This is a genomic window from Azospirillum sp. VT-I1, from assembly GCF_055698305.1.
In genome coordinates this window covers 113,369-341,009 of record NZ_CP168800.1, presented here as the reverse complement: position 1 = coordinate 341,009, position 227,641 = coordinate 113,369, and the positions used below count along the sequence as shown (strand labels likewise).

The 227,641-nt window shown below is 68.8% G+C and carries 191 protein-coding genes, 3 tRNA genes, 9 pseudogenes and 1 riboswitch (2 of these 204 cut by a window edge); of the genes and pseudogenes, 75 read left to right on the top strand and 128 right to left on the bottom strand.

Annotated features, from left to right (window positions below; genetic code table 11):
* From mobB to AB8P05_RS01575, 4 genes and pseudogenes are all read right to left on the bottom strand, one after another.
* Window positions 1–393, bottom strand: the 5' portion of a protein-coding gene (gene mobB, locus AB8P05_RS01590; protein ID WP_455171564.1) for a molybdopterin-guanine dinucleotide biosynthesis protein B. 108 nt of this gene lie to the left of the window's left edge; 393 of the gene's 501 nt are visible here — the first part of the coding sequence; its start codon is at window positions 391–393; the stop codon falls past the left edge of the window.
* A gap of 138 nt (window positions 394–531) precedes the next feature.
* Window positions 532–1,005: pseudogene (gene pgsA / locus AB8P05_RS01585) on the bottom strand (CDP-diacylglycerol--glycerol-3-phosphate 3-phosphatidyltransferase); the annotation flags it as partial.
* A gap of 78 nt (window positions 1,006–1,083) precedes the next feature.
* Window positions 1,084–3,063 (bottom strand): excinuclease ABC subunit UvrC, encoded by a 1,980-nt coding sequence (uvrC, locus tag AB8P05_RS01580; RefSeq protein WP_472758538.1) that lies wholly within the window; start codon window positions 3,061–3,063, stop codon window positions 1,084–1,086.
* A 405-nt stretch (window positions 3,064–3,468) separates the two neighbouring features.
* Window positions 3,469–4,239, bottom strand: coding sequence for an SDR family oxidoreductase (locus AB8P05_RS01575; protein ID WP_472758537.1), 771 nt, complete (start codon window positions 4,237–4,239; stop codon window positions 3,469–3,471).
* A 54-nt stretch (window positions 4,240–4,293) separates the two neighbouring features.
* Between AB8P05_RS01575 and AB8P05_RS01570 the strand changes: the two genes are divergently transcribed.
* From AB8P05_RS01570 to AB8P05_RS01560, 3 genes are all read left to right on the top strand, one after another.
* Entirely contained in the window at window positions 4,294–5,109 is an 816-nt protein-coding gene (locus AB8P05_RS01570; protein ID WP_472758536.1) for a hypothetical protein, read from the top strand.
* Window positions 5,110–5,148: 39 nt separating this feature from the next.
* Window positions 5,149–5,568, top strand: coding sequence for a hypothetical protein (locus AB8P05_RS01565; protein ID WP_472758535.1), 420 nt, complete (start codon window positions 5,149–5,151; stop codon window positions 5,566–5,568).
* A 216-nt stretch (window positions 5,569–5,784) separates the two neighbouring features.
* A complete protein-coding gene (locus AB8P05_RS01560) occupies window positions 5,785–5,958 on the top strand; it encodes an RSP_7527 family protein (RefSeq protein WP_455171558.1) in 174 nt (57 codons plus the stop codon).
* A 130-nt stretch (window positions 5,959–6,088) separates the two neighbouring features.
* On the opposite strand, the gene AB8P05_RS01555 is transcribed toward AB8P05_RS01560, so the two are convergent.
* A complete protein-coding gene (locus AB8P05_RS01555) occupies window positions 6,089–6,469 on the bottom strand; it encodes a DUF983 domain-containing protein (protein ID WP_455171557.1) in 381 nt (126 codons plus the stop codon).
* Between the two features lie 354 nt (window positions 6,470–6,823).
* On the opposite strand from AB8P05_RS01555, the gene AB8P05_RS01550 reads away from it, so the two are divergent.
* The 3 genes from AB8P05_RS01550 to AB8P05_RS01540 all read left to right on the top strand — a co-directional run bounded on the left by AB8P05_RS01550 (window position 6,824) and on the right by AB8P05_RS01540 (window position 9,663).
* Window positions 6,824–7,804 (top strand): ABC transporter substrate-binding protein, encoded by a 981-nt coding sequence (locus AB8P05_RS01550; RefSeq protein WP_455171556.1) that lies wholly within the window; start codon window positions 6,824–6,826, stop codon window positions 7,802–7,804.
* 156 nt (window positions 7,805–7,960) lie between these two features.
* Window positions 7,961–8,869, top strand: a complete 909-nt coding sequence (locus tag AB8P05_RS01545) for an ABC transporter permease (protein ID WP_472758534.1) — start codon at window positions 7,961–7,963, stop codon at window positions 8,867–8,869.
* A complete protein-coding gene (locus AB8P05_RS01540; protein ID WP_472758533.1) occupies window positions 8,866–9,663 on the top strand; it encodes an ABC transporter ATP-binding protein in 798 nt (265 codons plus the stop codon). Before AB8P05_RS01545 ends, AB8P05_RS01540 begins: the two co-directional genes overlap by 4 nt.
* Here the strand turns inward: AB8P05_RS01540 and AB8P05_RS01535 are convergent.
* The 6 genes from AB8P05_RS01535 to AB8P05_RS01510 form a co-directional block, all read right to left on the bottom strand.
* Window positions 9,660–11,477, bottom strand: a complete 1,818-nt coding sequence (locus AB8P05_RS01535) for a monovalent cation:proton antiporter-2 (CPA2) family protein (protein ID WP_472758532.1) — start codon at window positions 11,475–11,477, stop codon at window positions 9,660–9,662. The two genes, AB8P05_RS01540 and AB8P05_RS01535, sit on opposite strands and share 4 nt — an antisense overlap.
* A 101-nt stretch (window positions 11,478–11,578) precedes the next feature.
* Window positions 11,579–12,409, bottom strand: a complete 831-nt coding sequence (locus AB8P05_RS01530) for an FTR1 family iron permease (protein WP_472758531.1) — start codon at window positions 12,407–12,409, stop codon at window positions 11,579–11,581.
* A 36-nt stretch (window positions 12,410–12,445) separates the two neighbouring features.
* Window positions 12,446–12,805 carry a cupredoxin domain-containing protein gene (locus AB8P05_RS01525; protein WP_472758530.1) on the bottom strand — a complete coding sequence of 120 codons (360 nt, stop codon included), beginning with the start codon at window positions 12,803–12,805 and terminating at the stop codon, window positions 12,446–12,448.
* 177 nt (window positions 12,806–12,982) lie between these two features.
* Complete coding sequence (locus AB8P05_RS01520; protein ID WP_472758529.1) at window positions 12,983–13,426, bottom strand: GFA family protein; 444 nt, start codon at window positions 13,424–13,426, stop codon at window positions 12,983–12,985.
* Window positions 13,423–13,893: a GFA family protein gene (locus AB8P05_RS01515; protein WP_472758528.1), complete on the bottom strand. Its 471-nt coding sequence runs from the start codon at window positions 13,891–13,893 to the stop codon at window positions 13,423–13,425. The genes AB8P05_RS01520 and AB8P05_RS01515 overlap by 4 nt, the downstream gene beginning before the upstream one ends.
* Window positions 13,894–13,896: 3 nt before the next feature.
* Window positions 13,897–14,136 (bottom strand): DUF1127 domain-containing protein, encoded by a 240-nt coding sequence (locus AB8P05_RS01510; protein ID WP_472758527.1) that lies wholly within the window; start codon window positions 14,134–14,136, stop codon window positions 13,897–13,899.
* A 169-nt stretch (window positions 14,137–14,305) separates the two neighbouring features.
* On the opposite strand from AB8P05_RS01510, the pseudogene gcvA reads away from it, so the two are divergent.
* The 8 genes and pseudogenes from gcvA to AB8P05_RS01470 form a co-directional block, all read left to right on the top strand.
* Window positions 14,306–14,911 (top strand): annotated as a pseudogene (gene gcvA / locus AB8P05_RS01505) (transcriptional regulator GcvA); the annotation flags it as partial.
* Entirely contained in the window at window positions 14,911–15,192 is a 282-nt protein-coding gene (locus AB8P05_RS01500) for a LysR substrate-binding domain-containing protein (RefSeq protein WP_472758526.1), read from the top strand. The pseudogene gcvA and the gene AB8P05_RS01500, both read left to right, overlap by 1 nt.
* Before the next feature lie 81 nt (window positions 15,193–15,273).
* Complete coding sequence (locus tag AB8P05_RS01495; protein ID WP_111066198.1) at window positions 15,274–16,251, top strand: aspartate carbamoyltransferase catalytic subunit; 978 nt, start codon at window positions 15,274–15,276, stop codon at window positions 16,249–16,251.
* Window positions 16,248–17,555: a dihydroorotase gene (locus AB8P05_RS01490; RefSeq protein WP_472758525.1), complete on the top strand. Its 1,308-nt coding sequence runs from the start codon at window positions 16,248–16,250 to the stop codon at window positions 17,553–17,555. Before AB8P05_RS01495 ends, AB8P05_RS01490 begins: the two co-directional genes overlap by 4 nt.
* A gap of 4 nt (window positions 17,556–17,559) precedes the next feature.
* Window positions 17,560–18,159, top strand: a complete 600-nt coding sequence (gene plsY / locus AB8P05_RS01485) for a glycerol-3-phosphate 1-O-acyltransferase PlsY (protein ID WP_455171545.1) — start codon at window positions 17,560–17,562, stop codon at window positions 18,157–18,159.
* 458 nt (window positions 18,160–18,617) lie between these two features.
* Window positions 18,618–20,699, top strand: a complete 2,082-nt coding sequence (locus AB8P05_RS01480) for a methyl-accepting chemotaxis protein (RefSeq protein ID WP_472758524.1) — start codon at window positions 18,618–18,620, stop codon at window positions 20,697–20,699.
* Between the two features lie 248 nt (window positions 20,700–20,947).
* The gene (locus AB8P05_RS01475; protein WP_472758523.1) at window positions 20,948–22,900 is read left to right on the top strand and encodes an acetoacetate--CoA ligase; all 1,953 of its coding nucleotides are present in this window, start codon (window positions 20,948–20,950) and stop codon (window positions 22,898–22,900) included.
* 7 nt (window positions 22,901–22,907) lie between these two features.
* On the top strand, window positions 22,908–23,360 hold the full coding sequence (locus AB8P05_RS01470) for a hypothetical protein (protein ID WP_472758522.1): 453 nt from the start codon (window positions 22,908–22,910) through the stop codon (window positions 23,358–23,360).
* Window positions 23,361–23,413: 53 nt separating this feature from the next.
* On the opposite strand, the gene AB8P05_RS01465 is transcribed toward AB8P05_RS01470, so the two are convergent.
* Window positions 23,414–24,406, bottom strand: a complete 993-nt coding sequence (locus AB8P05_RS01465; protein WP_472758521.1) for a TerC family protein — start codon at window positions 24,404–24,406, stop codon at window positions 23,414–23,416.
* Window positions 24,407–24,874: 468 nt separating this feature from the next.
* Between AB8P05_RS01465 and AB8P05_RS01460 the strand changes: the two genes are divergently transcribed.
* The 4 genes from AB8P05_RS01460 to AB8P05_RS01445 all read left to right on the top strand — a co-directional run bounded on the left by AB8P05_RS01460 (window position 24,875) and on the right by AB8P05_RS01445 (window position 28,925).
* Entirely contained in the window at window positions 24,875–25,150 is a 276-nt protein-coding gene (locus AB8P05_RS01460) for an HU family DNA-binding protein (protein ID WP_012974184.1), read from the top strand.
* A 34-nt stretch (window positions 25,151–25,184) separates the two neighbouring features.
* Window positions 25,185–25,595 (top strand): Ros/MucR family transcriptional regulator, encoded by a 411-nt coding sequence (locus tag AB8P05_RS01455; protein WP_455171540.1) that lies wholly within the window; start codon window positions 25,185–25,187, stop codon window positions 25,593–25,595.
* A 733-nt stretch (window positions 25,596–26,328) separates the two neighbouring features.
* Window positions 26,329–27,219, top strand: a complete 891-nt coding sequence (gene rpoH, locus AB8P05_RS01450) for an RNA polymerase sigma factor RpoH (protein ID WP_324871444.1) — start codon at window positions 26,329–26,331, stop codon at window positions 27,217–27,219.
* A 359-nt stretch (window positions 27,220–27,578) separates the two neighbouring features.
* Window positions 27,579–28,925: a protoglobin domain-containing protein gene (locus tag AB8P05_RS01445; RefSeq protein WP_455171539.1), complete on the top strand. Its 1,347-nt coding sequence runs from the start codon at window positions 27,579–27,581 to the stop codon at window positions 28,923–28,925.
* 130 nt (window positions 28,926–29,055) lie between these two features.
* Here AB8P05_RS01445 and AB8P05_RS01440 read toward each other — a convergent pair whose 3' ends face one another.
* The gene (locus tag AB8P05_RS01440; protein WP_455171538.1) at window positions 29,056–29,226 is read right to left on the bottom strand and encodes a hypothetical protein; all 171 of its coding nucleotides are present in this window, start codon (window positions 29,224–29,226) and stop codon (window positions 29,056–29,058) included.
* 394 nt (window positions 29,227–29,620) lie between these two features.
* Between AB8P05_RS01440 and AB8P05_RS01435 the strand changes: the two genes are divergently transcribed.
* Complete coding sequence (locus AB8P05_RS01435; RefSeq protein WP_472758520.1) at window positions 29,621–30,250, top strand: GNAT family N-acetyltransferase; 630 nt, start codon at window positions 29,621–29,623, stop codon at window positions 30,248–30,250.
* A gap of 11 nt (window positions 30,251–30,261) precedes the next feature.
* On the opposite strand, the gene AB8P05_RS01430 is transcribed toward AB8P05_RS01435, so the two are convergent.
* The gene (locus tag AB8P05_RS01430; protein WP_472758519.1) at window positions 30,262–30,750 is read right to left on the bottom strand and encodes a hypothetical protein; all 489 of its coding nucleotides are present in this window, start codon (window positions 30,748–30,750) and stop codon (window positions 30,262–30,264) included.
* 231 nt (window positions 30,751–30,981) lie between these two features.
* Here AB8P05_RS01430 and AB8P05_RS01425 point away from each other — a divergent pair, with 231 nt between their 5' ends.
* Window positions 30,982–32,112, top strand: a complete 1,131-nt coding sequence (locus tag AB8P05_RS01425; protein WP_472758518.1) for an alpha/beta fold hydrolase — start codon at window positions 30,982–30,984, stop codon at window positions 32,110–32,112.
* 28 nt (window positions 32,113–32,140) lie between these two features.
* Here the strand turns inward: AB8P05_RS01425 and AB8P05_RS01420 are convergent, their stop codons facing one another.
* The 6 genes and pseudogenes from AB8P05_RS01420 to AB8P05_RS01395 all read right to left on the bottom strand — a co-directional run bounded on the left by AB8P05_RS01420 (window position 32,141) and on the right by AB8P05_RS01395 (window position 40,629).
* Window positions 32,141–33,004, bottom strand: coding sequence for an alpha/beta fold hydrolase (locus tag AB8P05_RS01420; RefSeq protein ID WP_472758517.1), 864 nt, complete (start codon window positions 33,002–33,004; stop codon window positions 32,141–32,143).
* 30 nt (window positions 33,005–33,034) lie between these two features.
* Window positions 33,035–33,934, bottom strand: coding sequence for a lytic transglycosylase domain-containing protein (locus tag AB8P05_RS01415; RefSeq protein WP_472758516.1), 900 nt, complete (start codon window positions 33,932–33,934; stop codon window positions 33,035–33,037).
* A 99-nt stretch (window positions 33,935–34,033) separates the two neighbouring features.
* Window positions 34,034–36,174: pseudogene (uvrB, locus tag AB8P05_RS01410) on the bottom strand (excinuclease ABC subunit UvrB).
* A gap of 137 nt (window positions 36,175–36,311) precedes the next feature.
* Window positions 36,312–36,704 (bottom strand): DUF6285 domain-containing protein, encoded by a 393-nt coding sequence (locus tag AB8P05_RS01405; RefSeq protein ID WP_455171531.1) that lies wholly within the window; start codon window positions 36,702–36,704, stop codon window positions 36,312–36,314.
* A complete protein-coding gene (locus AB8P05_RS01400) occupies window positions 36,704–37,786 on the bottom strand; it encodes a phosphotransferase family protein (RefSeq protein WP_472758515.1) in 1,083 nt (360 codons plus the stop codon). Before AB8P05_RS01400 ends, AB8P05_RS01405 begins: the two co-directional genes overlap by 1 nt.
* Before the next feature lie 197 nt (window positions 37,787–37,983).
* Window positions 37,984–40,629, bottom strand: coding sequence for a glycosyltransferase (locus AB8P05_RS01395; protein WP_472758514.1), 2,646 nt, complete (start codon window positions 40,627–40,629; stop codon window positions 37,984–37,986).
* Window positions 40,630–40,810: 181 nt separating this feature from the next.
* On the opposite strand from AB8P05_RS01395, the gene AB8P05_RS01390 reads away from it, so the two are divergent.
* On the top strand, window positions 40,811–41,026 hold the full coding sequence (locus tag AB8P05_RS01390) for a hypothetical protein (RefSeq protein WP_472758513.1): 216 nt from the start codon (window positions 40,811–40,813) through the stop codon (window positions 41,024–41,026).
* 172 nt (window positions 41,027–41,198) lie between these two features.
* On the opposite strand, the gene gcvPB is transcribed toward AB8P05_RS01390, so the two are convergent.
* From gcvPB to AB8P05_RS01365, 5 genes are all read right to left on the bottom strand, one after another.
* Complete coding sequence (gene gcvPB, locus AB8P05_RS01385) at window positions 41,199–42,770, bottom strand: aminomethyl-transferring glycine dehydrogenase subunit GcvPB (RefSeq protein WP_472758512.1); 1,572 nt, start codon at window positions 42,768–42,770, stop codon at window positions 41,199–41,201.
* Window positions 42,767–44,110, bottom strand: coding sequence for an aminomethyl-transferring glycine dehydrogenase subunit GcvPA (gcvPA, locus tag AB8P05_RS01380; protein ID WP_472758511.1), 1,344 nt, complete (start codon window positions 44,108–44,110; stop codon window positions 42,767–42,769). Before gcvPA ends, gcvPB begins: the two co-directional genes overlap by 4 nt.
* Before the next feature lies 1 nt (window position 44,111).
* Complete coding sequence (gene gcvH / locus AB8P05_RS01375) at window positions 44,112–44,486, bottom strand: glycine cleavage system protein GcvH (RefSeq protein WP_472758510.1); 375 nt, start codon at window positions 44,484–44,486, stop codon at window positions 44,112–44,114.
* A gap of 52 nt (window positions 44,487–44,538) precedes the next feature.
* Window positions 44,539–45,651 (bottom strand): glycine cleavage system aminomethyltransferase GcvT, encoded by a 1,113-nt coding sequence (gene gcvT, locus AB8P05_RS01370; RefSeq protein ID WP_472758509.1) that lies wholly within the window; start codon window positions 45,649–45,651, stop codon window positions 44,539–44,541.
* 169 nt (window positions 45,652–45,820) lie between these two features.
* Window positions 45,821–45,936: riboswitch (glycine riboswitch) on the bottom strand.
* Between the two features lie 201 nt (window positions 45,937–46,137).
* On the bottom strand, window positions 46,138–46,674 hold the full coding sequence (locus AB8P05_RS01365; RefSeq protein WP_472758508.1) for a hypothetical protein: 537 nt from the start codon (window positions 46,672–46,674) through the stop codon (window positions 46,138–46,140).
* A gap of 213 nt (window positions 46,675–46,887) precedes the next feature.
* Between AB8P05_RS01365 and ispH the strand changes: the two genes are divergently transcribed.
* Complete coding sequence (gene ispH / locus AB8P05_RS01360) at window positions 46,888–47,865, top strand: 4-hydroxy-3-methylbut-2-enyl diphosphate reductase (protein ID WP_472758507.1); 978 nt, start codon at window positions 46,888–46,890, stop codon at window positions 47,863–47,865.
* Between the two features lie 213 nt (window positions 47,866–48,078).
* On the opposite strand, the gene AB8P05_RS01355 is transcribed toward ispH, so the two are convergent.
* The 4 genes from AB8P05_RS01355 to AB8P05_RS01340 are packed head-to-tail and all read right to left on the bottom strand — an operon-like array spanning window position 48,079 to window position 51,160.
* On the bottom strand, window positions 48,079–49,539 hold the full coding sequence (locus tag AB8P05_RS01355; protein WP_472758506.1) for a cobyric acid synthase: 1,461 nt from the start codon (window positions 49,537–49,539) through the stop codon (window positions 48,079–48,081).
* Window positions 49,540–49,542: 3 nt separating this feature from the next.
* A complete protein-coding gene (gene cobO, locus AB8P05_RS01350) occupies window positions 49,543–50,166 on the bottom strand; it encodes a cob(I)yrinic acid a,c-diamide adenosyltransferase (protein WP_472758505.1) in 624 nt (207 codons plus the stop codon).
* The gene (gene cobU, locus AB8P05_RS01345) at window positions 50,163–50,687 is read right to left on the bottom strand and encodes a bifunctional adenosylcobinamide kinase/adenosylcobinamide-phosphate guanylyltransferase (protein WP_472758504.1); all 525 of its coding nucleotides are present in this window, start codon (window positions 50,685–50,687) and stop codon (window positions 50,163–50,165) included. The genes cobO and cobU overlap by 4 nt, the downstream gene beginning before the upstream one ends.
* A gap of 11 nt (window positions 50,688–50,698) precedes the next feature.
* Window positions 50,699–51,160 carry a cupin domain-containing protein gene (locus AB8P05_RS01340; protein ID WP_472758503.1) on the bottom strand — a complete coding sequence of 154 codons (462 nt, stop codon included), beginning with the start codon at window positions 51,158–51,160 and terminating at the stop codon, window positions 50,699–50,701.
* A gap of 178 nt (window positions 51,161–51,338) precedes the next feature.
* Between AB8P05_RS01340 and AB8P05_RS01335 the strand changes: the two genes are divergently transcribed.
* Window positions 51,339–52,145 carry an alpha/beta hydrolase gene (locus tag AB8P05_RS01335; RefSeq protein ID WP_472758502.1) on the top strand — a complete coding sequence of 269 codons (807 nt, stop codon included), beginning with the start codon at window positions 51,339–51,341 and terminating at the stop codon, window positions 52,143–52,145.
* Between the two features lie 27 nt (window positions 52,146–52,172).
* Here AB8P05_RS01335 and AB8P05_RS01330 read toward each other — a convergent pair whose 3' ends face one another.
* Window positions 52,173–52,361: a hypothetical protein gene (locus tag AB8P05_RS01330; protein ID WP_455171516.1), complete on the bottom strand. Its 189-nt coding sequence runs from the start codon at window positions 52,359–52,361 to the stop codon at window positions 52,173–52,175.
* Window positions 52,362–52,401: 40 nt separating this feature from the next.
* Window positions 52,402–52,587 carry an entericidin A/B family lipoprotein gene (locus AB8P05_RS01325; RefSeq protein WP_472758501.1) on the bottom strand — a complete coding sequence of 62 codons (186 nt, stop codon included), beginning with the start codon at window positions 52,585–52,587 and terminating at the stop codon, window positions 52,402–52,404.
* 271 nt (window positions 52,588–52,858) lie between these two features.
* Between AB8P05_RS01325 and AB8P05_RS01320 the strand changes: the two genes are divergently transcribed.
* The 5 genes from AB8P05_RS01320 (at window position 52,859) to AB8P05_RS01300 (ending at window position 59,790) form a co-directional block, all read left to right on the top strand.
* Window positions 52,859–54,217 (top strand): MATE family efflux transporter, encoded by a 1,359-nt coding sequence (locus AB8P05_RS01320; protein ID WP_455171514.1) that lies wholly within the window; start codon window positions 52,859–52,861, stop codon window positions 54,215–54,217.
* Between the two features lie 147 nt (window positions 54,218–54,364).
* Window positions 54,365–57,163: a DNA gyrase subunit A gene (gene gyrA / locus AB8P05_RS01315; RefSeq protein WP_472758500.1), complete on the top strand. Its 2,799-nt coding sequence runs from the start codon at window positions 54,365–54,367 to the stop codon at window positions 57,161–57,163.
* A 22-nt stretch (window positions 57,164–57,185) separates the two neighbouring features.
* A complete protein-coding gene (gene coaD, locus AB8P05_RS01310; protein WP_455171512.1) occupies window positions 57,186–57,749 on the top strand; it encodes a pantetheine-phosphate adenylyltransferase in 564 nt (187 codons plus the stop codon).
* A 129-nt stretch (window positions 57,750–57,878) separates the two neighbouring features.
* Window positions 57,879–57,954, top strand: a tRNA-Lys gene (locus AB8P05_RS01305).
* Window positions 57,955–58,098: 144 nt separating this feature from the next.
* Complete coding sequence (locus tag AB8P05_RS01300) at window positions 58,099–59,790, top strand: methyl-accepting chemotaxis protein (protein WP_472758499.1); 1,692 nt, start codon at window positions 58,099–58,101, stop codon at window positions 59,788–59,790.
* A 98-nt stretch (window positions 59,791–59,888) separates the two neighbouring features.
* Here the strand turns inward: AB8P05_RS01300 and AB8P05_RS01295 are convergent.
* From AB8P05_RS01295 to AB8P05_RS01285, 3 genes are all read right to left on the bottom strand, one after another.
* A tRNA-Arg gene (locus AB8P05_RS01295) sits at window positions 59,889–59,965 on the bottom strand.
* Window positions 59,966–60,007: 42 nt separating this feature from the next.
* On the bottom strand, window positions 60,008–60,304 hold the full coding sequence (locus AB8P05_RS01290) for an ETC complex I subunit (protein ID WP_014247573.1): 297 nt from the start codon (window positions 60,302–60,304) through the stop codon (window positions 60,008–60,010).
* 72 nt (window positions 60,305–60,376) lie between these two features.
* A tRNA-Pro gene (locus AB8P05_RS01285) sits at window positions 60,377–60,454 on the bottom strand.
* 155 nt (window positions 60,455–60,609) lie between these two features.
* Here AB8P05_RS01285 and AB8P05_RS01280 point away from each other — a divergent pair.
* Window positions 60,610–61,014: a hypothetical protein gene (locus tag AB8P05_RS01280; RefSeq protein ID WP_472758498.1), complete on the top strand. Its 405-nt coding sequence runs from the start codon at window positions 60,610–60,612 to the stop codon at window positions 61,012–61,014.
* Here AB8P05_RS01280 and AB8P05_RS01275 read toward each other — a convergent pair.
* The 8 genes from AB8P05_RS01275 to AB8P05_RS01240 all read right to left on the bottom strand — a co-directional run bounded on the left by AB8P05_RS01275 (window position 60,983) and on the right by AB8P05_RS01240 (window position 71,276).
* A complete protein-coding gene (locus tag AB8P05_RS01275; RefSeq protein ID WP_472758497.1) occupies window positions 60,983–62,215 on the bottom strand; it encodes an ABC transporter permease in 1,233 nt (410 codons plus the stop codon). The two genes, AB8P05_RS01280 and AB8P05_RS01275, sit on opposite strands and share 32 nt — an antisense overlap.
* Complete coding sequence (locus AB8P05_RS01270) at window positions 62,212–64,608, bottom strand: efflux RND transporter periplasmic adaptor subunit (RefSeq protein ID WP_472758496.1); 2,397 nt, start codon at window positions 64,606–64,608, stop codon at window positions 62,212–62,214. Before AB8P05_RS01270 ends, AB8P05_RS01275 begins: the two co-directional genes overlap by 4 nt.
* Window positions 64,609–64,692: 84 nt before the next feature.
* Window positions 64,693–65,208, bottom strand: a complete 516-nt coding sequence (locus AB8P05_RS01265) for a DUF192 domain-containing protein (RefSeq protein ID WP_472758495.1) — start codon at window positions 65,206–65,208, stop codon at window positions 64,693–64,695.
* Window positions 65,209–65,238: 30 nt separating this feature from the next.
* Window positions 65,239–66,066 carry a 3-deoxy-8-phosphooctulonate synthase gene (gene kdsA, locus AB8P05_RS01260; protein ID WP_472758494.1) on the bottom strand — a complete coding sequence of 276 codons (828 nt, stop codon included), beginning with the start codon at window positions 66,064–66,066 and terminating at the stop codon, window positions 65,239–65,241.
* 247 nt (window positions 66,067–66,313) lie between these two features.
* Window positions 66,314–67,009 carry a dienelactone hydrolase family protein gene (locus AB8P05_RS01255; protein WP_472758493.1) on the bottom strand — a complete coding sequence of 232 codons (696 nt, stop codon included), beginning with the start codon at window positions 67,007–67,009 and terminating at the stop codon, window positions 66,314–66,316.
* A gap of 74 nt (window positions 67,010–67,083) precedes the next feature.
* Window positions 67,084–68,913, bottom strand: coding sequence for an autotransporter domain-containing protein (locus tag AB8P05_RS01250; RefSeq protein ID WP_472758492.1), 1,830 nt, complete (start codon window positions 68,911–68,913; stop codon window positions 67,084–67,086).
* Between the two features lie 129 nt (window positions 68,914–69,042).
* Window positions 69,043–70,959, bottom strand: a complete 1,917-nt coding sequence (locus AB8P05_RS01245) for a ComEC/Rec2 family competence protein (protein WP_472758491.1) — start codon at window positions 70,957–70,959, stop codon at window positions 69,043–69,045.
* A 2-nt stretch (window positions 70,960–70,961) separates the two neighbouring features.
* Window positions 70,962–71,276, bottom strand: coding sequence for a hypothetical protein (locus AB8P05_RS01240; RefSeq protein WP_472758490.1), 315 nt, complete (start codon window positions 71,274–71,276; stop codon window positions 70,962–70,964).
* A gap of 86 nt (window positions 71,277–71,362) precedes the next feature.
* Between AB8P05_RS01240 and gltX the strand changes: the two genes are divergently transcribed.
* The 3 genes from gltX to AB8P05_RS01225 all read left to right on the top strand — a co-directional run bounded on the left by gltX (window position 71,363) and on the right by AB8P05_RS01225 (window position 74,378).
* A complete protein-coding gene (gltX, locus tag AB8P05_RS01235) occupies window positions 71,363–72,769 on the top strand; it encodes a glutamate--tRNA ligase (protein WP_472758489.1) in 1,407 nt (468 codons plus the stop codon).
* Window positions 72,770–72,868: 99 nt separating this feature from the next.
* Window positions 72,869–74,182, top strand: coding sequence for a citrate synthase (gene gltA / locus AB8P05_RS01230; protein WP_455171500.1), 1,314 nt, complete (start codon window positions 72,869–72,871; stop codon window positions 74,180–74,182).
* Between the two features lie 22 nt (window positions 74,183–74,204).
* The gene (locus AB8P05_RS01225) at window positions 74,205–74,378 is read left to right on the top strand and encodes a hypothetical protein (RefSeq protein WP_455171499.1); all 174 of its coding nucleotides are present in this window, start codon (window positions 74,205–74,207) and stop codon (window positions 74,376–74,378) included.
* A 9-nt stretch (window positions 74,379–74,387) separates the two neighbouring features.
* On the opposite strand, the gene AB8P05_RS01220 is transcribed toward AB8P05_RS01225, so the two are convergent.
* Window positions 74,388–74,786, bottom strand: a complete 399-nt coding sequence (locus AB8P05_RS01220) for a rhodanese-like domain-containing protein (protein ID WP_472758488.1) — start codon at window positions 74,784–74,786, stop codon at window positions 74,388–74,390.
* Window positions 74,787–74,873: 87 nt separating this feature from the next.
* On the opposite strand from AB8P05_RS01220, the gene ftrA reads away from it, so the two are divergent.
* Entirely contained in the window at window positions 74,874–75,854 is a 981-nt protein-coding gene (gene ftrA / locus AB8P05_RS01215; RefSeq protein ID WP_472758487.1) for a transcriptional regulator FtrA, read from the top strand.
* A 60-nt stretch (window positions 75,855–75,914) separates the two neighbouring features.
* On the opposite strand, the gene gloA is transcribed toward ftrA, so the two are convergent.
* The 16 genes from gloA to aspS form a co-directional block, all read right to left on the bottom strand.
* A complete protein-coding gene (gene gloA, locus AB8P05_RS01210; protein ID WP_014247434.1) occupies window positions 75,915–76,310 on the bottom strand; it encodes a lactoylglutathione lyase in 396 nt (131 codons plus the stop codon).
* Between the two features lie 51 nt (window positions 76,311–76,361).
* On the bottom strand, window positions 76,362–77,558 hold the full coding sequence (gene lpxB, locus AB8P05_RS01205) for a lipid-A-disaccharide synthase (protein ID WP_472758486.1): 1,197 nt from the start codon (window positions 77,556–77,558) through the stop codon (window positions 76,362–76,364).
* Complete coding sequence (locus AB8P05_RS01200; RefSeq protein ID WP_472758485.1) at window positions 77,555–78,397, bottom strand: LpxI family protein; 843 nt, start codon at window positions 78,395–78,397, stop codon at window positions 77,555–77,557. Before AB8P05_RS01200 ends, lpxB begins: the two co-directional genes overlap by 4 nt.
* Window positions 78,398–78,409: 12 nt before the next feature.
* Window positions 78,410–79,204: an acyl-ACP--UDP-N-acetylglucosamine O-acyltransferase gene (gene lpxA, locus AB8P05_RS01195; protein ID WP_014247431.1), complete on the bottom strand. Its 795-nt coding sequence runs from the start codon at window positions 79,202–79,204 to the stop codon at window positions 78,410–78,412.
* Window positions 79,201–79,683, bottom strand: coding sequence for a 3-hydroxyacyl-ACP dehydratase FabZ (gene fabZ / locus AB8P05_RS01190; RefSeq protein WP_149223394.1), 483 nt, complete (start codon window positions 79,681–79,683; stop codon window positions 79,201–79,203). The genes lpxA and fabZ overlap by 4 nt, the downstream gene beginning before the upstream one ends.
* A 216-nt stretch (window positions 79,684–79,899) precedes the next feature.
* On the bottom strand, window positions 79,900–80,544 hold the full coding sequence (locus tag AB8P05_RS01185) for an OmpH/Skp family outer membrane protein (protein WP_472758484.1): 645 nt from the start codon (window positions 80,542–80,544) through the stop codon (window positions 79,900–79,902).
* 1 nt (window position 80,545) lies between these two features.
* Window positions 80,546–82,834 carry an outer membrane protein assembly factor BamA gene (gene bamA / locus AB8P05_RS01180; RefSeq protein WP_472759356.1) on the bottom strand — a complete coding sequence of 763 codons (2,289 nt, stop codon included), beginning with the start codon at window positions 82,832–82,834 and terminating at the stop codon, window positions 80,546–80,548.
* Between the two features lie 78 nt (window positions 82,835–82,912).
* The gene (gene rseP, locus AB8P05_RS01175; protein ID WP_472758483.1) at window positions 82,913–84,046 is read right to left on the bottom strand and encodes an RIP metalloprotease RseP; all 1,134 of its coding nucleotides are present in this window, start codon (window positions 84,044–84,046) and stop codon (window positions 82,913–82,915) included.
* A 36-nt stretch (window positions 84,047–84,082) separates the two neighbouring features.
* A complete protein-coding gene (locus AB8P05_RS01170) occupies window positions 84,083–85,291 on the bottom strand; it encodes a 1-deoxy-D-xylulose-5-phosphate reductoisomerase (RefSeq protein ID WP_472758482.1) in 1,209 nt (402 codons plus the stop codon).
* On the bottom strand, window positions 85,282–86,034 hold the full coding sequence (locus tag AB8P05_RS01165; RefSeq protein ID WP_472758481.1) for a phosphatidate cytidylyltransferase: 753 nt from the start codon (window positions 86,032–86,034) through the stop codon (window positions 85,282–85,284). The genes AB8P05_RS01170 and AB8P05_RS01165 overlap by 10 nt, the downstream gene beginning before the upstream one ends.
* A gap of 84 nt (window positions 86,035–86,118) precedes the next feature.
* Complete coding sequence (locus AB8P05_RS01160; protein ID WP_472758480.1) at window positions 86,119–86,859, bottom strand: isoprenyl transferase; 741 nt, start codon at window positions 86,857–86,859, stop codon at window positions 86,119–86,121.
* A gap of 6 nt (window positions 86,860–86,865) precedes the next feature.
* Entirely contained in the window at window positions 86,866–87,387 is a 522-nt protein-coding gene (frr, locus tag AB8P05_RS01155) for a ribosome recycling factor (protein WP_455173045.1), read from the bottom strand.
* Window positions 87,388–87,427: 40 nt separating this feature from the next.
* Window positions 87,428–88,183 (bottom strand): UMP kinase, encoded by a 756-nt coding sequence (gene pyrH, locus AB8P05_RS01150; protein WP_472758479.1) that lies wholly within the window; start codon window positions 88,181–88,183, stop codon window positions 87,428–87,430.
* A gap of 66 nt (window positions 88,184–88,249) precedes the next feature.
* Window positions 88,250–89,182, bottom strand: a complete 933-nt coding sequence (tsf, locus tag AB8P05_RS01145) for a translation elongation factor Ts (RefSeq protein WP_455171487.1) — start codon at window positions 89,180–89,182, stop codon at window positions 88,250–88,252.
* 133 nt (window positions 89,183–89,315) lie between these two features.
* Window positions 89,316–90,095 (bottom strand): 30S ribosomal protein S2, encoded by a 780-nt coding sequence (rpsB, locus tag AB8P05_RS01140; protein WP_472758478.1) that lies wholly within the window; start codon window positions 90,093–90,095, stop codon window positions 89,316–89,318.
* Window positions 90,096–90,337: 242 nt separating this feature from the next.
* Window positions 90,338–92,164: an aspartate--tRNA ligase gene (gene aspS / locus AB8P05_RS01135; protein WP_472758477.1), complete on the bottom strand. Its 1,827-nt coding sequence runs from the start codon at window positions 92,162–92,164 to the stop codon at window positions 90,338–90,340.
* Between the two features lie 376 nt (window positions 92,165–92,540).
* Between aspS and rnd the strand changes: the two genes are divergently transcribed.
* Together rnd and AB8P05_RS01125 are read left to right on the top strand one after the other, a co-directional pair.
* Entirely contained in the window at window positions 92,541–93,731 is a 1,191-nt protein-coding gene (gene rnd, locus AB8P05_RS01130) for a ribonuclease D (RefSeq protein WP_472758476.1), read from the top strand.
* Window positions 93,732–94,047: 316 nt separating this feature from the next.
* Window positions 94,048–95,334 (top strand): EAL domain-containing protein, encoded by a 1,287-nt coding sequence (locus AB8P05_RS01125; protein WP_472758475.1) that lies wholly within the window; start codon window positions 94,048–94,050, stop codon window positions 95,332–95,334.
* 10 nt (window positions 95,335–95,344) lie between these two features.
* On the opposite strand, the gene AB8P05_RS01120 is transcribed toward AB8P05_RS01125, so the two are convergent.
* Window positions 95,345–96,130: an SDR family NAD(P)-dependent oxidoreductase gene (locus AB8P05_RS01120; RefSeq protein WP_472758474.1), complete on the bottom strand. Its 786-nt coding sequence runs from the start codon at window positions 96,128–96,130 to the stop codon at window positions 95,345–95,347.
* A gap of 141 nt (window positions 96,131–96,271) precedes the next feature.
* On the opposite strand from AB8P05_RS01120, the gene AB8P05_RS01115 reads away from it, so the two are divergent.
* Together AB8P05_RS01115 and gmk are read left to right on the top strand one after the other, a co-directional pair.
* Window positions 96,272–97,138 carry a YicC/YloC family endoribonuclease gene (locus tag AB8P05_RS01115; protein ID WP_472758473.1) on the top strand — a complete coding sequence of 289 codons (867 nt, stop codon included), beginning with the start codon at window positions 96,272–96,274 and terminating at the stop codon, window positions 97,136–97,138.
* A 63-nt stretch (window positions 97,139–97,201) separates the two neighbouring features.
* Window positions 97,202–97,807: a guanylate kinase gene (gene gmk, locus AB8P05_RS01110; RefSeq protein WP_472758472.1), complete on the top strand. Its 606-nt coding sequence runs from the start codon at window positions 97,202–97,204 to the stop codon at window positions 97,805–97,807.
* On the opposite strand, the gene AB8P05_RS01105 is transcribed toward gmk, so the two are convergent.
* Complete coding sequence (locus tag AB8P05_RS01105; protein ID WP_472758471.1) at window positions 97,808–98,539, bottom strand: DUF6065 family protein; 732 nt, start codon at window positions 98,537–98,539, stop codon at window positions 97,808–97,810. It abuts the gene before it with no gap.
* 231 nt (window positions 98,540–98,770) lie between these two features.
* Between AB8P05_RS01105 and AB8P05_RS01100 the strand changes: the two genes are divergently transcribed.
* The 3 genes from AB8P05_RS01100 to AB8P05_RS01090 all read left to right on the top strand — a co-directional run bounded on the left by AB8P05_RS01100 (window position 98,771) and on the right by AB8P05_RS01090 (window position 102,121).
* The gene (locus AB8P05_RS01100; RefSeq protein ID WP_472758470.1) at window positions 98,771–100,459 is read left to right on the top strand and encodes a methyl-accepting chemotaxis protein; all 1,689 of its coding nucleotides are present in this window, start codon (window positions 98,771–98,773) and stop codon (window positions 100,457–100,459) included.
* A 187-nt stretch (window positions 100,460–100,646) separates the two neighbouring features.
* Window positions 100,647–101,687, top strand: coding sequence for a PLP-dependent cysteine synthase family protein (locus AB8P05_RS01095; protein WP_472758469.1), 1,041 nt, complete (start codon window positions 100,647–100,649; stop codon window positions 101,685–101,687).
* A gap of 17 nt (window positions 101,688–101,704) precedes the next feature.
* Window positions 101,705–102,121 (top strand): winged helix-turn-helix domain-containing protein, encoded by a 417-nt coding sequence (locus AB8P05_RS01090; protein ID WP_455171477.1) that lies wholly within the window; start codon window positions 101,705–101,707, stop codon window positions 102,119–102,121.
* A 15-nt stretch (window positions 102,122–102,136) separates the two neighbouring features.
* On the opposite strand, the gene AB8P05_RS01085 is transcribed toward AB8P05_RS01090, so the two are convergent.
* Both AB8P05_RS01085 and AB8P05_RS01080 read right to left on the bottom strand, forming a co-directional pair.
* Window positions 102,137–106,453: a translocation/assembly module TamB domain-containing protein gene (locus AB8P05_RS01085; protein WP_472758468.1), complete on the bottom strand. Its 4,317-nt coding sequence runs from the start codon at window positions 106,451–106,453 to the stop codon at window positions 102,137–102,139.
* Window positions 106,454–106,747: 294 nt separating this feature from the next.
* On the bottom strand, window positions 106,748–108,727 hold the full coding sequence (locus AB8P05_RS01080; RefSeq protein ID WP_472758467.1) for an autotransporter assembly complex protein TamA: 1,980 nt from the start codon (window positions 108,725–108,727) through the stop codon (window positions 106,748–106,750).
* Window positions 108,728–108,975: 248 nt separating this feature from the next.
* Here AB8P05_RS01080 and typA point away from each other — a divergent pair, with 248 nt between their 5' ends.
* The gene (gene typA, locus AB8P05_RS01075; RefSeq protein ID WP_472758466.1) at window positions 108,976–110,802 is read left to right on the top strand and encodes a translational GTPase TypA; all 1,827 of its coding nucleotides are present in this window, start codon (window positions 108,976–108,978) and stop codon (window positions 110,800–110,802) included.
* A 186-nt stretch (window positions 110,803–110,988) separates the two neighbouring features.
* Window positions 110,989–112,662, top strand: a complete 1,674-nt coding sequence (locus AB8P05_RS01070; protein WP_472758465.1) for an ABC transporter permease — start codon at window positions 110,989–110,991, stop codon at window positions 112,660–112,662.
* A 7-nt stretch (window positions 112,663–112,669) separates the two neighbouring features.
* Here the strand turns inward: AB8P05_RS01070 and AB8P05_RS01065 are convergent, their stop codons facing one another.
* Both AB8P05_RS01065 and AB8P05_RS01060 read right to left on the bottom strand, forming a co-directional pair.
* Window positions 112,670–114,592, bottom strand: a complete 1,923-nt coding sequence (locus tag AB8P05_RS01065; protein ID WP_472758464.1) for a potassium/proton antiporter — start codon at window positions 114,590–114,592, stop codon at window positions 112,670–112,672.
* Window positions 114,593–114,711: 119 nt separating this feature from the next.
* Complete coding sequence (locus AB8P05_RS01060; RefSeq protein WP_472758463.1) at window positions 114,712–115,212, bottom strand: RT0821/Lpp0805 family surface protein; 501 nt, start codon at window positions 115,210–115,212, stop codon at window positions 114,712–114,714.
* A gap of 166 nt (window positions 115,213–115,378) precedes the next feature.
* On the opposite strand from AB8P05_RS01060, the gene AB8P05_RS01055 reads away from it, so the two are divergent.
* Window positions 115,379–115,558: a hypothetical protein gene (locus AB8P05_RS01055; protein WP_455171470.1), complete on the top strand. Its 180-nt coding sequence runs from the start codon at window positions 115,379–115,381 to the stop codon at window positions 115,556–115,558.
* A 48-nt stretch (window positions 115,559–115,606) separates the two neighbouring features.
* Here the strand turns inward: AB8P05_RS01055 and AB8P05_RS01050 are convergent, their stop codons facing one another.
* Window positions 115,607–116,596: a patatin-like phospholipase family protein gene (locus tag AB8P05_RS01050; protein ID WP_472758462.1), complete on the bottom strand. Its 990-nt coding sequence runs from the start codon at window positions 116,594–116,596 to the stop codon at window positions 115,607–115,609.
* Between the two features lie 173 nt (window positions 116,597–116,769).
* On the opposite strand from AB8P05_RS01050, the gene AB8P05_RS01045 reads away from it, so the two are divergent.
* Window positions 116,770–118,557 carry an ABC transporter ATP-binding protein gene (locus AB8P05_RS01045; RefSeq protein ID WP_472758461.1) on the top strand — a complete coding sequence of 596 codons (1,788 nt, stop codon included), beginning with the start codon at window positions 116,770–116,772 and terminating at the stop codon, window positions 118,555–118,557.
* A gap of 137 nt (window positions 118,558–118,694) precedes the next feature.
* Here the strand turns inward: AB8P05_RS01045 and AB8P05_RS01040 are convergent, their stop codons facing one another.
* The 3 genes from AB8P05_RS01040 to AB8P05_RS01030 all read right to left on the bottom strand — a co-directional run bounded on the left by AB8P05_RS01040 (window position 118,695) and on the right by AB8P05_RS01030 (window position 123,079).
* Window positions 118,695–119,780, bottom strand: coding sequence for an ABC transporter ATP-binding protein (locus AB8P05_RS01040; protein WP_472758460.1), 1,086 nt, complete (start codon window positions 119,778–119,780; stop codon window positions 118,695–118,697).
* 1 nt (window position 119,781) lies between these two features.
* Window positions 119,782–120,804: a Fe(3+) ABC transporter substrate-binding protein gene (locus AB8P05_RS01035; RefSeq protein ID WP_472758459.1), complete on the bottom strand. Its 1,023-nt coding sequence runs from the start codon at window positions 120,802–120,804 to the stop codon at window positions 119,782–119,784.
* A 79-nt stretch (window positions 120,805–120,883) separates the two neighbouring features.
* Window positions 120,884–123,079: a putative bifunctional diguanylate cyclase/phosphodiesterase gene (locus AB8P05_RS01030; RefSeq protein ID WP_472758458.1), complete on the bottom strand. Its 2,196-nt coding sequence runs from the start codon at window positions 123,077–123,079 to the stop codon at window positions 120,884–120,886.
* A gap of 595 nt (window positions 123,080–123,674) precedes the next feature.
* Here AB8P05_RS01030 and AB8P05_RS01025 point away from each other — a divergent pair.
* Window positions 123,675–123,932: a hypothetical protein gene (locus AB8P05_RS01025; protein ID WP_472758457.1), complete on the top strand. Its 258-nt coding sequence runs from the start codon at window positions 123,675–123,677 to the stop codon at window positions 123,930–123,932.
* Here the strand turns inward: AB8P05_RS01025 and AB8P05_RS01020 are convergent.
* Complete coding sequence (locus AB8P05_RS01020) at window positions 123,904–124,245, bottom strand: YnfA family protein (protein ID WP_472758456.1); 342 nt, start codon at window positions 124,243–124,245, stop codon at window positions 123,904–123,906. The genes AB8P05_RS01025 and AB8P05_RS01020 overlap by 29 nt on opposite strands.
* Before the next feature lie 217 nt (window positions 124,246–124,462).
* On the opposite strand from AB8P05_RS01020, the gene AB8P05_RS01015 reads away from it, so the two are divergent.
* From AB8P05_RS01015 to trpE, 5 genes are all read left to right on the top strand, one after another.
* Window positions 124,463–124,678, top strand: a complete 216-nt coding sequence (locus tag AB8P05_RS01015) for a hypothetical protein (protein WP_472758455.1) — start codon at window positions 124,463–124,465, stop codon at window positions 124,676–124,678.
* A gap of 22 nt (window positions 124,679–124,700) precedes the next feature.
* Entirely contained in the window at window positions 124,701–125,072 is a 372-nt protein-coding gene (locus AB8P05_RS01010; RefSeq protein ID WP_472758454.1) for a hypothetical protein, read from the top strand.
* A gap of 104 nt (window positions 125,073–125,176) precedes the next feature.
* A complete protein-coding gene (locus tag AB8P05_RS01005; protein ID WP_472758453.1) occupies window positions 125,177–125,356 on the top strand; it encodes a CsbD family protein in 180 nt (59 codons plus the stop codon).
* A 196-nt stretch (window positions 125,357–125,552) separates the two neighbouring features.
* Window positions 125,553–127,433, top strand: a complete 1,881-nt coding sequence (locus AB8P05_RS01000) for a peptidylprolyl isomerase (RefSeq protein ID WP_472758452.1) — start codon at window positions 125,553–125,555, stop codon at window positions 127,431–127,433.
* A 43-nt stretch (window positions 127,434–127,476) separates the two neighbouring features.
* Window positions 127,477–128,988, top strand: a complete 1,512-nt coding sequence (gene trpE, locus AB8P05_RS00995) for an anthranilate synthase component I (RefSeq protein ID WP_472758451.1) — start codon at window positions 127,477–127,479, stop codon at window positions 128,986–128,988.
* A gap of 406 nt (window positions 128,989–129,394) precedes the next feature.
* On the opposite strand, the gene AB8P05_RS00990 is transcribed toward trpE, so the two are convergent.
* From AB8P05_RS00990 to AB8P05_RS00885, 22 genes are all read right to left on the bottom strand, one after another.
* Window positions 129,395–132,523, bottom strand: a complete 3,129-nt coding sequence (locus AB8P05_RS00990; RefSeq protein WP_472758450.1) for an efflux RND transporter permease subunit — start codon at window positions 132,521–132,523, stop codon at window positions 129,395–129,397.
* Complete coding sequence (locus AB8P05_RS00985) at window positions 132,520–133,779, bottom strand: efflux RND transporter periplasmic adaptor subunit (RefSeq protein ID WP_472758449.1); 1,260 nt, start codon at window positions 133,777–133,779, stop codon at window positions 132,520–132,522. The genes AB8P05_RS00990 and AB8P05_RS00985 overlap by 4 nt, the downstream gene beginning before the upstream one ends.
* A gap of 36 nt (window positions 133,780–133,815) precedes the next feature.
* Window positions 133,816–134,373, bottom strand: coding sequence for a TetR/AcrR family transcriptional regulator (locus tag AB8P05_RS00980; RefSeq protein WP_472758448.1), 558 nt, complete (start codon window positions 134,371–134,373; stop codon window positions 133,816–133,818).
* Window positions 134,374–134,717: 344 nt separating this feature from the next.
* Window positions 134,718–136,322, bottom strand: a complete 1,605-nt coding sequence (locus tag AB8P05_RS00975; RefSeq protein WP_472758447.1) for a BON domain-containing protein — start codon at window positions 136,320–136,322, stop codon at window positions 134,718–134,720.
* A gap of 280 nt (window positions 136,323–136,602) precedes the next feature.
* The gene (locus AB8P05_RS00970; protein ID WP_149223352.1) at window positions 136,603–137,001 is read right to left on the bottom strand and encodes a response regulator; all 399 of its coding nucleotides are present in this window, start codon (window positions 136,999–137,001) and stop codon (window positions 136,603–136,605) included.
* Between the two features lie 89 nt (window positions 137,002–137,090).
* Complete coding sequence (locus tag AB8P05_RS00965) at window positions 137,091–137,429, bottom strand: STAS domain-containing protein (protein ID WP_472758446.1); 339 nt, start codon at window positions 137,427–137,429, stop codon at window positions 137,091–137,093.
* Between the two features lie 131 nt (window positions 137,430–137,560).
* Complete coding sequence (locus AB8P05_RS00960) at window positions 137,561–139,714, bottom strand: PP2C family protein-serine/threonine phosphatase (RefSeq protein ID WP_472758445.1); 2,154 nt, start codon at window positions 139,712–139,714, stop codon at window positions 137,561–137,563.
* A gap of 10 nt (window positions 139,715–139,724) precedes the next feature.
* Complete coding sequence (locus AB8P05_RS00955) at window positions 139,725–141,161, bottom strand: HAMP domain-containing protein (protein ID WP_472758444.1); 1,437 nt, start codon at window positions 141,159–141,161, stop codon at window positions 139,725–139,727.
* Window positions 141,158–141,949 (bottom strand): hypothetical protein, encoded by a 792-nt coding sequence (locus AB8P05_RS00950; RefSeq protein WP_472758443.1) that lies wholly within the window; start codon window positions 141,947–141,949, stop codon window positions 141,158–141,160. The genes AB8P05_RS00955 and AB8P05_RS00950 overlap by 4 nt, the downstream gene beginning before the upstream one ends.
* 32 nt (window positions 141,950–141,981) lie before the next feature.
* Window positions 141,982–142,818 carry a GNAT family N-acetyltransferase gene (locus AB8P05_RS00945; RefSeq protein ID WP_472758442.1) on the bottom strand — a complete coding sequence of 279 codons (837 nt, stop codon included), beginning with the start codon at window positions 142,816–142,818 and terminating at the stop codon, window positions 141,982–141,984.
* A complete protein-coding gene (locus AB8P05_RS00940) occupies window positions 142,815–143,888 on the bottom strand; it encodes an ABC transporter substrate-binding protein (RefSeq protein WP_472758441.1) in 1,074 nt (357 codons plus the stop codon). Before AB8P05_RS00940 ends, AB8P05_RS00945 begins: the two co-directional genes overlap by 4 nt.
* Window positions 143,889–143,893: 5 nt before the next feature.
* Window positions 143,894–146,044 (bottom strand): MFS transporter, encoded by a 2,151-nt coding sequence (locus AB8P05_RS00935; RefSeq protein WP_472758440.1) that lies wholly within the window; start codon window positions 146,042–146,044, stop codon window positions 143,894–143,896.
* Window positions 146,041–146,832: a hypothetical protein gene (locus AB8P05_RS00930; protein WP_472758439.1), complete on the bottom strand. Its 792-nt coding sequence runs from the start codon at window positions 146,830–146,832 to the stop codon at window positions 146,041–146,043. The genes AB8P05_RS00935 and AB8P05_RS00930 overlap by 4 nt, the downstream gene beginning before the upstream one ends.
* 30 nt (window positions 146,833–146,862) lie before the next feature.
* The gene (gene tssK / locus AB8P05_RS00925; protein ID WP_472758438.1) at window positions 146,863–148,197 is read right to left on the bottom strand and encodes a type VI secretion system baseplate subunit TssK; all 1,335 of its coding nucleotides are present in this window, start codon (window positions 148,195–148,197) and stop codon (window positions 146,863–146,865) included.
* A 57-nt stretch (window positions 148,198–148,254) separates the two neighbouring features.
* Window positions 148,255–149,505: a type VI secretion system-associated FHA domain protein gene (locus AB8P05_RS00920; protein ID WP_472758437.1), complete on the bottom strand. Its 1,251-nt coding sequence runs from the start codon at window positions 149,503–149,505 to the stop codon at window positions 148,255–148,257.
* A 4-nt stretch (window positions 149,506–149,509) separates the two neighbouring features.
* Entirely contained in the window at window positions 149,510–150,097 is a 588-nt protein-coding gene (locus AB8P05_RS00915) for a DUF6931 family protein (RefSeq protein WP_455171443.1), read from the bottom strand.
* Between the two features lie 48 nt (window positions 150,098–150,145).
* Entirely contained in the window at window positions 150,146–152,266 is a 2,121-nt protein-coding gene (locus tag AB8P05_RS00910) for a type VI secretion system Vgr family protein (RefSeq protein WP_472758436.1), read from the bottom strand.
* A gap of 144 nt (window positions 152,267–152,410) precedes the next feature.
* Window positions 152,411–152,887 (bottom strand): Hcp family type VI secretion system effector, encoded by a 477-nt coding sequence (locus AB8P05_RS00905; protein WP_455171441.1) that lies wholly within the window; start codon window positions 152,885–152,887, stop codon window positions 152,411–152,413.
* A gap of 150 nt (window positions 152,888–153,037) precedes the next feature.
* The gene (tssH, locus tag AB8P05_RS00900; protein WP_472758435.1) at window positions 153,038–155,728 is read right to left on the bottom strand and encodes a type VI secretion system ATPase TssH; all 2,691 of its coding nucleotides are present in this window, start codon (window positions 155,726–155,728) and stop codon (window positions 153,038–153,040) included.
* A gap of 189 nt (window positions 155,729–155,917) precedes the next feature.
* Complete coding sequence (locus AB8P05_RS00895; RefSeq protein ID WP_472758434.1) at window positions 155,918–156,985, bottom strand: methyltransferase domain-containing protein; 1,068 nt, start codon at window positions 156,983–156,985, stop codon at window positions 155,918–155,920.
* Between the two features lie 4 nt (window positions 156,986–156,989).
* Window positions 156,990–157,373, bottom strand: coding sequence for a PAAR domain-containing protein (locus AB8P05_RS00890; protein WP_455171438.1), 384 nt, complete (start codon window positions 157,371–157,373; stop codon window positions 156,990–156,992).
* A gap of 17 nt (window positions 157,374–157,390) precedes the next feature.
* The gene (locus AB8P05_RS00885; RefSeq protein WP_472758433.1) at window positions 157,391–157,690 is read right to left on the bottom strand and encodes a hypothetical protein; all 300 of its coding nucleotides are present in this window, start codon (window positions 157,688–157,690) and stop codon (window positions 157,391–157,393) included.
* Between the two features lie 278 nt (window positions 157,691–157,968).
* On the opposite strand from AB8P05_RS00885, the gene tssA reads away from it, so the two are divergent.
* The 10 genes and pseudogenes from tssA (at window position 157,969) to AB8P05_RS00835 (ending at window position 168,798) form a co-directional block, all read left to right on the top strand.
* Window positions 157,969–159,114, top strand: coding sequence for a type VI secretion system protein TssA (tssA, locus tag AB8P05_RS00880; RefSeq protein WP_472758432.1), 1,146 nt, complete (start codon window positions 157,969–157,971; stop codon window positions 159,112–159,114).
* Window positions 159,115–159,158: 44 nt separating this feature from the next.
* Complete coding sequence (tssB, locus tag AB8P05_RS00875; protein WP_014247367.1) at window positions 159,159–159,665, top strand: type VI secretion system contractile sheath small subunit; 507 nt, start codon at window positions 159,159–159,161, stop codon at window positions 159,663–159,665.
* 4 nt (window positions 159,666–159,669) lie between these two features.
* Window positions 159,670–161,163: a type VI secretion system contractile sheath large subunit gene (gene tssC / locus AB8P05_RS00870; RefSeq protein ID WP_472758431.1), complete on the top strand. Its 1,494-nt coding sequence runs from the start codon at window positions 159,670–159,672 to the stop codon at window positions 161,161–161,163.
* Window positions 161,164–161,170: 7 nt separating this feature from the next.
* A pseudogene (gene tssC / locus AB8P05_RS00865) lies at window positions 161,171–162,276 on the top strand (type VI secretion system contractile sheath large subunit); the annotation flags it as partial.
* A 114-nt stretch (window positions 162,277–162,390) separates the two neighbouring features.
* Entirely contained in the window at window positions 162,391–162,720 is a 330-nt protein-coding gene (locus AB8P05_RS00860; protein WP_472759355.1) for a hypothetical protein, read from the top strand.
* Window positions 162,721–162,770: 50 nt separating this feature from the next.
* Entirely contained in the window at window positions 162,771–163,568 is a 798-nt protein-coding gene (locus tag AB8P05_RS00855) for a type VI secretion system accessory protein TagJ (protein ID WP_472758430.1), read from the top strand.
* Window positions 163,569–163,745: 177 nt separating this feature from the next.
* Entirely contained in the window at window positions 163,746–164,222 is a 477-nt protein-coding gene (gene tssE / locus AB8P05_RS00850) for a type VI secretion system baseplate subunit TssE (RefSeq protein ID WP_063634259.1), read from the top strand.
* Window positions 164,215–166,047, top strand: coding sequence for a type VI secretion system baseplate subunit TssF (tssF, locus tag AB8P05_RS00845; RefSeq protein ID WP_472758429.1), 1,833 nt, complete (start codon window positions 164,215–164,217; stop codon window positions 166,045–166,047). The genes tssE and tssF overlap by 8 nt, the downstream gene beginning before the upstream one ends.
* Window positions 166,011–167,096 carry a type VI secretion system baseplate subunit TssG gene (gene tssG, locus AB8P05_RS00840; protein ID WP_472758428.1) on the top strand — a complete coding sequence of 362 codons (1,086 nt, stop codon included), beginning with the start codon at window positions 166,011–166,013 and terminating at the stop codon, window positions 167,094–167,096. The genes tssF and tssG overlap by 37 nt, the downstream gene beginning before the upstream one ends.
* A gap of 160 nt (window positions 167,097–167,256) precedes the next feature.
* A complete protein-coding gene (locus AB8P05_RS00835) occupies window positions 167,257–168,798 on the top strand; it encodes a methyltransferase regulatory domain-containing protein (protein ID WP_472758427.1) in 1,542 nt (513 codons plus the stop codon).
* Between the two features lie 358 nt (window positions 168,799–169,156).
* Here AB8P05_RS00835 and AB8P05_RS00830 read toward each other — a convergent pair.
* Window positions 169,157–169,522: pseudogene (locus AB8P05_RS00830) on the bottom strand (tetratricopeptide repeat protein); the annotation flags it as partial.
* 429 nt (window positions 169,523–169,951) lie between these two features.
* Between AB8P05_RS00830 and tssJ the strand changes: the two are divergent.
* The 6 genes from tssJ (at window position 169,952) to AB8P05_RS00800 (ending at window position 178,811) form a co-directional block, all read left to right on the top strand.
* Complete coding sequence (tssJ, locus tag AB8P05_RS00825) at window positions 169,952–170,632, top strand: type VI secretion system lipoprotein TssJ (protein ID WP_472758426.1); 681 nt, start codon at window positions 169,952–169,954, stop codon at window positions 170,630–170,632.
* The gene (icmH, locus tag AB8P05_RS00820) at window positions 170,629–172,149 is read left to right on the top strand and encodes a type IVB secretion system protein IcmH/DotU (protein WP_472758425.1); all 1,521 of its coding nucleotides are present in this window, start codon (window positions 170,629–170,631) and stop codon (window positions 172,147–172,149) included. Before tssJ ends, icmH begins: the two co-directional genes overlap by 4 nt.
* Before the next feature lie 3 nt (window positions 172,150–172,152).
* Window positions 172,153–175,794: a type VI secretion system membrane subunit TssM gene (tssM, locus tag AB8P05_RS00815; protein ID WP_472758424.1), complete on the top strand. Its 3,642-nt coding sequence runs from the start codon at window positions 172,153–172,155 to the stop codon at window positions 175,792–175,794.
* Entirely contained in the window at window positions 175,776–177,785 is a 2,010-nt protein-coding gene (locus AB8P05_RS00810; RefSeq protein ID WP_472758423.1) for a protein kinase domain-containing protein, read from the top strand. The genes tssM and AB8P05_RS00810 overlap by 19 nt, the downstream gene beginning before the upstream one ends.
* 41 nt (window positions 177,786–177,826) lie before the next feature.
* Window positions 177,827–178,270 (top strand): ATP-binding protein, encoded by a 444-nt coding sequence (locus AB8P05_RS00805; RefSeq protein WP_472758422.1) that lies wholly within the window; start codon window positions 177,827–177,829, stop codon window positions 178,268–178,270.
* Window positions 178,271–178,625: 355 nt separating this feature from the next.
* Complete coding sequence (locus AB8P05_RS00800) at window positions 178,626–178,811, top strand: hypothetical protein (protein ID WP_472758421.1); 186 nt, start codon at window positions 178,626–178,628, stop codon at window positions 178,809–178,811.
* 103 nt (window positions 178,812–178,914) lie between these two features.
* Here the strand turns inward: AB8P05_RS00800 and AB8P05_RS00795 are convergent, their stop codons facing one another.
* The 4 genes from AB8P05_RS00795 to AB8P05_RS00780 form a co-directional block, all read right to left on the bottom strand.
* Window positions 178,915–179,097 (bottom strand): hypothetical protein, encoded by a 183-nt coding sequence (locus tag AB8P05_RS00795; protein WP_455171421.1) that lies wholly within the window; start codon window positions 179,095–179,097, stop codon window positions 178,915–178,917.
* A gap of 71 nt (window positions 179,098–179,168) precedes the next feature.
* Window positions 179,169–181,040 (bottom strand): response regulator, encoded by a 1,872-nt coding sequence (locus AB8P05_RS00790; protein WP_472758420.1) that lies wholly within the window; start codon window positions 181,038–181,040, stop codon window positions 179,169–179,171.
* Between the two features lie 42 nt (window positions 181,041–181,082).
* Window positions 181,083–182,333 carry a response regulator gene (locus AB8P05_RS00785; protein ID WP_472758419.1) on the bottom strand — a complete coding sequence of 417 codons (1,251 nt, stop codon included), beginning with the start codon at window positions 182,331–182,333 and terminating at the stop codon, window positions 181,083–181,085.
* On the bottom strand, window positions 182,279–183,685 hold the full coding sequence (locus tag AB8P05_RS00780; RefSeq protein ID WP_472758418.1) for a PAS-domain containing protein: 1,407 nt from the start codon (window positions 183,683–183,685) through the stop codon (window positions 182,279–182,281). The genes AB8P05_RS00785 and AB8P05_RS00780 overlap by 55 nt, the downstream gene beginning before the upstream one ends.
* 318 nt (window positions 183,686–184,003) lie before the next feature.
* Between AB8P05_RS00780 and AB8P05_RS00775 the strand changes: the two genes are divergently transcribed.
* Complete coding sequence (locus AB8P05_RS00775; RefSeq protein ID WP_455171418.1) at window positions 184,004–184,324, top strand: cupin domain-containing protein; 321 nt, start codon at window positions 184,004–184,006, stop codon at window positions 184,322–184,324.
* 21 nt (window positions 184,325–184,345) lie between these two features.
* Here AB8P05_RS00775 and AB8P05_RS00770 read toward each other — a convergent pair whose 3' ends face one another.
* Both AB8P05_RS00770 and ndk read right to left on the bottom strand, forming a co-directional pair.
* The gene (locus AB8P05_RS00770) at window positions 184,346–184,852 is read right to left on the bottom strand and encodes a hypothetical protein (RefSeq protein ID WP_455171417.1); all 507 of its coding nucleotides are present in this window, start codon (window positions 184,850–184,852) and stop codon (window positions 184,346–184,348) included.
* A 159-nt stretch (window positions 184,853–185,011) separates the two neighbouring features.
* Entirely contained in the window at window positions 185,012–185,434 is a 423-nt protein-coding gene (ndk, locus tag AB8P05_RS00765) for a nucleoside-diphosphate kinase (RefSeq protein WP_014197473.1), read from the bottom strand.
* Window positions 185,435–185,722: 288 nt separating this feature from the next.
* Between ndk and AB8P05_RS00760 the strand changes: the two genes are divergently transcribed.
* Complete coding sequence (locus AB8P05_RS00760) at window positions 185,723–187,279, top strand: MDR family MFS transporter (RefSeq protein WP_472758417.1); 1,557 nt, start codon at window positions 185,723–185,725, stop codon at window positions 187,277–187,279.
* A gap of 4 nt (window positions 187,280–187,283) precedes the next feature.
* On the opposite strand, the gene AB8P05_RS00755 is transcribed toward AB8P05_RS00760, so the two are convergent.
* The 5 genes and pseudogenes from AB8P05_RS00755 to AB8P05_RS00735 form a co-directional block, all read right to left on the bottom strand.
* A complete protein-coding gene (locus AB8P05_RS00755; protein WP_472758416.1) occupies window positions 187,284–188,396 on the bottom strand; it encodes an AI-2E family transporter in 1,113 nt (370 codons plus the stop codon).
* 230 nt (window positions 188,397–188,626) lie between these two features.
* Window positions 188,627–190,057, bottom strand: a complete 1,431-nt coding sequence (locus AB8P05_RS00750) for a sensor histidine kinase (protein ID WP_472758415.1) — start codon at window positions 190,055–190,057, stop codon at window positions 188,627–188,629.
* Window positions 190,058–190,081: 24 nt separating this feature from the next.
* A pseudogene (locus tag AB8P05_RS00745) lies at window positions 190,082–190,761 on the bottom strand (winged helix-turn-helix domain-containing protein).
* A 235-nt stretch (window positions 190,762–190,996) separates the two neighbouring features.
* Window positions 190,997–192,562: a DegQ family serine endoprotease gene (locus AB8P05_RS00740; protein WP_472758414.1), complete on the bottom strand. Its 1,566-nt coding sequence runs from the start codon at window positions 192,560–192,562 to the stop codon at window positions 190,997–190,999.
* A 145-nt stretch (window positions 192,563–192,707) separates the two neighbouring features.
* Window positions 192,708–193,127, bottom strand: a complete 420-nt coding sequence (locus AB8P05_RS00735) for a secondary thiamine-phosphate synthase enzyme YjbQ (RefSeq protein ID WP_472758413.1) — start codon at window positions 193,125–193,127, stop codon at window positions 192,708–192,710.
* A 123-nt stretch (window positions 193,128–193,250) separates the two neighbouring features.
* On the opposite strand from AB8P05_RS00735, the gene AB8P05_RS00730 reads away from it, so the two are divergent.
* On the top strand, window positions 193,251–193,700 hold the full coding sequence (locus AB8P05_RS00730; RefSeq protein ID WP_472758412.1) for a CoxG family protein: 450 nt from the start codon (window positions 193,251–193,253) through the stop codon (window positions 193,698–193,700).
* Between the two features lie 121 nt (window positions 193,701–193,821).
* A complete protein-coding gene (locus AB8P05_RS00725; protein ID WP_472758411.1) occupies window positions 193,822–194,433 on the top strand; it encodes a nitrogen fixation protein NifQ in 612 nt (203 codons plus the stop codon).
* A gap of 6 nt (window positions 194,434–194,439) precedes the next feature.
* Here AB8P05_RS00725 and AB8P05_RS00720 read toward each other — a convergent pair whose 3' ends face one another.
* The 14 genes and pseudogenes from AB8P05_RS00720 to AB8P05_RS00655 all read right to left on the bottom strand — a co-directional run bounded on the left by AB8P05_RS00720 (window position 194,440) and on the right by AB8P05_RS00655 (window position 210,743).
* Entirely contained in the window at window positions 194,440–194,709 is a 270-nt protein-coding gene (locus AB8P05_RS00720) for a hypothetical protein (protein ID WP_472759359.1), read from the bottom strand.
* A gap of 154 nt (window positions 194,710–194,863) precedes the next feature.
* Window positions 194,864–195,184 (bottom strand): annotated as a pseudogene (locus tag AB8P05_RS00715) (response regulator transcription factor); the annotation flags it as partial.
* Between the two features lie 136 nt (window positions 195,185–195,320).
* On the bottom strand, window positions 195,321–196,727 hold the full coding sequence (locus tag AB8P05_RS00710; RefSeq protein ID WP_472758410.1) for a response regulator: 1,407 nt from the start codon (window positions 196,725–196,727) through the stop codon (window positions 195,321–195,323).
* Between the two features lie 30 nt (window positions 196,728–196,757).
* Window positions 196,758–198,164, bottom strand: coding sequence for a diguanylate cyclase (locus AB8P05_RS00705; protein ID WP_472758409.1), 1,407 nt, complete (start codon window positions 198,162–198,164; stop codon window positions 196,758–196,760).
* A gap of 12 nt (window positions 198,165–198,176) precedes the next feature.
* Window positions 198,177–198,614 (bottom strand): response regulator, encoded by a 438-nt coding sequence (locus AB8P05_RS00700; protein ID WP_472758408.1) that lies wholly within the window; start codon window positions 198,612–198,614, stop codon window positions 198,177–198,179.
* Window positions 198,614–199,654 carry a sensor histidine kinase gene (locus AB8P05_RS00695; RefSeq protein ID WP_472758407.1) on the bottom strand — a complete coding sequence of 347 codons (1,041 nt, stop codon included), beginning with the start codon at window positions 199,652–199,654 and terminating at the stop codon, window positions 198,614–198,616. The genes AB8P05_RS00700 and AB8P05_RS00695 overlap by 1 nt, the downstream gene beginning before the upstream one ends.
* The gene (locus AB8P05_RS00690; protein WP_472758406.1) at window positions 199,630–200,259 is read right to left on the bottom strand and encodes a CHASE domain-containing protein; all 630 of its coding nucleotides are present in this window, start codon (window positions 200,257–200,259) and stop codon (window positions 199,630–199,632) included. The genes AB8P05_RS00695 and AB8P05_RS00690 overlap by 25 nt, the downstream gene beginning before the upstream one ends.
* Window positions 200,256–202,679 carry a PAS domain-containing sensor histidine kinase gene (locus tag AB8P05_RS00685; RefSeq protein ID WP_472758405.1) on the bottom strand — a complete coding sequence of 808 codons (2,424 nt, stop codon included), beginning with the start codon at window positions 202,677–202,679 and terminating at the stop codon, window positions 200,256–200,258. Before AB8P05_RS00685 ends, AB8P05_RS00690 begins: the two co-directional genes overlap by 4 nt.
* Window positions 202,680–202,879: 200 nt before the next feature.
* Window positions 202,880–205,363 (bottom strand): methyl-accepting chemotaxis protein, encoded by a 2,484-nt coding sequence (locus AB8P05_RS00680; protein WP_472758404.1) that lies wholly within the window; start codon window positions 205,361–205,363, stop codon window positions 202,880–202,882.
* Window positions 205,364–205,858: 495 nt separating this feature from the next.
* Window positions 205,859–207,199, bottom strand: a complete 1,341-nt coding sequence (accC, locus tag AB8P05_RS00675) for an acetyl-CoA carboxylase biotin carboxylase subunit (protein WP_472759354.1) — start codon at window positions 207,197–207,199, stop codon at window positions 205,859–205,861.
* Between the two features lie 19 nt (window positions 207,200–207,218).
* Window positions 207,219–207,671, bottom strand: coding sequence for an acetyl-CoA carboxylase biotin carboxyl carrier protein (gene accB / locus AB8P05_RS00670; protein WP_455171400.1), 453 nt, complete (start codon window positions 207,669–207,671; stop codon window positions 207,219–207,221).
* A 22-nt stretch (window positions 207,672–207,693) separates the two neighbouring features.
* Window positions 207,694–208,143: a type II 3-dehydroquinate dehydratase gene (aroQ, locus tag AB8P05_RS00665; RefSeq protein ID WP_012973695.1), complete on the bottom strand. Its 450-nt coding sequence runs from the start codon at window positions 208,141–208,143 to the stop codon at window positions 207,694–207,696.
* A gap of 253 nt (window positions 208,144–208,396) precedes the next feature.
* Window positions 208,397–209,107 (bottom strand): annotated as a pseudogene (locus tag AB8P05_RS00660) (substrate-binding periplasmic protein); the annotation flags it as partial.
* 172 nt (window positions 209,108–209,279) lie between these two features.
* Window positions 209,280–210,743: a dynamin family protein gene (locus AB8P05_RS00655; protein WP_472758403.1), complete on the bottom strand. Its 1,464-nt coding sequence runs from the start codon at window positions 210,741–210,743 to the stop codon at window positions 209,280–209,282.
* A 241-nt stretch (window positions 210,744–210,984) separates the two neighbouring features.
* Between AB8P05_RS00655 and AB8P05_RS00650 the strand changes: the two genes are divergently transcribed.
* Together AB8P05_RS00650 and AB8P05_RS00645 are read left to right on the top strand one after the other, a co-directional pair.
* A complete protein-coding gene (locus AB8P05_RS00650) occupies window positions 210,985–211,662 on the top strand; it encodes a hypothetical protein (RefSeq protein WP_472758402.1) in 678 nt (225 codons plus the stop codon).
* 543 nt (window positions 211,663–212,205) lie between these two features.
* Window positions 212,206–212,461, top strand: a pseudogene (locus tag AB8P05_RS00645) (helix-turn-helix domain-containing protein); the annotation flags it as partial.
* A 624-nt stretch (window positions 212,462–213,085) separates the two neighbouring features.
* Here AB8P05_RS00645 and mepK read toward each other — a convergent pair.
* The gene (gene mepK, locus AB8P05_RS00640; protein ID WP_472758401.1) at window positions 213,086–213,745 is read right to left on the bottom strand and encodes a peptidoglycan L,D-endopeptidase MepK; all 660 of its coding nucleotides are present in this window, start codon (window positions 213,743–213,745) and stop codon (window positions 213,086–213,088) included.
* A 377-nt stretch (window positions 213,746–214,122) separates the two neighbouring features.
* Here mepK and AB8P05_RS00635 point away from each other — a divergent pair, with 377 nt between their 5' ends.
* The gene (locus AB8P05_RS00635) at window positions 214,123–215,403 is read left to right on the top strand and encodes a L,D-transpeptidase family protein (protein ID WP_472758400.1); all 1,281 of its coding nucleotides are present in this window, start codon (window positions 214,123–214,125) and stop codon (window positions 215,401–215,403) included.
* Window positions 215,404–215,437: 34 nt separating this feature from the next.
* Here the strand turns inward: AB8P05_RS00635 and AB8P05_RS00630 are convergent, their stop codons facing one another.
* Window positions 215,438–215,806 (bottom strand): DUF2934 domain-containing protein, encoded by a 369-nt coding sequence (locus AB8P05_RS00630; protein ID WP_455171393.1) that lies wholly within the window; start codon window positions 215,804–215,806, stop codon window positions 215,438–215,440.
* Between the two features lie 256 nt (window positions 215,807–216,062).
* Between AB8P05_RS00630 and AB8P05_RS00625 the strand changes: the two genes are divergently transcribed.
* Window positions 216,063–217,712, top strand: coding sequence for a polysaccharide deacetylase family protein (locus AB8P05_RS00625; protein WP_472758399.1), 1,650 nt, complete (start codon window positions 216,063–216,065; stop codon window positions 217,710–217,712).
* Between the two features lie 28 nt (window positions 217,713–217,740).
* Here AB8P05_RS00625 and AB8P05_RS00620 read toward each other — a convergent pair whose 3' ends face one another.
* From AB8P05_RS00620 to AB8P05_RS00590, 7 genes are all read right to left on the bottom strand, one after another.
* Window positions 217,741–218,103 carry a hypothetical protein gene (locus tag AB8P05_RS00620; protein ID WP_472758398.1) on the bottom strand — a complete coding sequence of 121 codons (363 nt, stop codon included), beginning with the start codon at window positions 218,101–218,103 and terminating at the stop codon, window positions 217,741–217,743.
* A 159-nt stretch (window positions 218,104–218,262) separates the two neighbouring features.
* On the bottom strand, window positions 218,263–218,622 hold the full coding sequence (locus AB8P05_RS00615; protein ID WP_472758397.1) for a hypothetical protein: 360 nt from the start codon (window positions 218,620–218,622) through the stop codon (window positions 218,263–218,265).
* Window positions 218,623–219,198: 576 nt separating this feature from the next.
* Window positions 219,199–221,256, bottom strand: a complete 2,058-nt coding sequence (locus AB8P05_RS00610) for an amylo-alpha-1,6-glucosidase (RefSeq protein WP_472758396.1) — start codon at window positions 221,254–221,256, stop codon at window positions 219,199–219,201.
* Between the two features lie 28 nt (window positions 221,257–221,284).
* On the bottom strand, window positions 221,285–223,258 hold the full coding sequence (gene treZ / locus AB8P05_RS00605) for a malto-oligosyltrehalose trehalohydrolase (RefSeq protein ID WP_472758395.1): 1,974 nt from the start codon (window positions 223,256–223,258) through the stop codon (window positions 221,285–221,287).
* Window positions 223,259–223,561: 303 nt separating this feature from the next.
* On the bottom strand, window positions 223,562–223,816 hold the full coding sequence (locus tag AB8P05_RS00600; RefSeq protein WP_455171387.1) for a hypothetical protein: 255 nt from the start codon (window positions 223,814–223,816) through the stop codon (window positions 223,562–223,564).
* A 19-nt stretch (window positions 223,817–223,835) separates the two neighbouring features.
* On the bottom strand, window positions 223,836–225,017 hold the full coding sequence (locus tag AB8P05_RS00595; RefSeq protein WP_472758394.1) for a zinc-dependent alcohol dehydrogenase: 1,182 nt from the start codon (window positions 225,015–225,017) through the stop codon (window positions 223,836–223,838).
* Window positions 225,014–225,841 (bottom strand): SRPBCC family protein, encoded by an 828-nt coding sequence (locus tag AB8P05_RS00590; protein WP_472758393.1) that lies wholly within the window; start codon window positions 225,839–225,841, stop codon window positions 225,014–225,016. The genes AB8P05_RS00595 and AB8P05_RS00590 overlap by 4 nt, the downstream gene beginning before the upstream one ends.
* A gap of 175 nt (window positions 225,842–226,016) precedes the next feature.
* Here AB8P05_RS00590 and AB8P05_RS00585 point away from each other — a divergent pair, with 175 nt between their 5' ends.
* Complete coding sequence (locus AB8P05_RS00585) at window positions 226,017–226,667, top strand: alpha/beta hydrolase (protein ID WP_455171384.1); 651 nt, start codon at window positions 226,017–226,019, stop codon at window positions 226,665–226,667.
* Window positions 226,668–226,744: 77 nt separating this feature from the next.
* Here the strand turns inward: AB8P05_RS00585 and AB8P05_RS00580 are convergent, their stop codons facing one another.
* Window positions 226,745–227,641, bottom strand: partial view of an anti-sigma factor family protein gene (locus AB8P05_RS00580; protein ID WP_472758392.1) — the 3' portion only. Its footprint extends 45 nt past the window's final position; the window shows 897 of its 942 coding nt (coding positions 46–942); its start codon lies beyond the right edge, outside the window; it ends in the stop codon at window positions 226,745–226,747.

Here is a 227,641-nt window from a genome sequence, read left to right as displayed (position 1 = left end):
AACGATGGTGGGATCGTCCAGCGCGATCAGCGGCTTGTCCACGTCCGCCCGCCAGACTTCGACCTTCTCGTGCCGGTCGCGCTTGAAGCCCTCGATCAGCAGAAGATCGACCGGGGCGACCTTGCCGATCAGCTGGTCCAGCGTCAGCTCCGGTTCGCCGTCGCGCAGCTCGTGCATCAGCGCCCAGCGGCGGGGGGAGCTGACCAGCACCTCCGTCGCGCCGGCGACGCGGTGGTTGTGGCTGTCCTTGCCGGGATGGTCGATGTCGAAGCCCTTATGGGCATGCTTGACCGTCGAGACACGCAGACCGCGCGCCGTGAGCGCCGGGATCAGACGCACCATCAGCGAGGTCTTGCCGCTGCCGCTCCAGCCGGTCAGTCCAAAAATCTTCATCTTGGAAACTCTCAGCCGGCGCTGCGGGCGGAACGGGGAGCCGGGCTTCGCCGGCTGTTCGGCCATCATGTGGGTCAGTCCGGCACGCATGTAATCCCACCCGGTGTAGAAGGTCAGGGCCGCGGCGATCCACAGGCCCACGGTGCCGATGATGGTCACCGGCAGTTCCGCCGGACCATAATCGCCGACGATCAGGAAGCCCAGCGCGATCATCTGGATCGTCGTCTTCCATTTGGCCAGCCAGGTCACCGGAACGCCGACATGCAGGCCGGCCAGATACTCGCGCAGGCCAGAAACCAGAACCTCGCGCAGCAGGATCACCACCGCCGGCAGGATCGACAGCCCGGTCAGCCGGTGGAACCCCGCCAGCATGATCAGCGTCGCCGCCACCAGCAGCTTGTCGGCGATGGGATCCAGGAACTTGCCGATCACGCTTTCCTGCGCCCAGGCGCGGGCCAGATAGCCGTCGAACCAGTCGGTGATGCAGGCGGCGGCATAGAGCGAGCAGGCGGTGTAGGCGGCCCACGCCTCCGGCACATAGAACAGCCCGACCACCACCGGGATCACCGCGATGCGCGACAGGGTCAGCAGGTTGGGCAGGCTGGTCAGCATGACGGGGAACTCGAACCGCTGGAGGATGTCGCCGCACGGCACCCGTGACAGGGCCGGCTGTTTGAATGTGCCCGCATTCTAACCATCGGGATGGAAGTGATCGTATATCTTTTTCGCAACGGCGCGATTGATCCCTTCCACCGCCTCCAGATCGGCCAGTCCGGCCCGCGCGACCGCCGCCCCGCTGCCGAAATGGTGCAGCAGCGCCTTCTTCCGGGCGGGGCCGATTCCCGCAATTTCGTCGATGGGCGACTTGCCGATGGCCTTGGTCCGCTTGGCCCGGTGGGTGCCGATGGCGAAGCGGTGTGCCTCGTCGCGCAGCCGCTGCAGGAAATACAGCACCGGGTCGCGCGGCTCCATCTGGAAGGGCGGCCGGTTCTCCATGAAGAAATGCTCTCGGCCCGCGTCGCGGTCCGGCCCCTTGGCGATGCCGACCAGCGTCACGTCGTCGATCCCCAGCTCGGCGAACACCTCCAGCGCCACGTTCAGCTGGCCCAGCCCGCCGTCGATCAGCACCAGATCGGGCCAGCTTCCCAGGCTGCGTTCCGGGTCCTCTTTCACCGCCCGGCCGAATCGGCGGGTCAGCACCTCGCGCATCATGGCGAAGTCGTCGCCGGCCGCCCCCTGCTCGCGGATGTTGAACTTGCGGTAGGCGTTCTTGATGAAGCCGTCGGGCCCGGCGACGATCATCGCGCCGATGGCGTGCGCCCCCTGGATGTGGGAGTTGTCGTAGACCTCGACCCGCTCCGGCGGCGCATCCATGCCGAAGGCGGCGGCCACCCCGTCCAGCAGCCGCGCCTGGCTGGAGCTTTCGGCCAGCCGCCGCCCATGCGCCTCCCGCGCGTTGGTCAGGGCGTGCTCGACGATCCGGCGCTTCTCCCCGCGCTTGGGCTCGGCCAGTTCCACCTTGTGACCGGCGCGCACGGCCAGCGCTTCGGTCAGCAGGTCCAGCTCCGGCAGGGCGTGGCTGACCAACACCAGCGGCGGCGCCGCCTTGTTCTCGTAGAACTGGGCGATGAAGGCCGCCAGCACCTCCTCGGTTTCCGCCGCCTTGTCGTGGCTGGGGAAATAGGCGCGGTTGCCGTAGTTGCGCCCGCCGCGGAAGAAGAAGACCTGGATGCAGGTCACGCCGCCCTCGGCATAGGCCGCGATGACGTCGGCATCCTCCACCACCCCCTCGACATTGATGTCCTGGTGGGCCTGGATCGCCGTCAGCGCGCGGATACGGTCGCGGTAGCGCGCCGCCGTCTCGAAATCCATGGCGTCGGAGGCGGCCATCATCCGGTCCGCGAACTCCGTCTGGATGTCGCGGCTCTTGCCGGACAGGAAGGCGCGGGCCTGGTTCACCTGCGCCTGGTATTCCGCCGGGGTCACGCGCTCCACGCAGGGCGCCGTGCAGCGCTTGATCTGGTATTGCAGGCAGGGCCGCGTGCGGCTGGCGAACACGGTGTCGGCGCAGTTGCGCAGCAGGAAGGCGCGCTGCAGCGCCGTGATGGTGCGGTTCACCGCCCCGGCCGAGGCGAAGGGGCCGAAATAATCGGCGTCGCGCCCGCGGGCGCCACGGTGCTTGGTCAGCTGCGGATAATCGTGGTCCCTGGTAATCATGATGTGCGGAAAGGTCTTGTCGTCCCGCAACAGCACGTTGTACCGCGGCATCAGCTTCTTGATCAGGTTCGATTCGAGAAGCAGCGCCTCCACCTCGGTGTGGGTGTTGACGAACTCCATCGTCTCGGTCTCCGCGACCATGCGCTGGAGCCTGACCGGCAGTTTCCCGACCTGGGTGTAGTTGGTCACCCGGCGCTTCAGGTTGCGCGCCTTGCCCACATACAGGACCGCCCCGTCGCCCGCCAGCATGCGGTAGACGCCCGGCGTCTGCGGCAGGGTCTTCAAATGCTCACGAATGATCTCGACGCCCCTGTCGATGTCGGCCGGTCGCCGCTTCGGGCGCGCGGAACCGGCTTCGCCGGACGGCGCATCCGCCGGGGACGCGGTGTCGGCGGCTTCCGCGGGCAGTTCGGCGACGGGAGCCTGGGGGTCTGAGGAATGCGTTTCGGACATGACCAGAATGTCGTCGAGCGGCCGGCGCGGGTCAACCGTTGGGCGGAGGAGGAGAGCATATGGAACGACTCGCCCCTCCGAAAGAATATCCACGGAACCTGTGGATAAGTTTGTCGATAACGGAGGGGGTAGCTCGTCCGGAGCTAGGCGCCGCAAGGGCTCGCATGCTTCCGCCTATTTTTTGGGCATTTTTCTCAACCCATTGATTTCCTTAAGTCAGGTCCGAGTCAAGGGCGGGAATTGACGCTCGGACACAAAATTGTCGCGGGGTCGCAGGCGCCTCTTGCGCCGGGTGGGGCACCTGTGTAAAACGCGCGGTCATTTTCCCGGCGGCGCGGGCGGTGGGACTGGGATCCGGCCCTGGCTATGCCCGGATCGCCAGTGTTTCCAACCCGTAACCTGCATCTATTCGGTGGGGACGAAGCCATGCGTCGGCTGCGCCCATCCCAGATGCTCCCCGCCGTCCAGCGCGATCATCTGGCCGGTCACCGCCGGGGCGGCGATCAGGAAGCGGATGGCGGCACAGATCTCCTCCGGCGTGCTGCCGCGCCGGAGCGGAGTCGACTCCCATTGGGCGGAGAACTCTTCTTCCGTCTGCCGGTCGTTGCGCAGGATTGGGCCGGGACCGATGCCGTTCACGCGGATGCGCGGGGCCAGCGCCAGCGCCATCGTGCGGGTCAGCGCCCACAGCCCCATCTTCGACAGGGTGTAGGAAACGAAATGCGGCGTCGGGTTCCAGACCCGCTGGTCGATCACGTTGACGATCAGGCCGCGCTCGCCCTCCGGCAACCGGGACGCGAAATCCTGCGACAGCACGAAGGGCGCCCGCAGGTTCGCCTCCATATGCGCGTCCCACGATTCGCGGGTGACGTCGGCGACCTCGTCGCGCTCGAAACGAGAGGCGTTGTTGACCAGCAGGGTCAGCGGGCCGAGCCGTTCGGTGACCGCGGGCACCAGGGCCTTCACCTCCACCTCGCGGTCCAGGTCGGCGGCGAAGGCCATGGCCCTGCCGCCTGCCCGCGCGATTTCCGCGACGACGGCATCGGCCTCCTCGCGGGAGCTTCGGTAATGGACGGCGACGTCCCAACCCTGCCCCGCCAGATCGAGCGCGATGGCCCGCCCGATGCGCTTGCCGGCCCCGGTGACCAGGGCCGCTTTCCTCTTGATCTCGACCATGCCGCCATAGGTACCCTGCCATCGCCGCGGGTCAAGGGGGAGAAGCAACCGGCGATGCTGCGCGAAGCGATCGAATATCTGACTACGCCCTGCCATCCGCTGGCCCGCCGCTTCGGCTATCTGGCGGAGATGGTGGCGCTCGGCGCCCGTTACCGGCGTCAAAGGCGGGCCTGGGCGCCGCATGTCGCCGCCTGCCACCGCTTCATCGATCAGGCGGTCCAGCGGGTGGAGCCGGGCGGCCGGGCTCTGGTCGCCGGATCGGGGCTGCTGATCGAAATCCCGCTGGAGACGCTGACCGCCCGATTCGACCAGGTGGTTCTGGTCGACATCCTGCACGGCCGGTCGGTCCGCCGGCGGGTCGCCGGGCTGCCGAACGTCCGCCTGCTGGAACTCGACGTCAGCGGCGCTCTCGGCCCGCTGGCCGCGGCGCTGGACCGCGGCGCCCCCCTGCCCGCGGGGTTCGAGCCGCCGCGGATCGACGGCCAGCCCTTCCGCTTCGCCCTGTCCTGCAACCTGCTGTCCCAACTGCCGCTTCTGCCGCTGGACGCGGTGGAGCGCCGGGCGCCGCACACGCCCGACGCCGAACGGTTGGATTTCGCCCGGCGCATGGCCCGGGGGCATCTCGGCTGGCTGGCCGATATCGCCGAACGGTCGGCCCTGTACACGGACATCGACAGTTCCTGGCTGCACCGCGGCACCGTGACGGAGGTGGAGGAGTCGACCTGGGGCCTTTCCCTGCCCGCCCCCGACATGTCCTGGCTGTGGGACATCGCCCCGGCGCCGGAACAGGACCGCCGACACGACCTGCGCCACAGCGTCGGCGGCTGGTTCGACGTGCATGCGGTGACGAGCGCCCTTCCGCCCTGTTGAGGAGGATCGAGACCTCACACAAAGGACGGGAGAGCGCCCATGGCCAGCAACGAACGGAACCGCGACAGCCGCAACACGGGCGGTCGCCCCGGCGACGACAGGCCGCGTGACGACCGAAACGTCGGCAATGCGACCGGTCCCAGCGACAGCGGCGGCATCGACGAGCGTCCCATTCCGCTCGACATCCGCGAAACGCGCGATCACCTGGACGTCGATGAGGAGATCGAGGGCTTCCAGCGCGTGATCGGCCCCGGTGCCGGCGGTCCCATCGACCAGCCGGACGAGGATTTCGGCATTCCCGGCAGCGAGGAGGCCGGCGGCCTCGGCACCGGGCCGCTGCCGCCGCGCCAGCCCGACCGGCCGATGAACCGGACGGAGCGGCAAGCGGCAGGATCACCCGACGATCGGATCATCTCCGACCGCAATGTTGCCGTGGATGGAGCCAGGGACCGCAAATAATGGGAAAGGCGAACTATTGTCGATGGCTGACCGACCGCAGCCTGCGACAATAGTTCGCACCTCCGTTAATTGGGGAAGCTGATACGGAAAACGTCAGGCGGCATTGCGCGGACCGCGCTTCTTAGGGCAACGGCTCTGCCCTATCTTAAGCCTCACAAGGCAAACAAATTCCAAGGGAGTGGACGTCTCTCACCTCACGTGGAGATTCCCAGAGCCATGAACACTCTTTTCAACGAAGTCCGCGATCCCCGCAGCCACGAAGAGATCATGCTGGCCGCCCGCCAGATGCGCGCCGACTACCTGCGCGAACTGTTCGGCAAGCTGCGCGCCACCCTGTCCGGCGACCGTGCCGGCCATGGTCCGGCGGCGCTGAGCCCGAGCGCGCGCTGACCGATACACCCGCCCGGCGGCGGGTTCAGGAAGGTCCAGCCATACGTGAAGAAAACGGCACTGCGCGAAACCGCGCGGTGCCGTTCTTCATTTCAGGCGCTTCCAATTCTAGCCGCAGCGCTGCCGGCACTCAGGCCTGCTCCGACCCTGGCGCCCCGGTGCTCCACAACAGCCCCAGCACCAACCCCTTGCAGCGCGGCAGCAGGATCAGCGTCAGCACCAGGGTCAGCAGCGGCCAGACGGCCAGATGCACCCAGGTCGGCGGCTCGTAGGTCTGTTCGACCGACAGAAGGGCCGGGATGACGATGTGCCCGACGATCAGGATCGTCATCCAGGGCGGCGCGTCGTCGGCGCGCAGATGTCCATAGGCCTCGCCACAGGCGGAGCAGCGCTCGACCGGCTTCAGGAAATTCCGCAGCAGGCGGCCTTGTCCGCAGTTGGGGCAGGAGCCGATCAGGCCGCGGAAGGACGCGAGAAACTTCGACGGAGCCGCTTCGGTTCCAACGCTCATGGCCACTCCTTCCGTTCTGCCCACAATATAGGCTCTTTCCTGCCGCGACGACACCCACCATTGCAGGCAGGTCGGCCATGCCCGGCCCCTGCACATGCGGGGCCGGGGGACTTTTCAAGGCCGTCCTTATCGTCACTCCCGCCCCGTGCTATGACGGGTCGGACCGTTTGCGGCGGTGGAGGGACGTCTTGGATCGGACGGCGGATGAAACGGTGGAACAGTGGAACGGTCTCCGGACCATGTTCCATGGTGTTTCAAATGTTCAATCCCGCCCTCACGCCCGCTGCTGCCGAGTTGACGGCGGGGCCGCCGCGGTCTAGGGGGAAAGCCTTCTTGTCCAGGAGAACCGCAGCCATGTCCTTCACCCGTCTGTTGTGCGCCGCCGCGGCACTCGCCGCCTTCGCCGGTCCGTTCGCCGCCCCGGTCGAGGCGCAGGCGCAGAGCAAGACCGTCGCCATCACCGCCATCGTCCAGCACCCGGCGCTCGACGCGACCCGCGACGGCGTGGTGGAGGCGCTGAAGGATGCCGGCTTCGTCCAGGGCCAGAACCTGAAGGTCGAATACCAGAGCGCGCAGGGCAACCCGGCCACCGCCGCCCAGATCGCCCGCCAGTTCGCCGGGTCGCGTCCCGACGTGATCGTGCCGATCTCCACCCCCTCGGCCCAGGCGGTGGCGGCGGCGACCCGCGACATCCCGGTGGTCTTCACCGCGGTGACCGATCCGATTTCCGCCCAGATGGTGAAGTCGATGGAGAAGCCCGGCGCCAACATCACCGGCCTGTCCGACATGGCCCCGGTCGGTGAGCATGTCGCTCTGATCCGCGAGATCGTGCCGCAGGCCAAGCGCATCGGCGTGCTCTACAACCCCGGTGAGCCGAACTCCGTCGTGCTGGTCAAGGCGCTGAAGGACGAGGCCGCCAAGGCCGGGCTGAGCGTGGTCGAGGCCTCCGTCCCGAAATCGTCGGATGCCCAGCCGGCGGTGCGCAGCCTCGTCGGCAAGGCGGATGCCGTCTATATCCCGCTCGACAACACGGTCGTCTCGGCGCTGGAAAGCGTGATCGCGGTGGGCCAGCAGGCGAAGCTGCCGATCTTCTCCGCCGACACCGACAGCGTGGCCCGCGGCACGGTCGCCTCCGTCGGCTTCGATTACTTCCAGGTCGGCAAGCAGACCGGTGCCATCGTCGCCCGCGTCCTGAAGGGCGAGAAGCCCGGCGACCTGCCGGTGGAACTGGCCAAGGGCACCGACCTGTTCGTCAACCCGAAGTCCGCCGCCGCCATGGGCGTCACCCTGCCCGAGGCGGTGGTGAAGCGCGCGACGAAGGTGGTCGGGCAGTAAGGCTGCTGGGGCAAGGGGCTTTGCCCCTCCCTAACCCTCCCCCGCTGGGCGGGGAGGGAACTCCGCTGCACTCCCGCAAAGGTCCTGTCCCCCTCCCCGCCCAGCGGGGGAGGGTTGGGGTGGGGGCAAGCGCCTGCACCTAACCAAAGCACCGCAATGACCGAAATCGCCCTCTTCGGCGCCATCGAGATCGGCCTCGTCTATGCGCTGGTCGCCATCGGCGTCTATCTGTCCTTCCGCATCCTGGACTTCCCCGACCTGACGGTGGACGGAAGCTTCCCGCTGGGCGCGGCCGTCTGCGCGGTGCTGCTGATCGCCGGCGTCAATCCCTGGCTCGCCAGCCTCGCCGCGGCGCTGGCGGGTGCTGCGGCCGGGCTGGTGACGGCGACGCTGAACGTGCGCTTCAAGATCCTCCACCTGCTCGCCAGCATCCTGACGATGATCGCGCTGTTCTCCGTCAATCTGCGGGTGATGGGGCGGCCGAACGTGGCTCTGCTGATGCAGGACACCGTGCTGACCCCCTTCTACGGCCTTGGGATTCCGGACCACATCGTCCGTCCGCTTGTGGTCGGCGTCATCGTCGCGGTGGTGGTCCTGCTGCTGGCGCGCTTCCTGGCGAGCGAGTTCGGGCTGGCGATGCGGGCGACCGGCGTCAATGCCCGGATGGCGCGGGCCCAGGGAGTCGACACCGATGGCCATGTCTATGCCGGGATCGCGCTCTCCAACGGACTGACCGGGCTGGCCGGCGCGCTGTTCGCGCAGACCAACGGCTTCGCCGACGTCACCACCGGCATCGGCACCATCGTGGTCGGCCTTGCCGCGGTGATCGTCGGCGAGACGGTGCTGCCGGCCCGCGCCCTGGCGCTGGCGCTGATCGGCTGCGTCGCCGGGTCGATCCTCTACCGTCTGGCGGTGCAGGTGGCGCTCTCGGCCGACAGCATCGGCCTGCAGGCCTCCGACCTCAATCTGGTGACCGCGGTGCTGGTCGCCGTCGCCCTGATCCTGCCGCGCCTAAAGGCCAAGGCGTCCCGCAGCGCGCCCCGCAACCCGAGTGCCGCCAAATGATCGTCGTCGAGGACATCCACGTCACCTTCGGCCGCGGCACGCCGCTGGAAAAGCACGCGCTGCGCGGCATCGACCTGACCATCCCGGAGGGCGAGTTCGTCACCGTCATCGGCTCCAACGGCGCCGGCAAGTCGACCTTCCTCGGCTCGCTGGCCGGCGACGTGCTGGCGGAGCAGGGGCGCATCTCCATCGACGGCACCGACGTCACCCGCTGGGACACGCCGCGCCGCGCCGGTCTGGTCGCCCGCGTCTTCCAGGACCCGATGGCCGGCAGCTGCGCCGCCCTGACCATCGAGGAGAACATGGCGCTCGCCGCCGCCCGCGGACGCCGCCGCGGCCTGGGCCTCGCGCTCGGCAGCGACCGGCGCCGGGGCTTCCGCGACCGCATCGCCGCACTCGGCCTCGGGCTGGAGAACCGGCTGCACGACCGCATGGGGCTGCTGTCGGGCGGCCAGCGCCAGGCGGTCAGCCTGCTGATGGCGACGCTGGCCGGGTCCAAGATCCTGCTGCTGGACGAGCACACCGCCGCCCTCGATCCCGCCACCGCCGACTTCGTGCTGGAGCTGACCCGGCGCATCGTCCGCGACAACCGGCTGACCACGCTGATGGTCACCCATTCCATGCGGCAGGCGCTGGACTATGGCGACCGCACGCTGATGCTGCACGAGGGCCGCGTCGTGCTGGACGTGGCCGGCGACGAGCGCGCCGGCCTGGACGTCCCGCACCTGCTGGCATTGTTCGCCAAGCAGCGCGGCGGGGCCGAGATCAGCGACGACAGCCTGCTGATCGGTTAGGCCTTGGCCGGCTGCGCCGCGGCGTCTCCCCCGTCGATCCGGTCGTCGTCGCGGTCGGCTTCGAACAGCGACTGAAGCTCCGCGGCGGCATCGCGGGAGGTCTGGATCAGCTTCGTCTCGTCATTATGGACGGCGTGCTGGCGGATCAGGGTGCGTTCGTCATGGGCGCGGAAGGTTTCCAGCGTCCGCGTCACATCCCCTTCCGCCAGCCCCATTTGGCGCAGCACGTCGCCGGTCAGCCGCAGGCTGGAATCGAAGGTCTCGCGCACGATGTGGGTGACGCCGCGGTCCATCAGGTGGTGGACATGGCGGCGGTTGCGGGCGCGGGCGAAGATGGTCAGGTTGGGGAAATGGCGTTTCGCCATCTCCACCACGCGCAGCGACTGCTCCATGTCCTCCAGCGCCACCACCAACAGCTTGGCCTTGTCCGCCCCGGCGGCGCGCATCAGCTCCACCCGCGTCGGGTCGCCGTAATAGGCCTGGCTGCCGAACTTGCGGACGAAATCGACCTGGGCGGCGCTCTGCTCCAGTGCCGTGAAGGGAATGCCCCGCATCCGCAGCACGCGGCCGACCACCTGCCCCACCCGGCCGAATCCGCAGATGATGACCTGTGGGTTGTCGTCGGGCATTGCATCGAAGGGCCGCTTGGGCTTGCCCATCATCAGGCGCGGGGCGAGCCAGCGCTCCTCCGCCGCAAACAGGAAGGGGGTCGCCAACATGGACAGCGTCACCACCAGCATGGCCGCCGACGCCTGCTCCCCCGCCATCGCGCCGCCGGCGACCGCCAGCCCGAACAGCACAAAGCCGAACTCGCCGCCCTGGCTCAGCACCGTCGCCATCCGCATGGCGCCGGCCCAGGGCACCCCTGCGATGCGGGCCAGCACCATCATCACCAGCGCCTTCACCACCAGCAACGCCAGGGCGAGGCCGATGAAAAGGACGGGGTCCCGCAACAGGGCCGGGATATCCGCCCCCATCCCCACCGAGACGAAGAACAGGCCGAGCAGAAGCCCCTCGAACGGTTCGATGTCGGCCTGCACCTCGTGCCGGTATTCAGAATCGGACAGCAGCACGCCGGCCATGAAGGCGCCCAGCGACATGGACAGCCCGGCCTCCTGGATCAGAACGGCGGTGCCGATGACGATCAGCAGGGCGGTGGCGGTGAAGATCTCAGGCGCGCCGGCCCGGTCGACCGCGCGGAAGATCGGGCGCAGCAGGAAACGCCCGCCGATCAGCACGAGGGCGACGGCAACCGCCGCCTTGCCGACCGCCAGCCACGCCCCGTCGGCCTGCGGCACGGTGCCGTTGCCCAGCAGGGGCAGCAGGGCCACGGCCGGAATGATGGCAAGGTCCTGGAAAAGCAGGACGGAAAAGGCGTTGCGCCCCGACTGGTTGGCCAGCAGCCCGCGCTCCGCCATCATCGGCAGCGCCATGGCGGTGGAGGACAGGGCGAAGCCGAAGCCGAGCACCACCGCGGTCGGCCAGGGCAGACCCAGGACCCAGCCGCACAAACCGGCGATGACGGCGCCGGTGACCGCCACCTGCGCCCCGCCCAGCCCCAGCACCGATTTGCGCATGACCCACAGGCGGGCCGGCCGAAGCTCCAGCCCGATCAGGAACAGCAGCATCACGACGCCGAGTTCGGAGGCGTGGGCGATGGCCGACACGTTGGTGACCAGCCCCAGCCCCGCCGGCCCCACCGCCAGACCGGCGGCGAGATAGCCGAGCGGCGCACCGAACCCGAACCTTTTCGCCACCGGCACCGCGACCACCATCGCCGCCAGCAGCACAACCAAAGTTACCAGCTCCGCCATGGCCCCCGCCGTCCGTCTGTCTCCGGGGGACTATGGCGCGATTGCCGGGGCCGGCACCAGACACTTAACTGTCAGCCCGGCTATACCTTGTGCTTATTGAATCACCGGACCGGATTGGCGACGCGGGGGGAATTGCGGGCCGCCCAGCGGGTCAGCAGCAGGATGGCGGCGACCACCGCCACATAGGCGATCAGCTGTGCCTCGGTCGGGCGGTCGGTGTAGCCGACCAGCACATGCAGCACCTGTCCGATCAGGCTGTTGTCGCGCAGGATGCCGGAGCTGTCCCACAGGATGGTGCCGCCCGCCATCAGGATGCCGGCCTGCGCCAGGAAGTTGACCGCCGTGGCGGCCATGCCGGCGGCCAGCAGGGTCAGCAACCATGTGGTGGTGGAGAACAGATGCCGCGTCGGGATCTGCACCAGTCCGGCATAGAGAAGCACGGACACCAAGGCGCCCAGGGCCATGCCGCCCAGGCCGCCGGCGGCGACGGTGGCGATGCCGCCCTCCTCCGACGCCAGGATGCCGGTCAGGAACAGCACGACCTCCGACCCTTCGCGCAGAACCGCGACCCCGATGACGATCGCCAGCGCCGCCAGCGACTTCTCGCCGCTCCGCACCGCATGGCCGACAGCCTTCATGTCGCGCGCCAGCTCGCGGCCATGCTGCGCCATCCAGGCATTGTGCCAGGCAAGCATCACCACCGCGATCAGCAGGACGCCGGCATTGAACAGCTCCTGCCCGGTGTCGGCGAACAGTCCGCTGATGGCATCGGCGAAGGCGGCGACGACGCAGGAGCCGACGATGCCGCCGGCGATGCCGAGCGCGATCCAGCGGGCGCGCCCGACCACACCCTGGGTCGCGGCCAGCACGATGCCGACGATGAGGCCCGCTTCCAGGACCTCGCGGAACACAATGATCAGACTGGCGAGCATGGTCGTCTCCGGGGCTGGCGGGCGGTCAGGACCGCGTCACTCTGCAATCACGGCGCCCTGCGCCGTCGCTTCGTGGAACTCGCCGAAGAAGGGATAGCGCCCCGGCTTCAACGGGCCGACCATCACCTTGATCTGCTTGCGCCCGCCGACGATCTTCTCGACCTTCATCTCGTTGCTTTCGAACTCCTCCGACGTGGCGTCCTGGTTGTCGACCAGCAGCGTCACGCGCTTGTTGGCGGGGATCTTCACCTCCGCCGGCTCGAATTTGTGGTCCTTGATGACGATGGTCACCATGTCGTCGGCGCGCGCGGCGCCGGCCGGGATCAGGACCGCGGCGGACAGGGCGATGGCGCAAAGGGCGGCGCTGGCGGCGGAAAGCAGCGATGGACGGCGCATTCGCGGAAGACCTCGGGGCTGGAAGGGGCATTGCTTGTGAAAATCATTCTCACCCCACCCCCGAGGGTCAAACAAAAGGCCCCCGCGGGTGCTGCAACGCACCTGCGACGGAAACGCGCATCCATTGCGGATGCGGCCGCCTTTGCCCTCAACCGGAATGTCCGTAACGCTGCGCTTCTATTCGTTCTCAGACGAGCCGGGAAATTGCTCCAGCCCATCGGTGATCTCATAGTAATCGGCCTTGCCTTCGACATAGCCGTGGCGGAGCGTCTTCAGGCCGGTCGGCTGGTCCAGGCTGCCGGCGGCGATCTCGATTTCCGATTTGCCGTCGCCCTTCCAGAACAGGGAGGACCCGCAACGGCCGCAGAAGCCCCGCTCCGCGAAGTGGGACGAGCGGAACCATGTCAGCGTTACGGCCGCGTCGAACACGACGGTATCGCGCGGAACGGTGATGTAGGCACCGATATGGCCGTGGAAGCGGCGGCACTGCCCGCAATGGCAGGTGACCACTCCATCCGGCCGCTCGGCCAGCAGGAAGCGCACGCCGCCGCACAGGCAGCCTCCGGACAGCGCCGGGCCCTGCCCTCCGCTGCTTTCCCGTTCGTTCCCGCTGCCGCTCATGCCACGACCTCTCCCGTGCTGGTCCGGCGTTCGACCCCGTCGTCGCCGATGTCGTAATAGGCGCCCTTGTGGTCGACGAAGATGTGCCGTTCCACCCGCAGGCTGGTCGCATCGTCCAGGCTTCCGGCCGTCACCGTGATGCGCGGTTCACCCTCCGCCGGATCCTGGTCCAGCGCCTCCCAGAACAGCCCGGCACCGCAACAGGCGCAAAAGCCGCGGCGTGCCCGGCTGGAAGAGGCGTACCACGTCAGCGTCGCGTCGTTGAGCAGGCGCAACGCCGCACGCGGCGCCCCGGTGTAGGCGCCGACATGGCTGTGCTGGCGACGGCATTGGGCGCAGTGGCAGAAGGAGATCGGCTCCGGCCGGACATCGATGGCATAGCGCACGCCGCCGCACAGGCAGCCGCCGGTCCAGACCCGCTCCTCCTCCCCGCCCCGTTCCGCCGCGCTCTCCGAACCGCCGGCCATCGGTCAGCCCTGCCAGAAGGGCTTGTGGGCTTCCTGCTCCGCATCGGCGCGGGAAATGCCGATGTCGGACAGCAGATGGTCGGGCAGCGCCTCCAGCGCCCGGCGCTGGCGCCGCCGCTCGCTCCAGGTCGCGAAGCGGTCGAACAGGTCGATCATCCAGTGACCGAGGCCCTTGCCATCCCGGGCCGAGGTGCGGCGGGACAGGTCGGTGCTGGAGAGGAAGGACTGCGTAGCCTTTGCCATGATCCGGTCTCCTCCGGGGAAGGGAGCGGGGCATCCGCCTCTCCGCTCCAGTTCGTGTGATCGCTTGTGGAGTTGAGGATGGTGCAGAGGCCGCTTGCCGACAAACGACGGTTTCTCATAGAATCGATTAGCCGAGCTAATCCGAACCCACTCCCCGGTCCCTCCCCGCATGTCCCGCCGCCTGCCCCCGCTGAATGCGCTGCGCGCCTTCGAAGCCGCCGCGCGCCATCTTTCCTTCACAAAAGCCGCGGAAGAGCTGCATGTGACGCAGGCTGCCGTCAGCCACCAGATCAAGGCGCTGGAGGAATGGCTCGGATTACCGCTGTTTCGCCGAATGAACCGGGCGCTGGCCCTGACCGAGGCCGGGCAGAGCTACCTGCCGCCGGTGCGCGAAGCGATGGACACGCTGTCCCAGGCGACCGACCGGCTGATCCGCGCCGACAGCAGCGGTACGCTCACCATCTCCACCATGCCCAGCTTCGCGTCGAAATGGCTGGTGCCGCGGCTGATGCGCTTCCAGAAGCGCCATCCGGAAATGGATGTGCGGGTGCACAGCACGGCGCAGATCGTCGATTTCGCCCGTCATGACGTCGATCTGGCGATCCGCTTCGGCAACGGGCTTTGGCCCGATTTGCGGGTGGAGCGGTTGCTGACCGAGGACATCTTCCCCGTCGGCCATCCGTCGCTGCTGGCGGGCGACCGCCCGCTGGTCAACCCGGAGGATCTGCGGCACCACACGCTGCTGCACGACGACTACAACATTTCCTGGGCTGTGTGGTGCCGGGCGGCGGGAATCGAGGGGGTGGACACCGAGCGCGGCCTGCGCTTCGACGATCGTCCTTCACCCTGCAGGCGGCGATCAACGGCCACGGCATCGCGCTCGCCCGCGGGGTGCTGGTGGCGGACGACATCGCCGCCGGACGGCTGGTCCGCCTGTTCGAGGTGCGGCTGCCGGGAAGCCTCGCCTATTACGTGGTGGCGCCGCCGCATTACTTTTCCCGGCCCAAGGTGAAGGCCTTCCGCGACTGGCTGTTCGAAGAGGCCGGAACGGGCTGAAACTCGCAGCGAAAGTCCTGCGCCAAGCAGCCGTCTTGAACGGCTTGCGGGCGTGCCGGACCGCTCCTATAGTCCGCGCCCATGAGCGCGAACCCGTCCCCCGACACGGTCTTCCCGCACCGCCATCTTCTCGGTATCGAGGGACTGCGGGCCGGCGAGATCACCCAGATTCTCGACCTCGCCGACGGCTATGTCGAGCAGAACCGCCGCCCCGTGAAGAAGTCCACCCTGTTGGACGGCCGCACGCAGGTGAACCTGTTCTTCGAGAACTCCACCCGCACCCGCACCAGCTTCGAGTTGGCCGGAAAGCGGCTGGGGGCCGACGTCATCAACATGTCGACCGACAGCAGTTCGGTGAAGAAGGGCGAAACCCTGATCGACACGGCGATGACGCTGAACGCCATGCACCTGGACGCGCTGGTGGTCCGCCACGCCGATTCGGGCGCGGTGAAGCTGCTGGCCGACAAGGTCAACTGCTCCGTCATCAACGCCGGCGACGGCCACCACGAACATCCGACCCAGGCCCTGCTGGACGCGCTGGCGATCCGCCGCCGCCTGGGCCGGCTGGACGGGCTGATCGTGGCGATCTGCGGCGACATCCTCCACAGCCGCGTCGCGCGCTCCAACATCCACCTGCTGAACGCCATGGGCGCGCGGGTGCGCTGCGTCGCACCGCCGACCCTGCTGCCGTCGCAGATCGAACGGTTGGGCGTCGAGGTCCACCACTCGATGAAGACCGGGCTGCGCGATGCCGACGTGGTGATGATGCTGCGCCTGCAGACCGAGCGGATGAGCGGCCAGTATGTCCCGTCCACCCGCGAGTACTTCTACTTCTACGGCCTCGATTACGAGAAGCTGGAGGTGGCTAAGCCCGACGCGGTCATCATGCATCCCGGTCCGATGAACCGCGGCGTGGAGATCGATTCGGAGGTCGCCGACGACCTCAAGCGCTCCATGATCCTCGATCAGGTGGAACTGGGCGTGGCCGTGCGCATGGCCGTGCTCGACCTGCTGACCCGCGAACGCCGCCAGTCCGACCTTGCGGGAGCCGCCCGATGAGTGCCCCGACCAACACCCGTACCGTCTTCCGCAACGCCCGCCTGCTCGATCCGGCGACAGGGCTGGACCAGCGCGCCGACCTGCTGATCGACGGCGAGACCATCGCCGACTTCGGCCCCGGCCTGTTCAGCGACTCCACGCCCGAGGGGGCGGAGGTCGTCGATCTCGCCGGCCAGTGCCTCGCCCCCGGCCTTGTCGACATGCGCGTGCTGATCGGCGAGCCGGGCGAGGAGGAAAAGGACACGATCAAGAGCGCGTCCCGCGCCGCGGCAGCCGGTGGCATCACCGCCATGGCGCTGCTGCCCAACACCGACCCGGTGCTGGACGAGGTCGCCGGGCTGGAGTTCATCGCGCGGCGCGCCCGCGAAGTGAAGCTGGTCAAGGTCTTCGCCTACGGCTCCGCCACGCGCGGCACCGAAGGCAACGAGATCACCGAGATGGGTCTGCTGAGCCATGCCGGGGCGGTGGCCTTCACCGACGGCATCAAGCCCATCGCCAGCGCCAAGACCATGCGCCGGGCGCTCAGCTACGCCAAGACCTTCGGCAAGCTGATCGTCCAGCACCCGGAGGAGCCGTCCCTGGCCGCGGGCGGCATGATGAATTCCGGCGAGATCGCCACCCGCCTCGGCCTTGTCGGCATCCCGCGCGAGGCCGAGATCATCATGATCGAGCGCGACCTGCGGCTCGCCGAACTGACCGGCGGACGCCTGCATTTCGCCCACATCACCACGTCGGAGTCGGTCGATCTGATCCGTCGCGCCAAGGCGCGCGGGCTGAAGGTGACCTGCGACACCGCCCCGCATTATTTCGCCCTGACCGAGACCGACGTCGGCGATTACCGCACCTATGCCAAGGTGTCGCCGCCGTTGCGCGGCGAGATGGACCGCCGGGCCATCGTCGAAGGTCTGGCCGACGGCACCATCGACGCCATCGCGTCCGACCATGTGCCGCAGGACCAGGACCAGAAGCGTCTGCCCTTCGCCCAGGCCGCCCCCGGCGTCATCGGGCTGGAGACGCTGTTCCCGCTGACCCTGGAACTGGTGCACAAGGGCAAGATGCCGCTGCTGAAGGCGCTGGCCTGCGTCACCTCGAACCCGGCGGCGATCCTCGATCTGGCGGTCGGCCGCATCGTGAAGGGCGGACCGGCCGATCTGGTCGTCTTCGACCTCGACGTTCCCTGGCAGATCGACGTCAGCCGCTTCAAGTCGAAGTCTAAGAACTCACCCTTCGAGAACCGCCCGGTCCAGGGCCGGCCGCTGCGCACCATCGTGGACGGCCGCAGCGTCTGGCAGGCGGAGGACTGATCCGGTGTTCACTCTCGTGCTTGCCGCCCTGCTGGGCTATCTGCTGGGCTCGATCCCGTTCGGGCTGGTCCTGACCCGGCTGGCCGGGCTGGGCGACATCCGCCAGATCGGTTCCGGCAACATCGGCGCTACCAACGTGCTGCGCACAGGCAACAAGCCGCTGGCGCTGGCGACCCTGCTGCTGGACAGCGGCAAGGGCGCCATCGCCGCCCTGCTGGCGCTGTGGTGGGCCGGGCCGGAGGCGGCGGTTCTGGCCGCCGGCGGCGCCATGCTGGGCCACAGCTTCCCGGTCTGGCTGGGCTTCAAGGGCGGCAAGGGTGTCGCGACGGCACTGGGCGTGCTGCTGGCGATTTCCTGGCCGGTCGGTCTGCTGGCCTGCCTGACCTGGCTGGTGATGGCGGCGCTGTTCCGCATCTCCTCCCTGTCCGCTCTGACGGCGCTGGGCGTCAGCCCGCTGACCGGCTGGTATTTCGGCGGGCCGCTGGTCGCCGGCCTCTGCCTGTTCATCGCCGTGCTGGTCTTCATCCGCCACGAGGCGAACATCCGCCGCCTGCTGAAGGGCGAGGAGCCGAAGATCGGTTCCGGCAAGAAGAAAGCGGCCTGACCGGTCGGCTTCCCCTTCCCGCCACCGGAAGGGGAAGCCCATTTCCCCGGACGGCCGGGAATCAACTTATCATCGCCGGATTCCACCTTTCCTGGAATCGTCGGATCAAGAGCATGGTGACTGCGCCCTGCATGATTTGGCGAGGCCAAGCCGTGTCTCCACGGCATTTTGATATACTAGTACAATAATATTCTCCACCTTCTGGCATACTACCTTTGGCGGAAGCTACGAAGTATCTCTGCACGACTTCCGCCTCACGCAGAACTCCGCTTGAAATCGCGCGAATGCACCGAAATACTTCGGATATTCATTCATGATTTTTCAAATCAAAGCCTCAGTAAATCACGATTTTTTCTAACTGAGTTATGGTAATTTCTAAAAATCACAAGCTGTGTCAATTAGGTATGCGACCTTTTGTCATTTAGCCCTTCTTAAATTTCTTTGGCACATACCCCAGTATGAGATTGTGCAGCCTCCGCGGCCGGTACGGCGTCGGATGGCTGCGTGGAAACCGTCATGGGGGCATGGCTATGTTGGGTACGTTGAAGATACGCACGCGGGTGAACGCCGGGTTCGGCGTGGTCGTCCTTCTGCTGATACTGCTTGGGGTGGTCTCCTGGCGTTCGGCCCAGCATTCGAACGATAGCCTGAACAGCTTCGCCGACCAGGGCCTGATCGTGGAGCAAATCCAGAAGGTGGATTTGGCCGTGCTGCGCGCCCGGATGGCCTTCCTGCGCTACATGGCGACCGGCAAGGTGGAGAACACGCAGGCTATCTACAGCGAGATGGCCAATGCGGAACGGGAATTGGCGGCGACCAAGCCGATGATGCCCGACGACGCCTCCCGCCGCCCGCTCGACGAAGAGGCCGCCAAGCTGCAGTCCTACATCGCGGCGGTCCGCGACTATCAGGCTCGCCGCACCGAGCTTGAGCGCCTCACCAAGGACGTGGTGTACGACGCCGGCTCCGCCCTGCGCGCGCAGTTGGTGGAAATGCGCACGGCTGAAGAGAACGCCGGTCACTTCGCGACGGTCGCCACCCTGAACAAGCTGAGCGAAGGGGTGTGGACCACCCGCATCCTGGCCTTCCGCCTGTTGGCCGGCGACAAGGAATATGATTTCGACCGGGTCGCCCTCCGGCTCGGCGAGGCATCCGGCGCCATGAAGGAACTGGAGGGCATGCCGCTTGCCGACGGTCAGCAGGCACGGATCGACGCCTCCAGCGCCTTGCTTGAAAAGCTGGCGACCGGCCTGAAGTCGATCGAAGGCCACATGAAGGCGATGGATGAGATCGTCAACTCCCGTCTCAGCCCGATCGGCACGGCCATCGCCAAGCAGCTCCAGGAAATCCGCGATCCGGTTACCGCCGGTCAGGCGTCGATGCGCAAGAGCGCAATCGAGACCGCCGACAATGCGGAAACGCTGAGCATGATCCTGACCCCGGCGGCGGCGCTGCTTGCGCTCCTGCTGGCCTGGCTGATCGGCCGCAGCGTCGCCAACCCGGTGGTGGCCATGACTACGGCGATGGGCCGTCTGGCCAAGGGCGATCTCGGCGTCGATATCCCCGCCGCCGGCCGTCGCGACGAAATCGGCGCCATGGCGTCGGCCGTGCAGGTCTTCCGCGACTCCATGATCCAGACCGGACGCATGGAGCAGGAAGCGAAGGAGGCGGAAGCGCGCGCCGCCGCCGACCGCCGCGCCGCCATGCTCCAACTGGCCGACAGCTTCGAAGGCAACGTGCAGGGCATCGTGGAGACGGTCGCCTCCGCCGCGACGGAGATGCAGGGCACGGCCGGCGCCATGTCGGCCACCGCCGATCAGACCAGCGCCCAGGCGACCACCGTCGCCGCGGCGGCCGAACAGGCTTCCGCCAACGTGCAGACCGTCGCCGCCGCGACCGAGGAGCTTTCCGCCTCCATCGCCGAGATCGGCCGGCAGGTCACCGCCTCCACCCGCGTCGCCGCGCAGGCGGTGGAGGATGCCCGCCGCACCGGTCAGGCCATCGAGGGACTGGTGCAGGCCGCCCAGCAGATCGAGCAGGTGGTGGTCCTCATCAACTCCATCGCCGGCCAGACCAACCTGCTGGCCCTGAACGCCACCATTGAAGCGGCCAGGGCCGGCGAGGCCGGTAAGGGCTTCGCCGTCGTCGCCAGCGAGGTGAAGCAGCTCGCCAACCAGACCGCCCGCGCCACCGAGGACATTCAGGCCAAGGTGAAGGAAATCCAGTCCGCCACCGCCGGTGCGCAGAACGCCATCACCGGCATCGCCAGCACCATCGACCAGATCAGCGACATCTCCACCGGCATCGCCGCCGCCATCGAGGAGCAGAATGCCGCGACCGGCGACATCGCCAACAATGTCGCGCAGGCGGCCCGCGGCACCGGCGACGTGTCCTCCAACATCCTGGGGGTGAATCAGGCGGCGTCGGAGACCGGAACGGCCGCCGGTCAGGTCCTGCATGCGGCCGGCGACCTTGCCCGCGACGCCGAAAGGCTGCGCCGCGAGGTGCAGAGCTTCGTGGCGACGATCCGCGCGGCCTGACGGCGCATTCTTTCCCACGGCGGACGCCACGGGCGGCGGGGAGGAAACTCCCCGCCGTTTTCGTTTGTAGCCCCTTGATTCCGTTCCGCTTGGCGCCGGTCCGCCCTGTCCGGTTCCGCCCACCGGGGGAAAGACAACGGGTGCGGCCATGCGTTATGCTGCACGGCAATCCGGGACACGAACCAACAACCCGGCAGGCGAGCCGGCCGCTGACGCCGGCGGATAACGAGACGCTGAGGGAACCGAGAATGGACACTCCGCTGTGGAGCCCGAGTGAGGAGCGCATCGCGCAGGCCAACCTGACCGCTTTCCGCGAGGCGGCGAATGCGCGATTCGGACTGCGGCTGGACGATTACGACGCGCTCTACAACTGGTCGATCGCGGAGAAGGAGCGGTTCTGGCGCTTCCTGTGGGAATGGGCCGGGCTGACCGGCGACCTCGGCAGCGTCGATCTGCTGGACGGCGACAGGATGCCGGGCGCCCGCTGGTTCCCGGAAGCCAGCCTCAGCTATGCGGAGAATCTGCTGGCCGGCGCCCCCAACGACGACGCCGTCGTCTTCTGGGGCGAGGACAAGGTGAAGTACCGCTGGAGCGGGGCGGAGCTGAAGGCCACCGTCTCCCGCCTGCAGCAGGCGCTGAAGGCCAAGGGCGTCGGCAAGGGCGACCGCGTCGCCGCCATCATGCCGAACATGCCGGAAACGCTGGCGGCGATGATCGCCACCACCAGCCTGGGCGCCGTCTGGTCCTCCTGCTCGCCCGATTTCGGGGTCCAGGGCATCACCGACCGTTTCGGCCAGATCGAGCCGAAGGTGGTCTTCGCGCCCGACGCCTACTGGTACAACGGCAAGAGCCACGACGTCCGCGCCAAGGTGGCGGAGGTTCTGAAGGATCTGCCGACCGTCGTCGCCACCGTCATCGTGCCCTATGTCGACCGGACGCCGGACGTCTCCGCCATTCCCGGCGCCGTCGGCCTCCAGGACTTCATGGCGCCCTACCCGGCGGCCGAACCGACGTTCGAGCGGGTCGCCTTCGACCACCCGCTGTTCATCCTCTACTCCTCCGGCACCACCGGAAAGCCGAAATGCATCGTGCACGGCACCGGCGGCAGCATCCTTCAGCATGTGAAGGAACACCGGCTGCATTGCGACCTGAAGCGCGGCGACCGCCAGTTCTACTTCACCACCTGTGGCTGGATGATGTGGAACTGGCTGGTGACCGGGCTGGCCAGCGGGACCACGCTGGTCCTCTATGACGGCTCGCCCTTCGCCCCCACCGGCAACATCCTGTTCGACTATGCCGATGCGGAGCGGATAACCCTGTTCGGCACCTCGGCCAAGTTCATCCAGTCGCTGGAGAAGTCCGGGCTGGAGCCGAAGAAGACCCACTCTCTCGCCAGCGTCCGCGCCCTGGCCTCCACCGGCTCGCCGCTGATGCCGGAGAATTTCGAATACGTCTACCGCTCCATCAAGCAGGACATCCATCTCGCCTCGATCAGCGGCGGGACCGACATCATGTCCTGCTTCGTGCTGGGCAACCCGATCTCCCCCGTCTGGAAGGGCGAGATCCAGACGCGCGGCCTGGGCATGGCGGTGGAGGCCTTCGACGACAACGGCCACGCCGTGCGCGGCGAAAAGGGTGAGCTGGTCTGCACCCGCCCCTTCCCCAGCATGCCCATCGGCTTCTGGGCCGATCCGGACGGGTCCAAGTACCGCTCCGCCTATTTCGACCGTTTTCCCAACGTCTGGGTCCATGGCGACTTCATCGAGCAGACCGAACATGGCGGCTGGGTGATTTATGGCCGGTCGGACGCGGTGCTGAACCCCGGCGGCGTGCGCATCGGCACGGCCGAGATCTACCGTCAGGTCGAACAGCTGCCGGAGATCATGGAAGCGGTCTGCATCGGCCAGGAATGGGACGGCGACGTGCGCGTCGTGCTGTTCGTGGTCCTGCGCGAGGGCATGACGCTGGACGAGGCGCTCGCCGCCGCCATCCGCAAGCGGATCAAGGACAACTGCTCCCCCCGCCATGTGCCGGCGAAGATCGTGCAGGTCACCGACATCCCGCGCACCCGGTCGGGCAAGATCACCGAGCTGGCGGTGCGCGACGCAGTCCATGGCCGCCCGATCAAGAACACCGAGGCGCTGTCCAACCCGCAGGCCCTGGACGAGTTCCGCGAACGGGCCGAGCTGAGCGGGGCATGAGGTGTCGGTGAAGCTGTTCCTCGACCTCGACGGGGTGCTGGCCGATTTCGACCGCGGCGTGGTCGCGGCCACCGGCAAGCGGCCGGAACAGCTGCCGATGAAGGAGATGTGGCGGGCCCTGTCCCGCCACTCCGATTTCTTCGGCACGCTGGAGTTCATGCATGACGCGCAGGAGCTTTGGAGCTTCTGCGCGCCCCACCGGCCGACCATCCTCACCGGCCTGCCGCTGGGCAGCTGGGCACCCGAACAGAAAAAGCGCTGGGTCGCCCGCATGCTGGGCGCCGACGTGCCGGTCATCACCTGCATGGCCCGCGACAAGGCCCGCTATGCCAGCCCCGGCGCCGTCCTGGTCGACGATCGGGAGAAGGCACGCGATCCGTGGGAATCGGCCGGCGGCCGTTTCATCCTCCACCGCAACGCGGCCGACAGCATCGCCGAGCTGGTCAGGCTGGGATTCTGAAACGGAAAAGGGGCGGCACCTGCGTGCCGCCCCCGTCCAGTCCGCAGGCTTGCTTACTCGGCCGCCGCGGTCTTGGTCTCGCGGCTGGTCTTCCACAGCGACACCAGCACGCCGCCGCCGATCAGGGCGAAGGTGACGCCCAGCGCGATCAGCGGATCGGGCTTGCCGAAGAACTGCGTGTAGAAGATCTTGCCGCCGATGAACACCAGGACCAGCGCCAGGGCATATTTCAGATAGCGGAAGCGGTGGACCATCGCCGCCAGGGCGAAGTACAGCGCGCGCAGGCCCAGGATGGCGAAGATGTTGCTGGTGTAGACCAGGTACGGGTCGGTGGTGATGGCGAAGATCGCCGGCACGCTGTCGACCGCGAAGACAAGGTCGGCCAACTCAACCATGATCAGCGCCAGCAGAAGCGGGGTGGCGGCCCAGCGCAGCGCGCCGCCCGGACCGCTCGGCTCCTTGACGATGAAGTGATGACCATGGAAGCGGTCGGTCACCCGGATATGACGCTTCAGGAAACGGAGGACCGCGTTCTCGCCCAGGTCGGTTTCCTCATCCTTCGCGAACAGCATCTTGATGCCGGTCAGCACCAGGAAGGCTCCGAACAGGTAGAGGACCCAGTGGAATTCCGAAACGAGGGCGGCGCCGGCGCCGATCATCAGGCCGCGCAGGACGATGACGCCCAGGATACCCCAGAACAGCACGCGGTGCTGCAGTTCACGTGGGACGGCGAAGTAGCTGAAGATCAGCGATATTACGAATACGTTGTCGAGTGACAGGCTCTTCTCGACAAAGAAGCCCGTGTAGTACTGAAGTCCTGCCTCCGAACCCATCGAGTACCAGACCCAGCCGCCGAACAGCAGGGCTACCGCGATGTAGAATGCCGACAGTTTCAGGCTTTCACCGACTTCGATCACATGGTCGCGGCGGTTGAGCACCCCCAGATCCAGGACCAGGAGCGTCAGCACGACGCCGATGAAAATAAGCCAAATCCAGACAGGTTTTCCCATAAATTCGAGGAAAACCATCGAAAGTATGCCATCCATGGCAAGACCCACTTGATGACGCTGCGTCAGCGGAGAAATCAAGCGGTTCCGACATCACGACCGACGCCTCGGTCGTCAGAGGGACCCGGACCCGAACTCCCACCCAGATGGTGTCGCCGCCCCTGCCGTCAAGATGGGGGAAGTAGGAGTTTTTGCATTTCAAGCAAAGCCGGGCCGGGCACTGCTTGCCTTCATTCGAGTTCAGCGGATGGCGGTCTGGGCGAGTCGCGGCGGTTTCTCGCCGCGGACAGGGGTGACATGGGTTCGTGAAGGCGGAAAACTGCGGCCGGGGAGACAATGGCAGCACCGGGACTCGGCGCTTGATGCAATGCCGCCACATATCGCGAACGAATGTCGCGCAAGAAAAACACCAACGGTTGCCCAGTCTGTGTTCGCTCTTGTGCGGATGGTGCCGTTCTGCCAATAACTCCGAAAAACCGAAACCAAACCGACCAAATGGAGTTTTGCATGAACCAGGCCGAGCTGATCGAAACCGTCGCCACCAACGCCGGCATCAAGAAGGCCGACGCGGCCAAGGTCGTTCAGGCTGTGTTCGAAGGGATCTCCGGCGCGCTGGGCCGCGGCGAGGACGTGCGCCTGGCCGGTTTCGGCATTTTCGAGGTGGCCGAGCGCGCCGCCCGCGAAGGCCGCAACCCCCGCACCGGCGAAGTGGTGGCGATCGCCGCCTCCAAGGCTCCGAAGTTCAAGCCGGCCAAGCAGCTGCGCGATCTGGTCAACGGCTGACCCGTACGCAACCACGTTCCAGGGGAGCGCAGCCATGACCATCGATCAAACCGAACTGCAATCGTTGACCGCCAAGGTCGTTGCCGCCTATGTCGGCAACAACTCGGTGCCGGTCCATGACCTGCCCACGCTGATCAACAGCGTCCAGGCTGCCTTCCGCGGTCTGGGCGAGGACAAGCCGGCCCAGGCGAAGGCCGAACTGGTTCCGGCCGTCGCGATCAAGAAGTCGGTCACGCCGGAATACATCGTCTGCCTGGAAGACGGGAAGAAGCTGAAGATGCTGAAGCGGCATCTGAAGACCGTCTACGACATGACGCCGGACGAATACCGCGCCAAGTGGGGCCTGCCGGCCGAATACCCGATGGTCGCGCCGAACTACGCCAAGGCCCGTTCGGAAATGGCCACCAAGCTCGGCCTCGGCCGCAAGCGCGCGGCGGCCGAGTAACCGGTCTCCATCCGCGTAATGCCTGGAAAGGCGCGTCCATCAGGGCGCGCCTTTTTCATATGCGCACGGCGCCGGGGGACAGGCGAGCGACACGGGAACTCCCTCCCCGTCCCCGCTCGCTTGCGCGCCCGGCTTACCTCCACCCCACCTCGACGGCCTATGACCAATGTTCGGGTGGCGAAGCGGATCGGCCTTCCCATCTAGGGTTCCGGTATGGTTGAGGGACCACGGGCGGTCCTATCACCATCCTCACCGCAGAGGCATAGCCGCCTCCCGCACCCCTGGCTCACCTGCAGCCGATCCACTTCGCGGGTGCGGCATATCGACGGCAGTCCGCCCGGACCTGTGCCCGCCGATCGGAAGAGGACAGACCGCCCGAACGTCACCCGGCTGAACGTCAGGGGTCATAGGATTGCCTCCTCTCCCGGACTGCCGGTGCGGGTGGAAGAAGAGCCTGGGTATACGCCGAAAAACACCCGGAACATGCCCTTTCCCGGCTTGATCCGCCGCAAATCCGCGGCCACATTAACATTGTCAAAAGGACGCGGTTCCTTGCGACACCGGGCAAAATACAAACCCCACAACAGCTAAGGTCGGATCGACGGACGTTATTCCTACGTTCGCGCCACAGTCCGCCGTTGGTTCATCGCCTCCGGGCGATCCCGCCATGGGTCCCGACAGGGCCGGCCCCGGCCGGGGCTGCCCCAGGAAGCGTTGGAGAGGAGGCATTCGCGTGCTGAAGAAACTGCTGACCGGTGAAAACGCCAGCCTGACCCGCTACATCGAGGAATCCAAGCGCTTCCCCATCCTGGCGCCGGACGTGGAGCGCGACCTCGCCATTGCCTGGCGGGAGCGCGGCAGCCCGCAGGCGCTGGAGCAACTGGTGGGCAGCCATCTCCGCCTCGTCATCAAGATCGCCCGCGGCTTCGGCGGCTACGGCCTGCCGCTGGTCGATCTGGTCGCCGAGGGCAATGTCGGCCTGATGCAGGCCGCCCAGAAGTTCGATCCGCAGCGCGGCTTCCGCTTCGCCACCTATGCTACCTGGTGGATCCGCGCCGCGATCCAGGAGTACATCCTGCACAGCTGGTCGCTGGTGAAGATGGGCACGACCGCCGCGCAGAAGAAGCTGTTCTTCAACCTGCGCCGGCTGAAGAGCCAGATGGCCGAACTGGAGCAGGGCGACCTGTCGCCGGAGACGGTGGCCACCATCGCCGCCGAGCTGGACGTGCCGGAGACCGAGGTGGTGGAGATGAACCGCCGCCTCGCCGCCAACGACAGCTCGCTTGACGCCACCCTGTCGACCGACGGCGAGACCAACTGGCTCGAACTGCTGGCGGACGACCGTCCCACCCAGGACACCATGCTGGCGGAAGCCGACGAACTGGCGCTGCGCCGCCGGCTGGTCGGCCAGGCCCTGGACCGGCTGGACGCGCGCGAACGCCGCATCCTGTTCGAACGCCGTCTGAAGGACGATCCCTCCACCCTCGAAGCCCTGAGCCAGCAATTCTCGGTGTCGCGCGAACGCGTGCGCCAGATTGAGGTGCGGGCCTTCGAGAAGCTCCAGAAGGCCGTGCTCAGCGCCGCCCAGGCTCTGCGCCGCCCGGCCACCCCGATGGTGGCCTGATCCCATCCGGTCTCCCGTCCGGAGCGGGTACGCTCCGGACGGGCCTTATGCGGCGCCGGCCGTCGGGCCGGGCTCCGCATCGCTCCCGCGGGCTGCGGCCCGCCTGTTGCCTCCAGACCTGTCAACCTGCAGCCGGCGGCGCCTTCGGGCTCCGCCGGTTTTTTCTTTCCGGCGCCGGGTATCGAACAACCGCCCCCGCCGGCCCTCACAACCCATTGATTACCCGCGACAGAGGTTCTGCGACAAAGTGACATGTTCAAAGATGCGAGTGCCTGCGCATGATGTGCCGCTCGCGGGAAAGTTTGCAATTTCGGCAATTCTTAGTACGCTTGTCATATCTCAATTGGGAGAGGGGCTCCATGTCGAACGCTGCCCAGACTCAGTCGATCATTGACCGCATCACCTTCCTGCGCATCGACGAGGCGACGAAGGCAACGCTTCGCGAATTCCAGCCCTATCTGGCGCAACGGATCGATCAGATTCTGGAGGAGTTCTACGGCTATCTCCGCACGGTGCCGCAGGTCGCCCCCATGCTGGCGAACCCGGCGATCACCGGCCGTGCGCGGGACCTGCAGAAGCAGCACTGGCTGCGCAACGTCTTCACCGGCACCTTCGACGAGGCCTATGTCAATCAGGTCCTGAAGATCGGCCAGACGCACCAGCGCATCGGGTTGGAGCCGCGCTGGTACACCGGCGCCTATTGCTTCACCCTGAACAAGCTGATCGAACTGGCGAGCCAGATCCACCGCAAGAAGCCGGAGAAACTGTCGCAGCTGCTGCAGGCGATCAACAAGGCGGTGTTCCTGGACATGGACCTCGCCACCTCCGTCTATATCGACCTGAACACCGCGGCCATCATCGCGCGCGAACTGGGCAGCACCGCCGACAGCTTCGAGCGGGAAGTGAAGGGCGTCGTCCAGGCGGTGGCAAGCGCCGCGCAGCAGCTCCAGGGCACCGCCCAGGCGATGAGCCGCACCGCGGAAACCACCAGCGAGCAGTCGACCCAGGTGGCCGCCGCCGCGGAAGAGGCGTCGGTCAACATCCAGACCGTCGCCGCTGCAGCGGAGGAGCTGACCGCCTCCATCGGCGAGATCAGCCATCAGGTGACGCAGTCCGCCGCCATCGCCAACGCCGCGATGACCGAAGCGGAGCGGACCAACGCCACCGTGCAGGGGCTTGCCGACGCCGCCAGCCGCATCGGTCAGGTGGTAAAGCTCATCCACGACATCGCCAGCCAGACCAACCTGCTGGCCCTGAACGCCACCATCGAGGCCGCCCGCGCCGGTGAGGCCGGCAAGGGATTCGCCGTCGTCGCCAGCGAGGTGAAGAGCCTCGCCAACCAGACCGCCAAGGCGACAGAGGAGATCAACTCGCAGATCGGTGCCGTCCAGGGTGCCACGCAGGAGGCGGTCGGAGCCATCCGGTCCATCTCCGGCACCATCGCCCGCATCAACGAGATCTCCACCTCCATCGCCACCGCCATGGAGGAGCAGGGCGCGGCGACGACCGAAATCGCCCGCAACGTTCAGCAGGCATCCATCGGCACCCGCGAGGTCAGCGAGACCATCGTCGCCGTCAACGCCTCCGCCAACAGCGCCGGCGAAGAAGCCCGTCAGGTTCTGGAAGCGACCAACGAACTATCGCGCCAGTCCACCACCCTGCGGACCGAGGTCGACCGGTTCCTGGCCCGCGTCCGCGCCGGCTGATCGACTCCGGTACGTCCGACCTGCTTTTACGACAGAAAGGGCGCGTTCCGTCGAACGCGCCCTTTTCTTATCCGAAAGCCACCCGGCGGGTTGTCCGGTGGGTCAACCTCCCGTCGGGGCAACGTCCCACTCAGGGCAGCGTGCGGACGACGAAATCGCTGATCGCGATGTTCTCCGCCTGGGCCGCGCGCCGCACCTCTTCGGCGCTGCGCCAGTGGGTGCGGCCACCGAGGCTGGTCAGATTGCCGCCGCGCATCGCGACGAAAACTCCGGTCCGTCCCAGATTCACAATTCTCATCATGGTCTTATCCCCCGCCCAATCACCGGTATTTTAGAGAAAATAGATTCAGTTCATCTTTCGAACGGAAATCCTTCTGCTCTTCAACAGCTACCAAAGAGCATCCCTGCGCGTCAATAAGACTTCGGTTATTCAACCTCTCACCGCCTTCATAGTCCTTCCTTCGCCTGAAGGTACCGACAGGGCCGGAAGTCTCGCCGAACTACACTGACTTCTTTTAAATAAAATTTTATTTTTATTTGGATTTCCGTTCCCTGCACACCGGTCCCGCCGATATCGCCGAAAGCCTTATCCCGACCGAACAGCGTCGGAACGACGGCACGCCGTGTAGGGTTGTCACCGAAGCCGCGATCCATGCGGCGACCGAGTGCGGGAAAAACCTGCGAGGCATCGGCACATGGCAACAGCACACCGCCGCACCGGAACGAGCGGCATGGGCGCCAAAGGGCGGTTCGGGACGGAGACGGGGGAAGACGACGATGGGCATGCGACGCTCGCCCTGCCGGTGACCATCCGCCCGGCAAGACAGGACGACCTGCCGACCCTGGAGTGGTACGGCCTGCATACGCCCCACCGCGAGATCATTGCCGGGGCCTTCCGCCTGCAGGAGCGCGGCGACGGCGCGATGCTGCTGGCGGACGTCAACGGCTTTCCCGTCGGCCAGATCTGCATCGATTTCCTGCGCAAGCGGCCGAGCGGCCGGGCCACCCTATGGGCCCTGCGGGTCTTCCAGCCCTTCCGGCGGCTCGGACTGGGTGTCCGGCTGGTGCGGGCGGCGGAACGGCTGGTGGTGCAGCGCGGCGTGCCCTTCGCCGAGCTTGGCGTGGACCGCGACAATGCGGGGGTCCTGCCCTTCTACGAACGGCTGGGTTACGAACATTGCGGCCGAGAGCGCGGACAGTTCCTGTACCACACGCCGGAAGGCCGGCTGGTCCGCGTCGCCATCGACCAATGGCTTCTGCAAAAGCGCATGACCGAAGCCGTCAGGCTGGAGGGTGGCCGCGGCCTGCGCCTGGCCACCGAATAGGCGATCCGGCGTTATTCCGCCGCCAGCGCGGCGCCGGGCGGAAGCGGCATCAGCCGGGCCGCCCGGCGCCGCGGCAGGTAGATGCGGGCGCCGTCCAGGATCCCGCCCAACTCGCGCATGGCATCGGTCGCCATGCACAGGGCGACCAGCGGAAGCCAGCGGTCGAGATACTGCGCCGCGACCTCCGCATCGCCGTTCTGCACCGCGGCCAGGGAGTCCAGCAGCGCCGCCTCGTCCGCGCTGATGCGGCTGCAGGCCGGGCAGCGGATCTCGGGCTTGCGGGCACCCGACACCGCGAAGGTGCCGAGCAGCGCGAACAGCGGCAGCAGCGCCGTGTTCGGCACGCCAGCCACATTCAGGCCGATGCGCATCGACGCCATCGCACCGGCGGTCCCGGCGCGGAACCACTGCCGCACGCCGGTCAACAGCGCCCGTTCGGCCGTCGTCAGGTCCGTCACCGTCCAGGGCGACGGCCGCCCTTCTTCCACCGTCCCGCACATGCCGATGCTCCTTCGTTCGGTTGCGCGCGCATCCTAGCGCCACACGCGCAAAACTGCGAGTCATTCTTAGTTGCACAATTGGGCTGTGACAAAATGTGGCTTCCGGTGGGCGTACGGAATGCCGGAAAGGACGCGTTAACCAACGGGGCCAATCCTGAACCGACACGCAGTACGGGGGGATCGGTGGGGATGATGCGGACGATTCGGGGGGCTGTGCTCGGACTGGTCGCGATGGTCGGATTGGGTTTCGCGGGAGGGCTGACGGAGGTCCGCCCGGCGGCGGCCCAGATCGTTCTGAAACCCGCCTATGGCGAGGCGTCGCTGTCCGGCCCGGCCAAGGCCCGCGGCGCGGTGGTGTGGAGTCACGGCCGCTCGGTGGACTCCGAAGATTCGGAGGCCCCTACCCCGCTCTACATGAAAACGTTGCGCGATGCCGGGTGGGACGTGTTCCGGCTGGACCGCATGCGCGTCAGCGACACCTTGCCCAACAGCGCCCGCGCGCTGGCCGGCTATTCGGACATGCTGAAGACCAAGGGCTACCGCCGTGTTGCCCTGACCGGCCAGTCCTTCGGCGCCTTCATCTCGCTGATCGCCGCCGGCCAGACCAACTCCATCGATTCCATCGTCGCCACCGCGCCTGCCGCCTTCGGCAACTTCACCGAAGCCTATGACAGCTATCGCGAGAACGCAGCACAGCTCTGGCCGATCCTGCGCGAGGTCCGCCGGGCGCGGGTCATGATGTTCTTCTTCCATGGTGACGATTTCGATCCGGGCGGGCGCGCGGAGCCGGCGCGCAGCATCCTGGCGCAGCGCGGCCTGAGCAGCCTGATCGTCGACCAGCCGTCGCTGCTGACCGGCCATGGCGCCGCCAACACCGGCCTGTTCGTCCGCCGCTTCGGCGCCTGCATCGCCCGCTTCGCCGAGGCACCGCCGGCCCCGGACGATCCGCCCTGCGACGAGTCCTGGGGCCGCAACCCGAGCGCCGAACTGCTGCAGGCCGCATTGCCGGCCAACTCCTCCGGCTCCGCCAAGAGCGACATCGACACCACCGCCGCTCAGCGCCCCTACATGGGCATGTGGTACGGCAGCTACATCAACGGCCGCGAGGTCGCGCTGTCGGTGGAGAAGGCCGAAGGCGACGCCGTCCATGCCGACTACCTGCTGGGCGCCGGCATGGAGGCCGACCAGCCCTTCGAGCGGGTGCGCCGCAAGGGCCGGATCGAGAACGGCGAACTGGTCTTCGACGAGAAGGGCCGGAACGTCCTGCGCTACCGTCTGCGGCCGGACGGGCGCGTCTCCGCCACCTGGTTGGACAGGGATGGCCGCGGCCGGCTCGACACGGTGCTGCGCCGGATGAACTGAGGCCCCCGGCCCGCATGGACCCGGTCGATCAGTCCTGGGACAGGAAGTTGCGGACGATCGCGATCTGGTCGTCCGTCATCAGGGACGGGGCGTGGCCGGTGTTGGGGATTTCCACAACCTGCACCAGACCGGACGCCCCCGGCCCGCGCTCCGCCATACGCTCCGCCGTCTCGGCGCTCAGCAGGTCGGATTCGGCACCTCGCAGCACCAGCACCGGGCAGCGCACCCGGTCCCACAGCGCCCACAGATCGACGTCGCCGATGGGCGCGGTCTTGAAGGCTTCCCCGATGGCCGGGTCGTAGGCAAGGCGGAAGCGTCCGTCGGGCAGCGGGCGGGCGCTGTGTTCCGCCATATGGCGCCAGCACTCGTCACTGATCGTACCGAACCCCATCAGGACGAAGCGCAGGTAGGATTCGAGCGCCGGCAGATCCTCGAACACCGGGTCCTTGCCGACATAATCGGCGATCCGCTGCAGGCCGGCCTGGGCGATGAAGGGACCGACGTCGTTGATGACCATGCGGCGGATCGGGCTGTTGGCCTGGGCCGCCAGCGTCATGCCGATCAGCCCGCCCATCGAGGTGCCGACCCAGTCGACCGTCTCCACCCCCATGCGGGCGATCAGCGCCACCATGTCGGAGCAGTATTGCGGATAGCCGTAGAGCGCCGGCACCGGCAGCCAGTCGCTGCGCCCGCGCCCGACCACGTCCGGGCAGGCGACCCGCCAGCGGTCCGCCAGCCCCAAAGCCAGCCGGTCGAAATCGCGGCCGTTGCGCGTCAACCCATGGACGCACACCGCCGTCCGCGCAGCATCGTCGCGCCCCCATTGGGTGTAGGCGATCTTGTGGAAGCCGGCGGCGCTGAGGCCGAGAACGCTGCGTTCGGACATCGGCACGGGCGGGCACTCCTGTTCAGCGGTAAGGGGCTATCCCTTTTTCGGCGATTTGGCGCCGCGTGGCAACTCCGCCTCGACCGCGCGGGCGGCCGCATCGCGAATGGCCGGGAGCGCCGGTGACGGCTCCGCCACCGACCGGTCGAAAGGATGGCGGAGGGCGTCGTAGTTCCGGCGGATGATGCGGACGTAGTTCCGCGTCTCCTCATAGGGCGGGACGCCCTTGTAGCGGTCGACCGCACCTTCGCCGGCATTGTAGCCGGCCAACGCCAGCGTCACGTCGCCCTGGAAATAGGCCAGCAGCCAGCGCAGGTACTTCACCCCTCCGGTGATGTTCTCCTTGGGATCGAAGACGTTGCCCACGCCGAAGCGGTCCGCGGTGTCGGGGATCAGCTGCATCAGCCCGGCGGCGTCCTTCGGCGATACCGCGTCGGTGCGGAAGGCGCTCTCGGCCTGGATGACCGCAAGCACCAGCGCGGGATCGACGCCGTATCTCGACGCGATGGAGTTGACCAGCGACACGACCTCCGCCGGGGGCGGAGCGACCTCGCGCAGCGGGCCGGCGCCGGGGCGGCACCAAGGGCGGATGCGGCCCATGCGGCCGGGAACATAGTTGACCAGCCGGCGCGCTTCCGGATGCCCGCGCGAGGCCGCCGCACGCAGCCATGCGGTGCCGAGCCTCCGGTCCTTGCGCACGCCCTTGCCGAACAGGTAGCGGCGGGCCATCCGGAAGGCGGCATCGGCGTCGCCCTGCTCCGCCAGCTCGCAATCGCCGGATTTCGTCTTCAGGGAAGGCAGCGGGAGTTCCGCGACCGACGCCGGCTTACCCTCGGCCCTGCCATCCGCCGCAACGGCCATGGGTGCCGACGCCAACCCGGCGCCCGACAGCGCCAGTGCCATCAGCGGCACCATCACGACACGACGAAACGGCAAACCCCAACCCTCCTGCGAACCCGCGTCATCCTACGGGAAGCGGAAGTATGGTGATGCAACCTGTTTGGGACAAGGGTGGCCCGGAACTCCCTGTGTGGCTCACGGTCCGCGGCGGCGGCGGCCCTGCTTCTTCGGCGCGCCTTCGGGGATGCCGCGGCCCTGGCGGGCGCTGCTGATGCCGATGCTGCCGGGGGTTTCCAGTCCCAGGTCCATGGCTTCCAGCCGGCGCAGTTCGTCGCGCAGGCGGGCGGCCTCCTCGAACTCCAGGTCGGCGGCGGCGGCGCGCATGCGCTTTTCCAGATCGGCAATGACGCTCTTGAGATTGTGGCCGACCAGTTCGTTGGAGTTCAGGCCGGTCTTCACCGTCACATGGTCGCCGCGCTCGAACACGCTTTCCAGGATGTCGCCGATGGCCTTCTTGACCGATTCCGGCGTGATGCCGTGCTCCAGGTTGTAGGCCATCTGCTTCTCGCGGCGGCGCGCCGTCTCGTCGATGGCGTATTTCATGCTGTCGGTGATCTTGTCGGCATAGAGGATCGCCCGCCCATCGACGTTGCGCGCCGCGCGGCCGATGGTCTGGATCAGCGAGGTCTTTGAACGCAGATAGCCTTCCTTGTCGGCGTCCAGGATCGCCACCAGGGCGCATTCCGGGATGTCCAACCCCTCGCGCAGCAGGTTGATGCCGACCAGCACGTCATAGGCGCCCAGCCGCAGGTCGCGGATGATCTCGATGCGCTCCAGCGTTTCCACGTCGGAGTGGATGTAGCGGACGCGCAGGCCCGCCTCGTGCATGTATTCGGTCAGCGCCTCCGCCATCTTCTTGGTCAGGGTGGTGACCAGCACGCGATAGCCCTTGGCGACCACCTCCTTGCATTCGCCGATCAGGTCGTCGACCTGGGTTTCGGTCGGGCGGACGATCACCGGCGGGTCGATCAGGCCGGTCGGACGGACCAGCTGTTCGGTGAAGACGCCGCCGGTGCGCTCAAGCTCCCAAGGGCCGGGGGTGGCGGAGACGAAGACCGTCTGCGGCCGCATGCCCTCCCATTCCTCGAACTTCAGCGGGCGGTTGTCCTTGGCGCTGGGCAGGCGGAAGCCGTAATCGGACAGCGTCGTCTTCCGCATCAGGTCGCCGCGGTACATGCCACCGATCTGCGGAACCATGACGTGGCTTTCGTCGACGATCAGCAGCGCGTCGCCCGGCAGATACTCGAACAGGGTCGGCGGCGGCTCCCCGGCGCGCGGCCGGTCAGATAGCGCGAATAGTTTTCAATGCCGGCACAGGAGCCGGTGGCCGCCATCATCTCGATGTCGAAGGTGGTGCGCTGTTCCAGCCGCTGCGCCTCCAGCAGCTTGCCCTCGGCGGCGAACTCCTCCAGCCGGTCCTTCAGGTCCTTCTTGATCTGGTTGATCGCCTGGTTCAGCGTCGGCTTCGGCGTCACATAGTGGCTGTTCGGATAGACGCGCACGGCTTCCAGCGCCGCCAGCTTCTCGCCGGTCAGTGGGTCGATCTCGTGGATGCCCTCGATCTCGTCGCCGAACAGCGAGATCCGCCATGCCCGGTCCTCCATGTGGGCTGGGAACAGCTCCACCGTGTCGCCGCGCACGCGGAACAGGCCGCGGCCGAAGGCGGCGTCGTTGCGCTTGTACTGAAGCTCGGTCAGCTTGCGCAGCAGTTCAGGCTGGGCGATCACCTCGCCCTTGCGCAGGTCGACCGTCATCTCCGAATAGGTCTCGACCGAGCCGATACCGTAGATGCAGGACACCGACGCGACGATGATGACGTCGTCCCGCTCCAGCAGAGCCCGCGTCGCCGAGTGGCGCATGCGGTCGATCTGCTCGTTGATCGAGGATTCCTTCTCGATATAGGTATCGGTGCGCGGGACGTAGGCTTCCGGCTGATAATAGTCGTAGTAGGAGACGAAGTATTCCACCGCATTGTTGGGGAAGAAGGACTTCATCTCGCCATACAGCTGCGCCGCCAGCGTCTTGTTGGGCGCCAGGATCAGCGTCGGGCGCTGCACCGTCTGGATGACGTGCGCCATGGTGAAGGTCTTGCCCGACCCGGTGACGCCCAGCAGCACCTGATCCTTCTCCCCCTGCCGCAGCCCGGCGGTCAGCTCCGCGATGGCGTTCGGCTGGTCGCCCGAAGGCGTGAACTCCGAGGAGATGACGAACTGCTTTCCGGCTTCCAGCTTCGCGAGCGGCTTGGCGGGAATGGCGGACAGGACGGGGCTTGCCATGGGGCGGCGATCCGGATCAGGGAAGGGGTACGGAACGGGAACCGATTATATGGCCGCAACACCCCCGTCTGTCGAGCGCAGGCTGAACGGCACTGCACTCCGCGCAGGGCGGAACGCAGTGCCGTTCGTAAACTGCCTTACTGTTGCCCCAGCACCTTCGGGTTGGAGATGCCCAGCCGCGCCTGAACGATGGCTTCCAGCGAGTCCATCAGCACGTCCTGGCCGTCATGATCGAAGTCGCCGGCGGCGATCTCGATGCACAGGCGGTGCTGCAGCGCCTCGACCCGCTTGCGCAGCTCGTCGCCGGACAGGGCGTCGTCGGCATCCTCGCCATAGAGCAGGGCGAGCGCCGCCAGCATCGAATGGCCGGCGGCATCCAGCCCCTTCAGTTCCCGTTCAGCGATCTCCAACGCATTGGCGACCATCAGCGCGGCAAAGCGGGCTTCCGGGGCGACATGGGGAAGCACGTCGGCCCGGAAGGTCGATGCGGCGATCTGCAGAAGGCCGCGGGCGTCGGGGTTGGCGCGCATCAGGCCACCCTCTCCACGAAGCCGGAGGCCATCCCGCCGATGGTGCGGAGATGGCGCAGCATGTCCATCTCGATCTCCGGCAGCATCCGTCCGGTCAGCGCCAGCTCCAGCGAGGGCTCGGCGCCGGAGCTGTGGCGCAGCCCCTGCTCCACCGCGATGGCGGCCCAGCGCAGATAGGCTGCCGTCTCCCAATAGGCGACCCGCGCCGGATCGACGCGGCGCCCTGAAGTTTCCTCATAACCGGCATAGAAGTCCGCCCGGTCGGCGATGCCGCCCGCCTCGCGGTCCGGCCGGCGGAAGCGCCAGGAGCGGGCGCAGAACCAGCCCAGATCCTCCATCGGATCGCTGAATCCGGCGAACTCCCAATCCAGGATCGCGGTCAGCGCGCCGTCCTTGACCAGATAGTTGCCGGTGCGGAAGTCGCGGTGGCACAGCACCACCGCGCCCGGCAGCGGCGCGTTGATCTCCATCCAGCGCAGGCCCCAGGCGATCACCGGATCGCGGCGCCCCAGCTCGCCGAACCAGCGGCGGAACTGCACCAGCGTTTCCTGCGCCGGGCATTCGGGCGCTTCGCCCAGCCGCTCCAGCCCTTCCGTTTCGGGCGTGATCCGGTGCAGCAGGCCAAGCTGCCGGCCAAGCTCGCGCGCCAACTCCGGCTGCGCCGCGTCCGAGCGCGTGACCGCATGCCCCGCACCCAGCCCTTCGGCCCGGCGCATGATGTAGAAGTCGTGGCCCAGCACGGCCGGATCGTCGCAGGCGAACAGCGGTTCCGGCGCCATCACCCCGGCGGCGAAGGCGGCGCGCAGAACGACATACTCGCGAAGCTTGCCGATGCTGGCGGAGATGCGCCCGCCGCCTTCGGCCCGCAGCACGCAGGCATGGCGCCCGGCCAGCGGACCGCCGTCGATCTTCAGCGTCACCGCAAGGTTCAGGGAGATGGCGCCACCGCCAAGCCGGCCATCCTCCGTTACCGTGACACGGGATGCTCCGGCCTGCGAGGCCAGCCAATTCTCCAGACGAACACGGGTGTCATCGGACAGCAGCGACGGCGGGGACTGGTCGGACGCTTTCACGACGTGCATGGCGTTCTCCCTGCGAAGAGTGCTTGGCGCGTTGGCTCGCGCGTCTCTGTCGATTTCAGCCGCCGATGGTAGGCACGAAGCACTGTTGCCGACAAGTTTCACCTTGGTCAGAAAAGCGCTTCCACCCCCAAAAGTTGACCCCTCCCCCGCCGGACGAGGCGGGAAAGGGGTCAATTCTTGCATTAAGCCAAGAAGATTTACGCGGCGATCGGCTGGTTCGCCCCCTGCTCCTGGCTGGCCGGAGCAGCCTGCGGGGTGGCGGGGACCGGCGCCGGCTTGGCCTCGCGGACCGGCAGCATGTCGCCGATGCCGAAGGCGACGGCCATCAGGTTCGGCACGGCCATGGCGGCGAGCAGCATCGACCACAGCTCCAGCGACAGGGTGCCCAGCGGATTGACCAGCGCGGCGGTGGCGGACGCGGCGACCAGGGCGGCCGACAGCCAGGCCTCCGGCTTGGCGCAGAAGCGGCCGGCGGTGCGCTTGCCGCCCTTGGCGGTCACCCGGAAGGCGTCGTGTTTGCGGACCAGACCACGGACGACGGCAAGGGCCACGGTGGTGGACAGTGCCATGCCGACGGCGCAGGCGCCCAGGCTGTGCGTCCAGCTGTTGCCGGAGGCGTAGCGCGAGGCCAGCAGGCTGGAGGCGGCACGCAGGACCAGGGCACCCAGCACGGCGGCGGTGGCGGCCACCGGCGGCAGGTGCAGCGGCAGAACCAGCGAAGCGAAGGTCCAGACCACGGCGGCGACGGCGGCGAACAGGCCGACGGCGTCGGACCACCAGCGGATCCAGTTGGTGACGTAGCCCAGCTTCTGCCGCGCGCTCAGCTCGGCCGCACCGGGCAGGAACTTCCTCCAGTGGGCGCGGACGATCTGGGTCGAGCCGAACACCCAGCGGTCGCGCTGCTTGCGGAACTGCATGAAGTTGTCCGGAGCCAGACCGGCGCCCAGCCGCTCGTCGGTGTAGGCGGCGCGGTAGCCGGCCGACAGGATGCGCAGGCCCAGTTCGGTGTCCTCGCAGATCCCCGCTTCCGACCAGCCGCCGACCTGATCCATCGCCGACCGGCGCAGCATGATCATCGTGCCGTGGCAGATAAAGGCCTGGGACGAAACGCCTTCCTGCATGCCGACGTCGAAGAAGGGACGGTACTCGGCGGTCATCGCGGCCTTCAGCGCCGTCTCATGGCCGTCACGGTGCTCCTGCGGGGCCTGGACGATGCCGACCGACGGATCGGCGAAGGTCGGGGCCAGCTTCGACAGCCAGTCGGGCGAGACGGTGTAGTCGGCGTCCAGCACGGCGACGATCTCGGCCGCCGGGTCCGTGTGGCGCAGCGCGGCGTTCAGGGCGCCGGCCTTGAAGCCGGAGATCTTCTTGTACCAGTGGAACTTGAACTTCGGCCCCAGCGCCCGGCACATCTCCTCCACCGGGCGGACCAGATGCTCCTCCTCGGTGTTGTTGATGAGGACGACAACCTCGTAGTTCGGGTAGTCCAGCCGCGACAGCGAGGCCAGCGTGGCGTTCAGCACGTCCGGCTGCTCGCGGCAGGCGGCGACGTGGATCGACACCATCGGCTTGTGGTCGACGGCCGGCACGGCGTGCGGCAGCAGCGTCGGGGCGCGGCCGGTCAGCAGCCGGCGGGCGACGTCCACCAGATCGGCGAAGGCGACGCTCATCATCAGGGCGCCCAGCGCGAAGGCGGAGCCCCAGGTGGTGACTGCGCCGAAGGTCAGATATTCGGAGAAGGCGCCGGCGACGGCCGAACCGATGGCGAAGCCGATGATGTTGGCGCCCAGCGAGGCGGCCAGGGCGAAGCCGGCGTTGGTCCGGCGGCGGAACACGGCGAAAGCCGACAAAGCGAGGCCGACGGCCAGCGCCACGCCTGCGCCGACCCGGTCGCCGTAGGGGGCGGCGACCTCACCGGTCATCGACCATTTCGGCTGACGGTCGGCGTCCAGCACGCCCCAGGTCGGCCCGGGCGAGCCTTCGATGGTCGATTTCCAAATGCCGTCGAAAGCCTCGACGACGTTGTAGTGCAGGCCCAGCGCGTTGGCTTCCGCCGCGAAGCCGCGGACGACGGCGGCCTGCGCCTGCGGCGTCGGGTAAGCGTCGTGGAAGTTCTCGCCGCCCGACGGCCAGCCGACCTCGCCCACGAACAGCGGCTTACCCGGGTGCGACTTGCGCACGGTGTCGAGCCGGTCGCGGATCCAGGTCAGCGCATTGTCGACCGGCACGCCTTCCCAGTAGGGCAGGACGTGGACGCCCATAAAGTCCGACGCCTTCACCGTGGCATTGGCCTTGACCATCTCCGACCACACGTCGGCGGTGCCGACCTTGACGTTGGCGGGGACGGCGGCGCGCACGCGCTTGATGTAGGCGGCCAGTTCGGCGTCGGTCATCTCGGCGCGCAGTAGCGTCTCGTTACCGACGATGATGCGCTTGATGCCGCGGAACTCCTTGGCCAGCGCGATGCCGTGCAGAATCTCGCGCTCGTTCCGGGACTTGTCCTCGCTCAGCCAGATGCCGAGCGTCACGTCCAGGCCCTTGGAGATCGCAATCTCCGGCACCTCGCCCTGGGAACCCAGCGTGGAATAGGTACGGACGCCATTCGCGAAGCCGGCGATGGCGCTCATGTCCTTCTCGATCTCCTGGCGCGGCACCACCGGCTGGTGGTTGGGATCGTAGCTGCGGCCCGAAGGCGAGTAGGACACGGATTCGATACGGCCGGGCTCCGCCTCCACCGGCGTCGGCGCGTTGCGCCAGGACCAGAAGGACGCGTGGCCGGCGGTCACGGCCAGCAGTGCGGCGGCGATGGCTGCGCGCCGGATCGAGTTCTTCGGGTTGCTCATGGGGAGTTCGCGTTGCCCTGTTGCAGGGTGGCCGTTCGCCACCGGACATCCGCACAAACGGGCAGACCGACTTCCCTATTCCATGCTCTTCGAAAAAATTTTGTGCGCTGCGGCGACCGGAACTTGGCCGGACCGAACCTGTTGGAGAACGTCCCCTACGAAATGCTCAGGAGAACGCCCCATGGCCACCCGCCACGAAGTCAGCCCGGAACACAAGAAGGCCCACGATCTGGCCGAGCAGGCCCTGGACAAGGCCGCCGAAGGCGACCCCCGCAAGGCGCGCGACCTGATCGAGGAAGCCAAACGCATCGATCCGAAGATCGGCGAGGAAATGGCCCGTGAGGCCGCAGAGGATCAGAAGAAGGCCGACAAGTACGCCGACAAGACCGACAAGTGAGGCGGTGAGGTTTCCCTCTCCCGCCCCGGGAGAGGGAGGGGACCCGCGCTGAAGGCGTGGGGAGGGTGAGGGGGAATCCGAGAATCCCGAAGCGCATGGCTTCGTACCTCACCCCTCACCCTTCCCGCTTTGCGGGCCCCTTCCCTCTCCCGGGACGGGAGAGGGAGTTTTCTTACTCCGCCGCCAAAGCCTCCGCCTCCACCGGCGGGGTCCAGCGCAGGACCGGCTTGCGGGCCGCCGCGGTCTCGTCCAGGCGGCGGCGCGGCGTCAGGCGCGGTGCGGCCTGGAAATAGGCCACGTCGCCCGACTTCGCCCGCTCGGCCAGCGCACGCAGGGCGTCGACGAACTGGTCGAGGCTGGCCTTGCTTTCCGTCTCGGTCGGCTCGATCAGCAGGGCACCGTGGACGACCAGCGGGAAATACATGGTCATCGGGTGGAAGCCCTCGTCGATCAGCGCCTTCGCTATGTCGAGCGTGGTGACCCCCGTCCCCTTCAGGAAGCGGTCGTCGAACAGGCACTCGTGCATGCACGGTCCCTCGAAGGAGGCCGTCATCACGTCCTCCAGCCGCGCCATCACGTAATTGGCGTTCAGCACCGCATCGCCCGACGCCTGCCACAGCCCGTCGGCGCCGTGGCTCAGCATGTAGGACAGCGCGCGGACGAACATGCCCATCTGGCCGTGGAAGGCCTTCATGCGGCCGAAGGCCGGGCCGTCGCCGGCGTTCTCGACAAGCGCGAAGCCGTCCTTGCCGTGGGTGACGTAAGGCACCGGGATGTAGGGCGCCAGAGACTCCGCAAACACCACCGGCCCCGACCCCGGACCGCCGCCGCCATGCGGGGTGGAGAAGGTCTTGTGCAGGTTGATGTGCATGACGTCGATGCCGAGGTCGGCCGGACGCACCCGCCCGACGATGGCGTTGAAGTTGGCGCCGTCGCAGTAGAAATAGCCGCCCGCCTCGTGCACCGCGTCGGCGATGGCGATGATGTCGCGCTCGAACAGGCCGCAGGTGTTGGGGTTGGTCAGCATCAGGCCGGCCACGTCGGGACCGAGCTTGGCCTTCAGTGCCTCCAGATCGACGCGGCCGTCGGCGGTCGCCGGGATGGCGTCGACGCTGTAGCCGCAGGCGGCGGCGGTCGCCGGGTTGGTGCCGTGGGCGCTTTCCGGCACCAGGATCTTGGTGCGGCCGCTGTCGCCCTTCGCCTCATGCGCGGCGCGGATCGCCATGATGCCGCACATCTCGCCATGGGCGCCGGCGGCGGGCGCCAGCGTCACGGCGGCCATACCGGTCAGGGTCTTCAGCCAGTGTGCCAGCTGGTCCATCAGTTCCAGCGCGCCCTGCACCGTGCTGACCGGCTGCATCGGATGTACGTCGGAGAAGCCGGGGAGCCGCGCCATCTTCTCGTTCAGGCGCGGGTTGTGCTTCATCGTGCAGGAGCCGAGCGGATAGAATCCGCTGTCGATGGCGTAGTTCTTCTGCGACAGGCGGGTGTAGTGGCGGACCACCTGCGGCTCGGCAAGGCCGGGGAGCCCCACCTTGGCGCGCGGCTTCACCGCACCCAGGCGCGAGGCAACCTTCGGCACGTCGGGCAGGTCGACGCCGGTGCGGCCGGCGCTGTCCTGTTCGAAGATCAGCGGTTCTTCGATCTGCAGGCCGCGGTTGCCGGTGACGGTGCCGGTCACGCCATCGAACCCGGCGCTGCCGGCGGGAATGGCCGACGGACGGCCCTGGTTGTTCATGCTCATGCCAGTACCTCAGTCAGCGCGGCGGCGAAAGCGTCCATGTCGGCGTCGGTGTTGGTCTCGGTGACGGCGACCAGCAGCAGGTCTTCCATTTCGCCGGGGTACAGGCGCGACACCGGCACGCCGCCCAGGATGCGGCGCTTGGCAAGCTCCTCGACCACCGCGGCGGCCGGCTTCGGCAGCTTGACGGTGAACTCGTTGAAGAAGCCGTCGTTCAGCACCTGCACGCCCGGAACCGCCGCCAGCTTGTCGGCCATCTGGACCGCCTTGGCATGGTTCAGCTGGGCCAGCTGCGTGATCCCCGCCTCGCCCAGCAGGCTGACATGGATCGAGAAGGCCAGCGCGCACAGGCCGGAGTTGGTGCAGATGTTCGAGGTCGCCTTCTCGCGGCGGATGTGCTGCTCGCGGGTGGAGAGCGTCAGCACGAAGCCGCGGCGGCCGTCGGCGTCCACCGTCTCGCCGCACAGGCGGCCCGGCATCTGACGAACGTACTTATCCTTCACCGCGAACAGCCCGACATAGGGGCCGCCGAAGTTCAGCGCGTTGCCGAAGGACTGGCCTTCCGCCGCGACGATGTCGGCGCCCATGTCGCCGGGGGGCGTCAGCAGGCCGAGCGACAGCGCCTCCGTCACCACGACGATCAGCAGCGCGCCCTTCGCCTGGCAGGCGGCGGCCAGATCGGTGTAGTCGCGGACATGGCCGAACACGTCCGGATTCTGCACGACGACGCAGGAGGTCTTGTCGTCGACCAGCGCCAGCAGATCCTCGCCGCCGGTCGGGGCGGCCGGCAGGGCCACCGCCTCGAAGCCGATGAAGCGGGCGTCGGTGGTGGTCACGTCGCGGTAATGCGGGTGCAGGCCGCCGGACAGGATGGCCTTCTTCCGCCGGGTGACGCGGTTGGCCATCATCACCGCCTCGGCGCAGGAGGTGGCGCCGTCATACATCGAGGCGTTGGCCACATCCATGCCGGTCAGCAGCGCGACCTGGGTCTGGAATTCGAACAGGACCTGCAGCGTTCCCTGGCTCACCTCCGGCTGGTACGGGGTGTAGGCGGTCAGGAACTCGCCGCGCTGGACCAGATGGTCGACGGTGGCCGGCACATGGTGGCGGTAGGCGCCGGCGCCGAGGAAGCTGGGCACGCTCCCCGCCGGCACATTCTTGGCCGCCATGGAGCCCAGCAGCCGTTCGACCTCAAGCTCGCCCATGTGGTTGGGCAAGCCCCCGATCGGGCCGGCCAGACGGGCCGCCTTTGGAACGTCGCGGAACAGGTCTTCGACCGATGTTGCGCGGATGGCCTCCAGCATCGACTGCCGGTCGGCCTCGGTCAGGGGCAGATAGCGCATGTTAGTGGGATTCCTCCACGAAGGCCTTGTAGGCCGCTTCGTCCATCAGGGCGTCCAGTTCGGAGGCGTCCTTCAACTGGATCTTGAAGAACCAGCCCTCACCCTCGGCGGCGCTGTTGACCATGGACGGGTCGTCCACCAGGGCCTGGTTGGCTTCCACCACGGTGCCGGAGACCGGAGCGTACACGTCGCTGGCGGCCTTCACCGATTCGACGACGGCGGCTTCCTTGCCCTGCTCCAGCACGCGGCCGGCCTCGGGCAGCTCGACGAACACCACGTCGCCCAGCTGGCTCTGTGCGAAGTCGGTGACGCCGACGGTGGCGACATCGCCCTCGACGAGAACCCACTCGTGGTCCTTGGTGAATTTCTTGGTCATCTGAAGGTTTCCCTGTCCAATACGGTTGCTTGTGGTTGGGAGCGCCGAGGCATCAGCCCCGGTAATAGCGTTGCGGCACGAAGGGCGTGGCGGCGACGCGGGCGGGCAGCGGCTTGCCGCGCACCACCAGCGTCAGCGGCGTGCCGACCGCGGAGTTCGCGATGTCGACATAGCCCATGGCGACCGGCGCGCCGGCGGTCGGGCCGAAGCCGCCGCTGGTGATCTCGCCGATGCGGTTGCCGTTGGCGTCCTGTATTTCGGTGTGCTCGCGGGCCGGCTGGCGGCCTTCCGGTTGGATGCCGACGCGGCGGCGCGTGGCGCCTTCGGTCAGCTGCCGGTGGATGATGTCATAGCCGGGGAACCCACCCTCGGCGCGGCGGCGCTTCGGCAGGGTCCATTCCAAGGCGCCTTCGACCGGCGTCGTGGTGGTGTCGATGTCGTGGCCGTAGAGGCAGAGCCCGGCCTCCAGCCGTAGCGAATCGCGGGCGCCCAGCCCGATCGCCTCGACCTCCGCTTCGGCCAGCAGGGCGCGGGCGATCATCTCCGCATCGGCCTTGTCGCAGGAGATCTCGTAGCCATCCTCGCCGGTATAGCCGGAGCGGGTCAGGATCACCGGCACGCCCTTGAAGGTGGCGGACAGGTAGCTCATGAACTTCATGGTGGCGGCTTCCGGCACGAAGCGGGCCATCACCTCGGCCGCCATCGGCCCCTGGAGCGCCATCAGCGCCAGATCGTTCAGCAGTTCGACCTCGGCCTTGCCGGCCAGCTTCTCGCGCAGATGGGCGACGTCCTGCTCCTTGCAGGCGGCGTTCACCACCAGGAACAGGTGGTCGCCGGCATTGGTCACCATCAGGTCGTCGAGGATGCCGCCCTGCTCGTTCAGGAACAGCGTGTAGCGCATGCGGCCCTGGGCCAGCCCCTTGATGTCGCCGGGGACCAGCGTTTCCAGGGCGGCAGCCGGGTCGGCACCGGTCAGGCGGACCTGCCCCATATGGGACACGTCGAACAGCCCGGCCTTCTCGCGGGTGTGCTGGTGCTCCTTGAGGATGCCCAGCGGATACTGCACCGGCATGTCATAGCCGGCAAAGGGCACCATGCGGGCGCCAAGCTCGACATGGAGCGCGTGCAGCGGGGTGGTCTTGAGAGCGGTTGCGGCCTCGGTCACGCTGGTCCTCCGACAGGGTTCTAGCGCCCACGCCGGGATCGGCGCAGGAAGCTGCCCCCTCTGTCTTGGACCTGAGAGATTCACCGCCGTCCGGTCGAGCCGGGCACCCGGTTTACTCCTTCGGTGAGTCGCGGCGACTGGGCGCCGAGGCTGCTTTCCAGAGTTGCCTTATCCCCTTGCGGTCCTTTTGCCTGAGAGTTTCCGGGGGCGGTTGCTCCTTCGGCGCCGCCCGCGAACCTGCCGATTTGCGACAAGCTCCCGGACGATCTCTCCCGCGAGGGATCATCGGCGTGATGGCGGCACAGTGTCGCGAATGTACAAGTTTGTCAATCGGCGGATCGGGCGCTGCCTGTCCTCTCATCGGCCGTCATCCCCGCAAAGGCGGGGATCCAGACCATGCAACCAAGCATTTGATGCGGCTGGATTCCCGCCTTCGCGGGAATGACGGCAGAGAGCGTGTCAGCCGAAGTCAGGCAGACCGATGCCTTACTTCTTCATCTGCGTCCGATTGAAGTTCAGCTGCTCCGGCGTCAGCTGGAAGCCGAGATAGATCTTCCAATCCTTGGCGTTGGCGTCCTTGGGCAGCGGGATCCGCGGCGCCAGCTCCTCCCGCGTGCCGGCGCGCGGCTGACCGGTGACGAAGGTCACGTCGGTGTCGAAGTAAGCCTTCGACACCAGCGTGTCGTCCGGCTGGGCCAGCGCCACGAAATACTGGTACTTGGCGGTGGTACCCTGCAGCGCCGGACCGCGTTCGGCGACCAGGAAGACGTTCACGTTCACCGTGACGCCGGCGCTGGTGTATTCGCAGTTGCCGGTGTAATCGACCAACGCCGCGCGCGACTCCAGGTCGGTCAGATCCTTCCCGCCGGGGCGGAAGACCGTCACTTCCTGCAGGTCGCGGACGATGTTGACCTTCGGGCAGGCCAGCGCCGCGTCCGACGGGCTGGTCGGTCCCATGCCGGAACAGCCGGACAGCACCGCAACCGCCCCGGCGGCGAGCAGCGCAGGGCGGCTCTTACGCATCAGGGACGCCAGCGGGCTTTTCCGGGCGGGGGTTCCTATATTACGGTCGCGGCGGTCCATCGGTTCGGCCTGATCGGTTAACGGGCTGTTGGATCGCGACTTTAGTGTCCCAGCTTGACCGGCACAAGACCGCGCGGCGGTTCTATCCCTTGCGACGGTTCGGCACAGGACCACCTTAGGGCACGTCTTCTACGCATGGGCGGAACAGCGCATATGACCACCACCAATTCCCCGGCCCTCCGGCCATTGACGATCCTGCTGGCGGCACCGCGCGGCTTCTGCGCCGGCGTGGACCGGGCGATCCAGATCGTCGAGACGGCGCTGGACCGCTTCGGGGCGCCGGTCTATGTCCGGCATGAGATCGTCCACAACCGATTCGTGGTCGAAAGCCTGGAAGCCAAGGGCGCCATCTTCGTCGACGAGCTGACGGAGGTTCCGGACGGCCGCCCGGTGGTGTTCTCCGCCCACGGCGTGCCGAAATCGGTGCCCAAGGCGGCGGAGGCGCGCGGCCTGTTCTATCTCGACGCCACCTGCCCGCTGGTCAGCAAGGTTCACCGCGAGGCCGAACGCCATTACGAGGACGGCCGGCAGATCGTGCTGATCGGCCATGCCGGGCATCCGGAGGTGATCGGCACCATGGGGCAGCTGCCGGAAGGCGCCGTGGTACTGGTGGAAACGGTGGCCGACGTGGCGACGCTCGAGGTCCGGGATCCGGAGAACCTCGCCTACGCCACCCAGACCACGCTGTCGGTGGACGAGACGACGGAGATCCTGGCGGCACTCCAGGCCCGCTTTCCCGCCATCGCCGGGCCCAAGAAGGAGGACATCTGCTACGCCACCACCAACCGTCAGGCGGCGGTGAAGGCCATCGCGCCGAAGGTGGAGGCGCTGCTGGTCCTGGGTGCGCCGAACTCCTCCAACTCCAAGCGTCTGGTGGAAGTGGCGAAGCTGCACGGCTGCCCGGCCGCCCAGCTGGTCCAGCGCGCTGCCGAGATCGACTGGAGCGCGCTGGCCGGCGTCGGCCGGCTCGGCATCACCGCCGGTGCGTCGGCCCCGGAAGTGCTGGTGGAAGAGGTCATCGAGGCCGCCCGTGCGCGATTCGACGTGACGGTGGAGGAACTGCGCACGGCGACCGAGAACATCGTCTTCAAGCTGCCGCGCGCGTTATCGGTGGAGCCGGAGACGGTTTGAGAGGCCGCCCGTACTGCGATTGCGGAGTTAGACCCCCACCTTGATCCTCCCCCGCTGGGCGGGGAGGAGACAAGTGCTTGTACGGGAGAGTGGCGGCAGTCCCTCCCCCGCCCAGCTCTCGCACAAAGCTATGCTTTGTGCTGACGCGGCAAGCGGACCGGAGGTCCGCTGAGAGCGGGGAAGGTTAGGTGGGGGCTAACCTATCCCACCACCTCACCCCTCCGCCACCGCCAGCAGCCCATCCACATCCACCACGCTCTCCAGCCGATCCGCGACCGCATCCAGCGCCCGCTCCACGGCCACCCCATAGCTCAGCTCCGACCCGCCGCCCATTCCCCGCAGATAGGCCGCCCGGAAGCCGTCCGCGCCGAACAGCCCGTGCAGGTAGCAGCCGGCAACCCGCCCGTCCGCCGACTCCGCGCCGTCCGTGCCGCCATCCGCAAGTTCCAGCATCGGTCGCGCCCGGTCCGGCCCGTCGGTGCGGCCCATGTGCATCTCGTACCCCGCCACCTCGGCCCCGGTGTGACGCTCCCGCCCGCGGGCTTCCTCCAACACCTTGGGACCCTTCAGCACCGTCTCGACATCCAGCAGGCCGAGCCCCGCGGCCTCTCCCGGCGGTCCCTCGATGCCGTCCGGATCGGCGATGCGCCGCCCCAGCATCTGGTAGCCGCCGCAGATCCCCAGCACCCGACCGCCACGCCGCCAGTGGGCCAGCAGGTCGATGTCCCAGCCCTGCGCCCGCAGGAAGGCGAGGTCGGCGATCGTCGCCTTGGTGCCGGGCAGGATCACCAGATCGGCATCGCCCGGCAGCGGCCGGCCCGGACGCACCATGGTCAGGGCGACTCCGGGCTCCTGCGCCAGCGGATCGAAATCGTCGAAGTTGGCGATCCGCGACAGCATCGGCACAGCCACGCGCAACGCCCCGTCGCCGGCATCCCGCGGCCGGTCGAGCGCCACCGCATCTTCCGCCGGCAGGGTCGCGGCCTCCTTCAGCCAGGGCACCACGCCGAATCCGCGCCAGCCGGTGTGGCTTTCGATGATCCGCAGCCCTTCATCGAACAGGCGAACATCGCCGCGGAACTTGTTGATGAGAAAGCCCTTGATCCGCTCCTGTTCAGATTTCGGTAGAAGTGCGTGGGTGCCCACCAGACTGGCGATCACGCCGCCGCGGTCAATGTCGCCGACCAGCAGGACCGGCACGTCGGCGGCGGTGGCGAAGCCCATGTTGGCGATGTCGCCGGCCCGCAGATTGACCTCCGCCGGGCTGCCGGCGCCCTCCACCACCACGATGTCGGCCTCGGCCCGCAGCCGCTCGAAGCTGTCCAGCACCGTGCCCAGAAGCTCGCGCTTGCGCGCCTGATAGTCGGCGGCGCGCGCGGTGCCCACCACCACGCCGCGCACCACCACCTGACTGCCGATGTCCGACTGCGGCTTCAGCAACACCGGGTTCATGTGGACGCTGGGCGCCACGCCGCAGGCCCGTGCCTGCAGCGCCTGGGCGCGGCCGATCTCGCCGCCGTCGGCCGTCACCGCCGCATTGTTGGACATGTTCTGCGGCTTGAACGGCCGGACGGTCAGCCCGCGCCGCACCAGCGCCCGGCACAGCCCCGCCACCAGCAGCGACTTGCCGACGTCGGAGCCGGTGCCCTGCAGCATGATCGCGCGCGATCGCATGGTTCAGAACTCGATGCCGGCCTGGGCCTTCACCCCGGCTTCGAACGGGTGCTTGACCAGCGTCATCTCGGTGACGAGGTCGGCGGCGGCGATCAGTTCCGGCTTGGCGTTGCGTCCGGTGATGCAGACATGCAGGTCCGGCCGGCGGGCGGCCAGCGTCGCCAGCACCTCGTCCAGGGGCAGGTAATCCATGCGTAGCACGATGTTCAGCTCGTCCAGCACGATCAGGCGATAGCGCGGGTCGGCCATCAACTCCTTCGCCTTGGCCCAGGCGGCCTCGGCGGCAGCGATGTCGCGGGCGCGGTCCTGGGTGTCCCAGGTGAAGCCCTCTCCCATCGTGTGGAAGTCGACCAGATCTTCGAAGCGCTCCAGCGCCACCGTCTCGCCGGTGGACCAGGCGCCCTTGACGAACTGCACCATGCCCACGTGCATGCCATGGCCGACCGCGCGCATCATCAGGCCGAAGGCGGCGGTGGACTTGCCCTTCCCCTTGCCGGTGTGGACCATCAGCAGGCCCTTCTCCAGCGTCTTGGACGCGAGTGCGCGCTCCTGCAGCGCCTTGCGCCGCTTCATCTTCTCGGCGTGGCGGCGGTTGAGTTCGTCGGTATCGACCATGTTGTCGGTCATGCGGGTGTTCCCTTCACGAACATCGGCAGACCGGCGACGGTCAGCACGACGCGCGGCGCCACGGCCGCGATGGATTGGTGCAGGCGGCCGGCATGGTCGCGGAAGCGGCGCGCCAGCGCATTGTCCGGCACGATGCCGAGCCCGACCTCGTTGGAGACCAGGACCACCCGGCCCGGCAGCGTCGGCAGAAGCTCCACCAGCGCCGCGGTCTCCGCCGCGATGTCGGCCTCGGCCATCATCAGGTTGGTCAGCCACAGGGTCAGGCAATCGACCAGCACGCCGGTGCCGACGGCGGCGTGGCGGCGGAGCGCACCGGTCAGGTCGCACGGCTCCTCCACCGTCGTCCAGTCGGGGCCGCGGTCGTCGCGGTGCTTCGCCACCCGCTCCGCCATCTCCGCGTCCCAGATTTGCGAGGTGGCGATGTAGACGCGCGGTCCGCCCGGGGCGGTCACCAGCCCCTCGGCATAGCGGCTCTTGCCGGAGCGGGCGCCGCCCAGCACCAGCGTCAGATCGGCGTTCATTTCCCCAGCCGTCATTTCCAGGGCGTCCCGTCACGGTGGCGATAGGCGCCGTCGCGCCACACCATGTCCTCGTCGGAATAGTCGATCTCATCGTCGGTGCTGCGGTCGCCGACCTCCAGGTAGCTGGCCGGACGGCCGCTGCGGTTGATCAGGCGGTGGCCGTCGGCGACGCCATGGGGGAATCCGGCGCACATGCCGGCGGTCAGCAGGGTCTCGCCCGCGTCGGTGACCAGGGTCAGCTCGCCTTCCACCACATAGACGAACTCGTCCTGGCGGCTGTGCCAGTGGCGCAGGGCCGAAGAGGCGCCGGGCTCCAGCCGGGTCAGGTTGACGCCGAAATTGGTGAGCCCCAGCGGATCGCCCAGCGCGACGCGGTGCCGCCCGGCGACCTGCGCCCGGAAGGGCTGCGGATAGTCGGTGGCGCCGGTTTCGGCGGACAGGGCGGCTGGATCGATGACCGGCGGATTCGGCACGGGCGGTCTCCGGTTTGGCTTCGCGGGTCCGGACTGTCGCAAACCGGGCCGGCGCCGTCAAACTGTGCAGGCTTCAGCCGGACCGGCATCGCGGATCAGGGTTGAGGGGGCTGCGGCTGGACAGGCGCCCACTCGCCCACCATGCTTACCGCAACGCGACATCACAACCTGCGATCCGATGCCCAGCCTGGAAATCATCAGCCGCCGCCCCGCCGGCACGCCGAAGGCGCCGCCGCTCCTGTTCGTCCATGGCGCCTTCAGCGGCGCCTGGATCTGGGACGCCAAGTTCCTGCCCTGGTTCGCCGCGCGGGGGTGGGAGGCGCATGCCGTCTCTCTGCGCGGCCACGGCAACAGCGAGGGGCGCGACCGGCTGCATGACTTCGGCATCGCCGATTATGTGGACGACGTTCTGCAGGCGGCGGACGGGCTGTCGGCGCCGCCGGTGCTGATCGGCCATTCCATGGGCGGCATGGTGGTGCAGCGGGCGCTCGCCAAGCGCCGCTTTGCCGGCGGCGTGCTGATGGCGTCGGCCCCGCCCTATGGCCTGTTGTCCTCCACCATGGGGCTGGCCTGGCGGTCGCCCTATGTGTTCCAGCAGATGGCGATGCTGACCACCTTCGGCGAAAAGGCCATCGACCCGGACGCCATCCGCCGCGCCATGTTCTCCGACAAGATGCCGCGCGACGAGGCCGCGAAGTACGAGGCCTATCTGCAGGAGGAATCGCGCCGCGTCCTGCTGGACATCGGCGGCTGGATTCCATTCCCCGTGCTGCCGCCGCGCGACACGCCGGTGATGGTGATGGGTGCGGAGGAGGATTTGCTGTTCCCGCGCGCGGAGGTGATCGCCACCGCGATGGCGCTGGGCACCCGGCCGGTCTTCATGCCGGGAATGGGCCACGCGATGATGCTGGAACAGGACTGGCAATCGGTCGCCGAGCGGGTCGAGAGTTGGGTCGCGGCGACGGTGATGGCGGAGGCGGGGTGAGGGGGCAAGTGCGCCCCCTCTTCGCCGTCACGCCGTCGTCGGGTTCGGCATGCCCGGCATCGGCTCGTCGGCCGGCGGCGGAATTTCCGGCAGCACATCGGGGTTGTCGGGCACAGGATAGGGATCGGGTGTCGTCGGACGGTCGGGCTGCGGCGGGTTCGGGTTGGACGGGGGCGGAATCTCGCCGGGGGTGGACGGCTTCTGCGGATCGCTCATTCGGAAACTCCTGGGTCAGGGATCGTCGTGGGATAACGCCTCAATCGACGGTCCGTTCAATCGCCCGGCCGCCGGCCTGCACGTCCTGCCCGGCGCCCTCCACCGTGTTGCAGCCGGTCAGCAGGGCAGCCAGCGCTATGAGGAAGGTCAGGATCACCATCTCACGCGCGGGAAACGGGATGGCGCGGGCGGTGGCGCGCTGCCGGCGGTTCTTGGCGTGGTGCATGGCGTCTCTCCGGTGTGAAGGGGTGAGTGGCTGTCCGGGCGTCGTTCGTCTCTGTTTCTGACAACGGGGCGGCGGCGGCTTGGTTCCGCGCCATCCCCTCCCGCCATGCAGGGAATGCAACGGTCCTTTCGAGGCGCCCGAAATCCTTGACGCGGTACGCCTACCGGGCAAGATGACCAGCTTTTGCGCAGCCTGCCCGCTTTCCGGCCAGCCAGTACGGTCCGGCGGCGCGGCCACGGCCGCATCCCCCAAGTCCGAAACAGGTCCCGTCATGAGCACCGCCACCCTGCCCACGCCCGAGCCGTTGCGCGCGCGCCTCGCCGCCCACATCGGCGAGCTGCTGCGGCTGGCGGCGCCGGTCATCGTCTCCCGCGCCGGGCTGATGGTGATGATGGCGGTCGACACGGCCATCGTCGGCCGCTACTCGGCGCAGGAACTGGCCTATTACGGGCTGGCCCATCTGCCGGGCAACATCATGGTCGGCACCGGCGTCGGTCTGCTGATGGGCACGGTGATGATCACCGCCCATGCCTTCGGCGCCGGCAACGATGCGGAGTGCGGGCGGGCGTGGCGCCGCTCGGTCCCTTACGCGCTGCTGCTGGGCGTGCTGTTCGCGCTGGTCTCCCTGCTGGGCGATCCGCTGTTCCAGGCGGGCGGCCAGACGCCGGACATGGCGGCGGGCGGCGCCCATGTGCTGGCGGTGCTGGGCCTGGGCGCGCCGGGCATGATGCTTTACATCACCACCGGCTTCTTCCTGGAGGGCATCAAGCGACCGCTGCCGGGCATGGTCGCCATGGTGATCGGCAACATCGTCAACGCGGCGCTGGCCTGGGCCCTGGTGTGGGGGCATGTCGGGCTGGAGCCGCTGGGCGCCGTCGGATCGGCCTGGGCGACCAGCATCGTGCGCTGGGGCATGGGGCTGGGGCTGGTCGCTTATGTCTGGTGGATGCGCGACCATGACCGCTGGCAGGTCCGCCTGCCGGTGTCGGACTGGTGGAAGGGTGCCGCCCGCCAGCGCCATCTCGGTTATGCCGCCGGCCTCAGCATCGGGGTGGAGAGCGGCGCCTTCGGCGGGCTCGGCCTGTTCGCCGGCATGATCTCCCCGCTGGCGCTGGGCGCCTACACGGTGGGTCTGAACCTGACCGCCCTGCCCTTCATGGCGGCGGTCGGGCTGGCGTCGGCCACGGCGGTGCGGGTGGGCGTGGCATACGGCCGCGGCGACCGCAGCGACATGGCTCTGGCGGGCTGGACCGGCCTTGGCGTCACCAGCGCCATCCTGGCCTGCGTCGGCATCCTCTATCGCAGCATGCCCGAGGCGTTGGGCGCCATCTACACCAACGATCCGGAACTGCTGGAGGCGGTGGTACCGCTGATCGCCTTCGCCGCCTGGATCCTGATCGCCGACGGCGGCCAGACGGTGATGGCGAACGCGCTGCGCGGCCGGCACGACGCCTGGGTCCCGACGGCGCTGCACTTCTTCTCCTACGCGGTGGTGATGATTCCGGTGTCGGCCTTCCTCGTCTTCGGTCTCGGCCACGGCGCCCATGGGCTTTTCGAGGGAATCCTGATCGCCAGCCTTGTATCGGTGACGATCCTGTCGGTGCGGTTCGCGCGTTTGAGCCGGCGCTGAACCGACATCGACCGGGGTTTTCGGCCCCGAATCGTTGTGTGCAATTGCGAGAGTTGCTATATTTCTTGGGCAAAACCTTCGGCCCGCAAGGCCAGTGACTGCCGCGGATTCCTAAGCGGCGGCGCATTCGAAGAATGAGTGTCCTGCTTGAGCAATACGCCCCTTCCTCCCGCCTCCGACATCGCGCCGATCAACATCGAAGACGAGATGCGGAAATCGTATCTCGACTACGCGATGAGCGTGATCGTGAGCCGCGCCCTGCCCGACGTCCGCGACGGGCTCAAGCCGGTTCACCGGCGCATCCTCTACGCGATGAAGGAGGGCGGGTACGACTCGACCAAGCCCTATAAGAAGTCGGCGCGCATCGTCGGCGACGTGATGGGTAAATACCACCCGCACGGCGACAGCGCGATCTACGACGCCATGGTCCGCATGGCGCAGGACTTCTCCATGCGCCTGCCGCTGATCGACGGCCAGGGCAATTTCGGCTCGATGGACGGCGACCCGCCGGCGGCCATGCGCTACACCGAGGCGCGGCTTGCCAAGGCGGCGGAGGCGCTGCTGGACGACATCGACAAGGACACCATCGATTTCCAGGCGAGCTACGACGATTCGGGCCGCGAGCCCACCGTCGTCCCGGCGCGCTTCCCGAACCTGCTGGTGAACGGCGCCGGCGGCATCGCCGTCGGCATGGCGACGAACATCCCGACCCACAATCTGGGCGAGGTGATCGACGCCTGCTGCGCCTACATCGACAACCCGGATGTCACGCTCGACGAGCTGATGGAGCATGTGCCCGGCCCCGATTTCCCGACGGGCGGCCTGATCCTCGGCCGGTCGGGCAGCCGGGCGGCGCTGCAGACCGGGCGCGGCTCGATCATCCTGCGCGCCAAGACCCATTTCGAGGAGGTGCGCAAGGACCGCACCGCCATCGTCGCGACCGAGATCCCCTATCAGGTCAACAAGGCCAAGCTGATGGAACGCATCGGCGAGGTCGTGAACGACAAGACGATCGAGGGCATCGCCGACCTGCGCGACGAATCCGACCGCGACGGCGTCCGCGTGGTGATCGAGCTGAAGCGCGATGCGGTCCCCGACGTGGTGCTGGCCCAGCTGTTCCGCCACACCCAGCTCCAGACCTCCTTCGGCGTCAACATGCTGGCGCTGAACGGCGGCCGTCCGGAGCTGATGAATCTCCTGCAGATCATCACCGCCTTCATCCGCTTCCGCGAGCAGGTCATCACCCGCCGGACGGAGTTCCTGCTGGGCAAGGCGCGCGAGCGGGCGCACACCTTGGTCGGTCTGGCCGTCGCCGTCGCCAACCTGGACGCGATGATCGAGCTGATCCGCAGCGCCCCCGACCCCGTCTGGGCGCGCGAGGAGATGATGAACCGCGAATGGCCGGTCCATGACGTCGGCCCGCTGATCGAGTTGATCGACGAGCCCGGCCGCGGCGTCAGCCCGCAGAACACCTACCGCCTGTCGGAGGTTCAGGCGCGCGCCATCCTCGACCTGCGTCTGCACCGCCTGACCGGGCTGGAACGCGACAAGATCGGCGCCGAGCTGAAGGACGTCACCGACCAGATCGCCGATTTCCTTGCCACGCTCGCCAACCGGCCGAAGCTGATGGGGATCCTGCGCGACGAGCTGGTGGAGATGAAGGAGCGGTTCGGGAACCCGCGCCGCACCGAAATCCAGGATCTGGAGTTCGAAGCCGACATCGAGGACCTGATCCAGCGTGAGGACATGGTCGTCACCGTCAGCCAATCCGGCTATGTGAAGCGGGTGCCGCTGTCCACCTACCGGGCGCAGAAGCGCGGCGGCAAGGGCCGCGCCGGCATGTCGATGAAGGCGGAGGATGCGGTCAGCGACCTGTTCGTCGCCAACACCCACACGCCGCTGCTGCTCTTCTCGAACCGCGGCATGGTGTACAAGCTGAAGGTCTACCGCCTGCCGCTGGGCAACCCGCAGGCGCGCGGCAAGGCCTTCGTCAACCTGCTGCCGCTGATCGACGGGGAGACCATCACCACCGTCCTGCCGCTGCCTGAGGACGAGGCCGCCTGGGCAGATCTGCACGTCGTCTTCGCCACCTCCAAGGGCAATGTCCGCCGCAACCGCATGTCGGACTTCGCCAACATCCGCTCCAACGGCCTGATCGCCATGAAGCTGGAAGAGGAAGGCGAGCGGCTGATCGGCGTCCACACCTGTTCGGAAGCCGCCGACGACGTGCTGCTGGCGACCCGCGGTGGCAAGTGCATCCGCTTCCCGGTCGACGACGTGCGCGTCTTCGCCGGCCGCACCTCCACCGGCGTGCGCGGCATCAAGCTGGCCGACGGGGACGAGGTGGTATCGCTGTCGATCCTGACCCACGTCGACGCCACGCCCGAGGAACGCGCCGCCTTCTTCAGGATGAAGCGCGACGAAGGGCTGGAGATGGAGGGCGAGGCCGCTCCGGAAGCCGACGACGTGCCGGCCGACAGCGTCACCCTGTCGCAGGAGCGCTACGAAGAACTGAAACAGAAGGAACAGTATATTCTCACCGTCTCCGACCGCGGCTATGGCAAGCGCAGCTCGTCCTACGAGTACCGCATCGCCGGCCGTGGCGGCCAGGGCATCTGGAACATGGAGATGGGCGAGCGCAACGGTTCCATCGTCGCCGCCTTCCCTGTCGAATCGAACCATCAGGTGATGATGGTGACCAACGGCGGCCAGGTGATCCGCATGCCGCTGCACGACGTGCGGGTGGCGGGCCGCAAGACGCTGGGCGTCACGCTGTTCCGTGTCGGGTCGGACGAGCGTGTGGTGTCCGTCGCCACGATCGCCGAGGAAGACGGCGAGAATGGTGTGGGCGAAAACGGGGTCGAAGCCGGCGTCGAGGCTGGTGGTGACGCCAACGGTTCGGACGGATCGGCGGGCGACGCCGGCTCCGCCGCGCCGAACGAGTAACGGAAGGGCGAAGGAACTCTCCATGGCGACCAGCCAGACCGAGACCAGCAAGGGTCGTCGAATCGGTGTCTATCCCGGCACCTTCGATCCGATCACCAACGGTCACATGGACATCATCCAGCGCGCCGCCCGTCAGGTCGACCACCTGATCATCGGCGTCGCCCGGAATGCCGGCAAAGGCCCGCTCTACTCCACGGACGAGCGGGTCGCCATGGTTCGCGAGGACGTGGCCGCGCTGAATGCCGGCGGGGCCAGTATCGAGGTGCGGGCGTTCGACAATCTGCTGATGCATTTCGCCATCGAGATGAACGCCAGCGTCATCATCCGCGGCCTGCGCGCCGTCTCGGACTTCGAATATGAATTCCAGATGGCGGGCATGAACGCGCGGCTGAACCCGAAGGTCGAAACGATCTTCCTGATGTCGTCGGAAAAGCACCAGTTCATCTCCTCCCGCTTCGTGAAGGAGATCGGGCGACTGGGCGGCGACATCCGCCATTTCGTCTCCGCCCGCGTCGCGGAGCGCCTGTCCGAGCGCTTCGCGCTGGAGGCCGGCAATGGCACCAAGCCGTCGACCAGCCAAACTTGATCTGCCGAACCATGGGCTGGATGGCAAAATCCTGCATTCGCCATCAAGCCCATGGTTGACCTTTCGGGCGCGTCTTTCTATGGTGCGCCCACTTCCGGCGGGGGCCAGTTTCCCACCGCCGCGCTGGATGATCCGGTAGCTCAGTCGGTAGAGCACGTGACTTTTAATCATGTGGCCGTGGGTTCGAATCCCACCCGGATCACCAACCTTTTCAAAACCTTACCAAGCAGAATCCGCGGCGGCACATAGATCGCCAAAACGGTCGGCTTCTGCCGATAAGGGTCAGCCCCTATTTAATCCTGCAACGATCCCATTAAGACTCCCAACCAGTGATAACCGGGGGTTCGAAATGGATTGGGTGAGGAACGCGTCTGTTCGCGCGAAGGTGATCGCGGCGTTCTCCGTGCTTCTGATCGGCACTGCGCTGCTGGGCCTGTTTGCGATCAACCGCATTTCGTCGGTCAATGAAGAGGCGGCGGAAATCCGCGACAACTGGCTGCCTTCGGTGGTTGCCGTCTCCGAACTCTACTCCACCTTTTACTCCTACCGGGCCCTCGAAGGGGCGTTGATCGCCGTGCAGGACGAGGCGCGGATCCGCAGCGAAGAAGAGAGCCTCGACCGTACCATTCGCAGCATCGAAGAAAAGCGCGCGGTCTACGAGCCTATGCTGACGCCGGGATGGGAAACGGAGACCTACCGGAAGTTCGTCGAGTCGTACAACCGCTACATCGGCCTCAGCCGGGAGAAGCTGCGTCCGCTGGCCCGCAAGAACGAAACGGTCGCCCTCTCCGACCTGTTCACCGGCGAATCGCGCCGGGAATTCCAAACTGCCAAGGCACTGCTGGAAGAACTGGTGCAGTTCAACCGCTCCGAAGGGGTGAAGGCGGCCAATCGTGGCGCCGAGATCTACGTCACGTCCCGCAATTGGATCGTCGGCTCCATCCTGGTGGCGATGATGGCGGGCGTCGGCGCGATTCTGCTGATTCTCGGGGCCGTGGTCCGGCCCATCCATGGCCTGACCGGCATCATGGGGCGGCTGGCGAACCGCGAACTGAGCGTCGCGATCGACGGGACGGAGCGCAGGGACGAGCTGGGCGCCATGGCCCGCGCTGTCCAGGTGTTCAAGGACGGGCTCATCGAGGCGGACCGCCTCGCCGCCGCCGAGGCTGCCGAGCAGCAGGCCAAGCTGCGCCGCGCGCAAGCCATCGAGCGGCTGCTCGCCGGCTTCGAGAGTTCGTCCAGCAAGGCTCTGCGCACCGTCGCCGCCGCGGCGTCGGAGTTGGACGCCACCGCCCACAGCATGTCGGCGATGGCCCAGCAGACCAGCACCCAGGCGACCGTGGTCGCTTCGGCCGCCGAGCAGACCAGCGCCAACGTCCAGACCGTCGCCACCGCGACCGAGGAGATGGCCAGCTCCATCCGCGAAATCGGAAGCCAGATTTCCCGCTCCGCAGACATCGCCGGCAGGGCGGTGAACGAGGCGACCCAGACCAGCGACGCCGTGCGCAGCCTTGCCGATGCCGCGCAGAAGATCGGCGAGGTGGTCGGGCTGATCACCGACATCGCCAGCCAGACCAACCTGTTGGCTCTGAACGCCACCATCGAGGCGGCACGCGCCGGCGAGGCAGGCAAGGGCTTCGCCGTCGTCGCCAGCGAGGTGAAGAGCCTGGCCGGCCAGACCGCCAAGGCGACGGAGGAGATCGCCAGCCAGATCGGCGCCATCCAGCAGACGACGCAGGGCGTGGTGACGGCGATTGCAGGCATCGGCGGCACCATCGGCAGCATCAACGACATCACGACCGCCATCGCCGCCGCCATCGAAGAGCAGAGTGCCGCGACCAACGAGATCTCCCGCAACGTCCAGCAGGCCGCCGCCGGCACGCAGGAGGTCACGGGCAGCATCTTCCAGGTCACGCAGGCCGCAGGCGAAGCCGGCAACGCCGCCGGACAGGTGCTGACCGCCGCCGGAGAGCTGTCCCGCCAAGCCGAACTGATGCGCCAGGACGTCGAGACCTTCCTGAACGACATCAAGGCGGCCTGACCCGCCGGGGGCGTGACGCCCCCGTTCCGACCGATGCCAGACAAAGAAAAAGCCCCGCTTGAGCGGGGCTTTTTCTGTTCTGCATCGGCTTGCCGAGATGGCGACCCCAGCTGGATTCGAACCAGCGACCTGCCGCTTAGAAGGCGGCTGCTCTATCCAACTGAGCTATGGGGCCTTATCGCGGATCCGGGCAAACCCTTCCGGACCGGGGCCGCGATCAGAAGCGCGGGCGGTCGGTGCGGAAATTGTCGGCGTAGTTGCGCGGACGGACCCGGCGGACCGGGGCTTCCTGAACGGTGTAGTTCCAGCCCTCGCGCTCCGCGAACGCGATGGCCTCTTCCTTCGTCTCGAAGGACAGGCGCACCTGGTTCAGCGTGTCGCCGGAGCTGGTCCAGCCCATCAGTGGCTCCGGACGGCGCGGGGTCTCGATCTCATAATCCAGCATCCAACGGTGAGTCTTGGCCCGGCCGGATTGCATGGCCGTCTTGCTCGGCTGATAGATCCGGACGTTCATGGCTCGCTCGTCTCCCCAAATGCCAGTGCGTCCTGGCGCTTACGGCTTGGACGCGGTTTTGTCCCTCGGCGATGGTCGGGGCGCCCGGATTCGAACCGGGGGCCTCCAGTACCCAAAACTGGCGCGCTGACCAGACTGCGCTACGCCCCGTCGCCGCGATGTGAGATACACGAACGCCACGCCCACGGCAAGCGGAGGGCGCACCGCTTTCGCGGTCTTTCTCCATCCCGCCTGCCGCATCGGGCGTCCGGTGCGGCGTTCGGTCGCTAAACACCTTCCCTCCAACATATTTTCAGGTCGATTCGTTGCCGTCGCTCACCCCCGCCCCGTTCGTCGTCGCCCTTTTCCTGCCCGACCTGGGCGACCGGCCGGACCGGCATGCGGCGGTCGAGCTGGCCCACCGCCTGCTGCGCGCCGGTGCGGCGGTGGATGTTGTGGCGCCGATGGGCGGCGGTCCCCTGCGCGCGGCGCTCGATCCCGCCATCGGCCAGATCGACCTCGCCAAGCGGCATGCCGCGACTTCCGTCCTGGCGCTGGCGCGGGTGGTGGCGGAGCGGCAGCACGGGCTGCTCGCCGCGCCGAAGGAGGCGGCATGGATCACCCGAACGGCTGTGTGGCTGGCCCGCAGCGATGCGCGGCCGGTGGCGCTGGCGGGCGATGCCGCGGCCGACTTTGCGGCTATTCGTGCCGCAGCGCCTCGATGGGATTGAGCAGCGCCGCCCGCCGGGCCGGGTAGAGGCCGAAGAAGACGCCGATCAGGCCGCTGACCACCACCGCCAGCACGACCGAGTCGAGTTGGATCAGCGTCGGCCAGCCGGCAAGTGCCGCCACCCCCATGGCGGTCGCGATGCCCAGCGCCACCCCAACCGCGGCGCCGATCAGCGACAGGGTGGTCGATTCGATCAGGAACTGCACCAGGATGTCGCGCCGCCGCGCCCCGATGGCGAGCCGCAGCCCGATCTCCCGCGTGCGCTCGGTCACCGACACCAGCATGATGTTCATGATGCCGATCCCGCCGACCAGCAGCGACACCGCCGCGACCGCCGCCAGCAGGAAGGACAGCGCGCGGGAGGAGGCGTCGCGGGTCGCCGACACCTCCGACAGGTCGCGCATCCAGAAATCGTCGTCCTGGCCGGGGATCAGCCGGTGGCGCTGGCGCAGCAGGTCGCGGATCTGGGCCTGCGCCTCCGCCATGTCGGCGCCGTCGCGCATCTTCACCACCATGGTGTGGATGAAGCGCGGGTTGCTCTTCGCCATGCCCGGGATGTTGCGCTTGGCGGTGGACAGGGGGACGAAGATGACGTCGTCCTGGTCCTGCCCCTGGGTGTTCTGCCCCTTCTCGGCCAATACACCGACGACGGTCAGCGGCGTGGAGAAGACGCGGACCGGCTCGCCGATTGGATCGCCGCCGCCGAACAGGTTGCGCACCACCGTCTGGCCCAGCACCACCACCTTGTTGGCCTGGGCCACGTCGTCGTCCGACAGCCCCCGGCCAGCCGCCACCGTCCAGTCGCGGGCGTCCATATAGTCAGGCGTGATGCCGAACAGCACCGTGCCCCAGTTCTGGTTGCCGGCGACGATCTGCAGCCCCCAGCGCACCGACGGCGCCGTCACGACCACGCCGGGGATCTCCGCCAGCACCGCCAGCGCATCGTCCTCCGTCAGGGTCGAAGCGGTGCCGGCACCCAGCTTCACCCCGCCGCGGACGATGCTGCCCTGCCCGACCATGATGAGGTTGGTGCCCAAGCTGGCGATCTGGCGCAGCACCTGATCCCGCGCACCGGCGCCGACCGCGACCATGGCGATCACCGCGGCGACGCCGATGACGATGCCCAACATGGTCAGCGCGCTGCGCAACGGGTTGGCCCGCAGCGAATCGAGCGCCGCGCGCAGGGCGTCCCAGGCCGTCATGCCGCCACCTCCGGCTCCTGGCGCAGGTCGTCGATCAGGCGGCCGTCGCGGAACTGCAGGACGCGGCCGGCGAAGCGCGCCACCTCCGGCTCGTGGGTGACCAGCACCACCGTGATGCCGCGGCGGTTCAGCCGTTGGAACAGTGCGATGATCTCCAGGCTGGTGGCGGTGTCCAGCGCCCCCGTCGGCTCGTCGGCCAGAAGCAGGAGCGGGTCGTTGACCAGGGCGCGGGCGATGGCGACCCGCTGCTGCTGGCCGCCGGAGAGCTGGGTCGGGCGGTGCCCGGCCCGCTCCCGCAATCCCACCGCGTCGAGCGCGGCCAACGCACGCTCCGCCCGCTCGGCATGGCCGACGCCGGCATAGACCATCGGCAGCATGACGTTGGCGAGCGCCGTCTGCCGGGGCAGCAGGTTGAAGGACTGGAAGACGAAGCCGATGCTGCGGTTGCGCACCGCCGCCAGCGCGTCGGAGGACAGACCCGCCACCTCGCGCCCGTCAAGACGGTAACGGCCGGAATCGGGGCGGTCCAGGCAGCCCAGCAGGTTCATGAAGGTGGATTTGCCGGAGCCGGACGGGCCCATGACCGCCACGAACTCGCCGCGGCCGATGGCGACGGTGACGTCGTCCAGCGCGTGGACGGTCTGCGGTCCCATGCGGTAATGGCGGGAGAGACGTTCGACCGCGATCAGGGGTGCTTGATGCTCCCCCTCTCCCCGAGGGGGAGAGGGGGATTCCGACGTGGAGAGATCAGAAGCCAAGGCGCGGTCCCCGGCGGGTGTCTCGGTCGGGGAGAGGATGCCGGTGATGACCTCCTGCCCGGCGCGTAGTTCGCCGGACACCACCTCCGTGAAGCTGCCGTCGCCGATGCCGAGCCGGACCGCCACGCCGACGGGGCTGCCGTTGCCGGGGCCGGGAACCCAGACGGTGCGCGTCGCCTCCGCCGCCCGGCCGGGCTCCACCAGCGCGTCGAAACGCTCGCGCTGCGCCGGCTCCAGCAGGGCGGCCATCCGCTCCAGCGCCGTGGTGCGGATCGCGTTGGCCTCCATCCGGCGGCGTTCGGGATCGCCGCCTTCGGCATCCAGCGCGGTGAAACGCTCCCGCGCTTCGACGACCAGGGCGGCGATGTCGCGGCGCCGGTTCTCGTCCAGCTTCAAGCCGTCCATCACCCGCTTTGCGGCGGCCTCCAGCGCCGCGGCACCCCGCCCGCCGTTCGGGCCGCCGGTGGTGGGGGCCGGCGCGTCGCCCGGCAACTCAACCCCCGGCGGACGGAACCGCAGGGCGGCATTGGGCAGTTTCACCGCGGACGGCCGCTCGTCCACCGTGATGCGCAGGTTGGCGGTCATGCCCGGCAGCAGGCGAAGGTCCGGATTCTCCACCGTGATGACGACGATGTAGGTGACGACGGTCAGATCCTCCTTGGGCGCCAGACGCACCTGGGCAACCCGGCCCGTGAAGCTGTCGCCGGGAAAGGCGTTCACGGTGAAGCGCACGGGCATGCCTTCGCGCACCCGGCCGATGTCGGCCTCGTCGATGTTGGCCAGCACCTCCATCTGCCGCAGATCCTGGGCGATGGTGAACAGGGTGGGTGCGGACAGGCTGGCGGCCACCGTCTGGCCGGTGCTGACCGCGCGGTTCACCACCACCCCATCGATGGGGGACCGGATGACCGAGCGGTTCAAATCGACGCGGACAAGCTGCAGGGCGGCCTCGCGCTGCGCCACCTGGGCGCGGGCGACCTCCACCTGGGCCGCGGCGACGGCGAGCGACGCCTGCGCGGAGGATTCCGCCGCTTCCGCCTGCCGTTTCTGGGCGCGGGCGGCGACCAGCTGGGCCTGGGCGCTGTGGGCCGCCGTCTCCGCCTTTTCCAGGTCGGCGGCGGCGACCACACCGCGGCCCTGCAGGTCGCGCCGCCGCCGCAGGTCACGCTCCGCATCGCGCTGGGCAAGGTCGGCGCGCAGGATCTGGGCGTCGGCGTTGGCGACGCTGGCCTTGGCGCTGGCGAGGTCGGCCCGCGCCTTGTCCAGCAGGGCCTGCTGCTGGATGAGCGCCGCCTTGGCGGAATCGACGTCGGCGCCGGCCTGGGCCAGTCGGGCGGCCAGTTGGTCGCCGTTCAGGCGGGCGAGGATCTGGCCGCTGGTGACGCGGCTGTTGAAGTCGGCGTAAAGCTCGGCGATCTGGCCGGACAGCTGTGAACTGACCTCCACCGTCACCAGCGCGCTCATGGTGCCGGTGGCGGTGATGGCGCTGACAAGCGGGCCCTGTTCGACCTTAGCCAGCCGGTAGGAGGGGCCGGGTTCGGCGCGCGCCAGCATGACATAGGCGGACAGGCCGGCCGCGGCGCTGAGCGCCACCCCGACCATGACCGCCACCCGCCTGCCCGCTCTCCCGGCCATGTCCGCCCTCCGCGCCGCCGCACCCCGCGCGATCAATCTGGGGGAGTTTAAGCGAAAGTCATGGGCGGAGGATCGTCTTTCCGCTTACGGTTTCGTGATGTCGGGCGACACCACGCGATCACCGGCGCGGATGCCCAGCCGCGCCGCCATGCCGCCGTTCAGCTCCAGGATCGCCTTCACCGGACCGTCGGAGGTGACGGAATCCAGCGATTCCGGCACCGCGCGCTCGTGGATGTTCACGATGCGGCCGTCGGCGGCGATGAACAGCATGTCCAGCGGGATCAGGGTGTTCTTCATCCAGAAGCTGGCCGGCTGCACCCGGTCGTAGACGAACAGCATCCCGGCGTCGGCCGGCATCGACTGGCGGTACATCAGGCCCTGCGCCTGCTGGCCGGGGGTCAAGGCCAGTTCGACGGTGAAGCGGAACTTGCCGCCGCCCGCCGTTTCCACGGTCAGTTTGGACTTCTGGAAGCTTTCCAGCGCCGCCGCCGGAAAGGCGACCGCCAGCAGCAGGAGCGCCATGACGGCACCCCGGAACACCCGACCGAACATCATGCACGCCCCCGAACGGCTGAAGCGGAAGAGGCGCCAGTCAAGCACGGCGCCGCTCCCCTGCCAAATTAAGCGTTTTTAGGACTTCGCCAGACGGTCGAATGCCTGCAGCTTGGCCAGCAGCGCCGGCATGTCCTTCAGCGGCACCATGTTGGGGCCGTCGCTGGGGGCGCAGTCCGGGTTCTCGTGCGTCTCCATGAAGACGGCGGCGACGCCGACCGCGATGGCGGCGCGGGCCAGCACCGGCACGAATTCCCGCTGCCCGCCCGAGGTGGTGCCCTGCCCGCCCGGCTGCTGGACGGAATGGGTGGCGTCGAACACCACCGGGAAGCCGGTCTCCGCCATGATCGGCAGCGACCGCATGTCCGATACCAGCGTGTTGTAGCCGAAGCTGGCGCCGCGCTCGCACAGCAGCACGCGCTCGTTGCCCGAGGCGACCAGCTTGGCGGCGACGTTCTTCATGTCCCACGGCGCCAGGAACTGGCCCTTCTTGACGTTCACGGCCCGGCCGGTCTCCGCGGCGGCGACCAGCAGGTCGGTCTGGCGGCAGAGGAAGGCGGGGATCTGCAGCACGTCCACCGCCTCGGCCACCGGCGCGCACTGGCCGGACTCATGCACGTCGGTGATGACCGGGCAGCCGAAGCGCTCGCGGATTTCCGCGAAGATCGGCAGAGCCTTGTCCATGCCCAGCCCGCGCGCGGTGGCGATGGAGGTGCGGTTGGCCTTGTCGAAGCTCGACTTGTAGATCAGCCCCATGCCCAGCGCCCTGGTCATCTCCACCAGCGCGGACGCGGTCTCCATCGCATGGTCGCGGCTTTCCATCTGGCAGGGGCCGGCGATCAGGACGAAGGGACGGTCGTTGGCAACGGTCAGGTTGCCGATCTGGACGGCGCGCGGCGTGGTCATCGGAGTGCTCCAAAACGAAAACGGGCGAAACGGCGCCCGTGGGCCTTTGCATCCCATTAAATGGGGGGACGGTCAATGGCGGGCGGCGTCAATCCTGGGCGGCAAGTTGAAGTGCAAAGCGGAATGCCCCCTCCCCATCCCTCCCCGCCTTTGGCGGTGGAGGGGGTAGGATGCTTGCAGGAGTTATGCAACGGAGCGGCGGAGTTCCCTCTCCCACCGAAGGTGGGGAGGGTTAGGGTGGGGGCAATCACCCCAGATGCGTCCGGAAGAACTCCACCGTCAGCCGGTTCGCCTCGTCGGCTGCATCCCGGTCGTAATGCTCGCCGCCCGGCCGGGCGAAGGCATGGTCCATGCCGGGATAGACCTTGGCGGTCACCCACTTGTTGCCCTTCACCCCGGCCACCACGGCGTCGCGCTTGTCGGGGCTGGAGAATTTGTCGTTCTCCGCGATGTGCAGCAGCAGCGGCTTGGCGATCCTGTCGGCCTCGCCCAGCAGCCCCTCCAGCCCGACGCCGTAATAGCCGACATTGGCGTCCGCATCCGACCGCGTCGCCATCATGAAGGCCAGCCGGCCGCCGAGGCAGTAGCCGACGCTGCCCGCCTTGCCGGTGCAGCCCTCCTGCCCCCGCACCCAGGAGAGCGCCGCCTTCAGGTCCTCAACCGCCTTGTCCTGGTCCATGCCGTTCATCAGGGCGAACGCCTGGTTCCATTCCGCTTCGGTCTTGTCGGTCAGTTGCACGCCCGGCTGCTGGCGCCAGAACAGGTCGGGGCACACCGCCAGGAAACCCTGCGAGGCGTACCAGTCGCACAGCTCGCGCATCACCGCGTTGACGCCGAAGATCTCCTGGATCACCACCAGTCCACCGGCGGGGGTTACCGAGGGCTTGGCGACATAGGCCGAGAAGCGGCCGCCGTCGGCGGCGTCGATAATCACCTCTGACATGGCGTTCTTATCCTCCCGTTGGCAAATCCGCCCCTGATATGGAGCGGACTTGGCCCCGGTCACCCCGCCTTTGGTCAGAAGCCGACGCTGACGCCGACGAAGCCGCCATAGTCGCGGCGGTACTGGTCGCCCAACCGAGCGTTCAGGCCGAGCGTGCCGGTCACCGACGTCGCCAGCCGGAAGGAGGCGCCGGCGGTCAGATCGACATAGCTGCGGTCCGGCTTCGCCACCGCCACGTCGTAGGCCAGCGTGGAGATGCTGCGGCTTTCCACCGTGATGTTGCGCTGGTCGTCCTTGAACTCCCGGTTCAGCGTCACCTTGGCATAAGGCAGGACGCTGCCGAAATCATAGGCCGCCCGATAGCCGACGCTGCCGACCAGCGAATTGCGGGTCTGCGAGCGGTAGGTGAAGCCGAACAGGCTGCTGTCCTCGCTGAAGCCCTCCACCTCCACATGCTGGTAGCGCAGGCCCAGCACCGGGCCGTGGGTCAGGGCGCCCGTGGTGAAGTCATAGCCGCCCTCGACGCCGATGGAGGCGTTGATGCCCTCGGTGTTGCCGCCGGTCGAATGGTCGGTGCCGTTGATGGTGACGCCGCGCCGCACATCGTAATCGGTGAAGCCGAAGGAGCCGACGCCGTTCACGAAGGCGCCGCCCATGCGGTAGACGCCGTAACCGCTCAGCACATATTCCCGCTGCTTGTAGTCGCCGCCGGTGGAAAAGCTGCCGCGGTAATGCGAGGCGGTGCCGGCGACGCCGAGCAGCAGATTCTCCGTGAAGCGCTTGTCGATGCCGATGCTGACCGACAGCGGCGTGCCGCGCACCCCCGCCAGTCCGCCGGCGCCGAGGTCGCCGGTGCGGTCGCTGGTGAGACGGCCTGCCCCGCCGCTGATCCAGGCGCCGGTCTCGCCGGGCTTGCGGCTCCACAGGCTGGTCGCAGCCTGGGCGAGGATGGTGGCGGTCAGCCGGTCGCGGGTGTGGACCGGCGATTCGGCGAGCTGCGCGACATTGCCGGGCGCGGTCAGGGCGTTCAGCACGAAGTCGGACACGGCGCGATGGCCGGCGGTCGTCGGATGGACGCCGTCGGCGAACAGATAGCTCTCCGCCGCGTTCGGCGCCACCAGGGTGGCGGGTGTGCAGAGCAGCGAACTGCTGCTGGTGCAGGCGGTGCCGGTCACGTTGGCGAAGCCGAAGGATGCCGGATTCGCCACTGCCGCCCGCAACAGGGAATAGGTATCGATCGGGATGACCGAGACGCCGGCATTCGCCAGCCCCAGCGTGACCAGCTGGTTGTAGCCGCCGACCAGCTGCGAGATCTGCGCCGCCGCCGCGGCACCCTGCGCCCGCCCGAAGGGGGTCGAGCCGATGTCGGGCACCGTCGGCACCAGGATGGTGCGCGCACCGGCGGCGCGCAGCCGCGCCACCTGCGTCACCAGATCGGTGGCCGCCTGCGTCACCGTGGCCTGGGCGGTCGCCGGGCTGCCCAGCGACGCCAGGATGTCGTTGGCGCCGCCCCACACGGTGTAGAGCGCATTCGGATCGGCCCGTCCGCCGGTGGAGGCGAGATAGCCGGAGATCTGCGCCGCGACGCTGGGCGCCAGCGCCGTCGGACCGGTGGCCGGCACGCCGACAGAACTGTTCACCCGCGCCCCGCCGACCGCATAGTCGGTGCCGCTCCGCGCCGCGGTGACGGCGGAGGTGCCGAGCGCACCGGCGAGGTTTTCCGCCCACACCGGCCCCGGATTGGTGGTGAACTTGCCGCCGACGGGCAGCAGCGACTGGAACGCCCCGCTGTCGGTCAGGCTGTCGCCGAAGAAGATGGTGGAGGAATAGTCCGCCGCGGTGGCCGGGACGGCGGCGAGCGCGGTCAGACAGGTGGCAAGCGCGGCGATCCTGACGCGATTCATGGTCCTTCCCCGATCTGATTGTTTGGTTGTGCGATTTTCAGAGGATCGTCGCACAAGGGTGTCGGACGCGCAAGAAAGGTGACGTATGGGGAAGGCAGCCGAAATGACGGCGAAGCGCCTGCCTCCGCCTCACCTCCCCCCGGTCCAGCCTCCGGTCCAGGGCCGATCTCCCCGCAGCCCCCGCACCGTTCGCACCTCCATCCCGTCAGCGGTGATCGTCAGGGTATGGGCGCCCTCATGCCGCAGCGCCCAGCGGTCGACCACCACCCCGGCCCGGCACCCCCGCGCCACCGCCGCCGTCACCACCGCGTCGGCCGCTCCGCAATCCTCGTCAAGCGCGTCGGCAAGCCGCGGCAAGGCCACCGTTCTTCCCTGCACCCTATACAGGCACCCCAGCACATCGCAGGTCAGCGACCGCCCTCCTCCGCTCCATCCACCGGCCGCCGGCCACGGATCGGCCGCCGACCGTTCGCCGTCCCGTTCCCGCCATGTCTCGGTCACCCGGCCTCCCGTCTTCCCCGAAGCGCTGAGGCGACCGTCGGGCATCCGCACCGCCGCCACCGTCCCGTCCCCCGCCACCAGCACATCCGGCCGCGTCACCAGCGCCGGCGAGGCGAGCCCGACCAGCACCGGCAACAGCCCCATCCAGCGCCACCACCGCGTCCAGATGCACAGCCAGATGCCGCCCAGCACCAGCACCGCGAATCCCTCCACCGGTATCGCCGGCACCGTCAGCGACGCCCAGGGCAGGCGGCCGAAGAACTCCGCGGTCCAGATCACCGCCCGGTCGCCCCAGTTCATCGCGATCAGGGCCGGCGCCTCCAGCCCGAAGGGCATCAGGGCATAGGCGATCAGGCTCCACGGCATGACCCAGAAGGAGGTGATGGGGATGGCGATCAGGTTGGATAGCACGCCGTAGAAGGCGATCTGCTGGAAATGGAAGAGCGAAAAGGGCAGCGTCGCCAGCGTCGCCACCACGCTGGTCAGCAGGATGCCGCCGACATAGAGCAGGCCGCGCAGGACCCATCCCGCTTCGCCGCGCCACGCCGCCAGCCGCGCGCTGCCCCGCTCGAAGGCGGCGATCAGCGCCACGACCGCCGCGAAGGACATCTGGAAGCTGGGGCCGAGCATCCCCTCCGGATCCATGGCGATGGTGACCAGACCGGCGAAGGCGACCAGCCGCATGCTCAGCGGATGGCGGTCCAGCATGATCGCGCCCATCACCATGCCGGTCATCAGCACCGACCGCACCGTCGGCAGCGGCGCGCCGACCAGCATCGTATAGGCCAGCGCCGACACGATGCCGAACAGCGCCGCGATCTTCTTGATCGGCCAGCGCAGGGCGATGAAGGGCACCAGCGCCAGCAGCGCCCTGACCACATAGAACAGGATGCCGGCGGCGATGCCCACATGCAGGCCGGAGATCGACAGCAGGTGCGCCAGCCCGCTGTTGCGGAAATCCTCCAGCGTCGCTTCGGGGATGCCGAACTCCTCCCCGTTCAGCAGAGCCGTGGTGACGCTGGCCTCCACCGGATCGGCGATGGCCGCCGCCACCCGCTCGGCAATCGCGCCGCGCGCCCGCTCGAACGCCACCGTCACCATGCGCCATCCGGTCACCGGCGGCGCCTCCACCACCTCCGCCGCGCCGGTGGCGAAGCCGGTCCCGCCCAGCCCCATGAACCACGCCCGCCGCTGAAAGTCGAAGGCCCCCGGCTCGGCCGGCGCCTGGGGCGGCAGCAGGGTGGCGCGCAGCCGCACCACCGATCCGGGATCGGGTGCCGGATGGCGGTCCGACAGGCGGATGCGCAGCGCCGCCGGCGTCCGCTCCGGGGCCAGGCGGCTGACCGTCGGCTCCCGCAGGGTGATGCGGACGGCGCCCGGCCGCCGCTCCACCGCCATCACGCGGCCGGTGACGGTCGCACCCGTGATGACGCGGGTCAGCACCGGCGCCGCCACCCGGGCGCTGTGCCCCTGCGCCACCAGGAAGCCGGCCGCCACCATCAGCAGGGCCAATGCCGCGCCGAACAGCGCGAACCGGCGCCTCACGATCAGGAGAAGCAGCGCGCAGCCCCGCAGGCCGCCGGCCCGACCCACAGGTCCGGCTCGCTCATCAGGCCGAAATACAGCGACACCCCGGCCCCGAAGGCGACGGGAAACCACAGCACCCAGCGCTGGCTCTCCGCCTCCGCCAGGGCCGCGAGTCGGCCGCCGATGCGCGACCGCAGGCGGCGCCACCGCCCGTCGGACGCCACGGGACCGTCCGTCTCCTCCCCGGCCAGCCGGCGACCGTCACCGGCGACGCGGTCCCGGCGCAGCGATGCCGCCCGCGTACCCCTCGGCGACCGTCCATGCGTGCATCGCATTGCCTCCAAGCCCGGTGGCTGTGTTAAACCACAGTGTCGAACCACCGGCGCATCATACCAGCGCCGAACCGGAAATTGAGAGACCGATGACCGTCGTCACCCGCTTCGCTCCGTCGCCGACCGGCTTTCTGCACATCGGCGGTGGCCGCACCGCCCTGTTCAACTGGCTGTACGCCCGCAACACCGGCGGCAAGTTCCTGCTGCGGATCGAAGACACCGACCGGCAACGCTCCACCGACGCGGCGGTCGACGCCATCCTCGACGGCCTTAAGTGGCTGGGGCTGGACTGGGATGGCGACGCGATCAGCCAGTTCGAGCGAAAGGACCGCCATGCCAAGGTGGCGCACCAGATGCTGGCCGCCGGCAAGGCCTATCGCTGCTACTGCAGCCCGGAAGAGCTGGAGGAGATGCGCGCCGCCCAGAAGGCCGCCGGCCAGCCGATGCGCTATGACGGCCGCTGGCGCGACCGCCCCGAATCCGACGCCCCTCCCGGCGTGGCCCCGGTGATCCGGCTGAAGGCCCCGCAGGAAGGGCAGACCGTGCTGAACGACCTCGTGCAGGGCGAGGTGACGGTGCAGAACGCCCAGCTCGACGACCTGATCCTGCTGCGCGCCGACGGCACCCCGACCTATCTGCTGGCGGTGGTGGTGGACGACTACGACATGGGCGTCACCCACGTCATCCGCGGCGACGACCACCTGACCAACACCTTCCGGCAGATCCAGATCTTCAACGCCATGGGCTGGGACCTGCCGCGCTTCGGCCACATCCCGCTGATCCACGGGCCGGACGGCGCCAAGCTGTCCAAGCGCCACGGCGCGCTGGGCGTCGATGCCTACCGCGACATGGGCTATCTGCCGGAGGCGGTGCGCAACTACCTGCTGCGGCTCGGCTGGTCGCACGGCGACGACGAGATCATCTCGACCGAACAGGCGATCGAGTGGTTCAACCTGGAGAGCATCGGCCGCTCGCCCTCGCGTTTCGATTTCGCCAAGCTGGAGAACCTGAACGCCCACTACATGCGTCTGGCCGACGATTCCCGCCTGGTCGGGCTGATCGCCCCGCGGCTGGAGGCCGATCTGGGCCGCAGCCTGACCGACGCGGATCGCGACCTTCTGACGCGGGCCATGAACGGGCTGAAGCAGCGCGCCCGCACGGTGGTCGATCTGGCGCAGAGCGCCCGCTTCTACGTCGCCGCCCGGCCGCTCGGCTATGACGAAAAAGCATCCGCCCTGCTGGACGAAAAGGGACGCGGTCTGTTGAAGGAACTGGCCGAAGCCTTTGCCGCGGAACCCGACTTCACCGCCGCGGCGCTGGAGGCGCAGGTCCGCGCCTTCGCCGAGGCGCGGGGCGAGAAGCTGGGCAAGGTGGCGCAGCCGCTGCGTGCGGCGCTGACCGGTTCGACCGTGTCGCCGCCGATCTTCGAGGTGGCGGAGCTGCTGGGCCGGGAAGCGACGCTTTCTCGCATCCGCGATGCAGCGGGTGCAGCATAATGGTCATTTCCGTGCGTTGCCTTAAGGCAGCCATGGAACTATGCTGCGCCGACGAAAAAGGGCGTTAAGCCCGACCCTCAACGATAAGGACGTGCCGAGATGACCCAGACTGAGGACGGCAAGGACACCGTTACCCTCATCGACAATAAGACGGGCAAGCAGGTCACGATGCCGATCCTGCACGGCAGCGTCGGGCCGAGCGTGATCGACATCCGCAAGCTCTACGCCGAGACCGGCTACTTCACCTACGATCCGGGCTTCACCTCAACGGGCAGCTGCGAGTCGGGCATCACCTATATCGACGGCGACGAGGGTGTCCTGCTGCACCGCGGCTACGCCATCGACGAGCTGGCCGAGAACTCCACCTTCCCGGAAGTCTGCTTCCTCCTGCTCAACAACCACCTGCCGACCGCGGCCGAGCGCACGGAGTTCGAGAACATCCTGCGCCGCCACTCGATGGTGCACGAGCAGCTGACCAAGTTCTACAGCGGCTTCCGCCGTGACGCCCACCCGATGGCGATCATGTGCGGCGTCGTCGGCGCCCTGTCGGCCTTCTACCACGACTCGCTGGACATCAACGATCCGGTGGAGCGCAAGATCGCCGCGCACCGCCTGATCGCCAAGATGCCGACCATCGCGGCGATGGCCTACAAGTATTCGACCGGCCAGCCCTTCATGTACCCGCGCAACGACCTGTCGTATGCGGAGAACTTCCTCTACATGACCTTCGGCACGCCCTGCGAGCCGTTCAAGGTCAACCCGATCCTGTCCAAGGCGATGGACAAGATCTTCATCCTGCATGCCGACCACGAGCAGAACGCTTCGACCTCCACCGTCCGTCTGGCCGGTTCGTCGGGCGCCAACCCGTTCGCCTGCATCGCCGCCGGCATCGCCTCGCTGTGGGGTCCGGCCCATGGCGGTGCGAACGAAGCCGTGCTGAAGATGCTGGAGGAGATCGGCTCGGTGGATCGCATCCCCGAGTTCGTCCGCCGCGCCAAGGACAAGAACGACAACTTCCGCCTGATGGGCTTCGGCCACCGGGTCTACAAGAACTACGACCCGCGCGCCCAGGTCATGCGCCAGACCTGCCACGAGGTCCTCGGCGAGCTCGGCATCAAGGACGAGCCGCTGCTGGACATCGCGATGGAGCTGGAGAAGATCGCCCTGTCGGACGAGTACTTCATCGAGAAGAAGCTCTATCCGAACGTCGATTTCTATTCGGGCATCATCCTGAAGGCGATGGGCTTCCCGACCAGCATGTTCACCGTGCTGTTCGCGCTTGCCCGCACCGTCGGCTGGATCAGCCAGTGGAAGGAGATGATCGAGGACCCGGTGCAGAAGATCGGCCGTCCGCGTCAGCTCTACACCGGCGACACCAAGCGGCCCTTCGTGCCGCTGGCCGAGCGTGGCTAACCGGCCAACAGCCCACGCGGGAATGGGCGGCTCCAACGGAGCCGCCCAGGACCCGACTGCGTACATCGTTCCGGCCCGGCGCGTGCGCCTGCGCTCGCCGGCCAACGACAACCGGGCACCGCTTGGCTGGCGGGTGCGCCGGATGATCGTCTATCTGCTGATCCTGGCCCTGATCTCCGGGATCGTCTTCATCTGAGGCAAGCCCTCAGGCCCCGCTTTCCAGCGCGAAGCCTTCGTCGATCCAGCCCGTCACGCCGCCGATCATCAGCTTGACCGGCCGCCCGATCCGCGCCAGCCGCAGGGCCGCGCGATCCGCCCCGTTGCAATGGGGGCCGGCGCAGTAGACGACGAACAGCGTCCCATCCTCCCATTCCGCCATCCGCCGTTCCGTGATCTTGCCATGCGGCAGGTTCAGCGCCCCCGGCACATGCCCGCCGGCGAAGGCCGCCGGTCCGCGCACGTCGAGCAGGACGAAGTCGGAGCTACCCGACTTCAACGACTCATGCACGTCCCAGCAGTCGGTCTCCAGCGAAAGCTTGCGGGCGAAATGGGCGGCGGCGTCTTCCGGCGCCGCGGCCGGAATCTCGGTGACGGAACTGGCCATGGAACTCTCCTGATCGGTTGCCGGCCGCATCATTCCAACCGCCGCTTCCGCTGGAAAGTGGCGCGACTGACAGCTATCGTTCAGATCATGCCAAACGCCACGCCACCGCTTGCCGTCGCCCTCGCCTATGACGGTCTGTGCACCTTCGAGTTCGGCGTGGCCGTCGAGGTGTTCGGCCTGCCGCGACCGGAGCTTGGCCCCGGCTGGTATCGCTTCGCCGTGGCCGCACTCGACCCCGGGCCGCTGCGCGCGGTGGGCGGCATCCGCATCGAGGCCGACGGCGGACTCGATCTGCTCGACCAAGCCGACATCATCGTGGTTCCGGGATGGCGCGGCGCACGCGAACCGGTGCCCGCCCCCTTGACAGAGGCGCTGCGCCGGGCCAACGCGCGGGGAGCACGCATCCTGTCGATCTGTTCCGGCGCCTTCGTGCTGGCTGCCGCCGATCTGCTGACGGGCCGCAGGGCGACGACCCACTGGCGCTATGCCGCGACGCTCGGAGAGCTTTATCCCGACATCCGGGTGGTGCCCGATGTCCTCTATGTGGATGAGGGCAACATCCTGACCTCCGCCGGCAGCGCCGCCGGCATCGACCTCTGTTTGCATCTGGTGCGCCGCGATTTCGGACCCGAGGCCGCCAACAGCGTCGCCCGCCGTCTGGTGGTCCAGCCCCACCGCGAGGGCGGTCAGGCCCAATTCATCGAGGCGCCGGTGCCCACCGCCCGCGAGGGCGCCCGCCTGGGCCCGCTGCTCGACCATCTGCGGGAAACGCTGGCGGAGGACCACAGCCTGTCCAGCATGGCCTCGCGGGCCGGGATGAGCCTGCGCACCTTCCTGCGCCGGTTCCAGGCGCTGACCGGCACCACGCCCGGCGACTGGCTGGCGGCGGAGCGGCTGAACCGCGCCCGCGACCTGCTGGAACGCGGCACCCTGCCGGTGGAGGATGTGGCGACGCTGGCCGGCTTCGGGTCCGCCGCCACCTTGCGGCATCACTTCCGCCAGCGGCTGGGCATCAGCCCGGCCAGCTACCGCGCCCGCTTCCGCCGCGATCCGGCGCCGTCCACATAAGACAAGGGCGCGGCCGTTGCCGACCGCGCCCCCGTCCGAAGCCGATGACCGGCGGAACGGTCACTTCCTCTCGATCAGCTCGACCTTGTAGCCGTCGGGATCCTCGATGAAGGCGATCACGGTGGTGCCGTGCTTCATCGGGCCGGGCGGGCGCGGAATCTTGACGCCTTCCGCGGCGAGCTTCTCGCAGGTGCCGTAGATGTCGGGAACGCCGAGCGCTATGTGACCATAGGCGGTGCCGATCTCGTACGGTTCCTTCTGGTCCCAATTGTGGGTCAGTTCCAGGACGGCGGTGTCGGATTCGTCGCCGTAGCCGACGAAGGCCAGGGTGAAGCGGCCGCCCTCATAGTCGTTGCGGCGCAGCAGCTTCATGCCGAGCAGACGGGTGTAGAAGTCCAGCGACTTCTCCAGATCCAGAACGCGCAGCATCGTGTGCAGCAGACGGAATTCGCTCATTGTCTCTCTTCTCCCGCTTGGCGGTTGACTGGGCGGTTGATCGGCGGTTGTTCAGGTGCTTCCGGAGAGGTGTTCGGCGACGACGTCCAGGATGGTGCGGGCGGCGCGTTCACTGGGCGGAACATCGCCCTGCCCCAGCCAGCGGGCCACCTCGGCAACGCCGTCGATCTGCGTCTGACGCGCCGCCGGATCGTCGAGCAGACGCCCCAACTCGGCGGCCAGTCTATCCGGCCGGCAATCCTGCTGCAGCAGTTCCGGAACCAGCATCCGATCGAGCATCAGATTGACCAGATTGACGTACTTCACCCGGATCAGCCGGCGATAGAGCGCGACTGTGACCGGGTTCAGCCGGTAGGCGATGACCGTCGGCAGCCGCGCGAGCGCCAGTTCCAGCGCCACGGTCCCCGATGCGGCAAGCGCCGCCTCCGCCGCCGCGAAGGCGTCGTACTTCTCGGCGTCCCCTTCGACCAGCAGGGTGCGGACCGGCCAGTCGGCGATGGCAGCGGCAACGCGGTCGCGCACCGTCGCAACCGTCGGCACCACCGCCACCAGATCGGGGTGGGTCGGACGCAGCAGGTCCAGCGTCGCACGGAAGTCGGGCAGAAGGCGCGATACCTCTCCCTTACGGCTGCCCGGCAGCACGGCGACGATCCGCTCGGCCGGCGCGATGCCGTGCCGTTCGCGGAATGCCGCGGCATCGCCCTTCCCGGCCCCGCCCTCGACGACCGAATGGCCGACGAAGGTGCAGGCCAGCCCCTCCTTCTCGAAATAGGGGGGCTCGAAGGGCAGTACGGCGAGGAGATGGTCGTAGATGGCGGCATATTTGGCCGCCCGCTTCGGCTTCCAGGCCCAGACCGTGGGGGCGACATAGTGGACCAGCGGGATGGCGGGCGCAGCGGCGCGCACCTTCTTCGCCACCCGCACGGTAAAGCCCGGCAGATCGATGCCCACGACGACGTCCGGCCGCAGCCGGACGATCTCGGCGACGGTCTGGTCGATCCGGCGGATCAGGTTCGGCAGATGCGGCAGAAGTTCGAAGATGCCGAACAGCGTCAGTTCGCCCATCGGGAACAGGCTGACCAGCCCTTCGGCCGTCATCTTCTCGCCGCCGATGCCGATGAAGCTCACCTTGCCCCCGGTCAGCCGCTTCGCCGCCGCCATCAGCCGCGCGCCCAGCGCATCGCCCGACGGTTCGCCGGCGATCAGGAACAGGGTCGGGCCGTCGCCGGCCACGGAAGCGACACTCATTGCAAAATCTCGATGCCGGTGACGAACAGGCCGAGCCGGTCAGCCGTCTCCGCAACCGCCGCGCGGTCGACCAGCAGGCTGCCGCCGGCCTCCACCGCAATGCCGCGCAATCCGGCGGCGGCGGCCTTCTCGACCGTGGTGACGCCCATGGTCGGCAGATCGATGCGGCGGTCCTGCTTCGGCTTCTTCACCTTGACCAGCACACCGCCGGGTCCGGGCCGCGACAGCCCGGCACAGCGGTCGAGCATTGCATCGGTGCCCTCGATGGCCTCCACCGCCAGGACGATGCCCTGCTGGACGACCGCTCCCTGCCCGATATCGAGCGCGCCCATGGCACGGGCGACCTCAACCGCGCGGGCAATGTCGCGCTCCGCCTCGGCATCCGGGCCCAGACGCCCGACAGGGCCGGGCGTGGTCAGCAAATCCTTCAGCAGGTCATGCAGGCCGACGACGCGGAAGCCGTCCTCCTCCACCTCACGAACCACGGCGCGCAGCAGGCCGTCGTCACCCAGCGCCCGCGTGCCGACGCGGGCAAGGAAACGCGCGGTGCGCCAGTCGGGCATCAGTTCGGTAAAGGACGGCCGCTTCACCGGCCCGGCGAGCACAACCTCTCCTACGCCTTCCTCATGCAGGCGGCGCAGGATGCTGCCGGCGGCGCCAAAGCGGCTCCACAGATGCGGAAGGCCGGTCACCGTCTCCGGGTCGGTGTGGCCGTCGAAGGCGACGACGAACACCTCGCGCCCCTGTCCGCGCACCGCGCTGGCGATGCGGGCCGGCAGCGTGCCGCCACCGGCCAGAATCGCCAGCTTGGGACCGCCGGTCTGAAGGGTATCGGCCATCGGCCGGCGGCCTCAGCTCTCGCGCGGCTGGCAGAGGGAGCGCGCTTCCTTGGCACGGATGAAGGACAGCACGTCGGAGATCAGCGCCCGCTCGCCGAAGTCGCGGCCGACCTCCTCCACCCGCTCGGCGAAGGTGCCCTCCGGCCCGAACAGCATGCGGTAGGCGGCGCGGAGCGCGTGGATGTCGTCCTTCTTGAAGCCGCGCCGTTCCAGCCCGACGAGGTTCAGCCCGGCCAGGCGGGCCCGGTCGCCCATCACCAGACCGAAGGGGATGACGTCGTTCTCGACGCCCGACATGCCGCCGATCATGGCGTGCGAACCGATGCGCACGAACTGGCGCACGGCCGACAAACCGCCGATGATGACATAGTCGCCCAGCGTCACATGGCCGCCCAGCGTGGCGTTGTTCGCCATGATGACATGGTCACCGACGATGCAGTCGTGCGCCACGTGCGAGCCCATCATGAACAGCCCGTCGTCGCCGACGCGGGTGATCATGCCGCCGCCCTCGGTACCGGGATTCATCGTCACATGCTCGCGGATCTGGTTGCGGGCACCGATGACGAGTTCGGACGGCTCACCGTGGAACTTCAGGTCCTGCGGGCGGTGGCCGATGGACGCGAAGGGGTAGATGACGGTGTCGGCACCGATGCTGGTGCGCCCGTCCACAGCCACATGCGAAACCAGCCGAACGCCGTCGCCCAGCGTAACGTCGGGACCGACGACGCAGAAGGGGCCGATGTCGACCCCCTCCCCCAGCTTGGCCGCGGGATCGACGATGGCGGACGGATGGATGGTGACGGTCATTTTTCGTCCAGGATCATGGCGGAATAGATGGCTTCGGCGACGAGGACGCCGTTGACCTTGGCCTCGCCCTTGAACTTCCACACGTTGGCGCGCTGGCGCTGCTTGGTCACATGGATGTGGATCGTGTCACCGGGAGTCACCGGGCGGCGGAACCGCGCCTCGTCCACGGTCATGAAATAGACCAGCTTGCCCTCGGCATCCGGGCCGAGCGTGGCCACTACCAGCACGGCGGAGGTCTGCGCCATCGCCTCAATGATCAGCACGCCGGGCATCACCGGACGCGACGGGAAATGGCCCTGGAAGAAGGGCTCGTTGATCGTGACGTTCTTCACGCCGGTGGCGCCTTCGCCCAGCGTCACATCGATCACCCGGTCGATCATCAGGATCGGGTAGCGATGCGGGATCATCTTCATGATCCGCGTGATGTCGATGTCGTCGATCTTGTTGCTTTGCGCGTTGTTGTCCGCCGTCACGTCCATTGTCCGGCCGCCCGCCTTTCCACCAACCGATAGGGTTCACCGTCCCCCCTTCCGGGGGAACGGGCGCCGCCGCTCCGATGAGGAAACGCCGGCACCTTCTTGTTTGCTCCGCCTTCTTGCCCCATTTCCGCGGCGACCGCAACCGCCGAACCCGGAAACGCAACAGGGCCGCCGCCGTCCCCGGCGGGGGCGGCGGCGGCCCTGCTCAGGCATGCGTCACTGCTTGGGAACGTTCAGCGCGACCTGCGGCAGCTTCTTGTTCACCCGCTCCATCACCGTGTCGGTGACGTCGAGCTGGGTATCGACCAGAACGAACTGCTGACGAGCCAGAACCAGATTGGCACCGCGCTCGCGGGAGATGTCGGCGACCACGTCGACCATCGTCTTGTGCACGACGGCCATCGCCTCGTTCAGGCTGGTCTCCAGCGCGCGCTTGCGGTTCTGGACCGTCTTCTGCACGTCGGCGACCTGCTTCTCGAAATCGCGGCGCTTGGTGGCGAGCGCTTCCGGCGACAGGACGGTCTGCTGCTTGCGCAGTTCGTCCTCGGTCTTGCGGAGCTTGTCCTCCAGCGCGGAGATTTCCTTCTGATAGGAATCGCGCAGCGATTCGAAGGACTTGGTGATGCCCTTCGACGCGCTGGACTCCTGCATGATCTTCTGGACGTCGATCACGGCGATGACCGGGGCCTTCAGCTCCGCACCCGGTGCCGGCGGCGTGGCCGCAGCCGTGGCCGCCTTGGGAGCCTCGGCCTTCGGCTGGGTTTGGGCCTGCGCCGACGTGGCGGCGAACAGGAGGCCGGCGACCGTGGCGGCCGACAGGGCGGCGACGCGGAACGGCGCCTTCGACAGGGTGAATTGCATCTTAGAACCTGGTTCCGAAGCTGAAGCGGATAAGCTCTTTCTTGTCGTAGCCTTCCTTGCGGATCGGCAGCGCGACATCGAGCCGGATGGGGCCGAACGGCGACTTCCACGACACGCCGGTGCCGACGGAGACGCGGATGGTCTCGTCATCCTTCACGTTCGGATCGCTGATGTCGACCTTGCCGAGCGTGCCGACATCGGTGAAGGCATGGCCGAGAAGGCCGAATTCTTCCGGCAGGCCGAAGGGGAAGCTCATCTCCACCGACGCACGGGCATAGCGGGTGCCGCCCAGCGCATCGCCGGTCGAGATGTCGCGCGGACCGATGCCGGCGGTGTTGAAGCCGCGCAGCGTGTCGCCGCCGATGAAGAAACGGTCGCCCAGCTGCACCTTCTGGCCGAGGCCGTGAATGTAGCCGATCTCGCCCGTGGTGCTCAGCACCCACTGGTCCTCGCCCAGAGGAATGTAATAGCCGCCGGCCAACTTGTTGCGCAGGAAGCGCACCGAACCGCCGAGACCGGCGATGTCGTTGGTCAGGCGGATGAAATAGCCCTCGGTCGGCGTCAGCTTGCTGTTGCGGACGTCGTAGGTCAGTTCCTGGCCGATCAGCGAGGTCAGGCGTTCGCCGCGCTGCTCCTGGATGTACTTCGACGCGGTGGTCGGCACTTCCTCGATCAGCGTGTCCTGCAGCTGGTAATAGACGCGCTGGCGCATGTGCTCGGTCAGCGGATAGCCCAGGCGCAGGGCGAAGCCGGTGTTCTTCTCGTTGAACGAGCTTTCGTCCTGGTAGTTGTAGCGCGTCCGGAAAATGTCGACGCCGGCCGACAGGTCCCGATCCATGAAGTACGGCTCCGTGAAGGAGATGTCGTACAGCTGGCGCCGGCCCGACAGCGTGGCGCCCAGGCGCAGGTCCTGGCCGCGGCCGAGCAGGTTGCGCTCACGGATCGAGAAGTCGCCCAACGGACCATCGGAGGTCGAGAAACCGGCACCGATCGAGATCTCGCCGGTCGACTGCTCGGCCACATCGACGTTCACGACGGTGCGGTCGGGCGCGCTGCTTTCGGCGGTGGTGATGTTCACGCGCTCGAAGAAGCCCAGATCCTTGATGCGCTGTTCCGACCGCCGCAGCTTGGAGGAATTGAAGGGGTCGCCTTCGGACAGCAGCATCTCGCGGCGCACGACCTTGTCGAGCGTGCGAACGTTTCCGGTGATGTCGATGCGGTCGACGAAGGTACGCGGCCCCTCGTTGATCTCATAGGTGATGTCGATGGTGCGGTTCTCGCGGTTGCGCGAAATCCGCGGCCGGACATCCACGAAAGCGTATTGCAGATCGCCGACGGCGTTCGTCAGCTTCGTGATCGTGTCTTCCACCCGCTGGGCGTTGTACCAGTCGCCTTCGGTGGTCGTCACACTGTTCTGCAGCACCGTCGGGTCGAGCTGCTTCAGCGAGGTCTTGATGTCGACCTTGCCGAACTTGTAGCGCTCGCCTTCCTCGATGGTGAAGGTGATGAAGAAGTCCGACTTGTCCGGCGTCAGCTCCGCCACCGCCGAGACCACGCGGAAGTCGGCATAGCCTTCCTTCAGGTAGAAGCGGCGCAGCAGGTCGCGGTCGTAGTTCAGACGGTCCGGATCGTAGTTGTCGTCGGACGACAGGAAGCGCCACCAGGCGGATTCCTTGGTCTGGACCGCCTCGCGCAGGGTCCCGTCGGAGAAATGCTCGTTCCCGATGAAGGTGATGCCGCGCACGCCGGTGCGCACACCCTCGTTGATCTCATAGACCAGATCGACGCGGTTCTGGTCGAGCTGGATGATCTTCGGTTCCACCGTCGCGGCGAATCGGCCCTGGCGACGATAGATCTCCTGGATGCGCTGAACGTCGGTCTGAACCCGGGTGCGCGTGTAGACGACGCGGGGACGCAGCTGGATTTCCTTCTCCAGCGTCTCCTTGTCGATGCGCCGGTTCCCCTCGAACGCGATGCGGTTGATGATGGGGTTTTCCGCCACCGTCACCACCAGCGCATCGCCCTCGCGCTTCAACACCACGTCGGCGAAGAGGCCAGTGTTGAACAGCGCCTTCAGCGACTGGTCGATCCGGTCGGGATCGAACTGGTCGCCCGGCTGGATGGTCAGGTAGGAGCGGACCGTGGACGGTTCGATTCGCTGGGTGCCCTCGACCCGGATGTCGCGCACCGTACCGCCGCTGAACACCTGGGCGACCATGGACCCGGAACCCGCAGGCGCCCGCCCGGGCGAGGCGGCGGTTTGGGCGTGGGCGACAGACACCGTCGTCATGGCGCAGCCGGCCAGCAGGCCCGCCACCAGAACTTTGCTCGACACCGGCAAATCACGCTCCCTGGCAAGGGGCTGGCTTTAGGAGACCAGTCCCCGGAAGAAATCGACCACGCGCAGTTGAACCAGGTCGTTCCACGTGGCGAAGACCATGAGCGTTAATACCAAGGCCAATCCAATTCGGAAACCGTATTCTTGCGCTCGCGCTCCGAGCGGCCGGCCGCGCAGCTTTTCGAAGGCGTAGAACAGCAGGTGGCCGCCGTCCAGCATGGGCACCGGGAAGAGGTTGATCAGGCCGAGGTTCACCGACAGGAAGGTCATGAACCAGATCAGCGGATACCAGCCGGATTGCGCCACCTCGCCCGACATCTGGGCGATGCGCAGCGGCCCGCCCAGTTCCTCCGTCCCGCGCGATCCCTGGACCATCTGGCCCAGCGCGGTGAAGGTGCCGGTGATCATGCCTGCGACTTCTCGTCCCGCCTGCCAGACCGCGGTCAGCGGGTCGTGGCGCATCATGCCGACGCTGCCGCGGCTGATGCCGAGCAGGCCGATCTGGTGGCTGTTGCCGAGTCGGTCGGTCACCGACTGCGAATCCGGGGTCGCGGTGACGGTCATCACCCGGCCGTCGCGCTTCAGCTCGATCGCCAGCGGCTGACCGGGCCGGATGGACACGATCTGCCGGATTTCCTCGAAGCGCTGCACCCCGGTGCCGTCGACCGACAAGATCAGGTCGCCCGGCTGGATGCCGGCGCGCTCCGCGGCGCTGCCGGGCTGGATGCCGCCGACGTCGGGCGGGGTGAAGGACTGACCGGCCGTCATGAACAGCACGGCCAGCACGACGATGGAGAACAGGAAATTGGCGATCGGCCCGGCGGCAACGATGGCCGCGCGCTGCCCCACCCGCTTGTGGTGGAAGGAAACCGCCCGCTCCTCCTCGCTCATGCCCGTCAGATGGGCACCGGGCGTGCTGGCCGGATCGGCGTCGCCGAACATCTTGACGTAGCCGCCCAGCGGCAGGGCGCTGAATTTCCAGCGCGTGCCGGCGCGGTCGGTGAAGCCGAACAGCTCCGGCCCGAAGCCGATGGAGAAGGTCTCGATCCGCACGCCGTTGCGCCGCGCGACCAGATAGTGACCAAGCTCGTGCACGAAGACGAGCACGGTGAGGACCAGCAGGAAAGCCAGCACCGAGGTCCAGAAACCGCCGATTACGTCCATTTCAACCCTTGCGCCTTCCAGCGCCTCGAACGCGGATCATCGGCTGCCAACCGCCGTCGCACCGATGGCCTGAATGCGGCCGGCGGCATCCCGCCTGGCGTCCGCGTCGGCCTCCCGCACGGCGGCGAGATCGCGCAGCGGGCGGTGGGGCAACGCCGTCAACGTCTCCTCGACGATCCGTTCGATGTCGAGGAAGCCGATCCGGCGGTCGAGAAACGCCTGAACAGCCACCTCGTTGGCGGCACTGAGTATAGTAGGAGCGCCCCCACCGCTTTGCAAGGCGGCCCGGGCCAGCCGAAGTGCCGGGAATCGCACGGGATCCGGCGCCTCGAAGGTCAGCGTCGCCGCCTTGACCAGATCCAGCCGCTCCGCCGGGGTGGCGATGCGGGCGGGCCAGCCGAGCGCGTAGGCGATGGGCGTGCGCATGTCCGGCGTGCCGAGCTGCGCCAGGACGGAGCCGTCGACATACTCGACCAGCGAATGGATGACCGATTGCGGATGGACGAGGACGTCGATCCGCTCCTCCGGGATGCCGAACAGGAAATGGGCCTCGATCAGCTCCAGCCCCTTGTTCATCATGGTGGCGCTGTCGACGGAGATCTTGGCGCCCATGTCCCATGTCGGGTGGGCCACCGCCTGTTCGCGCGTCGCCGCCGCCATGAAGGCGCGGTCCCTGGTGCGGAACGGGCCGCCGGACGCGGTGAGGATCAGGCGGGCGACGCTGTCGGTCCGCTCGAAATCGAAGACCTGATAGATGGCGGAATGCTCGCTGTCGACCGGCAGCAGCGTGGCGCCGTGCGCCTTCACCTCCTCCATCATCAGGGCGCCGGCGCAGACCAGCACCTCCTTGTTGGCGAAGGCGACAATGGCGCCGCGGCGCACGGCGGCGAGCGTCGGCTCCAGCCCGGCGGCGCCGACGATGGCGGCCATCACCCAGTCGGCCGGGCGCTCGGCCGCGGCAACGACCGCCTCGGCACCGGCGGCGACCTCGATGCCGGTGCCGGACAGGAGGTCCTTCAACCCGGCATAGCCTGCGGGATCGGCGACGACGGCGAGCCGGGCTCGCAGGTCGCGGGCCTGTTTGGCCAGCAGGACGACGTTGCGGTTGGCGGTCAGCGCCTCCACCGGGAAGCGCTCCGGATCGCGGGCGACGAGGTCCACGGTCTGGGTTCCGACCGAACCGGTGGAGCCGAGGATCGTCACGCTGCGCGGCGCGCCCAGCGCCGCCTCCGCCTTCACCACCATGAGAGAACCGTTCCAACGGCCGCGTGGAACAAGGCCAGCACCGGGGCCGCGGCCAGAAGCCCGTCGATGCGGTCGAGGATGCCGCCGTGCCCGGGGATGAGCTGGCCGCTGTCCTTCACGTTGTAGCGCCGCTTGACCGCCGATTCGAACAGGTCGCCGGCCTGACCGACCACCGCGACCGCGGCACCGACCAGGATGGCGATGTCCGGACGCGCCGCGTCGAAGGCAAGCGCCACCAGCCAGCCGAACAGGGCGGAGGACAGCATGCCGCCGATCAGGCCGGCCCAGGTCTTCTTCGGGCTGATCCGGGGCGCCAGCTTCGGCCCGCCGATGCTGCGGCCGGCGGCATAGGCGCCGATGTCGGTCGCCCAGATGGCGAACAGGACGAAGAGGAACAGCGAGAGGCCGACGTCGGGAAGATCGCGCAGCCAGATGAGCCCCGCCATGCCGGCGGCGACGTAGAAAACGCCGAAGCCGAGCAGGCCGCGATCGCTGCCGCCGCCGACGATGGCCGTCATGACGGCAAAGGACGCCGCGACGCCCAGCCCCGCGGCCGGACCGGCGGCGATCTGGGCCATCAGAGCGACGGCGATGCCGATTGCCGCCATCAGGCGGGCCGGCAGGCGGCGGGCGCTGGGGACGATGTTGGTCCATTCGGAAACGGCCATCACCGATCCGAAGGCGATGAGGGCATGGAACACCCAGCCGCCGAGCCAGACGGCGCCCAGCACGACCGGCGCCATGACAAGCGCCGACAGGGCGCGGACCTTCAGGTCCCCGCCCTGGAAGGCGTCACCGGCGCGGCGGCCGAGCCCGGAGCCTGATCGTCAGCGGGACCCGGCGGTGGTGGCGCCGAAGCGGCGTTCCCGTCGGTGGAACTCTTCAATCGCCGCCTCCAGATCGCGCTTGGTGAAATCGGGCCAGAGCGTGTCAACGAAGACCAGCTCGGCATAGGCCGCCTGCCACAGCAGGAAATTGCTGATCCGCTTCTCGCCGCTGGTGCGGATGATCAGGTCGGGGTCGGGAATGTCGGCGGTGTAGAGCCGGGCCGACAGGGCGTCCTCGTCGATGGCGTCGGGCGACAGGCGCCCGGCCGCGACCTCCTCCGCCAGCCGGCGGGCGGCATGGACGATCTCCAGCCGCGAACCGTAGCTGAGGGCGACGACCAGCGTCATCACGCGGTTGTCGCGGGTCAGGTCTTCCGCGTTGCCGATCAGACGGTTGATGTCCTCGGACAGCCGACCGCGGTCGCCGATCACCCGCAGGCGGATGCCCGCCCGGTGCAGTTCGGCGACCTCGCTGCGCAGATAGAAGCGCAGCAGACCCATCAGGTCGCTGACCTCCTCTTCCGGCCGCCGCCAGTTCTCCGAAGAGAAGCTGAAGATCGTCAGAGTGCCGATGCCAAGTTCGCGCGCCGCTTCCACGGTGCGGCGGACGGCGTCCACGCCCTTCTTGTGACCGGCGGTGCGCGGCAGGCCGCGCGCCTTGGCCCAACGCCCGTTGCCATCCATGATGATGGCGACGTGCGCGGGAGCCGTGTTGGACCGGTTGTCGTCCGCGTCGCGCATTCCGGATCAGACCTGCATGATTTCCTTTTCTTTTTGCGCAAGCGAGTCGTCGACCATCTTGATGTGCTGGTCGGTCAGGACCTGCACCTTGTCCGCCTGGACCTTGTGCTCGTCCTGGGTGATCTCGCTGGCCTTCTCGGCCTTCTTCAGGCCGTCCATGCCGTCGCGGCGGATGTTGCGGATGGCGACGCGGCACTGCTCGGCGTACTTGTGGGCGACCTTCGCCAGTTCGGCGCGGCGCTCCTGCGTCAGGTCGGGCAGCGGCACGCGGATGACCTGGCCTTCGGCCTGCGGGTTCAGGCCCAGGCCGCTGTCGCGGATGGCCTTCTCGACCGCCTTGGTCATGCCGCGGTCCCACACCTGGACCGAGATCAGGCGCGGCTCCGGAACGGAGACCGTCGCGACCTCGCGCAGGTGCATGCGGCTGCCATAGGCCTCCACCATCACCGGTTCGAGCAGGTTGGACGAGGCGCGGCCGGTGCGCAGACCGCCCAGTTCCTTGCGAAACGATTCAAGCGCGCCTTCCATGCGGCGCTTCAGATCCGATAGGTCGGGCGCAGCCACGGGCCTACTCCCTTTCTTCCGTTATAATGGTGTGCTTGCCACGGCCCTGCATCACTTCGGCGAAGGCGCCGGGCGTGTGGATCGAGAAGACCAGGATGGGAATGTGGTTCTCGCGCGACAGCGCGATCGCCGAAGCGTCCATCACCTGCAGTTCCTTGGTCAGGACATCCATGTAGGTGAGGCGTTCGTAATGCTGGGCCGTCGGATCCTTCTTCGGATCGGCGGTGTAGACGCCGTCGACCTGCGTCCCCTTCAGCAGACCGTCGCAGCCCATTTCCGAGGCGCGCAGCGCCGCGGCGGTGTCGGTCGTGAAGAAGGGGTTGCCGGTGCCGGCGGCGAAGATCACCACCCGGCCCTTTTCCATGTGGCGAACGGCGCGGCGCCGGATATAGGGCTCGCAGACCGTCGACATGGGGATGGCCGACTGCACCCGCGTGCTGACGCCCATCCGTTCGAGCGCGCTCTGCATCGAGAGCGCGTTCATCACGGTGGCGAGCATGCCGATATAGTCGGCCGAGGCACGCTCCATGCCGCTCGCCGCACCCTTCACACCCCGGAAGATGTTCCCCCCGCCGATGACCAGACAGACCTGGACGCCGAGCGCGATGACCGCCTTCACCTCGCTGGCGATGCGGTTCACCATCTCCGGGTCCAGACCATAGTCGCGCTGACCCATCAGCGCCTCGCCCGACACCTTGAGGAGGACGCGCTTGTAGCGGACGCCCTCGGCCGGCGCGGTGGTCCCGGTGGTTTCGACCATGGGGGGAACGCTCCCTTGCTGTTTCGGAATGCGGCTTGCGGACCTAAGCGTTCGACCTTACCGGTCTCAGCCCTGACCGCCGGCGGCGGCGGCGACTTCGGCGGCGAAGTCCGACTGGGCCTTCTCGATGCCCTCGCCCAGCGCGAAGCGGGTGAAGGCCGTGACCTTGACCGGAGCGCCGATGTCCTTGGCGGCGTTCTCCACCACCTTGCGGACCTTGGTCTCGCCGTCGATCACGTAGGTCTGCTCGAGCAGGCAGACTTCCTCGTAGTACTTGCGGACGCGGCCTTCGACCATCTTCTCGATGATGGCTTCCGGCTTGCCCGACGCGCGGGCCTGCTCGGCCAGCACGTTGCGCTCACGCTCCAGCGACGAGCTGTCGACGTCGGCGATGTCCAGCGCGTCCGGACGGGCGGCGGCGATGTGCATGGCGATCTGCTTGCCGAGATCGGCCAGCTTGGCGGCATCGCCGGTCGACTCCAGGGCGACCAGGACGCCGATCTTGCCCAGGCCCGGCGCGATGGCCGAGTGGACGTAGCTGACGACGACACCGGCCGAGACCGACAGGGTGACGGCGCGGCGCAGGTTCATGTTCTCGCCGACCGTGGCGATCAGGCTGGTCAGCTCGTCCTGGGCGGTGTGCGAGGTGCCCGGATAGGTCGCGGCCTTCAGGGCCTCGACGTCGCCGGCGCTCGTCAGGGCCAGCTCGGCGGCCTTGGCGGCGAAAGCCTGGAACTTGTCGTTGCGGGCGACGAAGTCGGTCTCGGCGTTCACCTCGACGACGGCGCCCTTGGTGCCGGCGGTGGCGACGGCGACCAGACCCTCGGCGGCGACGCGGCCAGACTTCTTGGCGGCGGCGGCGAGGCCCTTCTTGCGCAGCCAGTCAACGGCGCCCTCGAGGTCGCCCTGCGTCTCGTTCAGCGCCTTCTTGCAATCCATCATGCCCGCGCCGGTCTTCTCGCGCAGTTCCTTGACGAGCGAGGCGGTAATCTCGGCCATGTTGCGCCCTCTTCCTTCCAAGCGATCCGGCAGGCGGATCGGATTGAGTCACAAAGTCAAAACGGGTGGCAACCCATAAAAAAGGCAGCCGGGCCATAGGTCATAAGGCCCGGCTGCCCTTGAACCGTCAGGGTCAGGCCTGGGCGGTCTCGGCGGTCTCTTCCTCCGGCAGCTGCTCGGCCGGGGCGTCCTCGGCGGCGCCGACGTCGATGCCGGCGGCGCTCATCTCGGCCTGCAGGCCGTCAAGCACGGCGCCGACCGTCAGGTCGCAGTACAGCTCGATGGCGCGCAGCGCGTCGTCGTTGCCGGGGATCGGGAAGGCCACGCCGTCCGGATCGGAGTTGCTGTCGAGAACCGCGATGACCGGGATGCCCAGCTTGTTGGCTTCCTTGACCGCGATCGACTCCTTGTTGGTGTCGATGATGAAGATGACGTCCGGCAGGCCGCCCATCTCCTTGATGCCGCCCAGCGCACGCTCCAGCTTGTCGCGCTCGCGGGTCAGCTCCAGCACTTCGCGCTTGGTCAGGCCCGAGGTGTCGCCAGCCAGACGCTCTTCCATCTCGCGCAGGCGCTTGATCGACTGGGAGATGGTCTTCCAGTTGGTCAGCATGCCGCCGAGCCAGCGGTGGTTGACGTAGTACTGGCCGCACTTGGCGGCAGCCTCGGCGATACGCTCCTGCGCCTGGCGCTTGGTGCCGACGAACAGGACGCGGCCGCCGCCGGCAACGACGTCACGCACGGCCTGCAGGGCGCGGTGCAGCATCGGGACGGTCTGCTCGAGATCGATGATGTGCACGCCATTGCGGACGCCGAAGATGTACTGGTTCATCTTCGGGTTCCAGCGGCGGGTGTGGTGACCGAAGTGGACACCGGCTTCCAGCAGCTGGCGCATGGTGAAGGTGGGCATGGTCATGTGGAAAAATCCCTTTTTCCGGTTGCTCCGCCGCGGGCATTGTCGAGTGCGCATGGAGTCCATGGCCCAAGACACCGGATCGGGCCATCGGGGTAAAGCCGAGGGTCCGCCAGCCCGCGTGAGGTTTTGACGACGGCGCTTACATAGCCCCGCGCGCGTATGTTGACAAGGAAAAAGGCCACCCGGACCTGCGTCCGGATGGCCTTTTCACCAATTCGCAGAACAGCGGCCGACGCTGCTCTTTACGCCTGCGGCGCCGACGGAGCCGCCACCTTCGGCTTGGGCAGGTCGAGCTTCAGATGCAATTCGCGCAGGCGGGCGGTGTCGACCGGCGCCGGAGCCTGCATCAGCAGGTCTTCGGCCCGCTGGTTCAGCGGGAAGGCGATGACCTCGCGGATGTTCGGCTCGTCGGCCAGCAGCATGACGATGCGGTCGATGCCCGGAGCCGAGCCGCCGTGCGGCGGGGCGCCCAGCTTGAACGCGCTCAGCATGCCGCCGAATCGGGCTTCCAGCTCCTCCGGCGGATAGCCGGCGATCTCGAAGGCCTTGTACATCACTTCCGGCAGATGGTTGCGGATGGCGCCCGAAGACAGCTCCACGCCGTTGCAGACGATGTCGTACTGGTAGGCCTTGATGTCGAGCGGGTTCATCGTCTCCAGCGCCTTCAGGCCGCCCTGGGGCATGGAGAACGGGTTGTGGCTGAAGATGACCTTGTTGGTCTCCTCGTCCAGCTCGTACATCGGGAAGTCGACGATCCAGCAGAAGCGGAAGGCGTTCTTCTCGATCAGATCCAGCTCCTCGCCGATGCGGGTGCGGGCGAGACCGGCCAGCTTGGCCGCCGGGCCGGGCTGGTCGCAGACGAAGAAGATCGCGTCGCCGTCTTCCAGGCCGGCCAGTTCCCGCAGCTGAGCCTGGGCGGCTTCCGGCACGAACTTGGCGATCGGACCCTTGCCGGCGCCGCCTTCGACGATGATGTAGCCGAGACCGGGGGCGCCGAGGCCGCGGGCCCAGTCGTTCAGCTTGTCGAAGAAGCTGCGCGGACGGTCGGAGACCTTCGGCGCGCGGATGGCGCGGACGACGCCGCCCTTCTCAAGCGTCTGCTTGAAGGCGCGGAATTCCACGTCGTCGCGCTTGAACACCTCGGTCACGTCGGTGATGACCAGCGGATTGCGCAGGTCCGGCTTGTCGTTGCCGTACTTCAGCATCGACTCGGCGTAGGAGATGCGGCGGAAGGGCAGCCCGTCGATGGCCGGCTTCGAGTCGCGGCGGAAGCTGCCGAACTCGTCGAAGATGCCGTGCAGAACCGGCTCGATGGCGGCGAAGACGTCCTCCTGGGTGACGAAGGACATCTCGAAATCGAGCTGGTAGAACTCGCCCGGGCTACGGTCGGCGCGGGCATCCTCGTCGCGGAAGCAGGGAGCGATCTGGAAGTAGCGGTCGAAGCCGGCGACCATCAGCAGCTGCTTGAACTGCTGCGGCGCCTGCGGCAGGGCGTAGAACTTGCCGGGATGGTTGCGGCTGGGCACCAGATAGTCGCGGGCGCCTTCCGGCGAGGACGCGGTGAGGATCGGCGTCTGGAACTCGGTGAAGCCCTGGTCGATCATGCGGCGGCGCGCCGAGGCGATCACGCGCGAGCGCAGCATGATGTTCTCGTGGATGCGCTCGCGGCGCAGGTCGAGGAAGCGGTAGCGCAGGCGCACGTCCTCGCCGGCATCCGTGTCCTGGTTGACCTGCAGCGGGATCTGCTCCGCCTCGCCTTCCACGGTGAGTTCGGCGATCTGCAGCTCGATGCGGCCGGTGGGCAGCTTGTCGTTGATGGTCTCGGCCGTGCGCTTCACCACCTTGCCGGTGACGGTGATGACCGATTCCAGCTTCAGCCGGTTGGCGACCTCGAAGGCCGGGTTGGAGGTATCGACCACGCACTGCGTCAGGCCGTAATGGTCGCGCAGGTCGATGAACAGCAGCTGTCCATGGTCGCGCTTCCGGTTCATCCAGCCCGACAGGCGGACGGTCTCACCGGCATTCTCTTCACGAAGCTGGCCGCAGGTGTGCGTGCGGTAGGGGTGCATGGGTCGAAACACCTTGAAAAGGTCGGATTCCGGCGGAAAAAGCGGTCCGACACACCACACCGGACGCGCGCGAAAGTCAAGCCGCGATAGGGTGGAGCTTGCGGGCGCGGCGGCCGCAATGGAACGTTTGGAACACCGTGAAACGCTTTCCGCCGCCCTGTTCACCTGTTCAACACCGCCTTCCCGCCGCCCCGCCGTCCGCCTACCCACAGTTTAGCACCGTTGCCGCGCGTCGCTAAGAGCGGGAAGAAAACGCCAACCGCGACGCCCCTGCGACGCCCCTGCCCCGCCGCCGCCGCGCGCCTTTCGCGAACGCGTGGCCGCCCGGCGCTTCGGCGGACTTTCAAGCACCCGTTCGGTCGTGTATGAAGCAACCATGACGCTCATCACGACAACCGACGCCCTCCAGGCCTTCTGTCAGTCGCTGGCCGGGGCCGACTACATCACGGTCGACACCGAGTTCCTGCGGGAAAAGACCTATTGGCCGCAATTGTGCCTCGTCCAGATCGGCGGACCCGACGGCGCGGTCGCCATCGATCCGCTGGCCGAAGGCATCGACCTGGCGCCGCTGTTCGCGCTGATGAGCGACCCGTCGATCCTGAAGGTCTTCCACGCCGCCCGCCAGGACGTGGAGATCTTCTGGCACCTGTCCGGCCAGATCCCGCACCCGCTGTTCGACACCCAGGTTGCGGCGATGGTCTGCGGCTTCGGCGAGAGCGTCGGCTACGAGACGCTGGTGACCAAGCTGGCCGGCGCCCGCATCGACAAGTCCAGCCGCTTCACCGACTGGTCCCACCGCCCGCTGACCGAGCGGCAGCTGACCTACGCCCTGTCCGACGTCATCCACCTGCGCCCGGCCTACGAGAAGCTGAAGCGCCGCCTCGCCCGTTCCGGCCGCTCGCACTGGCTGGAGGAGGAGATGGCGATCCTCACCGATCCGGCCACATATCAGGTCGATCCGGAAAGCTCCTACCTGCGGCTGAAGGTGCGCACCAACAAGCCGCGCTTCATGGCGATCCTGAAGGAGCTGGCGGCGTGGCGCGAGCGCGAGGCCCAGCGCCGCGACCAGCCGCGTTCCCGCGTGCTGCGCGACGAGGCCCTGCTGGAGATCGCCGCACACGCCCCCACCACGGTGGACGACCTCGCCCGCACCCGCGGGCTGGGCCGCGGCTTCGCCGAGGGGCGGCAGGGTGCCGACGTGCTGGCCGCGGTGCAGGCGGGACTGGACCTGCCCGACAGCGCCCTGCCCCGTGTCGAGCCGCGCGAGGAACCGCCGCCCGGCCTGCAGCCGATCGTCGAGCTTCTGCGTGTTCTGCTGAAGATGAAATGCGACGAGAACAATGTCGCGGCGAAGCTGGTGGCCTCGGCCGCCGAGCTGGAGGCGCTGGCCGCCGACGACGCCGCGGACATTCCGGCGATGCACGGTTGGCGGCGCGAGCTGTTCGGCAACGATGCGCTCGCCCTGAAGCACGGAAAGATCGGTCTTGCGGTCATCGACCGCCGCGTCCGCATCGTTCCCGCAGGCGAACCGCGCCCCTCCGCCGCACCGGTCGATTCGGAAACTTGACCTTTCCGGATGGCGTCGCTTCGATGACCCCGGCGCCCTTTGGGACCCTTTGGGGAGCCCTTGGGGCGCTTTTGAAAAGCCTTTGCCGCGGTCGTGACGCAGGCCCGTCCGGACCGCGGCCTTAAGGGCTTTTTAAAGAAAGTTACCGTTAAAATCGGTTCGGCTTCGCATGATTCGCCGGCTTCCCGGCGGCTGCGGAGCCGCAGTTCCGGCCGGGCACAAGGCACCGGACCGGATGACAAGGCTGCCGAGCAACGAGCGGCCGGGGACATGGGTGGTTGGCAGGCGTGACGCTTGTTGTGGGAGTGAACATCGTATGAGCAGGTTTGGCGGCAGACCACCGGTTGGACGGGACCGTGTCCGGCTTTCCACCACGGAAAAGCAGGCCGCCGTCGCCGCCGCCAAGGACCAGAAGCCGGAATTCGACAACGACAAGCTCCTGAACCTGCTGCGGTCGGCGAAGAACGAACTTCAGGGCATGCGGCTGATCCACATGCACCTGTCCTTGCTGAAGGACCGCGACCCGACCAGCCAGATGATGGTGCGTTCCATCATCCAGGAACTCGCGACCAAGGCCTCCTACCTGCAATCCTTCAACATCTCCAACGGCGACGTCATCATCCTCTACAAGGGGCTGAAGCTGACCGGCGTCACCGACGTCTGCCAGACGGTGGAGCAGGTCTTCCTGTCCAAGACGACGCTGACCGGACCGAACCCCTACAAGGAATATTCGCTCTACTCGATCATGGAACTGGCGTTGAACTTCATCAACGTCATCCGTTTCATCGAGGAACTGCAGGCGAACGAGACCGGCAGCCACGTCACCGAGACCAAGCCGCCGATCACGCTGGAGGAGCTGGGCAAGCTCGAACGCTCCATGCAGATGTTCGACCTGTCGCCCTTCCTGTTCAACCAGGGCATCGCCAACATCGGCAGCGGCGATGCGGACATGGAGTATTACGAGCTTTACATCTCCATCAAGCTGCTTCAGGAGCGGCTCTGCCCCGATTACGACATCACCGCCAACAAGTGGCTGTTCAACTATTTCACCGCCAACCTCGACCAGTCGGTCCTGCGGGCGTTGAACCACGGCCTCAGCTTCATGCGCGGGCGGCGGATCGGCATCAACATCAACCTGTCCACCGTCATCTCCACCGGCTTCGTGAAGTTCGACGAACGGTTGCCCATCGATTTCCGCGGGCAGGTGGTGCTGGAGGTGTCTAAGGGCGACCTGATCGAAAACCTGTCGCTGTTCAACGAGGTGGTGGAGTTCGCCCAGGACCGCCGCTACCAGATCGCGGTGGACGGGCTGAACCCGTTCTGGGTGACGAACTTCGACCTGGAATACCTGAACGCGGACTACGCCAAGATCTTCTGGTCCAACGACATGCTGGAGATGGACCCGTCCTTCGAGAAGTATTTCCGCGACCGCATCGCCGAACAGGACCGCTGCAAATTCATCCTGGCGCGCTGCGACAGCGTCTCCAGCCTGGTCTATGCCCACAAGATGGGCATCAACCTGGTCCAGGGCCGCGCGGTGGACAACATCATGCGCAAGGGCGTCAGCGTCCGCGAGGCCATCGCCCACGCCAAGGTGGATTGAAGGGCGGCGCTCACGGCTTGCGCGGGGCGCGGCGCAGCGGTCCGTCGGTCCAGGAGGGCGGCAGCAGCGCCAGCAGCCAGACCGCGGCCATCATCGGCCAGGGAAAGGCGATGCGCGCCGCGTTGCGCTCCAGTCCGCGGCGGATGACGCGGGCGGCGGCGTCGGTCTCCATCAGGAAGGGCATGGGGAAGCGGTTCACCGCCGTCATGCGGCTCTTGACGAAGCCGGGGCAAATGACCGACACGCCGATCCCCTCCCCGGCCAGATCGCCGCGCAACGCCTCGCCATAGACCCGCACCATCGCCTTGCTGGCGCAATAGGCCGGTGCGCCGGGAAGGCCGCGGAAGCCGGCCAGCGAGGCCATCAGCGCGATCTGTCCGCGCCGCCGCGCCCGCATCGCCGGCAGCAGCGGATGGATGCTGTTCAGTACGCCGTCGATGTTCACCGCCAGGATGCGCCGGGCCTGCTCCTCCGTCTCGCCGCCGTCGCCGGTGCCGGCCGACATGCCGGCATTGGCGATCAGCAGGTCGACCGGATCGGCGGCATCGACCCGCGCCAGCCAGTCCGCCATCGCCGCCCGGTCCGCCACGTCGATCACTGCGGCGTCCACCCGGGCGCCGGCGGCGCGGCAGCGCTGCGCCACCGCCTCCAGCCGCGCGGAGTCGCGGCCGGTCAGGGCCAGCGCCACGCCGGGAGCGGCATAGAGGAGCGCCAGCGCTTCGCCGATGCCGCTGGAGGCGCCGGTGATGACGATGGAATTGGGGGCGGAGCGGGGAGTGGAACGCGGCTGCTTCATGGAATCTCCGGCCTGCTTCTCGGTCCAGGTCTGGCGCCAAGCTTGTTGTAGGTTCATGTCGCGTTTATAAGCACGACACCAACCGACACCGCTTTTCAAGTGAGGCCGCCTTTGCCCGCCCATCGCCCCGTCATTGCCAGCATGACCGGTTTCGCACGCGTCGACGGGCACGGCGACGGCTATTCCTGGACCTTCGAGGCCAAGAGCGTCAACGGCCGCAGCCTGGATCTGCGCTGCCGCCTGCCGTCGGGCTTCGACAGCGTCGAGGCGGTGGCGAGGGCCGAGCTGCCGAAGCGGCTGGCCCGCGGCAACGTCAACCTGACGCTGACCGTCAACCGCGCCCAGGCGGTGTCGCAGCTCCGCATCAACCGGGAACTTCTGGCCCAGGTGCTGGACCTCGCCCGCGAGATCGAGGGGGCAGGCGCCGCCCCGCCGCGGCTGGATTCGCTGCTGGCCGTCCGCGGCATCATCGAGCCGGTGGAAGAGGACGAGACGGAGGCGCGCGAGCGCGTCGAATCGGCGCTGAAGGCCGACCTCGCCAAGCTGGTCGACCAGCTGGTGGTCAACCGCCTCGCCGAGGGTGCGCGCATCGCCGAGGTGCTGAACGGCCATCTCGACGAGATCGCCCGGCTGGTGGACGCGGCGTCGGCCTGCGCCTCCACCCAGCCGGACGCGCTGCGCGAGAAGCTGCGCGCCCAGGTCGCGGCCATCCTCGGCTCCTTCCCCGCCCTGTCGGAGGACCGGCTGGCCCAGGAGGCCGCCATCCTGATCGGCAAGGCCGACGTGCGGGAAGAGCTGGACCGCCTGCGCGCCCACATCCAGGCGGCGCGCGACCTGATGGCGGAAGGCGGCGCCATCGGCCGCCGGTTCGACTTCCTGTGCCAGGAGTTCAACCGCGAGGCCAACACCCTGTGCTCCAAGTCGGCGGATGTCGAACTGACCCGCATCGGCCTGTCGCTGAAGGCGTCGATCGAGCAGCTTCGCGAGCAGGTCCAGAACATCGAGTAACCATCAACACCGAGTGAGCGCCATGGCTGCGACCAACACCCCCTGATCCACCGGCGCGGCCTGATGCTGGTGCTGTCCTCCCCGTCGGGCGCCGGCAAGACCACCATCGCCCGCGGCCTGCTGGAGCGTGATTCCGGCATCACCATGTCGGTGTCGGTGACCACGCGCGCGATGCGCCCCGGCGAGGTCGAGGGGACGGACTATTACTTCATCGACCAGCAGCGCTTCGACCGCATGGCGGAGACCGGCGACCTGCTGGAGCATGCCCGCGTCTTCGGCAACTGCTACGGCACGCCGCGCGTGGCGGTGGAGGATGCGCTGGGCGCCGGCCGCGACGTGCTGTTCGCCATCGACTGGCAGGGCGCGCAGCAGCTGGCGCAGAACGCCCGCGACGATCTGGTCAGCGTCTTCGTCCTGCCGCCGACGGTGAGCGAGCTTGAGCGCCGCCTGCGCGGCCGCGGCCAGGATTCGGAGGAGGTCATCGCCAACCGCATGGCCAAGGCGTCCAACGAGATCAGCCACTGGCCGGAATACGACTACGTCATCGTCAACCACGACGTGGACGAGAGCATTGCCGCGGTGGAGTCGATCCTGCGGGCCGAGCGGCTGCGCCGCCGCCGTCAGGTCGGCCTGCCGGAGTTCGTGCGCAGCATCCAGGACACGCTGTAGTCACTTGATGGGAAACGGCTTCGCCCGGACCTTGATCTCATGGCCGGGCGGGCCGTCGCTGCCGTCCGGCCTCTTGCCGCGGTAATAGCCCTTCTGCCAGCGCTCCTGCGCCGCGGCGCTGCCGGGAGTCTGCAGGTCGGTGTTGAACTGGCTGCGCGAGGCGACCCAGGCACGGTACTGCGCCGCCGTCTCCGGATCGCTGTCGAGATCGCGGACTTCCGGCTCCAGGCTTTCCACCAGTCCGCGCTGCACCGGCATCAGGTGTGCGAAAGGCTCCCCCTTTTCCCAGGTCACCGGCACTCCGGGCGCGGTGAATTTCCAGTTCATGGTGAAGGGATAGGGCGACCAGTCGGTCTCGATGATGCCCGACAGGCCGAGGATCCCGTGCTTGGGGTGGTTCAGCGGCCCGGTGACCATCAGGTTGACTCCCGGCGGCGTCCGGAACAGGGCGGCGACATGGAAGGTCAGCACCCCGCTGCCGAAATGGCTGGCCGGCAGCAGCGGATGCGGTTCGTCGGCGGTGACGGCGATGGCCTCGACCCCGACGCCGCCATCCCAGACCGCCGTCACCCGCACCGGGCAGCAGACCTCCCACCCGTGCATGCTGGCGATGTTCAGCGGCAGGCAACGGTAGCCGTACTGCTCCGGCAGTGCGTCGATCCAGTCGCGCGTCGGGCGCGCCGGGCGGATGTCGGGCATGGCACCCGATAGCGGATAGGCGATCAGAGTCATGGTGCCGATCCTGCCAGACTTCCCCGCGCGGCGTAACCCGGCGGATAGCGATGATCACAACCGATCAATAGCCGATCCGGGTTATCCCTATCTTCGGGTTGGGGATTGCATCAACGCACAATACTCCAGTATGAGAGGCACATTCCATTAGGGATTAATCATTTAGCGGGTCGCAATGAGCCGGGAGGATCCGGCCGTAGGCGAGTCACGCGTGTGGGGTGGAACAGGGTGATGATCGATAAACTTCACAGCATCAAGGCGAAGCTCCTGATCCTTCTGGGGCTGTTCCTCGTCACCATCCTGGTGGCGGGCATCTGGTCCGCGATGTCCAAGCGCGAGACCATGGTCGAGGGATACCGCAACTCGATTCAGGCGGTGGTGCAGACCTCGCTGTCGATCATCAAGTCCTACGACGCACGCGCCGCCAAGGGCGAGTTCAGCCGGGAGGAGGCGCAGACACAGGCCAAGGCCGCGTTGCGCGCGCTCCGCTTCTTCGGCAGCGAATACATGTTCGGCTACGAGTTTGACGGGACCAACGTCTTCCACGGCGTGCGCGCCGATCTGGAAGGCACCCGCAAGCTGGCCGACTTCAAGGACAGCAACGGCGTCCTGGTGATCCGCGGGCTGATCGATTCGGCCAAGGCCAACGACGGCTTCCTGATCTACAACTTCCCCAAGGCCAGCGGCGGCGATCCCGTGCCGAAGCTGGCCTTCGCCGCCATCTACGAGCCGTGGGGCTGGATGATCGGCACCGGCGTCTACATCGACGACGTCGATGCCGCCTTCCGCCGGACGCTGCTTGAGACGCTGGTGGTCACGCTGGTGGCGTCGGTGCTGCTGGGGCTGTTCGGCTTCCGGCTGGTGTCGCGCATCTCCAAGGGGCTGGACGGCATCAGCACCGCCACCGGCCGCATCGCCAAGGGCGACCTCGCCACCCAGGTCGGCGGGACGGAGCGCCGGGACGAGGTGGGCGCTCTCGCCCGCTCGGTCGAGACGCTGCGGCTCAGCGCCGTCGAGGCGGAGGACCTGCGCCGCCGCCATGCCGCCCTGGAGCATGAGGCCGAGCAGGCCCGCCGCGCCACCCTGGCCCGCCTCGCCGACGAGTTCGAGAGCACGGTCGGCGGGCTGGTCCGTTCGGTCGCCGAATCGGCCGGCCGGCTGACCCACACCTCCGGCGCCATGAGCAGCGGGGCGGAGCAGACCACCCGCCTGATGGACGGCGCCGCCCGCGCGGCGGAAACCACCTCGGGCAATGTCCAGGCGGTGGCCGGCGCCACCGAGGAACTGGCCGCCTCGATCCGCGAGATCGCCCAGCAGATCGCCGAATCCACCACCGGCTCCGCCCGCGCGGTGGAGGACGTGCGCCGGACCTATGCGCTGATCGAACAGCTGGACGGCGTCGCCCGGCGCACGGTGGAGGTGGTCGACCTGATCCGCTCCATCGCCGAGCAGACCAACCTGCTGGCGCTGAACGCGACCATCGAGGCCGCCCGCGCCGGCGAGGCCGGCAAGGGCTTCGCCGTCGTCGCCAGCGAGGTGAAGAATCTCGCGAACCAGACCGCCAAGGCCACCGACGACGTGCAGGCGCAGATCGCCGCCATGACCGACGCCACCTCGTCGGTGGTGGAGGCGATGCGCGGGGTCGGCGGCGCCATCGAAACGGTGAACAACGTCGCCTCCAGCATCTCCGCCGCCATCGAGGAGCAGGGCGCCGCCACCCGCGACATCAGCCAGAACGTCAACGAGGCGGCGCAGGGCGTCAGCTCGGTGTCCGACAGCCTGAACCTGGTCTGCAGCCACGCCACCGCCACCGGTCAGGCCTCCACCGAGGTCGCCGCCGCCGCCCGCGCGGTGGGCGAGCGTGCCGACCGCATGCTGACCGAGGTTTCGGCCTTCGTCGCCCGCATCCGCCAGGGCTGAGCCGCCGAAGGGCGCGCGCCCGGGGAGGCGCGCGCCGGATGCAATCCGCGACAATCCGCGCTATGGATTGTGTCCTGCGATCCGCTGCCACACGGGACTTCATGACCTCCCCCTCCCCTCCGCCGCCTGCCGGACGACCACCCGCCGCCGCTGGCTCGACGAGGCGCTCCGCCGCATCGAAGCGGACGTGAACCGGTCCGCCGACACCCATTTGCTGCGGCTGCCGATCCCGTCGGCACCGGGGATCACGCTCTACCTGAAGGACGAGTCGACCCACCCGACGGGCAGCCTGAAGCACCGGCTGGCGCGGTCGCTGTTCCTCTACGCCATCTGCAACGGCTGGGTGCGCGAGGGCACCACGGTGATCGAGGCGTCGTCGGGCTCCACCGCCGTGTCGGAAGCCTATTTCGCCCAGCTGCTCGACCTGCCCTTCGTCGCGGTGGTGCCGCGCAACACCTCCCCGGCCAAGATCGCGCAGATCGAGTTCTACGGCGGCCGCTGCCATATGGTGGAGCGCGCGGCGGAGGTCTGCGCCGAGGCGCAGCGGCTGGCCCAGGCCTGCAACGGCCATTTCATGGACCAGTTCACCTATGCCGAGCGGGCGACCGACTGGCGCGGCAACAACAACATCGCCCAGTCGATCTTCGAACAGCTGGCGCAGGAGCCGCACCCGGTGCCGGACTGGATCGTCTGCGGCGCAGGCACCGGCGGCACCTCCGCCACGTTCGGGCGCTATGTCCGCTATCGCCGGCTGCCGACCCGCATCTGCGTCGCCGATCCGGAGCATTCGGCCTTCTTCGAAGGCTTCCGCGACGACAACCCGAAGGCCGATGTCGGCCGCGGGTCCGGCATCGAAGGCATCGGGCGGCCGACGGTCGAGCCGTCCTTCCAGCCGACGGTGATCGACCGCATGATCCGCGTGCCGGACGCCGCCAGCATCGCCGCCGTCTGGGTGCTGCGCGAGCGGCTGGGCCGGGCCTGCGGCGGCTCCACCGGCACCAATCTGGTCGGTTCGATCCAGCTGATCGCGGAGATGGTGCGGGACGGCCGGCAGGGCAGCGTCGCCACCCTGATCTGCGACCCCGGCGACCGCTATATGGGCACCTACTTCAATCCCGACTGGCTGGCCTCGGCGGGGCTGGACATCGGCCCCTGGCGCGAGCGGATCGACGGCTTCTTCCGCACCGGCGCCTGGAGCGGCGACGGGCTGGAGACCGCGGAGCGGTGACGGAGGGAAACGCGGCGATGACGCGCATGCGGATCCGCATCGACTTCGACAGCGGCGGTTCGATCGGCCCCGGCAAGATCATGCTGCTGGAGCGGATCCGCGAGACCGGCTCCATCTCCGCCGCCGGGCGTGCGCTGAACATGTCCTATCGCCGGGCCTGGCTGCTGGTGGACGACATGAACCGCATCTTCCGCGAGCCGGTGGTCAGCGCCGCGGTGGGCGGCAAGCAGGGCGGCGGCACGGTGCTGACCCCCTTCGGCGAAGAGGTCATCGACCATTACCGCGCCGTCGAGCGCGAAGCCCATGTGGCGACCGCCCACCGGCTGGCGGCGCTGGAGGCCGCGACCGCCCCGGACTATGGCGCGGACAAGCGGGCGGACGACGGCAGCTTCGCCAACGATCCGGGGCTGAAGCCGGGTTGCGGGGCGGAGTGAGGACCGCCCCACCCCTCAGTAATCCCGCTCGTAGGTCAGGCCGAACTGCGTGTCGGAGTTCGCGCCGACCGAGGCGGTGCCCTTCAGGCTCTTGGTGATGTCGATCTCGACTTTCGCGCGGCTCTGGTTGGCGCCGATGCCCTGTTCGACGCCGACATAGACGCGGTCGCTGACATAGCGGCCGGCCTGCACCGCCCCGCCCTTGCCGTTCTCGCCCTGGGTGAAGTCCAGACGGTCGACGCCGAGGCCGCGGCGCACGCGGTCCAGGATGCCGCCGCCCCCGCCGCCGACCCCGGCCAGCGCCGCCGCCGACTGGGCGAGCTGCACCGCCTCCCCCGCGCTCAGGTCGCCCACCGACTTGCCGAACAGCACGCCGGCCAGCACCTCGTCCTGCGGCAGGCCCTGGGGCGAGGTCAGCTCGATCTTCGGCTGGCGGGGGGTGCCGCTGACCACCACCTGCGCGGTGATGCCGTTGGCCGTCGCCTCCGCCAGCAGGTCGAGCCGGGGATCGAGCCCGCCGTCGAAGTCGAAGATGCCGCGCTTGAACTCGAAATTGCGGGCCAGCAGGTTCAGGCTGCCCTTCAGGATGCTGAAGCGGCCGGTCAGCTCGGGCGCCGCGGCGGTGCCGCCGACACGCAGGTTGCCGCCCAGCTCCGCATCCAGCCCGCGGCCGCGCACGAAGATCTGGTTGGGCGCGTTCACCGTCATGTCCAGCGCCAGCACGAACGGGGTGGCGGCGGGCGGCGCCTCCTCCGGCTGAGGAATGCGGCGGGTGCCGCCGGATGTGGAGACCTGGGTGGTGCCGCGGGCGCGGCCCTTGCCGACCTCCGTCACTTTGAGGTCGACGACGCTGGCGGGCATGCGGTCGGGGATCTGGATCTCGGCACGGCGGATATCGACCGGCCCGGCCAGCCGCGCATTGGCGAAGCCGCCGGTCAGCGTCAGGTTCGCCCCGATCTCCGCCGTGGCGAGGTCGATCTCCACCAGCCGGGCATTGTCGGCCTTCAGCGCGATGTCCAGCTGCCGGTCGGCCGGGGCCGCCGGACGGATGACGCCGCTGGCGCTGATGGCGCCGCCGTTGCGGGTGCGCCCCTGGAAGCTCTGGATGGTGAAGACGTCGCCGTCGCCGACCAGACGCGCCTGGATGTTGCTGATGACGGCGCCCGACGCCCGGTTCTCGTAGCGCCCGTTCGCCAGCACGACGGAGCCGCCGAGCGACGGCTTCTCCACCGTGCCGCCGGCCCGCACGTCGAGCTGCAGCGACCCGCGCGCCCGGTCGCCCGACGATGCCAGGATGTCGTTCACCAGCGACAGATCGAGCGTGCCGTTGACCGCCGCCTCCAGCGCGCCGTTCGACGGCAGGCTGACGGCATAGCTGTCGGGGTCCATCACCAGCGGCACGGCGGCGTTGGCGGTCAGGGTGCCGGCATTCTTCGGCATGGCGATTCGGCCGGTCATCGACAGCCGGCGGTCGCGCCACTGGGCGTCCAGATTGGCGTCGATGCCCGGCAGGCCGGCCTGGGTCGTCTGCTGCGCCTTCAGCCCGCTGACCCGCAGGGTGGCATCGGCCCGCGGGCTGCGCAGGGTGCCGCCCAGCGAGGCGCGCGCGTTGGCGACGCCATCCAGCCGCAGGGTCGGGCTGGCGAGCTTCGCCAGGGCGAGCGGCAGCCTGTCGATGGTCAGTTCGCCGCTCAGCCGGTCGCCGTTCAGGCCGAGGTCGGCGGCCAGCCGGGCATTGCCCGACGCCAGCCGCAGCTCCCTCACCTCATAGCGGCGCTCGGCCAGCAGGATGGTGGCGGGGGCGGTCATCCGCAGTTCCTCCCCGGCATAGCGCGCCTGGAGGCGGTCGAGCCGGATGCGCGTCGCCTCCCCCTCCCGCGTCAGGTTGCCGACGAGGTCGAGGGCGACCGGCTGGGCGCCCGCTCCCGCGGCATTGGCCTGGAAGGACGCCTTGGCCAGCGACCCGTCGACCGAGGCGGTGACGCTGCGCAGGTCGTTGCCGGCGGCGTTGCCGTCGGTCATCTCCACCCGCGCCTTGCCGCTGGGGGTGCCGAGCGCATCGGCGACATCGGCCCGCGCGGTCAGGCGTCGGGCGGTCAGCAGCGGACCACCTTCACCCTCCACCCGCAGGTTGGTGGCGTCGGCGGTCAAATTGGCCGCCTGCTTGCCGCCCTTGCCGTCGAGCGCCAGCGCGAAGGTCGCCCCGCCGCCGAGCGGCATGCCCGCCAGTTCCGACAGGCCGTTCAGGTTGGGCAGTGCGCCCTCCAGCCGCCCGGTGGCAAGCAGGGTGTCGAGCGCCACCTGGGCCTGACCGGTGATGCGGTTGGTCCCGCTGGCGACGGTCAGCCCGTCCAACCGCAGGGTCTGCTCGCGCAGCGCATAGCGCCCGTCGAGCGCCAGCGGCGTCTTGTCGAGATTGGTGCGGGCGGACACCGTGCCGTTCGGCGTCGCCGGCAGGCCGGCCGCCGTGGCCTGCACCTCCGTAGCGCCCAGACGGCGGCCCTGGACCACGAGGTCACGTGCATTCAGTTTCGCCTGCGCCTCGATGGCGTCCATCGGGCCACGGGCGGTGGCCTCCAGCGTCGCGGAGCCCGCCATCGGCGTGCCGAGCGCGCTGCCCAGCGGCTCCAGCTTCGCCACCGTCAGGGTGGTGCGGGCATCGACCCGGTTGTCCGCCAATGCGGCGTTGCCGGTCAGCTTGCCATTGCGGCCGTCCACCGTCAGGTCGGTCAGCCGCATGGCGCCGTCCGGTTCCATCCGCGCCGCCAGCGCCAGCGTCGCCTTGTCACCCAGCACCGCGTCGGCCGGGGTGCCGGTGGCGAGACGGTCGAGGCTGCCGGTCAGCTCCGCGGTCAGCAGGCCGTCGGCAGCGCGGCGCACCGGTCCGGACAGTGCCACCGCCCCGGCCAGCGGCCGGCCGGCGAGGTCCGAGAGCGGGGCGAGGTCGTCGGCACTGGCGGACAGGGTGAGGTCGGCGGTCTGGCCCCAGCCGCCGACGGTCCCCTTCGCCTCCGCCCGCGCCGCGGCGGCGGTCAGCGCCAGCGTTTCCAGGCCGACCTGTCCGCTGCCGACGTCGATCCGGGCGCGGGCGGCCAGCGTCGTTTCCGGCCCGGTCAGGCGGGACAGCGTCGGATCGTCGGCGGCGAGGTCGCGCAGCGTGGCGTTGACCGCGACATTCAGCGCGTTCAGCGCGCCTTCGGCGGAACCCTCCACCACGCCCTCACGCCAGGAGAGCGGCACCAGCGGGTGCAGGGTGGAGTCCGGGCCGGCCTGCAGGGTCCAGCGCAGGTTCAGGCTGTTGTAGTCGGCGGCGATGTCGCCGTTCACCGTCGCGGTCGCGGCGGCGACGGTCAGGTCCAGCGGGCGGACGGTGATGGCGCCGGTCGGCGCCCGCAGCACGCTGGCGTTCAGGGTCGGGGTCGGGCCGATCAGCGGCGTCACCGTGTCGCCCGCCAGCCCGGCGATCAGCGGGGCGAAGTTGCCGCCGGCCGCCAGCGTCAGGGCATGGCCTTCCGGCCCCTTCCGGATGGTGGCATCGGCGTTCAGGACGCCGACAGGCGCCGCCGCGTCGCCGGCCAGGGCGGTCAGCTTGCCGGTCCAGTCATCCAGCGTGCCGTCGCCCTTCAGCGTCACCTGGACCGGCGGCAGGCCGGGCATCGACAGCGCGCGGGCCATGACGCCGCCGGCCGGTTCCGACGCGTCGAGCGAGAGGTTCAGCGTGTTCTCGTCCGGCTTGAAAGCCGCGACCAGATCGGCCTTGCCCGGCTTGTCGTCGATGCGCGCCACCGACAGGTTGGCGTTCAGCGCCCCGCCGCTGTGCTCCAGCAGCAAGGCGCCTTCTATGCGCAGCACCGCCTGTTCGCCCAGCAGCGCCGGCGCCAGTTCCAGCCGCTCCACCACCAGCTTCTTCAGGTCGACGTCCACCGGCAGGCTGGGCAGCAGCGGGGCGTTCGGGTCGGAGGGTGCGGCCGGCTGGGTGCTGATCGGAGCGCGGGTGACGACGACGGACTCCGCCTCCAGGGCGTCGATCTTGGCGCTGCGCAGGAACAGTGCGGAGGGCGACAGAACCACATGCAGCCGGTTGATCGTCAGCCAGACGCCCTGGCTGTCGGACAGGGTGACGGTGGCGATGGTGAAGTCGGTGGGAAAGCCGCCCTCGATGGCGCCGAGCTTCAGATGCATGTCGGGCGACTCGACGGCGCCTTCGATCTTCTCCGTCAGCCACTCGCGGGTGGAGTCGCCGAACAGCGAGAAGGCCCTTGCGGGCTGCGGACCGGCCAGCAGGCCGGCCAGGATCGTCAGACCGACCAGAAGAATGCGAACCGCCGTCACACCACGCCCTTTCACCAGCAGGACCAACTTTGTCTCAACCGCTATAAACGGTCATCGTCACGAAAGATCGGGACGATTTTGCGTCATCCGCTTCAAGCCCTCTCCCGCCTCTCGCACAAACTTCGTTTGTGCTGACGGCGTCAGGCGGATCGAAGATCCGCTGAGAGCCCCGGGAGAGGGAGGGGACCCGCGCCGGAGGCGTGGGGAGGGTGAGGGGTAGGCCAAGAATCCCGAAGCGCATGGCTCCGTGCCTCTCCCCTCACCCTTCCCTCTCCCGGGGCGGGAGAGGGAGATTCAGAACGCCTGCCCCAGGCTGAGATACAGCTGCCAGCGCGCGTCGCCGCTCGCCGGGTTCAGGGGGACGCCGACATCCACGCGCAGGGGACCGAAGTCGGTGTAATAGCGCAGGCCGAGGCCGGCGCCGACGCGCAGCGGCTCGCTGAAGTCGGGATAGGCCGAATCATAGACCGTGCCGGCATCGACGAAGGGAACGACGCCGATGCTCTCCGTCACCTTGATGCGCAGCTCCGCCCCGATCTCGAACAGCGACCGGCCGCCGACGGGATCGTCGTAGCGGTCGCGCGGCCCCGCCTTCTGGAAGCCGTAGCCGCGCACCGACCCGCCGCCGCCGGCATAGAAGCGGTGGTCGGGCGGGATGTCGGTCAGCGAGGTGCCCAGGATGCTGCCCAGCCCGATCCTAGCCGCGGCGACATAGCGCCCGTCGTTGCCGAGGTCGTAATAGGTGGAGCCGTTGAGCAGGATCGAGGTGAAGGGCGACTTGGTGTCGCCGCCGACCGGGAACCACGGCGTCACCTGCAGCGAGGCCCGCTGTCCGGAGGTGGGGTTCAGCAGATTGTCGGTGCCGTTCCAGGCCGCCCCCAGCGGCACGCCGATGAAGGAGGTCTGGTAGGTGGTGTCCTCCGTCCGCACCCGGCCACGCTCGCCGGTGACGCCGTAGCTGACGGTCAGCTGGTCGCTCAGCGGCCGTTCGAGCTTCACCGTCAGTTCCGACGCGACGCGGCTGTAGGCCGGCGGCTGGTCGTTGACCACGGCGAAATTGACCACCAGCGACTGCTTCACCGCCAGGAAGTCGGGCTTGCGGAAATTGACGCTGAAGCGCAGGTCGGGCAGGTCGTTGCCCTTGCTGGAGGTGCCGCCGCTCGACCCGGCGACACGGCCGACATCGACGCCGACGCGCAGCTGCTCCGCCCCGCCGAACAGGTTGCGGTGACCCCAATAGGCGTTGGCGCCCAGCCCGTCCTCGGTCGAGAAGGTGACGCCGCCGCCGATGAAGCGGCGCTTGCGCTCGCCCACCGTGACGATCACCGGCGTGACGCCGTCCGGCCCCGGCTCGTCCGCCATCCGCACGCGCACGGTGTCGAAGACCTGCAAGGCCGCGATGTCCTGCCGCGCCCGGTCGGTGGCGCCGGGATCGTAGACCTGCCCCTCCTTCCAGGCCAGCCGCCCGCGCACCAGATCCTCGTCGACCCGCTCCAGCCCCTCGATCCGGGTGGCGCCGTAGCGGGTCAGCGGACCGGGATCGATGGTATAGGCGACGTCCATCGTCCGGTCGGAATGGTCAACCACCACCTCGCGGTCGGCGGCCCTGGCAAAGGCGTAGCCGCGGCGGGCAAGCCGGGCCACCACCTCCGATTCGGCGTCCAGCACCTTCTGCGCCACCGCCGGCGACCCGGCGGCGAGGCCGAGATCGTCGGTCGCCACCTCCCCCGGCAGGGTTGAGCTGCCGGAGGCGTTGGCGGCGCCGCGCACCGTCACCGTCTTGATGCGGTAGAGCGGCCCCGGCGTCACCGCGACCGTCACCTTGACCGGCGGCGCCTCCCCGCCCGCGGGCAGGGTGCCGGCGGCCGCCGGATCCTCGATGCGGATGTCCAGCCGCGCGTCGTAATAGCCGGCGGAGCGGAGCGCCGTCTGCAGGCGGTCGCGGTCGCTGTCGGCACGCCGTTCCAGCCCGATCAGCGACGGCGGCGCGTCGCCCTTCAGCTCCACCAGCGTCGAGGCGTCGTTCAGCGTGCCGCGCAGCCCGTCATCCTCGACGCCGGTGATCTCGACGTCGTAGCGGATGCCGGCCGGCCGCACCTCTTCCTCCGCCGGGGCATCCGGCGCGGGGGCTGGCTGGGCGCCGGGAATGCCGTCGGCCGGCGAATCCTGGGCGCGGCCGGGGCCGGACGGCCCAAGCAGCAGCAGGGCGGCGACCAGCGGAACGGCGACGGGGGCCTTGAAGGGCGCGGCTGCAATCCGGGTTGCGGCGGCCATCCTGCGGCGGGAAGCGGAAGCGAAGCGGATCATCGCCCACAATGTAGGCTGCGACCGCGCATGGCTCCATCCCGGAAATTGGCGTTAGGCCAAAGGGCACGGCGCTTGCGTTTTTCCCGAGGATCCATATATTGCGCCGCAACAGTTTCCCCGACAGCGCCCACGGATGAATGTTCGTTGGGCCTTTTTGTTGTTTGTGGCATGACGCTGCTGCGTGTCGGGGGTGCCCTTGCGAGACCGAAGGCTCCATGAATCTCCGTAACGTCGCCATCATCGCCCACGTCGACCACGGCAAGACCACGCTGGTCGACCAACTTCTCAAGCAGGCCGGCTCGTTCCGCGAGAACCAGCAGGTCGCCGAACGCGCCATGGACTCCAACGACCTGGAGCGCGAGCGCGGCATCACCATCCTGGCCAAATGCACGTCGGTCCTGTGGAACGACCTGCGCATCAACATCGTCGACACCCCCGGCCACGCCGATTTCGGCGGCGAGGTGGAGCGCATCCTCTCCATGGTCGACGGCGTCGTCCTGCTCTGCGACGCGGCCGAAGGCCCGCTGCCGCAGACCAAGTTCGTGCTGGGCAAGGCGCTGAAGCTGGGCCTGCGCCCGATCGTCGTCATCAACAAGGTGGACCGTCCCGACGGCCGTCCGCACGAGGTGCATGACGAGGTGTTCGACCTGTTCGCCTCGCTCGACGCCTCCAACGAGCAGCTGGACTTCCCGACCCTGTTCGCCTCGGGCCGCAACGGCTGGGCGACCACGGACCTGGAGAACGGCGCCCGCGAGACGCTGACCCCGCTGTTCGAGCTGATCCGCGACCATGTCCCGGCCCCGAAGGTCGAGGAGAACCTGCCCTTCAGCATGCTGGCGACCACGCTGGAAGCGAACCCGTATCTGGGCCGCATCCTGACCGGCCGCATCCTGACCGGCTCGGTGAAGGTCAACATGGCCGTCAAGTCGATGAGCCGCGACGGCAAGCTGGTCGAGAACGCCCGCATCAGCAAGGTGCTGGCCTTCCGCGGCCTGGAGCGCGTTCCGGTGGACGAGGCGCATGCCGGCGACATCGTGGCGCTGGCCGGCCTGACCAACACCACCGTGGCCGACACCATCTGCGCGCCGGAAGTGGCCGAGCCGCTGGCCGCCCAGCCCATCGACCCGCCGACCCTGGCGATGACCTTCTCGGTCAACGACAGCCCGCTGGCCGGCCGCGAGGGCGACAAGGTCACCAGCCGCATGATCCGCGACCGCCTGATGCGCGAGGCCGAGGGGAACGTGGCGCTCCGCGTCACCGACACCGAGGGCGGCGACGCCTTCGAGGTGGCCGGCCGCGGCGAACTGCAGCTGGGCATCCTGATCGAGACCATGCGCCGCGAGGGCTATGAGCTGGCGATCAGCCGTCCGCGCGTGCTGTTCAAGACCGACCCGCTGAACGGCCAGCGCCTGGAGCCGATCGAGGAAGTCGTCGTCGACGTCGACGAGGAGTTCTCGGGCACCGTCGTCCAGAAGATGGCGGAGCGCAAGGCCGACCTGATCGAGATGCGTCCCAGCGGCGGCGACAAGACCCGCATCGTCTTCCACGCCCCGTCGCGTGGCCTGATCGGCTACCAGAGCGAGTTCCTGACGGACACCCGCGGCACCGGCATCATGAACCGCCTGTTCCACGGCTACGCCCCGTTCAAGGGCGCCATCGCGGCTCGCCGCACCGGCGTGCTGATCTCCAACAGCGACGGCACCGCGGTGGCCTATGCGCTGTGGAACCTTGAGGATCGCGGCCCGATGCTGATCGATCCGGGCGTTCCGGTCTATCAGGGCATGATCATCGGCGAGCACACCCGCGGCAATGACCTGGAAGTCAACGTCATCAAGGGCAAGCAGCTGACGAACATCCGCACCACCAGCAAGGACGAGGCGGTCCGCCTGACTCCGCCGATCCAGATGACCCTGGAAAAGGCGCTGTCCTACATCTCCGACGACGAGCTGGTGGAGGTGACGCCGAAGTCCATCCGCCTGCGCAAGCGCTACCTCGACCCGAACGAGCGCAAGCGCCACCAGCGCGCCGCCGAGGCGAGCTGATAGGGGTTGGCTTTTTAGGGTAGAGTATCTGTATCGGTTGCCCCCACCCCGGCCCTCCCCGCTGGGCGGGGAGGGAGTCTGTCGCATAGCGGCGGAGTTCCCTCCCCTGCGAAGCGGGGGAGGGTTAGGGTGGGGGCAATGCCTTGACTGCCCCCGACATCCTTCCGACAGCGAGGACACCCCCGCATGGCGATGGCGACCGACGCGAAGTCTTCCGGCTCCCCGTCCTTATCCCCTCGCCGCCTTTGGTCGCGGGTCGGTCCGACCGGGCTGTTCGCCCTGCTTCTCGCACTGCTGATCGCCCTGCCGATCCTCGCCGTCTTCGTTCAGGCGGCCGGCGTCTCCACCGACCTGTGGGGGCACATGGCGCGGACGGTGCTTCCCGGCTATATCATCAACACCCTGATCCTGCTGGGCATCGTCGGCGTGGTCACGCTGGTGACCGGCGTCGCCTGCGCCTGGACCGTCACCATGCACGATTTCCGCGGACGCGGGGTCATGCAATGGCTGCTGCTGCTGCCGCTGGCCATGCCGGCCTATGTGCTGGCCTACACCTACACCGACTTCCTGCAATTCGCCGGGCCGCTGCAGTCCTTCCTGCGCGCCACCTTCGGCTGGCGCCGCGGCGACTACTGGTTTCCGGACATCCACACCGCCTGGGGCGCCGGGCTGGTGCTGTCGTCGGTGCTGTACCCCTACGTCTATGTGCTGACCCGCGCCGCCTTCCTGGAACAGTCGGTCTGTGTGCTGGAAGCCAGCCGCACGCTCGGCTGCACCCAGTTCGGCGCCTTCCGCCGCGTGGCGCTGCCGCTGGCGCGCCCGGCGCTGGTGGCCGGCGTCGGCTATGCGCTGATGGAGACGCTGGCCGATTTCGGCGCGGTCCGCTATTTCGGCATCGACACCTTCACCGTCGGCATCTACCGCACCTGGTTCGCGCTGGGCGACCCGGCCGCGGCGGCGCAGCTGGCCGCCGTCCTGCTGCTGGTGGTGCTGGCGCTGGTCGGGCTGGAGCGGCTGTCGCGCGGCAGGATGCGCTTCCACCAGACCACCGGCCGTTACCGCGCCCTGCCCGCCCCGCGCCTGTCGGCCCGCGGCACGGTGGTGGCCTGGATCGTCTGCCTGACGCCAGTGCTGTTCGGCTTCCTGCTGCCGGGCGCGGTGCTGATCCGCATGATCCTGCGCGGCGGCACCGAGCTGACGCTCGCCCGTTTCACCGACCTGACGGTCAACACCTTCATCCTCGGCGCCAGCGGGGCCGCGCTGGTCGTCGTCGTGGCGCTGATGGTGATCCATGGTGTGCGCCACGACCGCAGCGGGCTTGCCACCGGCGCCGCCCGCCTCGCCTCGCTCGGCTATGCCACGCCGGGCACGGTGATCGCGGTGGGCATCCTCATCACCGTCGGGCTGACCCGCGACTGGACCGGCTGGCCGGTCGGCGCCATTCTCGGCGCCACCATCGCCGGCATCCTCTACGGCTATCTGATCCGCTTCTTCGTGGTGGCCTATGGGCCGCTCGAATCCGGCTTCGCCAAGATCGGCCCGAACCTGGAGGGGGCGGCGCGCTCGCTCGGCCATACGCCGCTGCAGGTGCTGCGCCGGGTGCATCTGCCGCTGCTGCGCCCCAGCCTGCTGAGCGCCGCCATGCTGGTGTTCGTGGACATCACCAAGGAGCTGCCGGCGACGATGATCCTGCGGCCCTTCAACTTCGACACGCTGGCGATCGAGGCCTTCCGCATGGCCTCCACCGAACGGCTGGACGACGCCGCCCTGCCCGCCCTGGTGATCGTGCTGGTCGGCCTCGCCCCGGTCATCTATCTGAGCCGCACCATCGCCTCGTCGCGCCCCGGCCATCGCGGGTAGCGGCGGCTCACGCCTCGTTCCGGCTTTCCACCCTTTCCTCCCGCGCCTGCTCCGGCCGTTGCGGTTCCGCCCCTGCTTGCGCCGCCGGCCTTGGCGCGCCCAGCCGGCGGGCGCGCAGTCTCTCGCGCTCCTTCCAGCGGCGGAAGGCATGCTCATTCCACCAGCCGCGCAGCCGGCTGCCCAGGACGGTGATGCGCTGGTAGAGCGGCCGGCGCCGGCTGGTGACGCGCACCGGCTCCAGCGCCAGCCCGACCGAGGTGATGGTGTCCTCGTCCATGTCGCGCACGATCAGTTCGACGCCGCCCATCCGCACCCGGTCGCCCAGTTCGCAGGAGCCGCCGAACTCGTTGCGCAGCAGGTCGCTCAGCGTCAGCCGGGCGTTGGACAGCGACAGCGGCAGGCCGTACATCTCGGCAATCTGCTCCACCGTCGCGTCGGGGCTCAGCACCAGATCGCCGTAGAACTCGCGATCGGACTGGTCGAGCGCCCGGCTGCCGCCATAGAGCTTGTCGATCAGCGGCAGCCGGTGCTGCGGCGTGAACAGATAGACATGGTCGCCGGGCTGCAGCGGCTTGGCCTTGTGGAGCGGAACCACGGCGCCGGAACGGATGACCAGCGACGGCTTAGCCCAGCGCGGCATGCGCTGCCCCCGCGCCGCCGGGCTTTTGCCATGGACGGTGTAGGCGACCAGCTCCTGGTCGGCATTGCCGGGAAGCTCCAGCTCCACGCGCTCGACGGGACCACGGCGAGGCGGGACGATCAGCTCCAGCGCGCGGGCCATGCTGCCGATGGTCCAGCCCTGCACCAGCAGCGAGACGACCACGACGACGAAGGCGGTGTTGAAGATCAGCTGCCCGTTCTCCAGCCCGCCCAGCACCGGGACCAGCGCCAGCAGCAGCGAGACGGCGCCGCGCAGGCCGACCCAGGCGATGAAGCTGGTCTCCCGCACCGAGAAGCGGAAGGGCAGCAGGCACATCCACACCGCCAGCGGCCGGGCGACGACGATCAGCACCAGCGCCACTCCCAGCGCCGGCAGCAACATGTCCGCGAATTGCCGCGGGGTGGCGAGCAGGCCCAGCATGACGAACATGACGATCTGGCTGAGCCAGGTCAGACCGGAATGGAAGCGCCGCAGTTCCAGCGCCCCGCGCAGCTTGACGTTCCCGGCATAGAGCCCGGCGGCATAGACGGCGAGATAGCCGCTGCCGCCCATCACGTTGGTGGCAGCGAAGATGAACAGGGCGAAGGTCAGCGTCACCACCGGGTTCAGCCCGGTCTCGAAATTCGCCTTGTTGATGAAGGCCACCAGCAGCCAGCCGCCGGCCAGCCCCATCGCCCCGCCCAGCGCAAAGGCCAGCACCAGTTCGCCGACGATGGCCGCGGGCGAGGCCAGACCGTGGGTCACCGCCTCCACCAGCAGGATGGTCAGCATGATGGCGACCGGGTCGTTGCTGCCCGATTCGATCTCCAGCGTCGAGCGCACGCGGTCGCGCAAGGTGATGCCGCCGACGCGCAGCAGGAAGAACACTGCCGCCGCGTCGGTGGAGCTGCAGGCGGCGCCGACCAGCAGCGCCTCCCCCCATCCCAGATTCATCAGGTAATGGGCGGCCACCCCGACCACGCCGGTGGTGACCGCGACGCCGACCGTCGCCAGCGTCATCGCCGGCCAGGCGGCGGCCTTGTAGCTGGCGAGCTTGGTGTCGAAGCCGCTTTCGAACAGGATCACCGCCAGCGCCATCGACCCGATCAGGAAGGCGGAGCCGGCATCGTTGAAGGCGATCCGGCCGATTCCGTCCTCCCCCGCCAGCAGGCCGATGCCGAGGAAGATCAGAAGCAGCGGGGCGCCGATCTGCAAGGCGAGGTAGCTGGTCAGCACGCTGGCGATCAGCAGCGTGGACCCGATGAGAATGATGTAGCTGACCGCCTCCATAAGCCCCACACGCCGTTGGCATCAGGCCGCCCTGTGGCGGAACTCCTTGATTTTGACGGCAACCCCGCACATCCGCAAGGCGTAGCACCCGGAGGCGATCATTCGGATAGGCTGTACGCTTACGACACCAGCCTCCAGCTTCCGTCAGCCTGGCGGCAGGCGGTGCCGCGCGCGACCTCCGTCCGGCCGTCGATCACCACGGTGTGGTTGTAGTCGCGGCAGGTCTGGCCGTTGTCGGCCTGATATGTCCGCACCGGCTGGATGGTGCCGCTGTTGCCCGACTGCGGGTTGTTCCAGGTGATGGTCTGGTTGTTGGCGACCGCACGCTCCTCCGCGTCGGATGCCCGGTTCTGGTCGGCCGGCGAGAACTGGCGGGCCAGCTGTTGGCCGGCATAGGCGCCGAGCAGCGTGCCGATGGCCGTGGTCGCCAGCTTGCCCGCCCCGCCGCCGAAGCGCGAGCCGAGCAGGCCGCCGGCGACGGCGCCGCCCAGCGTTCCGACGGTCTCGGTGGTGTTCATGCCGCCGATGCCGCCGCTGTTGCCGGTCTGGCAGGCGGCCAGGGACAGGGCCGCGGTGGCGGCGATGGCGGTTGCGCGCAGGCGGATGGTGATGCGCCGCATGGTCGTTCCCCCGTATCAACGTTGCACGGTCAAAGTCCGGTCAACGCTTGTGGGGTTAAGAGGTTCCCCTCGAAAGTGTCAGGACCAAAAGATCAGGGGACGATGGAAGCAAAATGCGATCCCGCGTGTTTAGACATCGAACAGTCAACACGAGGAGGGTTGCATGATGTCCCGTTTGCGTATGATCGGTGCGGTGTTCGCGCTTCTTTCCCTCACCGCCTGCTCGACTGGCGGCGTGGTCGGCGGTGCGGCCGGCGCGGCCGGCGGTTACGCGGTGGACGGCACCCGCGGCGCCGTGATCGGCGGCCTGGGCGGTGCGGCGCTCGGCACGGCCATCGACCACTAAGAAGCGGCCACTAAGAAGCCATCATCGAGGCGCCGCTCCCACCCGGAGCTATCCGCGCACCGGCTCGCGTATCGATTCCCGCGGGCCGGCGGCGAAGACGGCGAGCGCGTCCTGCAGATCCGGCAGGACGCGCGCCACCGCCGCCTCGCCTTCGCGGATGCAGTCGTCGGCGCGGTCGAACTCGGTTAGGCCGATATGGCCCAGCCTGGGCACGATGTGGACGTCCGGCGGGTCGCCGGCCAGCCGTGAGCGGGTGATGCGGTCGGTGACGATGCCCAGCGACGAGACCATGACGCCGAACAGGCTCGGCCCCTCATAGTCGCGGCGGAAGATGCGGCGGCCCAGGGCGCCGATCCCGCTCGGCGGGCGGTGTTCCGGCGCCTCGCTCTCCACCAGCCGCAGCAGGTCGAAGCCGGCGGCGGTCGGCACGCTGGCGCCCGGCTTGCGTGCCTTGCCCAGGATGTCGCCGGACAGGTTGACGGCGATCACCATCTGCGCGCCCAGCGCCCGGCAGGCCGACACCGGCACCGGGTTGACCAGCGCGCCGTCGACCATCCACCGCCCGTCGATCAGCACCGGCGGAAACACCCCCGGCAGCGAGAAGGACGCCCGCATGGCGTCGACCAGTTCGCCGCGCTGCAGCCACACCTCGTGCCCGGTCACCAGATCGGTGGTTATGGCGGCATAGGGACAGGGCAATTCCTCGATCCGCAGATCGTCCAGATGCAGGCGAAGCTCCGCCAGCAGCCGGTCGCCGCCGATCAGCCCGCCGCCCTGGCGCAGCCGCAGGTCCAGATAGCCGACGATCTTCATCCGGGTCAGCGTGCGCACCCAGTCCTCCAGCGCGTCGAGCTTCCGCGCCAGATGGAGGCCGCCGACCAGCGCCCCGACCGAGGCGCCGCAGACGATGTCCGCCTCGATCCCATGGCGCTTCAGCGCCCGCAGCACCCCGATATGCGCCCAGCCGCGCGCCACCCCGCCGCCGAGGGCGAGGCCGATGCGCGGACGCCGGGCACTGCCTTCATTTCCATTGGCCATTGGCTTCCCCTTCCCCAACTGCACGGATGTCCGCCATGCCGATCATCCGCAGCCTTGCACGAAAGCGGTAAAGGAAGCCTGTAGCCGCGACCAGGGTTGCCGCGCCGACCGGTGGACAAAGCCGAAGCCCATGGGCTAAGCCATCGGCAACGGACAAGAGATCGGATGCGACCGTGACGAACAAGAGCGGCAAGCCCCTGCGCCTGGATGCGGCGACCGAACGGCTGGTGGCGCGGATGTGGCGCGAGTGGGTGCGGCCCTATCGCGGCAAGCTGATGCTGTCCTTCCTGCTGATGGCGGTGGTGGCCGCCACCACCGGCGCCTATCCGCTGCTGATCGACCAGTCCTATGCCATGTTCTCCGCCCAGGATCGCGGCATGCTGCTGGCGATCCCGCTGGCCATCGTCGCGGTCACCATCATCAAGGGCACGTCGCTCTATGCCCAGACGGTGGTGACCAGCGACATCGTCCAGCGCATCATCGCCGACGTCCGCCTGTCGATGTTCGCGCATCTGCAGACCGCCGACATGGCACAGCTGCACGCCACCCCGACCGGGTCACTGACCTCCCGCTTCATCAACGACGTCGACCTGATCCGCAACGCGCTGTCGCGCACCCTGACCGGGCTGGTGCGCGACATCCTGACCGTGATCGCGCTGGTCGGGTCGATGTTCTATCTCGACTGGCTGCTGTCGCTGATCGTCTTCGTCATCTATCCCATCGCCGCGGTGCCGATCGTGCGCATCGGCAAGCGCCTGCGCCGCGTGTCGCGCGATACCCAGGCGCAGATGGGCGACATGACCTCGCTGCTGACCGAAAGCCTGTCGGGCGCGCGCATGGTCAAGACCTACAATCTGGAAGACTATGAGCGCGCCCGCGCCGGCCGCGCCTTCCACGACAATTACCAGCTGACCATGAAGGCGGTGCGCGCCCGCTCGCGCATCGACCCGATGATGGAGGTGCTGGGCGGCGTCGCGGTGGCGGGGGTGATCGCCTTCGCCGGCTACCGCATGACGCTGGGCGAGGGATCGGTCGGCGCCTTTTCCGGCTTCGTCGGCGCACTGCTGATGGCGGCCCAGCCGGTCCGCGCCATCGGCACGCTGAACGCCGCCCTGCAGGAAGGGCTGGCCGCCGCCCAGCGCATCTTCGAACTGCTGGACCAGCAGCCCACCATCCTGGAGCGGCCGGACGCCAAGCCGCTGGCCGTCAGCGAGGGCGCCGTCGCCCTGCGCGGCGTCCGCTTCTCCTACGAGGCCGGGGCCGACACGCTGAAGGGCATCGACCTGGACGTGCCGGCCGGCAGCACGGTGGCGCTGGTCGGCCGCAGCGGCGCCGGCAAATCGACCGTCTTCAACCTGATCCCTCGCCTGTACGACGTGACCGGCGGCGAGGTGCTGATCGACGGCCAGGACGTGCGCGGCGCCACCCTGCGCAGCCTGCGCGGCGCGGTGTCGATCGTCAGCCAGGACACCGTGCTGTTCAACGACACGGTGCGGGCGAACATCTGCTTCGGCCGGCTCGACGCCGGGATGGAGGAGGTGATCGCCGCCGCCAAGGCCGCCGCCGCCCACGACTTCGTCTCCAAGCTGCCGGAGGGCTACGACACGGTGATCGGCGACCGCGGCGTGAAGCTGTCGGGCGGCGAACGCCAGCGGCTGGCGCTGGCCCGCGCCTTCCTGAAGGATGCGCCGATCCTTCTGCTGGACGAGGCGACCAGCGCGCTGGACAGCGAATCGGAACGTCTGGTGCAGGCGGCGCTGGAGCGGCTGACCGAGGGGCGCACGACGCTGGTGATCGCCCATCGGTTGGCGACCGTGCGGAATGCCGACCGCATCGTCGTGATGGAAGGCGGCCGCATCATCGAACAGGGCACCCACGAGGCGCTGCTGGCCGCCGACGGCGCCTATGCGCGGCTGTGCCGGCTGCAGTTCGGCGAGGATGAGGTTCGGGCGGGGGCGTGAGGTCGGGTGGTCGAGTTAGACCCCCACCTATCCTCCCCCGCTGGGCGGGGAGGGACTGCCGCCGCTCTCCCGAACAAGCACTTATTCCCCTCCCCGCCCAGCGGGGGAGGGTTAGGGTGGGGGTCTAACTCAGCCCCTCATTCCGCCGGAAACACCATCACCCGCTCGGCCGCCATCGCAGCCGACAACTCCTCGCCCGCGCGCACGTCCACATGCCCCGGCAGACGGGCGTGAATCTCGGAAGCGCCCGGCAAGTCCAGGCACACCCGCGTCGCGGGGCCGAGGAAGCTGGAATGGCGCACGCGCACCGGAACCGCGTCGGGCCGGGCGCCGAGCGGCACCAGTTCCAGATCCTCGACGCGGCAGGCGACCTCCACCCGGGTGCCGCCGGGAAGGTGCGGCGCCTGGATGCGGCCGAGCGGCGTGACGATCTGGCCGTCGCGCACCGTCGATTCGAAGCGGTTGACCTCGCCGAACAGGCGGGCGACGAAGCTGTTGGCCGGGCGCCGGTAGAGATTCACCGGCGTGTCGGCCTGGACGATGCGGCCGGCCTCCATCACCACCACGCGGTTGCCCATCTCCATCGCCTCTTCCGGGTCGTGGGTGACGACGACGGTGGCGATGCCGCTGGCGCGGATGATCCGCACCACCTCCTCCCGGACCGAACGGCGAAGCTGCTCGTCGAGGGCGGAGAAGGGTTCGTCCAGCAGAAGCACCTTTGGGTCGCGCGCCATGGCGCGGGCCAGCGCCACCCGCTGCTGCTGGCCGCCCGACAGGGTGTGCGGATAGGCGTCGGCATAGCGGGTCAGCGCCATGGTCTCCAGCAGTTCGGCCACCCGCCGCTTGCGCTCGGCGCGCGGACGGTCGGTCTGGCCGAAGGCGATGTTGCCCGCCACCGTCAGGTGCGGGAACAGCGCGAAATCCTGGAACATCATGCCGACCGGCCGCCTTTCCGGCGGCAGGGAGCGGTCGGCGGTGGCGAGCGGCACCCCGTCCACCGTGATCGTGCCGGCCTGGACCGTCTCCAATCCGCTGACGAGCCGCAGCAAGGTCGATTTGCCGCAGCCCGACGGCCCGACGATGCAGACCACCTCCCGCGGGGCGACCGACAGCGACACGTCGTCGACGGCGGTCAGCGGCCCGTAGCGGTGGGTGATGCCCGTCAGGACGACAGACGAGGGAGAGGGGGCGGACGAGGTCGCGGTGAACAGGGCGTCGGTCATCTTACTTCCAGCCGGCACGGTCCATGATGCGCAGCGCCTGCGGGGTGTAGGCGGCGAAGGCGGCGGCGTTGACGTCGGCGGCCTTGAAGGTGCCGAGCTTCACCAGCTCCGGATGCGGCTGGACCGCCGGGTTCACCGGATACTCCATGTTGCCGTCGGCGAACAGCCGCTGCGCCTCGGGGCTCAGCAGATATTCCAGCAGCTTGCGGGCGTTCTCCTGGTTCTTGGAGGTCTTCACCACGCCGGCGCCGCTCAGGTTCACATGGGTGCCGCGGTTGTCCTGGTTGGGGAAGATGACGCCGATCTTCGCGGCGACCTCGCGGTCCTCCTGCTTGGCCGACGTGATCAGCTTGCCGACGTAATAGGTGTTGGCGATTGCGAGATCGCCCTCGCCCACGGCGACGGCCCGGATCTGGTCGGTGTCGCCGCCCTGCGGCGGACGGGCGAGGTTGGCGACCAGCCCCTTCACCCACTCCTCCGTCTTCTCCTCGCCCTGCGCTTCGATGATCGAGGCGGTCAGGGCCAGGCTGTAGGGATGGGTGCCGCTGCGGGTCAGGACGCGGCCCTTCCATTCCGGCTTGGCGAGGTCTTCGTAATTCTTGACCTGCTCCGGCTTCACCCGGTCGCGGGCGTAGACGACGATGCGGGCGCGGCTGGACAGGCCCCACCAGGCGCCGTTCGGGTCGCGCAGGTTGGCCGGGACCTTGATGGCGTCCAGCGCCGGCGAGGTGACCGGGGCGAGCAGCCCTTCCTTCGCCGCGGCGGCCAGACGGCCGGCGTCCACCGTGATGAACAGGTCGGCCGGGCTGCTGGCGCCCTCCGACTTCATGCGCTGGATCAGTTCGTCGTGGTTGCCCTCGATGATGTTGACCTTGATGCCGGTCGACTTCGTGAAGGTCTCATAGATGACGCGGTCGGTATTATAATGTCGCGAGTTGTAGACGTTTACTTCCTGGGCCTGGACGGAGAAAGCCGTCAAGGCGCCGACGGCGAAAGCGATCCCGGCAAACTTGTCGATGAACATTCTACACTCCCGGACTGCGAACGACTCTCAAGGTCGTGAGAATGGATATCAGTTGCAGCTGATGCTGTCGAGACGGGATTCACCCGAAGGAGAGTGCGGCCTGTGACCGCAGCATGTCGGCCAGCGCGTCCGGGGCCATCGGCCGGCCGAAGAGGTAGCCCTGCATCATGTCGCAGCCGACCGACACCAGGAAGTCGCGCTGTTCCTGCGTCTCCACCCCCTCGGCGACGGTGGTCAGGCCCAGTCCGTGCGCCATGCCGACGGCGGCGCGGACCAGCGCGTTGCTCTTGGGGTTCTCCGGCACGTCGATGACGAAGGCCCGGTCGATCTTCAGCTTCGCCACCGGCAGCTGCTGCACGTAGCTGAGCGACGAATAGCCGGAGCCGAAATCGTCGATGGCGGCCTGGATGCCGAGATCGGCAAGCTCCCCCAGGGTGCGGACGGCAACCTTCAGGTCGCGCACCGCCGCCTGTTCGGTGATCTCCAGCCCCAGATGGCTGCGCAGCGACGGATGCCGGCCCAGCAGCTCCTCCAGCCGCAGGGTCAGGTTGCCGCGCAGGAACTGCTGGCCGGAGATGTTGAGGAACACGCGGTCGGGCAGCACGCCCTCCGCCTCCCACCGCGACATCTGGGCGACGGCGCTGGACAGAACCCAGTCGGTGATGGGGACGATCAGGCCGCTTTCCTCCGCCACCGGGATGAATTCCCCCGGCGAGACCGGGCCCAGCGCATGGTGGGTCCAGCGCAGCAGCGCCTCCGCCGAGCGGACGCGGCCGTGCCGGTCGACGATGGGCTGATAGACCAGATGCAGCTCGTTCCGTTCGATGGCGTGGGTCAGATGCATGGTCAGCATCATCCGCCGCGTCGCCGCCGCCGCCATTTCCGGCGTGTAGAAGCAGACGGCGTTGCCGCCATTGTGCTGCACCGCCTGCAGGGCCAGCTTGGCCTTGGCGTTCAGGTCCTCAAGCGTGGTGACCGTCCGGTCCTGCACCGCGGCGCCGACCGACAGGCGCAGCCGCACCCAATGGCGGTCGGCATAAATCGACGCGGTCAGCCGGTCGTGCAGCACCCCGGCCAGCGTGCGCGCATGCTCGCCGTCGGTCACCCGCGACAGCGCCGCGAATTCGTCGGCGGCGATGCGGCAGATGATGGTGTTGGGCGGCAGGACCTCCATCACCCGGCTGACCATCGCCTTCAGCGCCGCATCGCCGACATGGAAGCCGAATGCCTCGTTCACGTCGCTGAACTGGTCGACGTCGAGGGAGAAGAGCGCGAACAGGCCGTCGCCGGCCGCCTCCCCGTCCGCGGCGGGGCTGCCGGCGAACAGCGCCTCGCAATCCTCCAGGAAGGCGGTGCGGGTGAGGACGCCGGTCAGCGGATCGTGCCGCGCAAGGTAGGTCGCGCGCTGCTCTGCCGCCAGGCGTTCGGAGATGTCGCGGATGATGCCGACGAAGGTCGCATCCTCCCCCAGCCGCGCTTCGCCGACGCTGAGATGGATGGGGAAGACGGTGCCGTCCTTGCGCTGGCCGAGCGTTTCGCGGCCGATGCCGATGATCTTGGCCCGCTCCGTCTTCATGTAGCTGTCAATGTAGCGGTTGTGGTCGCGCGAGAAGGGCGGCGGCATCAGGATGGTCATGTTCCGCCCGACCAGCTCACCCTCCTCATAGCCGAACAGCTGGCAGCAGGCGCGGTTGATGGACCGGATGATGCCGCTGCGGTCGGACACGATGATGCCGTCCACCGCCGCGTCCAGCAGGGTCGCGATGAAGCTGTCGCGGCAGGTCACGAACTCCGCAATGCGGTCGGGGTCGCCGGTCCGGTGGAAGACCCCGAGAAACCCCGCCGTCCCGCCCGCGGCGTCGCGGTGGACCAGCACGCTGCCGCTGAGGATCGAGCGGCGGCCGTCGCCGCCCGCCGTCAGGCAATCCAGCGGAGCCGACGACCGCGCCGGCGACCCTGCCACCGCCGCGACGGCCGCACGCAGCGCTGCGATCGCCGGATGATCGAAATCCGCCAGCGGGCGACCGGCAAGCTCCGCAGGAGTGGCATCGAGCAGGGCGGCGAACCGCGGGTCGGCATGGCGGAACACCCGGTCGCGGTCGAGATAGACCAGCACCGGCCCGCCGTCCCTCTGCAAATCAGGAGACGGCAGACCGGAGGTCAGCAGGCTGGAGGCCAGCGACGCCAGGAAGGCCGGATCGCGCGGCAGGCCGGCGGCACCGCTTTCCCGGACGGACTCGTCGCCACCGGGAACGCTGACTTCGGAGCCCTTCATCTGATCCGCCGGTTCTAGGTTCACGAAACGATCCGTCTTCTCTGCTTGTCCCGGTCCACCAACCCGTCGAAACAGGATTGGGCAACCCCTATTATCAATCGAACACCCGACCGAGGTATTATGACCCCTATCGGAGACTTTTCCAACGTTCGGCCAGGCTGCGTCATACCAATGATTCGCATTGCCGCCAGACCGTGATGCTTTGGCACTCTAACGGTTGAAGTCCGATGGGCGATTGACATGGTTCAATGCACCCCGCGGTTCCCGGCAATAATCGACCGCCCCCCGGGGCACCACTACAGCTTTTGCGCGTGTGGTCTGCGACAATTCGGTGGCATTTCCCGCTTACGTCTGGACCTGCGGCAGTGTTCCCCGCAGGATATTCCCCAGGGAGAGCGTATCGGCCCTGCCGGCCGCATCACGCTCCATTCCCTGATATCGGTCCGCGTGCATTCGATGGAGGAATAATCCGGACGCTCCGGGCGTTTGCCCGATAACGGCATCGGCAATGGCTGCCGCCGTCGTGACTCGGGAAAACCGGCGGTCCGACGCTCAAGAAATGGGCCGCGCAAGAAAAGATAGGGAGCATCGTGACATGACCGACGCATTCAGCCAGATCCGCCACGCCGACGGCCGTGCGTACTACCAGGGCACCCCGCTGTCCCTGGCCGAGGCGCAGATCATGCTCAACGACGACATCCTCCGCCGCCGGGTGCGGGTCGGGGCCTATCTGCGGCTGGACGGCGGGCGTCTGGTCCTGGTCAACGGCCCCGCCCTGCGGCGGTCGGTCAACCGGCCGGTGCCGCCGGGCGTGTCGCCCGCGTTCAACCCGCGCGGGGACCAGCGAGGATAATCGCCGCTCCGGCCAGACAGACCAGCGCACCGGCCGCGTCCCAGCGGTCCGGCCGCGCTCCCTCGACCAGCCAGAGCCACAGGAGCGAGGCGGCGATGTAGACGCCGCCATAGGCCGCATAGGCCCGCCCGGCGAAATCCGCCTCCGCCCGCGTCAGCAGCCAGGCGAACAGGCAGAGGCTGACAACTCCCGGCAGCGTCCACCACAGGCTGCGACCAAGCCGCGCCCAGGCCCAGAAGGCGAAGCAGCCGGCGATCTCCGCCAGCGCCGCCGCCCCGTACAAGACCAGCGTCGGCCACACCGCCCGCTCCATCCGTCCCCCGCAGCGCCGTCTTACCCGTCCGCGGCGATGCTGCGGCGCGGCCGCGCCTTGCGTCAATGGCCCGGATTACAATCCCCGCATGCCGGACCGTTTCGCCGCGGCGAAACGCGCCACAGCTCGTTTCAATTTGCCCGGCCAATATTACAGTCCATTCATGGACTTGCCCATGGCCGCGACATAGATTTGCGGGGAACGGAGGCATAGCGCAATGTTCATAGACGCATCCAACCCCATGCAGGACGCTTTGGAAACCATCCGGGCCACCGACGTGATCTCGGACGCCAAGAAGCATGCGCTGTGCCAGGGATTGGAAGCGCTGCGCCGCCAGCATTGTCCGCCGCATCTTCAGACGACCGGATGCGGCGACGGCTGCGTGTCCCACCGCCGCTGTCTGATGGCGGTTCTCGACCTGCTCGGTTCCTGAACGACCAACCGGAGGCATGCCGATGAGCCTCCCACCCAGCCGGCTCCCGACCAGCCGGCGCCCGACCGACGAACGGGCGCTCGACGACGAAGCGACGCTCTGCTCCATCGAGATCCTGGCGGAGGCGGTGGAGATGGCTTTCGTGCCGGGGATCCTGGAGCTGCGCACCCTGCGCGACGCTCTGCAGGAGGCGCGGCGAACCCGGTCCTCCGCCGCCGTGAAGCTGGCCTACAGCGCCTTCAGCCGCGTGGACGGGGAGTTCCGCAACCGCATCAGCCACCATGCGCTGACGCTGGCCGCGCTGCGCCGCCGCTGCACCGGCGGGACGGCGGTGGCAGCCAATCCGCCGCAGCGGTCGGCCGGGCGTGGCATCGACGGGCCGCGGCGCGCCTGACCTGCGGTACCGCCCAAGTTTCGCTTTGGTGTAATATTTTTAATGGAGCCTTTCCCCTTCCGGCGTGTTGTCCAGGCATAACCAACTCACAGGAGGTTGCCACCATGGACAAGGATCGCATTGAGGGCGCCGCCCGCTCCATCAAGGGCTCGATCAAGGAAGCCGCCGGCAAGCTGACCGGCGACACGAAGACCGAGGCCGAGGGCCGGGCCGAGAAGGCCGCCGGCAAGGTTCAGAACACCGTCGGCGGCGCCAAGGATGCCGCCCGTGACGCGCTGAAGTAAGCGACGGCCGCCATGGCGGAAAGCCCCGGCGCCGCAGCGGATGCGGCGCCGGGGCTTTCGCGCGTCAAGGGTACGCCGGAAATCGTCTTTCCCGAAATGATGCGCGCGGAAAAGGGCTGTTGCCGCCCCACCCTCCCCTATCTATGATGCGCCGCCCCGGCCGGATGGCCGAACGACGCGCTTAGATTCGGGTCCCATGCTCCAGTTCATCCGCAATTTCGCCGGCTCCTGGGTCGTCAAGATCCTGTTCGTGCTGTTGATCCTCAGCTTCGGCGTTTGGGGCATCGGCGACGTGTTCCGTGCCTCCACCCCCACCACCGTCGCCGAGGTAGGCAAGGTGGAAATCGGGCAGCAGACGCTGGACCAGGAATTCCGCCGGCAGATGGAACGGCTGCGCCCGATGCTGGGCGGCAACCTGACCGCCGAGCAGGCCAAGCGCTTCGGCCTTCTGGACCAGTCGCTGCAGTCGCTGATCCAGCGCACCCTGTTCGACCTCGCCGCGACCGACATGGGCGTTTCCGTCGGACCGGAAGTGGTCCGGCTGCGCATTGCCGACGAGCCGGCCTTCCGCAACCAGCAGGGCCAGTTCGATCCCAACATTTTCCGCTCGGTGCTGCGCAACAGCCAGCTGACCGAGGACGCCTATGTCGCGATGATCCAGCGCGAGACGGCACGCCAGCTGGTCGCCGGCGCCGTCGCCGCCGGCCTGACGCCGCCGCAGCCGCTGGTGCAGGACCTCTACCGCTTCCGCGGCGAAAAGCGCGTGGCCGAGGTGGTGACGCTGCCGAACGCCGCCATCGGCGACGTCGGGGTCCCCGACGACGCGGCGATCAAGCAGGCTTACGAGGACCATCAGGTTCGCTTCACCGCGCCCGAGTACCGGTCGCTGACCGTCGCCCGCCTGTCGCCCGATGCGCTGGCCAAGGACATCAAGATCGACGATTCCCAGCTGCGCAAGGCGTACGAGGAGCGCGCGAGCGAGTTCGGTGCGCCGGAGAAACGCACCGTCCAGATGCTGGTCGTCGACGACGAGGCCAAGGCCAAGCAGATCGCCGAGGCCGCCAAGACCAAGGGTCTGGCCGAGGCCGCCAAGGAAGCCGGCCAGGAGCCGGTGACGCTCGACAACATCGCCAGCGCCGACCTGCCGGAGATCGGCGAGGCCGCCTTCGCGCTGGAGCCGGGCAAGACTTCCGATCCGGTGAAGAGTTCGCTCGGCTGGCATGTGATGGCCGTCACCGGCGTCACCCCGGCGACCACCCGCAGCTTCGAGGATGTGCGCGACCAGCTGGCGAACGACCTGAAGAAGGAGCAGGCGCTCGATTCCGTCTTCTCCATCGCCAACCGGGTCGAGGACCAGCTCGCCAGCGGCGCCTCGCTGGACGAGGTGGCGCAGGCCCAGGGGCTGGCCCTGACCAAGGTCGCCGCCATCGACAGCACCGGCAAGGCGCCGGACGGCCGGGACGCCGCCCCCGATCTGGCCGGCCTGAAGGCCCTGCTGCCCACCGTCTTCCAGCTGAAGACCGGCGCCACCTCCAACCTGACCGAGGGGGAGGGCAGCGTCTTCACCGCCGTCCGCGTCGACAGCGTGATCCCCGCCGCGGTCCGCCCGCTGGCCGACGTGCGCGATCAGGTCATCGCCGACTGGCAGCAGGAACAGCGCGCCGAGCGCGCCGCCAAGAAGGCCGAGGAGATCGCCGCCAGCCTGAAGCAGGGTGCGGAGGCCGCGGCGCAGGACGTCGCCGCCCAGGCCGGCGCCAGCTTCGCCATGACCGCTCCCTTCACCCGCGATGCGCAGTCGGTCCAGGGGCTGCCGGGCGACATGGTTGCCAAGCTGTTCGCCGCCAAGCCGAACGAGGTCATCAGCGGAACCACCGCCGACGCCCAGGTCGTCGCCCGCCTCCGGGAAGTGATCCCGGCCGACCCGAAAGCCGCCGACGCCGATCTGGCGCCGGTCCGCGCCTCCGTCGAACAGGGGCTGGAGAACGATCTGGTGGCCGAGTTCACCAATGCGCTGCGCGACAAGTACCCGGTGCGGATCTACCGCCAGCGCATCGACCAGTTCTTCGCCAGCAACTGAGGCTCCGGCTCAGCCGACAGAGCAATCCGAGAGGTTCCGTGCCGTGAAGGTCCAGCCCGATACCACCGCCTTCGATGCCGCTTACGCCGCCGGTCGGCCGCAGGTGGTGTGGACCACGCTGGTCAGCGACCTGGAGACGCCGGTCTCCGCCTATATGAAGCTGGCTGATGGGCGCCCCTTCGGCTTCCTGCTGGAATCGGCGGAACGCGGTGCCGGGTCGCGGCGCGACCGCTATTCGGTGATCGGCTTCAAGCCGGACGTGGTGTGGCGGTCGCGGGGCAACAGGGCGGAGATCAACCGCGACGCCCTGCACGACCGCGACGCCTTCCATCCGCTGGACGCGGCACCGCTCGACGCGCTGCGCACGCTGATCAACGAGAGCCGGATCGAGTTGCCGGAGGAACTGCCGCCGATGGCCGCCGGGCTGTTCGGCTACATGACCTACGACATGGTGCGGCTGATGGAACGGCTGCCGGACGACAATCCGGACGAGCTGAACATCCCCGACGCGATCCTGACCCGGCCCAGCATCGTCGCCATCTTCGACAGCCACACCGATTCCATCACTCTGGTGACTCCGGTCTGGCCGAAGGACGGCAAGGACGCCGCCACGGCCTATGCCGACGCGCGGGAACGGCTGACCGACGCGCTGGCCGATCTGGAGCGCCCCCTGCCCTACCGGCGGGAGCCGCGGACCGAGAACGGCCTGCCGCTGGCCTGGACCTCCAACACCACGCGCGAGGAGTATCACGCGATCGTGGAGAAGGCGAAGGAGTACATCCGCGCCGGCGACATCTTCCAGGTCGTGCCATCCCAGCGCATCCGCTTCCCCTTCAAGCCGTCGCCGCTGTCGCTGTACCGCACGCTGCGCCGCCTGAACCCGTCGCCCTTCCTGTTCCACTGCGACTTCGGCGATCTGACCGTCGTCGGCTCCAGCCCGGAAATCCTGGTGCGCGTGCGCGACGGCAAGGTCACTGTCCGCCCCATCGCCGGCACCCGCAAGCGCGGCGCCACCACGGCGGAGGACGAGGCGCTGGCCGCCGATCTGCTGAGCGATCCCAAGGAACTGGCCGAGCATCTGATGCTGCTCGACCTCGGCCGCAACGATGTCGGCCGGGTGGCGAAGGTCGGCACCGTGAAGGTCACGGCCAAGATGATCGTGGAACTCTACAGCCACGTGATGCACATCGTCTCGAACGTCGAAGGCGAGTTGGACCCGAAGTTCGACGCGCTCGACGCGCTGGTCGCCGGCTTCCCCGCCGGCACGGTGTCCGGCGCGCCCAAGGTCCGCGCCATGGAGATCATCGACGAGCTGGAAAAGGCCCGCCGCGGCGTCTATGCCGGCTGCGTCGGCTATTTCGGCGCGTCCGGCGCAATGGACACCTGCATCGCGCTGCGCACCGCCGTTCTCAAGGACGGCATGATGTATGTGCAGGCCGGCGGCGGCGTGGTCGCCGACAGCGATCCCGAGGCCGAGTATCAGGAGACCGTCAACAAGTCGATGGCGCTGATCCGCGCCGCGGAAGAGACGCTGCGCACCACCGCCCGCGGATAGGCGACACTGCACTCTCAAACAAAAAGGCCGCTTCCGAAGCGGCCTTTTTCATGTCCGGGTGGCGAATGGCACCACACGCTCGATCTCAAAAAGCGATTATCCACAGGATTCCGCACGCCGCAAACGCAAGACGGCGCACACATCTGCAACCATGTGGTTATAGTGGCCGGGTGCGGACGGGGTGGCGGATGGGCCGCCACCGCCGCACACCAAGGGAGAGAAGAGGATGGAGAAAATCCTCACACTCCTGATCCTGCTGTTGCAGATCATCAAGGCGTGCCTTGATCTTCTGAACCGCTGATCGGATGGGCGTATCGGGGTCTAGCCACCCCGATACGCCTGTCCCTAAAGATAAGCCATTTCCCGCGTCCCGCAAGATGCTTCTGCACGCGGAGCGATTGCGGGATCAGTCGTCGCCGCCGGCCGGCATCGGGCCATGGGGCAGATCGGCCTTGCCGCCGCGCTGGAATAGGTTGGCGACGAAGCGGCCGAAATCCTCCATGTAGAGGTAAAGCGACGGCGTGATGTAGAGCGTCAGCACCTGCGACACGCACAGCCCGCCGACCACGGCAAGACCCAGCGGCTGGCGCAGCTCGGCGGCGGCACCATGGGCGATGGCGATGGGCAGGGTACCCATGATGGCGGCCATGGTGGTCATCATGATCGGGCGGAAGCGCAGCAGGCACGCCTGTTCGATGGCGTCATGCGCCGACATGCCGTTGCGGCGCGCCTCCACCGCGAAGTCGATCATCATGATCGCGTTCTTCTTCACGATGCCGATCAGCATCAGGATGCCGATGATGGCGATCATGCTCAGCTCGGTGTCGAACAGCATCAGCGTGCCGAGCGCCCCGATCACCGCCGACGGCAGGCCCGACAGGATGGTCAGCGGGTGGATGAAGCTTTCGTACAGCACGCCCAGAACGATGTAGATCACCAGCACCGCCGCAGACAGCAGCAGCGCCTGACCGGCCTGGGCATCCTGGAACACCTGGGCGGTGCCGGCGAAGCCGGTGGTGATGGTGGGCGGCAGGCCCATCTCGCGCTCCGACGCACGGATCAGGTCGACGGCCTGTCCCAGCGACGCGCCCGGCGCCACGTTGAAGGACAGGGTGACCGCCGGCAGCTGCCCCTGGTGCGCCACCGCCAGCGGGCCGGCCGTGCGCTCCACCCGGGCGAAGGCGTCCAGAGGCACCAGCTTGCCGGTGGTGGCGGAGCGGACATAGATGCGGGACAGCGAACTGTCGTCGCCCTGGTATCTCGGCTCCAGCTCGATCAGCACCTGATAGTCGTTGCTGGGGGTGTAGATGGTCGAGACCTGCCGCTGGCCGAAGGCGCTGTAGAGGGTCGAGCGCACCTGATCGACGCCGATGCCCAGCGTCGCCGCCTTCTCGCGGTCGATGTGGACGTAGGCCTGCGGATTGTTCAGCTGAAGGTCGCTGGTGACATCCTGCAGAATGGGCAGGCCGTGCAGGGTCTGCTCCAACCGGGCCGACCACTGGTACAGCTCGTCCAGGTCGAGGCCCTGGATGGTGTACTGGTACAGGCTCTTGGACGCGCGGCCGCCGATGCGCAGGTTCTGCACCGGCTGCATGTAGACGGCCATGCCGGGGATGCCGTTGACCTGACGGCGCAGCTGCTGGATCACCTCGCCGATCGCCGGGCGCTGATCGCGCGGCTTCAGCGTGATGAACATGCGGCCCTGGTTGCCGGTGCTGCCGCCGACGCCGACGGAGGAGATGACGTCCACCACCGCCGGATGGGCCTTCACGATGGCCGCGACCTGCTGCTGGCGCTCCGCCATGGCCGGGAAGGCGATGTCGGCCCGCGCCTCCGTCGTGACCTGGATCTGGCCGATGTCCTCGGTCGGGAAGAAGCCCTTGGGGATCGCCTGATAGAGGACCACCGTGCCGACCACGGTGCCGATCATCACCAGCCCCATCAGCGGCCGGTGGCGCAGCGTCCAGCGCAGCGTGCGGGCATAGCCGTTGAGCAGGGCGGAGAAGCCACCCTCCAGCATCCGGCCGAACCAGCCCTCCTTCTGCTCGCCATGGGTGTGGTGGACCAGGAAGCGGGAGCACATCATCGGCGTCAGCGTCAGCGACACGAAGGCCGACGCGGCGATGGACATGGTCACGACCAGCGCGAATTCATGGAACAGCCGGCCGACGACGCCGCCCATCAGCAGGATCGGGATGAAGACGGCAACCAGCGACAGGGTGATCGACAGGATGGTGAAGCCGATCTCGCGCGAGCCCTTGATGGCGGCCTCGAACGGCTTCATCCCCTCTTCGACATAGCGGACGATGTTCTCCATCATGACGATGGCGTCGTCCACCACCAGACCGACCGCCAGCGTCAGCGCCATCAGCGAGATGTTGTCGATCGAGAATCCCATCAGATGCATGCCGCCCGCCGTCGCGATCAGCGAGATCGGCACGGCCAGCGCCGGGATCAGCGTGGCGGACAGACGGCGCAGGAACAGGAAGATCACCAGCACCACCAGGGCGATGGTCAGGCCCAGGGTGAACTGCACGTCCTCCACCGCCTGACGGATCGATTCCGAGCGGTCGTTGACGATCTTGATGGCGGCGGAGGCCGGAAGCTGGGTCTGGAACACCGGCACCAGTTCACGCACGCGGTCCACCACGTCGACGGTGTTGGCGTCGGGCTGGCGCTGGACCGCCAGCATGATGCTGCGCGTGCCGTTCAGCCAACTGGCGGTGCGGTCGTTCTCGACGCTGTCCAGCACCTGCGCCACGTCGCCCAGCCGAACCGGGGCGTTGTTGCGGTAGGCGACGATCAACTCGCGGAAGGCTGCGGCGTCTGGAAGCTGCGGGTTGGCGGCGATCACCAGCTGCTGCTGCTGGCCGGTCAGCGTGCCGACCGGAGTGTTGGCGTTGGCGGCGGCGAGCGCCTTCTGCAGTTCGTCGATGCCGATGCCGCGCAGCGACAGCGCGTTGGGATTCACCTGCACCCGCACGGCGTATTTCTGCGAGCCGTAGATCTGCACCTGCGCCACGCCCGGCAGGGTCGCGACCTTCGGCTGGATCAGCGTTTCGGCGATGTCGTTCAGCCGGGCCAGCGGCAGGGTCGGCGAGTTCAGCGACAGGAACAGGATCGGCTGGTCGGCCGGATTCACCTTGCGATAGCTGGGCGGCGTGGTCATGTCCGCCGGCAGCCGGCGCTGGGTGCGGGCGATTGCCGCCTGCACGTCGGCGGCTGCGGCGTCGATGTCGCGCTCCAGCACGAACTGGATGGTGATGTTGGTGTTGCCGAGCGTGCTGTTGGAGGTCAGCGTGTCGATGCCGGCGATGGTGGAGAATTCCCGCTCCAGCGGGCTGGCGACGGAGGCCGCCATCGTCTCCGGCGAGGCGCCGGGCAGCGTGGCGGTGACGCTGACCACCGGGAAATCCACCCGCGGCAGCGCCGCGGTGGGCAGCTGGCGATAAGCCGCCAGACCGCTCAGCACCAGCGCCGCCGTCAGGAGAATGGTCATTACCGGACGGCGGATGCAGAGTTCGGAGAGGTTCACGTCGCACCCCCGCCTGTCTTGCCCTGGGTCAGGGCGCTTCGCGCTGCCGCATCCTGCGGGGCGGAGCCCTGCTGGCGGCCGCCCTCGGCCGTTTCGCCGGACGATGCGCCGGCCGGCTTGCCGCCGGGCCGTTCGCTCACCTTGGCGCCGGGGAACAGGCGCGACTGCCCGTCCACCACCACGCGGTCGCCGGCCTGCAGGCCGGACGCGATGATGCTGAGCCCGCCATGGGTGCGCTCGACCGTGACCGGGCGGACCTCCACCGTCTCGTCGGCCTTCACGACATAGACGAAGCGGCCCCGCTGGCCAGTCTGCACCGCGAGGTCGGGGATGGTCAGGGCGTCCGGTTCCACCCGCAGGGTCAGGACGGTGTCGACGAACTGGCCCGGCCACAGCCGGGTGTCGGCGTTCGGGAACTCGCCCTTCACCAGGATGGTGCCGGTCTGCTGATCGACCTGGCTGTCGACGAAGGACAGCCTGCCTTCCGCCTTCTCGCCGCGGCTTCCGGCGATGGTGGCGGTCACCGGCAGCGTTCCCGCCGCCATCGCGGCGCGAATCGCCGGCAGATGCCTTTCCGGAACGTTGAAGGCGACGTTGATCGGGCGCAGCTGGGTCAGCGTGACCAGCGGGTTGGTGTCGGCCGCCCGGACCATGGTCCCGACCTTGGCGTTCACCGTGCCTGTGCGCCCATCCATCGGCGCGGTGATGCGGGTGAAGCTGAGCGACACCTTCGCCGCCTCGATCGCCGCGAGCCCGGCCTTCACCGTGCCTTCCAGCGCGTCGGCGGTGGCGACGGCGGCGTCATAGGTGGTGCGGGAAATGGCGCTGGTGCGCACCAGTTCGGAATAGCGCTTCACGTCCCCCCTGGCCTTTTCCAGGTTCGCGCGGTCGCGCTCCAGGTTGGCCTGGGCCTGGCGCAGCTGCGCCTCCAGCGCGCGGCTGTCGAGAGTGAACAGCGTATCGCCGGCCTTCACCTCCTGCCCCTCGGTGAAGTTCACCGTCTCGACCACGCTGTCGACGCGGGCCTTGATGGCGATGGCGGCGATGGGCTGGACGCTGCCGATGGTGACGATCTGTTCAGGCACGGCGCGCGCCGCCACCTTCTGGGTCACCACCGGGACCGCGCGGGGGCCTGCCGGTGCCGCGCCCGCCCCGGCGGTCTGGGACGCACCCCCGGCATAACGGTCCGCATACCAGACGTACCCGCCGCCGCCGAGCAGTGCCGCGACCAGCAGGGCCAGGAAAAGCCGTCTCATCCGTTGGGACTCCAAACGCCGGGGGCCGGCTTTCGCTTATATGAAAGGAGGCAGATTGGTCAGGCCGGACATCAGGAAGTCGATGACGGAGCGCTCCAGCGCCTCGCGCGGGCGTTCGTCCATCTGCATGATGCCGCCGCGCACCATGCCGATCACCAGAATCGGCACGATCTCCAGATCGATCTTGCGGAACTCGCCCGACGCCATGCCGTCGGCCATCACCCGCTGCAGGGCGGTCGCGGTGCGCTCGCTTCGCCGGCCGATGATCCGGCGGGTGCGGTCGGCAAGCTCGGACTGGTCGCCGCCCAGCTGCTTCAGCGTCTGCAGCTGCTCGCTCAGCGTGCCGACCAGGGCGGAGACCATCGCCGACAGGCGGACGGAGGCCGGAACCTGCTGCGGAGCGATTTCGGCGTTCAGCTTCTGCTCCAGCCCGCCCAGCGCCCGTTCCAGCGATTCCAGATAAAGCTCCTCCTTGGAGGGGAAGTAGCGGTACAGCGTCGCCTTGCCGACACCGGCCCGCTTCGCCACCTCCTCGACCTGGACGGAGGCATAGTCGCGGCCGGCGAACAGCTCCGCCGCGGCGTTGAGGATCACCTCGCGCCGCCGAGCCCGCCAGTCAGGTATCTCTTCCGCATCGAGAGGCATGAATGGAACCCACGGGTTTCGGAAACTGACGATAGTGGAGTTCCTTAGAGTGTCAAGGAACCAGGCTCCAGTAAAAATGAAATCGGCGTCATCGTCGAAACCCCATCCCGGACAAGGAATTGAGCGGGGCGCCGGACAGCCATCATGCGTTGTGCCGGCGGCCGGGCGACGCCCCTCCGCCGCGAAGGGCGCCGGTCCCGGCTTCCCGAGGCGGCACCGCCTGGGAAACCGGGACCAGCGCCCCTTGCGCAAGCCTTGCCTTTATCGGATACGCCCCCTGCGGGCGCGGCAGGTCAGCTCCGCGTGGTGGAGGAGCGGCCGGTGCCGACCGAGCCGGTGACGCCGGTGGTCGAACCGCTCATCGACCCGGTCCCGGCGGAGGCGCCGGCGGGACCGCCGCTGGCCCCGGCCCCGGTGCCGGTCGTGGAAGGCGACGCGGAGCCGGTGCCGCTGCCGGTGGCCGCACCGATGCCGGTATTGGTGCCGACCGTGGTGTCGCCCCCCTGCAGGCCGCCCGTCGTCCCGCCCATGGCGGAGGCGGTGGTGCCGGAGCTGATGCCCGTCGATGCGCCGGAGGTCGAGCCGGAGGTCGAGCTGGTCTCGGAACCGCTGCCGGCATTCGCCATGGCGGACGCCCCGGCCCCGGTGGAGCTGCCCCAACCGGAACCGCCCTGGTTGCCGGTCTGGCTGCGGACACGCAGGTTGTTCTGCACATGGGTGACGCCGGACACGGACTCGGCCACATCCTCGGCACGGCGCTTGGTGTGGCGGTCGGGAACCATGCCGGTCAGCGTCACCTCGCCGCCGCTGACCGTCACCTCGATGTCGGAGGCGTCGATGTAGGCGTCGTCGGTCAGGCGGTCGCTGACATCCTCGCGCACCCGCTCGTCGGAGCGGCTGTAGCCGCGCGGACCGCGTCCGCGATGCTGGGAGGCGCGGCGTTCATCCTCGTGCCGGCGGCGTTCGGCATCGTCGTCGCCGAACCAGGAGGCGATCTCGTCGCCGGCCTGCTCCCAGAAGCCGCGCTGGCGCGAGTGGCCGCGGTCGTCGTCCCGGCGCTCGCTGCGACCACCGCCATAGCCGCCCCGCATGTCCTGGCCGCGGAACATGCCGCCGCGGTCCTCGCCCCAGGAGCGGTCGCGATCATCGTCGCGCTGGTAGCCGCCATAGACGCCGCCACGGCTGGTGGAGGAGCTGCCGCCGAAGTCGCGCCGGCTGTAGTCGCCCCTGCCCCAATCGCCGCGATCACGGCCGGACTCGTAACCGCCGCCGTAGCCGCCCTGGGAACCGTAATCGCGGCTGCGATGGTCGCGGCCACCATAGTTGCGGTCTCCGGTCTCGCGCTCGCCGTATTCGCGGCCGCCATAGCCGAGGGAGCCGCGGCCGCGGACGACCTGCTCGCCTTCACCATAGGGGCGCACGCCGTAGTCGCGGTCGCGATACTCGCTGCTGCCGACGTCGCGGCTGGTGTAGTTGCCTTCGATCCCGGCATTGCCGGCGCCGGCATAGCCGCCATAGCCGCTCGACCCGGACCGGCCGCCATAGCCGGCGCCATAGCCGCCGCGGCTCATGTCGCGCCCACCACCGAAGCTGCGGTCATAGACGCGCTCCATCTCGCGGGAATTGTCGCGGTCCATATGGGACTCGCGGCCATAGCCGCCGGATTCGTTGCCGACGCGTCCGCCATAGCCGGCGTCGCGGTAGCTGCGCCCGCTTTCGTCCTGGTGACGGTGCGCCTGCTGGCGATACATGCTCTCGCGGTCGCCCGACCGGTATTCGTCCGGATCGTAGACCCCGGCGTGCTTGGCCTCGCCCCAATCGCGGTGCCGGTTCGGCTCGCGGTCGTCGTCGCGCCAGTCGCGGCCCTCACCGCGCCACCGATTCTCGTACTGCGCCATCGTGGTCGGCTCCCTCTTGCTGGATTCTTGGAACCGCGGCCGGCACGACACCAATGGCATAAGCCACCGGCGCCGGTGCGCCCGCGTTTCCCGAACAACAGGAGGGACCAAACGGCGTTCCGGATTTTTCCCCGCCGCCGGCGGTCCTATCGGAGACTTCTGGCACGGGGATTGCGTAGTGAAGAGCGGTTGGTTCCACGCATCACTTGCGGCTTCGGCGCTTCATGCTCCGAAGCCGCTTTCTTTTGCGCCCTTTTATTGGGCAGAGACTTCAAACTGCTTAATTTGCAAGCGGCCGGTCGAGCAGACGGGCAACCGCGGCCCCCAACTCTTCGTTGAGGAAGGGCTTGTAGATGATCTCATCCGCATTGAACATGCGCGTCATCTTCAGAAGATAGCCGGCCGGCATGTTCGGAGCCCCGCCGGACATGGCGAGGATCTTCACGTCGGGCTGCGCGGTGCGCGCCGCCTTGATCAGTTCGATCCCGTCCACCTCCGGCATCAGCACGTCGGTGACGATCAGGTCGAAACTGCGGCGGTCCAGCGCGCGGATGGCGGCACGGCCATTCTCCGCCTCGGTCACGTCGAACCCGCGGCCCTCCAGATAGCCGGCCACGGACAGCCGCACGGCCGGCGAATCTTCAACAACCAGGATGTTGGGCCGAATGGCACTTCCCATCACACACCCGGCCCCCTTTCGGGAACCGCCTTATCGCAAGGCCGGCCGCAGCCGGCTGAATACGCCCCCGGTGCCCTGACCGCCCGCTGTCACCCGCCAAGCGCCGCCACCGCGGCAGCCGCGTCGGCATGGATTTCGAACAGCGACGAGAAGCCGCTGACGTCGAACACCTCGCGGATGTGCGGCGCCATGGCCGACAGGGCGATGGCCCCGCGCTTCGCCCGTGCCGCCTTGGCGGCGACCAGCAGACAGCGAAGCCCGGCGGAACTGATGTAGGAAAGCTGTTCCATATCGACAACAAGCCGCGTGCCCTCGGCCCCGATGGCCGACAGCAGCGCCGCCTCGAACTGGGCGGCGTTGCCGCTGTCGATGCGGCCTTCCGCGCGCAGCACGGTGACGCCGTTGACCGACTGTTCGGTAATATTCATCCCCTGCCCTCGCCTTGCCTTAGCTGGATCTTGCCGGAATCTTTCCAGTCTCGTGCTTATAGCATGCCCTTGCCGGTCCGACGATGCATTCGCGGTACGGCCGGACAGCTACCCCCATCGATTTTCCGGCATCATGCGACAGGGTCGGACAGCTGCGCGACGGCGGCGGCCGGCGCCTCCGCCGCCCCGCGCCAGCGCAGGACCAGGCAGGTGATGTCGTCGGACTGTGGCGCGCCAGCGGTGAAGCGGGCGACGTCGGCCAGCACCCCGTCCAGACCGTCGCGGGCGGAGGCGTTGGCTTGCCCGCCGACTGCGGCAACAAGCCGCGGGTCGCCATACATCACCTCTTCACCGTTGAAGGCCTCGGTCACGCCGTCGGTGAACAGGACGACCATGTCGCCGGTGTCCAGCGTCACGCTCTTCTCGCCGAAGGGCATGTCGGGCATGGCGGCCAGCGCGATGCCGGGGGTGCGCTCCAGTTCCTTCACCGCGCCCGACGCGGTCATGCGCAGCGGCGGGTTGTGGCCGCCGTTGGAGAAGGCCAAAACGCCGGTGCGCAGGTCCAACTCGCCATAGAAGACGGTGACGAACATCATCTGTTCGTTCTCCGCCGCCAGCAGGTTGTTGACCCGGCGCATGGTCTCCGCCGGGCCGACGCCGGATTCGGCGATGGCGCGCAGCATGGTGCGGGTGATCAGCATGAAGAAGGCGGCCGGGATGCCCTTGCCCGACACGTCGGCGATGACCAGCGCCACCTTGTGTTCGGAAATCGGGAAGAAGTCGTAGAAATCGCCGCCGACCTCCTTGGCCGGGATCATCCGCGCGGCGATGTCCAGCTCGGCCAGGTCGGGGAAGACCTGCGGCAGGATGGTCAGCTGCATGGTGCGGGCGATCTCCAGCTCCTGCTGCAGGCTGATCAGGCGGCGCTTGTCGGCCAGGGCCTCACGCAGGTCGCGCACCATCTGGGTCAGCTGCACCTGCTGGGTGCTGACCCGCGTCGCCAGCCGGGAGAAGCCCAGCGCCAGCAGCCCCAGCTCGTCGCCGACGCCCTTGGACTGGGCCGACTGGGCGTCGTGGGTCTCGGCCTCGATCTGACGCAGCTCCTCCAGAAGATTCTGGCGGGCATCCTCCTCCAGGGTTACGGCCAGCGCCTCCATCTGGCGGCGGATGAAGCGCTGCTGGCGGCGCAGGCGGCGCTCGCGCTGGCCGGCGCTGCGCTCGATCTCGCGCATCACGCCACGAAAGACCTCCACCGCGCCGGCGATCCGGCCGATCTCGTCATTGCCGGCGGGCAGCTCGACATAGCCCATGGACCGCCCGCGGGAGAGGTCCTGCAATGCCTTCACCGCCCCGTCCAGCGTGGAGAAGTTCCGCCGCAGGAAACCGTAGAGCAGGCCCAGCGCACCCAGCAGCACCAGCCCGATTGCCGCGACATAGGCGACCGACCACAGCGCCTGCTCCTCCACCGCCTGGGTGACGTCGGTGGCGATCAGCACGGTGGCGACGCGCCCGCCGGCAAGGTCGGCGACCGGCAGGCTGGCCAGCGCGTATCGGCGCCCGCCGCCGGCAATGGTGGTGATGCTGCGCTCCGCCGGGCGGACCAGCGGTTCGACAGCCGGCCACAGCGGGTCGCTCTGCCCATTGAACGCTGTGCCGTTGCGGGTCACGGCGAAGACGCGCCCGCCGGTGGTCCGCCGCAGAACGTCCAGCGCGGCGACGAAGTCCAGCCCGGCGACGGCGGCGCCGGTCACGCCGGCCCCGCTGCCCTGCCCGCCGCCGGCCCCGGTCCCGGCATAGACCGGCACGCCGGCCACCACGACCAGCCGCTCGCCGTCGACCAGCCGGACGCCGCGCGCCAGTTTCTGGCCGGACAGGATGGCGTCCAGCGCGCCGCGGTTCAGCAGCGGTTCCGGATCCAGAGCCGGGTCGGTGCTGTAGAGCAGCTCCCCCGACTTCGACAGCAGGTTGACGTCGGTGATCCCCCCGGTCGCCGGGGCGGCGACGACGCCGAGCGCCGCGACGCGGCGGTCCAGCGCGCCGCGGTCCTCCGCCTCCACCGCGCGGGCGATCTCCGCGTCTCCGGCCAGCCGGCCCAGCCCCTGGTCGATGCGTCCGACGGCACCCGACACCGCCAGCTGCCAGGAGGTTTCCAGCCGCGCCAGCTCAAGCTCGCGCGCACGGCGGTCGAGGGCATCCTCGCGCAGCGCAGCAAAGCCGAGGAGAAGACCGGCCACCACGGTGACGGTGGCGAGGACGAACAGGATGATGCGGGTCTGAAGCAGCATCGGGGGCCTCTCAGCTCCGCAGAACGACGATGGGGCGGGCCAGAAGCGCCGCCAATGCGGCCGGCAGCAGCGACGACGCCGCGAGCAACCCGCCGTCCCAGCCGACCGCCGCCGCCCACAACAGGGCCGCAACGATCCCGGAGGCCAGCGCCCGCAGCAGCGACACCAGCCCACCGTCGGCCGCCTGTCGGCGGACATAGGACAGCGCAACGCCGGCAGCGAAACCGCCGGCCGCTCCGCCCGCCAACCCGGCCGGCAGCGGGTCGGCACCGAGCAGAAGCACGGTCGCCACACCCAGCAGGGCCAGCGCAGCCGCCACCGCCGCGACGCGGCGCCAAGCGGATGGCACCGCATAGCCGGCGACGCCGCCGAGCAGTGCCGCGGCCAGCGCCAGACCGGCAACGGAAAGCCCGCCGCCCGGGACCAGCATCGTGGCGGCGGCGGCCGACAGCAGGGCGAAGGCATGGACGTCGTCGGCGCGGGAATCGATCTCGCGCCGCGGCGCCGTCTCCAGCCCGGGCCCGAGCGCGGTCAGCGCCGACTGGCGCGTGGTCTCGACGGCGGACGCCACCTCCGGATCGAAGACGGCGGCCCGCACCTCGTCGGCATGGGCGGCGAAGCGCTGGCGGCGGTCGTGCAGGCCGAAGACGACGGCGTTGAAGGCGAACAGCAGCCGGCCGACCTGATCGCGCGGACGGCGGCCCAGCAGCGTGGCGAAACGCCCGGCGACAGCCTCCTCCATCGCGCGGCCGAGGCGATGCAGCGGCGCGCGGAAGCTGGCGCGGGCCAGCAGGGCGGCCAGTTCGGCCAGCAGAAGCAGCACCGCGAGGGCGCCCAGCGCGACCGTCGCCAGTTCCCCGGCGATCTGGCTGCGCACCTGCTGAGGCTGGACGCCGACCAGCACATGGCCGGCCGGCGGCTGCCCGACCCCGCCGCCGCCGCCTTCTGAAGACAGGCGGCCGACCCGCACCGGCACCCGCAGGATCAGCAGGCCGTCGCGTTCGATGGGCTGGAGCGTCGCGGCGCGGGTTTCCGGCGTCGGCAGGCCGCTCAGCCCGGCGGTCAGCGCCTGCAGCCCGGCCCGGTCGATGCCGCCGCCGGCATTCACGGCGCCTTGCAGCAACGCGCCGTCCCCACCGGTCAGCGCCAGGAATCCCAGGTCGGGGTTGCGGTTTGCGACGCCCTGGAGGAAGGCCCCCACCCCTTCGATCCGCGGCAGGGGAATGCCGTAGGCGATGGCGCGCTCCAGGTCGTGCTGCACCGCTTCCGCCACCGCGGCGGCCTTGGCGGCGCGCGCCTCCCCCAGCTGGTCCTGGGCCAGCCAGGTGCCGAGCAGCCCGACGCCGGCCATCGCCAGGGCGGCCGCCAGCAGGATAACGGCCGGGATGCCGGCCATGAACAGGCGATGGCCGCGGTTAAGGCTGGGGGTGGCGCTGCGGGTCGTCATGCGAGTTCGTCCAGGCGTGCGACTTCGCGCTCCGCCTCGTCCAGGATGGTCAGGCGCCGCCGCACCGCGTCGGCGAAGGCGGCGGCCGGCAGGCCCAGCGTCTGTTGCGGCGAGGTTGCGGGCGCTTCGGCACGGATGCGCCCGCCCTCCCCCAGCCCTTCCAGGGCGGCGGAGAGGTCGGACAGCGAGCGGCGCGGTCCGGCGGCGAGCCGCAGGCCGGCCAGCCAGCCCAGCAGCGCCAGAGGAAGCGCGATCAGCACCGCGCCGATGGAGAGGGTCAGGGCATAATGGCGCATCGGTTCGGCCATCGCGCCGGCCGGCATGCGGACCAGCAGGCTGCCCGCCACGGTGTCGAAGCTGGTGGCGAGCCCGACGCCGTAGACACGCTCGTCCCCGCGCTCCTCGGACCAGAAGCCGCTGACGCCGGCATTGGGCTCGGCCCCCGTGCGGACGGGCAGCAGCTCGCCCACCTCCACCGCGTTGGTGGAGAACAGGACGGTCCCCGCCTCGTCCAGGACGGTGACGGACTGGATGCCGGGAAGGGCGACGCGGGCGCGGGCCAGCAGCCCGTCCACCTGCGGCAGGTCGCCCAGCGCAAGCCCCAGGTTCAGCTGCGTCTCCAGCGATGCCTTGGCCTCGCTCAGCACGAAGGCGACCTGGGAGGTCACCGCCTCGTCCAGGCGGCGCGCCTGTTCGCGCGTCCACAGCACGGCGGCCGACAGGGCGGCGACGAACACCGCCACCGCCACGAACGCCGCCAGCCGCGCGCCGAAGCTCCCCGATCCCATCCCGGCCATCCCCCTTCAGCCGGCGGCGCGCCTCAGCGCCCGCCCGGCCCCGTCCCGTCATGCTCCAGCGGAGCCTTCTCCCGGCCGCACAGCGCATACCAGCGGCGCGCGGCGCCCTCGCCGGCGGCGACGCGGCCCCAGACATGGCCGCGCTCGAACACGTCCCAGCGCCCGGCCAGATCCTCCACCGCGACCAGCTCGGCGCTGGCGGTGTCGAAGACCGGATCGGCGGCGAAGTCGCGGTGGACCAGCAGGCGGACCAGATCGCCGCCGACGCGGATCAGCCGCTTCGGATAGATGCCGTGGCCGGCCAGATGGCCCCAGCTGCGGTGGTTGCGGGTGCTGACGGTGGTGATCAGGTGCCGGCGGCCCAGCGCCTCCGCCACCTCGATCCGCCAGTCGATCAGCCGGTGATGCAGGCCGCGCCCGCGCTCCGACGGATCGACCATCGCCGACGACATGTGCGCGACCCAGGGCAGCTCCGCTTCCGGCAAATCGAGGTCGCGGCCCCGGTTGGGATCGTCGCCGGACGGCAGGCCCAGCGCGCCATAGGCGACCAGACGGCTCCCCGAATGCCCATCCTGGCGGAAGATGCCGGCGGTCAGCCCCCTGTCGCCCAGATGGTCGGCGACGAAGTTCCCGACCTCGCCCGCCATGCGGTAATGGTCGGGGTCCTCCAGCGTCGCCACCACGCGGACGCGGAAATCGGCCAGCAGGTGGGAATCGTCCAGGTCCATCATGCGGGCGGTCAGCCCGTCCGGCAGGTCGGCCGCCAACGCGCGCAGGCGGACGGCGGCCACGGCGCGCGCGGCCTCGCCGCACAGGGGGGCCGCACCGAACGGAAGCGTCATGGGGATGCGGGCGCTCATGATTCGATGATTTCCGCGAAATTCAGGAGGCCGATGGGCGGGTAGTACTCCAGCGCCCGGACAGTGGCCATGTTGATGATGACGGAAAAGCGCTTCAGCGTTTCCACGGGAATTTCGGCCGGATTGACGCCGTCCACCAGGATCTGCGCCGCCTTGAAGGCGGTGAAGCGGCCGATGCCGTAGGCGCTGCTCGCCAGCGCCAGCATCGCCTTGTCGGTGCGCACGATCAGTTCGGTCACCGAGAAGGTCGGCAGCCCCAGGCGCAACGCCTCCGCCGCCACGACGGTGCGGTTGTGGAAGGCGATGAAGGTGTCCGGGCCGATATAGAGGACCTCGCCCCCGCGCTTCGCCACCCGGCCCAGCGCGTCGGGCACGGCCGCGGCGATCGGCTCGCCCCGCTCGTTCAGGGGGACCGGCTCCTCGATCAGTTCCAGCCCGCGCAGCGCCGTCTCGGCCCGCAGCCCCTCGACCGTCAGAACGGAGTTGCGTTCCTGCGGGTTGTAGACCACGCCCAGCCGCTTGATCGGGCGATAGGCCTGGATGGTGTTCAACTGCACCGCGATGGGCGCGATGTGGATGGTGCCGGTGACGTTGCGGCCCGAGCGGGCGAGATCGGGCACGATCTTCGCGTCCACCGGTGCGGCGACGAAGGTGAAGACCACCGGGATGTCGGTTATGTGCTTGCCCGGGTCCACCGCGTCATGGGGGCCGACCAGCGCGCGGGTCTGCGGCGTGCCCCAGCTGTAGACGAGGTCGGGGCGCGTGTCCTTGATCTCCTGGATGATGCCCGGGAGCTTGGCGCTGTCGCCGCCGGTGTTGCGGATGGTGTAGTCCACCTTCAGGCCGCGGCGGGCCAGATAGTCCTTGAAGCCGAACTCGTTGTCGCTCTCGCCGCGGCCCAGCACCATGGTGATGCGGAAGGTCTTGTCGGGAACAGTGGCGGCCAGCGCCGAGCCGAACAGCGAGTTGCCGGCCAGCGGAAGTCCGGGCAGGGCCAGCCCGCCAGCGGCGGCAAGGCGCAGCAGCGAGCGGCGGCGGATGCGGAGGAGATCGCTTTCGTCGAATCCCATCGCGGTCATGCCTCCTGTGGCCGAGCGGCCGGAGTGGCCGGGCGCCCGGTGCGGAAAAGGATCCAGAACAAAAGCGCGCTCGCCCCGCACAGCAGGCCGATGCCCAGCATCGCCTCGCGGTAGGAGGTGGCGACCGCCACCGCCATCGCGGTGACGGGGCCGAGCGCGCCGCCCAGACGTTCGATCAGCCTGTACCAGCCGATGGCCGCGGTTTCCGGCAGGCCGCCGTCGCGGGCGATCTGCGAGACCAGCGTCAGCTGCGGCGCACCGACCAGCGCCTGCGCAAGGCCGAACAGGGCGATGGCCAGCGGCGGACCCCACAGCGCCTCGGTGGCGACGATGGGCAGGCAGCTCGCCAGCGTCCCGATGCCGCCGAGGGCGATGAAGCCGCGCCGCGCCTGCCAACGGTCGGACAGGCTGGCGGCCAGCGGCGACACCAGGATGAAGGCGACGAAGTACATCATCTGCACCCGGCCGATCTCCGCCTTCGACGCGCCGTCGGCGGTCAGCAGCAGCGGCACGAGGCAGAAGAGGAAGGCGGTGGATGCGATCTTCGTCGGGATGGCGCTCAGCACCATCAGGGCGGAGAAGCGGAAGTCGCGGAACAGCGGCAGGGCGCTGCCCATGGCCGGCCGCGCCGCCGCGCTGGCTGCGGATTGTGCCGCACCGCGCCCGCGCAGCAGAAGCAGGCTGACCGACAGGCCGGAACCGAGCGCCAGAAGCGCCCCCAGCAGGAAGGTGGCGCGGAAGCCGACCTGGTCGGCGATGATCCCGCCGCTGACCGGGCCGCAGACGCCGGCCGCCAGCAGCGCGCCGATGAACATGGCCATGCCGGCGGCGCGGTTGCGCGGCGTGGTGTGGTCGATGACGATGCCCTGCGCGGTGATCAGCACCAGCCCATAGCCGAGCGCCGTCAGGCAGCGCCACAGCATCAGTTCCGCCAGCGACCCGGCGAAGGCGGTCAGCGCGAGGCTGACGGAGCCCAGCAGCGCGCCGATGGTGAAGGCGCGCGAGCGGCCCCAGCGTTCGGAGAAGCGGGCGCCGCCCGGCTGCGACAGCGCCCAGATCAGCATGAACAGCGTGATCGGCAGGCTGACCACCATGTCCGGCGTCAGCCACGGCACCTCGCCGGCGAAGGACTTGGCATAGGCCGGCAGGAAGGGGCGCGACAGCTCCTCCGACAGGCAGAACAGGAAGACCGGCAGTCGCAGGAAGACGAGGTTCAGCGGCGTCGGCGGCGGGCGCGTGGTGTCCGGATCGCGGAAGCGGAAGCGGCGGGCGAGCGCCGACAGCCCGGCCTCCGCCCGGCCGACCCGCGGGTCGTCGCCGCCGAGCCGGCGGCGCAGCTCCGCCACCCGCGCGGCGAGACCGGCATAGCGGGCGTTCACGCCGTCCAGTGCGGTGCGCACGCCGCTCTCCAGCGCCCGGTCTTCCGTCGCCGCGAGCGGTCCGGGGATCTCCGGCAGGGTGGCGCGGAAATCGCCCTCCTCCGCCCGGTCGGCCAGCAGGCGCAGCGTCAGCACCCGCCGCATGGCGAGGTTCACCACCAGCTGAAGCACTTCGAAGATCAGCAGGACCGAGACGATGACCACCGACAGCACGTCCAGCGCCAGATCGGTGGACGCCTTGGCCAGGAAGGCGCTGTCGACGCCGACATGCAGGGCGCCGGCCGGGCTGGCCGGATCGCCCAGCGGGCGCTGGACATCGACGAAGCCGCGGGCCAGCCGGCCGTCGGCGGGACCGGTCAGCCGGTCCGGCGACAGGGCGGTGATGCCGGCCAGCGGCCCGCCGGCCGCGGCGACGATGCGCCCGGCCGGATCGGTCACAGCGATGTAGGCGATGTCGTCGTGGCGTTCGACCTCCGCCGCCAGCAGGGCGTCGAGGCCGGCCATGCGGTCCAGCGGGATGCGCACGCCCAGCCCGCGGTCGATCTGCGCGCCCATCAGGCCGCCGACCGTCTGCGCCTTGCGCGCCAATTCGGGCTGGAACAGCGGGTCGAAGCTGCGCAGCGACAGCCAGGAGGCCGCGCCGGCCGCCAGCAGCAGGATGGCGACCGTGACGATGGTCAGCCGCAGAACCAGCGCGCTGATCGGGTCGCGGCGCTTGGCCGGCTTGGCGGCGGATTTGGTGGGGTTATTCGGGGTCGGATCGCTCATGTCACCGCTCCCTTCGCCGGGAGTGGTCCGGGGGCATTCGGCACCATGGCGTCCAATTCGCGCTCCAGATCTTCCATGGCGCGGTCGGCGTCGGCGATGCCGTGGTTCAGCCGGTCGCGCACCATGCCCAGCGGCGCAGTCCCGTCCGCCGGATTGCCGTCCGCCGGATTACCGTCCGCCAGGCCGCGGCGTCCGCCGCGCTGGCGCACCACGACGAAGACCACGGCGAGCGTCACCAGTGCTGCGACACCAACCAGCGCAAGGATGTTGCCGCGCAGCCCCGCCTCGACCGCGGCGACCCGCGTTTTCAGCCCGGCCAGGGAGGAGCGCAGGATCACCTGCCCCACCGTCTGACCGAAGCTGTTGCGCACGTCGGAACCGAGGATCAGCACGTCGCCGTCGATCTGCCGGCGCAGGGTTCCGGCCGCGGCAGCGTCGTCGTTCCAGCGCACGGGCGTCCGCTGCCCCACGGCGTTGCGGTCGGCGGCGAACAGCACGATGCCGCGGTCGTCCACCACCTCAACACCGAGGATTTCCTCGCCGGAGGCGGCACGCTCGGCCTGGGCCTGCAGATCGACCAGTTCGGACAGGTCGAGACCGAGCGTCAGGCCATATTCGACCCGACGCCGCATCTCGTCCGCCACCACCGCAAGGCGGGAGCCGGCGACCTCGCGCAGTTTCTGTTCGAACTTCAGCCCGGACAGCGCGACCGACAACAGCACGGCGGTCGCGACGGTCGCCGCGATCACGGCGCCGGTGCGCAGGGCCAGCACCCCGCCCAGTCTCATGGTGCCCCTACGACGGGAAAAGGTGATGCATCAGCCACGGATCGCCCAAAGCTCCATCGCCACCTGGGGAAAATCACCTGCCAGATGAACCGCGATTCCGCCCGAAGTTGCAAGCTGTTTCCAAATCGGGCTACCGCGTTCGAGTTCGAAATACACGGCGCCGGCATGGTAGGGCAGTTGCCGCGGTGCGACGGGCAACGGCCTTACTCGAATTCCGGGCAACTGTACATTGACCAGCTCGCGGATTTGCTCGACCGGACCGATCTTCACCAGCGCCGGGAAGTTACGGCGCAACGCCTCGCCCGGCATGTCCGCCCGCACCGCCAGCACGAAGGTGGCCGTGGTGATGAGCGAGCGGTCGGCGATGGTGCCGACGCGGATGCCGTATTTGCGTTCCTGCAGGTCGATCGGGATGGCGGTCTGTTCCAGCACCGCGCTCAGCGACCGGCGGATCTCCGCCATCACCGGCTCGAGCGTGCCCTGCAGATCCTCGTGCCGGTAGGGCGGGAAACTGGGCGGGCGCTTGTTGACGGCGGTGAAGGTCGCCAGTTCGCCGGCCAGCGACAGCATCATGCCGTGCAGCCGCTCCGGATGGATGTCAGGCATGCGGGCGATGTTGGCGAACAGCGGTTCGGACCGGTTGGCAACCTGCAGCATCAGGAAGTCGGCCATCTCGCCGGCACCGCGCCCGTTGGAGCCGCCGACCCGGGCGGCCAGCGCTTCGCTCCGGCTGTTGAGCAGGCCCTGGATTTCGGTGACGAAGCCGGCCAGCGGGGCCAGCGCCTGGACGTTCAGGGCCGGCGGGATATAGCGCTCGTCCAGCGTGGCGTGACGATCCGACCGCACCTCCTGGATGCGGGCGAGGCCCAGGCAGTGGTAGCCGGCGCGCTCCTGCCGTTCCAGCCGGTAGCGCAGGCGCAGCCGTCCGGTGCGGATGCGCGACACGCTGGCCGAACCGGCGATGGCGTCGACCGTCTCCGTCTCCTCGCCGACATAGCGGGTGGCGGTGTCGGCGCTCTCGCCCACCTCGAACTCCACGCCGCCGCGCTGGCGGACCGGCAGGGCGAGGTAGACGATGCTGTTCGCCAGCGTCTCCGGAAGGTCGAGCGGCGGCGGCGGATCGTCGTCGTCGGGGATGTTGATCGGCGTCCCGTCCTCCAGGATGCCCTTGCAGCGCAGGACGGCGAACTTGCCGACGGCCAGAAGCTCGCGGTTGATGGTGAGTTCGCTGATGCCCCAGGCGAAGGGGCGGATGCCGGCGACGCGGCCGCGCACCAGCCGCTCGACATAGCGGTCCTGCTGCTGGAAATGCTGCGCCCGCAGGAACATGCCCTCGGACCAGATGACCTTGTCGTCCCAACTCATGGGCGCTTTCCCTCTTGCAGGCTGATGGTCGTTGCCATGGGTTCCCTCCCCCTCCCGTCAGCCGCCGAGCGCGTGGCGGTGGATGGGCAGGAGCCGGCGGTAGAGCGCCGCCAGCCGGGTGCCGCCGTCGGCGGTCTCCCCGATCAGTTCGCGCACCGCCGCCAGCAGGGCCGACTGGTGGGCAGCACCGTCGGACACCGCCGCCTGCAGCAGCGCCTCCGCCTCGGCGGGCGGCAGGGCGCGCAGGCGGGCCAGCGCGTCGTCGGCATCCACGGCCCGGCGCAGGATCGACTCCCCCTGCGCCATCGTGTCGTCCGGGTCGAGGCCGAGCAGAGCCTCCAGCGCCGCCTGCCGCCGCACCAGCGACAGCACGACATCGACCAGCGCGCGGCTGAGCGCGTCGGGCGCCGGGTCGGCAGAGGGGGCGGCGAAGGGGGACGGACGCGCGCCGAAGGCCGGCGGAACCAGCGGATCGTCGGCCCAGTCCTCCGGCGGAAGGGCCGGCGAAAGGGCGGGCGGAGCCGCAAGCGGGTTGGACGGCTGCCCCGCCGGCGTCAGGTCGATGGGGTCGTCCAGCCAGTCGTCGGGGATCGACGCGCCGCCGCCTTTGCCGGCGCCGGCATCGAAGCCGGCGCTGCCGAATCCCGCCTGCTCGGTCGAAACGCGGATGGTGCCGAGGCCGTCCGGCGAGAAGTCGGTCTGGGTGGAACCCGGCCAGTCGGGATCGCCGCCGGGCGCGTTCCCGGCCGCGGTCGGCTGCCAGCCGCCGCCCGGATTGCCGCCCGACTTGCTTCCCCACCGGTCGTCCGGCTGCGGCAGGTCACCGAACAGGTCGTCGTCGTCCGGGATCGGCATCACCGACACCGGTCCGCGTCCGAAGGCCGGCAGGGCGAAGGGATCGTCCTCCGCCGAGGCGGCAGGTGCCTGCGCCGCTTCGCCGGAGCCGCGCAGCACCGCCAGGAAGGGGTCGTTGGCGGGCGGCGCCTCCTCCGCGGCGAAGCCGGCGCGCATGACGAAGCCGCCCATCCGCAGCCGGTCGCCCTCCCCCACCACGGCGGAGTTGCCGCGGCCGATGGGGGTCGGCGCGTCGTTGAGGAAGACGCCGTTGGTGGAGCTGTCGATGACGATGTAGACGCCGCCCTTGAACTCCACCATGCAGTGGATCTTGGACAGCATCCGCTCCGGGTCGTTCAGAACCCAGTCGCAGTCGGGACCGCGGCCGATCACCAGACGTCCGGTGCCGAGATCGCGGGCGATGTCGCCGCCCTGCGCGGGCGGGCATTGGATCAGGGTCAGGCGCAGCTTCATCGGATCACGCCGCCCCCGCCTTGCCGCTGCCGCCGTTGGCGATGTCCAGCGCCTGGGCCAGCGCCGCGCGATGGCGGGCCGCGATCTCCTTCGGCACCGCCGCCGCGGCGATCAGCACCGCCGCCGCCGCGGCCGTCCCGGTCAGCCCGTCGCCCGGCGGCACCACCACCGCCGCATCGGGCGGGGCGAGGCTGCCGCCCGACCAGAAGGCGGCCATGGCGGCATAGGCGCAGGCGGTCTCGAAATTCATCGCCTCGGCCGGTGCGAAGCAGGCGCGGCGGTTCTCCTCCGTCGGGCGGTAGACCCAGGCCTCCGCCGCCTCCAGCGCCGCGACGTCGGCCGGCGCCGGTTCGGCCGGCAGCGCGCCGCGGGCGGACAGGCAGCCCCACCACACGGCCTCGCGCCGCGGCAGGGCCATGCCCAGCAGCCGGATGGCATCCGCATGCAGTTCGGCGTCGATCAGCGCCTTCAGGAAGACCGCCGTCGGGGCGTTCGGCGCGTACAGCGCCTTCGCCTCCGGCGACAGGTCCAGCCCCGCGACCGCTTCGGCCGCGCGGGCAAAGCGCAACTTCGGCAAAAGCCCGATGTCCACCGTCCCAACCCCGCTAGAAAATTCCGTCCCAGTGTGGACGGCGGTTCGTCAATTGATGGTTACCACGCCACCCTGAATCTTAACCATCGCGTCGCCGTTCACCTGGGTCATCGCGCCCTTGATCTGCACCTGCATGTCGCCGGTGAGCTTGACCATGCTGCCCTTGATGGTGACGCCGGTCTGGTCGATCTTGACGCTGTTGCCGCCGACCTTCAGCTCGATGGAGGTGGTGGCCTCCATGGTGATCTTGCCGGTGCTGGCCTTCACCGAGACGTCGCCCATGCCGAGCTTCAGCGCGTAATCGCCCTGCTTGACGTCGACCGCCATGTTGCCCTGCTTGACGGTCAGGCTGTCGTTGCCCTGCCCGACCTCGACCGTCCGGTTGCCCTCGCCGACCGTGTGGGTGTCGTTGCCCTTGCTGACGGTGACGGTCCGGTTGCCCTTCCCCACGGTCAGGGTCTGGTTGCCCTCCGTCACCTCATGGGTGTCGTTGCCCTTCGACACGGTGACGCTGCGGTTGCCCTGGGCAATGGTCACCGCCTCGTTGCCTTCCGACACCGTTTCGGTGCGGTTGTTCTTGATGGTGATGATCTGGTCGTGATCGACGGTCAGCTTGTCGTCGTTCTCCACCATCCGGGTGAAGTCCTTCTGGGCGTGGAAGTAGATCTCCTCCGCGTCCTTCTTGTCCTCGAAGCGCAGCTCGTTGAAGGTCGCCGTGTCGCCGCCCTTGCTGGAGCGGGTCTTGATGCCGCTCTGCGTCTTGTTGTCCGGCAGCGTGTAGGGCGGCATGTTCTCCGCGTTGTAGACGCAGCCGACGATCAGAGGCCGGTCGGGGTCGCCGCCGATATAGTCAACCAGCACCTCCATGCCGACGCGCGGGGTGAAGATGGTGCCCCAGTTCTTGCCGGCCATGGTCTGGGCCACGCGCAGCCAGACGAAGCTCTTCTCGTCCTTGGCGCCCTTGCGGTCCCAATGGAACTGCACCCGGACGCGGCCGTACTTGTCGCAGTAGATCTCCTCGCCGCTGGGACCGACGACGGTCGCGGTGTCCGGACCGTGGGTGCGCGGGCGCGGCACCGGCGGCGGGCGGAAGACGGTGGCGTCGGGGATGGCGGCGAAGCGGCAGGAGAATTGCGGAGGCAGGCCGCCGTTGCCGAGATGGGTCTCGTCCTGGGCGCTCAGCGCCAGATCGGTGATGACATAGCCCTTGCCGACCTCCGCCGTCACCGCATGGCCGGCCATGGAGATCTTGCCGCCGGCGGACAGGCCGCGGTAGGTCGCGGTGCCCTCCACCCGCTCGTAGCCGGTCTCCGTCTCCTCCATGCGCAAGCGGGACAGGGTGGTGCCGTCGGCCTTGACCATGTGCCCGCCGGGATAGTCGAACATCTCGTGCGACTTGAAGGCGGAAACGCCGAGCACCGTGGTGGTGCTGGCGGCAAGATCGGTGCTGGGCGTCTCGAAATTATAGTCCTTCAGCGTCCACTTGCCGGACACGTAGGACTGCGAGTGGGCCCAGCCGTCGATCACCAGCGTGTTGCCCTGCGACGCGGCGGCGTGGATGACGTCCTTATCCAGGCAGTCGGTGTAGCCCGACGCGCTGTCGCTCAGCACCAGCGTGTGCTTGCCGGCCTCGTGCTGGAAATAGAAATAGATGCCCTCGTCCTGCAGCAGGCGGGCGATGAAGTCGTAATGGGTCTCGCGGTACTGGACGCAGACCGGGCGGGCGTTGTGGGTGCCGGACAGCCCCTGCTTCTTCACCTCGGTCACGCCGCAGTCGGACAGCATGGCGTCGACGATCTGGACGACGCTCTTGTCCTGGAACACCTGGCAGTCGGAGCGCAGGGTGGCCAGCCACAGGGACGGCACGATCTCCGCCGTGTAGCGCCGGTAGCCGCGCAGGGCCAGCGGCCCGGCGGAAAAGCTCTTCACGATGCCGTTGATGATGCGCGGACTGCCGCCCTGGCGCGCGACGGACAGCGTCAGCGACTTTCCTAGGATGTCGGCCGGCGCGATGGTCATCCGCGGCGAGATCATCGAAATGGTGTAGCGGAACAGGCGCGACAGCCCTTCCTCCCCCTCGACGGCAACCGGGATCAGCACGTCCGCGCCGAGCGGCGAGGTCAGCGACAGAAGCCGGCCGGTCTGCGAGATGGTGGGCGCATCCGACATGCGGGCTTGGTCCTATGTGTTGGGAAGATAATGATCTGGAGAGGCTTTGCCCCCACCCCTACCCTCCCCCGCTTCGCAGGGGAGGGAGAGATCCCCTCTCCCGCGAAGCGGGGAGGGTTAGGGAGGGGGCAAGTGGAGCCGAACTTAGGCGCTCTTGGTCGTCGACAGGTCGTAGGAGACCGAGATCGGCGTGCCGGCCTTGTTCTTGTCGTCGTAGGGGATGAACTTGTACTCCATCTTGGTGAAGCTGATGGAGATCGACTCCGACGGACGGTCACCGCCCGACGACATTGAGTAGGCCGAGACCAGGGCGTTGGTCAGGGTGTACTCGGCGTAGGTGTTGCCCGGGCTGCCGGTGGTGACGAGGTGGATCTGCACCTTCTTGCCGACGGCGCCGGTGCAGGATTCGACGAAGAACTTCGGCGAGGAGCTGTCCATCAGCTTGGTGATGGTCACTTCCGACACCGACGGCTCCGACGCTTCGCGGTTGGCGGTCGAGCCCGACGGGGTGCTGATGGCGCGGCCGACGCCCCACTGCAGCGAGCTGACGTCCAGCCACTTCTTGTGGGTCTCGTGCGTGGCCTCGCCGTCGATGCCGTCGTACTTAACATAGATCGCCATGGTTGTCTCCTCGCTCTCTTGAAGTCGGTCTTAACGGGTGAAGCTTGGTCTGTGCTGTATGGTTACGAAAGAATTGAGGCGGGTGCTGTGACGGGCGTCACCGCCAGTCTTTTCTGCGCCCCCGCCCCGGCCCTCCCGCTTCCCTGGGCCTCAGGCGATGTCGTAGACGAAGCGGTCTTCGCCATCGACCGAGACATGGACGCGGGTGATCGGCTCGCCGTCGCCCATGCGGGCGAGGATGCGGGACGACATCTCCGGCAGAAGCGTGCGGTTCAGGATGGTCTCGATGTTGCGGGCGCCGCTGGAGACCTCCTGGCACCGGTTGACGATGCTCTGCACCAGATCGTCGGAATAGGAGAAGTCGGCCTTGTAGTTCTGCACCACGCGCTTGGTGATGCGGTTCAGCTGAAGGCCGACGATCTTCTTCAGGTTCTCGTCCGACAGCTGGAAATAGGGGATGACCGTGCAGCGGCCGAGGAAGGCCGGCTTGAAGCTCTTCTGCAGCTCCGGCTGCAGGGCTTCCAGCAGGCCGTCGGCGTCGGGTGCCGTCTCCGGGTCGGCGCACAGCTTGTGGATCAGGTCGGTGCCGGCGTTCGACGTCATGATGATGACGGTGTTCTTGAAGTCGATATCGCGGCCTTCGCCGTCCTTGATCGTGCCCTTGTCGAACACCTGGAAGAAGATGTCCTGCACGCCGGGATGGGCCTTCTCCAGCTCGTCCAGAAGGACGACGCTGTAGGGCCGGCGGCGCACCGCCTCGGTCAGGACGCCGCCCTCGCCGAATCCGACATAGCCGGGAGGCGAGCCGAGCAGCAGGGAGACCTTATGCTCCTCCTTGTACTCGGTCATGTTGATGGTGGTGACGTTCTGCTCGCCGCCATAGATCAGGTCGGCCAGCGTCAGCGCCGTCTCGGTCTTGCCGACGCCGGACGTGCCGACCATCAGGAAGACGCCGATCGGCTTGCGCGGGTCGGTCAGCTTGGCCCGGCTGGTCCACATCGCCTGGGCGATGGCGTCCAGCGCGTGGTCCTGGCCGATGATGCGCTCCTTCATGCGGTCGGCCAGCGACAGGATGGTCTTGATCTCGTTGGAGACCATGCGGCCGACCGGCACGCCGGTCCAGTTGGCGACCACCTCGGCCACCGCCTGTCCGTCCACCGCGACCTTGACCAGCGGATCCTCGCCCTGCAGAGCGGTCAGTTCGGCGGTCAGCGCCGACAGCTTGGCGTTCAGCGCCTCGGCGTCGAGCGGCTCGGCGGGTGTAGCACCCTCGGCCGCCGGGGCCTTAGACTGCTCATGCGCGGCGACCAGCTGGTCGCGGGTCTCGTTGATCGCCTTGACCAGCTCCAGTTCCTTGGTCCAGCGCGCCTCCAGCGTCTCCAGGTCGGCCTGGGTGGCGGCGATCTTGTCCTTCAGCCCGGCAATCTGCTCGGCATGGTCGATGCCGATGGCCTGCTCGCGCTCCAGGATGGCAACCTCGGTCTCGGTCAGCTGGATGGTGCGGCGGCGATCCTCGATGGCCGGCGGGGTGGCGGTCTGGCTCATCGCCACGCGGGCGCAGGCGGTATCCAGCAGGCTGACCGCCTTGTCGGGCAGCTGGCGCGCCGGGATGTAGCGGCTGGACAGGCGGACCGATTCGATCAGCCCTTCCGTCACGATGCGGACCTTGTGGTGCTTCTCCAGCGTGGCGGTCAGGCCGCGCATCATGTCGACGGCGACCGGCTCCGCCGGCTCCTCCACCTTCACCACCTGGAAGCGGCGGGTCAGCGCCGGGTCCTTCTCGAAATACTTCTTGTACTCGGCCCAGGTGGTGGCGGCGATGGTGCGCATCTCGCCGCGCGCCAGGGCGGGCTTCAGCAGGTTGGCGGCGTCGTTCTGGCCGGCCTGCCCGCCGGCGCCGATCAGGGTGTGCGCCTCGTCGATGAACATGATGATGGGCTGGCTGGAGCCCTTCACCTCGTCGATCACGCCCTTCAGCCGGTTCTCGAACTCGCCCTTCATGCCGGCGCCGGCCTGCAGCAGGCCGAGGTCGAGCGACAGCAGGCGGACGTTGCGCAGGTCCGGCGGCACGTCGCCGGCGGCGATGCGCAGCGCGAAGCCTTCCACCACCGCCGTCTTGCCGACGCCGGCCTCGCCGGTCAGAATCGGGTTGTTCTGGCGGCGGCGGGTCAGCACGTCGATGATCTGGCGGATCTCGGCGTCGCGGCCCAGCACCGGATCGATCTTGCCGTTCTTGGCGCGGTCGGTCAGGTCGATGGTGTACTGGTCGAGGTTGGGGGTCGCCCCGCCGGCCTTCGGCGCGCCGCCCGCGGCGGCCCCGCCGGCAGCGGCACCGGCCGCGGCGACCGGAGCACTGGTGCGCGCCTCCGCCGTGTCGGCGACGATCTTGGGCAGGTCCCGACGCAGCACGTCCGCGGTGATCTTCGCGAACTGGCCGGACATGTCACGCGCCTGGGCGGACAGCGATTCGTCGGACAGCAGCGCCGCCAGCAGATGGCCGGAGCGCACCGCCCCCTCGCCATACTGCAGGGAGGCCAGCACCCACGCCTCGCGCATCAGCTGCACCAGGTTGGGCGACAGGGCCGGGGCGCGGCTGTTGCCGGTCTTCAGCTTGTCCAGCACCCGCGTCAGGTCGGCCGACAGCCGGCCGGCGTCGATCTCGTAGACGCGCAGGATGGCGGAGATGTCGCCGTCGGCGGCGCCGATCAGCTGAAGAAGCCAGTGCTCGATCTCGCAATTGTAATGCGTGCGCGACAGCGTCTGTCCGGCCGCCGCCTCCAGCGCCCGCCGGCACACAGGATTAAGCCGGGAAATCATGCTCTGCAGATCGACCGCCACCATGGCTCCACCCCCTTCGTGTGACTTCAGTGTCTTCAACCCATGCGGGCAGAGCGCCTGCGGCCTCCGCACCAACCAGACCGGCCGACCGGTTCGTCCTGTGGCTGTGCCGCGGACTTTGGCCAAGCCATTTTGAAAAATCCACTGCTATGCTTCGCAAGAAGACTGAAACTTCTTCGGATCATTCGCGAATCATGCGCGTAACATCATCAAATGCGTTCTATATTGCATAAGAGCACGATCATGCATCCGAACCATCCAAGGAATGTCGAGCGGCTCGCCTGAAAGCTGCAGGCGCTCGACCGACTGCGGATGGGCGCCCGGCGTCAGCAGCCGCGCCAGCACCGCCTCGCAACGGCCGCCGTCGTCGCCGCGCTGCGAATGGCCGCCCAGCCAGGCCTCCACCGGCGTCGCCTGCGTCGACCAGTCGAAGGGCGTCGTCAGCACAGCACCGCCGCCGTCCGCCACCATGCCGTCGACGGCGCGCAGCAGGGCCGGCGGCGAGGCCACGCAGTCCAGCACGTTCATCGCCGCGACCAGCGCGAAGCCGCGCGGGGCGAAGGGCGGGAACAGCGCGTCGCCGATCCAGAAATCCACCCGCTCCGCCCCGGCGAAGCGCGCCCCGATCCGCTGGCGGTCATAGGCGATGCCGGACCGGCGCAGCGGGAACACCGCCTCCCCCCGCTCCATCACCCGCCGCGCCAGCATCAGCAGCGGCCAGTGCAGGTCGAGCCCGAGCACGAGTTCCTCCCCGCGCGCCGCCAGCTCGAAGCTGGTCCGTCCGGCGCCGCAGCCGAGATCCAGCGCCGGACCGCCCGGCAGCGGCCCCAGCCGCTCCAGCCCGGCGGCAAGGCAGCGGACGACCGAACCGGCCTGCCCGTCCGGCGTGGCCGGGTCGAGGTCGCCGTAATGGTCCCAGCCATAGCTGGACAGGTGCTGGCGGGTGGCGTTGAAGGCGCTGTCGGGGCCGAAGCCGTCGCCCAGCACCCCCTCCATCGCCGCCGGGATGTCGGCGCGCGTGGTCAGCAGATGCCCGTTTGCCGCCATCCAGCCGCGCAGGTCCGGCACCAGGATCGGGGCGCCGTCGACAATGGGGTATTCCATCGCACAAGCCCCGTCGCCGCAAACCAGCGTTCCCCAGCGCACGGCGTCGGCATCCGCCTCCTCCACGATGCCGAGCGCCAGCGGCACCGCCACGCCGCGGGTGGCGAGGCAGCGCGGGCAGACCGGGCGCAGACGCTCGAAATGGGACAGGCGCATGCGCTCAGCCGCCGATGATGACGGTCGGGCAGCCGGGCGGCAGCACCTTGCCCACCGGGGCGGGGATTGGCGCGACGCAGCTGACGTGGGCGGTCATGTCGTTGATGCGGGCCGCCGGCAGGTTGTTGATGAGCACCGTCGCCGACCCCTGGGAGATCATGCCCGGCCCGGCCGGGATGCAGCCCGGCAGGACGCAGGGGGCGGAGATGTCGGTCAGCCGCGCCGCCGGCATCTTACCGATCAGCACCGTCGGGCTGCCCAGCACGATGGCCAGCGGCAGGCCGGGATGCGGCGCCGGCGCCGGAACCGGAGCGGGCGGATGGATCGGCGCATGGCAATGCGGCGTGTCCTGCTTGATCATGTCGCCGAGGCGGGCGGCGGGCGGCATCTGGCGTCTCCGTCCGGTCAGAACAGGGAATCGCCCGACGCCACCGGAGCGCCGAGCAGGGAGGATGCGGGATCGTCCCCGGGCTGCGGCGGCACCGGGCGGCCGGCACGGAACAGTGTCCGCGCCACCACCGTCTCCCCGTCCTCCGCGAAGAAAAGGCACGGCCCCTCCAGCATCCCGTCGGCGATGCCGACCCGCGCGACCAGCCGTCCGGCCGGATCGCGCTTTTCAATCAGAACGGGAGAAACAACCTCGGAGATTTCCACCGGCACGGCAGCGATGCCCAAGGTTGCGGCTGGAATGGCGTCAGGAGTCATTGCAAATGGCATCCCGGGAAGGGTTCGTTCCGACGTCAGGCGAACAGCATTCCTCCGCAATTGCGTTTCGTCAAGCTCATAGGGGTAGCCCGGGCGCTGATTTGTTACGCAACTGCAATATTCTATTCGGCAGGCTTCCAAACGACGAATAGCCTTGTCGAACCGTCTGAAGTAACGCTATCAATTTCCCGGCACGAACGCTTACCCCCTAATCGGCGGGCTCCGCGACCTGCGGCTCTGACCTTCTTCATATGAATGTGGAAAGGGTGCTTTCCTTCATGCCGACACCGCAGATTTTCGACATCGAAGAGCTTCTGCAGCCGATCGAGGGCGATTCCGACACCGGAATCGACCTGCGCGAGAACGCCTCGGCCGACTACTATACCGTGAAGGATGCCCGCAGCGCCGCCCGCGCCGCCGAACGCTCCATGGATGTGGAGGACGACGCCGGCGGCCTGCTGCCGGAATGGCGCACCATCCTGGAGGTCAGCCCGCGGATCCTGCGCACCCAGGCCAAGGACCTGGAGGTCACCGCCTGGTTCATCGAGGCGCTGCTGCGGGCGGAGGGCTATGCCGGCCTGCGCGACGGCTTCGCGCTGGCCCGCGGACTGGTCGAGCGGTTCTGGGACAACCTGTATCCGGCCCCGGACGAGGACGGCATCGCCACCCGCGTCGGCCCGCTGACCGGCCTGAACGGCGAATCCGCCGACGGCACGCTGATCCAGCCGGTCCGCAAGGTGCCGCTGACCATGGGCGACATCCCCTATTCGCTCTGGCAGTACGAACAGGCGATCGAGCTGTCGAAGATCACCGACGAGACGCGCCGCCAGGCGCGCATCGACAACGGCGCCGTCACCTGGGAACAGTTCGAGCAGAGCGTCCGCGAGACGCCGGCCTCCGAATTCAAGACGCTGCTGGAGGACATTCAGGGCGCCATCGACGAGTTCGAGGCGCTGGGCAAGACGCTCTACGACAAGGCCGGCTACGACGCGCCGCCGGCCGGCAACATCCGCAACGTCCTGACGGCGGCGCTCGACGCGGTGAACTACGCCGCGCGCGACCGTCTGGCGACGCTCGGCGGCGACGAGCCGGCCGCGGCGGAGGCCGCTTCCGCGTCCGCCGATCCGGCCGCGGCCGGCGCTTCCGGCGGGGCCGTGGCGGCAGCCGGCGCCAAGGTGCAGGCCAGCGGGGCTGTGACAACGCGCGAGGAGGCCTTCAAGGTCCTCTTGCAGGTCGCCGATTTCTTCCGCAAGACGGAACCCCATTCCCCCATCTCCTACACGCTGGAGGAGGTGGTCCGCCGCGGCCGCATGTCGTTGCAGGAACTCCTAATGGAACTCATCACCGACGAGGAAACGCGGCGGCAGTTCTTCATCGCGTCCGGCGCCAAGGCGCCGCCGCCGGCAGAGCAATCAGGGTATTGACGATCATCGCCTATCCTACGGCGTGAGCAGGGAGGTCCGATCACATGGCGAGTATCCACCAGAAGCTGGATCGCGTGCGCAAGCCCCGCGTCCACATCACTTACGACGTCGAGACCGAAGGTGCGACCGTCGTCAAGGAGCTGCCCTTCGTCGTGGGCGTGCTCGGCGACTTCTCGGGCGACCCGACGGAGCCGCTGAAGCCCCTGAAGGACCGCAAGTTCATCCAGATCGACCGCGACAACTTCAACGACGTCATGGCCCGCATGACGCCCGGCCTGAAGATGAAGGTGGAAAACACCCTGGCCGACGACGGCACCGAAATGGCCGTCGAGCTTGCCTTCAAGTCGATGGAGGATTTCGAGCCGGGCCGCGTCGTCCAGCAGGTCGAGCCGCTGCGCAAGCTGCTGGAGACCCGCAACCAGCTGCGCGACCTGCTGAGCAAGGCCGACCGCTCGGAAGAGCTGGAGGGCCTGCTGGAGCGCGTCCTGCAGAACACCGACGAGCTGAAGGCGCTGAGCGGCGAGCTCGGCACCGAGAAGAAGGAGGGTTGATCCGATGAGCGACGCTCAGACCCAGGGCGCAGGCGCCGCCGGTGCGGTCGCCGAAGGCACCGGCCTCTCGATCCTCGACCAGGCCATCGCCGCGACCAAGCAGACCGAGCCGGACCGTGCGCAGGAGCTGCTGCGCACCCTGACCCAGGAAGCGCTGGCCGGCACGGTCACCTTCAACAAGAACCTGGGCCAGACGATCAACAAGGCGATCGCCGCGATCGACGCCAAGATCAGCAAGCAGCTCAACGCGATCATGCACCACGAGAAGTTCCAGAAGCTGGAAGGCTCGTGGCGCGGCCTGAACTATCTGGTCATGAACTCGGAGACGGGCTCCACGCTCAAGATCCGCGTCATGAACTGCCCGAAGAAGGACCTGTACAAGGACATCTCGAAGGCGGTCGAGTTCGACCAGAGCAACCTGTTCAAGAAGATCTACGAGAACGAGTTCGGCATCGCCGGCGGCGAGCCGTACGGCGCCCTGATCGGCGACTACGAGTTCACCAACCACCCCGACGACATGGAGCTGCTGACCGGCGTCTCCAACGTCGCGGCGGCCGCCTTCGCGCCCTTCATCTCGGCCGCCAGCCCGAAGCTGTTCGGCTTCGAGGACATGACCGAGCTGTCGAAGCCGCGTGACCTCGAGAAGATCTTCGACAGCGTCGAATACACCAAGTGGCGCAGCTTCCGTGAGAGCGACGACAGCCGCTTCGTCACGCTGACCATGCCGCGCGTGCTGGCCCGCATGCCCTACGGCGCCAACACCAAGCCGATCGAGGAGTTCGAGTACGAAGAGGCTCCGTACGAGGGCGGCATCGCCCGGCCGATGGACCACAACGACTATTGCTGGATGAACTCCGCCTACGCGATGGGCCAGCGCCTGACCAACGCCTTCTCGCAGTATGGCTGGTGCACGGCCATCCGCGGCGCCGAGGGCGGCGGCAAGGTGGAGAACCTGCCCTTCCACACCTTCACCTCGGACGACGGCGACAGCGACGCCAAGTGCCCGACCGAGATCGGCATCACCGACCGCCGCGAGGCCGAGCTGTCGAAGCTGGGCTTCCTGCCGCTCTGCCACTACAAGAACCAGGACTACGCCGTCTTCTTCGGCGCCCAGACCACGCAGAAGCCCAAGAAGTACGACCGGCCGGAAGCGACCGCGAACGCCGCGATCTCCGCCCGCCTGCCCTACATCATGGCGACCTCGCGTTTCGCCCATTACCTGAAGATCATGGCGCGCGACAAGATCGGCTCCTTCATGGAGGCGAGCGACTGCGAGGCGTGGCTGAACCGCTGGATCCTGAACTACGTAAACGGCAACGCCGACGCCGGTCAGGAGATGAAGGCGAAGTACCCGCTGGCGGAAGCCAAGGTGCAGGTGAAGGAGATTCCGGGCAAGCCCGGCTCCTACAACGCCGTCGCCTGGATGCGTCCGTGGCTGCAGATGGAGGAACTGACCACCTCCATGCGCATGGTCGCCCGCATCCCGCAGGCCGGCTGATAGCCGCATGACCGGGCACGCGGCCGAATTCCACGCCGACGACGCGGAGGCGACGGTCCTCGAACGGCCGTTGCGTCTGCGGGCGGTCGACATGGCGCTCGGCCGCGACGAGGCCGGACCGCTCGACGCCTTCCTGGCGGCCGGTACGCCGGGCGAGGCGTTGCGGCTGTGGTTCGGCATCACGCTTCCCGTTCATGACAGCCTGGACAAGCTGCGCGCCGCGCTCGACCGCGACATCGCGGCCATTGACGCGCTGCTGTCCGAACAGGTCAACGCCATCCTGCACCACAAGCGCTTCCAGTCCCTGGAAGGCTCGTGGCGCGGGGTGCGCGCATTGGTGAAGCAGGGGCAGAACGCCGAATCGGTGGTCCTGCGCCTGCTCAACCTGACCTGGGCCGAACTGTGCCGCGACCAGGAACGCGCCATCGAGTTCGACCAGAGCCAGCTGTTCAACAAGGTCTACAGCGACGAATTCGGCATGCCCGGCGGCCGCCCCTTCGGCGTGCTGCTGTGCGACTATGCCGTCCAGCATCGCCCGACCAGGGAGCGTCCGACCGACGACGTCTCCGGCCTCAAGGGGCTGGCCCAGGTCGCCGCCGCCGCCTTCGCGCCGGCCATCGTCGGCGCGGCACCCGAGCTGTTCGGGCTGGAGACCTTCCACGAGCTTGGCCTGCCGCTCGACCTCAAGTCGGTGCTGCGGCAGGCGGAATACCAGCGCTGGCAGCGCTTCCAGGAGACCGAGGATCGCGATTCGTCGGCGTGGCCCTGCCGCGCGTTCTGATGCGCGAACCCTATGGCGACGATCCGCAGGCCCGCCACGGCTTCCGCTTCCGCGAGGAATCGGTGGGCGGCGAGGGAGGCATGCGGCTGGAGGACCATTGCTGGGGCAATGCCGTCTACGCCTTCGGCACGGTGCTGATCCGCTCCTTCCTGCAGCATGGCTGGTTCGCCGACATCCGCGGCGCCCAGCGCGACGTGGTGGGCGGCGGGCTGGTGACCGAGCTGGTGGTGCCGGATTTCACCACCGACAGCATCAAGGTGGCGCAGAAATTCTCGGTCGAGGTCTCGATCTCCGACCAGCTGGAACGCGATCTCGACGATCTGGGATTCATCCCGGTCAGCCGCTGCAAGGACACGCCCTATCTGGTCTTCTACGGCAACCAGTCGGTCCAGCGCGTCGGCCAGTTCACCACCACGACGGCGACGGCCAACGCCCGGCTGTCGGCGATGCTGCGCTACATGTTCTGCATCGCGCGCTTCGCCCATTTCCTGAAGGTGATGGTGCGCGACCGCGTCGGCTCCTTCGTCACGCCGGAGGAATGCGAGCGCGACCTGCAGAGCTGGCTGCACGGCTATTGCCTGGGCAATGACGACGCCAGCCTGGACCAGAAGGCCCGCTATCCCTTGCGCGAGGGCAGCATCCAGGTCCGCGCCATTCCGGGCAAGCCCGGCAACTATCAATGCGTCATCCATCTTCGGCCGCACTTCCAGCTGGATCAGGTCTTCTCGACCTTCAAGCTGGTGACCGAGCTGGCCCAAACAGGCGGTGCCGCCTGACCACCCGCAGCGGCGATGTCAGGCGCTCCATCGAGGGGGAGAAATCGACTATGAGCGAAACCGCAGCCCAGCTGTTCCAGGCGGGCCGCCTCGATGAGGCGATCACCGCGCTGAACGGCGAGATCAAGAAGAAGCCGACCGATCTCGACCGCCGCGTCTTCCTGGCCGAGCTGCTGAGCTTCGCCGGCAATCTGGAGCGCGCCGACCTGCAGCTCGACACCATCGGCACGCAGGAGCCGCAGGTGGCCGTCACCATGGCGCTGTTCCGCCAGCTGGTGCGGGCCGAGCAGGCGCGGCGCCAGCTGTTCGCCGACGGCCGCGTGCCGGAATTCATCGACCAGCCGGCCGACCATCTGCGCCTGCATCTGGAGGCGCTGGTCGCGCTGCGCGCCGGCGACACCGCCGATGCCGTTGCGAAGCTGGCCCAGGCCGAGGAAATCCGCCCGCCGGTGTCCGGCAGCCATGACGGCACGCCCTTCGACGATTTCCGCGACCTGGACGACCTGACCGGCGGCTTCTTCGAGGTCTACACCAGCACCGGCAAGTATTTCTGGATCGCCACCGAGACGGTGGAACTGGTCGAGTTCCGCGCGCCCCAGCGCCCGCGCGACCTGCTGTGGCGCCCGGCGCACATGGTGGTGCGCGGCGGCCCGGACGGCGAGGTGTATCTGCCGACGCTGTATGGCGGCGCCCCGGCCGATATCGAGGATGCGCTGAAGCTGGGCCGCGCGACCGACTGGTCGGAGGATGCGCCCGTGCGCGGGACCGGCCAACGCTGCTTCCTGGTCGGCGAGGAGAGCGTTCCGATGCTGCAGCTGGGCACGCTGGAGTTCTCGGGGGCGGTGTGAGGATAACGCCCTCTCCCGCCCCGGGAGAGGGAGGGGACCCGCGCCGTAGGCGTGGGGAGGGTGAGGGGCAATCCGGACATGGATTCCTGATCCTTGGTTCACCCTCACCCTTCCCATGCTTCGCATGGGCCCCTTCCCTCTCCCGGGGCGGGAGAGGGAGACGACGCAAAGGCCACCATGGATCGCAACCAGTCCATCACCCTGTCTGTCCTGGACCGTCTGCTCGACGACACGCCGGAGCATGTGGCGCCGCGGCCGCACACCGTGGCGGACCTGCGGGCGGCGATCCGGCGCGACCTGGAGAATCTGCTGAACACCCGGCGGCGGGTGCTGGGCTGGCCGGACGACCTGACGGAACTGGCGGACTCGATCCTCGGCTATGGCTGCCACGACCTGCTGGTGGAGAATGTCGCCACCGACTCCCGCCGGCGCGAGGTGGTGGCGCAGATCGAGGCGGCGATCCGGCGGTGGGAACCGCGCTTCGCCCATCTGGCGGTGACCATGGTCGAGAACAGCGACCCGGCCGACCGCACCCTGCGCTTCCGGATCGAGGCGCTGATCCATGCCGATCCGGCGCCGGAACCGATGGTCTTCGATTCGGTGGTCGATCCCACCTCCAACATGGTCTCCGTGACGAGCAAGGCCCGTGGCTGACGAACTCCTCCCATATTACAACCGCGAGCTGACCTACCTGCGCCGCATGGCGGCGGAGTTCTCGGAGGCGCATCCGAAGATCGCCGGCCGGCTGCGGCTCAGCGCCGACGCGGTGGAGGATCCGCATGTCGCCCGGCTGCTGGAGGGCGTCGCCTTCCTCAACGCCCGCATCAGCCGCAAGCTGGACGACGAGTATCCGGAGCTGGTGGACACGCTGCTCGACGTGCTCTACCCGCATTATTTGGCGCCGATCCCGTCGATGGCGGTGGTGCAGATGAAGAGCAGCGCGGACCTGACCGGCTCGCACACCGTGCCGAAGGGGACGGAGCTGGAGACGGAAGCGCTGCGCGGGGAGACCTGCCGCTTCCGCACCGTCTATCCCGCGACCCTGTGGCCGATCGAGCTGGACCAGGCGGTGCTCGCCGGACGGCCGCTGGTGGCGCCGCCGAATCCGCGGGCGGGCGACGCGGTGGCCTCGCTGCGCCTGACCCTGCGCTGCCGCGTGCCGGAGATGACCTTCACGGAACTGGCGCCGGACACACTGCGCTTCTTCCTGCGCGGCCAGCCGCAGCAGGTCTATGCCCTGCACGAGTTGATCTTCAATAACGCCGTCTCGGTGGCGCTGGCCGACGACCCGCAGGATCCGAATGCGGTGATCCTCGGCCCCGACGCCATCCGCCCGGTCGGCTTCGGCGACGAGGAGGGCATGCTGCCCTACCCCGCCCGCTCCCATGGCGGCTACCGGCTGCTGACCGAGTATTTCGCCTTTCCGGAGAAGTTCCTGTTCTTCGACCTCCACGTCTCGCCGAAGGTGCTGCGCCGCGCCGGCAACACGCTGGAGATCTTCATCTACCTGAACAACACCGACGGCGATCTGGAACGCGCGGTGTCGAAGGACAATTTCGCGCTGGGCTGCACCCCGGTGGTCAATCTGTTCCGCCAGCGGGCGGAGCCGGTGGCGCTGACCCAGACCCAGCACGAGCACCGCGTGGTTCCCGACGCCCGCCGCCCCGGCGCGCTGGAGGTCTATTCGGTCGACAGCGTGCTGGCCACCGATCCCGACGGCAAGCAGCGGCGCTTCCTGCCCTTCTACGGCCTGCGCCATGGCGGGGTCGAAGCGGTCAGCCGCACCTATTACACCGCCAGCCGCCGCCCGGCCGGCGGGCGCGATCCCGGCACCGAGGTGCATCTGGCGCTGGTCGATCTCGACTTCGACCCGTCGAGCCCGGCGGAGTCGGTGCTGTCGGTGGAGACGACCTGCCTCAACCGCGACCTGCCGGGGCAACTGCCCTATGGCGGCGGCCACCCGCACCTGAAGCTGACGGAGGGGATGGCGGCGGTGGCCGGCCTGTCCTGCCTGACGCCGCCGACGCCGACGCTGCGCATTGCCGAACGCAAGGGCCATCGCTGGCGCCTCGTCTCCCACCTGCTGCTGAACCACCTGTCGATCTCCGGCGGGGCGGAGGGGACGGAGGCGCTGCGCGAGATCCTGCGGCTCTACGACTTCCGCGATTCCGCCGAAACCCGCGGCATCGCCGACGGCATCGTCAAGGTGACGACCAAGCGCGGTACCGCGCGGGCGCCGTCCCGGCCGGGCGATGTCGCCTGGGGCGACGCCATGTGCCGCGGCATCGACGTCGGCATCGAATTCGACCCGCAGCGCTTCAGCGGCAGCGGCATGTTCCTGCTGGCGATGATCCTCGACCATTTCCTGGGGCTGTACTGCTCGATCAATTCCTTCACGCGGCTGACCGCCACGGTCAAGGGCCGCACCGGAGTGCTCCGCACATGGCCCGCCCGCGCCGGCAACCGCCCGCTTCTGTAATCGACCGGCTGTTCCGCGCGCCCCACCGCTTCGACTTCTTCCAGGCGGTGCGGGTGCTGGAATGGCAGGCCCGCCGCGATGCGCGCGACCCGCGCACCGCGCGCCGCCATGCCGTGGGCCACGACCATGACCCGCGCGAGGAGGTCGTACGCCTGCGCGCCGAGACCTCGCTGACCTTCCCCGGCAATCAGGTGGCGGGGGCGGAGCCGGGGGTGGACGGGCGTCCGCCGACGGTGGTGGGCGCCTTCCTGGGGCTGGTCGGGCCGCTGGGCGTGCTGCCGCAGCACTATACCGAACTGATGATCCGGTCTTTGCGCGAGCGGAACCGGGCGCTGCGCGACTTCTTCGACGTCTTCCACCACCGCAGCTTCTCGCTGTTCTACCGCGCCTGGGCGAAATACCGGCTGCCGGTGTCCTTCGAGCGCGGCCAGGGTTCACGGGACCCCGATCCGGTCAGCACCACCCTGTCCAGCTTCGTCGGCATCGGCCAGCCGTCGCTGACCAAGCGTCTGGTGGTGGAGGACGAGACCCTCCTGCATTATTCCGGCCTGATGTCGCGCGGCACGCGCTCGGCCACCGACCTGCAGGAGATGCTGTCGGACTTCCTCGGCCGGCCGGTGACGGTGGAAAGCTTCGTCGGCGGCTGGCTGCCGATCGCGCCGGACGGGCAGACGCGCCTGCCCAGCCTGTCGGCCCCCGAGGGTCAGCATTGCCGGCTGGGCATCGACGCGCTGGCCGGCGACCGCGCCTGGGACGTCCAGGGCAAGTTCCGCCTGCGTATCGGCCCGCTGAACCACGACCAGTTCCGCGACTTCATGCCGGAAGGCCGCGAATTCCGGAAGCTGCAGGATCTGGTGCGGATGTATGTCGGTCCCGAACTGGATTTCGAGCTTCAGGTGAGCCTGCTGGCCGCCGAGGTACCAGCCGCCCGCCTGGGCGCCGGCGGGGACGATGCCGACGGCACGCGGCTGGGCTGGAACGGCTGGGTGCTGCACGCGCCGAGCCCGGTCGAGCGCAAGGACGCGGTTTTTCCGATGCAGGATTTGTGAGGCGTGCGGGCGCGGTGCCCCCTCCCCAACCCTCCCCCGCTTTGCGGGAGAGGGGGCAAGTCTTCCCTCTCCCGCGAAGCGGGGAGGGAGGGGCCCGCTCGCAAGAGCGGGAGGGAGGGGGCACCGCACCTACCGCACCCCGTAGAAGGACGAGGACCCCATGAGCGACTGGAGCGCCGGCTATGTGTCGGACATCGAATATCTGCCGGGCTTCTACCGTGAACAGGGGCCGGCGCATCTGACGCTGAGCTGCCTGATCAACGGCATCGCCCCGCCCTCGACCGCCAACGGGTTCGATTACTGCGAACTCGGCTGCGGCCATGGGACGACGGTGGCGCTGTTCGCGGCGGCCAACCCGCAGGGGCGGTTCCATGCGGTGGACTTCCACCCCGCCCACATCGCCCGCGCCCGCGATGCCGCCGAGGCGGCCGGCCTGACCAACATCGCCTTCCATGAGGCGAGCTTTGCCGAGATGGCGGAGGGCGAAGGGCCGGACCTGCCGGAGTTCGACTTCGTCACGCTGCACGGCGTCTACAGCTGGGTCAGCCCGATGAACCGCGGTGCCATCGCGCGCTTCCTGGCGAAGAAGCTGAAGCCGGGCGGGCTGGTCTATGTCAGCTACAACGCCATGCCGGGCTGGGCGCCGATGATGCCGCTGCAGCGGCTGCTCTACGAATATTCCGGTCTGGTCCACCAGCGCAGCGACGTGCAGGTGAAGGCCGGGCTGGACTTCGCCGAGCAGCTCTACAAGGCCGGCGCCAAAATCCTCGGCGACGAGGCGATGTTCGGCAAGCTGCGCGGCGAGACCAAGGCCAAGAACAGCACCGAACAGTCGGTCTATCTGGCGCATGAATACCTGAACGGCAGCTGGCAGCCGCTCTACCACGTCGATGTCGCGCGCGAATTGGGCGAGGCGAAGCTGACCTATGCCGGCTCCGCCACCCTGTTCGAGAATTACCCGGACCTGTCGCTGACGCCCGACCAGCGCACGGCGCTGGACAGCATCGGCGTGCCCAGCCTGCGCGAGACCTTCAAGGATTACTGCGTCGGCCGCCCTTTCCGCCGCGATGTCTTCGTCCGCGGCGCCCGGCGGATCAGCGTGGCAAAGCGCGACGCGATGCTGAAGGACATGGCGATGGCGATGATCATCCCGCGCGCCGACGCCCGCACCACCATCCAGGTGCCGCTGGGCGAGGCGACGCTGGAGGCCAAGCATTACGAGCCGATCTTCGACGCGCTGGCCGAGGGGCCGCGCCGCATCGGCGACCTGATGGAGCTTCCGGAGGTCCGGCGGGCCGGCGGCAACCTGTCGGCGGTGGAGATCGCCGGCATGCTGACCGGCTCCAGCCAGGCGGTACCGGTGCTGAACCCGCCGGAAACGGTGACGCCGCTCCCCTCCGTGCTGGCCCACAACCGCGCCGCCGCCAACGACCTCGCCACCAGCGAGGGGCGCAAGAGCAGCGCCTTCGCCGCCTCGGTCGGCGGCGCCGGCCTGCATGTCAGCACGATGGAGGCGCTGCTCTATGACGGCCTCAGCGAAGGCGTGCCGGAAACGCTGGACGCGCTGGTCGCCCACGCGATGCGCCGCCTGGACGCGCCGGAGAACGCCGACGAGGCCAGCCGCAAGGCCATCGCCGACAGCATGGGCTGGTGCATGGCGAACAGCCTGCCGGTCTGGCGCAAGCTGGGCATGATCCGCTAACTGATCCCTCTCCCGCCCCGGGAGAGGGAAGGGGCCCATGCGGAGCATGGGAAGGGTGAGGGGTGGGACAAGAAACCATGCGGTTCGGAATTCTTGGAATCCCCCTCACCCTCCCCACGCCTGCTGGCGTGGGTCCCCTCCCTCTCCCGGGACGGGAGAGGGAATCATCACCGCACCCCGCATGGGACGCCGCTCCGCCTGATGCTGCCAGCCGAACGCCTCCTCCTCCCAGCCGTCGCCCTCCTCGCCCTCCGCGGCGGGGAGCGGCGTCCGCGCGCCGGTCGGCGAGCGCCGCCAGCGCGTCGCGGTCGCCGGCGGCCGCGGCGGCCTGCATCCACAGGGCGGCCTCGGCCGGGTCGCGTTCGATGCCGACACCTTCGCGCAGGCACAAGGCCAGGCGGTACTGGGCGGCGGGATGGCCCTGCCCGGCGGCGGCGCGCAGCCAGTGCACGGCCTCGGCCTCGTCCCGGTCGACCCCGCGGCCGTCGAGCAGCAGCAGGGCGAGGTTGACCTGGGCGGCGGCCGACTGCTGCAGGGCGGCCAGCCGGTACCACAGCGCCGCCTTGGCCGGGTTGCACGGCACGCCGGCGCCGTGTTCGTGCATGTAGCCGAGATTGTTCTGCGCCCCGACATCGCCCTTGGCGGCGGCGCGGCGATACCAGGACACGGCGCGGCGCGGGTCGGGCGGCACGCCGATGCCGTTGGCGAGCAGGAAGGCCAGCATGGTCTGCGCGGCGACATGGCCCTGGCGCGCCGCGCGCCTGTACCAGGGAACCGCGGCGGCGACATCGGCCGCCCGCAGCGATTCGGCGAAGCGGAACTGGGCGTCACTGTCGCCCAGCTCGGCTTTCATCCGGGTCCAAAGCGTGGGCATGGCAAGCCTGGACATGGCGCTGGCACCTTCGTCAATTGTCCCCCGAGCGTTCACCCCACGAACAGTGCGCGAACCGGCTTTATTCCATTCGCTGCGCAGTTGCGGAACAGCCCCTGCGCCCGAGTCTGTCCCCCCGGCGCCCGGCGTTCAACCTCCCCAGCCGGCGGTCGAGGAATTGTCACGCCGGCGCCTTTGGTTAAGGATGACCATCCATTCGTGCCCTGCTATACCCGTTCGTATAAGGGGAAAGGTGTGGTGATGCAGAGGATTGCCGGCTGGATGCGGATCCGGAAGACGATTTGGTCCGCTGCCGTCCTGGCCGCAGTGCCGGCGCTTGCCGCCTGCTCCTCCGCCCCGCCGCCTCCCCCGCCGCCGACCACGATCCAGCTGACGGTGGTCGGGGCCAAGGCGCTGAATCCCGATCCGAACGGCCGGCCGTCGCCGGTGATGCTGCGGCTCTACCAGCTCGGCCCCAGCGATGCTTTCGCCAACGCCGATTTCTTCCAGGTCATCGACCAGGACAAGGCGACGCTCGGCCCCACCCTGCTCGACCGGCAGGAACTGGCGGTGCCGCCCGACAGCCGCCAGACCGTGACCGTGCAGCCCAAGCCGGACGTCAAGACGCTGGCCGTCGCCGCCGCCTTCCGCGCCTACGAGGAAGCGGGCTGGCGCGCCATGCAGCCGATCCAGCCGAACAAGGCCAACAGCTTCGTCCTGACCGCCGCGGCCAGCACCATCACGCTCGTCCCCGGCGACGGCGCGGCGGACGGCAACGACACGCCGGCCGACAAGCCGGATGCCGAGAAGGTGGATGGTGCCAAGGAGGATGGCGCCAAACCCGATGCCGAGAAGCCGGCCGGCGACAAGCCAGCTGCCGAAAAGCCGGAACCCGCGCCGAAGCCTGCCGCCGACGGACCGCCCGCGGCGACGCACAACCTGATCCTGAAGGGGGCGTCATGAGCGTCCGGCCGCCGCCCGACAAGAACCCGTTCGAAGAGCCGGACGACATCGACGCCACGGTGATGCAGCCGATGGCGTTCCAGCGTCCGGCCGCTCCCGCCGCCACCCCCGCGCCGACCGCGCCGCCACCCTTCTCCGGTGGGTCGGCCGGGCTGGTGCCGCCGGCCTTCGGCCAGAGCGCGCAGCCCTTCTCCGCCCCCTCCGCCTTCTCGCCCGCCGCCTTCACCACGCCGAAGCCGGCCGCCCCGCAAGCCCCGGCACCCGCCCCCGCGATGTCGGCGCCGCTGTCCCCAGGCTTCCGCCCGCTCGACGATGCGGCGCTGACGGCCCTGACGGCGGTCAGCGACAACCCGCTGGTCACCGCCGCCGCCCCCATCCTGGCGATGGTGGTGCGCGTGCGCGACCTGACGCAGCACCGCGACGTGGAGTCCTTACGCGAGCGCGTCATCGCCGAGATGCAGCGGTTCGAGGCGGCGACCGTCCGCGCCGGCCTGTCCGCCACCCAGATCCGCAATGCCGGCTACGCGCTGTGCGCGACGGTGGACGATGTGGTGCTGGCGACCCCCTGGGGCAGCCAGAGCCTTTGGGCGCACAAGAGCCTCGTCTCCACCATCCAGAAGGAGACCTGGGGCGGCGAACGCTTCTTCGACCTGCTCGACCAGATGGCGGAGGTGCCGGACCGCCACCTGATGGAGCTGGAGCTGTTCTACCTCTGCCTGTCGCTGGGGTTCGAGGGCAAGTTCCGGGTCTCGCAGCGCGGCTACAGCGAACTGGCGAAGCTGCGCGACCGGCTCTACCGCGTCATCCGCAAGCAGCGCGGCGAGGCCGAGCGCGACCTGTCGCCCCACTGGCGCGGACAGGCCGACGGCTTCCGGCCGCTGGCGGCGACGGTGCCGCTGTGGCTGCCCGCCGTGATGATCGCGGCGCTGCTGGCGGCCCTCTATGCCTGGTTCGTCTTCGCGCTGGCCGACCAGTCCGACGCCGCCTATCGCCGGCTGGCCGCGGTGATCCCCGACCAGCCGGTTCAGATCGCCCGCATCGCGCCGCCGGTCACCCTTCCCACCCCGCCGCCCCGCCAGACCGTGGCGGAGCGTGTCGCCTTGGCTCTCGCCGCCGACATCAAGGCCGGGCTGGTCGAGGTCAGCGGCGGCACCGACGGCCGCGTGCTGGTCCGCACCCGCCTGAACGTCTTCGCTTCGGGCAGCGACCGGATCGAGCCGCGTTATGTCGAGGTGTTCCGGCGTGTCGCCGAGGCGATGCGCAAGGAGCCGGGCCGCATCTCCGTGATCGGCAACACCGACAACGTCGCCATCCGCTCGCTGCGCTACCCCTCCAACCAGGAATTGTCGGAGGCGCGGGCCTTCCGGGTGCAACAGCTGATGACCGAGATCCTGGCAGGCGACGCCGCCAACCGCCTGAGCGCCGAAGGGCGCGGCGACACCGACCCGATCGCCCCCAACACGACGGCGGAGGGCCGGCAGGCCAACCGGCGCGTCGACATCGTGCTGGCGCCCTGACCGATGCTGAAAACGATCCTGTCCGCCCTGACCTCCCGCTGGTTCCTGACGCTGGTCGCGGCGCTGTGCCTGGGCGCCATCGTCTGGTTCCTGGGGCCGCTCGTCGCCGTGTCGGGCGCCTTCCCGCTGGAGGACGCCACCGTCCGGCTGGCGGTGGTGTTCGGCATCCTGCTGGTCTGGGCGCTGGCGATGCAATGGTCGCTCTACCGCCACCGCAGCGCCAACGACCGCATGGTGCAGGCTCTCGCCAAGGCGACGCCGGCCGCCAAGGGCGATCCCGATTCGGAGGCCGTCGGCCAGGAGACCGACCTGCTGCGCGGCCGCCTGCGTGAAGCGCTGGACCAGCTGCGCAAGGCGCGCTTCGGCGGCACCTGGGGCCAGCGCTATCTCTACCAGCTGCCCTGGTATCTGCTGATCGGCGCGCCGGGGGCCGGCAAGACGACGGCGCTGGCCAATTCCGGCCTGCGCTTCCCGCTTGCCGCCGAAATGGGACGGTCGGCGCTGCGCGACGTCGGCGGCACCCGCAACTGCGACTGGTGGTTCACCGACGAGGCGGTGCTGATCGACACCGCCGGCCGCTACATCACCCAGGACAGCCAGCCGGCCATCGACGGCAAGGTGTGGAAGAACTTCATCGCCCTGCTGAAGCGCCACCGGCCGCGCCAGCCGGTCAACGGCATCCTGCTGGCCGTCAGCCTCGCCGACCTCGCGGTGTGGAGCGAGACCGAGCGCAAGGGCCATGCCGAACAGCTTAAGCTGCGGCTGAAGGAGCTGCGCGGACAGGTCGGGTCGCGCGTGCCGGTCTATGTGCTGCTGACCAAGGCCGACCTGATCGCCGGCTTCGCCGAGTTCTTCGACGACCTCAGCCGGGAGGAGCGCGAACAGGTCTGGGGCGTCACCTTCCCGCTGGATGACGGCAAGAGCGGCGACGACGCCCCGGTCTACCGCTTCGGCGCGGAGTTCGACGCGCTGACCGGGCGCATCGCCCGCCGGGTGCTCGACCGCGTGCATGGCGAATCCGACATCCAGCGCCGCTCGCTCGACACTCTGTTCCCGGCGCAGATCGCAGCACTCAAGCCGGCCATCGCCGACCTGCTGATGGTCATCTTCGAGCCCAACCGCTACGAGGAACGGGCGCTGCTGCGCGGCGTCTACCTGACCAGCGGCACCCAGGACGGCGCGCCGGTCGACCGTCTGTCGGAGATGGTGGCGGGGTCCTTCGGGCTCGACCGCCCCGTGCTGCCGGCGGCCAGCGGCGGGCGCAGCTTCTTCCTGACCCGCACCCTGCGCGAGGTGGTCTTCGCCGAGGCCGGGCTGGTCGGCACCAACTCCGGGCTGGAGCGGCGGCGGCGCCTGCTGCGCGGCGGGGCGATGGTGGCGATGCTGCTGGCCGGGCTGGGGATCGCCGCCTTCTGGGCGAACAGCTTCACCGGCAACGCCGCGCTGGTCGCCGGGGTCGATGCCGCCGCCGCCAAGGCGCAGGCCGAACTGGCGCCGCTCGCCACCGCCCCGCGGTCGCTGGCCAAGGTGGACGACACCGATTTCATCACCATCGTGCCGCCGCTGAACACGCTGCGCGCCATCCCCGCCGGCTGGACCGATCCGGCGCCGCTGGAGATGACCGGCGGCCTCTATCAGGGCGACCGGCTCGGCCGGCACAGCGAGGCCGTCTATGACCGCGCGCTGCGCACCGTCCTGCTGCCGCGCGTCTTCTTGCGGGTGGAGGAGCAGCTGCGCCGCGAGCGCGGCCGGCCCGAGTACCTGTTCCAGGCGCTGAAGGTCTATCTGATGCTGGCCGGCAAGGGGCCGCTCGACAAGGCGCTGGTGTCGGAGTGGATGGCGCTCGACTGGATGGCCTCGCTGCCCGGCCCGGCCTATGACGGCGTGCGGCGCGACCTGCGCGTCCATCTCGATGCCATGCTGGCCGCTCCCCTCTCGTCCATCGAGCCGGACGAAGCGCTGGTGGAGGAGGCGCGGCAGAGCCTGACGCGCTATCCGCTGGCCGAACGCGGCTTCGCCATCCTGCGCGACCGGCCGGAGATCCAGGCGCTGGCCGACTGGCGGCTGGTCGATCATGCCGGGCCGCTGGCCGGCCGGGTGCTGATCCGCCCGTCGGGCAAGCCGCTGTCGGAGGGGGTGCCCGGCCTCTACAGCTATGACGGTTTCCACAAGGCGGTGCTGCCGGCCCTGCCCAAGGTCGCCAAGGCGCTGGTGGACGAGAACTGGGTGCTGGGCCAGCCGAGCAGCGGCCCGCAGGCGGTCGCCAGCGCGCAACGGCTGGAGAAGGGCATCCTCGCCGTCTATCTCGACCGCTATGCCCGCCAGTGGGACGAGCTTCTGGGCGACGTGGTGATCGTGCCGCTGCGCAGCCTGAACCAGGCAGCCGACGTGCTGAACACGCTGTCCGGCCCGCAATCGCCGCTGAAGCTGTGGCTGACCGCCATGGTGCGCGAGACCACGCTGGCGCCCGGCCCGAATGACAAGCCCGCCGACGGCAAGGGTCCGGTCGCCGGTGGTCCGCTGGCCGGGATTGCCCAGCAGGCGCAGGCTGGCGAGAAGGCGGTGGAGTCCACCGGGACCAACGCAGCCTATCTGGCGCGGCTGGCCGGCGTCTCGCTGCAGCCGGACGGCCCGCCGCCGGGCCAGCCGATCAACGACCATTTCAAGGCGCTGCGCGACCTCGTGCAGGGCGAAGGCGGGGCGCCGCCCAAGCTGGACGACTCGCTGAAGCTGCTGGGCGAGCTGTACCAGCAGATCGCCCGCGCGGCCAACGCGCCCGATCAGAACGGCGCCCTGCTGGCCGGGCTGGCCGGCGGTGCTGACAAGGGGGCGGTGGCCGCGCAGCTGCGCAACCTCGCCCGCAACCTGCCCGACCCGGTCGGCGGCATGGTCGCCACCGTGGCGCAGAGTGCGGCGACCGTCAGCGCCGGCGGAGCCCGGACGCAGATCAACAAGGCGTGGCAGTCCACCGTCCTGCCCTTCTGCCGGGCGGCGCTGGACAACCGCTTCCCCATGGTGCCGAACAGCCAGGTGGACGTGACGGCGGCGGATTTCGCCAAGCTGTTCGCGCCGGGCGGCATGATCGACCAGTTCTTCAACACCAACCTCCGCCCCTTCGTCGACATGACGGTCAGCCCCTGGGCGTGGCAGAAGGTAGATCAGGTCGATCTCGGCATTCCGCCCGCGGTGCTGGACCAGTTCGAACGGGCGGCGCGCATCCGCGACAGCCTGTTCCCGGCCGGCGCCGCCACCGCCAAGGTGGTGTTCGAGATCACGCCGGTCGAGCTGGACGCCAAGGCGACCCAGGTGGCGCTGGACATCGACGGCCAGACACTCATCTACCAGCATGGCCCGCCGCGTCCGCAGGTGATGAAATGGCCGGGGGCGGAGGGCACCAGCAGCGTGCGCCTCGGCTTCGGCCCGCCGCTGCCGGGCGAGCCGGCCGGCATCTCGCGCCAGGGCCCCTGGGCATTGTTCCATTTCCTCGCCGACGGCAAGCTGGAGTCCACGCCGCAGCCCGACCGCTTCACCTTCGCGGTGACGGTGGGCACCCGCAAGGCGGTCTTCGCCCTGCGGGCCGACAGCGTGAACAACCCCTTCGGCAAGAACCTGCTGGAGAGTTTCCGATGCCCGACGGCTCTGTAGGCGGCGTGCTTCCCGGCCCCATCGGCCCCTACCGGGTCGAAGGGGTGCTGGGCCAGGGCGCCATGAGCGTGGTCTACCGCGCGACCGACGGGCGGACCGGCCGGCCGGTGGCGCTGAAGCTGCTGCGCGGCGAACTGCTGGCAGCGGCCGAACGCAACGCCGTGCTCGCCCGCTTCGGGCGGGAGGCGGAGATCGGGCTGAAGCTCGACCACCGCAACATCGTGCGGGTGCACGATTACGGCATGCTGGACGCCGCCCATGGCGGCGCGCCCTACCTCGCCATGGAGCTGATCCAGGGCAAGGAGTTGAAGCACTACCTGGAGGCCGACACCCCGCTGTCCACCCAGCAGGGCGGCGCCCTGATGGCGGCGGTGCTGGACGCGCTGGCCTTCGCGCATGCCCGCAACATCATCCACCGCGACATCAAGCCGGCCAACATCGTGGTGGAGGAGGATCTGACGCCGAAGCTGGCCGACTTCGGCATCGCGCAGATTTCCTCCTCCGACCTGACCCAGGCCGGCGACCTGCTGGGCACCCCTGCCTACATGGCGCCGGAGGTGCTGCGCGGGGAAAAGGCCGACGCGCGCAGCGACCTGTTCTCCGCCGGGGTGGTGCTCTATTACCTACTGGCGCAGCGGCGGCCCTTCTCCGGCTCCGTCGCCACGGTGATGCAGCAGATCCTGTTCGTGGAGCCGCCGCCGCCCTCCCACGGCAATCCGGAACTGCCGCCGCCCTTCGACACGGTGATCCTGAAGGCGCTGGCGAAGGCGCCGGCCGACCGCTATGGCAGCGCCGCGGAGTTCGCCGAGGCGCTGCGCCACGCGCTGGCCGTGGCCGGCACCATGGGTGCCGCGATCCCCGCCGCCGAATTGACCTTGTTCAATGCCGAGATTCCGGCCGCCGCCATGCCGGCGCGCGACCGCGACGCCCTGGCCGCGGCGCTGGAAACCGCGTTGCGCGCCATCCCCGGCCAGCCGATCGACGCCCGCAAGCTGACCGAGCTGCTGGACATGTTGGCCGAGTGGCAGGCGGGGTCCGGCGGCGACGCCCAGCGCTGGCAGTCGATCCTGCTCGGCGCCGGGATCGAGCCGCTGACCGAGCTGATCGTCGCGGCCACCCCGGCTCCGCGCGCCGCCCCGGCCAGCCAGCGGCGCGACTGGATGCCGCTGGTCCGGCTGTTCGCCGCGATAAACCGCGCGCTGGCCGGAACGCCGGCCGCCGACCGGGCGAAGATGTCGGCGGCGCGGATCGCCTTCGACCTGTCCGGCCGCTTCTTCCTATATTCCGGCGAGCTGAACCGGGTGCTGATGGACGGCGACAACCCGGACATCCAGATGCTGTCGCTGGACTTCCTGCGGCTGGAGATCCTGCAGCACGCGCTGGAGGAACTGGGGGCCGAGGCGGAGCTGGCGCAGAGCCGCAGCGCCATGCTGATGTTCGCCGTGCAGGTCATCCGCAAGGTGACGCAGATCCTGCGCGCCTGCACCGACGGCAACGACGGTCTGGCACGGTTCGGCGTCGCCATCATCCTCGCCAACATCGAGGAGCTGATCGTCATGGCCCAGCGCCTGTTCGAGACCGGCGGACAGGCGACCGGCGGCCTGCCGCAGGACGCGGTGGCGGAATTCATCGCCGCCGCCGGCCGCTTCGCCACCCTGTCGGTGGAGGAACTGCGCGGCGAGGTCGCGACTGGCGGCGGCACGGCCGAGAGCTTCGGCGCCCGCCTGCGCGGCGTCGGCCAGCTCTATCTGTTCGCCACCCGCCTGACGGCGCCGGATTGCGCGCCGCTGATGCACAGCCTGTCGACCATGCTCTACGGCCTCGTCGCCGGGCTGACCGCCGACCTCGGCAATGCGCCGGTCGGCGACACCGGCGCGCGTACCCGTCTGGTGGCGCTGGCGGAGATGGCGAGCGGGCTGGGCTGGAGCGAGGTGGAGCGGATCGCCGTGACGGCACTGCGCCGCTGGGCTGTCGCCGGTGCGGCGGCCTGACCGGCTAACAACCAACCGGACCAAGTGGGGAGGATCGGCGCATGGATGAGCGGGTTGACGGTGCCGTGGCGAGCCGCCTGGACATGGTCCTGCGCAACGAGCTGTCGGAACTGGAACGGCTGGCCGAAGCAGTGGAAGCGTTCATCGAGCGCAACCAGCTGCCGCCCGACCTCGCCTTCAAGTTCAATCTCTGCTTCGACGAGTTGATCACCAACACCGTCTCCTACGGCTACGACGACGCCGGCCTGCACGAGATCCGGGTGCGGATGGAGACGGACGGCACGGAGCTGCGGGCGGAGGTGGAAGACGACGCCGCCGCCTTCGATCCCTTCGCCGACGCCCCGCCGCCCGACCTGACCAGCGACGTCGACGACCGCCGAGTCGGCGGCCTCGGCGTTTTCCTGGTCAAGAAGACGATGGACCGTGCAAACTACCGGCGCGAGGGCGGCCGCAATCTGGTCCTGCTCGCCAAGAGCTTCGGCTGACCGCAACCTGCGGCGGCGCCTGACTTGCGTCAATTGCCTTGCTGAAATCGGGGTTATGACCTGTGGACTAGCCGTGGCGGCGCCTCTGCGCTCCCTGCCGCCGGGAAAGTCCACAGCAGCCGCAAGGTCAAATCAATTGCCCCGCGAATTTTAAGTGTTTTCACCGGTTGTCTGCCGCTTGTCTTCCATGACAATCCGGCAAAGCAGGGCGTTTCGCTTTGCAACAAACCGACACATGACAAGCTTGGCGGTTTACAGCATTATTATCGACGATCATCGGTCCAAGACGGGCTACCACTGTCCGGCAAGGATCGGGACATGGAAGGCGAACGCTAACGTGTGGAGTCGACGCATCATGACCGGGACGCAGTGCCAAGAGGCACGCCTGCGCCTTGGCTGGTCGACACGGATGCTGGCGAACAAGGCCGGTGTGCCGTGGTACGCCGTGATGAATCTCGATTACGGAACAGGCGAAGTCGATCCGGCCATCGTCGACGCCCTCGCCCGCGCTTTCAAGCAGGCGGGACTCGATCTCCGCTGAGCGTATGGCGCTTGAAGCCCGTGCCCTTTTCCGCTGAAAACTGCCCGATCAGCCCGAAAATCCGCCTCTCCCTGAGGGGAGAGGGGATTCGCTAGCCTGCCCTTCACTTCTTCTTCCCGGCCTTGCCCTTCTCCGCCGGGCGGTCGATGTGCTTGGCCGATTCGGTGTCGGGGGTGATCGGCTTGCCGGTGTCGGAGACCGCCTTCGCCGCCTCCAACGGGTCGGCGATGTCGCGGTCGGGCTCGTTCGTCAGGGCCTTGCCTTCGTTCGCTGTCTGGTCTGCCATCGGACGGCTCCTTGCCATGGGGTCTCCGCACCACAACAGCCCCGCGCGCCCTTTGGTCCCCGTCCCCCGCCCTACTCCCCGATTCCCTTCTGCGCCAGGACCAGGAAGACCTTCTCCTCCAGCTGGTCCGGGGTGAAGGGTTTGGCGATGTAGCCGCTGACCTGGTGGGCCAGCGCCTTCTTCACCGCCTCCAGCGTGGCGAGTGCCGTGACCATCAGGAACGGCAGGTCGCTGCGCGTCTCGCGCACGCGCTTCAGCAGGTCCAGACCGCTCATCCGCGGCATCATCCAGTCGCAGACGATCAGGTCGTAGGCCGACCCGTCGGCCTGGAAGCGCTGCAGGGCGTCCTGGCCGTCGACCGCGGTGTCGACCTGTCCGATGCCCAGTTCGCGGAGGACGGAGGTGACGAAGGCGCGCGGCCCGTCCTCGTCGTCCACCACCAGCACCCGCTGGACGGCAAGGTCGATGAAGGGCACGCCGACCATCGCCAGCGACTGGCGCAGCCAGCCGGCCCGCGCCGCCCGCTCCTTCGGGCCCGGCGCGTTCAACAGCACATGGCGGACGAAGCGCGGCCGGTGGCAGTGGCGGTAGAGGACCCGGGCCACCGCCAGTCGGCTCTTGCCGCTGCAGAAGGCCCCCTCCCCCGCCAGACGGACGATGTCCAGCACGGTGTCGGCCGGCGGGTCGTCCTTCGCCTGGATCAGCGGGGCCAGCACGCGCTGGGTGCGCAGGAAGGCGTTCTGGATGTCGTCGATCTGGCCGGCCAGATACTCGCGCTCCTCCTCCGGGAAGGCGCTGGACTGGACCATGCGCTGGACCTCCGCCAACCCCTTCAGCTTCTCGTTGCGGTCCTTCCAGCAATCCAGCAGCCGGCCGGCGAAGTCGCGGCTGTCGAAGAAGCTCTTCAGGTAATCGGTGACCGCCTTGGCCGCGGTGGGCGACAGCGGCATCTTCTGCAGGACGAACAGGATGCGCAGCTTCTGCATGAAGTTGCGGCCGCGCGTGATCTCCGGAACCGTGTCCTCGTTGACCAGCAGGGCGGTGCGCCGCTGCAGCGCCGCCTCGGTCCGGGCACCGCCGGCATAGTTGCCCTCGCGGTCGCGCAGCCGGGCGGACAGGTCGCTCAGCGCCAGGATCTCGCGCTGCACCGCCTCGATGCCGAACATGTCGCCGGCGCTGGCGATGGTGAAGCAGGCGGGCTTGGCCATCTCGCGGCGGAAGGCGGCGGTCAGCGCCTCGCGCAGGGCCGGCATCGGCACCCGCCGCATCAGCGCGTCCAGCCGGCGGAAGACCGGCGGCGCCTCTTCCGGCATCGGCCGGTCGGCGGCGACCAGCGTCACGATCAGGTCGATCAGCATGACGAAGGACGCATCGCGCGCGCAGGACGCGGTGCCGGCGTCGCTCAGCATGATCTCGCCCAGCAGCCGCTCCAGCGGCCCCAGCGCGTCGGGATGCTCGGTGGTCTCCGCCAGTTCCAGTAGGGACTCGGCCTTCTCGGCAAAGCTGCGGCAGGTGGCGATGTGCTGGGCGATGGCGGCGTCCAGCAGGAAGCGGCCGAGGAAGCCGCCGTTGGACAGCAGCTCCGCCGCCATGCCGGGATAGGCGCCGGGCAGGAAATCGGGTGGCGGATTCTCCTTCAGCCTTTCCCGCGTCAGCCGGGCGATCTCGTTGACCAGCGGGGTCAGCGCGCCCTTCTGGGCGCCCGGCCGGTCCATGGCCCGTTCGGCCTGGGTCAGGATGGCGACGAAGGTGGCGGTGTTGGACAGCGAGGTCTGATGGCGCGGGTGGTGCAGCAGCTCCGTCGCCGTCAGCGCATTCTCGTCGAGGAAGCGGCGGCAGAAGCGGCCGACGCCGTCGCGGCCGGCGGGCGTGTAGAAATCCGCCGGCTCCCGACAGACCGCGGCGGCGGCGCCGTCCGCCTCGTCCGACGCGGCGGGCGGCACCGGGTCGGCGCGGTCGTCGTGGGGGAGACTCCATCGCCGCCCTCACCCCGCCAGCAGGTCGCGCAGGGCCTGGAGCAGCCGCTCCGGCGCCACGGGCTTCATCACGATCTGCCGCCCGGCCTGCGCGGTCAGCCCGGCCGCCGTCTGGCGCGAGGCATAGCCGGTCAGGAACAGGATGGGCAGATGCGGGTTGCGCGTCTCCAGCGCGCGGGCCAACTCCAGCCCGTTCATCCGCGGCATCGACACGTCGCTGACCACCGCGTCGAACAGGCCGCCGGCCTCGTCATAGCGCTCCAGCGCATCCTGCCCGTCCGACGCCTCGACCACCGTACAGCCGGCCTCCTCCAGCACCAGACGCAGGTAGCGGCGCACCGAGTCCTCGTCGTCCGCCAGCAGGATGACGGCCCCCTCGCCCTCCGCGACGGTCAGCGGGTCCAGCCCCAGGGGGGCGGTGGGCGGCTCCACCGCCGGCAGGAACAGGGCGAAGGTGGCGCCGCGCCCCTCCTCCCCTTCCAGTTCCACGGCGCCGCCGGCCTGCTGGGCCGTGCCATAGACCATCCACAGGCCGAGCCCGGTGCCTTTTCCCGGTTCCTTGGTGGTGAAGAAGGGCTCCCAGATGCGGTCGCGGATTCCGGCCGGAACGCCGCCGCCCTGGTCGCTCACGCGGATCGCCACATAGCGGCCGGGCTTCAGTCCGCTGTGGCGGGCGAAGAAGGCGTCGTCCGGCGTCTCCACCGTCACGGCGATGGTCAGGGTGCCACCGTCCGGCATGGCGTCGCGCCCATTCAGGGCGAGGTTCAGAAGCGCCTGGTTCAGCGTGACCGGATTGACCAGCGCATAAGCGTCCCGGGAAGCGCCATAGGTGGCGTCCTCCTCCCCGGCATGGATCGCCACGTCGATTCCGGCGCTCAGCAGCGGCTTCAGGAAGACGCGCAAATCACGCACCAGCGGGGCAATCGCCACAACCTCCCGCTCGTCGGTCACCCGGCGGTGGGAGAAGTCCAGAAGCTGGCCAGTCAGCGCCGCCGCCCGTTCGGATGCCTTGGCGATCTCCTGCACGCAGGTCAGGACGCGGTCGGGATCGCCGGGGTTGCGCTCCGCCAGCCGGGCGAAGCCGCCGATGGCGGTCAGCATGTTGTTGAATTCATGGGCGATGCCGCCGGCCATGCGGCCGACTGCCTCCATCTTTTGGGCGCGCTGAAGCTCGCCCTCCACCCGGCGCCGGTCGGTGATGTCGTTCAGCACGAGCAGGACCGCCGCCGCACCGCCATAGACCGCCGGGCTCGCCCCCACCTCCAGCCGGCGGCACTCGCCGTTCGGGCGCAGGGCGTCGCATTCCAGCCGCCGCCGCTGCTCCCCTCCGCCGCCGCGGCGAATGCCGCCTCCAGCGCGTCGCCATCCTCCAGGAAGCCGGCCAGCGACCGGCCCTCCAGGGCATCGGCGGCCACGCCCAGGATCGCGGCGGCGGCGCCGTTGGCGAATCGGATGGCGCTACGGTCCCAGATGACGATGCCGTAAGGCGCCAGCTCCACCAGCTGGCGGTAGCGCAGCTCGCTTTCCCTGAGGGCGGTGACGCTCTGCTTCAGGCGGGCGGTCTGGCCGGCCAGCTCCTCCTCCCGCGTCTTCAGCTCGGTGATGTCCATCAGGATCTTCACAACGCCGCCGGTGCCGGTCGCATGCTCGCTGATGCGGTACCAGCGCCCGTCGGACAGCCGGCCGTCCACCGGGGCGGAATGCTGGAGATGGCGGGTCAGCCGCTGCTCCACCCAGGCGCCGATGTCGTCCTCCCCCTCATAGCCGCCGCGCTCCGCCGCCGCCCGCAGGATCTCGGCAAAGCTGCGGCCGGGGGTCAGCAGGTCGGCGATGGTGGGATAGGCGCGGCGGTACTGCTCGTTGCAGATCAGCAGCCGCCCGTCGGCACTGAACAGAACGAAACCCTCCGACACGCTGTCGATGGCGTCATGCACCACCGCCTGCATGAAGCGCGCCTCCACCAGCGCCAGGGTTTCGGCAGTCGCGTCGATGCCGCAGCCGCGATAGCCGCGGAAACGCCCTTCGGCGTCGCGCACCGGCACGGCGCTGAGCCGCAGCACGAGGTCGCGGCCGTCCACCCCCTCGAAGCTCACCTCCAGGTCGCGGAAGGGACGGCCGGCCTCGATATCGGCGCGGTATTCGGCCCAGGTCGCCTCGTCATCGACCAGCGATCCCAGGTCGAGCAGCGAATCGCCGAACACGCTGGCGGGATCGCAGCGCAGCAGGGTCTTCAGCCGGCCGGACATGAAGAGATACCGGTGGTCCGCCCCCGTTTCCCAGAACCAGCCGGGAGAGGCGGCGGTGAAGTCGCGGGCGCGGGCCCGCATCGCGGCCAGATCGTCCCGCGCCCGTTCCAGGGCTGCGTCCGACCGCGCCAGCGCCGCGGCACCGGCGGCGGCCCGCCGGGCGCTCCACAGCGCCAGCCCGCCGGCGAGGGTCAGGGCGCCCGCCGCCGGCCAGCCGGCCTGCCCGGACAGCGCCAGCCCGGCCAGGGTGCCGAAGCCGGCCAGCCCGGCGAGAAGGCCGGGAAGCGAGGCATGGCGGGAGAGCCCGGCGACCGGTTCGGCGGCACCCGCAGTGCGGAGCGGGCGGTCGGTGTCTGCAACGTCCACGGTGCCTCCGCCGGTCCGAAGGGTGGGTGCCCGACACAGATATGTCGAACCCCACCGTCATAGTAGGCGAGGCGTTAACAGCTGGTTTCGAGACCAAGCTTTCCCAGGAATGAAGCATCCGGAATCACTTCGGCCCACCTGCGGACTGGCGCGCCGCATCGCACGGCGATTCGAACTTCGACGCGCCAATGCGCGCTTCTTCAAACGGTTGCTTTTCGCACCGGCAGGGCACCTATCCGAATTCGTCCGGCGCGGCGGAGATCCGGACAGCGCCGGCTCACGTATCAGCCGTTTGCCACCGCCAGGAGAGGAGCCGCGATGCCCAAGGCAGACGTCGTCACATGGAGCGATCTTCCGGCCCAGACCGCCGGCGGAGCGGAGCGGCGCGAATTCCTTGGCGTGGGCGCGTCGCTGAAGCATGTGGTCATCAAGGCCGGCACCAGCGCCCCGCGCCACAGCCACGCCCATGAACAGTTCGTCATGGTCGTGGAAGGGCGCGCCCTGCTGACCTGCGAGGCCGGGCCGGTGGACCTGCGTCCGGGCATGGTCATCCGCTTCGATCCCGACGCCTGGCACAGCGCGGATTTCGTCGAGGACACGGTGCTGATCGAGGTGAACCTGCTGCACCCGGCGGGCTGAGGCCGCGGGGCGCCCGCCGTCTCAGACCTCTATTTCGATGCCGTCGTCGTCTTCCGGTTCGCGGCCCAGCAGCAGGTCGGCGGCGTCCAGGGTCAGCGCCTCCACCTCCTCCTGGCGCTCCTCGTCCGGCAGGCGCAGCGCGTGCATCACCTGGGTCGCCAGATGGATCAGCATGGCGCGGACGCAATCGTCCTCCGGATACTCCAGCGCCACCATGTCCTTCAGGAAGGCGCCCAGCTTTTCCGGCGTGTTCCAGGGGTGGGTGATGACGGTCTCGAACCCGCTGGTGCCGAGGAAAACGGCGTTCAGCGCGGTCGCCTGCCGGTTGATGCCGTCCACCGCCTCGTCCTGGTCGAGCTTGCCCTGCAGGACCTGATTGAAGGCGTCGAGGCTGAGGTCGATGAACTGGCGGACCAGCAGCCGAACCACGGATTCGTCCGCCAGATCGTTGCGGGCCTGCGGCTGAGTCAGCACGGGCAGCGGTTGCAGCAGCGCCGCGATGATCGGCTTTGCGGATTGGGATTCCATCGCGGGCACTCCTGTCGGATTCGGCCCCGGCGCTCGCGGGGCAAAAGGTCTGTGGCCCACGATACTGCCAGAGCTTGATGCAAAACGCAAAAAAGGCCGCCTCCCTGCGGAGGCGGCCCTTTCCTCGGCCGGCCGGGCGCGATGCCCGGCCGAGCGGTATCAGCCCACCAGCTCGATGCCGGCGAAGAAGAAGGCGATCTCCTGGGCGGCCGTCTCCGGGGCGTCCGAACCGTGGACCGAGTTCGCCTCGATCGATTCGGCGAACTCCTTGCGGATGGTGCCCTCGGCGGCGTTGGCCGGGTTGGTGGCGCCCATGATCTCGCGGTTGCGGGCGATGGCGTTCTCGCCTTCCAGGACCTGCAGGACCACCGGGCCGGAGATCATGAACGACACCAGGTCGTTGAAGAACGGACGCTCGCGATGGACGCCGTAGAACTGCTCGGCCTGGGCCTTCGACAGCTGGACGCGCTTCTGGGCGACGATGCGCAGACCGCCGTCTTCGAACTTGGCGTTGATCTTGCCGGTCAGGTTGCGGCGGGTGGCATCGGGCTTGATGATCGAGAGGGTCCGTTCGACGGCCATGGTGGTGACTCCTGCAGGTAAGGCTTTTCGCCGATTAAAAAGCATGCAGGCGCCACCGGTTGAACCGGGGCGCCGATGGGCGGCTTTATAGAGGCGCTTTGGCGGCGCGGCAAGGCGTTCGTTGGAGAATGCGGCGGAACCGCCATCGGACCTGTGCTGTCGGACTTGCGGCATCGGGCTTGCCCCATCGGACTTGCCCCAACGGGCTTGCATGGAACGCTTCCAAGTCTATGGTGGGTCCGCCTCCGGTGCCCCGTGCAACGACCTCAACGGCCGAGACGCCCGACCATGACCGAGACCGCCGCCCGCCCCGCTTCCCCCGACGATGTCCCGCCGGTCTTCACCCACCAGGAGATCCTGCGCGTGTTCAGCGGGGTGGCGCTGGCGATGCTGATGGCGGCAATGGACCAGACCATCGTCGCGACGGCGCTGCCGACGATGGCGAGCCAGTTCGGCGGGCTGGAGATGCTGCCCTGGGTGGTCACCGCCTATCTGCTGACCTCCACCACCACGACGCCGATCTACGGCAAGCTGTCGGACCTCTACGGCCGCAAGCGCGTGCTGCAGACGGCGATCCTGCTGTTCCTGGTCGGCTCCGTCCTGTGCGCGGCGGCGCAGAGCATGACCCAGCTGATCCTGTTCCGCGGCCTGCAGGGGCTGGGCGGCGGCGGGCTGATGTCGCTGGCCTTCACCATCATCGGCGACGTGGTGGCCCCGCGGGAGCGCGGGCGCTACCAGGGGATGATCGGCGGCGTCTTCGCGCTGGCCAGCGTCGCCGGGCCGCTGCTGGGCGGGGTCTTCACCGAGACGATCGGCTGGCACTGGATCTTCCTCATCAACCTGCCGCTGGGGGTGGCGGCCTTCGCCATGACCCGCAGCACCCTGTCGCGCCTGCCCGCCGGCCGGGCGAAGCCGCGCATCGACGTGGCGGGTGCGGCGCTGCTGACCGGTGCCGTGACCTGCCTGCTGGTCTACGCTACCCGCGGGGAGGCGATGGGCTGGGGCAGCCCGGCGGCGCTGGCCCTGCTGGCGGGGGGCCTCGCCATGCTGGCCGTCTTCCTGTGGCACGAGCGCCGGATCGACGAGCCGATCCTGCCGCTGCACCTGTTCCGCCGGCCGGTGGTCGCGGTGGCGACGCCGGTGGTCGCGGTGTCGGCGATGGTGCTGTTCGCCGGCATCGTCTATCTGCCGCTGCACCTGCAGCTGGTGCAGGGCGCCAGCGCCACCCTGTCCGGCCTGCTGCTTCTGCCGCTGGTGCTGGGCATGACCTTCGGGTCGGTCGGCGGCGGCCGGCTGATCGCGCGCACCGGGCGCTACAAGGCGTTCCCGCTGGCCGGGCTGGCGCTGTCGGGGGTTATGTACGCGCTGCTCGGCACCCTGCCGGAGCTGGCCGCCAGCGGGCTGTGGTCGACGCTGATCCTGGTGCCGCTGGGCATGGGGCTGGGTCTGGTCATGCCGGTGATGACGGTGGCCGTGCAGAATGCGGTGGAGCAGCGCGACCTGGGGGCGGCCACCGCCTCGGTCGGCTTCTTCCGTTCGCTCGGCGGCTCGGTCGGCGTGGCGGTTTTCGGCGCCGTGTTCAACGCGGTGGTGTCGGAGCGGCTGGAAGGGGCCGGCCTGTCCGGCCGTGCGGTGCTGGACCATGGCGCCGCTGCACTGGCCGACCTGCCCCCGGCCGTCCGCGGCGGGGTGGTGGCGACGCTGGAGCACGGCTTCGCCACCCTGTTCCTGCTGGCGGCGGCATTGGCGGTCGTGTCCTTCGCCATGACCCTGTTCCTGAAGGAACTGCCGCTGCGCTCCTCCCGCAACGGCCGGGGCGAGGCCGCCCCGGCGGCGGAGGGGTGACGCGTCAGGACCCGTTGCTGGGGAAATGCCTGGGCTGGCCCAGCTTGTCCTCGATGTAGAGCAGGTTGACCAGCACCAGCACGACCACGGCGATGGGCGTCGCCAGGAACATGCCGAGGACGCCGAACAGCACGCCGCCGGCGGCGATGGCGCCGATGGTGACCACCGGCGGCAGATCGACCACCTGCTTCTGCAGCAGCGGGGTGACGAGGTTCCCCTCAACCTGCTGGATGACCAGATAGAGCCCGGCGACCCACAGCGCATCCTGCGGCGACTGGGCGAAGGCGATCAGCAGGGCCGGGACGGCCGCCAGGAAGGGGCCGATCAGCGGGATGAACTCCAGCAGCCCGGCCACCATCCCCAGGGCCAGCGCCGACGGGATGCCCAGCAGCCACAGCCCGACGGCGGTCAGCGTCCCCACCGCGGCCATCGCCGCCAGCTGGCCGATCAGCCATTTCCACAGGCTGTCGCCGGCCACCTCCATCACCTCGCAGGCCCGGTCCTGCCCTTGCGGCGGCACCAGCAGCACCACGCCGCGCCGGTAGACGCCCGGCGAGGCCGCCAGATAGAGCGCCGCGAACATCACCACCACCGCGTCGCCGACGACATAGACGAGGCCGGAGGCGAAGCTGCCGAGCTGGTTCATCCAGGGCCACTCCTTGCCCTGGTCCATGATGCGCTGGCGCCATTCGTCCGGCAGCATGCCGATGGCCTTGGTCACCTGCTCCTGCAGTTGGCCGAGCTGTGCCGCCATCGAGGTGCCCATCAGCCAGCCGCCGCCGCCGACCAGCAGAACCAGCACCACCAGCACGATGGCCAGCGCCCAGCCATGGCCCAGCCCGGTCGCCCGCCGGACATAGCCGGCCAGCCGCTGCAGCAGGATGGCGAACAGCACGCCGGTGAAGATCAGCAGCAGCGTCCCCGACACCCGCCACAGGAACAGGCCAAGCGCCGCCACCCCGGCGACGATCAGCACCTTCCAGGTGAAGACGGCCAGTTCGCCGCGGCCGGCCCGCGCCGGCGGCTCCTCCTGCATCGCCGCGCCGCCGGTCCGGCCGGGCGCGGCGGCGCCCGGGGAAGCGGTCTGCTGGGCCTTGGGGCGGCTGGGTATCGCCATCTCTCGGAACTCCCGCGCTTGCGGCCGCCGGACGGACGGCCCTGGGGGAGAACGCGCGCGCCCACCCGACGTTGCGGAAAGTCGGCAGGCTAGGCCGTCGGCGGTAGTCCGAAGATGGGTATGGAAGCCGTCCGCCCCTGCCCCATATCAGGTGGGACGCCAAGGAGTCATTCTCGCTGATGTCACTTCGAAAGCCCGCCGCATGGCGGGCTTTTTTGGGGTCGAAGCGTTCAGCGCCGCGCCTCGGGCGGGAACACCAGGCTCACCCGCAGGCCCGGCGCATTGTCCTCCAGCTCCAGCCGCGCGCCGTGCAGCGTCGCCACCGCGTCGACGAGGCTCAGCCCCAGCCCGTTGCCGGGCGACGCGCGGGCGGTGTCCAGCCGGACGAAACGCTGCAACACCTTGTCGCGCATCTCCGCCGGGATGCCGGGTCCGCTGTCCGCCACCGAGATGCAGGCGGCGCGGCCGGGCGCCGGGCCTTCCAGCACCAGGGCGATGACGCCGCCTTCCGGCGTGTATTTGATGGCGTTGTCCAGCAGGTTCGACACCGCCTGGGCCAGAAGCTGGCCGTTGCCGTGCACCGTCGGCTTGCCCCGGACATCCACGCTCAACCGCTGACCGCGCTCGTCCGCCACCGGCTCATAGAGATCGGCGGCGAGTTCGACCACCTCGGCCAGATCGACCGGCACGAAATCCTGCCGCTTGGCCCCCGATTCGGCCTCCGCGATCGACAGCAGGGCGCTGAAGGTGGCGAGCAGCCGGTCGGCCTCGGCGATCGTGTCCTGCAGGACGGTGCGGTAGACCTCCGGGTCCTCGGTCTCGTGAAGCAGGGCAAGCTCGATGCGGGAGCGCAGACGGGTCAGCGGCGTGCGCAGGTCGTGGGCGACGCTGTCGGTCACCTGCCGCATCCCGGTCATCAGCCGCTCGATCCGGTCCAGCATGGCGTTCAGGTTGCCGGCCAGCCGGTCCATCTCGTCGCCGCCGCCGAAGCGCGGCACCCGGTCGCTCAGGTCGCCGCTCATGATCTGGCGGGTGGTGCGGTTGATCGCCTCGATCCGCCGCATGGCGCCGCGGCTCATCAGCAGCCCGCCCCCCAGCCCGAGCAGCGCGGTGGAGCCCAGGATCCAGCCGAGCGAGCGGAACATGCGGGCGCGCAGTTGGTCGATCTCGCTCATGTCGCGGCCGACCAGCAGGCGGAACTGCCCCGGCAGGGTGAAGGTCACGGCCTGCGCGGTCGAGGGCCGGTTGGTGACCCCGCCATAGTCGGCGACCTTGAAATGGGTCCAGCCGCTGGCGTTGGGTACCGCCGCCGGCCAGCCCGACAGGTTGCCGGCCAGGATCACCCCGGCGGCGGTGGTCAGCAGATAGATGGAGTTGTTGTTGGGGACCGCGCTGCGCGTCCGCACCACGTCCACCAGACCGGGCAGCCCGTGGATGCGGTAATGGTCCTGCAGCCCGGCGACCTCCAGCGCTATGGTCTCGCCGATCTCCTGCTCCAGGAATCCGGCGGTGGTGCGGTAGACCACGCCCAGGATCAGCCCGACCGAAAGCACGAACATCGCCAGATAGAGCAGCGCCAGCCGGAACGCGGTGGTCCGCACCAGCCGCAGGCCCGCGGCAAGGAATCCGTCCCGGCCGCCGGCCGCGCCTTCATGCTTCATACGTCACGCATCGCGAAAGCCCCGTCACCCCTCCGCCGCGCGCAGGCTGTAGCCGGCACCGCGCACGGTGTGGATCAGGGGGTGGGGAAATCCTTGTCGATCTTCTGGCGCAGGCGGGCGATGTGCACGTCGATGACGTTGGTCTGGGGATCGAAGTGATAATCCCAGACATTCTCCAGCATCATGGTCCGGGTCACCACGCTGCCGGCGTTGCGCATCAGGTACTCCAGCAGCGTGAACTCGCGCGGCAGCAGGTCGATGGCCTTGCCGGCGCGCTTCACGCTGCGCGACAGCAGGTCCAGCTCCAGGTCGCCCACCACCAGCCGGGTCTGCGGCTGCGCCGCACCCCGCCGGCGCACCAGCACCTCGATTCGGGCCAAAAGCTCGGAGAAGGCGAAGGGCTTGGTCAGGTAATCGTCGCCGCCGGCCTTCAGCCCCTTGACCCGGTCGTCCACGCTGCCCAGCGCCGACAGGAACAGCACCGGCGTGTCGTTGCCGGCCGCCCGTAGCACCTGGACCAGCGACAGCCCGTCGCGGCCGGGCAGCATGCGGTCGACGATCATCACGTCGTAATGCTCGGCACCGGCCAGAAACAGGCCCTCCTTCCCGTCGTTGGCGACGTCCACCACATGGCCCGCCTCCTTCAGCCCCTTGGCGAGATAGCTGGCGGCCTGGCGATCATCTTCAATGACGAGAATTTTCATGAGCACGAGTGTAGCCTCCCAAAACAGCCCGGCCAAGCGCGAGCGAACATTTCCCTCTCCCGCCCCGGGAGAGGGAGGGGACCCGCGCCGAAGGCGTGGGGAGGGTGAGGGGGACGGCAAGGATCAAGAAGCGCACGGATTCTCGGATCACCCCTCACCCTTCCCATGGCTTGCGCCATGGGCCCCTTCCCTCTCCCGGGGCGGGAGAGGGCGTGGGCGCCGGCCAGACTTCACATCACGCCTTCAGCTTCAACGCGACGAAGGTCTCGTTGCCCTGCCGGTTGATGAGCATCAGCACCGCTTTCCGCCCGGCCTTCTCGGCTTCGGCCACATGCTGGCGGACGTCGGCCGGGCTCTTCACCTCGGCGTCGCCGATGCGCGCGATCACGTCGCCGGGACGCACCGGCACATCGACGCTGCCGGCCAGCCCGGTCACCAGAACGCCCTGCACGTCGTCGCCGATGCCCAGGCGCTTGCGCGCCGCCTGGTCCAGCGGGGCGAGCTTCAGCCCCTTCACCGGGGCGACCTCGCCCGTCTGCTTGTCGGCGCCGCCGGTATCAGCCGACGCGACCTGCGGCTCTTCGGCAAGGCGGTCGATGCGCACCTGCACCGCCGTCTCGCGGCCGCCGCGCACCACCTTAAGCTCCACCGTGTCGCCGGGCTTGGTGTCGGCCACGTTGCGGGTCAGATCGCGCAGGCTGTTGACCGACTTGCCGGCATAGCTCAGCACCACGTCGCCCTGGCGCAGGCCGGCGCGCTGGGCCGGGCTGTCGGCGGTGACCTCGGCCACCAGCGCGCCCTTGGCGGCGGGCAGACCTACGCTGTCGGCGATGTCGGGCGTCACCTCCTGGATCTTCACGCCGAGCCAGCCGCGCTCGACCTTGCCGCTTTCCCTCAGCTGGGCCACCACATCCTTGGCAAGGTTGGACGGGATTGCGAAGCCGATGCCGACCGAACCGCCGTTGGGGGAGTAGATGGCGGTGTTGATGCCGATCACCCGGCCGGCGAGATCGAAGGTCGGGCCGCCCGAGTTGCCGCGGTTGATGGCGGCGTCGAGCTGGAAATAGTCGTCATAGGGCCCGCTGTGGATGTCGCGCCCGCGGGCCGAGACGATGCCCTTGGTGACGGTTCCGCCCAGCCCGAACGGGTTGCCGACGGCCATCACCCAGTCGCCGACGCGGGTCTTGTCGCTGTCGGCCCAGTCGACGGCGGGCAGCGGCTGTTTCGGTTCCACCTTCAGCAGGGCGATGTCGGTCTTGGCGTCGCGGCCGATCACCTTGGCCGGCATGGCGGTGCCGTCCTGCAGGGTGACGGTGATCTCGCTGGAGCCGTCGATGACATGGTTGTTGGTCACGACGAAGCCGGCCGGGTCGATGATGAAGCCGGAGCCGAGCGCGCCGCTCCTGCCGCGCGGTCCGGGACGCTGGTCGTCCTGGTCGCCGCCGGGACCGCCGTCCCGGCCCATCTGGTCCTGGAACTGGCGGAAGAACTCCTCGAAGGGCGAGCCGGGCGGGAAGCCGGGGATGCCGGGGCCGCGCTGCGCCCGCGGTTCGGCCTTGGCCTCCTGGGTGGCGGCGATGTTGACGACGGCGGGGCTGACCTTGGCGGCGAGGTCGGCGAAGCTGGACGGCGTGTCCTGCACCACGGCCACGGCCGGCGGTGCGGCGGCTTGCTGCGCGTGCGACGCAGCCCATCCGGCCAGCGCCGGCCCCGTCAGCACGGTGGAGCCCAGCAGCAGGGCGGCCACGGTGCGGCGCAGCCGGTTCGGACGGTTCAGCGTGGTGGAGGGGGTGGTGGTCATGACGGCGGCACTCCAGTGATTCGGTTCCGGCTGCCCGGTGTTGTCCCCAATCTAGGAAGCCGCCGTTCACCGCCGCCTTGCGACCGGATGAAAGATATTTCAGGCAGGCCGAGCAAATCGTACCCGGCACCTCATTCCCCGTGCCTCACTCCCCCAGCAGATGCAGCGCGATCTCCCGCCGGTGCGGGCGGGCGCGATGTTCGAACAGGTAGATGCCCTGCCAAGTGCCCAGCACCGGCTCCCCGTCCATCACCGGGATCGACAGGCTGACGCCGGTCAGCGCGGAGCGGATATGTGCCGGCATGTCGTCCGGCCCCTCGGTGGTGTGGTCGTAGAGCGACGGGTCCTCCGCCACCAGACGGCGGAAGAAGCGCAGCAGGTCGGCCTGCACGTCGGGGTCGGCGTTCTCCTGGATGGTCAGGGACGCAGAGGTGTGGCGGCAGAAGACCGTCAGCAGGCCGGTGGCCATCCCCTGCTCCGCCACCCAGCGCCGTATCGGGGCCGTCACCTCGACCAGTCCGGCGCCGCGGGTGGGGATCGTCAGGGTCGTGGCGGCTTGTCGCATGGGATCTGTCCTCGTCGTGGAGTTCGCCGGCTTGGTTCCGGGCGTCAGCATTACCAGATGTGTCTGCCCGGCCGCTGCGCCGGGATCGCGAACGGGCGGGATTGCGGAAGAGGAAGACGGCGCATGGACATCACCGGCACCCACAGCGTCCCCGGGCCGCGCGACCGCGTGTTCGCGGCGCTCTGCGACCCGGCGGTGCTGATGCGCTGCATCCCCGTTCTGGAAGAGATGGAGCGGCTGTCCCCCACCGACTATGCCGCGCGGGTGCGCACCACGCTGGGGCCGATGAAGGCGCGCTTCTCCGGCCGGCTGAAACTGGAACCGGAGGATGGTCCCCACCGCTACCGGCTGATCGCCCAGGGCAACGGCGGGCTGGCCGGCGCCGTGAAGGGCGAGGCGCTGGTGGTTCTGGAGGAGGATGGCGGGCGCACCCTGCTGACCTACAGCCTGACGGTGGCGCTGGGCGGTGCGGTCGGCCGGCTGGCGGTGAAGCTGGTGCAGGCCAAGACCGACCGGGTGCTGGCCGGCTTCTTCGAACGCTTCGCCGAGGAGATCGGCGCCCGCCCGGATTGAGACGCCAGGAGAATGCGGCGCAATGCCGCAGGCCGGAGGGCCGCACAGCGCCTTTCGCACATGCAGCATCCTGGGTCAGGATGACAGGCGTCGCGGGTGCTTCCAGCCGGTGGAGATGGACATGTCCAAGCTCTCAGCCCATTCGCCTGCCTGCGGTCCGGATTGCACCGACCCGGACGATCCCGCCGCCGACGGCATGATCTTCGGCCGAATCCTCGCCATCGCCGCCGAGGACGGGACGCGGACGATGCTCCAGGCGCTCGCCCTGACCAAGGCCGACCTTGCGGAGATGGCCGCCCGCCACGCTCCGCAGTTCGCCGCCGCGGTCGCATCGCTGCCCGACCGGCCGGAAACCGGTGAGGATGCCATCGAGGAGGCCGACCTGCGCGCTTTCCTGGCCGACCATGGCGCGCGCGGGACGGACGAGGAGCGCTGGCTGGCCGCCATCCTCGCCCGCCGGTCGCTGGAGCCGAACCATCTGTGGCAGGACATGGGGTTCCACCATCGCGGCGAGTTGAACACGATGTTCCGCCGCCATTTCCCGGCCCTGGTGGCGCTGAACGCCGGCGACATGAAGTGGAAGAAGTTCTTCTACCGGCAGCTTTGCGAGCGCGAGGGGCTGATGCTGTGCAAATCACCCAACTGCGAGGTTTGCGACGACGTGGAGGTCTGCTTCGGCGAGGAGACCGGCGATCCGCTGGCGACCCTGTCGCGCCTCGCCCGCGCCGGATGAGCGGCCTCAACGCGGTTGGGCGCCCAGATCCTCGAAGGCCAGTCCCTTGTCGGTGCGGCGGAAGCGTCCCTTGCCGTTGACGGTCAGCGGCGGCTGCCCCGGCTGCGGCACGAAGGTGGCGGCGTAGTAGCAGTCATACTGCCCGCTGCCGTCCTGTCCGTTCTTCAGCTTCGCCTCGACGCAGCCCTGCTTGCGGAAATTGTCGAAGGCGCGGAAGGCGCTGTTGCCCTGCCGCTCCAGCGTGCGGCGGGTGTATGATTCCACCAGCTTGCGCATGTCGCCCTCCGACGGCTCTCCGGAGCAGGCCGTCAGGACAAGCGCGAGGACCAGGATGCCCGGACGTCCCCTCACCGCCCCCCAGCAGCCTGTCCACCCGCTCCTTCAGCGCGGCGAAGGACGGGGGCTTAACCACGAAGCCGTTGACGCCCAGCGCCATCGCCTGCTTCACGATCTCGGATTCGGTGTGGTTGGTCAGGAACACCACCGGGGCGCGCGGGTTGGCGGCGTCGGTGCTGGCGCGCAGGTGAGCCAGGAACTGCAGGCCGGAGACCGGCTTCATGTCGATGTCGCAGACGATCAGGTCGGGATTGACACGGATGCATTCATACATCGCCGACTCGCCGTTGTCGGCCTCCGCCACGTCGCGGAAGCCGATCTGGCCCAGGATCTGGACGATGGTACGGCGGACGAAGGGCTGGTCCTCCACCACCAGGATGCGGTGCCGGGAGTAGTCGATCGCCTGCGTGTCCATCCCCGATCCTCCAGCCAAGTCGCCGCCTTCCACTGATACCGTCCGAACCGACGGCGGGCAACCGATGGTCGGTTACCGGCAAGTGGAATATGGTTTTAGACCTGTAAAGTTTTCGACAATTTGCGTCGGCCCCGCATCAACCGCCCGCCGCCGACCGGCCGGGAAACAGGCGGTCCAGCACGGCGCCCAGCCGGTCCATGGTCAGCGGCTTGTGCAGGCAGTCGTCCATCCCGGCGGCGCGGCACTGCGCGTCGTCCTCCGCATCGGTGCCGGCGGTCAGCGCCACGATCGGCACGCGGCCCGCCTGACCCGGCAGCGCACGGATGGCCCGCGTCGCCTCGTGACCATCCATCACCGGCATCTGCACGTCCATCACGATCAGGTCGAATCGCCCTGCGGTCGCCGCGGCAAGCCCCTGCGCTCCATCCTCCGCCGTCGTCACCACATGGCCCAGCGACTTGAAGAAGCCCGCGGCGACCAGCCGGCCGATCGGGTTGTCCTCCACCAGCAGGACCGAAAGGGCGCCCTTCGGCGCAAGGGGACGTCCCGGCAACTGCACGGGAATGCGGACGGCCAGCCATTCCCCGGCAGTGCCTTCGGCAGCGGCGCCGTCGACGGGCAGGCGACCGCCCAGACGCTGCACAAGCGGCCCGGCCGCCGCCAGCGCCAGTGGGCGCAGCCGCGGCGCGCCCCGGCGGCGGATGGCCAGCTCGGCCCCCTCCCCCGTCGGCGGAAGGGAGAGCGACAGCTCCGCCCCCGCCTCCACCGTCAGCAGGGCCAGCAGGGAGCGCAAGCCGCCCCCATCGCCGACGAACTGCCGGTCGGCGCCCCCTTCCACCACGACCGTCTTGGCGCCGGCCGTCAGGCCGCCAAGCGTCAGCGTCTCGGCCTTCGGGAGTCCCGATGGCGGCGGACGCAGGGCCGGCAGCGTCGCGCGCAGGGCGGTGCCCGCCGCCCGAACCGCGGTCAGCCGGTCCTGCTGGCTCGGCAGCAGCGGCGATTCCAGTGCGGCGGCGGTCAGCGCCATCATAGGGTCGAGCGCGGCCGCCACCGCGGATTCCGCGGCGTCGAACAGCGCCATGGCCTCACCCCGCATCCGCTCCGCGGCGGCGGCGGCCGCGCGCAGCCGGTTCTCCCGCGCCTGACGCCGGCGGGCGGCGGCGACGGCAAGGCGCAGGGTGGCGGCGTCGCCGGCCGGCAGCGCGTCCTGCGCCCCGGCAGCGATGCAGGACTGCGCGGCATCCTCCTGCCCGTCCGGCAGCAGAACCAGAATCGCGGGGGCCGGGTCCAGCCGGGCCAGCGCCTCGATTGCGGCCAGGGTGGGGGCAAACGTGGCGGCGAGACGGGTGTCGATGCCGGGGGCGTCGATCACCACCACGCCTCCCTCGGCCGCGGCACCGGCGTCGCGCAGGCGGTCCGATGCCTCCTCCGCCGTTTCCACACGCCGGGGAATGCCGCCCAGCGCGACGGCAAGCAGCCGTGCGCGGTACGCGTCGCCGCCGACCAGCAGCACCGCCCCCGGGCCGGTGATTTCGGTCGTCATTCCTTCGGCCATTTTCCCTCGGACATGCCGTCAGCTCGCGATGGAGGTGGAAATCGATGCGGTGGCGAAGGCTGGACCGGGATAGCCGTCGGTGACGACGACCCGGTTGCGGCCCAGCGACTTCGCCTCGTACAGCGCGCGGTCGGCGCGGCCCAGGGCGCGTTCGATGCTGGCATCCTCGTCGCCGCACATGGCGACGCCGATGCTGACCGTCATGCGCAGGGTTGCGCCGCCTGATTGGCCGCCGGACTGCAGCGGCACGTCAGCCAGGGCCAGACGCTGGCGCAGCCGTTCCGCCACCTCGGCCGCCGACGCCAGCGGGGTTTCGGGCAGGATGATCGCGAACTCCTCGCCGCCCAGCCGGCCGATATGGTCGGTGTCGCGCAGTTCGCAGCGGCAGACCTCCGCCAGCCGGACCAGCGCCGCATCGCCGACGGCATGGCCGTGGGTGTCGTTGATCGCCTTGAAGCGGTCGATGTCCAGCATCAGCACCGACACCGGCCGGCCATAGCGGCGCAGCCGCGCCATCTCGACCTCCGCCAGCTCCATGAAGCGGCGGCGGTTGTTCAGCCCGGTCAGCGGATCGGTGGTCGCCATGCGGCGAAGCTCGCTCTCCACCCGCTTGCGCTCGGACACGTCGCGGATGACGGCGGTGAACAGCAGGCCGCGGGCATGGTGCAGCTTGGCGATCGACACCTCGGCCGGGAACTCCCGGCCGTCGGCGGTCAGCCCCTGCACCTCGCGCCGGTTGGTCATCACCCGCGCCTGCATCTCCGACACGGTGAAATCGGCGATGTGCGCCTCGTGGTCGGGACGGAAGCGCTCGGGGATCAGCAGCGACAGCGGCCGGCCCAGGATGTCGTCGGCATCGTAGCCGAACAGGCTTTCCGCCGCGCGGTTGAACAAGGTGATGTTCAGGTTCTCGTCGGTGGTCAGGATGGCGTCCTGCGCCAGCCCGATGATGCCCTGCAGCCGCTCCTCCGACAGGCGCAGCTCCTCCTCCAGCCTTTTCCGGGCCATGGCGTGCTGGACGGCGCGCCACATAAGCGGCCCGTCGGTCTGCCCCTTCACCAGATAGTCCTGGGCGCCGTGGGCCAGGATCTCCAGCGCGAAATCCTCGTCGTCGTAACCGGTCAGCACCACCAGCGGCAGCGACGGCGCGTCGGCATGCAGGCGGGTCACCGTCTCCAGCCCGAAGCTGTCGGGCAGCGACAGGTCGAGCAGCACCACGTCGCAGGCGTTGCGGTGCAGCCAGGCCCGCGCCTCCTTCAGCGAGGTTGCGCGCGCCACGCTGGAGCGGCGGGCATAGGGCGTCAGCGACCGGGTGACCAGACGCGCGTCGGCGTCGTCATCCTCGACCAGCAGGATGGCGGTGCGCCCCTCCTCCGGCTCCGGGGCGTGGGAGGGGGCGAACTTGGCGGGTAAGGCGATGGACATGGCTGGCCTCCTTCACCGCGGCAGCCGGACGACGCGGAACCAGTATTCCTCGATGCTCTTCACCGCATCGAAGAAGGCGTCCATGTCCATCGGCTTGGTGATGAAGCTGTTGGCGCCCAGCAGGTAGCTGGCGTTCACGTCGCGGTCGACGTCGGAAGTGGTGAGGATCACCACCGGAATGGTCTTCAGCTCGTCGTCGGCCTTCATCTCCTGCAGCACCTCGCGGCCGTCCATGCGCGGCATGTTCAGGTCCAGCAGGATCAGGTCGGGCCGGGCGGCGCCGGCGAAGGGACCCCGGCGGCGCAGATACTCCATCGCCTCCACCCCGTCGCGGACATGGGCGACGTTGCACAGGATGCGGCCGTCGCGCAGGGCGCGCTTGGCGAGGCCGGCGTCCGCCGGATCGTCCTCGACCAGCAGGATCTCGAAGGGAGTCGTCAGGTCCTGCATCAGGGGAATCCTCGGAAGGCGGGGTGTGGCAGATGGATGGAGAAGGTGCTGCCGACGCCGGGGCTGGAGGTGACGGTGATGCGGCCGCCCAGCCGCTCCACCATCTTGCGGGCGATGGCCAGCCCCATGCCGGTGCCGGGATGCTCGTCCCGCGGATGCAGGCGGCGGAACACCTCGAAGATCTGGTCGCGGTAGCGGGGCTCGATGCCGATGCCGTTGTCGCGCACGTCGATGACGTCATAGCCGTCAACGCGCCGGCCGGAGACATGCACCTCCGCCGCGCGGTAGGGATGGCGGTATTCGACCGCATTGGCGATCAGCACGATGAAGATCTCGCGCAGGCGCCGCTCGTCCGCCTGCACCGCCGGCAGATCGCCCACGGTGACGGTGGCGCCGGCATCGGCGATGCGCCGCTTCAGCGCGACCAGCGCCCCCTGCAGCGCATCCCCGGCCGCGACCGTGCCGCAGCCGAGCGGCACCCGATCCTCCGCCAGGAACAGCTGGACGTCGCGCAGAAGCATCTTCAGCCGCCCGGCCCCGTCGACGATCTCGCGGATGAAGCCGGCGCTCTCCTCGTCCAGCCTGCCCTTCTGCTGCTTTTCCAGAAGCTGGGCATAGCTGGCGATGGCGCGCAGCGGCTCCTGCAGGTCGTGGGCGGCGGCATAGGCGAACTGCTCCAGCTCGCTCTTGGCGCGGCCCAGCTCGGCGGTGCGCAGGTCGACCTGCCGTTCCAGCGTGTAGCGGCGGCTGACCGCCATGAAGGCCAGCGCCTCGATCAGCAGGGCCAGCAGCAGGAAGGCCGCCTGGAAGCCGCGGAAGGTCGGATCGGCATAGGCCAGCCCTTCCCAGCTGCTGCGCGGGGCAAGCGCCAGTTCCCAATGGCCGTCCGGCAGGTTGATCCGCTCCAGCAGCGGGTCGCCTTTCAGCGCCAGCGCGTCGCCCGCCACCTGCTGGCCGGTGTCGGTCACGATGGCGAAGACCAGATGCGGAGGAACCCGGTCGAACCGCACCTCGTTCAGGATGGCGCCGACGTCGAACACGAGGCCCACCGCCCCCAGGGCTTGCCCGGCCCATAGACGATCTGCCGGGCGATCATCCCCTGCCCGCCCTGGAGCAGCGTGACCGGGCCGTGGATGGTCACGTCGCGGCTGATGATGGCGCGCTGCACCGTTTCGGCGAAGCCGGGGCGCGCATCCTTCAGCAGGTCGTTGCCCAGCACCTTCTCGTTGCCCTCGACCGGATAGACCATGCGGACCACGAAGCCCGGCGCGGCGGATACGTTGCGCACGCCCACCACCGACCGCCGCAGCCCCTCGGCATAGCGCGGAAACTGTTCGATCAGGCTGCCGGCGGCGGCGGCCACCTCGACGAAGGCGGTCAGGCCGCGAACCAGGGCGAGGCGCTCGTTCAGCGCGCTGGACAGGGTGCTGGCCATCGACGACGCGGCGAGCGCCGCGGTCGCCCGGTGTTCGGCCACCAGGACGCGGACATAGACGTCGCCCATCCACAGATAGGCCAGCGCCAGCACCAGCGTCACCGCGGCCTGCACGGCGGCAGCCTTCCAGATCCGCCTGCCGCCCGCGGTCAGCCGGCGCAGGACGGCCGGCACCGGCGGGCGCGGCGTGGTCAGGGGTTCGGCCGTCATCGCCGCTCCCCGGGCTCCGCGTCCCCGTCGGCCAGGGCGGGCAGGACCATGCGGAACAGGCTGCCGCAGGGCTGCCCCTGCGCGTCGCGCAGGTCGTCGTCCGGCGGGCCTTCCACCCACAGCCGGCCGCCGTGATGCTCGACCACCTTCTTGCAGACCGCCAGCCCGACGCCGGTGCCCTCATATTCGTCGCGCCGGTGCAGCCGCTGGAAGATGCCGAAGACGCGGTCGCGGTCCTCCGCGGCAATGCCGATGCCGTTGTCGCGGATGTCCACGCACACCGCCGGGGCGCTCCCCTGCCGGCCCCCCTGCCGGTCCAAAGCCACGGTGACGCGCACCACCGGCGGACGGCCGGGCTCCCGGTACTTCACCGCGTTGCCGATCAGGTTCTGGAACAGCCGCATCAGTTCGTTGTTGTCGCCGGCCACCGCAGGCAGCGCGCCGCCGTCCAGCCCCTCCACCGTGACCGTGGCCCCGGCATCCTGGACCGCGACCTCCAGGTTCAGCAGCGCCAGCCGCAGCGGCTCGTCCAGCGGCACCGGCCGGAAGGGCTTGGCCTTGCGCCCGACCCGCGAGTATTCCAGCAGGTCGACGATCAGCCGGTCCATGCGCTGGGTGCCGTCGCGGGCGAAGTCGATGCATTCCCGCGCCTCCTCGTCCAGCGACTTGCCCATGCCCCGTTCCAGCAGGGTCAGGTAGCTGGTGATGACGCGCAGCGGCTGGCGCAGGTCGTGGGAGGCGACATAGGCGAAGGCCTCCAGCTCGGCGTTGGACCGCTCCAGCTCGCGGGTCTTGCCGCGCAGCGCCTCCTCCGCGATGCAGCGTTCGGTGATGTCGTGGATCAGCGACATCAGCAGAGTGCGTCCGTGGACGACGATGTTGCTGATGTAGACCTCGACATCGCGGACGTCGCCGGAGGCCAGCCGGTGGCGGAACTGGAATTGCTTGCGTTCGGCGTTGTGGGCCTGACGCAGCTCCCGCTCCACCTCCGCCTGCGGGGCCACGTTGATGTCCTGGATGCGCATGCTGCGCAGCCGGTCGAGCGGATGGCCGTAGAACTGCGCCGCCGCCGGGTTGGCATCGACGATCCGCCCGTCCGCCGGGTCGATCAGCAGCTTCACCGCGCAGCTGGCGACGAAGATCTGCTCGAACAGCTGCTGGCGTTCCAGCAGGGCCTGCTCGGCATGCTTGCGCTCGCTGATGTCCATCACCGCGCCGACGATGCCGGCCGGCTTGCCGCCGGTGCGGCAATAGACGGCCTTGGAGAACAGCACCTCACGCAGCGTTCCGTCGGCGCAGCGCAGCTGGGTCTCGTAGCTCTGCGGCATCTGGTCGGCCAGCAGCGCCCGGTCGACCGCCTCGTCGGCCTCTGCGACATGCGGCGGGGCGAGATCGGAGACGGTGCGGCCGAACAGCGCCTGCCGGTCGATGCCCATCCAGCGTTCGAAGGCGCTGTTGGCGTCGACGTAATGGCCCATGACGTCCTGGACGAAGATCGGCACCGGCACCGTGTCCAGCAGCACGCGCTGGAAGCCGGCGCGGTCGTTCAGCGCCTGTTCGGCGCGCCAGCGGACCGTGACGTCCTCCACCACCCAGACATAGCCGCGGGCCGGGTCCCCCGCCTTGACCGGCCGGCCGATCAGGCGGCAGCGGATGCCGGCGCCGTCGGCCCGGCGCATCGCCACCTCTTCGTCGAACTGGCCGCCCGACAGCATCCGCGGATAGGCGCGCCGCCCGATATCCTCGAACACCCGGTCATCGCCGTAGATGATGCGGGCGCTCGACCCGACGATGTCCTCCATCCGGTGCTGGAAGGTGGCGGTCACTGCCTTGTTGACCCGGCGGATCACCCGGTCGCCATCGACCAGCAGCACGCCCACCGGCGCGTTGTCGAGGATGGCGTCCAGCTGCAGCCGGCTTTCGGCCAGCTCCTCCTCCACCCGCTTGCGGGCGGTGACGTCGACATGGGTCCCGATCATGCGGCGCGGCCGGCCTTCCGCATCCCAGGCCACCACCCGGCCACGGTCGAGGATCCACAGCCACTCCCCCGATTTGGCGCGAACGCGGTGTTCGCACTCGTAGAAGGGCCGTTCGCCCGAGAAATGCGCCTGCAGCGCCGCCTGGACCAGCGGCAGATCCTCCGGATGGACGCGGGAGCACCAGAAATCGAGATGCGGCGGCACCTCCCCCGGCGAGAAGCCCAGCATCGTCTGCCAGCCCGGACTGTACCAGACGGCATCGGTCGCCAGATCCCAGTCCCAAATCCCGTCGCCGGCGGCGTCGGTCGCAAGGTGCAGGCGGGGAACCGCCGCGTCCTGCCTGCCGCGGCGCCATTTCAGGCGGGGGCGGAGCTTCTGCGAGGCGTCGCCTGGCGTCGCCCCGGCCTGCGGCGGGGCGTGCAGTGTGGATGCTTCGACCATGGTTGCGGCCGGACCTCGTTTCCATTCACCTGGAAGACGCTGCGGACGAGCGCGCATCCCCTGGCAGTAAGGCAAGCATACTCCTTCAACCCCAAAGCAATCTCTTGCGAAATTGTCACAGGGCCGCAGTCCTCAGCCAAAAGGATGAAGAAGATGCTTAACCGTTAAGAGCGCTGAATGATGGATCCCCGCCGAATACTTTAGGCAGCAACATCGACGGGGGTGCGATCCTTGGTGGCGATTTCAACGGCCCGGTTGAAGTCCCGCGACATGCTCTCCCCCTCGAAGGCCAGATGGATGCGGTTATGCTCCACCGCCTTCACCACGACCGCGGCCTCCGCCCCATAGCGGTCGAGGCGCAGATGCCCGGTGGTGCCGGCCAGCGAGCGGCCGTCGGTCGCCGTCACCGGATCGATCATGGCGCCGCCGATCGACAGGTTGCGGACGGTCACCGCCAGACGGTCGCCGCCGATCAGCAGGGTTCCCATCTCCTCCACCTGATAGCGCGGCTTGCGCCGGCGGTCGGCGTCGCCGGTGGAGGTGCGGACGATGCGCACCAGGACCTGCCGCAGGGATTCGATGGAGCGGGCAACGTCGCCGGAGCCGTTCTTGACCTGGGTCGCCTGTTCGCCGGTGCGGTCGGCTTCCTCGGACACGGCGGCGATGCGGAACGACACCTCCTGCGCGGCGGTGGAGGTTTCCACCACGTTGCGGCTGATCTCCTGGGTGGCGGCCGACTGTTCCTCCATCGCGGCGGCGATGGACCCGGCGATGTGGTCGATCTCGGCGATGGTGCGGCCGATCTCCTCCACCGCCTGCACCGCCTCGTCGGTCACCGCCTGGATGGCGGTGATCTGCCGGGTGATCTCCTCGGTCGAGGTGGCGGTCTGGTTGGCGAGGTTCTTCACCTCCTGCGCCACGACGGCGAAGCCCTTGCCCGCCTCGCCCGCGCGGGCCGCCTCGATGGTGGCGTTCAGCGCCAGCAGGTTGGTCTGCCCGGCAATGGACTGGATCAGGTTCACCACCTCGCCCACCTTCGCCACCGTCTCCGACAGCGACCGGATGGTGGCCTGGGTGTGGTGGCCGCTCTCGACCGCGCGGCGGGTCACCGCGCTGGAATGGGCGACCTGGGACGAGATCTCGCGGATCGAGGCGGCCAGCTCCTCGCTGGCGGCGGCCACCGTCTGCGCGTTGGCCAGCGCCTGGCCCGCCGCCGACGCCACCGTCTGCGCGTTGATGCTGACCCGCTCGGCAGAGCCGGACATGCCCTCGGCATCGTCGGCCATGGAGCCGGTGCGCTGGGCCACCTCCTCCACCGCGCGGCCGGCCTCGCGTTCCACGGTCGATGCCATGGCCTCCAGCGCGCGGCGCCGCTCCTCGTCGGCCTGGCGGGAACGCTCGGCGCGCTCCTGCACGGCGTAGCAGAGCCGGGCCTTCAGCCCGCGCAGCTGGCCGGCGACGGGGTGGAACTCCGCCGCCGCCGGCAGGTCGATGATGTGGGTCTGGTCGTTGCGGGCGATGGCGTCGAAATCAAGGGAGAAGTCGGCGAGCGGCCGCCGCACCGTCCGCAGCAGCAGGAACCCGCAGAACACCGCCGCCAGCAGCACGCCCAGCCCGGCGGCCATGGCGAACACCAGATGCCACCGGAAATCCTCCAGCGCGCCTTCGTATTCCGCCTTGGCGACGGACAGCTGCAGCTGCAGCAGGTCCTTGTTGGTCTGGAAGGCGGCCTGGAACAGCGGTTCGACCCGGTCGCGGACCAGAACCTCCAGCCGCAGCGAATCGCCCTGGCGCGCCAGCTCCATCGCCGGCCGCAAGCCGTCGTTCAGGAAGGCTGCGCGCTGCTTGGCGAAGCGCTCCGCCAGCACCGCCTCCTCCGGCGTCAGGTAGGTGGTGAGATAGTCCGCCCATAGCCGGTCGATGGTGGCGGCGTTGGCGACGATCCGCGCCTCGCGCCCGGCCATCACCTTGGCGTCGGTACCGTCGCGGGTGTCGATGATGAGCCGCTGCAGCGTCTGCACATTGTCGCGCATATGGTCCAGGATCTCGCCGATCTGCACCGCCGGCACCGTCCGGTCCTCGTACACCGTCTTCAGCGAGGCGTTGCTGTCGGCCATGCCGCGCAGCGTGACGCCGCCGACCGCAAGCATCGCCAGGATCATGAAGGTGAAGATCAGGGTCAGCCGGCCGGTCACGCTCGCCGTCCAGCGCCGGATCGCCGCGCCGGCGCCCCGGCCCACCGCCTGCCCGTCGCGCACCGTCAGATGGCGCGCCCGCCCTTCGCGGATGTCGGCATAGAGCCGCTCCGCCGCCGCCACCTGCTCGCGCGTGGGCTTGGTGCGGATGGAGATGAAGCCGGTCACCTTGCCGTCCTCGATCACCGGCGTGACGTTGGCCCGCACCCAATAGAAGTCACCGGTCTTGGTCCGGTTCTTCACCAACCCTTCCCACGGGCGCCCGTCCTTGATCGTCGCCCACAGGTCGGCGAAGGCCGCCTCCGGCATGTGGGGATGCCGGATCAGGTTGTGCGGCGCGCCGATCAGCTCGGACTCCGCATAGCCGCTGATGTCGACGAAGGCCTTGTTGACGAAGGTGATGCGCCCGCCCGTGTCGGTACGCGACACCAGCAGGACGCCGTCTTCCATCACGATTTCGCGGTCGGTGATCGGTTCGTTCAGGCGCATGGACGGGGGCCTCGTCAGGCAAAGGGCATGTTTGGCGGCGCGATGGGCGCAACCGGACTTCAGACCAGGGGCACCGCACCGCCGAAAAATGGCGATGGTTCGGGGCAGATAGCGGAATGGAGTTTCATCTACTCTGGGTAGGCACCCCTCCGCACTGACACAGATCAAGTCAGCAAGAGGCATGCCATGCACAACGAAATCGCCGGAAGCGCCCGTTCGGGGAAAACCCCTATGGGCAGCAAGGCCGATTGAGCCATGGGGCGGGGGCGGCGCTCCGCACTCCGCCGCAGACGGCGTCGCAATTTGCGAACTGAAACGCGGGCCGGGCGTGAAATTGCCAAATTGCAAAAGACCGGGTCGCGGATGCGAATACAGGCACTTGCATGAGCAAATCGAGATAAAAGAAAAGCCCCTCGCTCGACTTGGAGAGAGGGGCTTCAGGACTGCGACATTTCGTCGCAACAACTATACACAGGCAGAGACGGCCACGACGCCTCAGGACTTCGCCATCAGCTGCTCAAGCCAGTGGATGTCGTAATTGCCATCGATGAAGGCCTGCTGGGCGATGATGCGGTCATGCAGCGGCAGCGTCGTCTGGATGCCGCCGATCACATACTCTTCGATCGAACGGCGCAGGCGCATCAGGCACTCGTTGCGGGTGGTGCCGTGGACGACCAGCTTGGCGATCAGGCTGTCATAGTGCGGCGGCACGCGGTAGCCGTCATACAGCGCCGAATCGACGCGCACGCCCAGGCCGCCCGGCGCGTGATAGCCGTCGATTTTGCCCGGCGACGGGATGAAGGTCTCCGGATTCTCGGCATTCACACGGCATTCGATGGCATGGCCCTCGAAGCGGATGTCCGACTGGCCGTAGCCCAGCGGCGCGCCGGCGGCGACGCGGATCTGTTCGCGGACCAGATCGATGCCGGTGATCATCTCGGTGATGGTGTGTTCCACCTGCAGGCGGGTGTTCATTTCGATGAAATAGAACTGCCCGTCCTCGAACAGGAACTCCATCGTGCCGACGCCGCGATAGCCGATGGCCGCCGCGGTCTTGGCCGCCAGGGCGCCGATGTATTCGCGCTGCTCGGCGTTCAGTGCGGGGCTCGGCGCCTCCTCGATCACCTTCTGGTGCCGGCGCTGGACCGAGCAGTCGCGCTCGCCGAAATGCACGCAGGCGCCGTGGGTGTCGCCCAGCAGCTGGATCTCGATGTGGCGGGGCCGGCCGAGATACTTCTCGAGATAGACCTCGTCGTTGCCGAAGGCGGCGCGCGCCTCGCCACGGGCCAGCTGGTAGGCTTCCTTCAGCTGGTCGGGGTTGCGGGCGACCTTCATGCCCTTGCCGCCGCCGCCCGCCGCCGCCTTGATCAGCACCGGATAGCCGGTCTCGTGGGCGATCTTCTCCGCCTCTTCCAGCGTCGAAACAGGGCCGTCGGAGCCGGGCACCACCGGCAGTCCCTGTTCCATCACCGTCTTCTTGGCGGTGACCTTGTCGCCCATGATCCGGATATGCTCCGGCGTCGGGCCGATGAAGGTGAAGCCGTGCTCCTCCACCATCTCCGCGAACTGGGCGTTTTCGGACAGGAAGCCGATGCCGGGATGGATGGCGTCAACATTGGTGATCGACGCCGCCGACAGGATTGCCGGAATGTTGAGGTAGCTGTCGCGCGCGGACGCCGGCCCGATGCACACGCTCTCGTCGGCGAGGCGGACGTGCATGGCGTCGGCGTCGGCGGTGGAATGCACCGCCACGGTCTGGATCCCCATCTCGCGGCAGGCGCGGTGGATGCGGAGCGCAATCTCACCACGGTTCGCGATCAGGACCTTTTCGAACATCGCCAAGGGAATGCCCCGCTTACTCGATGATGAGGAGAACTTCGCCGAATTCGACCGGCTGGGCGTCGGACACCAGCACCTCGGCGACGGTGCCGCCGCGCGGGGCCTTGATCGGGTTCATGACCTTCATCGCCTCGATGATCATGATGGTCTGGCCGGCCTTGACCACGTCGCCCGGCCGGACGAAGGGCGTGCCGCCCGGCTCGGCCGCCAGATAGGCGGTGCCGACCATCGGCGAGGTCACCGCGCCCGGATGGCTGGCCGGCTTGGCAGAGGCCGCAGCCGCCACGGCGGCGACCGGAGCGGCCGCCAGGACCGGGGCGGCCTGGACGGCGACCGTCTGGGCGGCGGTCGGCCGGGTGACGCGGATGCGCTTTTCGCCCTCGGCGAACTCGATCTCGCTCAAGCCCGTCTCACGCAGGAGGTCCGCCAGCTTGCGGACCAGATCGCCGTCGATGTCGAAGCTCGCCATGATGTCAGTCGTTCCCGTTTCCTTAATCGCGGTCGATGATGTTCGCGATGGCGTCCAGCGCCAGAAGATACCCGTGCGGCCCGAACCCGCAGATCATCCCCCTCGCCACCGGCGAGATGTAGGAGTGATGACGGACCGGCTCGCGTTTGAAGATGTTCGACAGATGGACCTCGATCACCGGCAGCTCCGACAGGATCAGGCTGTCCATGATCGCGACCGAGGTGTGGGTGTAGGCGCCGGCGTTGATGACGATGCCGTCATTCTCCGTGCGGGCCTGCTGAATCCACGAGACCAGTTCGCCTTCGTGGTTGGACTGCCGGAAATCCACGGTCAGACCCAGCGTGTCGGCACGCTCGTGGCAGGCGGCCTCCAGGTCGTCCAGGGTCATCGACCCGTAGATTTGCGGCTCCCGCACGCCCAGCATGTTGAGGTTCGGCCCGTTGAGGACCAGAATCGACGCGTCGATGGCCACGGCCCGCGCCCCTTTTCCATGATCGAAACCGCGCGTTTATAGCACGAAGCACCGTCCTGTCCATGGCGACGCGGGCCCATGGCGCGGAAAAGCGCGCCTGCGGCCCCCGCACTGCCTGCCGCCGGCCCGCTCCGCACCGGGGTTCAGGGGAGCGGCGGAACGGTGTGGCGGGCCAGCAGCTCACGGTAGACTCCTGCGCCTTCAGCGCCTTGAGCCCGTCGTTGAAGGTGGCCAGCGTCGCCTCCGCCCCCGGCGTGGCACGCCCGACCACCAGATGGAAGGCGACGACGGCATAGGGACGGTCGGACACCCGGATGTCGTCGGCAAGTCCGGAACGGGCGATGGCGGCGGCGGCGCTGTACTCGTCGATCACGAAGGCGTCGGCCCGCCCGGTCGCCACCATGCGCACGCAGGCCCCCAGGTCGGACGGGGTCTGGCGCGTCAGCTGCCCCTGCCCGGCCAGTTCCTCCAGCTCGGGCGGCAGGGCATAGCCCACCGGCTGGCAGACGGTCCGGCCGCGGAACCCGTCCAGGCCGCCGGAGCCGCCCCCGGGCCGCCCGTCGAAGCTCATCGCCGTGCGGTTCGACATGTAGACGAACTGGCGCACTTCGATCAGCGGATCGGAGAACAGAACCTCCCGCTCGCGCTCCGGCGTGCGGACATAGGGGAAGGTGGCCAGGAAACGGCCGGCGACCACCCCGTCGTACCCGCGCTTCCACGGCATGAAGCGGACGGCATACTGGCGGCCGGACTGGGCGAAGGCCCGGCGGGCCAGATCGGTCACCAGCCCGCCGCCCGGCAGTTCCTCCCCCGTATAGGGGGCATAGTCGCCGCCGGTCACCAGATCGAGCCCGGTGTAGGGCGCCGGCGCCGGCTCCACCGCACCGGAATCGGGCGATTGCCCGGCGGCCGGCGCCGCAAACAGCAGCAGGGCCGCAATGAAAGCCGTCAAGATGGCCGGCATGGTGGCAGGTATGGCACCGCCGGCCCTCTCCGCGACCATTCCGCAGGCCAATCGCACGCCCATTGCCGCCCCTTCCCGCCCCCGCGCGGTCCGTTCGGTCATCGTCCGCAAGCTCCGCGGATCTAACGGCCTTTCCGCGATCCTGTAAAGAGCGCGCAGGGACGGCCTCCGGTCACTCCGCCGCGGCCGGGGCGGCTTCGCGGGCGCGGCGGCCGGCCGGGTCGGTGTAGAGGTCGTTGATGCGCTGGACATGCACCGCCGTCGCCTCGCGGATGGCGAAGATCGCCTTGCGCGCCCGGCCGCCCCAGCCCGCCGGCTGCTTGGCGAAGATCGGGCGGAAGAAGCGGGTGTTGACCAGGAAAGCCTGCCGCAGGTTCAGGTCGACGTCACCGAAACGGTCGCTCAGGCCCGCGGCGATGCGGCGGGCGAAGAACTGCCGGAGCTTGAAGTGGCCGGCCAGGAACAGCCCGCCCAGCAGCAGGGCGGTGCCGATCAGGCGGGGGGACAGGCCGCCGTCGGGATTGTCGAACAGCCAGCCGAGGAAGGTGCCGATCCCGCCGCCCACCATGTGCAGCACGCCCCCAAGCAGCACCAGCAGGAGAACGCCCCACACCGCGTCGCCGATCAGCACCCGCCGGCGCCACGCCGCCATCGCCTCGCGCAGCTTGGGGATCACCTCGCCCTCAAGCTCCTTGGTCAGGCTGTCGATGGAGCCGATGATGCGGTAGGCGCGCGCGACCTCCACCTCGTTGATGCGGGTGTGGATCTCGGCAAGGTCGTGGTCGCGCCGCGCCTCGTAGCGGGCACGGCGGCCGTCGTCGTCGATGGCGACGGCGGAGCGCTGGTCGTAGATGGCGTAGAAGCGGCCCGACACCAGCCCGGCCTGGGCGATCGCGCGCTGCCAGGCGCCGAACACCGCCTCCAGATTGTCCTCCTTCGCCGTGGTGTCGACCTGATTCAGGATGTAGCAGACCTTGCGGGCGTCGGCGCGGTTCACCGTCTTGGCGACCAGGTGGCGCAGCGTGTCCTGCATGGCGCCCGGTTCCGGGTGGCGGGCGTCGAAGAAGACCAGCACGAGGTCCGACAGCTCGACGATATGGTCGACAAGCCGCAGGACGGAGCGGCGCTGGTCGTCGGCGTCGAAGCCCGGCGAATCGATGAAGATCTTGCCCTTGGTCCGCGGCCCGGCCAGCGTCTTCAGCTGCAGGTAATTGTCGATCCGCTTCCCCTCGCCGGCCGCCACCTTCTCGATCTCGTCGGCGATGCGGTAGAAGGGAAAGCGCGGGTCGGCGTTCAGCGCGGTGCCGGGCAGCGCCTCCTTCCGGGTCTCCGGCCCGTGGCAGATGACGGTGAACTTGTCGTCCACCGCCTGGTTGCCGGTGTTCTGCAGCGCCTCTCCCAGATAGCCGTTGAGGAAGGTCGACTTGCCGGCCGAGAAGGTGCCGAGCACCGCGACCATCGGCCACCAGGGAATGCGCGTGGTCAGCGATTCATGGCGGTCGATCAGACCCAGCCCGGCCAGGATCCGGTCGAAGGCGCGGAAGGTCGGGAGGACCGGCAGCAGGTTGGGGTTTTCCGCGCGCAGATGGGCATCCAGGGCCGCAAGGCGCTGCTGAAGGGCTTGCCGGGGGGTCATGGTCGGTCAGGTTCCAAAATGGCACGGAATGGCACGGAGCGCTGGCGCGCGGGGCTTGCGACCGAAGCCGGACCCGGCGGGGCGCCGGCCCGGATAAGTCCGGCCCTGTCTAGCACGGGCGGGGCGGCGTCCGGACATGAAATCTCCCTCATACTCCATGCGGGGGACCGTGCGCCGGGCATGTGCCCGGAAAGGCGGGCAGCGATCGGGTGCCGGCGGAACAGGAAGCGCGAGCGGAGCGTTGTCCTGCCATGGACAACGACGGCGGCACCGACGATCCCCCTCCGCCCCTCCCCTCCCCGCGCCGGAGGAGGAGCACCGGCTGACCGCGGAGGAGCTGGCCTTCCTGCTGCGCGATCCGGCGGCGCGGGCGCGCGAGGCCGAGCGTGCCGCGCGTTCCAACCGCAACCGTACCGAACGCCGTGCCGCCGATCCCGCCTATGCCGAGCGGCTGCGCGCCGGAGACCGGGAGCGCCAGCGCCGTCGCCGCCTGCGTGAGTCCATCGGCCGTCCGGAACCGCCGGAAGCCCCCGCCGCCCCCCTGCCCGACCTGAGCGAAGCCGAGGCGGCCCGGCGCCTGACAATCCATCTGGAGCGGAGCCCGGGCGCGCAGGCCGCGCAGTTGCGCAGCCGCCCCGAGCGCGTCCGGCTCTATGCCGAGGCGTTTGTCGTCTACCGCACCCTTTCGGCCGGCGGCGGCCGGCCGACCCGCGGCGCGCTGGCCGCCCTGCTGAAGTCGCGTTTCGGCCGCAGCGTCACCCCCTCCCAGGTCCAGAAGCTGCGCGACCATGTGGAGGCGTTCGCCGCCCCCGGCGGACCCTGGGCGCCCGGCGGCGCCCCCGTGCCGACGCCTGTCCGAACGAGGGGTGCAGGCAAGGCCGATACGGATAGTCACGCATCGGGCCGGGAACGCCGGTGAATCGCGCCCCGGAGACGGTCCGGAGACGTCGTTTAATATGGTTAATTATCTGTTAATGCTTCCCTGACCAACGGATCCGTCCATCCCCACGCCGAATGCGGTGCGTGACGGGTTGTATCGGCCTCGTTCATGTGAAAAATTACTTTGCCGCTGCATGATTATTTGCCGCAACCAGAAGGTTTGCCATCACCATTTGTAGCAGTTCTAATTCCTTCTGGATTCGAACGGTTGATAGCTGAATTTCGAAAGCTGTCGATCCAACCATTGGGTGATCCAAAAGACATGGGGATTTCCGCCAAGGGATGGGTGTAGAGTGTGGACAAAGTGCTCGTGCAATTGACTCTGGGCGCGGCGGAAATAATTCAAACCTGTAACAAAGCAACTCCTGCGAATGTTTCTCCACCACCGATACCTATCGGAATATGGCGCCCATATAACAATATTCAAAAGTTTTCTCTTGAAATTTGGAAAAGAACGTGCAATCAATCCTTTCATTCTCGCAAAGAGAGGCGATGGAAGACTGGCTATCGGAGACCTATGGACATGAGTGAACCGACGGCGCGCAAAAGGGGACGACGCGGATCGCCGGAGTCCTGGTCTGTGGATGCCCATGTCGGGCAGCGCGTGCGGATGCGCCGGACCTTGCTGGGCATGAGCCAGGAGAAGCTTGGCGAGGCCATCGGCCTGACCTTCCAGCAGGTCCAGAAATACGAACGCGGTTCCAACCGCATTTCCGCCGGAACCCTCTATCGCCTGGGCCAGGTCCTGGACGTTCCGGTCAGCTTCTTCTTCGACACCTACAACGACCCGGACGGATCCCGCCAGCGCCGCGGCGGCTTCGAGGAGTCCGACGACGCCGGCACGCAGATCAGCCGGCGCGAGGCCCGGCTTCTGCGCCTGTGGCGCGCCGCCCCGTCCCATGTGTCGGACGAGATGCTGTCGCTGCTCTCCGCCCTCTCTCCCGAAATCAGGGAGCCGCCGGAGGGATCCGGGGAAGACGGCGGCGACGATGGTGAACCGCCGTCCTTCGAAGGCTCTCCGTCATCCGGCGGCGCAGGCGACGGCTGGACCGGCGCCGCGGCCGGCACGGTCATCGAAGCGGACGGAGCCCGCGCCTCCAGCCGGGCGGCCCGCAGCGATGGGCCGCGGGTCAAGGCGGCGGCCGACGGATCGGGCAATGGCAAGGGCAAGCGCCGCCGCCATGGCGCGGTGTGGGACCCGACCGACATCCTGCGCGCGTCCAAGCCCTCGCCGCGCAGCTGACGGCGGGAAGCGGCTGCCGGCCCCATTGGCGCAAGCCGCACGGCATTGCAGGCACCCCATACGAAAAGCCCCGCATCATGCGATGCGGGGCTTTTTCGATTGGCTGTTCAGTACCGGCCCGGCGCAAGCGCCCGTGCGCCGGCCTTACCGGCTGCGCATTTTACCAGCTGCGCACCGGGCCGACATCCAGATGGACGAAGCCGCTGCGCGGGTAGAAGCCGACGCCGCCGCCCTGCATCGCCTTCGCCGTCTCGGAGATGGCGCGCAGCTGCGTGTCGGGCAGGCGGATATCGATGGCCATGCCGCGGGTGTGGTAGCTTTCCTTCGCAACGCCGCGCGACCGGCGGCGCGCCATCGCGTTGGTCCGGCGGGACCGGTAGCCGCAGATCACCTCGAACGGGTCGTCGGAGCCGACGCTCTGGTGCACACGGGCCAGCAGGTCGAACAGGCGCGGGTCGTACCGGCAGACCTGCTTGGCGCGGTGGTCGCGCAGAAGCACGTCCAGCTTGCGCAGCGCATCGGGCTTGTAATGCCCGTCAGCCCAATAGACGCCGTCGAAGCGCTCGTTGGTATTGATGTTGTGAAGGCTGAGGCGCCGGACCCCGCCGGCCAGAGGTGCGGCTTCGGCCGATCCCGACCCCAGAAGGACCGGAGCCGCCGTCACGCCGGTCACCATGCCCCCCGTCACGACCCTTGCCGCGACACTCGTCACCGCACCCGAAGCAACCGGAACCGCAGCAGACACCGCCGCGGCGGCAAAACCCAGGAACCCGCGCCGCCCCATGGCCGGAGCGGCACGCTCGTCATCCCCCAAAAGCATCCCCGAACCTCGTCGTTTTGCGTTTTGGCCGTTCTACGATGTGGCCGTTTGGCGTCTGGCGGGTCGCTTGGCGCCCACGTTAGGTGTAAACCTTGTAACCAACGCTGGCCCGGAGCGCTCCGTCTGGCGGGAAACGTCTCCGAACGGCTATTCGTATAGGGAAGGTCATCGGCCTAGGCAATCAAAAAATTTTGCACTGTGACCTTATTGCATAGGCAGGTCATAGGACGGCGGCAGGAAAATCACAGTGGGAGAGTGTTCGTGGAGATTTAGCGCCGCACGCCTCGCCTTCCATTATTGCGTTGCATAGATTGAGCATAAGGGCCGCGCGCACCCCTTCCGATGCGCGACCGGCCACCGCGACAGAGGGTTCCGACATGACTGCTTCCGCCGACCTCCGCAAGCCCCGCAAGCTGGCCGTCCTGGCCTTTGCCGCCGCATCGGCGCTGGCGCTGCTCGGACCTGCCGCGGCGGATGCCCTGCCCTATCGCGACACGCTGACACAGTGGGCCGACCGTCTGGACGGCGCCGCGGCGGAGTTGGACCGTGCCCCCGTCCAGCCTTCCACCCGGATCGGCGAAGGCGGGACGCTCAAGCTCGGAAACAGCGGGGAGCGGGTCGGCCGCCTGTCACAGCGGCTGGCTGAACTCGGCCTGCTGCCGGCCGACAAGGTCTCCGACAGCTTCACGGTCGAGGTCGACCGGGCGGTCAAGGCCTTCCAGCTTTCGCAGCGGATGAAGCCGGACGGGCTGGTGGGCGCCGGCACCCGCGCCGCGCTGGACCGCACGCCGGCGGAGGCGGCAGGCCTGATGCGGCAGAGCGCCGCCGCCATGCGCAGCTTCCGCGACACCGCGCCGGACGACGTGCTGGTGGTGAACCTGACCAACCAGACCACCACGCTGGTCCGCGGCGGGGAAGAGGAACTGACGATGCGCGCCATCGTCGGCCGGCCGTCGCGCGAGACGCCGCTGCTGACCGACCGCATCACCCACATCATCGTCAACCCGACCTGGACGGTGCCGCCCACCATCCTGAAGGAGGACAAGCTGCCGATGCTGCGGGCCAAGGGGGTGCCCGGCATCCAGAACGCCATCATCTATCTTGACGGGCAGGAGGTGGCGCCGGAGACGGTCGACTGGTACGGCGTCAGCCCCGGGCGGGTCCGCATCGTCCAGCAGCCGGGCGACCACAACGCACTGGGCCGCTTCCGCTTCAACCTGACCAACCCCTACGACATCTACCTGCACGGCACCAACGAGCCGCGCCTTTTCGCGCGGGAGCTTCGTTCGATCAGTTCCGGCTGCGTCCGTCTGGAAGACCCGCGCCGTCTGGCCGAGCTTCTGCTGCAGGGCACCACGGTGACGCCCGCGCGGATCGACCGCATGCTGGAAAGAATGCAGCCGCAATGGGTGAAGCTGGCGACGCCGATGCCGGTCCAATTCGTCTACTGGATCGCGACGGTGGAGGCCGACGGCGCAGTCCGACTGCACCCGGACATCTATGACCGGCTCGAGGATGCGCCGGCCACCGCGGCCGCTCCCCCGGCGGCGGATACGGCGGTGCCGGCCATCGCCCCCGCGGCAACGCCGGCGTCCGCACCGGTGAACAAGTCCGGCACCGCCGAGGGCGGACCGGTGCAGGAAAAGTCCCCGGCCTGACGGCCGGGGAAACGGTAGGACCGATCGGCGGGGGTCACGCCCGCCGGCGTGTCTTCTTGCTGCGGTTGGGCGGCACGGCGGTGGAGGCCGCTTCCTCCGGCGTCGGCCAGACGTCGCGGTCGCCCCGCATGGGCAGGCCGAACTCTTCGCCCTGGTCGGCAAGTCCGGGCTGTTCGCCCTGGTTGGCGATGGCCAGCACCGGCTCCACCGGCTCGGTCCGCATGGCGGTCGCCTCCGGCCCGCCGGCCGGGTTGGGCTTCAGCGTATCGCGGTAATTGTCCTGGATCGCGATCTCCTCGCTGGCCAGTTCCCAGTTGGCTTCGGCGCGGCCCTCCGGACGGCCTTCGCGTTCCCAGATCTCATGCGCGCGCCGACGGATGCGGCTTTCCAAATCCTCGGCCATACGGGTCCTCTCCTTCACGGCTGGGGTTTCCCCTAATGAACCCCGCCGCGGCCCCGCCGGTTCCGGACCGGGCCCGCATGCCATCCTCGCGGCATGTTCCGCCCCACCGTTTCCGAATGGCAACGCCCGCCCGAAAACCGCCTGAATTGCCGCAATTCCGCCGCTTGTCGTTTGAATTAATACCTTTGGGATGATATTGCACCGCGATCAACCGGCGGTCCCGCAAATTGTGGCTGGGCCAAGCGACGGGACCGATATGTTGCGCATCTTCAGGCCGAACGCCGTCTCCACCGCCTTCCCCGTCGGGGCAGCCGACGCCGTCCGCAGCCATGGCGCCGCAGTGGCCACCGGGCTCCGGACCGGCCGTTCGCGTGGCAGCCTGTTGAGCGCCGCACTGCTGGCCTGCGTCATCGCCCTGCCCGCCGAGGCCGCTCCCGACGCACGCCCCCAGCGTCCGCCCGCCGCCAAGGCGGAACCCGAAAAGCCGGCAGCCGCGCCCGCGAAGGCGGAAGACAAGGCGACCGGCGGACCGGTTCTGCAGCTCGGCATCTATTCCCGCGACGGCGACGCCTGGTGGAGTTGGAAGAGCCTGCAGCAGCGCCAGCCGGAACTGGCCGCCGGCCTGACCGCGTCGGTCATGCTGCTGGACGGCAAGAGTGAGGCCGGAGGGGTGGCGCTCTACGCCCAGATCGCCAACGGCACGGATCCGAAGGTGCTGTGCCGCCGCATCGTCGGCGCCGGCTTCGGCTGCCTCGTCGTCGACCGTCCGCCGGCCGCGGCGACACCCGTTCAGGCTGCGCCCGCCCAAACTGCACTCACTTCGGCCGCCATGGCGAAGGCCGCTCCCGACGCCAAGGCGTCGGCCGCTCCCGCGGTCACCGCTCAGCCCACGGTAGCGGCAGTCCCCGTGCCGGCAGAACCGCCCAAGCCGCCGGCCGTGACCGTCGCCGTGGCACCGCCTCCCGCACCGGCCGCCGCACCAGCCGTCGATGCGAAGCCGCAGCCCGCCTTGCGGGCCGAGGCCCAGGCCGGGACGACAACTTCCGTGCTGGCGCCCATCGGCTCCGCCGCCGCCGCACCGCTGGCGCCGCCGCCTCCGTCGGTCGCCGCTGCCGTGCCGCCGGTCGATGGGCTGGTCATCTACAACGAGGAAGACGCCCGCACGATGGCCGACATCGAGCAGCACAGCCGCCGCAAGGGCCGGCTGCGCTCGGTGATGCCAGATTCGCGCTATGACGTGATGCCGGCGACGCTGAAGAGGGAAAACTGGAACCTCTGCGCCCTGACCTTCGACGACGGGCCGCACCGCGTGGTGACCCGGCAGGTCCTGGACATCCTGAACCGCGAGGGCGTGCGCGCCACCTATTTCCCGGTTGGCCGCATCGCCGAGCGGCAGGGCGAACTGATCCAGGACTTCGTCGCCGGCGGGCACGAGATCGGCAACCACAGCCTGACCCATTCCGACCTGCGCAAGATGGACGCGGCCGCTGCGCGTTACGAGATCGCGGAGACCAACCGCATCCTGCGCGAGTTCGGGGCCAACCCGGTGCTGTTCCGCCCGCCCTACGGCCGCTATTCGGAAGAGCTGCTGGCCGTCGCGCGGGAGGAGCGCATGGGATCCGTCCTGTGGTCGGTCGACACGCGCGACTGGCAGGTGCGCAACGCCGACAAGATCGTCAGCCAGATCAAGCTGGGCGGCATGCCGGGCAACGTCTTCCTGATGCACTCGACCTATCCCAGCACCGCGCAGGCCTTGCCGCGCGTGATCGCGGAGCTGCGGGCCAAGGGCTGCGAGTTCGTCACCCTGTCGGAATGGCTGGACCGGGCGCGCAATCTGGCGCTGCCGAAGATCATCAACGCCGGCATGCCGGCCCCTGCCGCCGGAACCCCGGCCGAAAGACAGTAAAGGAACGCCGGTAAGCGGCGGGTGCGCCTTACTTGGCGCCCTTGGCGTCCTGCTGCTTGCGGTTCTGGGCATACTGGCGGATCGCGCCCTCCACCTCCGGCGGCAGGATCGTCCAGGTGGCGCCGAAGGTGGCCCCCTTGACCTCCACCACCGAAACGGTCGCGGCGAAGGTGAATTTGCCGGCCGGGTCGTCGACGCGCACCGACACCCGGGCATTCTGTCCGACGATCAGCGACCCGTCGAAGCCGCGGGCGACGAAGCCTTTCGGCGTCAGCGACACGATTGGGAAGCTCTTGCCGTCGCATTCCACGACGCTGACCGGCATGCGCCCGGCCGGCTTGGCCGGCTTCTGATCCTTCACCGTGACCTTCAGGAAGTCGAAAAGCCCCATACCGCGCCCCCAGAAAACCACCCCGCCCAGCCGGGGACCGGGCGAGTGCCGCCCTTTCCGCGATTAAACGCGGGCACCGTCCGGCGAGCAACGGAATCCTGTCTTCGGGGTACTCCGTTCAGGCAAAACCCTGAGTGGATGGAGACGCCGGGCAGAGGCTCAACGGCGGAATCCGCCCTGCATGTCCCCCCAGGCGCGATGCGCCCGCCTGACCGACAGCACCGTGAAGGGCAGCAGGGTGACGAGGACCATCGCCATCGCGGCCATGATCGACAGCGCCCCCAAGGCATCGGAGGCGGGCAGCCGCGCCGCCAGACCGGCCAGCAGATGCAGGATCAGCGCCCCCAGCACCGACGCCGCCAGCAGCGGCCCGGCAAGGGCGGTCAGCAGGGCGATGGCGCCCGTCTGCCGGGGCGGCTTGGCGGCATCATTCCCGCTTTGCGGCCAACCGGACCGGACCGTTTCGGATCGGACCGCCGAATACGGCATGCCGGCAACGCCGCGCGCTACGCTCCGCATGGGCACCTCCGCTCTGGCTGTTCTTCCGCATGTCCGTTCGGCCGAATCCGACCGGATTGGTCGGAATACCGAAGGGACCGGTCCGGGAACTATAGGATGCTTTTTCCGGCTTGGCTAAAATCCAAACCGATTAACCCCTTGCGCATGGCCGAGCCTGACCGTCGGCCTAAAGTACAGGCATCGAAGGTACAGGTTCCGGGTTTGGGCACGCCACAAGCCATGGCCGCCGGCCGAGCCCGCGGTCTCCACAGAGGCTGTGGATAACTGTGTGGGCAAGCCGTGGGCAGCCCCGATTCGCACTAGGCGATTCAAGGCCCCGGTGGTGTTTGCCCAAAAATGAGGCAAATGAATTAAGCAACTGATTTATAAGGAGAAACCTCTATTCTCCACCCCAAGGGCTTGGCCGGCGTGTCAACCGAAATCTGTCACATTCCGCCCGACCCCAGGATTTCACACCCGGTTGTGCCCTGTTGACAACTGCCTCCAAGGGCATTGCACCATTGTTACGGGTAGGGCAACCTTCGTCCCTCGCCCTATGACCTTGGTTATGGCCGGGCTCCGCAACCCTTGTCCGGCCTATGCGTCGGTCTTCACCCAACAGCGCAGCACCTCCGCCACGCTCCAGGCCTGCGATATGCAGCCGCGCGGCGTAAAGGGCGCCTCCGCATCGAAGATCTCGCTGATGGTTCCGATGCCGGCCTCGTCCAGATGCGGCAGGAAGCCCTCCAGCAGCCGGCGCGCGCCCGCCTTGTCGTCCGGGTGCAGCTTCAGCCACGCATCGACGTAAGCACCGATCAGCCAGCCCCAGACGGTGCCCTGGTGATAGGCGGCGTCGCGCGCCCGCAGGTCGCCGAAATACTTCGCCTTGTAGTCGCGGCAGCCCGGCGCCAGCGACCGCAGCCCGACCGGGGTCAGCAGGCGGTTGCGAACCGTCTCCACCACCGGCTCCCACCGTTCGCGCTCCAGAACGGGATGGTCGAGCGAGACGGCGAAGATCTGGTTGGGCCGGCAGGCGATGTCGTCGCCATGCTCGCCATCCACCACGTCGAACAGGTGGCCCGCCGACGGGCACCAGAATCGCGCATTGAAGGAGGCGCGCGCCTGCTCGGCCAGCTCCTCCAGCGGACGGGCGGCGGCCTCGCCGTCCTCCTCGCGCAGCCAGCCCGCCATCAGCCGCAGGGCGTTGTGCCACAGCGCGTTGATCTCCACCGCCTTGCCCCGGCGCGGCGTGACCACCCAGTCGTCGACCTTGGCGTCCATCCAGGTCAGCTGGTAGCCCTCCTGCCCCTGGCGCAGCAGCCCGTCCCTGGGATCGACGCCGATGCCGAAGCGGGTGCCGCGGCGGTGGAAGTCGATCACCTCGCGCAGCTTGGGCAGCAGCAGGCGCAGAGTGTCGCGGTCGCCGGTGACGCCCAGATAACGGTGCAGGGCGTGGAAGAACCACAGCGTCGCGTCGGCGGTGTGGTACAGCCCGCGGTCCTTGCCGTCGGGGAACATGTTGGGGATCAGGCCGTCGCGGATGTAATGGCCGAAGGTGTGCAGAATCCAGCCGGCCTCCATGTGGCGGCCGGTGGCGAGCGTCAGCCCCTCCAGCGCGATCATGGTGTCGCGGCCCCAGTCGGTGAACCAGTGGTAGCCGGCGATCACCGTCCGCACCTCGTCACCTTCCGCCCGGGCCCGCATCTGGTCGGCGACGCGCCCGGCCGGCACGAACAGGAAGCTGTCGGCCGATAGAACCAGCTCCGCCATGGAGCCGTCGCGCAAACTGGGATGGGCGTTCTGGATGATGCGGCGGCGGCGTTCGGTCTCGAACCCCAGCACATCTGCCGGCGGCAGGGCCTCCAGCCGCCACCACTCCTCGGTCGCCGCGGCGAAGGTGATGCTCTGGCCGGCCCCGACCTCGCCGGCGAAATAGCCGGGCGTCCACAGTGAGCCGCGCGCCTGATAGCCGCGCTCGTCCTCCACCCGGTAATAGACGTCGCGGCGGATGCCGCCATCGAGCGTCATCGGGAAGTCGCCGCCTTCGATCGCCATGCGCAGCACCGGCAGGTCGGGACCGGCCGACACCTCGTAGCGCTGCCCGGCGGCGGTGATGCGGTAAGCTCCGGCCAACGGCCGGTCCACCGCCGATTCCAGCGTGCGGAAGGCCAGCACCGGCCGCAGCCGCAGTTGCACCGGCGATTTCGCCTCCAGCACGCGGTAGGTGACATGGACGATGTTCTGGCCGTGCGGCAGGACGATCTGCTTCTCGATCACCGCGCCGCCGGCCCGGAAGCGCCAGACGGGAAGCCCCGCCTCCAGGCGGAACTCCTGCAGGGCGGCAGTCTGCCCCTCCTCGCCGGCCTGTTGGTCGCCGCCCGCCGGATCGCCGCCGGTGTCGCGGCAGCTCAGCCGGAACCTGCGGCCGTCGGCGTCGGTCACCACGTCGGTCAGCTGGCTCAGCATCAGCACGCGGCCGAGCGGGGCCGGCAGCGCTGCGACCAGCAGCCCATGATAGCGCCGCGTCACCGCCCCCGACACTGAACCGGAGGCATAGCCGCCAAGGCCGTTGGCGACCAGCCATTCACGGGTTTCGGCGCCGTTCGGGCCGGTGTTCAGGACCTCGCGCGACAGGGTGCGGACGAAATCAGCCATTGGGGACCTACGCTCTGCTTTCGGTTTCCTACTCCTTGGAAACCGCGATGACGGGGGTTGTGTTGCCTCCCGCATCGTCGCTTTTCGTCGGAAAATCGCGCGCCGGCCCCAGAACCAGCGCGGCATGGCCCGGCAGGCGCCAGGAGCCGTCCGCCTGTTCCACCGGTGCGGTGCCGCAGCCGCCATAGGCCGGCTCCTCGCTCGACCATGCCAGGGTCCAGGCACCGTCCTGCGGCGGGGCCAGCAACGGATCGGACAGCGCCCGCAAGGTGAGGTCGCGGCCGAGATTGACCAGCACCAGCCGGTCGTCCCCCTCCCGCTCCCCGAAGAAGCGCAGCAGGAATGCCTCCTCCCCCAGCACGGCGCCGTCCAGCCCGCCCATCCGCTGGGCGGCGAAGACCGCATCCTCGCGGCGCAGGCGCAGCAGGTCGCGGTGGAGCGCCCAGACCGTGGCGTTGCCTTCCCGCTCCCGGTGGTCGAGCTTGCAGCGGGTGAAGCTGTCCTCCGCATGGGGCTTGGGCAGGGCCGCGCGCGTCGCCGGCTCCGCGATGCTGGGGAACTGGGCCAGGAACTCCGCCCTGCCCTTTTCGACCAGCCCGGCCAGCTCCGGCTTGTGGTCGGCGAAATAGAGGAAGGGGGCGCTGGCGGCGAACTCCTGCCCCTGGAACAGCATCGGCGTGCCGGGTCCCAGCAGGATCAGCGCCGTCATCGCCCGCAGACGCCCCGGCGTGGTCAGCGCGTGCAGCCGCAGCCCGCGGGCGGAGTTGGCGATCTGGTCGTGGTTCTGCAGGAAGGTGACGAAGGCCGGACGCGGCACCGTGAAGGCCGGCATGCCGCGCCGCTTGCCCTGCCAGCGATACCACTGCCCCTGATAGAGGAAGCCGTGCTTCATCGCCGACACGAACTCCTGCGGCGTGCCGCGGTAATCGGCGTAGTAGGCCTCCGTCCGGCCGGTCAGCGCCACCGTGGCGGAATGGTGGAAATCGTCGTTCCAGATGGCGCAGAGCCCGCAGCCCCCCTCCTCGGCCGGCTTCACCATGCTGGCGTGCTGCGGCTCGTTCTCCCCCACCAGGATGGCGGCGCGGTCGCCGGCGGCCTTGCGTACGGTACGGGAGATCTCCGTCAGGATGTGCGGTTCACCACTGTCGAAAATCGACTGGGTGGCGTCCAGCCGCAACCCGTCCAAGTGATACTCTTCGATCCAGAAGGCGGCGTTGGTCAGGAAGAACTCCCGCACCGCTGCGGAGTTGGGGCCGTCGAAATTGATCGCCTCGCCCCATTCGTTCTTGTAGCGGTCGGTGAAATAGTCGTCGGCGAAGCACTTCAGATAATTGCCGTCCGGACCCAGGTGGTTGTAGACCACGTCGAGGATGACCGCGAGGCCCAGCCGGTGCGCCCCGTCCACGAAGCGGCGCATGGCGTCGGGGTCGCCATAGAGCCGGGTCGGCGCGAACAGGTTCACCCCGTCATAACCCCAGCCGAAGCCGCCGGGAAACTCCGACACCGGCATCAGTTCCAGCACCGTGACGCCGAGATCGGCCAGCGCCGGCAGTTCCTGCAGCGCCGCATCCCAGCTGCCTTCCGGCGTGAAGGTGCCGATGTGCATCTCGTAGATCACCTGCCCCCGGATCGGGCGGCCCTGCCAACCCCGGTCGCTCCAGGCGAAGCGGTGGGGGTCGACCAGCTGCGAGGGACCATGCGGCCCATCGGGCTGAAAGCGCGACATCGGATCGGGAAGAAGCGTCTCCCCGCCGTCCAGCCGGAAGCGGTAGAGCCCGCCGGCCCCCAGCCCCGTCACGGTGCCGGAGAAATAGCCGTTCCCTTCGTCGTCCAGCGCCGTCGCCCGCCCATCCGGTTCGGCGACCAGTTCGACCCGCTTGGCCTTGGGCGCCCAGACGCGTGCGTGGACGCCGCCAGGCAGCAACTCCACGCCGACGGGCCAGCGGCGAGTGACGGTGGCATGAGGCTGTTCGGCAGGCGGGACTGCGGCGGAGATTCTCACGGCGAATGGTCCCCGAAGGCATGAGGCAGACTCGCCTCGTGGGTAAGGTCAACAGGAGCGGGGCGGCGTGGTCACGCGGGGAATGGGGAAATTGTTTCGAGGGCTAAGGGGTTTTCGGGAGAGTGTCGGCTTCGGGTGCCCCCACCCCGACCCTCCCCGCTCTCAGCGGACCTATGGTCCGCCTGTCGCGTCAGCACAAAGCTCTGCTTTGTGCGAGAGCTGGGCGGGGAGGGAGTAAGCGCTCACGCAGGAGGGCGGGAGGTCGGGTGGTGGGCTGGCTTCGCAAGGAACCGACTGCCACCCTCAAACCCGCTCCCCGAAGCTCCGCGCGGCGGCGTCGATCACCAGCGGGTGGGCGCGCAGCGCGGTCAGCGCCGCTTCGACCTTGTCGTCGGTGACCTCCAGCGTCACCAGCACGTCCGAGCGGTCGCCGCGTTCGGCGTCGCGCTCCTCCCGGCCCTTCTGCACGACGTTGCCGAAGCGGTCGCGCAGGCTGCCGACGATCTCGGCCTCCACGCCCCGGCCGCGTTCGGCAGGATAGGCATAGACCAGTTCCATGACGCTCTCCCTTCTCTGCTCAGCCCTGCGGGGCGAAGACGACACGCATGCAGTCGTCGGTCTTCTCCTTGAACATGCGGTAGCCCTGCGGACCCTGGTCCAGCGGCAGGCGGTGGGTCAGCAGATACGACGGGTCCAGCTCGCCCTTGCGGATGTGCTCGAACAGGCGCTCGGCATAGCGCTGGCCGTTCTGCTGGCCCATGCGGAAGGTCAGGCCCTTGTTCATCGCCGCGCCCATCGGGAACTTGTCGATCAGCCCGCCATAGACGCCGACGATCGACAGGGTGCCGCCCTTGCGGCAGCTCTCGATCATCTGGCGCAGCACCGCCGGCCGGTCGCTCTGCAGCCCCACCGCCTGCTTGGCCCGGTCGTACAGATCCTCCACCGGGTTGGACGCGCTGTCCGCCTCCATGCCGACGGCGTCGATGCAGACGTCGGGACCGCGCCCGCCGGTCATCGCCTGCAGCGCGTCGAAGATGTCGACGCGGCTGTAGTCCAGCGTCTCCGCCCCCGCCTTCATCTGGGCTGCGCGCAGCCGGTCGGGGAAGCGGTCGATGCCGATCACCCGCTCCGCCCCCAGCAGATAGGCGCTGCGGATCGCCATCTGGCCGACGCCGCCGCAACCCCACACCGCCACCACGTCGCCCGGCCTGATGCCGGCCATGTCGGCGGCCATGTAGCCGGTCGGCACCGCGTCGGACACGAACAGCGCCTTGTCGTCGCTCACCCCTTCGGGCACGCGGACGGTGTTGAAGTCGGCATAGGGCACCCGGATATACTCGGCATGGCTGCCGGCATAGCCGCCGAAGGCGTGGCTGTAGCCGAAGATGCCGGCGCCGCAATGGCCGTAGGCGGTGCGTGCATAGTCCGGGTTGGGGTTGGAGTTGTCGCACAGCGAGCTTTCGCCATGCCGGCAATGGCCGCAATGGCCGCAGCCGATCACCGAGATGGTGATGACCCGGTCGCCACGGTTCAGGTAGCGGACCTCCGGCCCCTTCTCCACGATCTCGCCCAGGAACTCGTGGCCGATGATGTCGCCGGGCCGCATGGTCGGCACATAGCCGTCGATCAGATGCAGGTCGGACCCGCAGACCGACGACAGCGCAACCTTGACGATCACGTCATGGGGATTGACCAGGACCGGGTCGGGCACGCGCTCCACCCGCAGGTCGTTGGTTCCGTTCCAGCAGAGCGCCTTCATTCCATCGCCTCCCGGAAGCTGCCGGAGGTTCCGCCCCGCGGCTGGCGGTCGATGGTGGACAGTTCCCCCGTCTCCACCCGCTGCTTCAAGCGGCGCAACGCCTCCTCCGCCTGCGCCTCCGGGGTGACGCCGAGGCGCGCCGCGACCTCCGTCGCCGGGACGCGGTAGACCAGCGTCAGCCGCACCTCCGTCCCACGGTCGCCCGGCGCCGGGCTCAGCATCAGCGAGGCGCGGTGCGGCAGCGCCGTCTCGCCAACCGTGTGCCAGGTCAGCAGCCGGTCCTCGTCGACGCGGTCGAGCACGCAGCGCCAGCTGAGATCCTCCCCGCCCGGCCCCTTTTCACCGGCCATGCGGCCGGACGCGGCGATCCACCGGCTTTCGGTGGCCGACAGCACGTCGACCCGCTCCAGCTGCGGCATCAGCTTCGGGATGTTGGCGAAGTTGCGCCAGAAGCGAAAGACCGTCCCCGGTTCGGACGCGATGGTCACGACCGCCTGGGTGCGTTCCGGCGTGAGCGACCGGCGGCGCGATGCCGGGACATGGCTGCGCCAGGTGCCGGGATCGGGCGCCGGGAGGAGGGCGCGGCCGCCGAAGGGCTTCAGGCCCAGGGCACCGGCGGCGAACAGCCCGGCTCCGCCCAACGCCATCATCGCCCCGCCCCAGCCCGACCGCTGGAGCCCCAGTACGCCCAGCGCGGTGCCGCCCACCATTGCGAGCCAGCGGCCGCCGGTCGCAGCGTCGCCCGACCCGATCAGGCCCTTACCCGACCGCAGGGAGTCCGGCTGAGGCCAGCGGCCCTGCCCGGTCAAACTCTTCGACGCCATCGCCGCTCCTTTCCAGTCTGTGCAATGCCTTTGGACAGAGAACAGCCGGGTTGCGGCTTCGTTGCCGTGAGGCATGACCCGCTTTATGCCATGACCCGCTTTATGCATGACCCGATGCGCAGCAACCCTGCGGCGTCCCGGCTGTTACCATCGGCAGCAAAGATCGGAAGGGAGGATGGCCGTGCCACTTCTGGACGCCACCATGGGCATCGCCGAAGCCGAAGGTTATCGGCCGGCAACCCTGGAAACCGACCGCGGCCCGGTGGAGGCCCGCTACTATCCGGTTCCGGGCGGCGAGTTGGCGGTGCTTTGGGTCGGAGGAATCGGCGGCGGCTTCGACACGCCGGCGCGCGGGCTCTATCCGCGGCTCGCCGCGGACCTGACCGCCGACGGCGTCGCCTCGTTACGGCTGCAGTTCCGCGACCCGCGCGACCTGGAGCAGGCGGTGTACGACGTGCTGTGCGGGCTGAGCTTCCTGGGCCGCCAGGGCATCCATCATGTGGCGCTGGTCGGCCATTCCTTCGGCGGCGCGGTGGTCATCCAGGCGGCAGCCTCCAACCGCGGTGCCGTTTGCACCGTGGTGGCGTTGGCGACCCAGGGCTACGGCACCGATCCGGTGACCGATCTGGCCTGCCCCATCCTGCTGATCCACGGCGAAGCGGACGAGATCCTGTCGCCCAGCTGCTCCATCCACGTCCACCGCAAGGCCCGCGAACCGAAGAAGCTGGTCCTGGTCCCCGGCACCGGCCACGCCCTGGAGGAGACATCCGAAGCGGTCTGCCGCGAGGTGCGCGACTGGCTGAAAGCGTATCTGCTGGAGCGGTAAGGGGAGCGCATGCAGATGCGCCCTCCCCATCCCTCCTCCGCCCGGCGGGGGAGGATAGGCGGGGGTCTACCCTTCCCTCAGCTTTCCTTCGGCTTGTGCGTGTCGCTGACCGGCTGAACGCCCGCCGGCTGGTCCTGCTGCTGTTGCTGCTGGGGCTGCTGTTCCTGCTGCGGCGGCTCGCGGCGCGGCGGACCGGCCTTCACGTCCTGGTAGACGGCCTTGGCGATCTCCAGCAGTTCCTCCTTCGACAGGCGGCCGGCCAGCGCATAGGCGAGCTGCCCTTCCACCCAGTAGAAGGTGGCGACGTCGCCGTTCTGGGTGAAGCTGAAGCTGGACTGGTTGCCGCTCTGCGGAGCGCCGACGAACAGGGTGATCCGCTTGTTGGCGTCGTTGGCGTACATGTACTGCGCGCCGGCGCCCATATCGGTCGGCAGCGAGCGGCCGCCGATCAGCCGGTAGCCGACGCGGCCAAGGTCGGGACCGAACACGTCGCGGCCGACCCGCTTGGACAGCCAGCCGTTCAGCTCGTCCTGGTTGTCGGCGCCCAGTTCCACCTGGAACCGTTCGTCGGACGTGTAGAAACGGTGCGCTTGGCTGGCCTCCTGGGCGAAGGTGGCGAGCGTCTGGCGCTGCTGGACGACGGGGGCGGCAGCCTGCTGTTCGGCGCCGCGGCCCATCCAGCCGCCGGCCGCACCGGCCACCACGAGCATCACCGCGGCGGCGAAGCGGATCAGCGGCCGGGCATGCCAGGCCGGACGGTTGTCGTTGAAGGCGATGCGGCCCTTCAGCTTGTCGGACAGTTCCTGCACGGCATCGCTCGGCGGCTCGCGCAGAACGGTGTCGAACATCTCGTGCAGCAGCATCGCCTGGGCGCGGTAATCCTCCGCCCGGCGCGCCGCGTCGGGGTCTTCGGCCAGCCATCGCTCCACCGCCAGACGGCGGCTGCCGTCCAGCTGTCCATCGACATAGGCGTG

What these genes read in the sequence shown, in the direction of transcription:
- uvrC (WP_472758538.1), bottom strand. Translation starts at nt 3,063, where the DNA reads ATGTCCGAAACGCATTCCTCAGACCCCCAGGCTCCCGTCGCCGAACTG.
- AB8P05_RS01575 (WP_472758537.1), bottom strand. Translation starts at nt 4,239, where the DNA reads ATGGTCGAGATCAAGAGGAAAGCGGCCCTGGTCACCGGGGCCGGCAAG.
- AB8P05_RS01570 (WP_472758536.1), top strand. Translation starts at nt 4,294, where the DNA reads ATGCTGCGCGAAGCGATCGAATATCTGACTACGCCCTGCCATCCGCTG.
- AB8P05_RS01565 (WP_472758535.1), top strand. Translation starts at nt 5,149, where the DNA reads ATGGCCAGCAACGAACGGAACCGCGACAGCCGCAACACGGGCGGTCGC.
- AB8P05_RS01560 (WP_455171558.1), top strand. Translation starts at nt 5,785, where the DNA reads ATGAACACTCTTTTCAACGAAGTCCGCGATCCCCGCAGCCACGAAGAG.
- AB8P05_RS01555 (WP_455171557.1), bottom strand. Translation starts at nt 6,469, where the DNA reads ATGAGCGTTGGAACCGAAGCGGCTCCGTCGAAGTTTCTCGCGTCCTTC.
- AB8P05_RS01550 (WP_455171556.1), top strand. Translation starts at nt 6,824, where the DNA reads ATGTCCTTCACCCGTCTGTTGTGCGCCGCCGCGGCACTCGCCGCCTTC.
- AB8P05_RS01545 (WP_472758534.1), top strand. Translation starts at nt 7,961, where the DNA reads ATGACCGAAATCGCCCTCTTCGGCGCCATCGAGATCGGCCTCGTCTAT.
- AB8P05_RS01540 (WP_472758533.1), top strand. Translation starts at nt 8,866, where the DNA reads ATGATCGTCGTCGAGGACATCCACGTCACCTTCGGCCGCGGCACGCCG.
- AB8P05_RS01535 (WP_472758532.1), bottom strand. Translation starts at nt 11,477, where the DNA reads ATGGCGGAGCTGGTAACTTTGGTTGTGCTGCTGGCGGCGATGGTGGTC.
- AB8P05_RS01530 (WP_472758531.1), bottom strand. Translation starts at nt 12,409, where the DNA reads ATGCTCGCCAGTCTGATCATTGTGTTCCGCGAGGTCCTGGAAGCGGGC.
- AB8P05_RS01525 (WP_472758530.1), bottom strand. Translation starts at nt 12,805, where the DNA reads ATGCGCCGTCCATCGCTGCTTTCCGCCGCCAGCGCCGCCCTTTGCGCC.
- AB8P05_RS01520 (WP_472758529.1), bottom strand. Translation starts at nt 13,426, where the DNA reads ATGAGCGGCAGCGGGAACGAACGGGAAAGCAGCGGAGGGCAGGGCCCG.
- AB8P05_RS01515 (WP_472758528.1), bottom strand. Translation starts at nt 13,893, where the DNA reads ATGGCCGGCGGTTCGGAGAGCGCGGCGGAACGGGGCGGGGAGGAGGAG.
- AB8P05_RS01510 (WP_472758527.1), bottom strand. Translation starts at nt 14,136, where the DNA reads ATGGCAAAGGCTACGCAGTCCTTCCTCTCCAGCACCGACCTGTCCCGC.
- AB8P05_RS01495 (WP_111066198.1), top strand. Translation starts at nt 15,274, where the DNA reads ATGAGCGCGAACCCGTCCCCCGACACGGTCTTCCCGCACCGCCATCTT.
- AB8P05_RS01490 (WP_472758525.1), top strand. Translation starts at nt 16,248, where the DNA reads ATGAGTGCCCCGACCAACACCCGTACCGTCTTCCGCAACGCCCGCCTG.
- AB8P05_RS01480 (WP_472758524.1), top strand. Translation starts at nt 18,618, where the DNA reads ATGAGATTGTGCAGCCTCCGCGGCCGGTACGGCGTCGGATGGCTGCGT.
- AB8P05_RS01475 (WP_472758523.1), top strand. Translation starts at nt 20,948, where the DNA reads ATGGACACTCCGCTGTGGAGCCCGAGTGAGGAGCGCATCGCGCAGGCC.
- AB8P05_RS01465 (WP_472758521.1), bottom strand. Translation starts at nt 24,406, where the DNA reads ATGGATGGCATACTTTCGATGGTTTTCCTCGAATTTATGGGAAAACCT.
- AB8P05_RS01460 (WP_012974184.1), top strand. Translation starts at nt 24,875, where the DNA reads ATGAACCAGGCCGAGCTGATCGAAACCGTCGCCACCAACGCCGGCATC.
- AB8P05_RS01455 (WP_455171540.1), top strand. Translation starts at nt 25,185, where the DNA reads ATGACCATCGATCAAACCGAACTGCAATCGTTGACCGCCAAGGTCGTT.
- AB8P05_RS01445 (WP_455171539.1), top strand. Translation starts at nt 27,579, where the DNA reads ATGTCGAACGCTGCCCAGACTCAGTCGATCATTGACCGCATCACCTTC.
- AB8P05_RS01440 (WP_455171538.1), bottom strand. Translation starts at nt 29,226, where the DNA reads ATGATGAGAATTGTGAATCTGGGACGGACCGGAGTTTTCGTCGCGATG.
- AB8P05_RS01435 (WP_472758520.1), top strand. Translation starts at nt 29,621, where the DNA reads ATGGCAACAGCACACCGCCGCACCGGAACGAGCGGCATGGGCGCCAAA.
- AB8P05_RS01430 (WP_472758519.1), bottom strand. Translation starts at nt 30,750, where the DNA reads ATGTGCGGGACGGTGGAAGAAGGGCGGCCGTCGCCCTGGACGGTGACG.
- AB8P05_RS01425 (WP_472758518.1), top strand. Translation starts at nt 30,982, where the DNA reads ATGGTCGGATTGGGTTTCGCGGGAGGGCTGACGGAGGTCCGCCCGGCG.
- AB8P05_RS01405 (WP_455171531.1), bottom strand. Translation starts at nt 36,704, where the DNA reads ATGCGCGCCAACCCCGACGCCCGCGGCCTTCTGCAGATCGCCGCATCG.
- AB8P05_RS01400 (WP_472758515.1), bottom strand. Translation starts at nt 37,786, where the DNA reads ATGCACGTCGTGAAAGCGTCCGACCAGTCCCCGCCGTCGCTGCTGTCC.
- AB8P05_RS01395 (WP_472758514.1), bottom strand. Translation starts at nt 40,629, where the DNA reads ATGAGCAACCCGAAGAACTCGATCCGGCGCGCAGCCATCGCCGCCGCA.
- AB8P05_RS01390 (WP_472758513.1), top strand. Translation starts at nt 40,811, where the DNA reads ATGGCCACCCGCCACGAAGTCAGCCCGGAACACAAGAAGGCCCACGAT.
- gcvPB (WP_472758512.1), bottom strand. Translation starts at nt 42,770, where the DNA reads ATGAGCATGAACAACCAGGGCCGTCCGTCGGCCATTCCCGCCGGCAGC.
- gcvPA (WP_472758511.1), bottom strand. Translation starts at nt 44,110, where the DNA reads ATGCGCTATCTGCCCCTGACCGAGGCCGACCGGCAGTCGATGCTGGAG.
- gcvH (WP_472758510.1), bottom strand. Translation starts at nt 44,486, where the DNA reads ATGACCAAGAAATTCACCAAGGACCACGAGTGGGTTCTCGTCGAGGGC.
- AB8P05_RS01365 (WP_472758508.1), bottom strand. Translation starts at nt 46,674, where the DNA reads ATGCGTAAGAGCCGCCCTGCGCTGCTCGCCGCCGGGGCGGTTGCGGTG.
- ispH (WP_472758507.1), top strand. Translation starts at nt 46,888, where the DNA reads ATGACCACCACCAATTCCCCGGCCCTCCGGCCATTGACGATCCTGCTG.
- AB8P05_RS01355 (WP_472758506.1), bottom strand. Translation starts at nt 49,539, where the DNA reads ATGCGATCGCGCGCGATCATGCTGCAGGGCACCGGCTCCGACGTCGGC.
- cobO (WP_472758505.1), bottom strand. Translation starts at nt 50,166, where the DNA reads ATGACCGACAACATGGTCGATACCGACGAACTCAACCGCCGCCACGCC.
- cobU (WP_472758504.1), bottom strand. Translation starts at nt 50,687, where the DNA reads ATGAACGCCGATCTGACGCTGGTGCTGGGCGGCGCCCGCTCCGGCAAG.
- AB8P05_RS01335 (WP_472758502.1), top strand. Translation starts at nt 51,339, where the DNA reads ATGCCCAGCCTGGAAATCATCAGCCGCCGCCCCGCCGGCACGCCGAAG.
- AB8P05_RS01330 (WP_455171516.1), bottom strand. Translation starts at nt 52,361, where the DNA reads ATGAGCGATCCGCAGAAGCCGTCCACCCCCGGCGAGATTCCGCCCCCG.
- AB8P05_RS01325 (WP_472758501.1), bottom strand. Translation starts at nt 52,587, where the DNA reads ATGCACCACGCCAAGAACCGCCGGCAGCGCGCCACCGCCCGCGCCATC.
- AB8P05_RS01320 (WP_455171514.1), top strand. Translation starts at nt 52,859, where the DNA reads ATGAGCACCGCCACCCTGCCCACGCCCGAGCCGTTGCGCGCGCGCCTC.
- coaD (WP_455171512.1), top strand. Translation starts at nt 57,186, where the DNA reads ATGGCGACCAGCCAGACCGAGACCAGCAAGGGTCGTCGAATCGGTGTC.
- AB8P05_RS01300 (WP_472758499.1), top strand. Translation starts at nt 58,099, where the DNA reads ATGGATTGGGTGAGGAACGCGTCTGTTCGCGCGAAGGTGATCGCGGCG.
- AB8P05_RS01290 (WP_014247573.1), bottom strand. Translation starts at nt 60,304, where the DNA reads ATGAACGTCCGGATCTATCAGCCGAGCAAGACGGCCATGCAATCCGGC.
- AB8P05_RS01275 (WP_472758497.1), bottom strand. Translation starts at nt 62,215, where the DNA reads ATGACGGCCTGGGACGCCCTGCGCGCGGCGCTCGATTCGCTGCGGGCC.
- AB8P05_RS01270 (WP_472758496.1), bottom strand. Translation starts at nt 64,608, where the DNA reads ATGGCCGGGAGAGCGGGCAGGCGGGTGGCGGTCATGGTCGGGGTGGCG.
- kdsA (WP_472758494.1), bottom strand. Translation starts at nt 66,066, where the DNA reads ATGACCACGCCGCGCGCCGTCCAGATCGGCAACCTGACCGTTGCCAAC.
- AB8P05_RS01255 (WP_472758493.1), bottom strand. Translation starts at nt 67,009, where the DNA reads ATGTCAGAGGTGATTATCGACGCCGCCGACGGCGGCCGCTTCTCGGCC.
- AB8P05_RS01250 (WP_472758492.1), bottom strand. Translation starts at nt 68,913, where the DNA reads ATGAATCGCGTCAGGATCGCCGCGCTTGCCACCTGTCTGACCGCGCTC.
- AB8P05_RS01240 (WP_472758490.1), bottom strand. Translation starts at nt 71,276, where the DNA reads ATGCGATGCACGCATGGACGGTCGCCGAGGGGTACGCGGGCGGCATCG.
- gltX (WP_472758489.1), top strand. Translation starts at nt 71,363, where the DNA reads ATGACCGTCGTCACCCGCTTCGCTCCGTCGCCGACCGGCTTTCTGCAC.
- gltA (WP_455171500.1), top strand. Translation starts at nt 72,869, where the DNA reads ATGACCCAGACTGAGGACGGCAAGGACACCGTTACCCTCATCGACAAT.
- AB8P05_RS01225 (WP_455171499.1), top strand. Translation starts at nt 74,205, where the DNA reads ATGGGCGGCTCCAACGGAGCCGCCCAGGACCCGACTGCGTACATCGTT.
- AB8P05_RS01220 (WP_472758488.1), bottom strand. Translation starts at nt 74,786, where the DNA reads ATGGCCAGTTCCGTCACCGAGATTCCGGCCGCGGCGCCGGAAGACGCC.
- ftrA (WP_472758487.1), top strand. Translation starts at nt 74,874, where the DNA reads ATGCCAAACGCCACGCCACCGCTTGCCGTCGCCCTCGCCTATGACGGT.
- gloA (WP_014247434.1), bottom strand. Translation starts at nt 76,310, where the DNA reads ATGAGCGAATTCCGTCTGCTGCACACGATGCTGCGCGTTCTGGATCTG.
- lpxB (WP_472758486.1), bottom strand. Translation starts at nt 77,558, where the DNA reads ATGAGTGTCGCTTCCGTGGCCGGCGACGGCCCGACCCTGTTCCTGATC.
- AB8P05_RS01200 (WP_472758485.1), bottom strand. Translation starts at nt 78,397, where the DNA reads ATGGCCGATACCCTTCAGACCGGCGGTCCCAAGCTGGCGATTCTGGCC.
- lpxA (WP_014247431.1), bottom strand. Translation starts at nt 79,204, where the DNA reads ATGACCGTCACCATCCATCCGTCCGCCATCGTCGATCCCGCGGCCAAG.
- fabZ (WP_149223394.1), bottom strand. Translation starts at nt 79,683, where the DNA reads ATGGACGTGACGGCGGACAACAACGCGCAAAGCAACAAGATCGACGAC.
- AB8P05_RS01185 (WP_472758484.1), bottom strand. Translation starts at nt 80,544, where the DNA reads ATGCAATTCACCCTGTCGAAGGCGCCGTTCCGCGTCGCCGCCCTGTCG.
- bamA (WP_472759356.1), bottom strand. Translation starts at nt 82,834, where the DNA reads ATGACGACGGTGTCTGTCGCCCACGCCCAAACCGCCGCCTCGCCCGGG.
- rseP (WP_472758483.1), bottom strand. Translation starts at nt 84,046, where the DNA reads ATGGACGTAATCGGCGGTTTCTGGACCTCGGTGCTGGCTTTCCTGCTG.
- AB8P05_RS01170 (WP_472758482.1), bottom strand. Translation starts at nt 85,291, where the DNA reads ATGGTGGTGAAGGCGGAGGCGGCGCTGGGCGCGCCGCGCAGCGTGACG.
- AB8P05_RS01165 (WP_472758481.1), bottom strand. Translation starts at nt 86,034, where the DNA reads ATGGCGCCGGTCGTGCTGGGCGCCGTCTGGCTCGGCGGCTGGGTGTTC.
- AB8P05_RS01160 (WP_472758480.1), bottom strand. Translation starts at nt 86,859, where the DNA reads ATGCGCGACGCGGACGACAACCGGTCCAACACGGCTCCCGCGCACGTC.
- frr (WP_455173045.1), bottom strand. Translation starts at nt 87,387, where the DNA reads ATGGAAGGCGCGCTTGAATCGTTTCGCAAGGAACTGGGCGGTCTGCGC.
- pyrH (WP_472758479.1), bottom strand. Translation starts at nt 88,183, where the DNA reads ATGGTCGAAACCACCGGGACCACCGCGCCGGCCGAGGGCGTCCGCTAC.
- tsf (WP_455171487.1), bottom strand. Translation starts at nt 89,182, where the DNA reads ATGGCCGAGATTACCGCCTCGCTCGTCAAGGAACTGCGCGAGAAGACC.
- rpsB (WP_472758478.1), bottom strand. Translation starts at nt 90,095, where the DNA reads ATGACCATGCCCACCTTCACCATGCGCCAGCTGCTGGAAGCCGGTGTC.
- aspS (WP_472758477.1), bottom strand. Translation starts at nt 92,164, where the DNA reads ATGCACCCCTACCGCACGCACACCTGCGGCCAGCTTCGTGAAGAGAAT.
- rnd (WP_472758476.1), top strand. Translation starts at nt 92,541, where the DNA reads ATGACGCTCATCACGACAACCGACGCCCTCCAGGCCTTCTGTCAGTCG.
- AB8P05_RS01125 (WP_472758475.1), top strand. Translation starts at nt 94,048, where the DNA reads ATGAGCAGGTTTGGCGGCAGACCACCGGTTGGACGGGACCGTGTCCGG.
- AB8P05_RS01120 (WP_472758474.1), bottom strand. Translation starts at nt 96,130, where the DNA reads ATGAAGCAGCCGCGTTCCACTCCCCGCTCCGCCCCCAATTCCATCGTC.
- AB8P05_RS01115 (WP_472758473.1), top strand. Translation starts at nt 96,272, where the DNA reads ATGACCGGTTTCGCACGCGTCGACGGGCACGGCGACGGCTATTCCTGG.
- gmk (WP_472758472.1), top strand. Translation starts at nt 97,202, where the DNA reads ATGCTGGTGCTGTCCTCCCCGTCGGGCGCCGGCAAGACCACCATCGCC.
- AB8P05_RS01105 (WP_472758471.1), bottom strand. Translation starts at nt 98,539, where the DNA reads ATGACTCTGATCGCCTATCCGCTATCGGGTGCCATGCCCGACATCCGC.
- AB8P05_RS01100 (WP_472758470.1), top strand. Translation starts at nt 98,771, where the DNA reads ATGATCGATAAACTTCACAGCATCAAGGCGAAGCTCCTGATCCTTCTG.
- AB8P05_RS01090 (WP_455171477.1), top strand. Translation starts at nt 101,705, where the DNA reads ATGACGCGCATGCGGATCCGCATCGACTTCGACAGCGGCGGTTCGATC.
- AB8P05_RS01080 (WP_472758467.1), bottom strand. Translation starts at nt 108,727, where the DNA reads ATGGCCGCCGCAACCCGGATTGCAGCCGCGCCCTTCAAGGCCCCCGTC.
- typA (WP_472758466.1), top strand. Translation starts at nt 108,976, where the DNA reads ATGAATCTCCGTAACGTCGCCATCATCGCCCACGTCGACCACGGCAAG.
- AB8P05_RS01070 (WP_472758465.1), top strand. Translation starts at nt 110,989, where the DNA reads ATGGCGATGGCGACCGACGCGAAGTCTTCCGGCTCCCCGTCCTTATCC.
- AB8P05_RS01065 (WP_472758464.1), bottom strand. Translation starts at nt 114,592, where the DNA reads ATGGAGGCGGTCAGCTACATCATTCTCATCGGGTCCACGCTGCTGATC.
- AB8P05_RS01060 (WP_472758463.1), bottom strand. Translation starts at nt 115,212, where the DNA reads ATGCGGCGCATCACCATCCGCCTGCGCGCAACCGCCATCGCCGCCACC.
- AB8P05_RS01055 (WP_455171470.1), top strand. Translation starts at nt 115,379, where the DNA reads ATGTCCCGTTTGCGTATGATCGGTGCGGTGTTCGCGCTTCTTTCCCTC.
- AB8P05_RS01050 (WP_472758462.1), bottom strand. Translation starts at nt 116,596, where the DNA reads ATGGCCAATGGAAATGAAGGCAGTGCCCGGCGTCCGCGCATCGGCCTC.
- AB8P05_RS01040 (WP_472758460.1), bottom strand. Translation starts at nt 119,780, where the DNA reads ATGACCGACGCCCTGTTCACCGCGACCTCGTCCGCCCCCTCTCCCTCG.
- AB8P05_RS01035 (WP_472758459.1), bottom strand. Translation starts at nt 120,804, where the DNA reads ATGTTCATCGACAAGTTTGCCGGGATCGCTTTCGCCGTCGGCGCCTTG.
- AB8P05_RS01030 (WP_472758458.1), bottom strand. Translation starts at nt 123,079, where the DNA reads ATGAAGGGCTCCGAAGTCAGCGTTCCCGGTGGCGACGAGTCCGTCCGG.
- AB8P05_RS01025 (WP_472758457.1), top strand. Translation starts at nt 123,675, where the DNA reads ATGACCGACGCATTCAGCCAGATCCGCCACGCCGACGGCCGTGCGTAC.
- AB8P05_RS01020 (WP_472758456.1), bottom strand. Translation starts at nt 124,245, where the DNA reads ATGGAGCGGGCGGTGTGGCCGACGCTGGTCTTGTACGGGGCGGCGGCG.
- AB8P05_RS01015 (WP_472758455.1), top strand. Translation starts at nt 124,463, where the DNA reads ATGTTCATAGACGCATCCAACCCCATGCAGGACGCTTTGGAAACCATC.
- AB8P05_RS01010 (WP_472758454.1), top strand. Translation starts at nt 124,701, where the DNA reads ATGAGCCTCCCACCCAGCCGGCTCCCGACCAGCCGGCGCCCGACCGAC.
- AB8P05_RS01005 (WP_472758453.1), top strand. Translation starts at nt 125,177, where the DNA reads ATGGACAAGGATCGCATTGAGGGCGCCGCCCGCTCCATCAAGGGCTCG.
- AB8P05_RS01000 (WP_472758452.1), top strand. Translation starts at nt 125,553, where the DNA reads ATGCTCCAGTTCATCCGCAATTTCGCCGGCTCCTGGGTCGTCAAGATC.
- AB8P05_RS00985 (WP_472758449.1), bottom strand. Translation starts at nt 133,779, where the DNA reads ATGAGACGGCTTTTCCTGGCCCTGCTGGTCGCGGCACTGCTCGGCGGC.
- AB8P05_RS00975 (WP_472758447.1), bottom strand. Translation starts at nt 136,322, where the DNA reads ATGGCGCAGTACGAGAATCGGTGGCGCGGTGAGGGCCGCGACTGGCGC.
- AB8P05_RS00970 (WP_149223352.1), bottom strand. Translation starts at nt 137,001, where the DNA reads ATGGGAAGTGCCATTCGGCCCAACATCCTGGTTGTTGAAGATTCGCCG.
- AB8P05_RS00965 (WP_472758446.1), bottom strand. Translation starts at nt 137,429, where the DNA reads ATGAATATTACCGAACAGTCGGTCAACGGCGTCACCGTGCTGCGCGCG.
- AB8P05_RS00960 (WP_472758445.1), bottom strand. Translation starts at nt 139,714, where the DNA reads ATGCTGCTTCAGACCCGCATCATCCTGTTCGTCCTCGCCACCGTCACC.
- AB8P05_RS00955 (WP_472758444.1), bottom strand. Translation starts at nt 141,161, where the DNA reads ATGACGACCCGCAGCGCCACCCCCAGCCTTAACCGCGGCCATCGCCTG.
- AB8P05_RS00950 (WP_472758443.1), bottom strand. Translation starts at nt 141,949, where the DNA reads ATGGGATCGGGGAGCTTCGGCGCGCGGCTGGCGGCGTTCGTGGCGGTG.
- AB8P05_RS00945 (WP_472758442.1), bottom strand. Translation starts at nt 142,818, where the DNA reads ATGAGCGCCCGCATCCCCATGACGCTTCCGTTCGGTGCGGCCCCCCTG.
- AB8P05_RS00940 (WP_472758441.1), bottom strand. Translation starts at nt 143,888, where the DNA reads ATGGGATTCGACGAAAGCGATCTCCTCCGCATCCGCCGCCGCTCGCTG.
- AB8P05_RS00935 (WP_472758440.1), bottom strand. Translation starts at nt 146,044, where the DNA reads ATGAGCGATCCGACCCCGAATAACCCCACCAAATCCGCCGCCAAGCCG.
- AB8P05_RS00930 (WP_472758439.1), bottom strand. Translation starts at nt 146,832, where the DNA reads ATGAGACTGGGCGGGGTGCTGGCCCTGCGCACCGGCGCCGTGATCGCG.
- tssK (WP_472758438.1), bottom strand. Translation starts at nt 148,197, where the DNA reads ATGAGTTGGGACGACAAGGTCATCTGGTCCGAGGGCATGTTCCTGCGG.
- AB8P05_RS00920 (WP_472758437.1), bottom strand. Translation starts at nt 149,505, where the DNA reads ATGAAGCTGCGCCTGACCCTGATCCAATGCCCGCCCGCGCAGGGCGGC.
- AB8P05_RS00910 (WP_472758436.1), bottom strand. Translation starts at nt 152,266, where the DNA reads ATGTCGGATGCGCCCACCATCTCGCAGACCGGCCGGCTTCTGTCGCTG.
- AB8P05_RS00905 (WP_455171441.1), bottom strand. Translation starts at nt 152,887, where the DNA reads ATGGCGATCTATGTTAAGTACGACGGCATCGACGGCGAGGCCACGCAC.
- tssH (WP_472758435.1), bottom strand. Translation starts at nt 155,728, where the DNA reads ATGGTGGCGGTCGATCTGCAGAGCATGATTTCCCGGCTTAATCCTGTG.
- AB8P05_RS00895 (WP_472758434.1), bottom strand. Translation starts at nt 156,985, where the DNA reads ATGCGCCTGTCCCATTTCGAGCGTCTGCGCCCGGTCTGCCCGCGCTGC.
- AB8P05_RS00890 (WP_455171438.1), bottom strand. Translation starts at nt 157,373, where the DNA reads ATGCCGCCCGCCGCCCGCCTCGGCGACATGATCAAGCAGGACACGCCG.
- AB8P05_RS00885 (WP_472758433.1), bottom strand. Translation starts at nt 157,690, where the DNA reads ATGACTCCTGACGCCATTCCAGCCGCAACCTTGGGCATCGCTGCCGTG.
- tssA (WP_472758432.1), top strand. Translation starts at nt 157,969, where the DNA reads ATGCCGACACCGCAGATTTTCGACATCGAAGAGCTTCTGCAGCCGATC.
- tssB (WP_014247367.1), top strand. Translation starts at nt 159,159, where the DNA reads ATGGCGAGTATCCACCAGAAGCTGGATCGCGTGCGCAAGCCCCGCGTC.
- tssC (WP_472758431.1), top strand. Translation starts at nt 159,670, where the DNA reads ATGAGCGACGCTCAGACCCAGGGCGCAGGCGCCGCCGGTGCGGTCGCC.
- AB8P05_RS00860 (WP_472759355.1), top strand. Translation starts at nt 162,391, where the DNA reads ATGCTGCGCTACATGTTCTGCATCGCGCGCTTCGCCCATTTCCTGAAG.
- AB8P05_RS00855 (WP_472758430.1), top strand. Translation starts at nt 162,771, where the DNA reads ATGAGCGAAACCGCAGCCCAGCTGTTCCAGGCGGGCCGCCTCGATGAG.
- tssE (WP_063634259.1), top strand. Translation starts at nt 163,746, where the DNA reads ATGGATCGCAACCAGTCCATCACCCTGTCTGTCCTGGACCGTCTGCTC.
- tssG (WP_472758428.1), top strand. Translation starts at nt 166,011, where the DNA reads ATGGCCCGCCCGCGCCGGCAACCGCCCGCTTCTGTAATCGACCGGCTG.
- AB8P05_RS00835 (WP_472758427.1), top strand. Translation starts at nt 167,257, where the DNA reads ATGAGCGACTGGAGCGCCGGCTATGTGTCGGACATCGAATATCTGCCG.
- tssJ (WP_472758426.1), top strand. Translation starts at nt 169,952, where the DNA reads ATGCGGATCCGGAAGACGATTTGGTCCGCTGCCGTCCTGGCCGCAGTG.
- icmH (WP_472758425.1), top strand. Translation starts at nt 170,629, where the DNA reads ATGAGCGTCCGGCCGCCGCCCGACAAGAACCCGTTCGAAGAGCCGGAC.
- tssM (WP_472758424.1), top strand. Translation starts at nt 172,153, where the DNA reads ATGCTGAAAACGATCCTGTCCGCCCTGACCTCCCGCTGGTTCCTGACG.
- AB8P05_RS00810 (WP_472758423.1), top strand. Translation starts at nt 175,776, where the DNA reads ATGCCCGACGGCTCTGTAGGCGGCGTGCTTCCCGGCCCCATCGGCCCC.
- AB8P05_RS00805 (WP_472758422.1), top strand. Translation starts at nt 177,827, where the DNA reads ATGGATGAGCGGGTTGACGGTGCCGTGGCGAGCCGCCTGGACATGGTC.
- AB8P05_RS00800 (WP_472758421.1), top strand. Translation starts at nt 178,626, where the DNA reads ATGACCGGGACGCAGTGCCAAGAGGCACGCCTGCGCCTTGGCTGGTCG.
- AB8P05_RS00795 (WP_455171421.1), bottom strand. Translation starts at nt 179,097, where the DNA reads ATGGCAGACCAGACAGCGAACGAAGGCAAGGCCCTGACGAACGAGCCC.
- AB8P05_RS00775 (WP_455171418.1), top strand. Translation starts at nt 184,004, where the DNA reads ATGCCCAAGGCAGACGTCGTCACATGGAGCGATCTTCCGGCCCAGACC.
- AB8P05_RS00770 (WP_455171417.1), bottom strand. Translation starts at nt 184,852, where the DNA reads ATGGAATCCCAATCCGCAAAGCCGATCATCGCGGCGCTGCTGCAACCG.
- ndk (WP_014197473.1), bottom strand. Translation starts at nt 185,434, where the DNA reads ATGGCCGTCGAACGGACCCTCTCGATCATCAAGCCCGATGCCACCCGC.
- AB8P05_RS00760 (WP_472758417.1), top strand. Translation starts at nt 185,723, where the DNA reads ATGACCGAGACCGCCGCCCGCCCCGCTTCCCCCGACGATGTCCCGCCG.
- AB8P05_RS00755 (WP_472758416.1), bottom strand. Translation starts at nt 188,396, where the DNA reads ATGGCGATACCCAGCCGCCCCAAGGCCCAGCAGACCGCTTCCCCGGGC.
- AB8P05_RS00750 (WP_472758415.1), bottom strand. Translation starts at nt 190,057, where the DNA reads ATGAAGCATGAAGGCGCGGCCGGCGGCCGGGACGGATTCCTTGCCGCG.
- AB8P05_RS00740 (WP_472758414.1), bottom strand. Translation starts at nt 192,562, where the DNA reads ATGACCACCACCCCCTCCACCACGCTGAACCGTCCGAACCGGCTGCGC.
- AB8P05_RS00735 (WP_472758413.1), bottom strand. Translation starts at nt 193,127, where the DNA reads ATGCGACAAGCCGCCACGACCCTGACGATCCCCACCCGCGGCGCCGGA.
- AB8P05_RS00730 (WP_472758412.1), top strand. Translation starts at nt 193,251, where the DNA reads ATGGACATCACCGGCACCCACAGCGTCCCCGGGCCGCGCGACCGCGTG.
- AB8P05_RS00725 (WP_472758411.1), top strand. Translation starts at nt 193,822, where the DNA reads ATGTCCAAGCTCTCAGCCCATTCGCCTGCCTGCGGTCCGGATTGCACC.
- AB8P05_RS00720 (WP_472759359.1), bottom strand. Translation starts at nt 194,709, where the DNA reads ATGCGCAAGCTGGTGGAATCATACACCCGCCGCACGCTGGAGCGGCAG.
- AB8P05_RS00710 (WP_472758410.1), bottom strand. Translation starts at nt 196,727, where the DNA reads ATGACGACCGAAATCACCGGCCCGGGGGCGGTGCTGCTGGTCGGCGGC.
- AB8P05_RS00705 (WP_472758409.1), bottom strand. Translation starts at nt 198,164, where the DNA reads ATGTCCATCGCCTTACCCGCCAAGTTCGCCCCCTCCCACGCCCCGGAG.
- AB8P05_RS00700 (WP_472758408.1), bottom strand. Translation starts at nt 198,614, where the DNA reads ATGCAGGACCTGACGACTCCCTTCGAGATCCTGCTGGTCGAGGACGAT.
- AB8P05_RS00690 (WP_472758406.1), bottom strand. Translation starts at nt 200,259, where the DNA reads ATGACGGCCGAACCCCTGACCACGCCGCGCCCGCCGGTGCCGGCCGTC.
- AB8P05_RS00685 (WP_472758405.1), bottom strand. Translation starts at nt 202,679, where the DNA reads ATGGTCGAAGCATCCACACTGCACGCCCCGCCGCAGGCCGGGGCGACG.
- AB8P05_RS00680 (WP_472758404.1), bottom strand. Translation starts at nt 205,363, where the DNA reads ATGCGCCTGAACGAACCGATCACCGACCGCGAAATCGTGATGGAAGAC.
- accC (WP_472759354.1), bottom strand. Translation starts at nt 207,199, where the DNA reads ATGTTCGAAAAGGTCCTGATCGCGAACCGTGGTGAGATTGCGCTCCGC.
- accB (WP_455171400.1), bottom strand. Translation starts at nt 207,671, where the DNA reads ATGGCGAGCTTCGACATCGACGGCGATCTGGTCCGCAAGCTGGCGGAC.
- AB8P05_RS00655 (WP_472758403.1), bottom strand. Translation starts at nt 210,743, where the DNA reads ATGACCCCCCGGCAAGCCCTTCAGCAGCGCCTTGCGGCCCTGGATGCC.
- mepK (WP_472758401.1), bottom strand. Translation starts at nt 213,745, where the DNA reads ATGCTTTTGGGGGATGACGAGCGTGCCGCTCCGGCCATGGGGCGGCGC.
- AB8P05_RS00635 (WP_472758400.1), top strand. Translation starts at nt 214,123, where the DNA reads ATGACTGCTTCCGCCGACCTCCGCAAGCCCCGCAAGCTGGCCGTCCTG.
- AB8P05_RS00630 (WP_455171393.1), bottom strand. Translation starts at nt 215,806, where the DNA reads ATGGCCGAGGATTTGGAAAGCCGCATCCGTCGGCGCGCGCATGAGATC.
- AB8P05_RS00625 (WP_472758399.1), top strand. Translation starts at nt 216,063, where the DNA reads ATGTTGCGCATCTTCAGGCCGAACGCCGTCTCCACCGCCTTCCCCGTC.
- AB8P05_RS00620 (WP_472758398.1), bottom strand. Translation starts at nt 218,103, where the DNA reads ATGGGGCTTTTCGACTTCCTGAAGGTCACGGTGAAGGATCAGAAGCCG.
- AB8P05_RS00615 (WP_472758397.1), bottom strand. Translation starts at nt 218,622, where the DNA reads ATGCGGAGCGTAGCGCGCGGCGTTGCCGGCATGCCGTATTCGGCGGTC.
- AB8P05_RS00610 (WP_472758396.1), bottom strand. Translation starts at nt 221,256, where the DNA reads ATGGCTGATTTCGTCCGCACCCTGTCGCGCGAGGTCCTGAACACCGGC.
- AB8P05_RS00600 (WP_455171387.1), bottom strand. Translation starts at nt 223,816, where the DNA reads ATGGAACTGGTCTATGCCTATCCTGCCGAACGCGGCCGGGGCGTGGAG.
- AB8P05_RS00595 (WP_472758394.1), bottom strand. Translation starts at nt 225,017, where the DNA reads ATGAAGGCGCTCTGCTGGAACGGAACCAACGACCTGCGGGTGGAGCGC.
- AB8P05_RS00590 (WP_472758393.1), bottom strand. Translation starts at nt 225,841, where the DNA reads ATGGCGTCGAAGAGTTTGACCGGGCAGGGCCGCTGGCCTCAGCCGGAC.
- AB8P05_RS00585 (WP_455171384.1), top strand. Translation starts at nt 226,017, where the DNA reads ATGGCCGTGCCACTTCTGGACGCCACCATGGGCATCGCCGAAGCCGAA.